Origin of the sequence: Kitasatospora sp. GP82, from assembly GCF_029892105.1 — a bacterium.
Classification (GTDB): domain Bacteria; phylum Actinomycetota; class Actinomycetes; order Streptomycetales; family Streptomycetaceae; genus Kitasatospora.
This window is the reverse complement of record NZ_JARZAJ010000010.1, coordinates 57,672-235,890: the sequence shown is the minus strand read 5'-3', so window position 1 is coordinate 235,890 and position 178,219 is coordinate 57,672. Positions and strand designations below refer to the sequence as shown.

Sequence of the window (178,219 nt, the reverse complement as noted above, 5' to 3'; positions counted from 1 at the left end):
TGCTGCCCAAGCACCTGGACGAGAAGGTGGCGCGTCTGCACCTGGACGCCCTGGGCGTCAGGCTGACCACGCTGACCCAGGACCAGGCCGACTACCTCGGTGTCCCGGTCGAGGGCCCGTACAAGGCCGACCAGTACCGCTACTGACGATCGGTCGTCTGCCGGCGGGGGAGGAAGGCATGCAGCAGCGAAGAGAGAGAAGACAAGTACCGATGCCGCCCATCGAGGAGATCGGAGGATTCTCCGTGATTACAGCCCGCGACCCCGAGCGCCCCGGCCGTCTGCTGCTCGCCGAGCGGGAGGAACTGCTGCCGCTGCTGCGCAGAACGCCCGAGTCCGAGTTCGACCGCCCGACCTCCTGCCCGGACTGGACCGTACGGGAGGTGCTCGCCCACTGCGGCGCCGCGTTGCTGCGGATCGTGGAGGGGCGACTGCCGGGCTTCACGCCCGAGAACAACGCGGCCGATGTCCGCGAGCGCAGCGACTGGTCGCTCGGCCGGGTGCTGGACGAGCTGGAGCAGGGCATGGCCGAGGCGGGCCCGATGATCGCGGCGGCGGGCGGGGAGTTGGACGTCATCGCCCTGGGGGAGTGGGTGCACGCCGGGGACGTGCGCGAGGCGCTCGGCCAGCCGGGTGCGTACGAGAGCGTGGGGATGGACGATGCGCTCGCCCTCCTCTCCACGGTGAGCCGGGAGCGCAGCACGCCGCGGGTGTACGCCTCGACGCCGATCGGCGGCCTGGTCTTCGGCAACGTGGTCGAAGGCCGGGCCCCGGCCAGGCTGGAGGCCGACGCCGGGACACTCATCAGGATGTACTGCGGCCGTCCGGCAGACCCCGCGCGCTACCGGCTCACCGGGGCCACCGACCGGGAGCTCGTCATCTACGGGTAATCCCAGCAGGGTTGGCATGTGGTCGGCCACGCACCACCCGGGATGCGGGGAGCAATGCGAACAACCATTCGGCTCCGTAGCGGGTCTGTCGCGCTCGCAGTTGCTCAACCGGAGACCCGCGTCCCTGGGTGACTCCCGTGTGCGTGGCCATCCGCATTACGCCGCCGCCCCGGTGAGGCAGTCCGCCTCGTCGGAGGCGTCACACCGGACGCCACGAGGGAGGGCCGATGGATCTGAACAACCGACCACTGCGGTTGGATGGTCGACTTAATTCATTCATCCTCGGTCCCGCCTGCCGCAACCGTCTGCCTGCCGGACGAGCCTGTTCCAGATCCCATGGCGTCCCCCTGTGGATCGTCGGTTCTGCTGCAGCCGTGCTGCCCTCGAAGACTTTCCCACTCCTGGCCGACAGAACCCGACCGGGCAGCACTCTTCGGACCGCAGAGGAGTCACCCCAGCCGGACGACCTGGAATGCCTCGGCAAGCCTGCCGGGGCCCAGGCCGCCCTGGGTGGCGTGCTCGGTCTGCCAGCGGGTCAACAGGGCCTCCAGCTCGGCGAGATGGGCGGTCTGCGAGGTGTGCAGGCGCAGGGCGGCGAGCTTGCGGGGGAAGACCTCGGTGATGTCGACCCAGTGGTTGGGGGACGGGCCGGTGATCAGCCAGATCTCGGGCACCTCCCAGGTGGCCAGGTTCTGCTCGCGGTAGAGGGTCGGGTGGGCGAAGGGGTTGCGCGCGTCGGGGTACACGGCGCGCAGGGCGGCGTCCCCGGCGGCCCGGTGGTCGGGGTGGACGTCCGCGATCCGGTCCCAGTTGATCTCGGGGCTGGGGAGGATCACCAGGTCGGGTCGGGTCTGCCGGATCACCCGGGTGATGTCGCGGCGCAGCTGCATGCTCGGCTCAAGGCGCCCGTCCGGATAACCGAGGAACCTGACGTCGTGCACGCCGGCCGCCCGGGCCGCCGCCTTCTGCTCGGCCCGGCGCAGCGGTGCGACGGTCTGGCGGGGGAGGGCCTCGTCGAAGCCCCCGTTGTCGCCGTCGGTGAGTACGCAGTAGGTGACCGAGGCGCCCTGGTCCGTCCACTGCATGACCGTTCCGGCTGCGCAGAACTCGACGTCGTCGGGATGAGCGGTGATCACCAGGACCCGGTCGGGCCTGGCCGCCGCCCCGGCCGTCACTGCCGTCCCCTCTGCAGCGGCCGTGCGGCCGTCCTGCTGCGGTGCCGTCGGCGACTTGGCTGGCGTCATGGTGTGTGTCCTCGTCCTGGTAGCGCACCGGCCTCGGAGGCTCTGGGCCTGAAAGGCTGTCGGGTCCGGTCGGTCAGCAGCATCACGTCCCGGCGCGCGCGGTCACAACGGGATCCGGGCGGCGTACACCCGCCATGGCATGGGTGCGCCGCCCGTCGCCGCCGCCGGGGGCCGCCGGATGCGGGTAATTTGAGATGGCAAAAACAATGGACGGCCCAGAAGTACGGCCAGTGATCTGACAACACCCGTACCGGGCCATGATCTTGAGGTCGGTGAGACGCGGTGTGCAGGATCTTCGGGCACTTCGGCACCCAGGTCTCCGCGCTGCAACTGGCGGCTGTCGGAGGCCGGCAGCTGAGCGGCGGCCCCGATGCGCAGACACTCGTCCGCGGTGCCGACTGGTCGCTCGGCTGCAACCGGCTCGCCGTCACCGACCCGTCCGGCGGTGCACAGCCGTACCGGTCGGGCGGTGACGGCGGAATCACGGTGGTGTTCAACGGTGAGATCTACAACCACCGCGAGCTGCGCCGCCGGCTGACCGCACGCGGGCATGTCTTCGCCGACGACTGCGACGGCTCTGTCCTGCCCGCGTTGTACGCCGTGTACGGGCCGGAGTTCGCCGAGCAGCTCGACGGTATGTACGCCATCGCCGTCGTCGACCTGCGCGCCGAGCCGACGCTGCTGCTGGCCGTGGACCCGATCGGGATGAAGCCGCTCTACTACCACTGGGATCCGGCGCGCGGGGCGCTCTGCTTCGCCTCCGAACTCCCCGCACTGCTGGCCTTTCCCGGGGTTTCGTCGACGCCGTGGGAGCCGGGGCTCGACGCCTGTCTGACGACGCGCACACCACTCGGTGAGCAGACCATGTTCCGCGACGTCCGCGCTCTGCCGCCGGGGGCTCTCGCCCGGCTCACCCGTGCCGACGGCCTCCGGTCGACCCGGCGCACCGGTGAACCGGCGAGCGACGTGGGCACGTTCGCCGAGGCGGCCGGAACGGCGCGGCGGCTGCTCGCTCACGAGGTGGCCCGGCTGAGCCGGGCCGATGTGCCCGTGTGCGTGATCACCAGCGGTGGCCTCGACTCGGGGCTGGTCACCGCCCTGGCCGCCGGGCACCTGCCCGAGCTGCACTCCTTCAACCTTTCCTACCGGGGGAGCTGGCCGTCCGACGAGCGCGCCTTCGCGCGTGAGACCGCCGAGTACTGCGGCGCGACCTACCACCAGGTCGAGGTGGACCCGGCGACCTTCCCCGACCTCCTGCCCGCCGTCGTCGACCACCTCGGCCAGCCGAACGCCGACCCGATCACGCTGAGCAGCTACGCCCTCTTCCGGGCCGTCCGCGAGGCGGGATTCACCGTCGCGCTCACCGGGGACGGCGCCGACGAACTCTTCGGCGGCTACGACCGGATGGCCGCCGCGGTGCGCACCCCTGTCGGGCAGCCGTGGATCCCGGCCTATCTGGATGCGCTCGCCGTAGCCCCGCGACAGCTGCGCGAGTGGCTCTACACCGACGACTACCGGGCGTTCGTGGCGAGCGATCCGGAGGGCAGCACCGAGCAGCGGTTGGCGGCGGAGCTGGGGAAGGGAGACCGGATGCCGGCGCTCACCCGTTTCGAGACCGGCTCCCGGCTGCCCGGCTACCACCTCCGCCGGGTGGACCACCTCAGCATGGCCTGGGGCGTGGAGGCCCGACTCCCGTACTGCCAGCCCTCGGTGGCCGGGCACGCCCGCTCGCTGCCGGACCGGTTCAAGATCTCGGAAGGCGCCGTGAAGCGGACCCTCCACGGTGCGGCGGCCGGGCTGCTGCCGAGTTCGGTGCTCGCGCGACCCAAGCAGCCGTTCACCCTGCCGGTCACGGCGATGCTCGCCTCCGGTCAGCCGCTGATGGACTTCGCCTGCGAGGTGCTGAGCCCGCAGGCGTTGCGGCGCGGCGGTCGGCTGGAGCCCCGGCGGGTCGTCGAGCTGCTGGAGCGGCAGCGGACGGTGCCGGACCACCGGACGGCCCTGGTGCTCTGGGCGCTGCTGATCCACCAGCTCTGGGAGGACCGCTGCCGCGCTGCTGCGGGTCCGGCCCGGACCGCGCGGTGATCGCGCACACCGCCCAGGCCGTCGGCGCCCCCTGCCCGACGCTGGTGCTGGACGCCGACCTGTTGCCCGCCGAGGAGGCCGCCCTGCGGCCGGTGCTCACCCGCATCCGGGAGTGGCTCCAGGCGACGGGATCGGGCGGGGTGCTGAAGTTCGCCCTGATCGCCGTCTCCGCCCACCCGCTCTTCGACCTCGACTTCCGCTTCGTCCAGTGCCTGCCGGGCGGTGCCGACCGCTTCGACTTCGCGGCCAACTGCGGGCACTCGATCCTGGCGGCGGTGGTCGTCGCCGAACAGCAGGGTCTGCTGCCCAGGCTCGCACCGGGTGGCCGCGTCCGCGTACGGGTACTCAACAACGGCGATCTCGTGGTCTGCGAACTGGCCGAAGCCCGCAGCCTCAGCCGTGACTTCACCGTGCACTTCGTGCAGTCCCCGTCCGTGCCGCTGGCCGATCTGCTGCCCACCGGCCGGGCCGTGGACCTGCTGGCGATCGAGCGGGCCGAGGCCGGGATCGGGGCGGCGCAGGAGGTCTCCCTGGTCTCGCTCGGCAACTCTTACGCCTTCCTGGACGCCTCCTCACTCGGCATTCTGACGGAGCATCAGCTCTTTGGGGCGGGGGACGGGCTGTTCGCCCAGCTGGCCGACGTACGGGCGGCAGCGGCGCGCAGGCTTGGGCGGCCCGCCGACGGGGCGCTGCCGAAGATCGCGGTGGTGGGCGCGTTCCGCCCCGGCCGACTGCACGTCAGGGCGGTGGCGGTGCCGTCCTGGCATCCGACCCTCGCGGTCACCGGTGCGATCTGCCTGGCGGCCGCCATGGCCATCCCCGGTACGGTGCCGCAGCGGGCGGCCGCGCGAGTGGCCGCGACCGGTCCACGGGTGGCGGTGGAGACCCCCGGCGGGCGGACCACCGTGACCGGCGCCATCCGGCGCTCGCCCGGCGGGGACCTCCTGGAATGGGTCAGCGTCGGCCACAAGATGGCCCATCCGACCGGCTCGGCCGACCTCGGCCGTGTCCGAGGCGCACCGCTCGTACCCGGGCTGGACCCGGGCGCACCCGACGCGCTTGCGACGGGTGCAGGTACGCCCGCAGTCCTGCCGCGGGCCTGACCCTCGCCCGAAGGTCCGTTCGTATCCGTGGCGTCCACACGCCACGGCGTGAATGCGCAGGCCGGAACGGTCGAGCGGGCCGCTCGGCGCTGACAGGATGGCCAGGACACACCGTACGACCCACCTGTCGGGAGCACGGGAGACCCTCTGTCGTCGAGGCCCACCCGTGCTCCCGGCGGCGGATCCGCCCGGCCCGTCCCATCCGGCGCCGCGTCAGAGCGTCGTGCCCAAAGGCGTCGGGGCATCCCGGCACCCGGCGCCCCGGCACCGACGGGGGCGAAAGGTCCGCAGCCGGCGGACCGAGCCCACTCACCCACCCTGTGCGCTCGCCGCACCCGCAAGCCCCCGACTCCTGAGGATTCCGCGATGAGATTCGAGAACCTGCGCGTCGTGGTCACCGGCGCCTCCCGGGACTTCGGCCGCTCACTGGCCGTCGGCTTCGCCCACCTCGGAGCCGAGGTCTTCGTCTCGGCCCGCACCAAGGAGGCCGCGGACCGGACGGGCGAGCAGATCATGGGCGCCGCCCGGGACCGCATCCACGCCTTCGGCTGCGATCTGAGCCGCCCGGCCGAGATCCGCGACTTCGCCCGCCAGGTGGCCGGGCACACCGACCGCGTCGACCTGCTGATCAACAACGGTGCCCGCTGGCTCGACGGCGTCGAGCTGGAGTCCGCCTCCGACGCGCAGATCGTCGACACCATCGAATCCACGGCCGCCGGCACCGTCCTGATGGTGAAGCACTTCCTGCCGCTGCTGCGTGCCTCCGACCGCCCGGACATCATCAACATGGTCTCCGTCTGCGGCCTGGGCGGCACCGCCTCGTCCACCGCGCACGACGCCTTCTACGTCGCCAAGAGCGCCCAGGCCGGGTTCGCCGACATCCTCGCCCGCCGCCTCGGGCCCACCGGCGTCCGGGTCATGGCGCTCTACCCGCCGGACTTCTCCACCTCGGACCCCGGCACCCGCGAGTGGGAGGGCGTCGCCCGCTCACCCCAGGAGAAGCTCACCACCCAGGCCCTCTTCGACTGCATCGCCTTCGCGGTCGACCAGCCACGGGACTGTTTCATCCGCTCCTTCCACTTCGAACCCCGGTAAGCGAGCCACGAGCACGAGGAGGTCCAACCGTGTCCGCTCCCCTATGGATCACCGCGACCCCGGCCACACCCAACGGAGAACTGCACGTCGGGCACCTGGCCGGTCCCTATGTCGCCGCCGACGTGCTGCGCCGCTTCCTCAGAGCGGACGGCCACCCGGTCCGCCTCACCGGCGGCCTGGCCGACCACGAGAGCGCGGTCGAGCTGTGCGCCCTCAAACAGGGCCGTAAGGCGGAGGAGGTGGCCGACGGCTACGGCGAGGCGATCACGGTGGACTGGCGCCGGGCCGGAGTCGAGTTCGACCGGGTCGTCCGACCCGGCCAGGACCAGGGTTACCGCGAGTTCGTGACATCGCTCTTCGGCCGGCTCCACGCCGACGGCGTCCTGGTGGCGCGCACCCGGCTGCTCCCGTACTGCGGGCCGTGCGAACGCGCGCTGTACGGGAAGTACGTCCGGGGCGGCTGCCCCTCCTGCGGTGCCCAGGCCGACGGCAGCCTCTGCCGGACCTGCGCCCGCCCCAATGACTGCGGCGACCTGCTCGGACCGGTCTGCGTACTCTGCGACACCCCTGCCACGCTGCGCCAGTGCCGACGGCTCTACCTGCCGCTGGAGGCGCACCGCAAGGAACTGGCCGAGTACTGGGACTCGGTACCGATGCCGCCTCGCCTCGCCGCCTTCCGCGACGGCCTGGCCCACGACGGGCTGCCGGACGTGGCGGTGAGCCATCCCGCGCAGTGGGGGATCACGGTGCCGGTCGAGGGCTTCGAGGACCAGCGCATCGCGCCGGCCGTGGAGGCCGTCGCGGGCTACCTGCTGTCGGCCGGTCAGGAGTCCGCGGAGGCAGGACCGCTGCAGTTCTTCGGCATCGACCGGGCCGCCTTCCACCTCGCCGTACTGCCCGCCCTGGTGCTGGCGTCCGGTGGGCCGCTGCCCTCCGGCTTCCAGGTCAACGAGTACTACCGGCTCGGCGGGCGGAAGCTCTCCACCACCGAACGGCACGCCGTCTGGGCGCTGGACGTGCTCACCGACGCGGGCTCCGACACGCTGCGCCGCCATGTCCTCTCCGACCGCCCCGAGGGACGGCCGACCGAGTTCCGGCTGGACGAGCTGGACGGGACCCGTTCACACCTGCACGCGACCTGGAACGCCTGGCTGGGGCGCCTGTTCGCCGCGCTGCGCGAGGACTGCGCCGGGCTCAGCCCCGAGGAGCGGCCCGGCGGCGCCGGTTGGGACGTGCTCCGGGACCGGCTGGACTTTTCCGCTCGTGAATTACGAAGCTCCTACGGAGAGTCGGGGTTCGCGCCCCGGCGGGCGGTCGCGCTGCTGGACGAAGTCGTCCGGCTCGCCGACGACTTCCACCAGGTCAACGCCCACCAGCGGGACCACCGATCCGATCGGTCCGGCTACCGGGCCGTACTGGCAGCCGAGTTGGCTATCGCCTGCGCCCTCACCGCCTGGGCCTGGCCGGTCATGCCCGAGGGTGCGGAGCGGCTGGCGGGTGCCCTGGGCGTCACGGCCGGCGGACCGGTCACGGCGGGTGCGCTGGCGGGGCCCGCACCCGGGGTGCGCCTGGCTCCGCCGACCGGACCGGTGTTCGGCTTCTGAGGAGGCCGGGCACTGCCGGGCCGGCCTCGCGGTCGGCCGGCTTCGCGGTCGGTCGGCCGGTCGAGCTCGGGACTGTCCGAGGCATCGGCCGGTCGATCGTGATCCACTCCTTCCGTGTGCACCCGGACGGACCGGGTGCACACGGATTCCCTTCTGGCCATGACGAATTCGAGGAGGCCCGGTGACGATCGCTGCCGTCCGCACGTCGTTCCCCCCGCTCGGCCGTACGGTTGCAGGCTCGACGCCCGTCGAGACGCCAGGCCGGGTGCGCCGGATCGCCATGCTGAGCGTGCACACCTCCCCGCTGCACCAGCCGGGTACCGGCGACGCCGGGGGTATGAACGTCTATGTCGTAGAACTCGCCCGCTGCCTCGCCGACCTCTCGATCGAGGTGGACATCTACACCCGCCGTACCGGCCGCGACCAGCCCCTGGAGGTCGAGCCCGTCCCCGGGGTGCGGGTCCGGCACGTTGCGGCCGGGCCGGTGGACGGGCTGAGAAAGGAGCAGCTCCCGTCCGTACTGGGCGAGTTCGCGGAGTGGATGCAGCGAGCGGTGGCACGGTACGGCCCGGGCCACTACGACGCCGTCCACTCGCACTACTGGCTCTCCGGCCAGGTCGGGCGTGCAGTGGCTGGGAGTTGGGGCGTCCCGCTCGTGCACACCATGCACACCATGGCCAAGGTGAAGAACGCCGCTCTCGCAGCCGGTGACACCCCCGAGCCGCCGGCCAGGCTGATCGGTGAGAACGCGCTGGTGGACCGGGCCGACCGTCTGATCGCCAACACCTCGTCGGAGGCAGGGGAGTTGGTCCGCCACTACGGCGCGCCGCCCGACCGGATCGACGTCGTCCACCCCGGCGTCGACCTCGGCATCTTCCGCCCGCTGGACGGCCGTACGGCCGCCCGCCGGCGACTCGGGCTCCGGCCGGACGCGCTGGTCGTCCTGTTCGCAGGACGGATCCAGCCGCTCAAGGCCCCCCGACGTCCTGTTGCGTGCGGCTGCCGAACTCGTCCGGCTGCGCCCGGGCCTGCGGGATCGGCTGGTGGTACCGGTGATCGGCGGACTGAGCGGCAGCGGCGCCGAGTTCCCCGCACGGTGTCGGCAACTGGCGGACCGGCTCGGCATATCCGATCTGGTCCGGTTCCGGCCTCCGGTGGGACAGCGCGAGCTCGCCGACTGGTACCGGGCCGCCACAGTGCTGGCGATGCCCTCGCACAGCGAGTCCTTCGGGCTGGCCGCGCTGGAGGCGCAGGCCTGCGGAACCCCCGTGCTGGCGGCCGAGGTCGGCGGTCTGACGGTCGCCGTCAGGGACGGTGTCACCGGCCGGCTGGTACGCGGCCACGACCCGGCCGACTATGCGGGGGTGCTGGCCGAGCTCGGCGACCGGCCCGGGCTGGCCGACCGGTTGGGCATGGCGGCGACACGCCACGCGGAGCGGTTCGGCTGGGAGAGCTGCGCGGCGGCGACCGCGCGGGTGTACGCCAAGGCGCTGCGGACCCGGAGGGCCGAGCAGCTGCTGGCGGCTGCCACCGTCTGACGGGGATCTCCGACAGACCGGGGCGGGGAAGAGGATGGGCAGGGGCGACGGCACGCCCCTGCCCTCGGCATGTGCCCCATCCTGGAGGAACAGGGGCGCATGCCGGTTCAGAAGGCTGCCACGGTGCGGGCCGCCGGGCAGCCGACGACACCTGTGCCACCTTCATCTTCTCCGAGGCTAGCACGACATTTTGTCCAACAAAATATCCGCCCTTCCAAAAAGAACGGCGGATCGCTTCGGCATGCCCTCAACCGCCAAAGCGGAGAGGGGAATTCCGGCACACTGGCACATCCACGCCATGGCTTGGGGACGACGCCGAATGGGCTGGATCTCCGTCGGGATACCGGCAAATATCGAGTCATCTCCTCCGGCGCCGACGGCACGGCAGCCGGGGAGCGCACCAACCCGCACCCATATTCCTGGAGGAATCATGTCCGCAACCATCTCCACCACCGGCCGCACCGTCCTGCGTCGCGTCGCCCCGGCCGTGGCCGCCCTGGCCCTGGCGGCCTGCGGGCTCTGGTCGGCACAGGGCGGCGGCACCGCGGGGGAGCACGGCACCTCGTTCGCGGACGGCACCGTCTGGCCCGCCGCCCCGGCCCCGGCCGGTGCGATCCTGGCGGACCCGGCCAACAGCGGCACCGTCTGGCCCGCCCCCATCCCCGTCGCCCCGGTCCAGGGCTGAGCCCGGCCCCACGGCTCGGCCGTCCCACCCGACCGGACAACGGCCCGACTGGACTGGTCCGACCGGCGCCCCGATGACGACGACCGCCGGCCGAACCGCACTGCGACGCACTGCGGTTCGGCCGGCGCTCTGCTGACCGCCACCACTTCGCTCACCAGCCCTGGAGGGTGCCATGACCACAGCCGTACGCCCCACCGGGCCCGCCTCTCCCGCCGCCGCCCACCCGCCGTTCCCCCCGAGCGCGGCTCCTCGCGAAGCCGTACGCCCCGCAGGGCCTGCAGTGGGCCCGGCAGCCGTGGATGCGGTTCACCGTGGAGCACCGCTGCCCCGGTCCGGTCCGTCCGCGCCCAGGCCGACGCACGCGTCGGCGCCGTCACGCCACCGGGTGGGTCTGGGCTTCGCTCCCGGCTACCACGGGGAGCTGGTCTCGGGGGTGTTCACGGCCCCGGACGGCACCCCTCGCATCGGCGTCCTGCGGCTGCCGTGGCCCGGACGCGGCGCCCGGGCGGAGTTCGCCCCGCACTCGGGAGCGCGGCTCCGGGTACACGCCTCGCCCGAGGCCGTGGCGCCGGCCCGCCGAGCGGCCGAGTCGGCGCTGGCCGACCTTCAGCCGCCCTGGCACGGCGGACAGCTGACGGTCCGCACCGGTACCGAGGCTCCCCTCTGGCCCATCGCCCCGGCCGTTGCCCGGGCCGTCGCCGATGCCTGGGGCCTGCATCCCGGCCGGACCGCCCTCGACTCCGCCGGCGCAGCCGATGCACCTCCCGGCGCGGCCCACGGCGGCACGGGACTGGTGGACGCCACGGACGGCACCCGGGCGGCGGGCGACCACGCCGCCCAGGACGCCTTCAACCTCGGCTGCCGGCCCACCGTCGTTGCCGAGGCGACCGCCATGCGTGCCCTGACCGCACCCGCCGGCAGCACCGTGCCCGCCGGCACCCTCCAGACGGCGAGCCTGGCCACCATCGCCGACCTCTTCGACGGTGGTCCCCACCGTCGAACACCTCACCAGCTGACCCGGCCGGACAGGCGGCGGCCCTCGCGCACAAGGGCCGCAGCCCACCGGGCGGATCGGAACACCTGGGTGTGGCAGCGCCGGAGGAGCCGAAGGCGGGGCGTGCGGGAGCAGAGGGGCCGCGCACCGTCGTCCACCGGCGATATTCCGCTTATGCCTTGCGGCAGGTGGGGCATTCGCCGAGGAAGACCAGTTCGGTCTCTTCGATTCGCCAGCCGCGCAGGCCCTTGCGCGGAGGGTCGGGGACCGGGGTCTCGACGTTGGCGACCTGGCCGCAGCGGGTGCAGAGGGCATGGTGGTGTTCGCCGGCGGAGAGTTCGAAGACGGCGGGGCGGCCCGGGCGTTCGAACTTCCGGACCAGGCCCGTCTCCATGAAGTGCCGCAGCATCTCGTAGACGGCCTGGCTGGTCAGGGTGCCGAGTCGGGCACGGGCGGCCTCGGTGATCGACTCGACGTCCAGGTGTGCCTGGGCGGAGAGGATCTGCAGGACCTCAAGTCTGGGGCCCGTCACACGGAGACCGACGTCGCGCAGCCGCTGGACCGCTGCCTCCCGGCCCGCGGGCGCCTTACCGTGTTCCATGGGAGTCCGCCATCGGGTCGGTGGGCCGCTTCTGGTCCAAACAAAGATTTGGTCCAAGCGTACCTCTTGCCGGTTCGAAACTCCCGGGACCGGCCGCGCAGGGCCGTCCACGGCCCCGCGCCGGGCTCAGTCCAGCCAGCCGAGCCTGGCAGCCCGTACACCGGCCTCGAAGCGGCTGGAGGTGCCCAGTTCCTGCATCACCTCGGACATCAGGCGGCTGAGCGTGCGCAGCGAGACGCCCAGCGAGCGGGCGATCTTCTCGTCCTTCATGCCCGCCGCCAGCATCCTGATCGCCGCGTGCTGCTGCTCGGTCAGGCGCTCGCCGCCGCGACGCTGTTCGGTGTGGCCGAAGGCGGACGAGGTCTGCCAGCAGTACTCGTAGAGCGCCAGGTACGAGCGGACCAGGGCGGAGCCTCGGGCGAGTACGGCACCGGCCGCGTGATTGTCGGGGTCGATGGGGAGCAGGGCGAAGCGGCGGTCGCTCAGGATCATGTTCAGCGGGACCACCGGGGCCAGCCGGACCTCGACGCCCAGCTCGACCTGGCGGCTGAAGTACTCGGCGAGGGCGGGCACCGCGACGAAGCGCTGCTGGTAGATGGCGCGGACCCGGGCACCGCTCTCCAGTAAGCGGCGGTCGCGGGCCAGACCCCGTTCCAGGAACTCGCCGATCGGGAGCGCTCCCGGGTGCATCGAGGCGCTCTCGTCCTTGACGGTCTCGGACAGGTCCTCCAGGGCCTGCTGGATGCGTCTTCTGCTGGTCAGGACCTCGACCTCGACCTCGGCGTGGGTGGCGCCCCCGCCGCGCATGTAGCGGCCGGCCAGGTCCTCGATCGCGGCGTACCGGTCCTCGGCGCGCAGTTGGCGCTGGCGCATGTCGCGCTGTTCCTGGGCGAGTGTCCGCAGCAGGGCCACCTCGGGGTCGACCACGGCCACGGTGCCAGGACTGTCGTCCGACGCGGGTTCGGCGAGCAGCCCCAGCTGGGTGAGCTCGACCCAGCAGGACTGCGCCTCGGCGTCGGAGAGGCCGAGTTCAGCCGTCAGCTCGCCGTAGTTGGACGATCCCCGGTTGCGTAACTCCTGGTAGACGGCCAGGGCCTGGTCCGAAGACTTGCCGTCGGTCGGCCTTGACACGCGACACCGCCATCCCCGGTTTGAATTGCCTACGTACTCCCCGTCGAGATCGTTTCACGGGCGGTATGGCCGGAGAGGGGCGATTGCGGCAAATGTGACTCGCATCACGCCATGATCGACGATTCGGGTCGGACTATGTCGAGTCGGCGGGCGACGGGGCGTCGGTCAAGTCGAGTGTCGCGGCGCTCGCAGAGGAGGAAGACGCTGTCGGTACGGGCGTCGAGCGGACGGCTGTCGCGGGCCAGGATCCGCAGGCCCGCCTGCCGTAGCTCGATGGCGAGCGCGTCCGGGTCCACGATCCATTTGCTGGTGCCGAACTCCTGCCGCAGGACACCCTGTGCCCCGAACTGCTCTGTACGGAAGAGGACTTCCTCGCGCATCGTCGAGGGCTCGAAGCGCTGTCGGGCGAACGCCGTCTCGTCGATGCCGTCGAATCTCGGCACTCGGAAGGTCCAGCTGCGCTCCGGCTCACCGAGCAGCTCGGCCCGATGGTGGGCGGTGAAGTCCAGGGCGAGTGCCCCGCCGGGGTGCAGGTGGGCGGTCACCTCGTCGAGAAGCGCCGCCCGGACGCACGGCGAGAGCGCCGCGACCATCGCCCCGGCGAGCATCACGAAGCCGTAGGTTCCCTCCAGTTGGAGTCTGCTCAACTCGGTACAGGTGGTGATGACGGACTGTTCAGTCCGGCGGCCGCCTCGGGCCGCCCACTCGCGGAGCATGGTCAGGCCGGCTGCGTCCCGGTCCACTGCCTCGACCCTGAAGCCGTGGTGGGCGAAGGGGACGGTCAGCCGTCCGGCCCCGGCGCCCAGGTCGAGGACCGGACCACCGGCGCTGCGGGCCGCTCTGAGGTAGCCGACGATATCGGCGGCGTGCGGGTTGAGCAGAAAGTCCTGCAACCAGGTGGTGTGGGGGGTGGGGGGTTCCATCGACTCCAGGCCGGGGGCCCAGCGGGTGGCGGCGGTCCGCCCGTTGTCGCGTGCACGGTGGGCGGGTGCCGCGATCGGAACGTACCCGGGCAGGCTGCGCGTGGCCATGGCTCCTCCAGGGGGTGTGCTCAACTGCCCCGCCGCGAACGGTCGGTGCCACGAGAGCACCCGGGGTCGCCTCGATCCTCCCCGGAGCTGCTGCGCCCTACCAGTGACCGGTGCGGCGAGTCCACGCGTTGGCGCGTGGCCGCCACTGTCCGGCCCGATGGGCTCCGGGGTCGCAGGGCAGGTTTCTCGAAAGCCTCGGATCGTGCATTGGCCAAAGATAGGCATATAAAAAGGTGAATGCGCCCTGAGATGTCGGCGCTCCGGTCTGGATAAGGCCGTTCGGGTCAATGACCAGACCGATGTGTTGATCGGCCTGCGTGGTACGCGTCGAGGAATTCGACCGTTGTTGTAGACAGGGAATCCGTTTTGACGATCACCTTGGGAGCATTATGAAGACCCGCGCAGCCGGTCTCGTCGTGTCGGGACTGACCTCGCTCGCCTTGGTCGTGCTGGGCAGCAGCACAGCGCATGCCTACAGCGACTGGTCCTCGGAGGTAACGGCCAGTGGCTGGGGGATGAGTGGCTCCCCCTTGGTGGTCGCACTCCTTGGCCAAGCCGGAGGCGGAAACAGCACCGGCAACGCGTGGGCCCTCGAATTCATCATGCCTGAAAGAGGCGGCGAGGCTGCACCGGCATGGGGCGAGGACTCGGCCTCGATGGCTCCGCCCGGAGAGCACGCATAGCCGGCCGGCGCCCCGCAGGACAGCCCCCGAGGAGACGGTGGCGGGCAGTCATGTGGCTGCGGCCAAGGGGCGCACGGCAACCCGGACGACTCGTCGAACGGTAAGCCCCGTAACGGGCACGGCAATGAGCACCGCAACGAAAACGGCAATGAGCAGGGTCAGGGCCAGGGCCAGAGTTCCGGTCAGAACCAGAACCAGAACCAGAACCAGGTCCAGGACGCCAACGCGAACTCGAACCAGGCTGAGGACGCGAATTCGAACCAGACCCAGGTTCAGGCGACGAGCTCGACCTCGAACCCGAACGTCGTGCTGACCGTCGTGAACGACAACCACCCCACGGTGACGGTCACCGGGAACAACAATCCTTCGATTTCCAACGTGAACGGCAGCCAGCCGGCGCTGTCCAACAACAGCTCCAGCTCGAGCAGCAACACGAGCACGAACTCGACCACCAACTCGACCAGTAACTCGACCACCAAGAACAGCGCGAACTCGAGCGCGAACAATCTGCTGAGCGAGAACGAGCTCAGCCAGCGTCAGGAGGGCAACAAGGTCACGGTCCACCAGCACGCCCAGCAGAAGGGAGGCAGCGGTCACCACTCGTTCGGTCACGAGTCGCACCGCCGCCACCACCACGGGGAGCTGGCCGAGACCGGGTCGGAGCAGATGCCGCTGGCGTTCGCCGCCATGAGCCTCGTGCTCCTCGGTGCATCCATGGTCGGGCTCCGGCGGTTCATGCGGGGCTGAGGCCGAAGAACGGTCGGGGGGGGGGGGGGGGGGGCGGGGGGGGGGCGGGGGCGCGGGCCCCCCCCCCCCAGGGGGGGGGGGGGCCGGGGGGGGGGCGGGGGGGGGGGGGGGGGGCGGGGGGGGGGGGGGGGCGGGGGGGGGGGGGGGGGGCCCGGGCCCCCCCCCCCCCCCCGCCGACATGTCCGGGGGCTGGCCCGGGGCGGGTACGGTGGGTTGCTTCCTCTAGGCTCGCAGGGCTCGAAGGACGGCGGCAGGTCGCCGTGCAACCGTTTCTCCCGCGCTCGCTGTCTGTCGGTCGTGGGAAGCGGGCCGAGCGGGGACGGCCGAGCCGACGACCGGTGCGGCGTCCGGTACGACTTCAGGGGGAGGACTCGATGAACAAGCGCATGGCGACAGGTGTGGCGGTCGCGGTGGGTGTGGTGCTGTCGGTGAGCGGCTGTGGGCCGGCCGACGACGGCCAGTCGGCGTCGGCGGCGGGTTCGGCCGCCGGCCAGGCGTCGTCCACCGGATCCGCCACCGCCGCCGTGTCGACATCGGCTTCCGGCACAGCCGCTTCCGGTGTGAGCGCATCCGCCGGTTCGACGGCCGGCACGGCTGCCCCTACGGGCAGCGGGGTACCGGCGAGCCCGTTGGCCGCGTCCGGCACGGCATCGGCGGCGGCACCGGCGGCGGCACCGGCGCAGTCGGCGACGAGCGTGCAGTCCCCGTCCGGGTCGGCCGCTCTGCCGACCTCGGACAAGGCGGCCGCCAACTGTGTTGCCGGGCACCTGCGATGGACCCTCATCCACCTGGATCAGGCCGCGACCACCCCGGGAGACCCGGCTCCGGCGCGGCTGACGGCGGTGAACACCGGCGGCTCGCCCTGTGCCTTCGACGGCTACCCGGGGTTCCGGGTACATGTCGGCAAGGGGCCTGAGGTGGTCGCGGTCGGCGCCAGGACGGTGCCGTCGCGGCTGGTGCTGGCCCCGGGGCGTTCGGTGGTCGTCGACCTGCACTACGCCGAGGTCCCGGACACGAGCGGTTACTGCTTCCTCTCGACGGGCACGCTGGCGCAGGCCCAGGTCCTTCCCCCGCACGCCGCTCCGCACGAGGTCGGCACCGGGCTGCCGATGACCGACTCCCACGGCAAGCGGGTGCCGATGACGGTCTGCGGCGAGAACATGTGGATGAGCGCACCCGTCCTGCACTGATCGCAACCGGGGCCTCTCCGGCCGGTGTTGGCTGCCGTGTGGGACATGAACTGTGCGGGGACTGGTTCGGCGCAGGCCGGAACCGGCCGAGTAGGCAGGGACGGCAGCGGGACGCCGACTCGGCAGCTGCTCCTGCCGATGCCGAGTCGGCGTCCCGCCGCCCCGCAGCGCACCGAAGGCCCAACGTCTCCCGGTACCAGCCGAGTTGATCGAAGCGCACCGGACGCACGCGTGTGTGACCGGCCCAAGTACGGCCCGGCGAAGGCCCTCAGACGGCGCGGCGGATGCGTACGAGCGCGGGGGCGCCGTCCTTGTACTCCGCAGGATCGGCCGACCGCTCGGCCGGCCGAGCCGCCGACCGCCCGGCCGTCGACTCGGCGGGCTGGACCGGCGTGAAGCCGTGTTTGGTGAAGAAGCCGAAGGTCGGGTCCTCGGGGCCGTACAGCCCGACCCACTGCTCGGTGGCGCCACGGGCCCGCTGCTGCTCCGTCGCGGCGCCGATCAGAGCGGTGGCGATGCCTCTGCGGCCGTGCGCGGCAGCGGTACAGAGTGTGTAGATCTCGCCCGAGCCGATCGTGGTGATACCGCCCGCAGCGGCTCCGGCGAGTTCGCCGCCGCTGCGGGCGACCAGCCAGCCGAGCCAGCCGTCACCGGCTCCGGCTGCGCCAATCTCGGCGGAAATACGCCCGACCCGACAGTATTCTGCGACCAGGCGCTCCGTGCGGTATCCGCCGAGCAGCTCGGCGTAGTTCTCCCGCCATGAGCGCGCGAGAAGGGCGGCGATCTCTGCGGCCTCGTCCTCGGCAGCCGCTCTCAGCTCCACCTTGTGATCCATCTCTCATCCCCTGGTCGGCGCAGTGGCCCGAGGGCCGACGGCTGTGGCTGCCGACCCCGAGGGAGGGGTAGTCGTTGCCCGGCAGGTCGTCGGGAGCCAGTCAAGTCATTCTATTGAGGGAAATCAAGATCGGTCATGAAGTTGGAATATTTCCCATTCAGTTCCGACGAGTCTGATCGGGTGTGCCGCGCCGGGCGCGAGTGTTTCTGCGCCATGTCGGGCCGATGGTGATTCTGCGAAATTACTAAGGAATGTGGTAGGACGCGGCTGCATTTCCGTACGGGCGCAGCGAGCCGTCCGGACGCCATTGCCCGGACGGCCGCGAGGCCGCCGGACCGGCTGGTCCGACGGCCTCGCAGGGCTGGGGGCGGGGTGGAGGCAGGCGGTCCGTCAGGCGGCCGGTGCCGGGGTGCGGTTGTCGGGGAGGGCGGCGAAGCGCCGCAGCCGCAGGCTGTTGGAGACGACGAACACCGAGGAGAACGCCATCGCCGCCCCGGCGATCATCGGGTTGAGCAGCCCGGCGGCCGCCAGCGGGAGAGCGGCCACGTTGTAGGCGAAGGCCCAGAAGAGGTTGCTCTTGATGGTGGCCAGGGTGCGCCGGGCCAGCCGGATGGCGTCCGCCGCGATCCGCAGGTCGCCACGGACCAGGGTCAGGTCGGCCGCTTCGATCGCGGCGTCCGTCCCGGTGCCCATCGCGAGCCCGAGGTCGGCCTGGGCCAGGGCCGCCGCGTCGTTGACGCCGTCGCCGACCATCGCCACCCGGCGGCCCTCCGCCTGAAGGCGCTTGACCACGTCCACCTTGTCGGCGGGCATCACCTCGGCGATCACCTCCTCGATGCCGACCTCGTCGGCCACCGCGCGGGCCGCCGAGGCGTTGTCACCGGTCAGCAGGACCGGACGCAGCCCGAGGTCGCGCAGCTGGCGGATGGCGGCGGCCGAGGTGGGCTTGACCGCGTCGGCGACCACCACGATGCCCCGTGCCCGGCCGTCCCAGCCGACCGCGACGGCCGTACGACCCTTGGCCTCGGCCTCGGCCTTGGCCTGCTCAAGTGCGGGGCTCAGGTGCTGGCTCCACTCCTCCAGCAGCCGGGTGCGGCCGACCAGAACGGCGTGGCTGGTGCCGTCGCCGGCCACCACGCCCTGCACGCCCAGGCCCTCGATGTTGGCGAAGTCCTCGACCTGCGGCAGGATGCCGACCCGCTGGGTCGCGCCCTTGGCGATCGCCTGGGCGATCGGGTGCTCGGAGGCGTCCTCCAGGGCACCGGCCAGACGCAGGATCTGCTCAGTGTCCTCGCCGTCGGCCGGGACGACCTCGACCAGGGTCATCTGACCGGTCGTCACCGTGCCGGTCTTGTCCAGCACCACGGTGTCCACGCCCTTGGTCGACTCCAGCACCTCCGGACCCTTGATCAGGATGCCGAGCTGGGCGCCGCGCCCGGTGCCGACCATCAGTGCGGTCGGAGTGGCCAGGCCGAGGGCGCACGGGCAGGCGATGATCAGCACCGCAACGGCTGCCGTGAAGGCCGAGCTGAAGCCCTCTCCCGTGCCCAGCCAGAAGCCGAGGGTCGCGACGGCCAGTGTGATGACCACCGGCACGAAGATCCCGGAGACCTTGTCGGCGAGGCGCTGCACCTCGGCCTTGCCGTTCTGCGCGTCCTCCACCAGGCGTGCCATCTGGGCCAGTTGGGTGTCCGCGCCGACCTTGACGGCTCGTACCAGCAGTCGGCCACCGGCGTTGACCGTGGCGCCCACCACGGCGTCGCCGGGGGAGACCTCGACCGGTACCGACTCGCCGGTCAGCATGCTGGCGTCGATCGCCGAGGTGCCCTCGATGATCACACCGTCGGTGGCCACCTTCTCTCCGGGACGGACCACGAAGACGTCGTCTGCCGCCAGCTGCCCGATCGGGATGCGCTCCTCACGCCCGTCCCGTACCACCGCGACGTCCTTGGAGCCCAGCTCCAGCAGCGCTCGCAGCGCGGAGCCCGCCCGCCGCTTGGAGCGGACCTCGAAGTAGCGGCCCGCCAGGATGAAGGTGGTGACTCCGGCGGCCGCCTCCAGGTAGATGTTGCCCGCGCCGTCGCTGCGCCCGATGGTCAGCTCGAACGGGTGCGTCATGCCCGGCGTACCGGCGGTGCCCCAGAACAGCGCGTACAGCGACCAGCCCATGGCGGCCAGCGTGCCGACCGAGATCAGGGTGTCCATGGTCGCCGCGCCGTGCCTGAGGTTGGTCCACGCGGCGCGGTGGAACGGCCAGGCGCCGTACGCGACGACCGGGGCGGCGAGGGTGAGCGAGAGCCACTGCCAGAACTGGAACTGCAGCGCCGGGACCATCGCCATCGCTATCACCGGGACGGTCAGTACCGCCGAGATCAGCAGCCGCTGACGCAGCGCCCGGGTGGGGTCGTCGGCCTCGGCGGGCTCGGCCGGCTCCGCGCCCTCGGCGGCCGGGGGCCTGGGGAGAGCGGCGGTGTAGCCGGCCTTCTCCACCTCGGCCACCAGGGCCTGCGGCTCGATCGCACCGAGGTAGGTGACCTTCGCCTTCTCGGTGGCGTAGTTGACGGTGGCGGTGACGCCCTCCATCTTGTTCAGCCGCTTCTCGATCCGGGCGGCGCACGAGGCGCAGGTCATGCCGCCGATTTCGAGTTCGATCTGCTCACTGCCGGCCGGCAGGGTCCTGTCTTGGGTTGCGGAGCTCATCACCCCTCCTCGGGGTTACTGCTGTCGGGCACGTTATGCGGTGCGGGTGGTACGGGCCGAGTACGGGTAGGGGGTATCGACCCGCTGTCGACCCGGTACTCGGGTGACGTGCGGTCAGTGCTGGTGGTCGCCGTGGTCGCCGTGGTCGGTCGCCTCGCCCTGGCCGGCGGTGGCGGACCCGGCCGGAGCGGCCTCGGCACGGGCGGTGAAGGCGGCGGTGTGCACGGTGTCGCCGTGCTTGAAGTCGAGGAAGAGCCGGTAGTCCCCGGCGCTCGGCACGGTGGCGTAGAAGGTGATGCCGGGGCCGGGCGCGGTGCGGCCGTCGCCGGGGCTGCCGTCCGGGTGCACATGCAGGTAGGCGAGGTCGCCGGAGCGCAGGGCCACCAGGTGTCCGTACGCGGCGAGGTAGGGCTGGAGGTCGGTGACGGGCTTGCCGTCCTTGCTGACGGTGAGGGTCAGCTTCGAGGTCCGGCCGGCCTCCAGGGTGCCGTCCAGGGTGACGGTGTAGCCGTCGGTCTCGACGCTGGCGGCCGGGGCGGGAAGCGGCTGAGGGGTGAAGTTCCCGGCGGCCCGGAGGTCGGCGCCGAGGGTCAGCCCCTTGCCGTCGGCCGGGGCGAAGTCGGTGAACATCCGGTACTCACCGGCGGTCGGCAGGGTCAGCGGGATGCTCCAGGTGCCGGCTGCGTCGCGGGTCGGGTGCAGGTGCTGGAAGCTCGTCAGGTCCCGCCGCACCACGATGAGATGGAGGTCCTTCTCGTGGGTGGGGGAGTAGTCGGTGACGGGCTTGCCGTCCGGGCCGCGGACGGCGAAGGAGAGGGTCTGGGGCTCGCCGGCGGTCAGGCTGCGAGTGGCGGGCTCCAGGGTGTAGCCGTGCTGCGAGACCATCAGTCCTCCGGGTGTTTCCTCGGTCGCGGTTCCGCTGCCGGTCATGTCGTGACTCCCGTGCCCGGCGGCGGAGTCGGCGCCGTGGGCTGCCGATCCGGTCGCGGTGGCGTGGTGCATCCCGGAGCTTGCGGTGCTGCCGGAGCTGCCGATCGGGCCGACGGCGTGGCCGATGCCGGCCGCCCCGCCGAGGGTGGCCGCCAGCCCCAGCGCGAAGGTGGCGAGTTTGGTCGGGGTGTTCAAGGGGTGTCTCCTTCGGGCGGTGGTCGGTTCAGGAGCGCAGCAGTCGCGCGATGGCCGCCGAAGCCTCCTGCAGCTTCGCGTCGGCCTCGGGTCCGCCTGCTCCGGCCGCCGCGACCAGGCAGTGGTTCATGTGCTCGTCGAGCAGTCCGAGGGCGACCGCCTGCAGTGCCCTGGTGGTCGCCGAGACCTGGGTCAGGATGTCGATGCAGTAGGTGTCGGTCTCGACCATCCGCTGGAGGCCGCGAATCTGGCCCTCGACGCGGCGCAAGCGCTTGGTGAACCCGCTCTTGGACTCGATGTACCCGGCCATGCCGTGACCTCCCGTCTGTCGTCGTGGCGGTGCCAACGTACCCCCCCAGGGTATAAACGGCAAGTACCCCCCAGGGGTTTACTTGGACCTGATGCCGATCCCAACCTCCGCTCGGGTGCTCATCGTTCGTTCCGTATGTTCCTCTCGGCCGAGCGGTGCTATGTTCAACCGGCGATATACCCCCAACCGGTATGGAGTATCTGCGATGTCCGCACCCGGAACCCCGTCCACCACCAGCCGCGGGAAGGCCCTCTGGCTGATCGCGGCAGCCCAGTTCATGGTCATCATGGACACGTCGATCATCGGCGTCGCGCTGCCCAAGATGCAGGGCGATCTCGGCTTCACCCAGGAGAACCTGTCCTGGGTCTTCAATGCCTACGTGGTCGCCTTCGGCGGTCTGCTGCTGCTCGGCGGCCGCCTCTCCGACCTCTTCGGGGCGCGCAAGCTGTTCAGCGCCGGCTGGGCCATCCTGGCCGTCGGCTCGCTGACCGCCGGGCTGGCGAACAACGTCACCGTCGAGCTGGTCAGCCGCGCGGTCCAGGGAGCAGGGGCGGCGCTCATCGCCCCGTCCGCGCTCACCCTGCTGATGATGCTCTTCGGCCACGACCCCAAGGAGCTCACCAAGGCGTTCGCCCTCTACGGCGCCGCGGCACCGGCTGGTGGCACCGCCGGTGTCTTCCTCGGCGGCGCCATCACCCAGTACATCAGCTGGCCCTGGGTCTTCTACATCAACATCCCGGTCGCCGTCATCGCACTGATCGCGACCCCGAAGCTGATGCCCGCCACCGGTCGCCGCGCCGGCCGGATCGACCTGCTCGGCGCACTCACCGTCACGGTCGGCCTCGCCGCCGCCGTCTATGCCATCGTCCGTGCGCCCGAGGCCGGTTGGGGCTCTGCCTCCACCCTGCTGGTGCTGGCCGCCGCGGTCGTCCTCCTCGCGGTCTTCGTCGTCATCCAGTCCAAGCGCCGTGAGCCGCTGATGCGCCTGGACATCTTCAAGGCCCCCAACCTGGCCGCTGCCAACGTCGCCCAGCTGCTGCTGGCCGCCGCCTGGGTGCCGATGTGGTTCTTCCTCAACCTCTATCTCCAGCAGGTCCTCGGCCTGAGCGCCTTCCCGAGCGGGGCGGCGCTGCTCCCGATGACCGTGGCCATCATGCTCATCATGATCACCACGGCGCCGCGCCTGATCGCCAGGTTCGGCCCCAAGCCGCTGATCGTGGCCGGCCTCTTCCTGCTGGCCGCCGGCCTGTTCTGGCTCTCCCTGGTCCGCCCGGACGGCAACTTCTGGGTCGACGTGCTGCCCGCCTCGCTGGTCTCCGCAATCGGTATGGCGCTCGCCTTCATCCCCTCGCTCGGCACCGCCATCTCCAGTGCCCGCCCGGAGGAGGGCGGACTGGCCTCGGGCATCGTCAACACCAGCTACCAGGTCGGCTCGGCGCTCGGACTCGCCGCGATGACCGCCCTCGCCGCGTCCAAGGGCGCGGGCAGGCTCGGTGACGCCACCGCGCTCACCGACGGCTTCTCGGCGGCCTTCGTCGGCGCTGCCGTGATCGCCGTCGTCGGCGGTGTGCTGGCGATCGCGATGCTCCGGACGCCCGAGCCGCAGCAGCAGTCGGCGACGGTGGAGGCTGGTGAGCCCGCGCACAGCGCGTGAGCAGCACTCGCAACACCGGCTGCACCGACAGCACCCGCAGCGCCGGGCCGGTACGCACCCCGCGTACCGGCCCGGCGCCGTACCCGGTCCCGTACCGCTGCCCCGCGGCAGATACCCGCGGGTACCCGATGGAGGTAGTCCGATGAACGTCAGCCAGGCCGTGGCACTTCTGCGGCAGGCCGCCGCCCACCCGGCGGTCCGCTGCGCCGCAGGCTGTCTGCTCGCCCTCGCCGCCGCCGAACCCCGCGACCGGTCCGCCCTCGCCGGTGCGGCCCGCCCCACCACGCGGACGCCGGGCACCTGCGGATGATCCGGAGACTGCCGACCGCCCTCCCCGGGCAGTATGCACACGCGCGATCCGAGGCGGGGGTGGCTGTCGCGGCATCGGTTCGGGAGGGGATGGGGGCGGACCCCGGTCCGGTCCGCCGGGGGTCGGGGGGCGTTGAAGGCCGTGTTGACCTGCGATGATTCTGCGAAACAGCACAACCGGTAAACGGACACAAGATGGCAACGATCGAACGATTTGAGCTTGATATGAGCATTTCGTCCGACTTGGTCGCCTATTCTGCTCCGCGTTGCCTGGCCGAGGTTTGTACACACTCCGGGGCCGGTGCTGATCAGGACAGGAGCCTCACCCGGAGGCCCTGGCGACCAAGCGAAGAAGGGGCGACACATTGAGCGCGCCTGAGCCGACTACACGGTCAGACCAGAACTATCGCCGTTCACTCGGCACCATCAGCCTGACGGCGGTCGGCCTCGGTTCGATCATCGGATCCGGGTGGCTTTTCGGTGCCGAGCGAGCCGCCAAACTGGCAGGCCCCGCGGCGACGATCGCCTGGGTGATCGGTGCGGCCGTGGCTCTGGTGATCGCCCTCACCTACAGCGAGCTCGGCTCGATGTTCCCCAAGGCCGGCGGCATGGTCCGGTACGGGCAGTACTCGCACGGCTCGCTGGCGGGCTACCTCGCCGCCTGGGCGAACTGGATCGCCATCGTCTCGGTGATCCCCGGTGAGGCGACCGCCTCCGTGCAGTACATGAGCTCGTGGGACTTCGCCTGGACGAAGGGGCTGTACAACGGCACGGAGCTCACCGTCAGCGGTGTGGCGCTGGCCAGCGTGCTGCTGGTCGGGTACTTCCTGCTCAACTGGTTCGCGATCACGCTCTTCGCCAAGACCAACACGGCGATCACCGTCTTCAAGGTGGTCGTGCCGACGCTCACCGCGGGCGCCCTGCTGCTGTCGCACTTCGACACCCACAACCTCCAGGACCACGGCGGCTTCGCCCCGAACGGCTGGAGCTCGGTGTTCACGGCGGTCGCCGTCTCCGGCATCGTCTGGGCCTACAACGGCTTCCAGTCGCCACTGAACATGGCCGGCGAGGCCCGCAACCCGGGCAAGTCGCTGCCCAAGGCAGTGATCAGCTCGATCCTGATCGCGCTGGTGATCTACGTCGGACTGCAGCTCGCCTTCCTGCTCGCCGTCCCGTCCGGTGACCTGGCGCACGGCTGGTCCAGCCTCTCCTACAAGTCCCCGCTCGCCGACCTCGCGGTCGCCTGGGGCCTGAACTGGCTCGCCATGCTGCTCTACGCGGATGCCTTCATCTCCCCGAGCGGCACCGGCATGATCTACGCCGCCACCACCTCCCGGATGATCCAGGGCGTGCAGGAGAACGGCCACCTGCCGTCGATCTTCGGCCGGGTCGACCGCAAGACCGGTATCCCGCGTCCGGCGCTGGTGCTCAACCTGTTCATCGCCTTCCTCTTCCTCGCGGTCTTCCGCGGCTGGGGCTCGCTCGCCGAGATCGTCTCGGTCGCCACCGTGATCTCGTACATCACCGGCCCGGTAGCCGTGATGTCGCTGCGCCGCCTGGCGCCGGACCTGCCGCGCCCGGTCAAGCTGCGCGCCATGCCGATCATCGCGCCGGTCGCGATGGTCTTCGGCTCGCTGGTCCTGTACTGGGCCCGCTGGCCGCTCACCGGCAAGGTCATCCTGCTGATGGCCGCCGGTCTGCCGATCTGGGCCTGGTACGAGCTGCGCAAGCCGTGGGCCGTGCTCAAACCGCACCTGCTTGCCGGCTGCTGGATGGTCGCCTACCTGCTGGTGATGTCTGCCGTCTCGTGGGCGGGCAGCGCGGACTTCGGCGGTCACGGCTACCTCCCCGAGGGCTGGGACCTGCTGATCGTCGCCGCGATCGGACTCGCCTTCTACTTCTGGGGCGTCCGCAGCTCCTGGCAGAACCCCTCGCTCGCCCAGGTGCGCGAGGAGCTCGTCGCCGCGTCCGAGGCGGACAGCGCGAAGCCGGACGAGTTCGAGCCCGCCGTTCGTTAGTCGGACAGAGTCGCGTCGGACCGGAACGGACCGGACCGGTCGGATCGACTCGGACAGAGTTCAAGGCCGTCGGCCGGGGCCGGCAGTTGCCGCCCCGGCCGACGGCCTTTCGCGTGCCCGGAGACCGGGCCCGCAGGTGCTGTCGCAGATCACGTGGACCGCCGGGCCGGGTTCGCTCCGGCGCTCGACCTCGTTCGGGAAGTGCCGGAAGTCCACCGACGGCTTCCGGGACAGCTCACCGGGCGGTCGGAGCCGGGTAGTCGTGCACGGGACGTCGACGCCATCCTCACCAGCTCACCGAGGAGGCCCGGGGCGACCAGGAGGAGTTCCCCCAGGGCCTGACCCACCAGATCGCCGACGCCCTCTTCCTGCCGCCGGGACGGGCCGGCTCGGATCCGACGTCCTGGGGTCACTCCGGGCGGTCCTGGATAAGACGCCGGCCGCGCGCCTGGACAGCGCAGGTCACCGTCGGCCGAGAGAGCGGCCGGAGAGGATCCGGTGGTAGCGCGCCGGGAAAAGGGCTGAGCCCCCGGGAGTCTTCCTTCGCTTCCGGGGGCTCAGTCGTCGGGTCTGTCTCGGCCCGGGCCGGTCGGTCAGTGGTGCTGCGGCGACGGGGCCGGGGTGGCCGAGGGGGAGGGCCCCGGGGACGGGCTGGTGGAGGCGCTCGGGGACGGGCTGGGGGTCGGGCAGCCGGGGGGCACGGTCGGGGTCGGCGAGGCGGTGGCGGACGGCGTGCCGCTCGGGCTGCCCGAGGGGGTCGGCGTCGGCGACGGGGACGGCGAGGCGCTCGCGCTGCCGCTCGGCGTCGGGGAGGGCGACCCGCTGGGGGTCGGGCAGGTGGAACCCGAGGGCGACGGGGACGGCGAGCCGGTGGGGCTCGCGGACGGGCTGGCCGACGGGCTCGCGCTGCCGCTCGGGCTCGGCTTGGCGGTCGCACTGCTGCTCGGGCCCGGTGACGGGGTCGCCGAGGCGCTCGCGGACGGGCTGGCCGAGGGGGAGGGGGTCGGCGACGCCGTCGGGGTCGGCGTGGGCGACGGGCTGGGCGAAGCCGGGGTGGTGCCCGGGGGTGTCGGTACGGGCTTCGGCTTCGGTGCCGTCCACGGGTCGCCCGGCCGGTCGGGCGTCACCGACGTGCCGGACTCGAAGTGCCGCATCCAGTTCTTGACGGTGTTCAGGTAGTCCGTCGAGGAGTTGTAGCTGAGGACGGCCCGGTCGAGCTGTGCCGGGTCGGCGAGGTCGCGCCCGCCCGCGCACAGGTAGCGGCCGGCCGTGAGCGCGGCGTCGAAGATGTTGTTGGGGTCGGCCTTGCCGTCGTGGTTGGCGTCCACGCCCCAGGAGGCCCAGGTGGAGGGGATGAACTGCATCGGTCCGACCGCGCGGTCCCAGAGTGAACTGCCGTCGAACACACCGGCGTCGGTGTCCGGGATCGCGGCGAAGCCGTTGCCGTCCAGGATCGGGCCGAGGATCGGGGTGTAGGTGGTGCCGTTGGCGTCCACCTGGCCGCCGTTGGCCTGGCCGGACTCCACCTGCCCGATGCCCGCGAGCAGTTGCCACTTGAGGTGGCAGCCGGGGCTGGTGAGGGCGAGGCTGTTCTCCGCGTTGCGATATGCGGCGAAGACCGTGCCGGGCAGCGAAGCCGCGTTGGGGTCGGTGCTGGTGGCGGTCGTCGGGTTGGTCCCGGGCAGGGGGGTGGCCGGTGCCGCCGGGGGCTGCGGAAGGGCCCGGGTGCCGCCACCGTCGGCCGAGCGGCCGGGATCCGAGGTGCCGGCGCCGTTCGTGCCGTCGGTGACCGCTGCCGCAGGGGCCAGTTGCAAGGTCTGCGAACCCGTCAGGGCGGCGGCGGCCGTCAGGGCAGCGAGGGCCCAACTGGCCCGTTTCGATGCCCTTGTCCGGTTGAACGCGATCAATCCGATTCCCCCCTTGGTGTCCGATTAGCCCGCTTTGCGGACCGACGGCAGGTCAATGCCGGGTCAGCTTAACCCGGTTGTCTGACTATTCGGTGAGCGCTGTCCGAAGTCCAGACGGCGGCGGCCCGCCCGAGGTCAGGGGCGGACAGCGCCCATGTACGGCATGACGTCGATGGGGACGATCATGACGTTCTTTCCGGTTCTCGGTGCGTGCAGCAACTTGCCGTCGCCGACGTGGATTCCGACGTGGTGCAGGTCGTTGAAGTAGAAGACCAGGTCGCCGGGCTGGAGGTCGGCCTTCGCGACATGCCGGCCGGCGTTCCACTGTTCCTCGGATGTGCGAGGCAGGGACACCCCGCCCGCGCGCCAGGCGGCCTGGGTGAGTCCGGAGCAGTCGAAGGTGCCGGGCCCTCCGCGCCCGGCTCGTAGGGCTTGCCCAGCTGGGCGTACGCGAAGTCGAGCATGGCCTTGGCCCGGCCGCTCGCGGGGCCGGTGTGGCTGCCACCCGAACCACCGGCGGCGGAGGTGCCCGGACCGCCGGGGGAGGTGCGGCCCGAACTCCGGGAGGCGGCCTGGTCGTTCTCGTCGGCGAGGACCTTGGCCCGGTCGGCGGCCTTGAGGCCGTCGAGTATGGACTCGGCCTCGGCCGGCTTCGCCTTGGCCTCGGCCTTCTTCTCGCTCAGGGTCGCATGGTTGTCCGGGTGCGGCCGGCAGGTTTGGGACGGCGGTGGTTCCCCGTCGGGGCGTCACTCCTCGTTCGAGGTCAGGGCATGGTCGGGTGCACGTATGCAGCACGAGGCCGCCCGGCCCTGATCGCGGGTCTGGCAGGGCGGTCTGCGACCATGACTGAAAAAAATTAGTATTTACCAGGTCTTGGTGCAAGCCTTACCCGAAACGGGTGCGCGCTCAGTGGTGCTCGTGGCGATCGGTCAGATCGCCGTCGCTGCCGCCGTGGTGGCCGGGTCCGTGCTGTTCGTGCTGGTGGGCGGCGTCGTTCGGTGAGCCGCCCATCATCCGCAGCATGGCGATCCCGCCGGTCCGTACGAAGCGGACCGCCAGTGCGGCGGCGAGCAGCAGGAAGGCGATGTTCAGCCAGGTCGTGTAGTTCCAACGGACGCCGCCCATGGGGACCGTGGCCGTCGCGTGGTCGGGGACGAGGCCGAGTCCGCCGAAGAGGATCTCCACGGTGTAGCCCGCGAGGACCATCGCCGTGTAGAAGGTGCCGAGGAGGAAGAGCGCCATCCGTGCCCCGTAGTACTTCCGGTAGATGTTCAGGATCGGCAGGATCAGCAGGTCGGCGAAGATGAAGGCGACGACCCCGCCGAAGCTGATCCCGCCCTTCCAGAGGACCACCGCCAGCGGCACGTTGCCGATCGAGCAGACGAAGGACCCGATCGCGACCAGCGGACCGATCAGCGGGCCCCAGATCCTCGAGGCGAGCGGGTGGCTGTCCAGGAACAGTGCCTGCCAGAAGGAGTCCGGCACCCAGGCGGCGATCGCACCCGCGATCAGCAGCCCGCCCACCAGGTCCTTCCAGATCGCGGCCCACTCCATGGCGAAGACGTGCGAGGTCGAGGTCAGGCCGTCCCGGGAGAGCAGTCGCCGCCAGAACGGGCCGCTCCCGGCCACCGACATGTCCATCGCGGCATGGCCCTCCATCGACCCGGCGAGGCCGCGGTCGGCCTGCGCCCTGGCCCGGTCGAGCAGGCGGCTGCGCAGGAAGAGCCGGAACATCACCGCCAACAGGATGATCATGACGGGTCCGCCGACGAACTCCGCCGCAGTGAACTGCCACCCCATCAACAGGGCCAGAAGCACCCCCAGTTCGACCACGAGATTGGTGGACGCGATCTCGAAGGCCATCGCGGCCGTGAAGTCGGCGCCCTTGCGGAAGAGCGAGCGGGCCAGCGCGACGGCCGCGTACGAGCAGGAGGACGAGGCCGCGCCGAACAGCGAGGAGAGCGCGAGCGTACGCGGCCGGTCGTCGCCCATCAGCCCGGAGACGGTCGACTTGTGGACCACCGCCTGGACGACGGCGGAGAGCAGGAAGCCGAGGATCAGCGCCCAGGTGATCTCCCAGGTCATCGACCCGGTGATGGCGAGGGCATGCAGCACCGCATGGACGGCGGACATGGCAGAGGGAACTCCCTTGCGTGGGACGGCGCATCGGAGAGGGGGAGAGGTGCTGCGGGGTGGGGTGCCGGCACCGGTGCCGGCACCCCACCCGCTCACGGTGCTGCTCAGCCTGCGGTGATGAGCTTCTTCATCTCGGTGATCTCGGCCGTCTGCGAGGTGCTGATCGAGTCGGCCAGAGTCTTGGCGGGCTGGTACGCGCCCTTGGCGATCTCGTCCTTCGCCATGGTCACGGCGCCCTCGTGATGGGCGACCATCATGGCGAGGAACGCCTCGTCGAAGTCCGCGCCGGAGGCCGACTTCAGCTTCGCCATCTCCTCGTCACTCATCATCCCGGCCATCGAGTGTCCCGGGGACGCGGAGTGGTCCATGCCCGGCATCGAGGCCATGCCGTCGTTGCCGGGTACCTGCCGGCCCCAGCCCGTCAGCCAGCCGCTCATCCGGGCGATCTCTGGGTCCTGAGCGCCCTTGATCTTCGTGGCCAGCTCCTTGACCTGCGCGGACGAGGCCCGGTCGGCGGCCAGTTCGGCCATCGCGACCGCCTGGCGGTGGTGCGGGATCATCTGCTCCGCGAAGGACACGTCGGTGGCGTTGTGCTCGCCGGCCGCCGTCGAGCCCGTCGAGCCCGTCGAGGCGTTCGGGGTGGCGGACATCGACATGGACGGCACGGCGGACGAACCGGCCTGGTCCATCGCGGACTTGCCGCTGGAGCACGCGGCCAGGACGAGAGCCGCCAGCGAAGTGGCGCCCAGCACGGCGACGCGACGGGCGTGGCGACGGGCACGCGAGGCGGTGCGGGCGGCGGTACGGGTGGTGGTGCGGGTGGAAGCGGACATGCCTGAAGACTCCTGCGTTCGGAGAGGAAGGAAAAGGACGCGGACGTGCACGCGCAGGTGCACAGGCCGGCCTATATACGCAGGAGTTGGAGAGCCGAGAGAGAGGGCGGGCCGCGTCCGGCCGCCGGCTGGGCGGGGGCGTCCGCGATGGACCGGGCCGAGTCGCAGAAGGACCGGTCGAGTACCGGCCGGAGCGGCGGTACGTCGGGTGCCGAACCCAGGCCGGGGGCCTGGCAGATGCTTCCGGCGTGCGCATGGTGGTGCTCGTCGCAGTCGCACGGACCGTGATCGGCCCTGATGGACGGTCCGGGCGCCATGGACATCCGCACGACCTGCTGGGACCTGGACTGTCCGGTGTGCGCCGGATCCGCCATGGCGCCGCCGGGATCGGCCAGCCCGTGCATACCGAGCAGCCCCAGCAGCAGCACCAGCACCGCCAACGTCCGCGCACCGGTCCACCGGCCGTGGCCGGTCACCGGGAGTCGGGGCGTCAGCGTGTCCATCGCGCACACTCTAGGCCAGCCCGGCGGATCCTGGGCAGATGGCCCGGCCATGCACGGTGCTCTGTCGGATTTCGAACCGTGCCGCTCGGTCCTGGTCCCGGTCCCGGTCCGGCGTCACGCGGCCGCAGTGGACGTGCGTCAAGGTCTCGTCAAGGACGACCGGTTCTGCGTAGTCCATGCATCAAGTCCGGATGCCGACGGGCCGGAGTGGGGCTGCACTGGAGCTGTGGCCGATCCGGCCCACTGGAGCAGGACCATCCGGAAGGAAGCGAAGCACCATGATCGAGGGCACCCGACTCGCCGTCGTCGTCAACGGCTCGCCGAACGGCCGTCCGGTCACCCGCCCGTCGGCGGTACCGGCGCGGGCCGGCCTCGGCCTGCTGCCGACGGACCTCGCCGCCGTCCGGCAGCAGGATGCGACGGAGACCGGGCAGGAGGACCGGCCCCCGGTCTCGGGAGCACGCTGCCGACTCGCCATGTCCTACCTCGACTGACGGCCCGTCGGGTCCTGGTGCCCTGATCCAACCGCCGTGACGAGCACCGCTCAGCGGGCTGCCAAGGTCCGCTCCAGGAAGTCCCGGACCGTCCCCGCGCCGTCCTCGGCGTTGATCCGGGTCGCGACCTCCCGTGCCCGGCGGCGGTAGCGCGGCTCGTCCACGGCCTGCCGCAGCGCGGACGCCAGGCGCTCGGCCGTGAGCTCGCGGAGCGGTACGGCCTGCGGGCCCACACCGAGCCGGGTCAGCCGGGCGGCCCAGAACGGGGCGTCCAGCTGCGCCGGTACCGGGATCTGCGGTACGCCCGCGCGCAGCCCGGCGGAGGAAGTCGGCGAGTTCGGCGGGCGGTTGCCAGTCGGGTGCGTAGTGCGGCCACCAGTAGCCGGTGACCGTCATCTCCTGCCCCCAGTCGGCCGGTTGCGGGATGACGCTGGGGGAGAAGCCGTGCACGATCGGCCACCCTGCCCGGGAGTGGGCGCGGCGTTGCACAGCTGTACGCCTTCTGGGCAGGCCGAGTTGACGGCGCAGGTCGCGCACCGCGGGTGCGAAGAGCCGGTCCAGGGCGAGTGCGCCGCATGCGCGGCGGTCTCGAATCGCGCGTGGGTGGCGAGCGAGACCTCATGGCCCGCCTCCCGCAGGCGTGCCCCGAGGCCGGTGAACGGGGCGACATCGCCCTGGGAGCCCGCAGTCGCGATCAGGATGCGCACGATCCCCAGTCTTGCGCCCGTGCCCCGTCCTGGACGGGACGCCACGCCCCGTTCGCATCCACACCGGCGGCTACACGCTGAACCGCTGCAGGACCCGCCATCCGCTGGCCGCGCCTGGAGCGAGCGAAGCCGTCGCCACGTCCGGGGGCTGTGGCCGCACCCCGCGTACGGGCCGAGCAGCGCCGACCGCAACAACGTCGCCGCTCACGACTTCTCCGGGCTCACCCGGGCGCGCGGCGCCGCGCCTGCGGCTGCCGAGGCCGGGGCGTTGGGGCCAGGGCGTCGAGGCAAGGCTCGGCGGTGTCCGGCTAGGCGCTGCCGGGCTCGGCGGTATCCGGCTCGGTGGTGTCGAGATCGGCCGTGTCGAGATCGGCGGTGTCGAGGGCGGCCGTGACCCGGTGGAGCAGGGTCTGGAGGGCGGCGATGTCGGTGAGCGGGAGCCCGGTGGCCGCGACGATCCTGCGCGGGACGCACAGTGCCTGCTCGCGCAGGGCCGTGCCCGCCTCGGTGAGACGGACGGTGACGGAGCGCTCGTCCTCGCTGCTGCGCTCGCGCCGAACGAGCCCGGCCGCTTCGAGACGCTTCAGCAGGGGGGAGAGGGTGCCCGAGTCCAGGCGCAGATGATCACCGATCTGCTTGACGGGCAGTGCTCCGTGCTCCCAGAGCACCAGCATGACGAGGTACTGCGGATAGGTGAGCCCGAGGTCCTTGAGGGCGACCCGGTAGACGCTGCCGAAGGCGCGCGAGGCGGCGTGCAGTGAGAAGCAGATCTGGTGGTCGAGGCGGAGCAGCTCCCCGTCGGGCACCTGTGACAGGTCGGGCACCTGTGACAGTTCGGGTGCCTGTGACAGGTCGGGCGCTGGCTGGGCGGTCGGGACGGTCGGGGCGGTCCCGGGCTGGGCGGTCATGCCTCCAGGGTATCCGCACCGCACCCATTTTAGTTGTGCGCAATTTAGTTGTGTGCTCTACTTGTCCTGCAGGGCAGCCCGGAGGCCGGGTCGCCGAACCGATGAGGGAAGGGGCGGGTCCCATGGACGCGCTGTACACCGCTGTTGCCACCGCGAACGGCCGAGAAGGCCGTGCCGTGAGCTCCGACGGCCGACTGGACCTGCCGCTCGCGATGCCGACGGCGCTCGGCGGCAGTGGCGAGGGCACCAACCCGGAGCAGCTGTTCGCCGCGGGCTACGCGGCGTGCTTCGCCAGTGCCCTGGGCCTGGTGGGCCGGCAGGCGAAGGTCGACACCGGTGACGTCTCGGTGACGGCCGAGGTCGGGATCGGCAAGGACGAGGCCGGCTTCGGCCTCGCCGTCACCCTGCGGGTCGAGCTGCCCGAGGCGCTGCAGAACGAGACGGGCGAGCTGCTGATCAAGAAGGCGCACGAGGTCTGCCCGTACTCCAGGGCGACCCGCGGCAACATCCCGGTCGAGCTCGTCGTCGAGTAGGGAACCTCCCGGCGCAGGCCCTGCGGGGTGCGATGCGCCCGGGCCCTCTTGCGCGGTGAGTGCCCGACCGCCTTGACTGGCGACGCCAGTCAAGGCGGTCGTCGTGCTGTCGGCCGAAGGCACCAGGGTGGGCGGGTCCGCGTTGCGGGCCGGCGGCGAGGGAGAGGGCGGACCGGTGCAGGAGTACTCGGATCAGTACATCGGCGGTGAGTGGCGGCCGACTCTGGCAGCCGAGTCCATCGCCGTGCTGAACCCGGCGACGGAGCAGGTCATCGCCTCCGTGCCGGCCGGTGGGGCCGAAGATGTGGACGCGGCCGTCCGCGCCGCCAGGGCCGCCGCTCGCGCCTGGGGCGCGACCAGCCGTGAGGAGCGCCTGGCGCCGCTCACCCGCCTGCGGGACGGCCTGGCCGCCCGGCAACAGGAGATGGCCGAGACCGTCGTCGCCGAACTGGGCTCGCCGATCGGCTTCGCGACGGCCGTGCAGGCGGGTCTGCCGCTCGGGGTCGCCGGTTCGTACCTGGACATCCTGGCGGGGTACGAGTTCGAGGAGCGGGTCGGGACGTCCACGGTGTTCGCGGAGCCCGCCGGGGTCGTCGCCGCCATCACCCCGTGGAACTACCCGTTGCACCAGATCGTCGCGAAGGTCGTCCCGGCGCTGGCCGCCGGCTGCACGGTCGTCCTCAAGCCCGCCGAGGACACCCCGCTGGTCGCCCGGCTGTTCGCGCAGCTCGTCCATGAAGCGGGCTTTCCTGCGGGCGTGTTCAACCTGGTGACCGGCCGCGGGCCGGACGCGGGCGCGGCGCTTGCCGCGCACCCCGGGGTGGACCTGGTCTCCTTCACCGGTTCCACCGCCGTCGGGCGGCGGATCGCCGAGGTGGCCGGGCGCGGTATCAAGCGGGTGGCTCTGGAGCTCGGGGGCAAGTCCGCCAATGTCGTGCTGCCCGGCGCCGACCTGACCCGCGCAGTGAACGTCAACGTGGCCAACGTCGTCGCCAACTCCGGCCAGACCTGTAGCGCCTGGACCAGGCTGCTGGTGCACGAGGACCAGTACGAGGAGGCCGTGGCCATCGCGGCCAAGGCCGCCGGGAAGTACGTCCCGGGTGACCCCACCGAGTCGTCCACCGGGCTCGGCCCGGTCGTCAACGCCAAGCAGCGCGAGCGCGTACGCGGTTACATCACCGGCGCACTCGCCGAGGGCGCGCGGCTGGTCGTGGGTGGTGCGGAGGCTCCCGAGGGGCTCGCGCAGGGTTACTACGTGCGCCCGACCGTGCTCGCGGACGTCACCCCCGACATGGCGGTCGCTCAGGAGGAGGTCTTCGGGCCGGTGCTCTCGATCCTTGCCTACCGCGACGAGGAGCACGCCCTGGAGATCGCCAACGGCACCGAGTACGGCCTGGCCGGCAGCGTCTGGGCAGCCGACGACGAGACCGCCGCCGCCTTCGCCCGCCGGATGGACACCGGGCAGGTCCACATCAACGGCGGCCGCTTCAACCCGTTGGCACCGTTCGGGGGTTACAAGAAGTCCGGCGTGGGGCGGGAACTCGGGCGGCACGGGCTGGAGGAGTTTCTGCAGACCAAGTCCCTGCAGTTCTGACGCTCTGACTCTGCGGGGCCTGCTGTACTGGCGGGGTCTGCTGGGCCTGCCGGAGTTGCCGGATTTCCCGGACCGGCTGTGCCTGGTGAGCCCCCCGCGTCCACCGCGTTCGTGGGGGGCTCTGTACCGTCTACACCCTTGCCTCGCCGTCGCCTCCCGGTCCTGCCGACCTTCGGCCGCCGTTCACCCGCCACCCGCCACCCGCGTAAGGAGCATCATGGTCCGCGCCGCCCTGCTCACCGCCGTCGGAGCCCCGCTCGAGCTCACCGAGATCGACCTGCCCGAGCCCGGACCCGGGCAGGTCCGGGTCAAGCTGGCCGCCGCCGGGGTCTGCCACTCGGACCTCTCGCTCTCCAACGGCACCCTGCGCACCGCCACGCCGACCGTCCTCGGCCACGAGGGCGCGGGCACCGTGACCGCCGTCGGCGAGGGCGTGAACTCGGTGCGGCCCGGGGATGCGGTAGTACTCAACTGGGCGCCCGCCTGCGGCGATTGCCACCTGTGCGGCCTCGGCGAGCCGTGGCTGTGCGAGCGCTCCGCCGAAGGCTCCGCAGCGACCTACGCCTCGCTCGGCGACGGCACCGGCGTGTACCCGGGGCTGGGCGTCGCGGCCTTCGCGGAGGAGACCCTGGTCGCCGAACGGGCGCTGGTCCCGCTGCCTTCGGGTGTGCCGCTGACCTCGGCCGCCCTGCTCGGCTGCGCCGTGCTCACCGGCTACGGCGCGGTGCACAACGCCGCCCGGGTCCGGGCGGGCGAGTCGGTCGTGGTCTACGGCCTGGGCGGGGTTGGCCTGGCCACCCTTCAGGCGGCCCGGATCGCCGGCGCCGGTCCGATCATCGCAGTGGACGTCAGCCCGGAGAAGGAGGAACTCGCCCGCCGCCACGGGGCGACGGAGTTCCTGCTCGCCGACGACCGCACCGCCAAGGCCGTGCGGGGTCTGACGGGCGGTCATGGCGCTGACCACGCCTTCGAGTGCGTCGGACGGGCCGCCACCATCCGTGCCGCGTGGTCGGCGACCCGGCGCGGCGGCCGGACGACGGTGGTCGGGATCGGCGGCAAGGAGGAGCTGGTGTCCTTCTCCGCCCTGGAGATCTTCTACTTCGCTCGCACCCTCACCGCCTGCGTCTACGGCAACAGCGACCCGGCGAAGGACATCCCGGTCCTCGCGGAGCACGTCCGGGCCGGGCGTCTGGACCTGGAGGCGCTGATCACCGACCGGATCACTCTCGGGGAGATCCCGGACGCCTTCGAGCGGATGGCGCAGGGGCGCGGCGGGCGCTCGCTGGTGGTTTTCTGATCGGTGATCGGTGATCGCTTCGGTGGATCGGATCGGTGAGCAGCTCGGTGGATCAGGTCGGTGATCGGGTGGTCGAGAGCCTGAGCAGAAGCTCTTCGACCCCGTTGGACCGGTAGCCTGCGTTACCGCTCAACGGGTACCCCTATCACTCGAACGAGTGATCGTTGCTGTGTTCGATAGTCGTGCGTGGGTGCACTGTCCTAGCGTCTGGGCCGGAGCTGACGGCGAGCTGGGCCATGGGGGGAACCATGACTGACGAACGGCACGACGGCACCGGGCGGAGCCGCTCGGAGGACGGCCTGCGGGCAGGGGCGAGCGGTGGCGGTGGCCTGACCAGGCGCGGGGTGCTCGCGGCCTCCGCCGCACTCGGCGGCGCCGTCTGGCTGCTGCGCGGAACGGTGGGTGCGGACAGCGCCAGAGCGGTGGGGAGCGCACCGCCCGGCCTCCCCTCGGGGATCGAGCCCTACCAGCGGGTCTTCGAGAACTGGGCGGGCGAGATCCGTACCGAGCAGCTGTGGACGTGCGCGCCGAGCAGCCCGCAGCAGGTGGCCCAACTGGCCGACTGGGCGCGGTCGGCCGGCTGGCGGCTGCGTGCGCAGGGCCACCGGCACGGCTGGGCCCCGCTCACCGTCGCCGACGGCACACCGGCCTCCGCCCGTGTGCTGCTGGTCGAAACCAGCCAGTACCTCACCGGGATGTCCCTGGTGGATTCCTCGACCGTGCGGGTGCAGGCGGGCGCCGGGATGGAGGAGCTGCTGGTCTTCCTGGGGCAGCGCGGTCTCGGGGTCGCCGCCTGCCCGGCACCCGGGGATCTGACGGTCGGCGGGGTCCTCGCCATCGGCGGTCACGGCACCGCCGTACCCGCCACCGGCGAGACACCCCAGCCGGGCCACGGCTACGGCTCGCTGAGCAACCAGGTCACCTCGCTCACCGCCGTCGTCCACGACGGCGCGAGCGATCGGTACGTGCTGCGCACCTTCGACCGCTCGGAGGCCGACAGCGCGGCCTTCCTGGTCAACCTCGGCCGGGCCTTCCTCACCGAGGTACAGCTGCGCGTCGGGGCCGACCAGCAGCTGCGCTGCACCAGCCGACTGGACATCCCGGCCGCCGAACTCTTCGCCGCACCCGGCAGCTCCACCGCCTCCGGCGGCCGTACGTTCGCCGATTTCGTCGACCGGGACGGCAGGGCCGAGGCGATCTGGTTCGCCTACACGGCGAACCCCTGGCTGAAGACCTGGCGCGTCACGCCCAGCAAGCCCTTCGCCGCACGCGCCGTCAGCGAGCCGTACAACTACCCGTTCTCGGACAACGTCCCGAAGCCGGTGGCGCAGCTGGCGGGCCAACTGATCGGCGGCTCCTGGGGCCTGGCGCCGCTGTACGGGCAACTCCAGTACCTGATCAGCAAGATCGGGCTCACCGGTGACCTCACCGACGTACTGCTCTCCGGCGGCCTGCTGCGCGATCTGCTCACCGGCGACAGCATCACCCACCTGCTGGCCGGTGGCCTGGGCTCGGACCTCTGGGGAGCTTCCCGCCATCTGCTCCAGTACGTCCGGCCCACCACCATGCGGGTGACGGCGAACGGCTATGCGGTGCTCGCCCGGAGGGCCGATCTGCAGTGGGTGCTCAGCGAGTTCAGCCGGTACTACCAGCAGCTGGTGGCGGAGTACCAGGCCCGTGGCGAGTACCCGATCAACGGCGCGGTCGAGATCAGGACGACCGGCCTCGACGACCCGGCCCGCTCGGGCGTGCCCGGGGCTCGTCCGCCGCTGCTCTCCGCCCTGCGGCCCCGCCAGGACCGGCCCGAGTGGGACACGGCGGTCTGGCTGGACATCCTGAGCTTCCCCAACACGCCCGGCCTGCACCGTTTCTGTCGAGACCTGGAGGGCTTCCTGAAAAGCACCTTCGACGGGAGCCGGGCCGGGCTGCGGGTGGAGTGGTCCAAGGGCTGGGCGTACACCGCCGACGCCGCCTGGTCCGACCCGGACATGCTGGGCCGGTTCATCCCCGACAGCCTCCGAGCGGGCGGCGGCCCCGGCTGGGACGAGGCCGTCGCCACACTCGACCGCTACGACCCGTACCGGGTGTTCGGCAACCCCTTCCTGGACGGCCTGCTCAGGTAAGCCCGCCTGCCCGCCCACCCGGTCGTTCGAGGTCCGCGGCCGGCCGAGGGCAACGGGCCCAGCCGCTGGGGCAGGTTGCGTCCTGCCCCACCGGAACGAACCCGCCCCACCGGGACGAAAAGTTTCACCGAGTGCGGGAACCCGGGGCGGGATCCGTACGACTACCTGGTCCGGGCCGCAGCGGCGGCCTGTGTGCACCCGGATTTCCAGGAGAGTTCCATGCGTTCTCGCGTTCTGTGCGGCCTGGCCGCCGCCGTGGCCCTGCTCGCCACGGGCTGTGGCGGCGGCGGCTCGTCGGACGGCCCGGCCGCCGACGCGACCGGTAGGGCGACCGGGTCGGCGGGGGCCGCAGGGGCCACGGCCGGGGCCTACCCGGTGAAGGTCACGGACTGCGGTGGCGCGGAGACCACCTTCACGGCGCCGCCCAAACGGATCGTCACCAGCAACGCGTCCAGCCTGGAGATGCTGCTCCGGCTCGGTGCCGGGGGCCAGGTGATAGGCACCGGCTTCCCGCCCGGCAAGGGTGCCATGCCGGAGGACCTCGCCGCCCAGGCTGCCAAGGTGCCGGTGCTCGGCCAGATGGTGATCGCCAAGGAGAAGCTGCTCGGTTCGGGCGCCGATCTCTACATCGACACCTTCGCCGCGATGAACGGCATGGGCGGTATGGGCGGCGCGATGGGTTCGGCGCCGACCGAGCAGGAGTTCGCGGCGGCCGGGATCAAGCACGTCTACCTGCACTCCACCGCCTGCGCGACGATGCGTCAGGGCCCACAGCAGGACCTCTCCGAGGTCGAGGCGGACATCAAGCGCCTGGGCGCCGTCACCGGCACGGCCGCCAGGGCGGAGGAACTGGCCGCCGGTATGGAGCAGAAGACCGGCGCCGTCCAGGCGGCCGTCAAGGGCATCCCGACGGACCAGCGCCCGACGTACTTCTTCTTCGACTTCGACGCCGGGACCAAGCAGCCGATGGCGGTCTGCGGCAAGCAGGTGGCCAACGCGGTGATCACGCTGGCCGGGGCGCGCAACGTGTTCGCCGACTGCGACGGCGACTTCAAGCCGGTCGCCTGGGAGGACGTGGTCGCCAAGAACCCCGACTGGATCCAGCTCGGCGTCCGCAACCGGGGCAGCGAGGCCGAGAACACCAAGGCCTTCGACGAGGCCGCCCAGTTCCTCCGGGACTTCCCCGCGACCAAGGGGCTGAAGGCCGTCAAGGAGAGCCACTTCGTACGGATCGGCTCCGAGGTCACCACCATCGCCGGAGTCCGCAACGCCGACACCGTGCAGCAGATCGCCCGCACCCTCCACCCCGACCTGGTGAAGTGATGGCGGCACCTGCCCCGCCCCGGACGGGAGTCGCGGGCGAGGACGAGCCCGGGAGCACCACCGGGACGGTACGGACCGTGCGGGCGGGCGTGGCCGCCGCGCTGCTCGGCGTGGCCCTGCTCGCCGGGCTGACCGCCGCCGTCTCGCTGGGCTCGGTGGACATCCCGGTCGGTGAGGTCTGGTCGGTGGTCGGCCGCAGACTGACCGGAGGGGCCGCCGAGCCGGGCTCGCGTGATCTCATCGTCTGGCAACTGCGCGCCCCCCGCGCGCTGTTGGCCGCCATCGTCGGTGCCGGACTCGGCCTGGTCGGTGCCGCCGTCCAGGCCCTGGTACGCAATCCGCTGGCCGACCCCTACCTGCTCGGTATCTCCTCCGGCGCCTCGCTCGGCGCGGTCGCGGCCGTCGTCCTCGGGACGGGCGCCGGGTCCGCGGTCGGGTTCGGCGCCTCCGGGGCGGCCTTCGCCGGGGCACTCGCGGCCTTCGCCCTGGTGTGGACGATGGCCAGGCGCGGCGGGGGCTTCTCCCCGCTGCGGCTGGTGCTGGCGGGAGTCGGGATCGGCCAGTTCCTCTCCGGGTTCACCAGCTACCTGGTCCTCCAGGCCGGGGACGAACAGCGGACCAGGGGCGTGCTGTTCTGGCTGATGGGCAGCCTCAGTGGCGCCCAGTGGAGCCAACTCGCCATCCCCGCAGGGGCGGTAGCGCTCGGGCTGCTGGTCCTCCAGGCCCGTGCCCGCGCGCTCAACGCCCTGCTGATGGGCGACGAGACGGCCGCCGGTCTCGGCGTGGACGTGGTCCGGCTGCGCCGCGAACTCTTCGTCGTCACCAGCCTGCTCACCGGTGTGCTGGTCGCGGTCTCCGGCGCGATCGGCTTTGTCGGCCTGCTCGTCCCGCATGCCTGCCGACTGGTCGTCGGCGGCGACCACCGCCGACTGCTGCCGCTCTCCGCCCTGGCCGGCGCGGTGCTGCTGGTGGCCGTGGACACCGTCGCCCGGACCGCGCTGGACAACCAGGAGGTCCCGATCGGCGTCGTCACCGCGCTGATCGGTGCCCCCGCCCTGCTCTACCTGCTCGACCGACGCTTGGAGCGCTGAACCGATGATGCGAATCGCCGTTGACGCCGTGTCCGTCACCCTCTCCGGCCGCAGCATCCTCTCCGGCATCCACCTGGTCGCCGAGGAGGGCGAGATCGCCGGCCTGATCGGGCCCAACGGCAGCGGCAAGTCCACCCTGCTGCGCACCGTCTACCGCCACCTCAAGCCGCAGTCCGGGCGCGTCCTGCTCGCCGACCGGGACGTCCGGGAACTCGCCCCCGCCGAGGCCGCCCGGCATCTCGCGGCGCTGCCCCAGGAACGCGGCAGTGACTTCGAGTTCACCGTCCGCGAGGTGGTGGCGATGGGCCGCTCGCCCTACCAGCGGGCCTTCGCCGGGGAGAGCGCCCAGGATCGGACGGCGGTGACCGACGCACTCGCCCAGGTCGGCCTGGCCGGCCACGAGCGTCGCAGCTTCGCCGCCCTCTCCGGCGGCGAACGCCAACGCGTACTGCTGGCAAGGGCGTTCGCCCAGCAGCCGGACGTCCTGGTACTGGACGAGCCGACCAACCACCTCGACGTCCAGCACCAGGTGGAACTGCTCGCCCTGCTGCGCGCCCAGCGCCGCACCACCCTGATCTCGCTGCACGACCTCAACGCTGCGGCCTCGCTCTGCGACCGCCTGCACGTCCTGCACCAGGGCACGGTGGTGGCCTCGGGCAAGCCACGCGACGTCCTCACCCCGGACCTGCTGGCCGAAGTCTTCGGCGTAAGGGCGGTGGTGGTCGACCACCCGCTCACCGGTGACCCGCTGATCGCCTTCGACCACCGCAGCCCGGTCGGCACGGCACCGCTCTCCTGAGCGGTCCCGCATAATGCTCGCACGCACGGGGAGGATGGCGATATGACTGCCGACCATGGATGTGAGCCGAGCGTGCTGCTCGACCGGGTCGTGGCCGCGCTCGCCTCGCGCCATGACACCCCCTCGATGCGCCTGTAGGCCACCGCCACCGCCACCGCCACCGCCACCGCCACCGCCACCGGCGGCCGGCACGAGCTCGGCACCGCAGGCCGGACGGTGACGGTCCACGGCAGGCAGACCTCGCTGCCGGCCTGGCTGATGGGCCGCTCGGAGGGCACCGACCTGCTCACTCCCGATGGCGCGCCGCTCCCCGCACCCCCATTGCTGTACTGACACACGTTCAGGGAGGCGAGGGACAGTCGGCGTTCCTCGCCCCCTTCACCGTGCACGGGCGGGACCTAGCGGGTCTCGTAGTGGCTGGGGCGGCCGTCTCTCAGGACCAGGCGTCCGGCCTGTTCGGCGGCCTGGCGCTTGAGCAACTCCCAGCTGCCGTCGGGCCGGTGCAGCACGCAGGAGTGCCACGGCGTCGTCCAGGCGTCGGGCGAGTCGAGCAGGCTGATACCGAACTTGGCCGCTCCGCGTCGCTGCGGGTGGATGGAGAGTCGGACCGAACGCGGATGGTGGTCGGCGATCAGATCGCCCCAGGCCCGGCTGCGCTGGATCACCCCGTACGCGCGCCGCCGGCACTCGCGTTGCAGTGCGGACCGGCTGCCGGGAAAGTCGGCGGTGTCGTCCACCAGGAACCGGGTGATGCCGCAGTAGAGCCGCTCGGTGTCCACGTCCGAGCGTATCTCGGCACGCAGTTGGTCCACCGTCGGTGCGTACCGCTCGTGCACCTGTCGGCGCTTCTCGTCGTGCGGCAGGTCGCCGAGGACGTCGCGTAGGTCGAAGACGGAGAGGCGGCGCAGCTCCTCGCGCTGGATGATGGCCTTCAGCTCGTCCGAGTAGGCGTCGATATGGGCGTCCGGAACGCGGATCAGATCACCGAAGACATGGCCGTCCGAGCAGATCACCATCCGGGCGCCGGGCTGGTGGACCTCGCCGACAGCCGCGCACAGCTCGTCCAGGAAGCCGAGTGAGAGCCGCTCGCCCTCGTCCGGAAGGTGGCTCAGGACCTTGGCGGGGTTGGGCGACTTGCAGGGGAAGCCCGGCAGGGTGAAGACGATCGGGTCGCCGACGGCCACGAAGGAGGCCAGTTGGCGCAGTTGGTGCGGGAAAGCCTCGACCGCAGCCGGGCTCTCGGGATCCGAGGCCCGGCGGTGGGGGAGCAGCAGCTCCAGGACGGCGGCGCAGGTGCGTTCGACGCGATCGGTGGTCTGCGGGGTAGGCGCGGCCGGCGGCTGGGACTGCGCGGACGGTTCGGGTGCGGCGATGGCGCCGACGGGCGGCATGCGGTCCTCCACGAGGGCATGGCGGTATGGCGTCCGGGCGGCCGGGAACTCCGCGCGGACGCAAGGGAATCAGGGCAGAGAAGGGGAAGCCGGCGGTCAGTCGCGCTTGTCGTAGGCGACGGGCAGCCGGTTGACACCACGGGCGAGGACGGCCGGGATCCACTCGATCTCGGACTCGTCCACGGCGGGGTGCAGGCCGGGCAGGCGGGCGAGCAGCGTGCCGATGGCGATCTGGAGCTCGGCGCGGGCCAGGGCCGCGCCGGGGCAGAAGTGGATGCCGTGGCCGAAGGCCAGGTGCGCGTTGGGCGTTCGGTCGAAGTCGAGGCCGTCGGCGTCCGGGAACTGCTCGGGATCGCGGTTGGCCGCGCAGAGCGAGACGATGACCGAGTCCCCGGCGGGGATCCGGGTGCCGTGCAGCTCGCTGTCCTCGGCGAAGAAGCGCCAGGTGGTCAGCTCGAACGCGCTGTCGTAGCGCATGAGTTCCTCGATCGCCCGGGGCAGCAGGGCGGGCTCGCGGCGCAGCCGCTCCAGTTGGTCGGGGTGGCGCAGCAGGGTCATCAGCATGGTGCTGATCTGGTTGGTGACCGGTTCCTGGCCGGCGACCAGCAGCTGGAAGATCATGGAGTCCAGCTCCTCCGGGCTCAGCTCCCCGCTGTCCCGCGCGACCACCAGCCGTCCGAGCAGGTCGTCGTCCGCCTGCTCCCCGCGCTTGGCCGCGACCACATCGGCGATGTAGCCCTGGAGTGCGCGCAGTCGGCCCTCGTAGGCGGGGCGGCCGGGGTCGTCGGGGCCGACCGGTTGCACGACCTTGCCCCAGTCGCGGTCGAAGCGGCGCGCCAACTCATCGGGCAGGCCGATGACTTCGGCCAGTACCCGGAACGGGAAGTGCGCGGCGAAGCCGCCGATCAGATCGGCACCGCCGGTGGCCGGGAGGGTGTCCACCAGGGCGTCGGCCAGCTGCTGGAAGCGAGGGCGCAGCGAGTCGATGCGACGGGGCGCGAAGGCGTCCAGTACGAGTCGGCGCATTCCGGTGTGCTTGGGCGGATCCTGGTGCAGCAGGTGGGCCTGGAGCTGGGAGTGCTGGGGCTCGGGCATGATCGAGGCCAGCTTGCGCCAGTTGTCGTTGCCGAGCGAGTGGTTCTTGCCCAGTCGCGGGTCGTTGAGCGCCTGGTGCGCGGCCTGGTAGCCGGTCACCAGCCAGGCGGCTATGCCGCTGGGGAAGCGGACCCGGTGCACGGGGCCGGTCTCGCGCAGTTGGCGGTAGAGCGGGTACGGATCTCTCTTGTAGTCGCTTCCGTACAGCGGCAACGGCTCGGCGCCGTGCGCCACCGGGCAGCGCGAGGCCGCCGGAGGCAGCGGGTCGGGCGAGGTCATCGGGCAGTCCTTCGGGTGGGGAGGTCGGGTCGGTCGGGAATTGCGGGGACAGTGGGGTTCGCAGGGACAGCGGGGATCGCGGGTTTCCGGGTTTCCGGGTTTCCGGGTTTCCGGGTTTCCGGGTTTCCGGGTTCGGGGTCAGAGGGTGATCGTCGGCCGGTGGTGGTCGAGCCAGAGGGAGAGGTCCACCACCCGTTCCAGGCGCAGGCGTTGGCCCCAGGACAGCTGCTCCGGGGTGGCGTCGAGGGCGGGCTTCAGTGCGGCGGCGTCGGCGAGCCCGGCCACCCCGGGTGCGTCGAGGGCCTCACGGGCGAGCTGCTGCAATCCCCGCGTGTAGTCGGGGTGGTGGGTGGCCGGATAGTGGTTCTTGGGCCGGTGGAGTACGGATGCGGGGGCGATGCCGGTGCCCACGTCGCGCAGCAGGCTCTTCTCCCGTCCGTCGTGGCTCTTCATCGTCCAGGGTGCGTTGAAGACGTACTCGACCAATCGGTGATCGCAGTAGGGGACCCGGACCTCCAAGCCCTGCGCCATGCTCAACCTGTCCTTGCGGTGCAGGAGTTGGCGCAGCCAGCGGGTCAGGGAGAAGTGCTGGAGCTCACGCCTGCGGAGTTCGGCCGCGTCCTCGCCGTCCAGGTGCGGCACGGCGGCGAGGGCGTCGCGGTAGGTGGCGGCGCGGAACTCGCCGATGCGCAGCTCGGCGGCCAGCTCGGGATTGAGCGGCATCGCGGCCTGGTCGCCGGTGACCAGCAGCCAGGGGAAGGTCTCGGCGGCGAGGGCAGCGGGGCTGTGGAACCACGGGTAGCCGCCGAAGACCTCGTCGGCCGCCTCGCCGGAGACGGCGACGGTGGAGTGGCCCCGGATCTCGCCGAAGAGCAGGTAGAGCGAGGTGTCCATGTCCCCGACTCCGATCGGCGAGTCCCGCGCGACGACCACGGCGCGACGGTGCTCCAGGTCGAGCAGCGCGTGCGGGTCTAGGACCACCGTGCTGTGGTCGGTGCCGATGAACCGGCCTGCCTCGGCGGCGAACGGGGTGTCGTGGCCGGTGCGCAGGACATCGCCGGTGAAGCCTTCGGCCTGGTCGCTGTAGTCCACCGCGTAGGAGCGCAGGCGCGTCTGCGGGCCTTCGGCGAGCCGGAGTTCGTCGGCGGCGAGAGCCGTCAGCACGGTGGAGTCCAGGCCACCGGAGAGCAGGCTGCACAGCGGGACGTCGGCCTCCAGCTGGGCGCGGGTGGTGCGGTTCACCAGGGAACGCACCCGCTCGATCGTCCCGGGCAGGTCGTCGGTGTGCGGGCGTGCCGTCAACTGCCAGTACTGGCACTCCCGTACACCGTCCCGGCCGACGGTGATCAGCCCGCCGGGCCGGACCTCGTGCACTCCGGCCCAGAGCGTCGGCCCGGTGTTGAACAGCAGGCTGTACGCCTCGCGGAGTCCGTCCGCGTCCACCCGGGGGCTCAGCTCGGGGTGGGCGAACAGGGCCTTGGGTTCGGAGCCGAAGGCGATGCCGCCGTCGATCCGCGCCCAGTACAGCGGCTTGACGCCCAAGCGGTCGCGCACGAGCAGGAGTTGCTCCCGGAGCTCGTCCCAGATCGCGAAGGCGTACATGCCCTCAAGGCGGTCGACGATGCCCTCGCCCCACTGCTGGTAGCCGCGCAGCACCACCTCGGTGTCGCTGCGGGTACGGAACTCGTGGCCCAGACGGCGGAGTTCGGCACGCAGCCGGTGGTGGTTGTACACCTCTCCGCTGTAGCTGAGTACGACGCCGGGGCGATCGGGCCTGTCCGTCATGGGCTGGACGCCGCCGGCCAGGTCGAGGACGGAGAGTCTGCGGTGGCCGAGAGCGGCATGGGTACCGAGCCAGACGCCCCCGGCGTCGGGGCCGCGCCGGGCAATGGTGGCGGTCATCGCCTCGATGACCTGGGTGAGCCGGGACGTGGCCCGGGGCTCGGGGGCGTCCGAGGCGTTCGGGCGGAAGGACACCCAGCCGGTGATGCCGCACATATGACTACTCCTTGGTGCGAGCTGCGTTCTGGTTCGGGTGAGTGGTGGGCCGGGTACCGGGGTGGCGCCTGGCCGTCAGTCGGCCGGGGAGGCGAGCACCGCCGGGCGTCGGCCCGGGCGGATCAGCAGGACGGCGGCCGCGCAGGCCGCACCGGCGGCGAGCGCCAGGCCGGCCCGGACACCGCCGGTGCCGGCGCCGCCCAGACCCCAGGCGGCGGTGGCCAGCGCGGGGCCGAGGGTGAACCCGAGGCTACGGGCGAGCTGGACGGCCGATCCTGCCGTGGCCATCCGTTCGGGCGGCGCGGCACTCATCACCAGAGCCTGCACGGGACCGCCGTACAACCCCGTCCCGAACCCGGCGAGCGCGAGCCGCCACGCGATGTCCACGGGCGTCCAACCGGCCCCGAGCGGTACGAGCAGCAGCAGGCCGAGCGCGGTGAGCGTGGCTCCGGCGGCAGCCGGGGGGCGGGCGCCGAAGCGATCGGCGAGCCGTCCGCCGAGCGGCCCGGCCAGGCCCATGGCGGCCGGGAAGCAGAGCACGGTCAGACCGGTCGTGGTCGCGCTCAGCGCATCATCGCGCTGGAGGTGGAGCGCGATCAGGTAGTGCATCGCGGCGAAGCCCGCCGCCAGCGCCAGCACCGCGCCATGGACCCCGTACGTCCCGGCCTCCCGCAGCACCGAGACCAGCCGCTGCCCGCCCGGACGGCGCAGCCAGCGGACGGCGAGCGGCACGGCGGGTACGGCGAGCAGCAGCCGGGCGGGCGAGCCGGGGGAGAGGCTGAGCGCCAGCAGGACGGCGGCCACGGTGCCTCCGACCAGGCCCGCGTCGGCGAGGGTACGGCGGTCGGGCAGGCGCAGCGCACCGCCCGGCGGGGCGCTGCGACGGGCGATCAGCAGGGCGGCCAGGCAGACCGGAAGCTTGACCAGGAAGAGTGCCCGCCAGCCGAGGTGGTCCAGCAGCAGCCCGCCGAGCGCGGGACCGGTCACCGCGCCGAGCGGCCCGAGCGTGGCGGGCACGCTCATCGCCCGGCCGCGCAGCTCGGGCCGGACCGAGCGGGCCGCCAGCACCGGCATCAGCACGAACAGCACCGCGCCGAAGGCTCCCTGCACCAGCCGGGCGGCGATCAGCCAGGCCGCAAAGGGCGCGGCCGCAGCGGCCGCACTGGCCAGCGCGAACCCGCAGACGGCGAGCAGCAGCGCAGGCCGCAGCCCCACCCGGTCCAGCCACTGGCCGGCGGGCAGCAGCAGGGCCACCACCGGCAACTGGTAGCCCAGCACCGCCCATTGGGCGGTCTCGACGGAGACCCCGAAGCTGCGCGAGAGCGAGGAGACGGCGATGTTGACGATGTTCATGTCGAGCATCGCCGTAAAGGCGAGCAGACCGGCGACGACCACCAGACTCCACCGGTCGGGCGTTTCGCCACGACTTGCGGACCCGGCGGTGCCCGGGGACCGATCGGTGCCCGGGGCCGACCGGGTTACCGGCTCTCGTGGGGGCATGCTCGCCTCTCCCTCCGTGGTGACGGACGCCGCCGGGCGGCGGCATCCGTCACAGCAGTCGGGCGGCGGCGCCCGGGAGTTCCCGAACAGATTGCTGATTCTCGGGAGTGGCGGCCGATCACGGCGAGCGGGCCCGTCCGCCACTCGGCGCCGTCAGCCCGTCAGCCCGTCAGCCCGTCAGCCCTCAGCCCGTCAGAACCGGCGAGCGGGCACGCCCGGCCCAGAACGTCCGCCCGGAACCCTGCCGCGTCCCGGCGCCACCGCGCTGCGCCGACCCGCCCGCCGCGGAGGTGTCCGCGGCTGCGCCACCGCTGGTCGAGTCGCCCTCGGCCGAGCGCAGCAGCATGACCAGTTCGTCCCGCGCCCGCGCCACCCGGGACCGTACGGTGCCGATCGGGCACCCCGTCACCGCGGCCGCCTCGGCGTAACTGAGCCCGACCACCTGGGTCAGTACGAACGCCTCCCGTCGCTGTGCCGGTACGCGCTCCAGCAGGTCGCTCAGCACGACCTCGTTCTCGAACCGCGGCACCTCGTCGGGCCGTTGCTGCTGTTCGGCCGCCGCCTGCCAGTCCGGCAGCGGAGCGCACTGCGGTCGGGCCGCCGCGCTGCGGTAGCGGTCCACCACCACGCGCCGGGCGATCGACAGCAGCCAGGTGCGGGCCGAGGAGCGCCCGGCGAACCCGGGCAGGCTGCGCAGCGCCCGCAGAAAGGTCTCCTGTGCGAGGTCGTCGGCCGACTGGACGTCGGTGAGGTGTGCCACGAACCGCCACACATCGCGCTGGGTGGCCCGGACGAACGCCTCGATGTCGGCGGGCCGGCCGCTACGGGCACGCAGGGCCACGGCCGTCAGCTGCTCGTCATCCACGGTGCGCTCCCTGCTTTCCCGTGCGGCTGGTGTGGATGGTGCGTGTCGCGTGGAGGGTACGGGCGGTGCTGGTGGGTGCTACCGCACACACGGTTGAGTGAGAGACCATGGCGGCATGACCTGTGCCGACTACCGAGCCGCGATGTCCGCCCACCTCGACGGTGAGAACGCGGACACCGCAGCGGCGGTCGGCGGCCCCGAGGCTCTGGCCGCGCACGGAGAGCAGTGCGCCGACTGCCGTGACTGGCTGGCGGCGGCCCGCGGTCTGCAGACACTGGCCGCCACGGCGCAGGGACCGTCCGAGGAGTGGGCCGACGGCCTGCTGGCCCGGCTGCTGAGCTCCGAAGAGGCGGGCCGCGACCGCGCGGGATGAGCGGGTCGGCCCCGTTGCCCGGGCGGGCGCGTGGATGGGTACGACGGTCCGGCCGTCGTCGATGAGAGGTCCTGAGGTCATGACGTGTCCTGAGGGCAGGAGTGGCTGCGGCCCCGCGACCAGCGGTACCGCCAGGTGAGCGCCCGTCACCACGCCGTCCGGAGAACCTGCCGCCGCCCGTCGTCAGGGGCGAACGGCGGTGCGACCGCAGACCCGGAGGAGTCGGTCCGGGGGCGTCGTCCGTCGCGGTGGCGCGGGCCGGCCCCTGTGCCTGCTTCCCCGAAGGGAGCGGGCACCCAGGGGCGACCTGCCCGCCGGTGCCGAGCGGAACCCGGCCCGGGCCACGGCGCCGAGCGGCGCGTGAGAACTCCGGGGTCAGATGTACAGGGCTCGGCCCGGGCGGGCACTGTGCACAGCGGCGGCGGCCGGTGGTCCGCGCCGTACGACGGCATGCGTCAGCACTGCCGATCTGGGCTGCCCCGTCCGACGGAGCGTCGGAAGGCCCGGCACGGAGGGCTCCGGGCTGCGCGGTACGAACAGCAGGAACAGCGGTACCAGGACGGCCGCCAGCGTCCGCACCAGCTCGAACAGACCGACCACCGCCGCCTCGCCGCGCCAGAGCAGCAGCGCGCAGGCGAGAGCGGCGAGCAGGTGGGCGAGGAACATGCCGGTCGAGAGCCCGTGCGCCATCGACACCGGTTCGGCCATGGACTGCGACATCGACTGTGACATCGAGTGCGACATCATCGACACGTCCGACATACCGGCTGCCCCGCCGTACAGCTGACCCGCCGATTCCGGGCCGTAGGGCGGCAGCCCGGCGGCCGACAGGGCGTCAGGGTCGAGCCCCGCCGTACGCGCCAGATCCGTCGGCTGCATACCGCCGGGGAGCCCGTTGGGGAGTCCGTCGGGGGCGCAGAGGAGCAGCCGAGCCCAGTCGAGAGCGCCGTGTCCCTGCCCGGGGGCCGCCCCGGCCGCCCCGGCCATCGCCATCGGCGAGCTGCGCTCGAACATCAGGTGCAGGGCGGCCTGAGCGGCAGTCATCCACAGGCTGATCACCGCAAGACCTCGTCGCTGCCCGGCCAGCAGCCAGGTGACCCCGGCCGTTCCGGCGAAGGCGGCGAGCAGTACGTACCCGGAGAGCCCGGTTTCGGACATGCTGAGGTGCGCGGTGGCGGACATCGCCACGCACAGGGTGGCGAAGACCACGGCGCGGATGGTGCGGAGCTGCCAGGTCGTCACGATGCCGACCATCGTCGCATCTGCCGATCCCGGCTGTCCGACCGGCTCGGGGTTCAGTCGTGTTCGGCCGGTATTCGACCGTCGCGCGGCGGCTGACCGACCGTCGTGCGGCGGTCCCGCCCCCGCCGCCGGCAGCCCCCGGAACGGGCCCGCGCCCCGGGTGTCCGGCGGCCGGGGCGCGGAGCTGGACGGTCGGTCTCAGAGCCCGGCGGGCTCGTGCCAGATCGCTGTCGGGTCCTGACGGGTCGGCTGCTGGTGGGAGGTGCCGGAGAGCTGTGGCGCAGCGTGGCGTTCCGGCCGGTGCTGTGCCGGGTCGCCGATCACGCCGGTGCGCGGTCGGGTCGGCTCCTCGTCCGGAAGCGGGACCAGCCGACGGGCGGTGAGGTGGCCGACCCAGTGTCGGTGGCACCCGGGGCAGGCCGGTGCGCCGTCGGGCGAGTAGGGGGAGGCGACGGGGATGCCGTCGTGGGAGAAGTACTCCCAGTCGTTGCCTTCCTCGTCGCGGTAGTGCTGCACGTCGTAGTCCGCACTCCAGCTGTGCCAGCAGTGTCCGCAGGTGAATTCGACTCGTTCCACAGCCAGTTCGGTGATCATGGCGCCTGCCTTTCCATAGGTGGTTCGGCGGTGGCGGCTCGGTTCGGGCCCGGTGGGGCCGCTACGCGGGCTGGGCGGTGGGCATCGGGGGAATCGGGGGAGTCGTTGCAGGCGGTGCGGGCGCGGGGACGGGAAGGAGGGGGACGGGCAGAAGCGTCGCAAGCGGTACGGGGGCGGTGGCGGTGGAGCGGAAGACGGCCTCGCGGACCGTCGGGAACACCGGCAGCAGCAGGTCGAGTCCGGTTAGCCGGAGCAGACGCCGCACCCGGCCCTCGGGGACGGCGAGGCAGAACACTCCGCCGTGCCGCCGCGCGGTGTTGTACGCGTCGACGAGCGCGCTCGCCCCGCAGGCGTCGCAGAACGTGAGCTCGGAGAGGTCGGCGATCACCCGCGCTCGCGGTCCCCGCCGGGCGATGACTCCGGTGACCTGCAGGCGCAGCTGCTCGGCCGTGGCGATGTCGAGTTCGCCGGCCACGTGCACGACCGACCAGCTGCCCTCCCGGTGCGATGACAGCTGCAGATACATCTCATGTCCTCCCAGCTGTGTGGGGGCCATCGTGGTACCCGTCTTTCCGCTGCGGGGGTAGTCCGCCGTCGCCGATCGGAGTTCGCCCGCCGGGCCGGGCCGGGCCAGGGGCCCGGCGGACTGCCCTCCGGGAGCCGGACCGGTCGCCGTCGGCCGCGGGCCGAGGGCTCCCGTCCGGTTGCCCGGATATATCGGTCATATAACCCAAACTACACAGGGTTGACAAGACCCTGGCGTGCTCGGGTTCAGCCCTCCTGCTCGCGAGCCGCGCGCAACGCGGCACGGTGGGCCTGCCAGCGCGTCTGGATGCCCGCCAGCTCGCCCCGGAGGAACTCGAAGAAGGCCAGTGACTCCGCCATCCGCGCCCCGGCCGGACTGTCCGCCCCGAGTGCCGCGATGCCCTCCTGCAGGCTGCTCTCCCAGCGCACCAGCATCTGATCGCGGCGCACGCTGGCCTCGTACCAGACGTCGTCGTGCACCCGGAACCGGTCGCGGCGCGAGCCGGGGTCGCGCTCGCGGCTGACCAGGTTGACCTGCTCCAGGTAGCGGACGCCGCCGGAGACCGCGGCCGGACTGACCTGGAGCGCCTCGGACAGCCCGGCCGCCGTCAGCCGGCCGGAGTCGGTGGCCAGCAGGGCGGCGAAGATCCGTGCGGGCATCCGGGGAATCCCGGAGTCGGTGAGCACGTTGGCGAACCGCTCGACGAAGGTGCTGACGGCCCGCTCGTCCCGCCCGCGTTCGTGGGGCATCCCGCGTTCGTGGGGCATCCGCTCTCCGGGTGTCTGCTCGTCCTGCGTGTGCCCGTTCCGTGCCTGCATGGCACCTCCTGCCGCCTCCGTGATCACCGCCGCATCATCCCGTACCGCTGCGAATCCTGCGAAAGTCCACAGAGTTCAGAACATTCACGATTCTGTGAAACAAGAGTACCGTGACAGGCATGACTACCGCCATCACGGTGTCCGGCCTGGTCAAGACCTACGGCCGGACACGCGCCCTGGACGGGCTCGACCTCACGGTCGCCCAGGGCGAGGTGCACGGCTTCCTCGGGCCCAACGGAGCCGGGAAGTCCACGACCATCAGGGTCCTGCTCGGCCTGCTGCGCGCCGACTCCGGAACCGCCCGGCTGCTCGGCGGCGACCCCTGGCGGGACGCGGTCGAGCTGCACCGCAGGCTCGCCTACGTCCCCGGGGACGTCACGCTCTGGCGCAACCTCACCGGCGGCGAGACCATCGACCTGCTCGGACGGCTGCGCGGCGGACTCGACCAGGACCGCCGTGCCGAGCTGCTGGAGCGTTTCGAGCTCGACCCCACCAAGAAGGGCCGCAGCTACTCCAAGGGCAACCGGCAGAAGGTCGCACTGGTCGCCGCCTTCTCCTCCGACGTCGAACTGCTCGTCCTGGACGAGCCGACCTCCGGCCTCGACCCGCTGATGGAGGAGGTCTTCCGCGCCTGCGTCGCCGAGGAGCGCGAGCGCGGACGCACCGTCCTGCTCTCCAGCCACATCCTCTCCGAGGTCGAGGCGCTCTGTGACCGGGTGAGCATCATCCGCGCCGGACGCACCGTCGAGACCGGCACCCTCGCCGAGCTGCGCCACCTGACCCGCACCTCCATCGAGGCCGAACTGGCAAGTGTGCCGACCGGCTTGGCCGGCCTGCCCGGCGTGTACGACGCGGAGGTCCGGGGCGGACGGCTTCGCTGCCAGGTGGAGACCGGGCAACTCGACGCCCTGCTGCGACAGCTGACGTCGGCAGGGGTGCGCTCACTGGTCAGCAGGCCGCCGACGCTGGAGGAGCTGTTCCTGCGCCACTACCAGGCCGACGGGGCCAGCGAATCCGGTGGCGGTGCTGGCAGTGGTGGTGGCAGCGGCGGCAGCGGCGGCAGCGATGGCGGCGACCGCCGCGACGAGGGCGAACGGGTGCGGCCATGAACAGCCTTGCGGGAACGGGCACTCTGCTCCGCCTGGCCCTGCGCCGTGACCGGATCATGCTGCCGGCCTGGGTCTATGTGCTCACCGCTGCGGCGGTCTCCACCGCGTACAGCTTCGGAAGGCTCTACGCGACGGCCGCCGCCCGTGAACAGTTCGCGGCGGGCATGAACACCAACAGTTCACTGCGCGCCCTCTACGGGCCGGTGTACGACGCGAGCCTCGGCGGGCTGACGGCCTGGCGGATGGGCGCGTTCGGGGCCCTGCTCGCCGGGCTGATGAGCATTCTGCTGGTCGTCCGGCACACCCGGGCCGAGGAGGAGGACGGACGGCTGGAGCTGGTCGGCGCCGGAGCGGTCGGCCGACGCGCCCCGCTCACCGCCGCGCTGCTGGCCGCGCTCTCGGCGAACCTGCTGCTCGCGGTGCTGGTCACGGCGGGGCTCGCCGTACTCGGCCAACCCCTCGGTGGCGCAGCCGCGTTCGGATCCGCGCTGGCGGCCTGCGGGCTCGTCTTCGCCGGGGTCGCCGCCGTGACCGCCCAGGTGGCCGAGACCGGGCGGGCCGCCAACGGTGCCGCCGGTGCGGTACTCGGCGCCGCCTTCGTCCTGCGCGCGGCCGGTGACTCCGCCGCAGACTCGGCGAACTCCACAACGGGACGGTTGAGTTGGCTCTCGCCGATCGGCTGGGCCGAGCAGGTGAGGCCGTTCGCGAGCGACCGGTGGTGGGTCGTCGCACTCGGGCTCCTCACGGCCTGCCTACTGGCCGCAGCGGCCTACGTGCTGGTCGGCCACCGCGACCTGGGCGCCGGGCTACTGCCCCAACGGCCGGGTCCGGCGAACGCGGCGCCCGCACTCCGGACCCACCTGGCCCTCGCATGGCGGCTCCAGCGCGGCACCCTGTACGGCTGGTGCGCCGCCTTCGCGGTGGCGGGCGCGGTCTTCGGGGGAGTGGCGGGCGGCGTGGCCTCACTGATCGGCGACAACCGGCAGGTGAGCGACATCCTGCGCCGGATCGGTGGCCAACAGGCCATCTCCGACGCCTACTTGGCGACCATCCTCGGCCTGCTCGGAATGGTCGCCGCAGTCTACGCCGTCCAGTCCGTGCAGCGGCTGCGCGGCGAGGAGCTCGGCGGTCGGGCGGAGCCCGTCCTGGCGACGGCGGTCTCCCGGACCGCCTGGGCGGGCGGTCATCTGCTGTTCCCGCTGCTCGGCTCGGCGGCGCTGCTCACCATCGGAGGGCTGACCGCCGGGCTGACGTCAGGCGCGTCCCTGGGCAATCTGCCGGGCCACCTCGGCAGCCTGCTTGGTGGAGCGCTGGTACAGCTTCCTGCGGTGTGGCTGGCGGCCGGCGTGACACTGGCGCTCCTCGGGCTGCGGCCCCGGTGGACCTCGGCGGGCTGGGGGGTGCTGGCCGCGTTCCTGGTGATCGGCTGGCTCGGCCCCGTCCTCCGCTTCGGCCGCCCCATCCTGGACCTCTCGCCCTTCACCCATCTGCCGCACCTGCCCGGCGGCGCATTCGACCTGCAACCCCTGCTCTGGCTCACGGCCCTCGCCGCCGCCCTGGCCGTGAGCGGTCTCGCTGCCCTGCGCCGGCGCGACCTGGACTGACCCGGCGTCAGGCAGGCAGAACCCGCGCTGTGTCCGTCGCACTTCTTCGGATCTGACACAGAATCACGAGCGGTCGGGCGAATGCTCGTCAGGCCTTCGCCGATGCGCTGACCTCGGGCAGAACGCCCTCGGTCCCTCGGGCTCTTCGTCCGGCCGCACCTGGTCGCTGAAACTCCGCCGGGAGGGCACTTTCGTTCGCCATGTGATGTGTGCCATTGTACATGACACACTCCCCACCGGGCGGGCGGGAAGTCCCCCAACTCCCGTTGCCGCCACGGTCCGCACCCTTCCTCGGGCGCGCCGACAGGCGTGCCCGCAGACCGGCCGGGAGGCCCCCACATGAGTACCGCCTCCATACGGAGAGACCTGCTCAGGCTGCTGATAGCGGCCCTGGCGTGCTGCCTGGGCATCAGCCTGTTCGCACCGGCGAGCCAGGCCCGTGCGCTGACCGGCCCCGCCGTCGGCGTCCCGCGTCCCACCACCCCCTCCGGGCTGCCGCCGCAGTCGGTGACCAAGCCCGCGACGCCCGACGCCGCCGCAGAGGAGAGCCACTCGGGCGCCCGGCCGGTGGACGCCGCCCATCGCGCCCCGCTCAAGGTGACCGCCGACCCCGCCTGGCACAGCAGCCCTGCAACCGCACCGCACGCGGACGCCGCCTGCAGCGTCTCCGACTTCACCAGCCGCTCCGGCAGTGCCCTCGTCCAGCAGGTCGAGTCGGCCACCGTCGACTGCGTCAACAGCCTCTTCAGCGTCACCGGTGACGACGCCTACCAGGCGTTCCGCGAGCCGCAGATGGTCAGCGTCGCCGATGCCCTGCGTGACGTCTCGGCCAACTACGCCGGTGACGACAGCACTTCGGCCGAACAGCTGGTGCTCTACCTGCGCGCCGGCTACTACGTCCAGTGGAACAACGCCTCCACCGTCGGCAGCTACGGCACCGCCCTGCAGACGGCCGTCCGGGGCGCCCTGGACGCCTTCTACGCCAACTCCCGCTCCAGCGACGTGAACGACGCCAACGGCGCCGTGCTGGCCGAGGCTGTGACGCTGATCGACAGCGCCCAGGAGAACGCCCGCTACCTCTACGTGGTCAAGCGCCTGCTCAGCGGCTACGACAGCAGCACGTACAACTCCTCGTACTGGATGCTGACCGCCGTCAACAACACCTACACCGTGCTCTTCCGCGGCCACCAACTGCCCGAGTTCACCGCGGCAGTTCAGGCGGACCCCAGCCTGCTCGACACCCTGCGCGACTTCGCCGTCGCCAATGACGCGCTGCTCGGCACCGCCCAGTCCTACCTCACCGCCAACGCGGGCCACGAGCTCGGCCGCTTCCTCCAGCACGCCGAACTCATCGACAGGACAAGGCCGCTGGTCAAGGACCTGCTCGGCCGCAGCGCCATGACCGGCCGGACGGCGCCGCTGTGGACGGGCCTCGCCGACACGACCCAGAACTACGACCAGGCCAACTGTGCGTACTACGGCACCTGCGACCTCGCCGCCCGGCTGCGCGCAGCAGTCCTGACCACGGACTACACGTGCAGCCCGAGCATCCGAATCGTCGCCCAGCAGATGAGCCCGACCGACCTCGACGCCACCTGCACCAGCCTGCGCGGCGAGGACGCCTACGTCCACGGCATCGTCCGGGACAACGGCCCGGTCGCCGACGACCACAACTCGACCATCGAGGTCGTGGTCTTCCACTCCAGTGCCGACTACCAGACCTACGCGGGCCTGATCTTCGGTATCAGCACCGACAACGGCGGCATGTACATCGAGGGTGACCCGGCGGCCGCCGGAAACCAGCCGCGCTTCGTCGCCTACGAGGCGGAGTGGGTGCGGCCGGTCTTCCAGATCTGGAACCTCAACCACGAGTACACCCACTACCTCGACGGCCGCTTCGACATGTACGGCGACTTCAACGCCGGGACCTCCACGCCGACCGTCTGGTGGATCGAGGGTTTCGCCGAGTACGTCTCCTACTCCTACCGCAACGTCGACTACACCGACGCGATCGCCCAGGCGGCCAAGGGCACGTACAAGCTCAGCACCCTCTTCGACACCACCTACGACAACGACAGGACCCGGATCTACAACTGGGGCTACCTGGCCGTCCGGTACATGCTGCAGTCGCACCGCGCCGATGTCGACACGCTGCTCGGCTACTACCGGGTGGGCGACTGGGCCGCCGCCAGGACGCTGTTGACCAGCACCATCGGCACCCGCTACGACAGCGACTGGTCCGCCTGGCTGTCCGCCTGCGCCGCCGGGAACTGCGGCGCTACGACCGCGCCCCCGGTGGCCGAGTGCACCGCCACCGACACCCGCGAGCTGGGCCAGGACTGCGGTCGCAGCAACCTGGCCGCGAACACCGGGAATTACAGCTACCTGTACCTGCGAGTCCCGGCGGGCACCAGCCGGCTGACCATCACCTCGTCCGGCGGCACCGGTGACGCCGACCTGTACTACAGCGCCGACGGCTGGGCCACCATGAGCAACTGGACCGCCCGCTCGACGCAGTCCGGCAACGGCGAGACGCTCACCATCAGCAACCCGCCCGCCGGCATCGTGTACATCAGCCTGTACGCCAAGTCCGGCTTCGCCTCGGTGAACCTGTCCACGGCGTTCTGACCGGCAGATGCCCGGCGCGGAGGGTCTCGGTTTCCCCCTCCGCGCCGGGCACGTACGTCAGTTCGCGGGTTCGCCTTCCTCGCTCAGGCGATGCCCCTGGATCTCGGGGCGGTTGCTGTCCCAGAGCACCTCCCAGACCTTGAAGACGGTGTGGAAGGTGCGGCGCTGCCCCTGGGACACCAGGAGGTAGGAGTCGCCGTCCCGGTAGAGGGTGCGCTGCCTGCTCGACATCGGGTGGCGGGGGGTGTAGCCGGGCACGAGCTGCTTCAGCGCGGCGACCGCCTCCTCGCGGGTGCCCTCGACCTCGGTGAGTACCCGGGGAGACCAGGTCATGTACTGGCCGGCCCCCTCGTTCTCCTCCACCACCAGCGCCCAACGAGCCATGGTCTGCCTCTGTTCCGTCCCGCCGTTCCATCAGGTCGGCGTCAGCCTATGCGAGCTGCGCAGCCTCGGTCCGAGCAGGGGCGGCCGTGCGCTTTCAGGCGGCACGGGGCCCTGTTGCGTGGCTTCAACCGTGTGCGCGGCGTCGGGTGGCCATCGAGTACAGCGGCCAGCCGTACTGGTCCAGGTGGCCGGACACCTCCTCGAATCGGTCGTCCGCCCGCAGCAGGACGGGGACCGTCTCCGCATGCAGGTGTCCGTGTTCGACGACGAGCCGGCCGCCCGGCCCCAGCAGCCTCGCCGCCGCGTCCGCGACATGCCGGATGACATGCAGACCGTCGGGGCCGCCGAAGACGGCCTGCCTCGGCTGGTGGACGCCGAACTCGGCGGGCACCTCGGCGTCGTCGGGCATGAAGGGAGGATTCGCCAGTACCAGGTCCGCCCGGCCACTGAGCCCGCTCAGCATCCCGGGCCGGGTGACATCGGCCTGGTGCAGCACGATGGCGGTGTCGCCGAGCGCCGTCCGGTCGGCACTGTTGCGGCGGGCGAAATCGAGTGCCACCGGGTCGCACTCCACGGCGTGGACCGTGGCGTCGGGCCGGTGGTGCGCGATGGCGAGCGCGACAGCCCCGGAACCCGTGCAGAGGTCGACCACCAGTGGGCCGGTCAGGTCCGCTATCGCGCGCAGTCCGGTGGAGAGCACCGCTTCACTCTGCGCCCGTGGTACGAACACTCCCGGACCGACCGTCACCTCGATGCCGCCGAGTGCCGCCACCCCGGTGAGGTGGCCCAGCGGAACCCCGTCGGCCCGCCGGTCCACGAGCGTGCGGTACTCCGCAGCCAGCCGGCCGTCAAGCTCGCCGTCCGACGGCCGGCCGACTGCGTCGGGACCGAAGACATGGGCGGCCAGAGCCTCGGCGTCCTCCCTCGGGGCGATCACGGTGCCCGTCCGGATCAGGATCTGCACCGCGTCCTCGACAAGTGCCCCGAATGATGTCCCCGTCATGGTTGCCACGTCCTTTTCCGGCCGCTCGGTTCCTGGGCCGCACCGGACGCGTTCGCACGCTCGGCGCGGCCGGTGCGTGGCAACCATGCACCGGGCAGCCCTAGGTGAGACCCGAGAGTTTTGGGGCGTGGCGAGCCTCCTGGGACGGCTGGGTCACTCGGCCCGCAGATCCGCGAGGTGCCTGCGGCGGGAGACGATCCGCAGAGCGGCCTCCGACGGGGAGTCCGGCTCCACGGTGTGCAGGAGCAGTGACTGGTCCGGGTCGTCCGGCAGCCTCAGCGTCTCGAAGGAGAGGGTGAACTCGCCGACCGCCGGGTGGCGGAGGTGGTAGCTGCCATGGGTCTTGTCCTTGACCTCCTGGTCCTCCCAGAGCCGCCGGAAGTCCGTGCTGGACTCCGACAGCTGCCCGATCAACGCCGTGAACGCCGGGTCGCACGGATGCCGCCCGAAGTCCATCCGCAGGTAGGCGACCAGGTCGCGGGCCTTGGCCTGCCAGTCGACGAACCGGTCGCGCGCCTCCGGATGGCAGAAGACCAGCCAGGCCAGGTTGCGCTGCTCGGGCCGGAGTTCGGCGATATCGACCAGCAGGGCGCAGATCAGGTCGTTCCAGGCCAGGATGTCCGTCCGCCGCCCGATCACATACGCGGGAACGTCCGGCATCGACTCCAGCAGCCGCAGCAGACCCGGGCGGACCACCTGGGCCGTCGGTACGACAGGTCCGCAGCCGCCGACGGTGTGCAGCCGGGCCAGCCGGTACAGGTGGGCCCGTTCGTCGTGGTCCAACCGCAGCGCGGCCGCCACGGCGTCGATCACCGCATCCGAGACGTTCTCCGAGCGGCCCTGCTCGAACCGCACGTAGTAGTCCACGCTGACCCCCGCAAGCTGGGCCAGCTCCTCCCGGCGCAGCCCCGGTACCCGGCGGCGCTCTCCGTACTGCCGCAGACCTGCCTGCTCGGGCTTCAGCCTGGCCCGACGGGACCTGAGAAAGGTGGTCAGCTCAGCTCGATTCCCCATGCCCTCGATCCTAAGGGGGGTTCTGCCAGACCCAGGTCTGCCGGTTCCCAGGACAACTCTCGCCCTGGGTGAAATCTTCCGCCCGTCGCAGGATTGGGACCGACACCGAAAACGACACGGGTACGGTGCCGTTCGCCGTGTCAGGAAGCGCACGGCTTCGCGCCCGCGGCCGCACCGGACCAGCAGAGGACATCCCCCATGACCACCACCGTCACCGCCTATGCCGCACCGGCCCCCAAGGCCCCGCTGGAGCGCACCACCGTCACCCGCCGTACGGTCGGCGAGCACGATGTCCTGATCGAGATCAAGTACGCGGGTATCTGCCACTCCGACATCCACCAGGTCAACGAGGACTGGGGTCAGTCGCTCTTCCCGATGGTCCCCGGTCACGAGATCGCCGGTGTGGTCACCGAGGTCGGCCCCGGCGTCACCCGCCACGCCGTCGGCGACCGGGTCGGCGTCGGCTGCTTCGTCGACTCCTGCCGCACCTGTGAGAACTGCCTGGCCGGCAACGAGCAGTACTGCCTCAACGGCATGACCGCCACCTACCCGGCCGGTCCCGACGGCCGGCCCACCTACGGCGGCTACAGCACCCACATCGTCGTCGACGAGAACTACGTCCTGCGCATCCCCGAGGGCATCGACCTCGACGTGGCCGCGCCCCTGCTCTGCGCCGGGATCACCCTCTACTCGCCGCTCAGCCACTGGCAGGCGGGCCCCGGCAAGCGCGTCGCCATCATCGGCCTGGGCGGCCTCGGGCACATGGGCGTGAAGATCGCCCACGCGATGGGCGCCGAGGTCACCGTGCTCAGCCAGTCCCTGCGCAAGCAGGAGGACGGCCTCCGGCTGGGCGCGGACCACTTCTACGCCACCTCCGACCCGGCCACCTTCACCGAGCTCGCTGGCTCCTTCGACCTGATCGTCAGCACCGTCTCCGCCAACCTCGACATGGACGCCTACCTCGGCCTGCTCGCGGTCGACGGCACCCTGGTGAACGTCGGCGCCCCCGGGGAGCCAAACTCCGTCAGCATGTTCTCCCTGATCATGGGCCGCAAGACGCTGGCCGGCTCGATGATCGGCGGTATCCGCGAGACCCAGGAGATGCTCGACTTCTGCGCCGCCCACGGCCTCGGCGCCGAGATCGAGAAGATCGGCGCCGACCGGATCAACGAGGCCTACCAGCGGGTTCTCGCCAGCGACGTCCGCTACCGCTTCGTCATCGACATCGCCACCCTCACCTCCTGACCGCCGCCACACCCGACCAGCGGCCCGCCGCCCCCGCGTACGAACCGGGGACGGCGGGCCGTCGGCGTTGCCGGCGCGGGACGGTCCGGTGGATCGTCACCGGAACTCCGAGCGTCCGGCACTTGAAGCTTCCGCAGCGTCAACGCCTACGGTCGTTGTCGGGGCCGGAAGGACCGGCCCGAGTGAGGGGGACGGCGATGGCCTGGCAGATCGCGGAAGTGGCTCGGATATCGGGGGTGACGGCCCGGACGCTGCGGCACTACGACGAGATCGGACTGCTGCCGCCTGCGGGGACCGGCGTCAACGGTCACCGCTACTACGAGGAGAGCCAGCTGCTGCGACTCCAGCAGATCCTCGTGCTCCGGGAGTTGGGCCTGGGCCTTCGCGAGATCGCCGGCATCCTCGGCGAACAGGGGGACGAGCTGGAGTCCCTGCGCGCACACCACCTGCGACTGGTCCAGGAGCGCAAGAGGCTCGACACCCTGGCGAGGACCGTTGCCCGCACGATCGTCGAACTGCAGAAGTCGAAGGAGGACGACATGGTGCCAAGGATCAACCGGCCGGAGAATCTGTTCGAGGGATTCGATCCTTCGCAGTACGAAACCGAACTGCGCGAGGAGTGGCCCCAGTTGGCGGAGCAGGCCGCGCGGCTGGCCGCCTCGATGACCGAGGCCGAGATCGAACGCGGTCAGCGGGAGCGGACCGCGCAGCTGATCCGCATGGCCGAGTTCATGATTGCCGGGACACCGGTCGACGACCCGGCGGTGCAGGCCGAGATCGACAGCCAGTACCAGGTGCTGGCCCAGGTCCCGACGATGGGGGCGGACGAGTTCCGGGCCGTCGGCCGGGCCTGCGTCGACAACGAACAGTGGCGCGCCGCCTACGAGGAGATCGCCGTCGGCCTGGCCGAGTACCAGCGTGACGCCGTCCTGGCCTACGTGGACACCCACCTGGGCTGACGCGGCCCGCGCCTCGGGAGGGCTTCGTACTCCCCGCACCCGCTGCGGGGAGTACGAGCTCACTTCAGCAGGCGGGACAGCCGGCGGTCGGCCAGGATCCGGCCGCCGGTCTGGCAAGTGGGGCAGTACTGGAGGGACTTGTCGGCGAAGATCACCGATCGGACGGGTGTGCCGCAGCGGGGGCAGGGTTCGCCGGAGCGGCCGTGGACGGCGAGACCCGCCTTCTTCTCGGACTTCAGGGTGGCCGCCGTGGCCGTACGGGCGTGTTCCAGAGCCGTGCCGAGCACGTCGCGGACGGCCGTGTACAACTGGGCCAGTTGATCCTCGTGCAGCGACGAGGCGATCGCGTACGGGGACAGCCGGGCCGCGTGGAGGATCTCGTCGGAGTAGGCGTTGCCGATGCCGGCGAGGACGGACTGGTCGGTGAGGAAGGTCTTCAGCCGCCGGCGCGATCCGGATGCCAGTCCGGCCAGGACGGGCAGTGTGAAGCCGTCGCCGAGCGGGTCGACGCCGAGCCCGGCGACACCCGGTACCAGGAGCGGGTCGGTGACCACGTACGCGGCCAGCCGCTTGGTGGTGCCCTGCTCGGTGATGTCGAAGCCCGAGCCGTCGTCCAGGACGAGGCGGAGGGCGAGCGGGCCGCGCCCCGGGTGGGCGGACCCGGGGACGAGCGAGGCCCGAGGCCGTACCCAGCCCGCGCGGGCCAGATGCACGACCAGGTGCGGACCGCCGCTCTCCGTCCGCAGGTCGAGGAACTTACCGAACCGGCCGACCCCTTCGATCGCCAGGCCCTCCAAGGCGCTCACCGGCGGATCGAAGGTCTTGAGCACCTGGACGGAGAGCACTTCCACACGGGCGACGGACCGGCCGATGCACGCCTGTGCGATGCGTTCGGCCAGGGCCTGGACCTCGGGCAACTCCGGCACACCGCCAGTCTGGGCCGGTGCAGGGCAGGGCCGCTACTTGATTCCCATCGCGCTACAGGCGTCCGCGTACTGCTGGTCGCACACGTCTGCCGCCTTGTAGAGGCCACCGGCAATCACGGTCCCGGCGACCTTCTGCTTGGTCACGACCACCGGGGTGAGCAGGATCGACGGTATCCGGTTGCCGTTGCTGACGGTCACCGTGCTGGCCACCGAGGTGACGTCAAGACCCTGGAGCAGGTAGACGGCGAGGTTGGCGGCGGCGTCCGTCTCCGGCCGGTACGGCTTGTAGATGGTGAACGCCTGCTCGCCCGCGAGCACTCGGCGGACGGCGTCGATCGACGCGTCCTGGCCGCCGACCGGGACGTTCTTGATCCCGGCGGACTGGAGGGCGCTGACGATCGCTGAGGACATGCCGTCGTTGGCGGAGTAGACCGCCTGGAAGCCGTCCTTGCCGAAGGTCTGGATCGCCTCGTTCATCTTCTGGGCGGCGACGGCGGGCTTCCACTCGCCGGACTGCTCGTAGACGATCTTCTTGACCTTGCCGTCGAGTGCTCGGTGTGCACCGGTCTTGAAGGAGGCGGCGTTGGGATCGGCGTCGGCACCGTTGATCATGACGATGTTGGCGCTCGATGCCTTGCTGCCCAGCGCGTCGAGCAGAGCCTGGCCCTGGAGCTCGCCGGTCCGTTCGTTGTCGAAGGACACGTACGCGGCAGGCTTGCCGGCGGCCAGCCGGTCGTATGCGATGACCTTGGCGCCCTTGGCGTTGGCCTCGTCGATCCAGGAGGCGGTGCCCTTGGCGTTGACGGGGTCGAGCAGGATGACCTTGACGCCCTTGTTGAGCAGGCTGTCGAACTGCTGCTTCTGGGTCTGCTCGTCGCCGTTCGCATTGGTGTAGTCGACGCTGCACTTGGTGCACAGTCCGGTGATCGCCGACTCGATCAGCGGCTTGTCGAACGCCTCGTACCGGGTGGACGAAGCATTCTCGGGCAGCAGCAGACCGATGGTCTTCTTGCCCGCGGCCGAGCCGTTGCTGCCGCTGCCGTTCTGGCCGCAGGCGGCCAGTGCCAGCGTCATCGACACAGCGGCCGTGCCGACGATGATCCGACGCGTCATCGCGTTCATGGTGGGTGGTGCCTCCCTGAGAGCGCCGCACCGTCGCGGCGGAGAAGGGAGTCAAGCGGCCGCGCCGAGTTAGCGTCAAGAATTAAACCATCAGGGTGAGGATGCTCGGAAAGGCCGTCGGCTTGTGAAGAATCTATGCGGGCAGCCCGGACGAGTCGGACACATCTCCGCCAAGCCTTCAACGGGTGGGCCGGTCCACGGGATTCGCCGTCCAGGGGCCCCGCTCGGGCCGGGCCTCGGTGTCGTTGCCCGGCCACGGCGGCATGGTGACGGCGGTGATCTGCAGCGGCGGGGAGTCCTGGTCGGCGCGGAACTGGAAGGCCGTGCCGAGCGGGATCGTCAGCACGGAGCCCGGCCGCAGCGGCACGACCTCCTCGCGGCTGCCCTGGCGGCGCCAGATCCGACCGGTGCCCTGGGTGATGTGCCACATCTCCTGCACGGTGGCGTGCGAGACCGCCTGCGAGATCCCGCCGGGCGGCAGCTCGAACTGGGCCAGGCTGCCCTGCCCCGCCAGTACGGCCAGCGGTCGGACGGTCGCACCGTCGGGTGCGCGGACCGCGAGGGCCCGCTCCACCGTCGAGGTCTCGAACGCGGGGTGTTCCATCAGGCGACTCCTCCGGGCAATGGGTTGACTGCCAGTCAATACGCTCGGACAGTCCCGCTCCTACTCACCGCGCCCTGCGCACCGCCCCTGCTCACCTCTCGCTGCGGACGACCAGGAACACGCCGCCCACGACGATCGCGCCGCCCAGCACGATCGGCCAGCTGAGCGGCTCGGCGAGGACCAGCCAGCCCAGGAAGACCGCGACCACCGGGTTCACGTACGCATACGTGGCCACCAGCGGCAGCGGGGCGGACTGGAGCAGCCAGGCGTACGCGCTGAAGGCGACCACCGAGCCGAAGAGGATCAGGTACCCGAGGGCCAGCCACGAGTGCGTGGAGACGGCCGCCAGGTCCAGCGAGTGGAGTTCGCCCTTGGCGGCGGAGACCAGCAGACAGCAGAGGCCGCCCGCGAGCATCTCGTACGCGCTTGCGGCGAACGCGTTGCGCGGCATCGGCAGCCGTCCGGCGAGGAAGGAGCCGGTCGACCACGACAGGGTGGCACCGATCACGGTGAGCAGTCCGCCCAGCCCCACCTCCCCGCTCAGGCCAGGGGCGGTCAGCACCCCGAGTCCGACCAGGCCGACCAGTACGCCCGCGATGGTCGCCCCCGAGGTGTGCCGGCCGGACGCCCGCCGCAGCAGGACCACCCAGAGCGGAACGGCGGCCACCAGCAGCGCCGCCAGTCCGGACGGCACCGACTGCTCGGCCAGCACCACCAGGCCGTTGCCGCCGAGCAGCAGCAGCACGCCGACCAGGACGGCCGAGCCGAGCCGGCGCTTCGTCACGCGCAGTGCGGAAGGCCCCTGCCGCAGTGCCAGCAGGGTGGCCAGCAGTAGCCCGGCGCCGATGAACCGGGCCGCCGCCGAGAAGAACGGGGGCATGGTCTCGACGGCTATGCGGATGGCGAGATAGGTCGAGCCCCAGACGATGTAGACGATGCCGAGGGCGGCCCAGGCGGCGCCGCTCAGTCGGGTGCGCATGGTCGGGGCGGAGCGGGGGTTGTCGGTGAGGTCGGAGAGGTTCGTGGGAGGGGAGGGGTCGGTGGGGGCTGGCTGCCGTCGCGCAGCGGTCATGTGTGTCTCCCGGTGTTGGTGCTGTACCAGGTATGGCACCACAGCGAGGGCGGCCGGCGCGAGAGGAATTGGCCGGCCGTTTCGGGCTCCGTCCGGTTTCCGGAAGGCGCGCCCGGCATCGGCCGGAGATCGTGAGCGCCCCGGTGACGGGCGTCTCTCCATCGGGCCGGGCGCCGGCGGTCGCGCGTCTGCGCCGAGTGGCTGAACCCGGCGCCGCCCGCCGCTCGCCGTGTCCCGCCGGGGCTCGGCAGATGGTAGGCATGACCCCCGGAAGGCCTGGGAGGAGCAGCCGGCGTGGAGTGGTTCGCGGCGCCCGAGTACTGGTTGGGCCGACTGGTCTTCCAACGACTGGTCGCCGTCTGCTACTTGCTCGGTTTTCTGGGCGCCGTCAACCAGTTCCGCGCTCTGATCGGCGAACACGGCATGCTGCCCGTTCCGCGCTTCACCGCCCGGGTGGGGATGAGCCGTTCGCCCAGCCTCTTCCATCTGCACTACTCCGACCGCGCATTCGCCACCGTCTCCTGGAGCGGTGCCGCGCTGGCCGCGGCCGTCCTCGCGGGTGCGCTGGACCTGGTCCCGCTCTGGGCCGCGCTGCTCGGTTGGGCGCTGCTGTGGGTGCTCTACCTCTCGATCGTCAACGTCGGTCAGACCTGGTACGCCTTCGGGTGGGAGTCGCTGCTGCTGGAGTCGGGTTTCCTGGCCGCCCTTCTCGGAAACGCCGAGGTCGCGCCGCCGGTGCTCGTGCTGTGGCTGCTGCGGTGGCTGCTGTTCCGGGTCGAGTTCGGCGCCGGGCTGATCAAATGGCGCGGCGACCCCTGCTGGCGGAACCTGACCTGTCTGAAGTACCACCACGAGACACAGCCGATGCCGGGACCGTTCAGCTGGTTCTTCCACCGGCTGCCCGCGCCGCTGCACAAGGCCGAGGTGGCGGCCAACCACTTCGTCCAACTGGTCGTCCCCTTCTGCCTCTTCCTGCCCCAGCCGGTCGCCGGCGCGGCCGCCCTGCTGATCGTGGTCACCCAGCTCTGGCTGGTGACCTCCGGCAACTTCGCCTGGCTCAACTGGCTGACCATCGCCCTCGCGCTCTCCGCCGTCGACACCGCGACGATCGGCGTACTCCTCCCACTGCCGGCGTCGGCCGAACTGCACTCGGACCCGCTCTGGTTCGAGGTGCTGGTACTCGGCGTGACGGCACTCTTCGCCGTACTGAGTTACTGGCCCGCCCTCAACCTGGTCTCGCGCCGCCAGCTGATGAACCGCTCATACAACCGGTTCCATCTCGTCAATGCGTACGGTGCTTTCGGCTCGATCAACCGGATTCGGTTCGAGGTGGTGGTGCAGGGCACCCGCGCGCGGGAGCTCGGACCCGGCGTGGAGTGGCGCGAGTACGCGTTCAAGGGCAAACCGGGCGACCTACGGCGGATGCCACGCCAGTTCGCGCCCTACCACCTGCGGCTGGACTGGCTGATGTGGTTCGCCGCGATCTCCTCCTCCTACGCGCGGCCCTGGTTCACGGCCTTCGTCGCCCGCCTGCTGGTCAACGACCGGGACACCCTCGAACTGCTGCGGCACAACCCGTTCCCCGACGAGCCGCCACAACACGTACGGGCGTTGCTCTACCGCTACCGCTTCACCGACTGGCGTACATTGCGCAGGACGGGTGCATGGTGGGAGCGAACGCTGATCCGTGAGTACCTGCCCCCCGTGACCTACCGCGATCTGGCCTACCTGGTCCCGCACGCGGCGGGTTCGGCCCGCCGCCGGGCGGCGCATCGCCGGGCCGCGGGAGGGGACCGGGACCAGTGAGATACGTCCGTCGCTGCCGCCGTACCCGGCCGAGTGCCCCGCGCCGGTGCGCCAATGGGGTGCGTCGCGTGCGGGCTCACCGGACCGGGTGCGTGCACGCCTCGAACGCCCACCCGTATCCTGGTCGCCCGCGCCGGGCACCGCGCTCCTGCCGCCCGCGCCGCCGGACGATGCCCGTCCCGTCCCTGTCTGCCCTGCCACGAACCGGACGTCACCATGACTGTGCGTTACCAGAACGACACCGAAGCCGCGTCGGCGGACGACCCAGCGGTCACGCCCGCCGCCGGCACCGCGAGCTCCCGGCCGGGTCCGCGTGAGGACCTCGGCCGGTACGCCGAACTCGGCGGCTTCACACTGACCGCCGACACCCACCCCTGGTACGCGGCCATCGAGGCCATCGGCAGCCCCGATGACGCCCGCGCCGCCTCCACCGTCCTTGCCGAACTGCGCAGCCGGGACGTCCTCGCCACCCGCGCCGCCGTCACCGGGCTCGTCGCGCAGGGCAGTCTGGACGAGCCGGACAGTGTTGTCGCCCTCGGACTGGTCGTCGGCGTCCTGCGACGCGTGCATAGCACGTCGGCCAAGCTCCGGGCCGAGGCGTACGACGCGGACCTCGAGGCGCTCACCGCCGCCACGGCGGACTCCCGGTGGCGCCGCGAGCAGGGCGTCAAGCTCTCCTGGGGACGCCGCCGCGCCCTCCGCGCCCAGGCCAAGCTGCTCACCCTCGGCGGACGCACCCGCCGGGCCGACCTGCACGAGGCCCTCGCGGCGGCAGTGAAGGAACGAGCCGACTGGACGGCGCTCGCCGGCGCTGCTGCCGACACGTCTGCGGTGCGCCCGGTCGTCACCGCCGACGCCGCGCGGCTCGCCGAGGCCGCCCAGGCGGTGGAGGCCCTCGCGGAGGCGGTCCGTGCGCTCGGGCGCCTGCTGCCCGGACGCGAACTGGAGACCACGCCGCTGGCCGAACTCGCCGACCTGGTCGACCGCCTGGCCGCCGACGAGGGCACCCTCTACCGCCTGCCGACCCTCGGCTCCCTCCGCACCGAGCTGGAGAACGTCGGACTCGCCGAGCTGTTCGACGAGTTGACGGAAAGCCGGGCCGACCGCGAGGCCGCCCTGGCCGTGTACGACCGGCGCACCGCCATCGACCCCGCGGACACGGCCGACGGCGCCGACACCGAGGAAGACGCCGTGGAGGCGGCTCGCCAGGCCCTCGCCGCCGGCCCGCGCACCGGTACCGAGGAGGCCCCGGCCGTCGAGCCCGAGATTCCGGCTGCCCGTCCGGAGGCTGTGATCACCGCTGCGGAGAGCCCGGTGGCGGAGGTCGAGGTCGAGGTCGTTGCCGAGGTCGAGGCTGCTGTCGACGCGGCTGTCGAGCCCGAGATTCCGGCGGCCCGTCCGGAGGCTGTGATCACCGCTGCGGAGGACCCGGGAGTGGAGGCCGAGGTCGTCACCGAGGTCGAGGCTGTCCTCGCCCCGGCTCCCGAGGTGGAGATTCCGGCGGCCCGCCCCGAGGTTGCTGCTGAGCCCGCTGCTGAGACCTCCGCCGTCGTGGCGGCCGGGGAGAGCACCGAGGAGCCGGCCGCAGCACCCGTGGCCGAGGTCGCCGAGCCGGCCGATCCCGTGGCCGAGACCGGCGAGAAGGAGCGCCCCAAGCGCGTCCGCCGCCCGAAGAAGCCCTCGCTCACCGTCGGGCAGCCCATCACCGCCTACACGCCGGGCGAACTCCGCTCCCTGGTCCGCTGGATCGACAGCGACGGCGTCGAGCGCACCGACGACCAGCTGCTCCGCGCCGCCACGAAGGAGCTCGGGTTCGCCCGCCTCGGGCCCCGTATCAAGGAGGCCCTCGGCGCGGCCGTCACCGAGGCCCGCAACTGACGGACCCGCCACCGCGCCACCACCTCTGCCCTCCGCCCGGCGTGCCCCGCCGGGCGGAGGCATGTGAGGCGTCCGGCATGGTCAGACCCTAATGGCCGCTCGGCGTGGATCGCTCCGGACCACAGCAGGCGGCGCGCCAGGGCGATGGAAGTTCACAATGATCGCCATGAGTCCAAGCAGCGCGCACCAGCAGCCCGACGTCCCCGAGTCACCCGCCACGGCATCCGGCGCACCGGCCGCAGCACCCGGTACCACCCAGGAGCTCGCCGCCGCACTCCACAAACGCCTCGACGGCATCGAATCGCACCTCGCCGCAGCCGTTGCCGCCCCGGCAGCCGGCAGTGCGGTGCCCACGCGTCCCGCCTGGCGCCGTGAGACCGAGGCCGAGCAGCGCTGGGCGGTGAGCGCCGTGATCCTGGTCGCGGTCGGTCTCCAGCTCTTCCTGCCGCCCCGGCTGACGATCCATCCGCACTGGATGCTGCCGGCGCTGGAGCTCGTCCTGCTCGTCGCCCTGGTGGCGATGAACCCCCACCGTCGGCTGGACCGCAGTTCGCGGGCCCTGCGCGCGGTCAGCCTCAGCCTGGTGGCGGCCATCAGCCTCGCCAACGGCTGGTCGGCGGTGAAGCTGGTGCGTGAACTGGTGCACGGCGCCAGCGGATCCGACGCCGTCCAGCTCCTCGGCACGGGTGGGGCGATCTGGGCGACCAACGTCATCGCCTTCGCACTCTGGTACTGGGAATGGGACCGCGGCGGTCCCGCTGCCCGCGCCCTGGGCGCCGCCGACTACCCGGACCTGCTCTTCCCGCAGATGCAGCAGACGGGAATCGCCCCGGCCGACTGGGAACCCGGCTTCCTCGACTACCTCTACGTCGCCTGGACCAACGCCACCGCGTTCAGCCCGACCGACACCATGCCGCTCTCGCGCTGGGCCAAGATGCTGATGCTGCTCCAGTCGGCGGTCTCACTGCTGACCGTTGTGCTGGTGGTCGCCCGCGCGGTCAACATCCTTCAGTGACCGGCGTTCCGGCTCGGCCGCTGCGCCGCCTGCTCGGTGGTGACGGCGGAGCGCAGCATCACCAGGAGGCCGAACTGCGACACTGAAGCGCTCGGTTGTCACGGTACGGGGTCCCCCGCGATCACGGGCACGGCGACGTACGCTGGGCCGCCCGACAACCTACGGAGCCCCGATGACCTGTCAGGACCGGCTGCCCACGGCACGAACGGATGCCTGGGCAACAGTCTCCACCCACCTCGCCCTGCTCAGCGATCGCCGGCTCGGCCGGCTTGTCGACGGGGCGACCCCGCTGGGGTCCGGGATCGGCGGTGCGTCGGCCGCGCTGGAGATCGAGGGCGTGCGGGTCTTCGTCAAGAGAGTGCCCTTGACCGAGCTGGAGCTGCGCCCCGAGAACGTGATGTCCACGGCGAACCTCTTCGGCCTGCCGGGCTTCTACCAGTACGGCGTGGGATCGGCGGGGTTCGGGGCCTGGCGCGAGCTGGCCGCCCACACCATGGCGACCAACTGGGTCCTGGGGAACGAGTACCAGGGCTTCCCGCTGATGTACCACTGGCGGGTGCTGCCAGGCCCGCCTCCCGCCGCCACCGCCGTGTTCTCCGAGTTCGGCGACCTGGAGGGCGCGGTCGGCCACTGGGAAGGCTCACCGGCCGTGCGCGAGCGGCTGGAGGCGATCCACCGCTCCTCCGCGAGCGTCGTCCTCTTCCTTGAGCACATCCCGCAGACCCTCGGCGCCTGGCTGGCCGGCCAGGACTCCTCGGCCTTCGCGCGAGTGGACGAGGAACTGGCGCAGACGGCCGCCTTCATGAGGAGTCGGGGTCTGGTCCACTTCGACGCCCACTTCCACAACATCCTGACGGACGGCCACCGCCTCTACTTCTCCGACTTCGGCCTCGCTCTCAGCTCCCGCTTCGAACTCTCGCCCGAGGAGGCGGACTTCCTCGCACGGCACCGGGGCTATGACCACGGCTACACCGCCGCGCACCTGGTCAACCACCATCTGGTCGAACGCGTGCGCGGCAGCCTGGACCGTCGCCGGTTCGTACGCGAGTGGGCCGAGGGCAGGAGGCCCGAAGGCGTCCCTGCCGCCATGGCCTCAGTCCTCACCCGACATGCCAGGACAGCCGTTGTGATGGACGAATTCCACCGACGCCTCTGCGACGAGAGCAAGGAAGTCCCCTATCCGGCGGCCGAGCTCGCCCGGTGCGCCGCCGTCCCCGACGTGCCGCTGCACCAGGTCGCGGACGGCGGACGCGGCATCACCGGCTGAGACCGGCGCCGCCTGTGCCGTCGGCCGGGGTATCAACGGCCGGGCGGTTCGCCGATGTCCTCGTACCAGAGGTCGGGATGGGCGGCGATGAAGTCCGTCATCAGACGGATGCACTCCTGGTCGTCCAGCAGCGTGATCCGTACGCCGTGCCGGGCCAGCCAGTCGTGGCCGCCGGTGAAGGTACGGGACTCGCCGATCACGACCTCGCCGATCCCGAACTGCCGTACCAGACCGGAGCAGTACCAGCACGGCGAGAGGGTGGTCACCATCGTGGTGCGGGCGTAGCCGCGAAGGCGGCCTGCCGCTCGGAAGGCCGCCGTCTCGGCGTGCATGGACGGATCGCCGTCCTGGACACGGCGGTTGTGGCCGCGGCCGAGGAGTTCACCGTCCGGACCGAAGAGGGCGGCTCCGACGGGGATACCGCCCTCGGCCAGTCCGGCCCTGGCCTCCTCGACCGCGACCGCCAGCATCTGCTGTGGATCCATCGCCGCACCTCACTCCGTCCCGGTGCTTGGAACGTACCCCCGGCAGGCCGGCTCAGGCACCGAGGCGCAGCGGTGTCAGATGCCCGGGTGGCACGGTCCGGCTCTTCGGCGGGTTGCCGGACTTCGGTGAGGAAGCCGGGGAGGTCGGCCGCCAAGTCGCTGACGGCCGGGTCGGCCGGGTCGGCCGGGGGTCAGTCCCGGTCGAAGGCTGCCAGGATCGCCTTCAGCGCATCGGCGTCGCCGAAGGTCTCCAGCTGCTCGACGGTGCGGCGCTGCCAGAGCAGGAGCAGCAGGTCGGAGGCAGTGCCCTTGACGGCTGCCGCACCCTTGCCGTGCTCCAGGCTCACCTGCCAGGTGCCGTCCACCGCGCGGACCGACCACTCGCCCGGGCCGTCGGTGGCGTGCAGGTGGAGACCGGCGTCCGGGAAGTCGGCCGGCGGGGTCGCGGAGCGGAAGTGGGCGAGGAACTCGGCCACGCCGTCCACGGCCAGCTCGCGTTCGATCGGTTCGTCCCGGCCGACGGCGGCGAGAGCGTCCCAGGCGTGGACGGCCGTCTCCTGCGCCATCCGCCGCTGGATGAAGCCGACGTCCTTGCGACTGGCCCAACTCCACCGGGGGAGTGCCGGGTCGAGCTGCTCCAGGGCGGCCGCGCACTGCTCGACCCCCTCGGTGAACCAGGCGAGCAGTGCGTCCGCTGGCGGCCGCTCCGGCTCGATGTAGTCATCGGGACTGCTCAGCTCTCCGTTGGCGATCAGCGTCCAGAACCAGTGGACCTCGCCCGTGTGCCAGACGAGGTCGGCGATCGTCCAGCCCGGGCAGCTGGGCACGGGCAGGCCGAGGTTTCCCGAGGCGGCCTCCGCCAGCCGGGCTCCGTCGCGGCGAAGAGCGTACGCATAGTCAGTTCGGTTCATACAGAAAGACGTTACTGGGATTGCGCAATGGATTCGCGCAGAGGCCGGGCACGGGACGCGTGGACTGGTTCGGCCGGGACGACGGCCGGGACGACGGCCGGGGTTCGGGCCGTCCGAGGCCTGTCGCAGGCGTCGCGGTACACCCCCGTAGGCTCTGCGCATGCGAGATTTTGCGGCGGGGGTCGGCCTCCTGTTCAGGGGCCAGCGGTGGGTGGCGGGACACGGCCGGTGGTGGGGATTCGGGATGATTCCCGCGCTGATCACCCTGGTCGGGTACGTGGCGGCGCTGACCGCTCTCGCCGTCCGGTCGGGCGACCTGGCCCACTGGGCCACCCCGTTCGCGGACGGTTGGAGCTCGCCGTGGCAGGGCCTGCTGCGTGCGGTGTTCGTGGCGGTGCTGCTCGGTGTCGGGATGCTGCTGGCGCTGATCACCTTCACGGCGGTCACGACGCTGATCGGACAGCCGTTCTACGAGTCCCTGTGCGCCAAGGTGGACGAGACCGAGGGCGGTGGGCCCGCCTCGCCCGAGCGGCCGCTCTGGCGGGAACTGGTGGCGGCGGCCAGGGACAGCCTCCACGTACTCGTCCGGTCGGCGGGGCTCGGACTGCTGCTGTTCCTCTGCGGGTTCGTCCCCGTCGTTGGCCAGACCGTTGTCCCGGTGGTGGGCGTGGGCGTGGCGGGGTTCTTCCTGACCGTCGAGCTGACCTCGGTCGCGATGCAGCGGCGGGGTGTCTCGCAGCGCGAGCAGCTACGGCTGCTGCGCGGACGGCTCGGGCTGGCGCTGGGCTTCGGGGCGCCGCTGGTGCTGCTGTTCCTGGTGCCGATGCTGACGGTGCCGGCGATGCCGGGTGCGGTCGCGGGGGCGACGCTGCTGGTCCGAGAGCTGGTCCCGGTGGCGGCCGCCGAAGTCGAGACCGAGACCGAGCCTCGGCTCGAAACCGAGCTCGCCGGTATCTCTGAAAAGTAATCCAATATCAGAATAAAAGAATTCGAGCTGAATTTGACATTCAGCAGATAACTGACGATAACTTCCACATGAGCGCACTGGCGGGCACCGCCTCGCACACGGACTTCCGGACCGCCGGGACCAACCCCGCCCACCCGGAGTTCTGGAGCCTCCCCGCCTCGGAGCGGGCCGCCGCATTCGCCCGCCTGCGCGCCCTGGACCGGCCGGTGTTCTGTACCGACCCCCGCACCGGCAAGGGCTTCCACGCTCTCGTCCGCCACGCCGACGTGGTCGCCGCCAGTCGTACGCCGGACGTCTTCATCAGTGCCCCGGGCGTCACCACCCCCGAACCGGCGCGCTGGGTGCGCGCGGTGTTCGGCGACTCCATGGTCAACCTCGACGACCCCCGCCACGCCGACCTGCGCAGGATCGTCTCCCGCGCCTTCACACCCCGGCTGATCGCCAAGGTCGAGGACGACATCCGCCGGGTGGCGACGCAGATCGTGGACGAGCTCCTCTCGCGGCGGGCGGGCGGCGGGGACGACTTCGTCAGCGCCGTCGCCGCCGAACTGCCCTACCAGGTCATCTGCAACATGATGGGCATTCCGGAGAAGCAGCGCCGCCGGATTCTCGAACAGATCAACCACGCCTCCGAGCGCACCGGCGTAGCACGCAGCCGACTGCGCGTCCCCGGGCTCGGCTTGCGCGCCCTTGCCCGGATGCAGGGCGTGATCGCCGCCCTCGGGCGGGAACGGCGCCGACGGCCGACCGACGACCTGATCTCCGCCCTGGTCACCGCAGATGTGGACGGCAAGCACCTCAACTCCCGTGAACTCGGCGCCTTCTTCTCCTTCCTCCTGGTCGCCGGGGTCGAGACCACCCGCAACGCGCTCGCCCACGGTCTGCACCTGCTCACCGAGCACCCCGACCAGCGTGAACTGCTGCTCTCCGACCTCGACACCCACCTCGGCGGCGCGGTCGAGGAGATCGTCCGGTACTCGACCCCGATCATCCAGTTCCGCCGCACCCTGGCCGTCGACCACGACCTCGACGGCACGCCCCTCGCCCAGGGCGACAAGGTGGTGCTCTTCTTCGGCTCGGCCAACCGCGACGAGGCGGTCTTCACCGAACCCGACGTCTTCGACATCACCCGCTCGCCCAACCCCCACCTCGGATTCGGCGGTGGCGGACCGCACTTCTGCCTCGGCGCCTACCTCGCCCGCCAGAAGATGAAGGTCCTGCTGCGCGAGCTGTACACCCGTCTGCCCGACCTCTCCTCGGTCGGCGGACCCGAGCTGATCCCGTCCAGCTTCGACAACCGGGTCAGGTCGCTGCGCTTCACCTTCACGCAGCCCGCCTGAGCTCCGCCGAGCGGAGATCCACGGCGGTGAACGCCGCGAAGCCCGGTGGCCGTCCGGATCGGCACGGGTGACGACCCGGCTGCCGAGACGGGCCCGGTGATCGACCGGGCGAACGCCGAGCGCGTGGACACCTTTGTCGACAAGTCGCTCGCGGATGGAACCCGCCCGGTCGTTCGCGGCGGCCGGATCCGTCAGGGTGACCGGTCGGTGCGGTCAGCTGGGGTGGGCGCCGACGGCGTCGCGGATCTGCTCGCCGAGGCCGCCGTCGCGGCGGGCGCAGTTCGCGCAGCAGAAGAACTTGCCCGAGACCTCGACCCCGTGCCCGACGATCCGCACCTGGCAGTACTCGCAACGCGGCGCCAGTTTCTCCATGGCGCACTCGAAGCTGTCGAACATGTAGCTGTCACCGGTGACAGTCCGGATCTCGAAGGCCAGCCAGTAGTCGTTGTTGCACACCACGCAGACCGCCATGGGGGAGGTCCCCTTCCGTGCCGTGAGGAGCCGGCCGCGAGGAGCCGGCATCGGGAAGTCGCCGGGCCGGACTCGGCCGGGCGCTTCCGAGTCTCGGGCGGACCAGGACCGGCAGCAATCGGCGCGCGGCCGAACGATGGTCCGGCCGCGGTGGTGGGCGTCGAGCGGATAATGGTGGAGCACGCCTCGTGAGGAGGTCACCATGATCGTCCGGATCTGGGAGGCGAAGGTTCTGCCGAGGCGGAACGACGAATTCTGCGCCATGCTCGCCGCCGAGGTGTTCCAGAGCCTCGACGGGGCCGACGGCTTCGAGGGCGCCGAGCTGCTGCGCTCCGTGAGCGAGGACGACCATCGGGTCCTGGTGATCACCCGCTGGCGGGACGAGGCCGCGGTGCGCGCGTACGCGGGCCCGATGTGGCGGATCCGTCCGGTCTGGGCCGAGGGCGAGTTCGGCTACCTGGAACACCCGCCCACCGTCTGGCACTTCGCCCCGATCGCGCCCGGCGGGTAGCAGGCATCCCCGGGGGCAGCTCCCGAGCGTTCAGACGCCGGTCGGGATGCCCCGATCCGCCTTCACCCGCTTCATCGTGAGGTGCGAGTTGACCTGGGCGATGCCCGGCAGGCCGGAGAGGACGTCGGTGATGAAGCGCTCGTACGCGGCGATGTCGGTGACCGCGATGCGCAGCAGGTAGTCCGGGTCGCCGAACAGCCGGTGTGCCTCGACCACCTCGGGCAGGGCGGCCACCCGCTGTTCGTCTGCACCCCGGGCCCGGACCGCGGTCTCCGCCATGCTGCTGGTGGTCGCCGGAGTGACGGCGAGCGCCTGAGGTCCGCCGAACCTCGGCCTGGCCAAGGTGACATGAGGAACGATCAGTTACCCCATAGGTCATCTGTCCGCCCATTCGGATCAGTACAATCCGACGATGATTCAAGAAGGGCAGGGGGACCCTCCTGACGAGCAGTTCGCCAACCACTACGTCGTGTGCGGCGGCAATGCGCTCGCACACCGGCTGATCCGCGAACTCATCGAGCAGTACGACGTCCCGGTGGTGGTCCTGGTACCGGATCTCGCCCGGGACCACGGCCCGCAGATCCTGCAACTACCGGGCGTCACCGCCGTCCTGGAGTACGCGACCGTCACGGAGGAGGCGCTGCGCGCCGTCCGGGCGGACAGTGCGCGGGGAATCGCCCTGGTGGACGGTTCGGACCAGGAGAACATCCACGCCGCGCTGAGCGCGCAGGGCCACAACCCCGGAATCCGGGTGGTGGTACGGATGTTCAACCAGCGGCTCGGCGAGCACATCGAGCGGTTGCTGGACAACTGCTCCGCGCTCTCCGGCTCGGCCACCGCCGCGCCCGCCTTCGCCAACGGTGCGCTCGGACGGCCCAACTCGGTGCAGGTGGGCGACCGTTACCTCTATGTCGCATACAACGAGGACATCCACGCCAACCAGATCTGTGTGGTCGCGGACCGGATCGACCGCCGGGATCTGAGCCGGCTGCGGCTGTTGCCCGACACGGCAGGGCGGGCCGCCGAATTCATTGCGCTGGCCAGCCGGTTCGGCGCGGAGGGCCCGGTCGAGGTGGAGTCGCGGCCGGGCGGCACCGGTGAGCGGGAGCCGGCCGGGGTCGCCGCGTTGCAGACGCTGACCAGCGAACCGCCGCTGGCCATCCCCTGGTGGACCAGGATGCGCTGGGGAGTGCTGGACGCCCTGCGGTTCTTCACCAGCGCCCGGCTGCGGCTGGTGCTGATCACCGCTCTGGTGGCGGTCCTGCTCGGCGCGATGGTGATCTGGTACTTCAACGGGAGCCTCGCCTGGGCCTCCTACTTCACCCTGCTGGACATGGCGGGCGCGGCCCAGCCGGACCAGCCCGGGGTTGTGGTGCCGGGAGCGCTCTGGCAGCGGGTGGCCCAGGTGGTGATCACCTTCTGCGGGATCACCTTCGTGCCCGTCCTCACCGCGATCGTGGTGGACGCGCTCTCCACCGGGCGGCGCGGACTGCCGAGGGCTCCGGGTGCGGGCACCAGGGACCATGTGATCGTGGTCGGCCTCGGCAATGTCGGTACCCGGGTGGCGGCTCTGGTCCGGGAGGCCGGGGTGCCGGTGGTCTGCGTCGAGCGCGACCCGCAGGCCCGGGGCATCGCGGCGGTCCGGGCACTGGGCATCCCGGTGGTGGTGGGCGACGGCCCGTTGGAGAGCCAGCTGCGGCGGGCCCGGGTCCAGTACAGCCGGGCAGTGGTGGCGGTCACCAACGACGACGCGACCAACCTGGAGGCGGCGCTGGAGTCGCGGGCCGTGCGCCGCGAGGTGCGGATCGGAGTCCGGCTCTTCAACGACGACTTCGCCCACCATGTCTACGCCACCCTGGGCAATGTGGCCTCGCGCTCGGTCTCCTATCTCGCCGCGCCCGCCTTCGCCGCCTCCCTGATGGGCCGGGATGTGCTGGGCACCCTCTCGGTCTACCGGCATGTGCTGCTGATAGCCGAACTCACCGCCGGGGACGACACCGGACTCGTCGGCCGGAACCTGCACGACATCGAGGAGCCGGGCGGTATCCGGGTGATCGCCGTACGGCTGGCCCGGCGGCCCGAGGACTACCAGTGGAACTACGCGGACCGGGCGCGGCGGCTGGTGCCGGGCGACCGGATCGTGGTCGCCGCCACCCGGTCCGGGCTGGCCCGGATCAACGCGCCGGTACCGGTGGAGGGTTGAGACCCTCCGGGGGTTCCTGGGGCCGGTCTGAAGAGGCGAGGGCTCTGCTCGACCAGCCGCGTGCACGATCGGCCCGCTACGGATGTACGGGCCGGTCGCGCACGCGAGCGATCGAGCAGAGCCCTGTGGCGTCAGCGGTTCTGGAAGGAGGGCTTGCGCTTCTCGGCGAAGGCGGCCATGCCTTCCTTCTGGTCCGCCGTGGCGAACGCGGCGTGGAAGAGACGGCGTTCGAAGCGGACGCCCTCGGCGAGGGTGGTCTCGAAGGCCCGGTTGACGCTCTCCTTCATCATCACGGCGGCCGGGGCGGACATCGCGGCGATCTTCTCGGCGGTGGCCAGCGCCTCGGTGAGCAGGTCGGCGGCGGGGACGATCCGGGAGACCAGGCCGGCCCGTTCGGCCTCCTCGGCATCCATCATCCGGCCGGTCAGGCACAGTTCCATCGCCTTGGCCTTGCCGACCGCCCGGGTGAGCCGCTGCGAGCCGCCGATACCCGGGATGACGCCCAGCTTGATCTCCGGCTGGCCGAACTTCGCGGTGTCGGCCGCCAGCAGGATGTCGCAGAGCATCGCCAACTCGCAGCCACCGCCCAGCGCGTAGCCCGCCACGGCCGCGACCACCGGCTTGCGCAGCCGGCCCAACTCGTCCCAGGGGCCGAGCCAGTCGTCCAGGTAGACGTCGGGGAAGCGGTTGTCCTGCATCTCCTTGATGTCCGCGCCCGCCGCGAACGCCTTCTCCGAACCGGTGATCACCAGAGCACCGATCTCCGGATCGCGGTCGAAGGCGCGGGCCGCCTCGACCATCTCGTTCATCAGCCGGGTGTTCAGCGCATTCAGCGCCTCGGGCCGGTTGAGCGTGATCAGCCCGACCCGGCCCTTGCGCTCCACCAGGATCGTCTCGTACTCGGTCATCGCCTTTGACTCCCACTACAGCTCGACGGCATACGCCCTGACGAGCCAACAATCGCGGACCGGGCCCACCGAGCGCCAGTCTCGACAGGCGAGACGATGGTCACCCGAGTCGGACGGCCGGCCCCAGACCGCCCTCCGGACGCGGCGCGAAGAAGCGCGCGACCTCTTCCTCGGTGACAGCGGCGAGGGTGGCCGGGGACCAGCGCGGACTGCGGTCCTTGTCCACCACCTGGGCACGGATGCCCTCGACCAGGTCGGGCACGGTGAGCGCGGTGCAGGACACCCGGTACTCCTGCTCCAGCGTCTCGGCCAGGGTGGAGTGCTCACGGGCCCGGCGCAGCGCGGCCAGCGTGACCTTGAGCGCGGTCGGCGACTTGGCCAGGATCTGCTCGGCGGCCTCCTTGGCCTCCGGGACGCCGCTGCCGAGCAGCCGGTCGAGGATCTCCTCCACGGTGTCGGCCGCGTAGCAGTGGTCGATCCACTCCCGCTGGACGGCGATCGCGGCATCGGGGGCCTCGGTCGCGTACGCCCGGACGGCCTCGGCCGCGTCGTGTTCGGCCAGTGCGGCGGTGAGGGAGCCGAGTGCCTCGGCGGGCACGAAGGTGTCGGCGAAGCCGAGCAGAATCGCGTCGCCGGGGCCCATCGAGGCGGCGGTCAGACCGAAGTGGGTGCCGAGTTCACCGGGGGCGTGGGCGAGCAGGTGGCTGCCGCCGACATCCGGGACGAGACCGATCCTGGTCTCGGGCATCGCCACCTGGGAGCGCTCGGTGACCACCCGGATGCTGCCGTGCGCGGCGAGGCCGACGCCGCCGCCCATGGTGATGCCGTCCATGACCGAGACGTAGGGCTTGGCGTAGGCCGCGATCGCGGCGTTGAGCAGGTACTCGTCCCTGAAGAACTGCCGGGCCCCGGCGCCGCCGAGCTTGGCATCGTCGTGCAGGGCCCGGATGTCGGCCCCGGCGCACAGTCCGCGCTCGCCCGCGCCCGACAGGACGACGGTGCTGATGCCGCTGTCCTCGGCCCAGCTGTCCAGGGCCTCGTGGATCCGCAGCAGCATCTCGTGGGTGAGGGCGTTGAGTGCCTTCGGGCGGTTGAGCAGGATCCGGGCGGCGCGGCCGTCGGTGTGCAGCAGTACGTCCGTGGTCATGGCGCGTCCGTCTCCTCGCTGTCTGGTCAGGATCGCCGGCGGGCAGGATCCCCGGACACGGTACTCGGACACGGCGGATCACGGGCACCCTGGTCAGCCGTTGCAAGGGCTGACCAGGGCGCCGGAGATCGGCTGGACGGGCCATAGCGACCGAAGGGGTCAGGCGCAGGTGAAGGGCTGGTAGGTGGTGAGGCGTTCGAAGTCCCGGACCAGCGCATCGAAGTCCCGGTTCCGGACCAGGAAGGTGCCGCCGACCGTGACCAGGTCCGAGGTCTGCTCGACCCGCTGTCCCGGCGCCGTCCGGGGGTGCGGTCAACCGTGCGCACCACCGGGGCGCTACGTGGCTGACGAGGCCCCGGAATCTACGGGACGATGCGGCCGGTGACCTCGCCGAAGCCGATCCGGGTGCCGTCGGGGCCCGGCGCGGTCGCGGTGATGGTGACCTCGTCGCCGTTCTCCAGGAAGGTCCTGGTGGTGCCGTCGGGCAGTTCGACCGGATTCTCACCGTTCCAGGTGAGCTCGATCAGGGCGCCCCGGCTGTCGACCTCGGGTCCGCTGACGGTGCCGGAGGCGAACAGGTCGCCCGGGCGCAGCGAGGCGCCGTTGACGGTGAGGTGCGCGAGCTGCTGCGCCGCCGTCCAGTACATCGCGGCGAAGGGGGGGCGCGAGATCGGGTGCCCGTTGAGCCGCACCTCCAGGGAGAGGTCCAGGCCCCAGGGCTCGGCGTCCCGGTCGTCCAGGTAGGGCAGCGGCTCGACATCGCGTGCCGGCGGAGCCACCCGGGCGTGCTCCAGCGCGTCCAGCGGCACCACCCACGGCGAGACCGAGGTCGCGAAGGACTTGCCGAGGAAGGGGCCCAGCGGCACGTACTCCCACGCCTGGATGTCGCGCGCGGACCAGTCGTTGAGCAGCAGGACGCCGAAGACGTGCTCGCGGAAGCTCTCCAGCGGCACCGGGCTGCCGAGCGTGCTCCCGGCGCCGACGACGAAGCCGACCTCGGCCTCGATGTCGAGCCGCCGGGTCGGGCCGAAGGACGGCATCGGGTCGGCGGGCGCCTTGCGCTGGCCGTGCGGGCGGACCACCGGTGTGCCGGAGACCACCACCGTCCCGGCCCGGCCGTGGTAACCGATCGGCAGATGCTTCCAGTTGGGCGTGAGCGGGTCGGATCCGGGGCGGAAGATCCGGCCGAGGTTGCTCGCGTGGTGCTCGGAGGCGTAGAAGTCGACGTAGTCGGCGACCTCGAACGGCAGGTGCAGCTCGACCTCGCCGCGCTCCAGCAGGCAGGGGCTGACGGCGGCGCGGTACGACTCCTCGCCGAGCCACCGGGTCAGCGAGGCGCGGACCTGCGTCCAGATCGGACGGCCCGCCGCCAGTAGCGGGTTGAGCGAGTCGGCGTCGAGCAGCACCGAGGGCTCGCCGACCGCGCGGGCGGCGGCCCCCACGTCCAGCACGAACCCACCGATGGCGACGCCGATCCGGCGCCGTCCGGGCTGGTCGGGCGCGGTGAAGACGCCGTACGGCAGGTTGTGCGGGCCGAACGGCGAGTCCTGCGGCACGGCGAGCCAGGTGGTGGTCAACGGTTCTCCAAAAGGTGTTCCAGCAGGCCGAGTTCGGCCAGGTCGGCGAGCGGCTCGGCGATGCTGCAGGTGCCGAAGGCGGTGAACGAGCGGCGGATCCCGGCAACCTGGGTGTCCGTCAGTTCGGCGGCGGCGGTGGCGAGTACCTCGCCCGAACGCTCCGCGAGCAGCTCGGCGGCCGCCGTCGGCCGGTCTGCGGCCAGCAGGACGTTCAGGAAGCCGTGGTGCTCGAAGCCGGTGACCGGGTCGGTGTGCCGGACGGCGTTGTGCAGGCCCGCTGTGCACTTGTACCCGAGCCCGCGTTCGGCGCATCCGGAGAGGAACGCCGCCAGCTCGGCCTCGCTCGGGAACGCCTCGGCGCTGAGACCGCCGGTGCGGTACTTGGCCCGGTACGGCGTCCCGGCGAGCGCGTCCAGGGCATCCGCCGCGTTGTCGCGCGGGATCTCCACGGCGGCCGGGACACCCGGCGGCAGCTGGGCGTCGAGGGCGGCCGCCACCTCCCGGACGGGGGAGGTGGCAGCCACCTCGACGCCGACCAGCTCAAGGCCGGACAGTGCCGTCACTGCCTTCAGGGCCGGGCCGAGCTGGGCGACGCCGCCCGGCGCCACCAGCACGACCCGCAGCCCGGTGAGGTCCGTCCCGGAGGCGTGGAGAGCTGCCAGCTCGCCCAGCCGGCCGACCCCGCAGAGGAACGGGCCGACCGCCTCGGCGTACCAGGCGGAGCGGTGCGCCCGGTGCGCGGGCAGCGCCTCGGGCAGCGGCAGATCCCCCGGCGGGAAGATCGCCGCATCGTCGAACAGGCCCCGGATCAGGGCGGGTACCCCTGTCACTGGGCCGGCCCCCTGCCGCCCGACCACGTCCAGGCGTACTTGGGGTCCTCGCTCGCCGTCGCGCCCTCGCCGAGCTCCAGCGGCCGGAAGGTGTCCACCATCACCGCGAGCTCGTCGAAGAACTCGGCGCCGATGCTGCGCTCGTACGCGCCCGGCTGCGGCCCGTGGGTGTGGCCGCCGGGGTGCAGCGAGATCGAACCCTGGCCGATCCCCGAGCCCTTGCGGGCCTCGTAGCTGCCGCCGCAGTAGAACATGACCTCGTCGCTGTCCACATTGGAGTGGTAGTACGGCACCGGGATCGACAGCGGGTGGTAGTCCACCTTGCGCGGCACGAAGTTGCAGATCACGAAGCCTTCGCCCTCGAAGACCTGGTGGGCCGGCGGCGGCTGGTGGATCCGCCCGGTCAGCGGCTCGAAGTCGCTGATGTTGAACGCGTACGGGTAGAGGCAGCCGTCCCAGCCCACTACGTCGAACGGGTGGTGCGGCACCACGTAGCGGGTGCCCGCCACCCCGTTCGGGCCGCGGTGCTTGACCAGGACCTCGACGTCCGTCTCCTCGACCAGCAGCGGCCCGACGGGGCCGCGCAGGTCGCGCTCGCAGTACGGCGCGTGCTCCAGCAGCTGGCCGTACTTCGACAGGTAGCGCTTGGCCGGCACGATGTGGCTGTTGGCCTCGATGCAGTACGCGCGCATCGGGCCGTCACCGGTCGGCACCCAGCGGTGGGTGGTGGCCCGGGGGATGATCGCATAGTCGCCCTCGCCGACCTCCAGCGAGCCGAAGACCGTCTCCAGCGTCGCCGTGCCCGACTCGATGTAGACGCACTCGTCGCCGAGCCCGTTGCGGTAGAGCGAACTCGGCGTACCGGCGGCCACATAGCCGATCCGCACATCACCGTTGCCGAGCACCAGGCGGCGGCCGGTGACGGCATCGGTGTTCTTCCACTCCTCACCCGCGAACAGCTCGTGCAGCTTCAGGTGGCGGGGCTTCAGCGGCAGGTTCGGCGTGGTGGCGAGGCCGGGCAGCTCCCAGGGCGTGGCGTCCACCATCGCCGAGGGGATGCCCTTGTGGTAGAGCAGTGAGGAGTCCGAGAAGAACCCCTCCTCGCCCATCAACTCCTCGTAGTACAGCCCGCCTTCGGGGGTTCGGTGCTGGGTGTGCCGCTTGCGCGGGATGCTCCCCAGCTGCCGGTAGTGCGCCATGGTTCCGGCCCTCTCCTAAATGTGTGGCAGCCCTCGGGAATTGCGGATCAGAGGTTGCCGCGCCTGTCCTGCTCGCGCTCCAGGGACTCGAAGAGCGCCTTGAAGTTGCCCTTCCCGAAGCCCAGCGAACCATGCCGCTCGATGAACTCGAAGAACACCGTCGGCCGGTCGCCCTGCGGCTTGGTGAAGATCTGCAGCAGGTAGCCGTCCTCGTCGCGGTCGACCAGGATGCCGCGCTTCTTGAGCTCCTCGACCGGCACCCGCACCTTGCCGATCCGGGCGCGCAGCTCGGGGTCGTCGTAGTACGAGTCGGGGGTGGAGAGGAACTCCACGCCGTTGCCGCGCAGGATGTCCACCGTGGTCAGGATGTCGTTGGTGGCGAGCGCCAGGTGCTGGCAGCCAGGGCCGCCGTAGAACTCCAGGTACTCGTCGATCTGGGACTTCTTCTTGGCGATGGCCGGCTCGTTGAGCGGGAACTTCACCCGGTGGTTGCCGCTGGCGACGACCTTGCTCATCAGTGCGGAGTACTCGGTGGCGATGTCGTCACCGACGAACTCGGCCATGTTCACAAAGCCCATGACCCGGTTGTAGAAGGAGACCCACTCGTCCATCCGGCCGAGCTCGACATTGCCGACCGCGTGGTCCAGCGCCTGGAACAGCCGCTTCGGGGCACCTTCGCGGCGGGCGACCCTGGTCTCGGCCACGACGTAACCCGGCAGGTAGGGGCCGTGGTAGCGGGAGCGGTCGATCAGGGTGTGCCGGGTCTCGCCGTAGGTGGCGACGGCGGCGCGGCGGACGGTGCCGTTCTCGTCGGAGACGTCGTTCGGCTCCTCAAGGATCGTGGCGCCCTGGGCGCGGGCGTGCTCGATGCACTTGTCCACGTCCGGCACCTCGAGGGCCAGGTCGACCACACCGTCGCCGTGGCGGCGGTGGTGGTCGAGCAGCGGGCTGTCCGGCAGCACACCACCCTTGATCACGAAGCGGCAGGAGCCCGAGCGCAGCACGAACGCCTTGCGGTCGCGGCGGCCGGTCTCCGGGCCCGAGTAGGCGACCAGCTCCATGCCGAACACCGCCTGGTAGAACTGCGCCGTCTGGGTCGCGTTGCCGACCACGAACACGACCGCGTCCTGCGCGGTGACCGGGAAGGGGTCGCCGCCGGCATCGTGCTCGACCAGGCCCACAAGGCGGCGCAGCTGCTCCGCGTCGAGGCCCGCGTCCAGCTCCTCGGGGGTGAGTTCAACAGCGTTGGCGGTCATGGGGGTTCCTCCACGTCGAGGCCTCCGCAGATCAGGGGGGAGTGGTGTGTCTGCGGTTGTGCGCAGAGCTTGCTCCTGGCTGAGTCATTGGGCAACAGTGGGAATTTCGGCTGTTCAATCTGTGCAAGATGAGCAGGTGTCCAAGGCTATGGCTGGGCATATTGCCTAGCAGAATCGCGGAGTCTTGCCTTCCGCTACCGGCATGCGCTATCGGGCCCGTGTGGTCCGTCACCTCCACCGTACGACCGGTGGGCAGCGCACACAGACGGAGCCGGACCGCAGTCCCTGGGCCCGGTGGGAGCGGCTGCGTGGAGGTGGTTCGGCCGTGGCGGAGAAGCTCTCCGGTGGGACGGTGAGCCCCGGGGCCGGGCGATGCCGTACGCGGTTCGCGGCCGCAGGGCGATTCTGAGGAAACCCAGAGGCTGGTGGACCTGGCGAGCAAGGTGATGGGGCATCAGAATTGACCAAGTCACGTCAAGCGTGGTGTGACGCAGATCCCGTGAGTGTTCTCGGTGGCGCCGGAGCGGGCTCGGCACGCGGTTCGCCGCCCTGCTCTGCTCGGGCTCCATGGCCTACGCCTATTTCACCGTCCGCCAGGGCCAGGCGCTGTGGCCCGTCCAGAACGGCGGCGAACTCTGCGTCCTCTTCTGCCGGGCCTTCCTGCTCATCGCCGTCACCGGCCCGGGCAGTCTCGCCGTCGAACACCTCCGGCACTACCTCCCCGGCCGCCCCGCCGCCGGTGCCGTGCCGATCGCGCACCCGGCGGACTGAGAGCACGGCCGGGCGCGGAAAGGGGGCGGGCCGAATCGGCCCGCCCCCGGAGCGCTGGTTACGGCTGCATCTCGTACGAGCCCGAGAGCGCGGCGACCGTCGCCCAGACCCGCTCCGCACGCTCGGTGTCCGCGACCGGACGGCGGACATGAGCCAGCGCCCAGGCGGCCTGCGCCTCGCTGGTCGAGCTCTTGCCGTGCAGCTCGGTGGCGTGGGCGGAGAAGTCACGGACCAGGAAGTCGAAGATCTGGTCCAGCAGATCGGCGTCCACCCCGGTCAACTCGGCCTGCTCCAGCACCAGGTGGCCGTAGACGACCAGCGCGAAGAGCTGGCCGATCTCCAGCAGGAAGTCCAGGTCCTGCTGCTGCGCCGCATCCGGTGCGTGGGTGGCGAGCAGCGTGCACAGGCCGTCGGCCTGCTCACGGAAGCGCGCCACGTTCGGGATGCGGGCGTGCGCGTCGTAGGCGGTGCGCCAGTCGTGGAAGCGGATCGCGCCCAGGCCCCGGGCCGGGCCCTGCTGGAACAGGAAGGTGTCGTCGGCGGTGTCCAGGCGGGTCGGCACGGCCGGGTAGTCGGCGGGGTTGAACAGGTAGTTGGCCATGAACTTGAGGATCAGGGCCAGGTTCACATGGACGGTGCCCTCCAGCTTCGGCAGGCCCCGGATGTCGCGGGCGGCCTTGTCGAAGTAGGTGTCCGCCTCGAAGCCCTTGGCCGCGATGACGTCCCACATCAGGTCGATGACCTTCTCGCCCTCGGTGGTGACCTTCATCTTGGTCATCGGGTTGAACAGCAGGTAGCGGCGGTCCTCGGGGGAGGCCGAGCGGAAGTAGTCCACCGCGCGGTCGCTGAACAGCTTCATCGCGACCAGGCGGGCGTAGGCGTCGGTCAACTCCCGGCGCACATGCGGGAAGTCGGTGACCTTCTTCCCGTACAGCACCCGGTTGTGCGCGTGCGTCACGGCCTCGTACATCGCGTGCTCGCAGATGCCTATGGAGGCGGTGCAGAGGTTGAACTTGCCGACGTTGACGGTGTTCAGCGCGGCGTCGAAGGCCGCCTTGCCGGTGTGCAGCACGTCCTCGGCGCGCACCGGGTAGTTCTCCAGGCGGAACTCGCTGACGTACATCTGCGCGTTCACCACGTTCTTCACCAGGTGGTACGCCTCGTGGCGGCTGTCGGCGGCGAAGAAGACATAGCCCTCGGGGCCCTCGACGTCCGAGCGGCGGCCGAAGACCGAGACCAGGCCGGCCACATTGCCGTTGCCGATGTAGTACTTGGAGCCGCTCGCGGTGAAGCCGCCCTCGCCGTCCGGGGTGAGGATCATGTCGGTCGAGTAGATGTCGGCGCCGTGGGTGCGCTCGGAGAGACCGAAGGCCATCACGTGGCCCTCCGTCAGCAGCCGGGCGGCACGGGCCCGGACGGCCTCGTTCTCGCTCTGCCACACCGGACCCAGGCCCAGGATGGTCACCTGCCAGGTGTACCAGTAGCCGAGGCCGTAGAAGCCCAGGATCTCGTTCAGCTCGGCGATCCTGGCGGTGTCCCAGCGCTTGTCGCCGTCGGCCGAGGAGGGCGTCAGGAACTCCGCGAACAGCCCTTCCTTCGCGGCGAATTCGAGGAAGTCCCCGTACCAGGCGCGGTCGATGTACGAGTCGATCAGAGCCTTCTTCCCGCGCGACTCGAACCAGTCCACGGTGGCGCGCAGCAGCCGGCGGGTGGTGTCGTCGAACTGCGCGGGGTCGTAGGTGCGCGGGTTGAACAGCATGGTTCCATCCCTGGGGAGTTGAGGGGTTCAGTCGGCGAGACGGTGCAGCGTGGCAAGGACGTCGTCCAGCCAGGCGAGGGTCATCCGCTCGTACTCGATGCCACCGCGCAGCACCACGTGCTGGAGCTGCTGCCGGGCGCCGAGCGCGGCCGGGTCCGGGAAGTCGCGCTGCTCGCCGGTCAGATAGCGGGCGAGCAGCGTCGCATGGCTCTCGCGGTGCCGCTCGACCTCGGGGATCAGCAGGGCCGGGTCCTCGAAGGCGGCCGCGCGGATCTTCACGGCAAGCTCGTGCCGGACGGTCTCCGGCTCCACGGGTTCGCGCAGCCAGTCGGCCAGCGCCGTGCGTCCCGGATCGGCGGCGGAGTAGACCTTCTTGTCCGGCCGCCCGTCCTGGACGACCGCTTCGACGGCGATCCAGCCGTCCGTCTCCATTCGCCGCAGCACCCGGTAGATCTGCTGGTGGGTGGCGGTCCAGAAGCGGCCGATCGAGCGGTCGAAGCGCCGGGCCAGCTCGTAGCCGGAGCCGGGTTGCTCCAGCAGCGAGACGAGGATCGCGTGCTCCAGTGCCATGCCCGCATCCTGCTATGCAACGAGTTGCATAGGCAATGGCGGTGCGCCCGGGTGAGACACAGCTCACGCGGGCGCACCCGGAGGACCGCCCCTGCTGTCGCGTTCGCCGGCCGTCAAATCCTCTTCACTGCTTCATCTCTGACGGCCCTGGAGTCCCGGCTCGGACGCCGGCCGCGAGATAGCGGTCAGGGCTTCGTGACTGCGGCCTTCTCGGGCTGGCGGGGTACGGCCCTGGTCCTGGGATGCGTTCGCCCGGCAAGAGGCCGGACGGCGCCCGACGGTGACTGGGGGGTGGAAGCGGCGCGCCAGGGGTGAAGTCATCCGGGTGATAAATCAGGACAAATTGTTACCCGTGCCACAAAATGGGTAGTGGGCAGGCGGTTGCCATGACCCGAACCAAGGAGGTGGTCCTGGTGTCAACCCAGTTGCCGATGGGCATGGAGCACCATCCGGACATCCTGGAAATGCGTGAGCAGTACGAGCGTGTCGCGGCGACACCGCGAGCACAGGGCGTCGAGGCGCTGGCCATGCTGGCCGGCCTCTTCCTGGCGGTCGCACCGTGGGTGGTCGGGTTCACCGGCCTGTCCGCGCTGACCATCAACAACCTGGTGCTCGGTCTCGCCTACACAGTGCTGATGGCGGGCTTCGGCTCCGCCTACGAGCGGACCCACGCACGGGCCTGGGCCGCCACGGCGATCGGGATCTGGACGATCATCGCTCCCTGGGCGACGGTCGGCAACGAGGCGATACGGAGGACGATCCTCACCAACGTGATCACTGGCGGACTGATGACCTGCCTCGCGCTGGCAGCCATCGGCGCGACGCTCGCGCTCACCCGTCCGACGCTGTCCCGCGGCAAGCGCGCGGCTTCCAGCAAGTGACAGCCGAGAGGCCGGGCGTGTCCGGAGCCGGCTCCCGACACGACCTGGCCCGGGCGCAGCCCGGTCACCCCGGTGGCCGGGCTGCGCCTCCGTCTGTCCACCTGCCCACGGCTCGCGGCCCCTCGGGGGCGAGGCGTTCTCAGGGGTGGGTCATCCGAAGGACGTCCAACGCCTCGTCCAGCTGGGCCTCCGTCAGCTTCCCCTCCGCCAGATAGCCGCGCTCCACCACCACCTGCCGGATGGTCTTGCGTTCGGCCAGTGCCTGCTTGGCGACCTTGGCGGCCTCCTCGTAGCCGATGTAGCGGTTGAGCGGTGTCACCACCGAGGGGGAGGACTCCGCGTACTCCCTGGCCCGTTCGACATTGGCGGTGATGCCGTCCACTGTCCGGTCGGCCAGCAGCCGGGCGCTGTTGGCCAGCAGCCGGACGGACTCCAGCACATTGCGGGCGATCACCGGCAGCATCACGTTCAGTTCGAAGTTCCCGCTCGCCCCGGCGACGGTGACGGTGCCGTCGTTGCCGATCACCTGGGCCGCGACCATCAGCACGACCTCGGGCAGCACCGGGTTGACCTTGCCCGGCATGATCGAGGAACCCGGCTGGAGGTCCGGCAGGTTGATCTCGCCGAGGCCGGTGCGCGGGCCCGAACCCATCCAGCGCAGGTCGTTGGCGATCTTCGTGAAGCCGACGGCGATGGTGCGCAGTTGGCCGCTCAGCTCCACCAGGCCGTCCCGGGCGCCCTGGGCCTCGAAGTGGTTGCGCGCCTCCGTCAGCGGCAGGCCGGTGGCCCGGCCGACCTCGGCGATCACGGCGGCGGCGAAGCCGCGCGGGGTGTTGATGCCCGTACCGACGGCGGTGCCGCCCAGCGGCAGCTCGGCCACCCGGGGGAGGACGGCGTGGAGCCGCTCGATCCCGTAGCTGACCTGGGCCGCGTACCCGCCGAACTCCTGGCCGAGGGTGACCGGGGTGGCGTCCATCAGGTGCGTCCTGCCCGACTTGACCACAGTGGAGAAGTCCACCGCCCGGCGCTCCAGCGCCGTCGCGAGCTGCTCGAGTGCCGGGACCAGATCGCCGATCACGGCCGCCGTCGCCGCGATGTGGATCGAGGACGGGAAGACGTCGTTGGACGACTGGCTGGCGTTGACGTGGTCATTGGGGTGCACGGGGCGGCCCAGGCGCTCCCCGGCCAGGGTGGCGATCACCTCGTTGGCGTTCATGTTGGAGGACGTCCCGGAGCCGGTCTGGAACACGTCCACCGGGAACTGGTCGTCCCAGCGGCCCGAGGCGACCTCCCCGGCCGCCTCCTGGATCGCCGTCGCCGTCGCCAGATCCAGCACCCCGAGCTCCGCGTTGACCTTGGCCGCCGCCGCCTTGATCAACGCCAGGGCCTCGATATGCGCGCGCTCGAGGCGCTGGCCGGACACCGGGAAGTTCTCCACCGCCCGCTGCGTCTGCGCCTGCCACTTGGCCGACGCCGGCACCCGGACCTCGCCCATCGAGTCGTGCTCGACCCGGTACTCCTGCTCGCCACCCATGGTGCGACACCTCCTGGTCACCAGCTCCTGATCACCAGAGCTCTCGGGAGGTCCCAGGTATTTCCGTCCGTCCGGACCGGACCCGGCCGAGGCTGCCGGGAGGTGGGCGCGGGCCGCCGTGGTCAGCCGAGGAGGGCTGCGGTGCGGGGGGAGGGCGGGGCGTGGAGCGGCTCCTGGACGAGGACCGGGTCCTCGGCACGGGCGTGGGCCAGGGCTGCCGGGTCCAGGGTGGCGGTGACCAGGCCGGGGTCGGCCGTGCCCGCGTCGGCGAGGAGCGTGCCGTCCGGGCCCCAGATGCCGCTGCTGCCGCAGCCGACGTACGGGCCCGACGGGCCGATGTGGTTGGCCAGCACGGTGTAGAGGGTGTTGTCCATGGCACGCGCCGGGAAGAGCGTGCGGAGCTGGCGCGCGCCGGAGCCCGTGCCGAGGAGCGAGCCGACCAGGTAGGCGTGCGCGCCGTCCAGCGCGGCGGCGCGGGCGTGCTCGGGGAAGCCGCAGTCCCAGCAGACACCGAGCCCGAGGCGCCAGTCGCGGAGCTGGACCGTGCAGCCTTCGGTACCGGCGGAGAAACCGGCGGCACGCTCGCTCGGGGTGGTGAACTGCTTGCGGTAGACGGTCGCCAGGCGGCCGGAGCCGTCCAGTACCAGCGCCGCGATGTGCAGCAGACCGGTGTCCGCCGCCACGACCGGTGCACCCACCACGACCGAGGTACCGGTCTGTGTGCAGGCCGTCGCGAGCGCGTCCAGGCGAGGGTCGTCGGTGGCGATGGCGAGCCGGCCGGGGTCGGCGGCGATGGCCGCGAGTTCGTAGCCGGTGAGGAACAGCTCGGAGAGCAGCAGCAGTTGCGCGCCCTGGTCGCCGGCCCGGAGCACCAGGTCGGCGGCGATGGCGGCGTTCGCCGGCACGTCGAGCGGGGTGAGCGCGGCCTGAGCGGTGGCAATGGTCAGCGGCGCGGTCGGCAGCGCAGTGGCAGGCGGAGTGTGTACAAGGGTGGTCACGGACTCCAATCCTTACCTATAAGGTGCCTCGGACTCAAGATCTTTCGGTGGGCGACCCGTTCCGGTGGGCGACCCGTTCCGGTGGCCGTCCGGTGCGACGTGAGGCGGAGCGGACTGCAGCGGTGCAGCATGGCGGCATGACCGATGCAACAGACAGCACCGAAGCAACCGACACCATCGGCACCACCGACGCGACGGACCCGACCGCCCGCTACGAGGAGATCGCCGAGGAACTCGCACCGCAGGGTGCCCGGCAGTCCCAGATGTTCGGCATGCCCTGCCTCAAGGATGTCAACGGCAGGGCCTTCGCAGGCCTCCACCGGGGCGAACTGGTCTGCCGGCTGGGCCGTGCCACCCCCGCGCACGCCGAGGCGCTCCACCTGCCCGGGGCGCACGTCTTCGACCCGATGGGTGGCCGTCCGATGAAGGACTGGGTGTGTATCCCGCCCACCTCGGCCGGGCACTGGGACAACTTCGCCGAGGCGGCCCTGCGCACTCCCCGCTGAGAACGCCGCAGGCCGCCCTGCAGCGAACGCGGGGCGGCCGACAACGCACGGACCCAGAAGCCCGCCCGGGGCTCAGCCGTGGTACTTGGCCACGACCTTGGTGAACGCGTACGCGGACTGGCCGATCCCGCTGCAGGAGTCCCCGGCGGACGAGCCCGAGGCGCAGGGGCGATCGCGGTTGACGGCCCAGAAGGTGAGTCGGGCCAGGTGGTGAGCGGTGGCGTAGTTGTAGATGGTGGTGAAGTCGCCCGTGGAGACGGTCTCGTCGGCCTCGTCCGTCCTGCCGTTCATCGACGAGATCCCGATGTGCCGGTAGGCCGTCGCGGAGTCGTAGCCGTACGCCTTCGCGACGGCGTTCTTCAGACCGTCGGCCGCCGCCGTGGTGACGGAGCCCATCGAACCGCTGTGGCTGCCGAAGTCGAAGGGCATGATGGTCCAGCCGTCCACCGCGAGACCGGCGGCCGCGCCCTTCCTGATCAGGTCGAACCCGTCCGAGTCCGGGCCGCTGGGGGTGGTACCGAAGGTGACGTACTCCCTGAGGCCGGGGTTGGCGTCCCTGACCGTCTTCAGTGCGCCGATCACCCGCTGGCGCACGGCGGCATCGGAGACCTCGGTGCTCTCGATGTCGATGTCGATCGCCTTGAGCCTGTACGCGTCGACGACCTTCTGGTAGGCCCCGGCCAGTGCGCTCGCCGAACTGCACTTCTCGCCGAGCTTGTTGCCGCTCCAGCCGCCGAAGGAGACCACCACGTCGCCGCCGGCCCCGCGGATGCCGTTGATGGCGCTCTGGTCGCTGCCGCCGGTCAGCGCGCGGGTGCCGTCCCACTTGGGGTTGCAGCCGCCGTCGCTGAGCATGAAGGCGAGCGTGAACTGCTTGACGCCGGTCGCCGCCATCACATCGGTCGGCTTCTGCGGGCTTCCCCAACCCAGGTACTCGTACGGGGCGTTGAGTCCGACCGGGTCGGCTGTGGCGGGTGCTGCGGAGGGCGTCGCAGCCTGGCCGAGCGGCGCCAGGGCGAGGGCGCCCGAGGCCAGCGCCGCGGTGGTTGCGAGGGTGAGGAGCGGGCGGAGCAGAGAACGTGAACGCATGGGTCACCATCCCGGGATTCCGATCCGATTCCGTTAGGAAAGTTTCCTAACAGTGAAGGAAAGCGAACCAGCCCCACGTGCTCGCGTCAAGAGGCCCGGTGGCAACGGGCGGTGGCGACGGCCGGCGGCGGACGTCGAACTCCCGTCAGGTGTGGGCATCGTCTCGTACCTTCCGACGGCCCCGTGCGCAATACTCGTCGCCGTGGCCCACCCAGCCCCACGCCCGACCGCCCACGAGGAGTCCGACATGGCATCCACCCCTGCCCGTCTCGACCCGGCAGACCTGCTCGCCGTCGGCGAGCTGCTCACCGACGAGGAACGGCTGATCCGGGACACCGTGCGGCAGTTCGCCGACGAGCGGATCCGGCCGTACGTGGGCGACTGGTTCGAGCGCGGGGTCTTCCCGGCCCGTGAACTCGCGCCCGAGCTGGGCCGGCTCGGCGTGCTCGGCATGCACCTGGACGGCTACGGCTGCACCGGCTCCTCGGCGGTCGCCTACGGCGTGGCCTGTATGGAGCTGGAGGCCGCCGACTCCGGGCTGCGCAGCTTCGTCTCCGTCCAGGGCTCGCTGGCCATGCGCTCCATCCACGCCTTCGGCTCCGAGGAGCAGAAGCAGCAGTGGCTGCCGGACATGGCGGCAGGGCGGGCGATCGGCTGCTTCGGCCTGACCGAACCGGACTTCGGCTCCGACCCGGCCAATATGCGCACCCGCGCCCGGCGCAAGGGCAGCGACTGGGTGCTCTCCGGCAGCAAGATGTGGATCACCAACGGCAGCATCTCGGATGTCGCGGTGGTGTGGGCGCAGACGGAGGAGGGCGTGCGGGGCTTCCTGGTCCCGCAGGGCACCCCCGGCTTCACGGCCGACGACGTGCACGGGAAGCTCTCCCTGCGCGCCTCCGTCACCAGCGAGTTGGTGTTCGACGAGGTCGTGCTGCCCGCCGACGCGGTGCTGCCCGGAGTGCAGGGCCTGCGCGGCCCGCTCTCCTCGCTGGGCGAGGCCCGGTACGGCATCCTGTGGGGCACCGTCGGCGCGGCCCGCGACTGCTACACCACCGCGCTGGACTACGCCAAGAGCCGGATCCAGTTCGAGCGTCCGATCGCGGGCTTCCAACTCACCCAGCAGAAGCTGGTGGAGATGATGCTGGAGGTCGAGAAGGCGTACCTGGTCGCGGTCCGGATCGGCCGGCTCAAGGACGCGGGCCGGTGCCGCCCCGCCCACATCAGCTTCGGCAAGCTCAACAACGTCCGTACCGCACTGGAGATCGCCCGCAGCGCGCGGACCATCCTGGGCGCCAACGGCATCACCGTCGAGTACCCGGTGCTCCGGCACGCCAACAACCTGGAGTCGGTGCTGACCTACGAGGGCACCGCCGAGATCCACACCCTGGTGCTGGGCGAGACGATCACCGGCGAGGCGGCCTACCGCTGACGCGGCGTCGGCGCATGGACGCAGCCGGACCACGCCGTCAAGATCGCTCGCGACCGGAACGTCCCCGCCTCCGGGGCCGGCCGTGTCACCCGCTTCGAGGTCGTCCACGAGTTCCGGCACCGCCTGAGCGCAGGGCGGCCCGGACGACGGCCTCGACGGTTTCATCACCGGTCCCAGGGGCCGACCGGGGGGTCGGCTCAGGGGAGCGTACGCCTGTAGGTGGAGGCAGATCCGTACCTTGTGCCTACCTCCGGGCCCGCGCCGGCCGGTCAGGATGGAGGGGCAAGGGCAGAGCGGAACGAGAAGAGGTCGGCATCATGGGTATCGCGGGCAAGGTCGTCCTGGGCGTCGCGGCCGGCGGGGCAGCGGCGGCGCTCGTGGCCACTGTGCTGGTGCCGAAGGCCAAGGACGTCCTGGACGGCAGGCACCGTCAGGAAGCCACGTACGCCACCGGCAGCGCCGCCAAGGCCGACCGCTCCTCGATGCCCAGGTGGCTGCCGGACGGGGCGACCAAGGTCTCGTACCTGATGTCCACCACCGGTGGCGACCGCCTCCTCAAGGCATCCCTGCCCGAGGGGAAGCTGCCGGAGGGATGCAGCAGCGGCACGCCCGAGGGCGCGGTGAACCTCAGGGCGTCCTGGTTCCCCAGCGACATCCCCGGCAAGGCGACCGCCCGCTGCGGTCTCTACAACGTGGCCCTGGTCGGCAGCGACCTGTACGGCTGGCAGGACGACGCGGTCGTGATCGCCGCCCGCAAGGCCGGGAAGACCACCGACTGACCGCGAGACCCCGACCGGGGAGGGGACCGCGGCGTCGGGACCGCGGGCTCGGGGCGTCGGGCTACGGGTTCGGGTGGCCGGGACTGGGAACAGTATCGCGGCCGGGTATCGGCGGACCCCGGCACTGCGGTAGGACGGACGTACCCGACCAACCCGCAGAGGAGCCCCATGCCAGGCCCGACCCTGGGCGCCACCGGCGACCAGTCGTCCGCGAGCACCGCCGATACCGCTGCCGGCACCACTGCCGCCCTCGCCGACACCCCGGCCGCCCCGCCGAACAGGGCCACCGTGGTCGTGCTCGGCGGCCTCACCGCCCTCGGCCCGCTCACCACCGACCTCTACCTGCCCGCTGTCCCGGCGCTCACCGGCGACCTCGGCTCCACCGCGGCCACCGTCCAACTGACGCTCACCGGCTCGATGTTCGGCATGGCCTTCGGCCAACTGCTGTTCGGGCCGCTCAGCGACCGGCTGGGCCGCCGACGTCCACTGCTCGTCGGTATGACCGTCTACACCCTGGCCACCGTGGTCTGCGCGCTGGCGAGCTCGGTGCCCATGCTGATCGCGGGACGGCTGCTCCAGGGCTTCGCCGGGGCCGCCGGTCTGGTGATCGCCCGTGCCGTCGCCCGGGACCGGTACGAGGGGGTGGCCATGATCCGCTTCCTGGCCTCGCTCGGTGTGATATCCGGCCTGGCGCCGATCCTCGCACCCGTCCTCGGCGCCCAGTTGCTGCGTTTCACCTCCTGGCGCGGCACCTTCGTCGCCCTCGCCGTGCTCGGCGCGCTGGTCACGGCCGGTGCCGTGCTCGCGCTGCGCGAGTCGCTCCCGCCCGAGCGGCGGCACGCCGACGGCCTCGGCAGTACCGTCCGCGCGATCGGTGGCCTGCTGCGCGACTCCCGCTTCCTCGGCTACACACTCACCAGCACCTTCGGCTTCGGCGCGCTCTTCGCATACGTCAGCGGCTCCTCCTCGGTGCTGCAGAGCGAGTACGCGATCTCGCCGCAGATGTACAGCCTGGTCTTCGCCGTCAACTCCATTGCCGTCGTGGGCTTCACCCAGCTCAATGGGCGACTGCTGGTCCAGAAGCTGCCGCCGCCCACCCTGATGCTGATCGGACTCGGCGGGGCCGGGACCGCCGGAGCGGCGATCGTCCTCTTCACCACGGTCTGGCACCTGGGACTGCCCGGACTCTGGCCCGCGCTCTTCGTACTGATGGGCAGTATGGGCATCGTCCTGCCCAACTCCGGCGCCCAGGCGCTGACCATGGCCCCGCATGCCGCAGGATCGGCCTCGGCGCTGCTGGGCACCGGCACCTTCCTGTGCGGCGCACTGGTCGCCCCGCTCAGCAGCGCGGGCGGCAGGCCCTCGGCGGCGCTGCTCGGCATTGTCGTGCTGAGCTGCGCCGTGCTGGCGAGCGTCGCCTTCACGGTGCTCTGCCGTCCATGGCGGAAGGAGGGCTGACGGTAGGTCAGAAGAGCCGGTTCAGCGGCTGTTGCCGCGCGCCAGCAGTCGCCCCCGGGTGTAGGAGCCGAAGTCGGGCCCGGCCGCTGTCGCGGTGGAGTCTGCGGCGGTGCCGCCCGGCTTGAGCGTCCCGGACACCGTGTAGAAGGCGTAACGTCCCACCGCAGTGTGAGTGTTGGTGCATCCGGTCGAGGTGCAGAACGCGATCGAGCCGGTGGCCACCAGCCCCTGGATCTGGCCCTTGTGCGCGTGCTCCACGGCATCCGCCTGCGTCCGGCTGTCGAAGACGGCGACGCCGACGGTGACCGCGCTGCTGCCGGAGGCGTACGTCGCGCGCAGCACGGTGCGGCAGCTCTGGGCGGCCCACACGTCGCCGAGACCGCCGGTGCTGGCCTTCCAGCAGGGCGAGGTCTCGGCGCTGGTGACGCGGTGCCAGGACTTGCCGTCCGCGCTCAGGGTGGCGGCGGGGAACAGCGTCTCCGGCGTGAGCGGTGCGGTGTCGGTACTCGCCGAGGAGATCACCGTCAGCGGGTCCAGTGGCCCCGGGGCGGCGGTGCCGGATGCCGTAGCGCCCTTGGCGGAGGGATTCGGCGAGCCTGCGGGCTGCTGTCCCGACGGGTTCGCGGAGGCCGGGGCGCCGGCCGAACCCGAGGGGGACGGCCCGGCGGATGCGGACGCGTTCGGGGACGCCGTCGGAACGCCGTCGACCGCGACCCGGGAGGCATCGCCGCCCTTGCCGTTCCTGCCGTCCTTGCCCGGCCCGGCGAGGCTGACGGCGGTGGCGGTGATGCCGCCGACCACCAGGGTCGCGCCGACCGCCGCGGCGATCACCCGGCGCTGCTTGCGGCGGTGGTGCTCCCGTTCTTGCTGGTCGGCCAGCGCAGCCCAGTCCGGCTCGATGCTGTGTCCGGCGGGCTGCTGACCGCCCGGCCGGCCCCACCCGTTGGTGCCCTGCGTCCCCTCGTTCATAAGGCGCGATCCTAGGGCACTCGTCCGAACGTGCGATTCCCGGAGTGGCTGTGCCCTACTGCGTCTCCCGCCGCGTGGACGGCCCGCAGGCGCGTTGCCCGCGGGCCGTCCACCACCGCACGCCGATCGCGTGGTCCCGATCGGCGTTGTCGATCAGGCGTTGTCGATCAGACGTTGTCCATCAGGCGACCGAGAAGTCGTCGCCGTAGACGTTGCCCTGGCCGTACCAGCCGTGCAGGTAGACGGTCACGGTGCCGCCGGCGCCGGTGGTGAACGGGACGGTCAGCTTGGTCCAGCCGCTCGCCGAGGTCCAGGTGCTGGCGGTGGCACCGCCGCTGACGCCGAGGTAGGCGTAGTCGCCCTGTACCCAACCGGTCAGCGTGTACTGGGTGTTGGGGGCCAGCGTGACCGTCTGGTCGCACTCGCCGGTCTGGCTCGGGCCGGCCGCCGCCTGGAGCGCGTAGCTGCCGGAGTGGACCGGGGTGGTGACCACGGCGCCGCCGCTCTGGCAGGTCCACGGGCTGAGGCTGCCGCTCTCGAAGTCGCCGTTGGCCGGAGTCTTTGTGCCTCCGCCGCTGCCGGTCACGGTCAGGGTGTAGACGGTGCTGTGGCTGCCGGAGGGCGCGCTGCCGGTGACGGTGATCGGGTAGGTGCCGGGTGCCACGGCCGAGGTGGTGGCGACGTTCAGGCTCGCGCTGCCACCGGCGTTCACCGAACCGGGGCTGACGGTCGCGGTGACCCCGGCGGGTGCGCCGCTGACGCCGAGGCTGACGGTCTGTGCCGAGCCCGCCGTGACGGCGGTGGCGATGCTCGCCCGCAGGCTGCTGCCGGGGGTGACCGAACCGGAGGCCGGTGAGGCGCTCACCGAGAAGTCGTTGGTGACAGGACCGCCGCCGCCACTGGTGAAGGGCGCGAATACATGGGTGAAGTCCCAGGTGTTCTGGCTGATCCCGGAGCAGCTGTCACTGCCTGCCGTACCGACGCAGCTTCCGTTGTCGCGTTGCAGAGCCCAGAACGACAGGGTGTTGATGCCCTTGCCGGTGGCCCAGTTGTAGACGTTGGTGGCGTCGGCGGTGGTGAAGGTCTCGGCCGCTCCGAAGTCGTCGATGCCGACCATGTCGGTGACGCCGATCGAGTTCCACAGCTGCGCGGGCGTCTTGCTCGGGTACAGCTTCGCCAACTGGTTGTACAGACCGGTCGCGGCGCTCTGGGTGTCGTTGCCCATGTTGTGCGCGGCGTTGTCGTAGTAGTCGAACGTCATGATGTTGACGACGTCGATCCGGGCGTCGTTCTGCACCGCGTTCTTCAGCACGCCCAGACCGGTGTCGCCCAGGCCGCCGGTGGTGGTCGGCAGCGTGTAGGAGAACTGGATGCTGCGGCCGTTGGCGGCGGCCCAGTCCTCGACCAGCTTGACGGCCTTGTTCCGGCGGTCGATACCGGCGGTGTTGGTCAGCGAGTTGTCCTCGATGTCGAGGTCGATCCGGCTGATGTCGTACGTGGTGATGACGGACTCGAAGGCGGCGGCGATCGCGTTCACGTCGGTGCAGCTGTCGGCCAGTTCGGTGCCGGTGTTGTCGGCCGTGTAACCGCCGAAGGACGGGATCACGTCGCCGCCGCCTCCCCGGATGGTGGCGATGTCGGCGCCGAACTGGGCCGAGGAGATGGGCATCTTGCTGTCGCCGTTCCAGTACGGCGTACAAGTGCCCTTGGAGACGGTCTGGATGAACGCCATGGTGAGGTACTTGGCGCCGGACCGGCTCGCCAGCGCGGCCGGGCTCTCGCCGGTCCAGGCCTCGAAGTACGGGGCGAAGACGTGCTGCGGCAGCGGCGTGGCCGCGTGGGCGGCGGTGCTGCCGCCCACGGCGGTCAGCCCGACCGAGGCGGCCAGGGTGGCACAGCCGGTCAGCAGCGCACGGATGGATCTGTGCAGGCGCATGGATGCTCCAACAGACGTGAAGGTGAAGACCGTTGACCCGGAAATGGGCATGACGGAACCTGACGCGGGCTTTGCAGGGGTGGTACGGCGTGCGGCACAACGCGCACAGCCGGCCGGTGTCCACACCCCCACGGTGCATCCCGGTCGGAGTTACATCGCCTATGGTTGGTCTGGACCACTCGCCTGTCAAGAGACCTGGCAGCACGTCAACGACACTGCCAGGTCGGCGACTTGATGCAGAGCTCACTGTCCGGCAGTCCCGGCAGTCAGCAGATGCCCACTGGCGCCGAGCAGCGAAGGCTCGGACTCGGTCCGCCGGATCACGTCCAGGACGACGGCACGCCGCTGAGGGTCGTCCAGCCACTCGTCCACCTCGCCCATCAGCCAGGCGGTGCCTTCAAGACCGTACTGCCCGGTCACCGTCAGCCCGGCCTCGGCGAACTCGGCAGGGACCTCGGCGGGGCGGTGCAGATAGGCGGTGGTGAAGGTGCGGGCGTCGCCGAGCCGTGCGGTGACTCCGGGCAGCTCGCCGGCCTGCTCGACGTGCAGCGGGACCAGGTCGATCAGGTCGACATGGTGCCCGTCCTCGGCCAGCCAGGCGGCGTGGATTCCGGCGCCGATACGGCCCGGCCCCGCACCCGGGAGGGAGGAATCCCCGCCGAGGCGCGGGGCCGAGCCGCGTTCGGGGTCAGCCGAGGTTGTTGCTCTTGAGCCAGTCCTTGGCCACGGTCGACGGGTCCTCCTTGTCGACGGAGACCCGCTTCATCAGCGCGGTCAGGCCCGGCGTGTCCAGCTTGGCCGAGACGGCGTTCAGAGCGCCGGTCGCCGTCGCGTCCACCCCTGCCTTGTTGACCAGCGGGGTGACGTTCTGCGAGCTGAAGAGGTTCTTCGGGTCGGTCAGTGGGACCAGCTTCAGCTGGACGATCTTCGGGTCGGTGGTGAAGACGTTGCCGACCTGGATCGTGCCGTCCTTCAGTGCGTTGGCGGTGGTGTCCCCGGTGGCCTTCCACTCCTTGAAGTTGAGCCCGTAGATGTCCTTGAGCTGCTGCTCGCGGCGCGACTTGAACTCCGGCGGACCGCCGATGGTGAACTCGCCGGCCTTGGCCGCCAGATCGGCGATGCTCTTCAACTGGTACTTGTCCGCCGTGTCCTGAGTGACCGAGAGCGAGTCCTTGTCCTCGGCCGACGCCGAGTCCAGGATCGCCAGTGAGGACGGCAGGGCCTTCTGCAGTGCGGCGTTGACCGCCTCGGTGCCGGTGGCGGTGTTCTTGGCGTCCAGGTAGCCGAGGAGCGAGCCGTTGTACTCGGGCAGGACGGTCAGGCTGCCGTTCTGCAGCTGCCCGTAGAGCACCTCGCGGCTGCCGATGTTGAACTTCTCCTCGACCTTGACCCCCTTGGCCTTGAGGGCCTGCGAGTAGATCGAGGCCAGCAGGACGTTCTCCGGGAAGTTGGCCGAGCCGACCACCACCGTCCTGCTGCCCGCGCCGCCGGGAGTCGCGGTCGAGCCGGACGAGGCGTCGAGCGGGTTGCTGCTGCCGGAGGAGCTGCAGGCCGCCGTGCCGAGCAGCAGCCCGACGGCGGTGACGGTTCTGAGCAGACGGGTGGTCATGGGGTTCCCTTTCGTGGTCCCGCGCCGGGAACGGCGCGGGAGGTGGGTCCTGTCGACGAGCGTTCTCCAGGAGACGCGTGTTCTCCGGGAGATGAGCGTTCTCCGAGAGTGGGCCGGAGCGCTCGGCTCACGAGCTGCGGCCCGTTTCGACCGCCGCCGCCCGCTGGGCGCGCACGCCGCGCGGCAGTGCGTAGCGGATCAGGACGGCGAAGAGCAGCTGGGTGGCGACGGCGAGCAGGACGACCAGCAGGGCGCCGCCCAGCGTCGCCGCGAAGTCCCGGGTGGCCAGCCCGTCGATGACATAGCGCCCGAGTCCGCCGAGGCCGACGTAGGCGGCGACCGTGGCGGTGGCGATCACCTGGACGGCCGCCGTGCGCAGCCCGGCCAGTAGGGCGGGCAGTGCGAGCGGCAGGCAGACCTGAAACAGCACCTGGCGGTGCGTCAGCCCGGTGCCGAGGGCGGCGTCCCGCAGCTCGGGGTCGGTGCCCCGGATGCCTTCGACCGTCGCCACCAGGAGCGGCGGTGCGGCCAGCGCGACCAGTGGCAGCAGGATGGCGGTGTCGCCGACTCCGGCGATCAGCACCGCCAGTGTCACCAGGCCGAGTGTGGGTAGCGCACGGGCGACGCCGGTCAGTGCCGTGACGGCGACGGCGCCGCGCCCGGTGTAGCCGATCAGCAGACCGAGCGGGATCGCCAGCACTGCGGCGTAGAGCAGCCCCTGGCCGGAGAGGACGAGGTGTTCGCCGACCCGGTGCGCGATCGAGTCGGGTCCGCTCTGCCGGGCGGGCGCGGTGAAGAAGGTGTTGAGCCAGTTGATCCAGTTCATCGGGCGGCTCCCGCGCGGACGGCCCACGGGGCGAGCAGCCGCCGGGCCAGTACCAGCAGCAGGTCGGTGACCAGGGCGAGTGCGGCGACCAGCACGATGCCCGAGACGATCGGGGTCGGGAAGGTCCGCTGGAATCCGTCGATGAAGAGATAGCCGAGGCCGCCCCGGCCGATCAGCGCACCGACCGCCGCCAGCGAGATGCTGGACACTGCGGCGACCCGCAGCCCGGCCACCAAGTACGGTACGGCGGCCGGGAGTTCAACGGCGGAAAGGCGGTGCCACGGCCCGTAGCCCATCGCGGTCGCCGCCTGCCGGACCGAGTCCGGCACCGAGCGCAGCCCGTCCACGGTGGTGGGCAGCAGCACGGCGAGGGCGTAGAAGGTGAGTGGCACCATCACGGTGGCGCGGGTGGCCAGCCCGGTGTACGGGATCAGCACGACGAAGACGGCGAGCGAGGGCAGCGCGTACACCACGTTGAAGACGGCGGACAGCGGGTGGTAGAGCCGGGGGAAGCGGACACAGGCCAGGCCCAGCGGCACCGCGATCAGCAGTGCGATCAGCACCGGGACGAGGGCGATCACCGCGTGGTCGAGCGTGAGGTCGCGCAGATATGCGAGATGGTCGCCGATCCAGTACCAGCGGACGAGCGGTTCACCGTCCATGGCTGTTCACCGGCCGCTCGTCCTGGCCTTCAGGGCTGTCCGGGTTCGGGCTGCCGGCCTTCGGGTCGTCAGGTTTCGGGCTGTCCGGCTTCGAGGCGGCCGGCTGGGGCCCGGTCAGTGCGGCGAGGATCGCCTCCCGGGTGGCGATGCCGGTCGCCCTGCCGTCCTTGTCGAGGGCGACGGCGGCACCGGCGGGGGAGAGGATGGCGGCGTCGAGCGCGGTGCGCAGTGTGTCGACACCGGGGTGGAAGGCCGGTGCGGGGCGCGGCTGCGCGTGAAGGCCGGGCTCGACCCAGCCGGTCGGCCGTCCGCCCGCGTCCAGGCGGAGCTCCCAACCACCCTGCCGGGTACCGTCGGTGAGCGGGCGGACGGCGATGTCGCGCGCCGGGAGCAGGCCGAGACCGCGCAGTCCGCGATCACGTCCCAGGAAGGCGGCCACGCCGTCGTCGGCCGGTTCGGTCAACAGGGTGTGCGGGTCGGAGAGTTGGGCGATGTGGCCGTGCTCGCGCAGCACCACGACCTGGTCGCCGAGGCGGACGGCCTCCTCGATGTCATGGGTGACGAAGAGTACCGTTTTGTTCAACTCGCTCTGCAGCCGCAGCAGTTCGTCCTGAAGGCCGGCGCGGACCACCGGATCGACGGCGCTGAACGGCTCGTCCATCAGCAGGACCGGCGGATCGGCCGCCAGCGCGCGGGCCACGCCGACCCGTTGCTGCTGGCCGCCGGACAGCTGGAAGGGGTAGCGCTTTGCCAGCTCGGGCGCCAGGCCGACGAGTTCCAGGAGTTCGGCGGCGCGGGCGCGGGCCTTCTTGCGGTCCCAGCCGAGCAGGTAGGGGACGGTGGCGATGTTGTCGATGACCCGGCGGTGCGGGAAGAGCCCGGCCTGCTGGATGACGTAGCCGATACCCCGGCGGAGCTTGGCGGCGGGCAGCTCGGCGACGTCGGTGCCGTCCAGCAGCACCCGGCCGGCGGTCGGTTCGACCATACGGTTGACCATCCGCAGGATGGTCGTCTTGCCGCATCCGGACGGTCCGACCAGGACCGTGGTGCGGCCGGCCGGTATGTCCAGGTCGAGGCCCTCGACGGCGATCGTGCCGTCGGGGTGGCGCTTGGCGGCGCCGTCGAATCTGATCACGGAAGGGATCCTAGCTTCGGCGCCTGGGCGCCGTTCGGTTCTTGGAGCGGATGTCGGACGCGGTGGAGCACGCCAGACTCGAACTGGTCTTCGGATCGTGACGGCCTTCCCTGTCTCGGCCGGGCACAAACCTTTTCGGGCCTTTCCGCTACGAATCCCTGCCGTTCCCGGCGTGTCCGCACTCGGGTGAGGTCCTGTTCCCGGGCCCTTCGGCAGCCCCGTCGACGGTCGGCAGACCAGCCGCCGCCCAGGCGACGAAGCCACCGTCCAGGTCCGTCGCCCGATGCAGCCCCAGCTCGCGCAGGCTCGCTGCGGCCAGACTGGACGCGTACCCCTCCGAGCAGACCACGATCACCGCCAGCTCATGGCCGCTCGCCTCCGGGATGCGGTGACTTCCGGTCGGATCAAGCCGCCACTCCAGCACATTGCGCTCGATGATCAGCGCGCCCGGAATCCCGCCCTCCCGGGCCCGCTGCGCTGCCGGGCGGATGTCCACCAGCAGCGCACCCTCCGCGGCCGCCCGGTACGCCTGGGCCGGACTCGGCCGGTGCACCCCGGCCCGCGACCGCTCCAGCAGCTCGTCGATCGTGGTCACCACTGCTCCGGCCCCTCCGACGCGGTCTGCACCAGGCCCTCCGCGCGCAGTTCGTAACGGGACATCGAGTCCAGCGGCGGCGAGTACGCGTGGATGGTGACCGCAAGGCCGGTGGCGGTGTTCCGTACGTCGTGCAGGAAATCGGGCCCGAAGGCGCGGGCGGTGCCCGAGGTCACCCGACGGATCAGCAGGCCCTGCCCCGGGCCGCCCAGTGACAGCTCCTCAAGCTCACCCAGCGTCACCGCGAAGGCGCCGCGCGAACCGCCGTGGTCGTGAAAGCCGGTGGACTGGCCGGGCAGCCAGCTGATCAGCCAGACCTCGTAGTCCTCGGTGCGTTCCAGCCGTTCGTACCACCGCTCCTCGGCGGAGAGCCGGACGCGGTGCAGCCACCGGTCGGGTTGCTCGGCCAGCTCGCGGACGATCTTGCGCAGCGCGTTCGGCGAGAGCGGGGCCGCTGCGGTGGATGCGCTCGCCGGGGTGGGTGCGGCAACGGTGGGGGCGAGATCAAGGCTCATGGGGCATCCTCGGGTAGGCCGAAGGAGGCTGCCGCAGACGAGTGCCAGGGGCACCGGCGGGCGCGGCAGGCGGAAGGAAGCGAAGGAGGGGGCGCGGGAACGGGCTCAGACCCCGGGGGACATCACAGGGTGAGGAAAATCCGTCAGCAGGCACACATGTCGCTCGCCTGGCGTCGCAGATCGACGTGCAGGCGGCAGACCAGGGCGGTGCCGGTGTCCATGGGCTGATCGTCGCGGAGCCGGGCCCGCCGCGTCAAGCGCGGACCGCATGCCGAGCAGCACGCCACCGCCGGAGATCACCCGGGCCGCCCGGACCGTGCGCACCGGACGTCACGGAATCCGACCCGTCGTCGCCGAATGCGAAACCGGGGTTGAGGACCGGCGCTACCGGACCCGGCCCGGACGCCGGGACGAGTGGGTCCGCTGCGTGGAAGAAGTCGTCATCCCGTTCCAGACGTCGAAGGGGATGTCGGTAACCGCGTCCTTCATCGAGGAGGAGGACCAGGACGGTTGCGTCTGGATCCGCCGGTTCGACGACGAGGCGCAGCGCCAGGAGCTGTACGCCGCCGTCTACGAGAGCGACCGCTGGCGAGGCGAGATCAGCCCGGTCGTCCAGGACCTGCCGATCGCGGAGAAGTCCGTGGTCACCCGCGCGGTCCCGACACCGCGGTCCGTGCTCCGCTGACGCCAGGACCCGCCCCCGCGGTCTGCGGCAGAAGCGGCACCCATCCAAGAAACGTCCCGCTCACCAGAGAAGCTCCTGATGAACGGCGCAACGCAGGCGAAAGTCCCTGCCCGCACCGTCGATCACCCGCTCCGCCGCTCGCTCGGCTTCGAGATCCCGGCCTGAGGACTTCACCTCCAAGGACTGCCCGTCCGCCGCCGAGCCGCTCGGTGGTGAACAGGCGAGCCCACCAGTATCAAGCCCTGGATCCGGCCTGCCCCGGGGGAGACGGGGCAGGCCGGATCCGGCGACGACGGTTGTCCGGGCGGCCGGCGGGTCAGTTGTCCTTGCCTGCGTCGGCGTCCGCCTGGGCGGCCGCGCTGTCGGCGGCGTCCACCTTCTGCTGCATCTCCGTCACCTGCGCGTCCTGGGCACCGCCGGCCGGCTGTGCCGACTGTGCCGGCTGTGTCGCCTGCGCGGTCTGCGCGGCCTGTGCGGGCGCGGGTGCGGCACTGGTAGGCCCGCAGGCAGTGAGCAGCGGAGCCGCACCCAGAACCACCGCGACCAGTGCGGCCGTGGTCACCGATCGCCGAGCGGTCACTTGGCCGCCGCCGAGTCGGCGCCCTGGGCACTGCACCAGGTGGCCACGGACTTGAGGTCGGCCTGCCGGGTCTGGAGGGTCGGCAGCAGGCTCTTGCGGAAGGTGAGCCGGTCGGCCAGGTACTTCTCGATCTCGGTGTGACCGACTGCCTTGGCGTTGTCCACGCGCTGCTCAAGGCGGGCGATCGAGCCGGGCACGGTCGCGTCACCGTTCAGCCGGGTGATCGAGGCGGCGACCCGCTGCTCGGTCTTGGGCAGGCGCTTGCAGATGGCCTTCGCGCCGTCCCCCTTCGGGGCCGGCTTGGTCGCCGCCTGCGCCGGGGCGGCTGCGAACAGTGCGCCGGCCAGGGTGAGCGCGCCGAGTGCGGCGGTGGCCTTGCGGTTCGGGAACATGGCTGAATCTCCTTCAGTGCCACGAGGTGCCGACCCGTGGGCAGGTCGACTGGGCAGGAAGGTAACGGTGGTTCTTGTGGATTCCCTGTGAGTCGGCAGCTTCCGCGAGCACACCCGGTCAGCCCTGGTCGGGGCGGCCCCGGACCGTGCTCTCCCGGCTGCCCCGGCTGTCCCGGTCGCCTTCGTGGCCGTCCTCGGCCGAGAGCCAGTCACGTCGGGCAGGGAGCTGCGGGGTGGGGGCGTCCGTCACCGGCAGCGGCAGCCGCACCTCGAACCGGCAGCCCACCCCGTCGGGCGGCGTCCCGACCAGCACCGTCCCCCGGTGCAGCGCCACCTGCTGGGCGACCAGCGTCAGTCCGAGTCCCGAGCCCGGGCTGCCGGGCCTGCGGCGGAACCGGTGGAAGACCTCCGCCCGTTCGGCCTCCGGGATCCCCGGGCCGCAGTCGTCCACGGTGAGTACCGCGCAGTGGCCCTCGGCGCGCAGCCGTACCGCGATCCTGGCCGCGCCTTCCGGCGATTCGGTCGAACGGCCGTGCACCACAGCGTTGTTGAACAGGTTGACCAGCAGAATCCGCAGGCCCGCCTCCCAGCCGAACATCCGCAGCTCGGGCGGCAGGTCCGTGGTCAGTACGGCCTCGGGGTTGTGCCGGGCCGTTTCGCCCGCGGCCGAGTCCGTCAACTCGGCCAGATCCAGCGGACCGAAGGCCGACAGTTCGACCAGATCGCCCTGGGCGAGGGAGCGCAGTGCCGTCAGCAGCTCCAGAAGCCGTGCGTGCTCGCTCTGCAAGTCCGCTACGACCTCCGCCTTTTCCTCGGCCGGGAGGTCGGGGTGCGCGGCCAGCACGTCCAGGTTGGTGCGCATGCTCATCAGCGGGGTGCGCAGCTCGTGCGAGGCGGCGGAGGAGAACGACCGTGCGGTGTCCAGCGCCTGCGCCGTTCGTCCCGCCTGTTCCTCGTAGCGGCTGAGCAACTGGGCGATCGAGGTGGCGAGTTCGTCCACCTCGGCGACATTGGCCCGTTCGGTGGCGAAGCCCGCCGTGCCCGCGCCGGGGTCCAACTCGGCTGCCCGGCGGCTGAGTCGGCGCAGCGAGGCGGTGGCCCGGCCGGCCAGGGCGTAGGCCAGCAGGCCGGAGGCCGGTGCGGTGACCAGGGCCACCAGCAGCACCCTTTGGCGCACGGCCGCGAGTTGCGAATCGGTGGCCGAGGCGGGCGCCAGCAGCCAGAGCGTCCCAGGTGCCTGGCCGTCCAGCTGCACGGCCAGGACCCGCGAGGAGCGGCCTCTGTCCCGTACGGTGACCGGACCACCGGGCGTCCGGGCGGGCAGCCGGGCGGAGTCGGCGAGCTGGGGGCCGCCCGCCAGGACGAGCGTGCCGTCGGCGGCCTGGACCCGGATGCCCGCGTCGAGGGCGTCGGCGAGCACCTTGCGGTGCTGGTTCTGCTCGACCTTGGGGCGGCCGTTCCGATCGGCCGTCAGCAGCGCGCGGGCGTCCGGCTGCACGGCGGCGGCACGGTCCTGGAGGTGAGTGTCCTGCTGGTGCCGCAGGTCGCGGCCGACGAGGCCGAGCACCAGCAACCCGGCGGTCAGGACCAGCAGCGGCACCAGGACGGTGACCGAGAGTGCGATGCGGGTGGAGAGTCTCATGGCGAGTGCGCCTCCGCTGTCCCGCCCGTGGGCCGTTCGGGCGGAGGCAGACGCAGCACGAAGCCGACGCCCCGCACGGTGTGGATCAGTCGGGCTCGCCCGCCCTCCTCCAGCTTGCGGCGCAGATAGCTGATGAAGGTGTCCACGGCGTCGGTCCGTACCTCGAAGTCGTAACCCCAGACCCGGTCGAGCAGCTGGTCCCTGGTGAGCACCAGCCCGGCGTTCCTGGCGAACTGCACCAGAAGATCGAACTCCCTTCTGGTGAGATGGAGTTCGATCCCGTCGAGGCTGACCTGCCGGGTGTCCCGGTCGATGAGCAAGGGCCCCGCGCGCAGCACCTGTGACGGCGGCGGGCCGGCGGGCTCCACCGCAGCGGGCGCGGTCCTGCGCCGGAGCAGTGCGTGCAGCCGTAGGACGAGCTCCTCCAGCGCAAACGGCTTGACCAGGTAGTCGTCCGCCCCGGCCTGGAGCCCGGCGACCCGGTCCGCCACCTCGTCCAGCGCCGAGAGCATCAGTACGGGAGTGTCGTCGCCCTTCGCCCGCAGCGCGCGGCACACCTCGGTGCCCGTCAGGCCTGGCATCGAGACGTCGAGCACCACGACGTCCGGCGGCTGGCCGCCGAGCAGCCGCAGCGCGCTGGGCCCGTCCTCGGCGAGCAGCACCGTGAAGCCGCTCAGCCGCAGGCCGCGTTCCAGCGAGCGACGGATGGCGGCGTCGTCGTCCGCGACCAGCACCCGTCCCGTGGTCATAGTTCCTCCGTGTGGTGTGGGGCGGCCCGACCCTCTCATATCTCCATGAAGGCGCCGGGCGGGCCCTTGCGGCGGAGGTCGTCGACGGGCACTGTGGTCGGCGTCTCTCGGCGTTCCCTGGCGTTCAGGGGTGCCCCTCGGCGTTCCGGGGCGGCCGCAGGCGGTGGTGGAACCGGGGTGCCGACGTCGGGCGTCCTTGATGGCAGTGCGGCCGCATTGCGGCAGCTGGCGTTGAGCAGGAGAAACGTATGAGCATCATCGGCTGGATCATCCTCGGCCTGATGGCCGGGGCCATCGCAAAGATCCTGCTGCCCGGACGTGACCCGGGCGGCCTCATCGTGACGACCCTGATCGGCATCGCCGGTTCCTTCGTGGGCGGTTGGCTCTCGGCGACCTTCCTGCACCGGCCGGTAGCCACGAACTTCTTCGACCTCACCACCTGGGTGGCGGCGGTCGCCGGTGCCCTGGTGCTGCTGATCGCCTACCGTCTCCTCTTCGGCAACTCCCGGGACTGACAAGGTCGGTGGGTCCGGGGACGAGCGGCTCCCGCCATGGAGGCTGCAGGCCAGCCGCCTGCCGCCGTGAACCGAGCTGAACCGCCCACCGGTAGCCGCTCATTGGCAGCCGGTCATGGGCAGCAGGTGGGCGGTGGACCGTTGGTCGTGGGCCGTTGGTCGTGGCGGTCCGGAGCCGGTGGGGGAAGTCCGGGGCGGGATGCCTCAGCGGGAGCGGAGGCCGGTGAGGAGGAGGTTCCACAGGGCCTCGAAGTCGGCCTCGCACTTCGGGTCGGCCCACTCCGAGGCATGGGCCGGGTCGTGGAAGTGGGCGGTGGCCTGGAAGACCGCGCGGGCCACGGTGTCGACCTCGGTCGAACGGAACTCGCCCTGGCGGATACCGTCCTGGACGATCGTGGCGATCTGTGCGGTCAGGGTCTCGATATGGGCCTCGACCGTGGCACTGAGCTCGTTCACCAAGGTCATGTAGGTGGCGAACATCTCGGGATCGTCCAACGCCTTCTTGCGCTTGGCCGCGAAGAGTGTCGCCAGCCAGCGGTACAGGCGCTCGGTGGCCGAGCCGCGCTCCACGGTGATCGCCGCGAGCGAGTGGTGCGCCTGGTCGAGCCACCGCTGGGTGACGGCCTCGCGGAGTGCGACCTTGCTGGGGAAGTGGCGGTAGACACTGCCGTGGCTGACCCCGAGCGTGCGGGCGATGTCCACCACGGTGGCCTTGGCCGGTCCGAACCGCCGCAGGACGTCCTCCGCCGCGCTCAGGATCTGCTCGGGGGTGAGTGTGCTGTCCGTGGTCACGGCGGGGTACGTCCTTCGGTGCGGTTGCGGGCCGGCGGTCGGGTAGGAGCTGGCCTTCCCGTGCGGGATGACCGGTCGGTCAGTGCTCGCTGTCGAGGTGAGCCATCTGAGCGGCAGCGTACCGCTCGCCTGCGGCGGCACCGGCGGGGACCGCTGCCTCGATGGCGGCGAGATCGGCCGGGCCGAGGGTGACCTCCAGGGAGCCGAGGGCCTCGGCCAGGCGCTCCCGGCGGCGGGCGCCGACCAGCGGCACGATGTCCGAACCGCGCGAGGCGACCCAGGCGATCGCGATCTGGGCGACGGTGGCGCCCTTTGCCTCGGCGATGGCCCGCAGGGCCTCGACCAGGTTGAGGTTGTGCGTCAGGTTCTCACCCTGGAATCGCGGGCTGTGGCCGCGGAAGTCGGCCGCGTTCACCTCGCGGTTGCTGCTCCAGTGGCCGCTGAGCAGGCCGCGGGAGAGCACACCGTACGCGGTCACGCCGATGCCAAGGGAGCGGGCGGCGGGCAGGACCTCGGACTCCAGGCCGCGGGAGATCAGCGAGTACTCGATCTGAAGGTCGCTGATCGGGTGCACCGCGGCGGCCCGGCGCAGGGTCTCGGCCCCGACCTCGGAGAGGCCGATGTGGCGGACATAGCCGGCCTCGACCAGCTCGGCGATGGCGCCGACGGTCTCCTCGATCGGGACGTTCGGGTCCAGCCGGGCCGGGCGGTAGACGTCGATGTAGTCCGTGCGCAGGCGGCGGAGCGTGTAGGCGAGGGCGGTCTTGGTGGCGGCCGGGCTGGCGTCATAGCCGATCCAGCTGCCGCCCGGGGCTCGCTGGGCGCCGAACTTGACGCTGATCTCGACGTCCTCGCGCTTGCGTCCGCGCAGTGCCTCGTGGATCAGGAGCTCGTTGTGGCCCATGCCGTAGAAGTCGCCGGTGTCGAGCAGGGTGACGCCGGCGTCCAGAGCGGCGTGGATGGTGGCGATGCTCTCGGCCTCGTCGGCGGGGCCGTAGAGATCTGACATGCCCATGCAGCCAAGGCCGAGGGTGGAGGTGGTGAAGGCGCTGGCGCCGAGGGTGGCACGGGCGGGGGTGGTGGTCACGGGGTGCTCCTGGGGGGTTTCTCGGATTTCTCCGGCGGGCTGCCGTGGCTCAACTGTGGCATGTCGGATGACAGATTTCAATATCTGTCATCCGACATCTGTCATCTGATGTCCGTCACCTTTACTTCGTTGTCCGTCAGCCGGTCGCTGCTCGCTGCCCTGGCCGGTCGACTGGCTGCTGGCCGGCGGTGGTCAGTCGGTCACCTGGCTCCGGTTCTCGTATGCCAGGTCCGCGTACTCGGGGTGCCGGAGCATCCAGCCCTTGATGAAGGGGCGGGTTGCCAGGACCGGCAGTCCGCGTTTGCGGGCGTCGTCCAGTGCGGCCCGCGCCAGTGCGCTGCCGACGCTCTGGCCCTCGAAGGCCGACTCGACCACCGTGTGTGGATAGACCATCAGCTCTCCGCTTCGCAGGTACTCGGCGAAACCGGCCGCTTCGACGCCGATCCATGCCTCGAAGCGGCTGTCGGCCGCCGAATCCGTCACTGTCAGCGACTCGGTCATGTGCAAGCTCCTCGTCTCTCGTCTCGTTCGGTCCTGCCCGTGTCCGTCCGCGAGTCCGATCGGATCCCGAGCTCGCGGCCTACGGCGCCGTGCCGCGCTCGATCCCTCCGGTGATGGTTCGAATCGGCGGGTATCGGCGCGAGCCGGCCCCGAGTTCATGATCGAGCCGCCCGCGCTGCGCCGCCCGCGCGCCGCGCCCGCCGGTCGTCCCTCCGTCGATCGCCCAACTGGTGCCAAAGGCTGAGTCGTCATCACCCATCGTGCGTGGATCGGCCGAGCCTTACGGCTTCGCGGTGCAGCGGAGTCGATAGAGGTCCATCGTGGAATCGGGCGCGATCCTGCGACCGCGCTCGCGCCGTCGCCCCTGGCCCGAGCTCCGTGCCCGACCGGGTACCGTCCCGATGGGCGCGCCGCCCCCGACCGGTGGCCGACGCGATGAAGTACTTGGGCCACCTCGCAAGGGAACGAACGAATCTTCTAGGCTCATCCCTCGGCTTCCCCTGCACCGGTGTTCCGAACACACCGACGTACCGAGGCCGCCGTCCACGGGCCCCGGGTCGAGCCGGGGTCGCAGGACCGAGCGAGGAGGACGCAGTGTTGCCCAGCCCGAGGTCGCACCATCTGGCGTTGCCCGACCGAGTTTGCGGCCGCCGCAGGCGGTATACCGGCGGCTTTCGGGGAGGCGCCCGATGAGTCCTAGTCCTAGTCCCAGTCCCGGCCCGAGTCCGAGCCCTGGCCCGAGTCCGAGTCCGAGCCCGAGTCCCGGCCCTGGCTCGGTGCCCGGCCTCAGCGCCACTTCCGGCTCCCGGTCCGCGAGTTCCCGACCCGTCGGCCCGCAGACCGTGACCGCGTACGTGGCGGCGGGCGCTCAGTCCGCCGGCCCTCGCAGCGCCGGCCTCCGCAGCGGTGGCGCCAACGCCGTTGGTATACATCCCATTGGCGCCCGCACAGCCGGTGCTCACGCGGCCGCCCCGCGCCCCGCAGGCCCCCGAGCTGCCGCTCGTACGGTGACCGCCTTCCTGCCCGGCGTCGGTGCCGGCCCCGGTGCCGGCCCCGGCGTCACAGCCGGAGCCGCAGCCGGAACCGGAGCCGGAGCCGACAGCGCGGCCGAGGTCGGGGAACTCGTCGGCACGGCCGCACTTCCGGGGCTTCCCCAGGCGTTGAGTGCACGGGCCCGTACGCTGGCCGGCGCCGTCCGCCGCCGCTGCGCCGATCTGGCCCGGATGGAGTCGCCGTCCGGGGATGCGCCCCGTCTGGACGCCCTGGCCGAGGAGTTGGCGGCCGGGTTCCGCGCCACCGGTGCCGAGGTCTGCCGGGAGAAGGGGCCGGCCGGGGATCACCTGCTGCTCACCTGGGCCGGTCGGGACGAGAGCCTCCCGCACCTTCTCGTGGTGGGCCACCACGACACCGTCTGGCCGGTCGGCACACTCGCCGACTGGCCGGTTCAGGAGCGGGACGGAGTTCTCAGCGGACCCGGAGTGCTGGACATGAAGGCCGGTCTCGCGCTGCTGGAGGGCGCGTTCGCGCTGCTCGCGGACCTCGGTCAGCGGCCGCACCGGCCGGTCCGGCTGGTGGTCGTCGCCGACGAGGAGATCGGCAGTCCGGACGGCCGAAGGCTGGTCGAGCGCCAACTGCCGGGCGCGGCAGCCGTTCTGGGTCTGGAACCGCCGCACCCGGACGGTCGGCTCAAGACGGCCCGACGCGGCAGCACCCGGGTACGTCTGACGGTCACCGGCCGCGAGGCGCATGCAGGCAACCATGCAGCCCAGGGCGTGTCAGCCGTAGACGAACTGGTCGACCAGCTGGTCGCCGTACGCAGTCTGGCCCGGCTGCCCGGTACCGAACTCAACGCCGGCCGGATCACCGGCGGCACCCGGGCCAATGTGGTCGCGGGCCTGGCGGAGGCGGAACTCGGCCTGCGTTTCTCCACCGCCGAGGCGCAGCGCCGCACTCTCGACAACCTCGCCCACCTCACCGCGCTCAGGCCCGGTGCCCGGGTGCGGACCGAGGTTCTCTCCAGCCGTCCGGCCTGGCCCGAGCGTGCGGGCAACCCGCTGCTGCGGCACGTACGGTCGCTGGCCGCAGTGCTCGGCCAGAAGCTGGACGGCGCCCCGGCGGGCGGCGCAGGCGACACCAATCTCGCCGGTGCGCGCGGACTGCCCACGCTGGACGGCCTGGGTGCGGTCGGCGCGGGCCCGCATGCGCGCGACGAGCACATCCAGGTGGACCAACTCGCCCCGCGCATCGCCCTGCTGGCCGCCCTGCTGGCCGTTCCGCTGCCTCGTCTGCGCGAACGCCCGTAGCTCCGGTCCGGCGGATCCTGCGCACATGGTCGGCCCGGCACGATGTGGGGGCGTGGGGCTCTGCTTGATCGACTGTGCGTGCGACCGGCCGTCTGCGGACGTGCAGGTCGCTCGCGCACTCAGTTGATCAAGCAGAGCCCCACGCCCCTGCGGCATTGCCTGCAATCGCCTGCGGAGCCTCTCGGAGTAGCCCACAGCGCGCATCAGCGGCCGCGTCGCACCCTCCCGCACCTCAGCCGACTGCGGCCAGCCGACTGCGGCCCGCCAGTCCAGGAGTCCCGGCGCGGCAGGCTTGGACCCTCGCGGTGTCGGCTGTTCCGGGCCAGCCGTCCTGGGCGGGCGGACGGGCTCGGTCGAGCCGTCGTGCGGTGGTGTCCGGCGGGCCGCTGATCGCGATCCCTTGTCATTCCGGGTCCCGGCGCACACAATGGTACCGACCGAACGGTCAGTCGGGAGGTGGGTCGAGTGTCGGCACCGCAGATTGCCGAGCAGCCCCTGGAGGGGCACTTCGAGACGGTGGTGGCCGCCGAGCAGCGGATCGAGCCACGGGACTGGATGCCGGACGCCTATCGGGCGACGCTCGTCCGGCAGATCGCCCAGCACGCGCACTCCGAGATCATCGGAATGCAACCGGAGGGCAACTGGCTGACCCGGGCGCCCTCGCTGCGCCGCAAGGCGATCCTGCTGGCCAAGGCGCAGGACGAGGCGGGCCACGGGCTCTACCTCTACGCCGCCGCCGAGACCCTCGGGGTGGACCGGGCCGAGCTCACGGAGAAGCTGATCTCCGGTCGCCAGAAGTACTCCTCGATCTTCAACTACCCCACCCTCACCTTCGCCGACGTCGGCGTGATCGGCTGGCTGGTGGACGGCGCGGCGATCTGCAACCAGGTACCGCTCTGCCGTTGCAGTTATGGCCCGTACGCCCGCGCGATGGTCCGGATCTGCAAGGAGGAGTCCTTCCACCAGCGGCAGGGCTACGAGCTGCTGATGACCCTGATGCGCGGCACCGAGGCCCAGCGCCGCATGGTGCAGGACGCGGTGGACCGCTGGTGGTGGCCGTCGCTGATGATGTTCGGCCCGCCGGACGACGACTCGCCGAACACCGCCCGGTCGATGGCCTGGCGGATCAAGCGCCACACCAACGACGAGCTGCGTCAGCGATTTGTCGACATGACCGTCCCGCAGGCCCAGCACCTGGGCGTCACCCTCCCCGATCCGGCCCTGAACTGGAACGAGGAGCGCGGCAGTTGGGACTTCGGCGAGCCGGACTGGTCGGAGCTCAAGCAGGTGATCAAGGGCCAGGGCCCGTGCAACACCCAGCGCATCGAGCGCCGCCGTGCCGCCCACGAGGACGGCGAGTGGGTGCGCGAGGCGGCTGCCGCGTACGCCGCCAAGCGCAGGGCCGACGGCAGCAGCACGGACGGGCACAAGGGGCAGGGCGATGCACAAGGGGCAGGGCGATGACTGAGACCAAGGCCGAGTGGCCGCTGTACGAGGTGTTCGTGCGCCCCCGGCGCGGCCTCAACCATGTGCACGTCGGCTCGCTGCACGCCTCCGACGACCGGATGGCGCTGCTGGCCGCGCGCGATCTCTACACCCGCCGCAACGAAGGCGTCAGCCTCTGGGTGGTCCGCTCGGACGCGATCACCGCCTCCACCCCGGACGAGCAGGACCCGTTCTTCGCCCCCAGCGGCGACAAGGTCTACCGCCACCCGACCTTCTACGACATCCCCGAGGATGTCCCGCACATCTGACGGGGGAGACGCACGTCATGACCCATGCGACCACTGACCCGACCAGCGACGACGACCACGTCTACCTGACCCTCTCCGAGGCCTCCCCGGGGCCGGAGGGCGAGGCCCGCTGGGCCTACGGGACGGGCTTCGCCGACCCGCTGCTCGGCGTGGACACCGCCCTTCCGGACGGTGTCGACGGCGCCGACCTCGGCGCCTACTGCCTGATGCTGGGCGACGACGCCCTGATCCTGGCCCAGCGGCTGATCGAGTGGTGCACCCGGGCCCCGGAGCTGGAGGAGGAGGTGGCGCTCGCCAACCTCGGCCTGGACCTGCTCGGCCAGGCCCGCCAACTGCTCACCCGGGCCGGTCAGGTGGACGGCAGCGGACGCAGCGAGGACGAGTTCGCCTACTGGCGCGAGGAGCACGACTTCCGCAACGTCCGCCTGGTCGAGACCCCGAACGGCGACTTCGCACACTGCATCGCCCGACTTCTGCTCTTCTCCACCGCCCGCCACGCGCTCTACGAGCTGCTCGGAGGCCACCCGGACCAGGTCCTCGCGGCCGTTGCGGCGCGCGGCGTCAAGGAGTTGGCGTACCACCGCGAGTACGCCACCGCCTGGACGCTGCGACTCGGCGACGGTACCGAGCACTCGGCCCGGCGGATGCAGGCGGCGCTGGAGGCCCTCTGGCCGCTGCTGGACGAACTGTTCACCGCGCATCCGGTGGAACTGCGGCTCGGCGTGGACCCGGCGCAGCTGCGCGAGCCCTTCCTGCGGGCCCTCGGCGAGGTGATCGCCGAGGCCGGGCTGACCGTGCCGGAGGCCGCACCGCTCGCCTACGTCGGCGGCCGGGCCGGACGCGACGGCGTCCACACCGAGGCGCTCGGCCCACTGCTCGCCGAACTGCAGGTGGTGGCCCGCGCCCACCCGGGGGCGAACTGGTGATGTCCCCGACCAGTCACGGAAGCTCAGCGCACGGAAGCTCAGCGCACGGAAGCTCAGCGCACGGAAGCCCTGTGGCAACACCCGCTGCGCCCGCCCACTCCGCGCGTGCGGGCGGCGCCTGGGAGGTCGCGGCGGCCGTGCCCGACCCGGAACTGCCGATGCTCACCCTGGCCGACCTCGGTGTCCTGGCCGAGGTCGAGGAGGACGAGGGCACCGTCACCGCCTGGCTGACGCCGACCTACTCGGGCTGCCCTGCGGTCGCCGAGATGGCCGCCGACGTCGATGCCCGACTGCGCGCGGCCGGGTACCCCAGCGTGCACGTACGGCTGCGCCTGGACCCGCCGTGGTCCACCGACCTGATCAGCGAGACGGGGCGGCGCAAGCTGGCCGAGGCCGGAATCGCGCCGCCGCAGCCGGGTTCCGTGGGGTCGGGGGCCGTTCGCCAGGGCGTGCTGCGGCTCGGGCCGACCCGACACGTCGTCCACTGCCCGCAGTGCGGTTCCACGGACACCGAGGAGCTTTCCCGTTTCGGCTCCACCGCCTGCAAGGCGCTCTGGCGCTGCCGCAGCTGCCGCGAGCCCTTCGACCGGATCAAGGAGATCTGAATGACCGTCCGCCGACCGGCCTTTCACGAGCTGCGTATCGCCGCGGTGGAGCCGCTCTGCGAGGACGCGGTCGCGGTCACCTTCGAGGTGCCGCCGGACCTGGCCGCCGACTTCGCCTTCCGCCCCGGTCAGACACTGACCCTCCGCCGGATCGTGGACGGCGCGGACGAGCGCCGCTCGTACTCGATCTGCTCGCCGGTCGGCGGGCCGCTGCGGATCGCCGTCCGGGAGGTGCCCGGTGGCCTGTTCTCGCGCTGGCTGGTGCGCGAGGCCGGCGCGGGCGACCGGATCGAGGTGCTGCCGCCGTCCGGTCTGTTCAGCCCCGAACTGGGCACCGCCGCCCGGCATGTGCTGCTGGCCGCAGGCTCGGGCATCACGCCGATGGTCTCCATCGCGGGCTCGGTGCTGGCCGCCGACGAGGGTTCGGAGGTCATCCTGCTCTACGGGAACCGGCGCAGCGACACGGTGATGTTCGCCGACGAGCTGGCCGACCTGAAGGACCGTCACCTGGACCGCTTCCAACTCCTGCACGTCCTCTCCCGGGAGACCCGGGACGCCGAGCTGCTCAGCGGACGCCTCGACCCGGAGCGGGTCAAGGCGCTGGTCGACGCCCTGGTGGACGTCGAGCACATCGACCACTGGTGGCTCTGCGGCCCCTACGGCATGGTCGCGGGCGCCAAGGAACTGCTCGCCGACCTCGGGGTGCCGGCCGAGCGGGTGCACCAGGAGCTGTTCCACGCGGAGGACGAGCCGATCGCCGAACGCCCTGAGGAGGACGGGGCGGTGGACGGCAGGTCGAGCGAGGTCACGGTGGTCCTCGACGGCCGTTCGGGCACCCTCGCCCTGCCACGGGACCGTTCGATCCTGGACGGCGCCCAGCGGGCCCGCCCCGACCTGCCCTTCGCCTGCAAGGGCGGTGTCTGCGGCACCTGCAGAGCACTGGTCACCGAGGGAGAGGTCAGCATGCGCCGCAACTTCGCCCTGGAGGACAAGGAGGTCGCCGCCGGCTACGTCCTGACCTGCCAGGCCCGCCCGGTCTCCGACCGGGTCACCGTGGACTACGACCGCTGAGCACCGTGTCCGAGCGGGCGGCCGGCTGACCGTCCGCCTGCTCGCGGCGTGCCGTCGATCACAACGGCTGCACCCGGACCGGCGCTTCGGACGGCTCCCCGAGGAGCTTCACGATCGCGTTGACGGCGGACCGGCCGGCCCGGTTGGCGCCGACGGTGCTGGCGGAGGGGCCGTAGCCGACGAGGTGGACACGGGGGTCGGCGGCGGCCTGGGTGCCGTCCGTCCTGATACCGCCGCCGGGGCTGCGCAGGCCGAGCGGGGCGAGGTGGGCGATCTCGGGGCGGAAGCCGGTGGCCCAGACGATCGCGTCGGCCGTCAGCTCCCGGTCGCCCCAGGCGATGCCGTGCTCGGTGAGGCGGTCGAACATCGGTCGGCGGTCGAGCGCGCCCAGCTCCTCGGCGCGCCTGTACGCGACCGAGGGGCCGAGGCCGGTCACGCTCACCACGCTGCGTACGGGCAGGCCCTGGCGGACCCGTTCCTCGACCTTGGCCACGACGGCGCGCCCGACCTCGGGGGTGAAGGGACCGTCGTGGTAGACGGGGGGAGTCCGGGTCACCCAGACCGTCTCGGCGACCTCGGCGACCTCCGAGAGCACCTGGATCGCCGAGGCGCCGCCGCCGACCACCACCACACGCTGCCCGGCGAAGGACCCGGGCCCCCGGTAGTCGGCGTAGTGCAGCTGTCGCCCGGCGAAGTGGCCGGGGTAGTGGGGGAGGAAGGGGCGCGTCCAGGTGCCGGTGGCGTTGATCAGCGCCCGGGCCGACCAGTCGCCCGCATCCGTCTCGATCAGCAGTCGCCCGTCCGGCCGGGGCTGCACGGCGCGTACGCGAACCGGGCGGACGACAGGCAGCGCGTGCTTGGCCTCGTACGCCGCGAAGTACCCCGGCACCACCTCACGCGCCGGGGCACCCGGGTCGGGCGTGGGCAGCTCGAAGTCCGGCAGGTCGTGGAAGCCGTGCACGGTGGCCATCCGCAGTGAGGGGGAGCGGTGTGCCCAGGCGCCGCCGGGCGCACTGTCGGCATCCAGCACCACGAAACCCCGGTACGGTGCGAAACCGCGCCGCCGCAGGTGATAGGCGGCGGACAGACCGGCCTGGCCGGCACCTGTCACCACGACATCGACGTTCGTTGCACCGTAAACAGTCACGCCCGTGAAACATCGGGCCCGGCGGGAGTGTTCCCCGTGGGCCCGAGGTTTCACGGGCGCGCGAAATCCGCTCTCAGGACGCCGGGGAGATCACCACGGCCGTGCCGTAGGCGCAGATCTCCGTCCCCAGATCCGCAGCCTCCGTGACGTCGAACCGCATCATCAGCACCGCGTTGCCACCGCGTGCCTTGGTCTGCTCGATCAGCCGTTCCATCGCCTGGTTCCGGCTGTCCACCAGAGTCTTCGTCAGGCCCTTCAACTCGCCCCCCATCAGCGACTTCAGCGAGGCACCGATCTGGGTGCCGATATGGCGACTGCGCACCGTCAGGCCGAAGACCTCGCCGATCACCCGCTCGACCCGGTACCCGGGCACGTCATTGGTGGTCACCACCAGCACGCCCGAGCTCTGTTCCTGCCCACCGCCGTACTCCGCGAGATTGCTCATAGCGCCATCCTGTACGGCCGGGGGCCGACACGCCGCAGGCTTGGCCGAATGGGCAGAAGATCCTCTCACGGCACCGGTGAACCGCCACCCGAAAAGGCCGTACGGTAGCCCCATGGGCGAGCGAAGCGATCATCCACAGGGGCCGGGTGCGGCGGAGGACTCCGAGGCGCAGGAGATCGAGGCCACCGTGGTCCTCGGTATCCGAATCACCGACTGGCCTGCCCTGCGCGCGGCCGCGCGGGCGATTGTCGAGGACCTGGTCTTCGAGGGCGTCGACCCCGAGGGCCAGCGCGAGGCGCTGCTGCGCGAGGTCTCCGAAGACCCCAACGCCGCACTCGGCGCCTTGCTCCATCCGGACCGCCTGGTCTCGGCCATTCCCGGCGTCGAGGCGCTCGGCGGCACCCTGGAGATCAGCCTCACCGAGGACTTCGCGCCCGATTTCGCCGAGCTCTTCCCGCTCGACCTGGACGCCGAGGACGGCGGTGGCGGTGTCGGCGACTGGACGCTCACCCCGCGCACCGCCTGTCTGCTGCACACCCAGCTGATCACCCTGGCCGACGCCGCGTACGACGACCTGGAGGAGCACGAGGGCGAGCCGGTCACCGACGACGAGGAACAGGACTGGGCCGTCTTCGGCCGTCTCCCGCACCGGACCTGGGGCATGCACCGCAGCTGGCGCCGCGCCATGGCCAGGACCTTCGACGACCTCGCCGAGGATCTGGCCCTCGGCGAGTGGCCGCTGCCCCGGTGCCTCGCCGAGGAGCTGGCCCTGCGGCTGGCCCTGGTCGACGCCCGGGAGCTGCTCGGCGCCCAGCCGCAGGCCGTCGCGGACATGATGGGCGAGCTGCCCGTCGACCTGTACGACTACGACTGGGACGGCTGCGTGGACGAACTCTTCGGCGTCTACGGCCCCGACGACGGCGACCCCGAGATGGACGCCGCAGACCGCACCGACCAACTCCTCGCCGCCACCCACCCGGAGGGATGGTTCCTCACCTACGAGGACGCCGAGGAGCGCGACTCCGCACGCGGCTACCGGCGCTGACACCACGGAGCTCGAAGGGCGGGCGGGCGTGGAGGGCGTCGGAGGGCGGCGCGGGCGGCCTGGCATCCTGGTGGGGTGACCTCAGCAAGTGAAACCCCCGCCCCCCAGGCCGCAGTCGATCCTCGCGACGACCTCCCGCAGTATGTGCTCCCGCTCGTGGTCCGGCTGGAGCGGGCGACGCCTCCGGCCCGTACCGATGCGCTGGAGACCTCGGCGCGTGCCGTCCTGACGCTGCTCGCAGACCCCAGGGTCACGGCCGCCGACGGCGAGTGGGCGGAGCTGGTCGCCGCCTGGGAGGACGCCCGGATCCGCAAGGTGGTCCGGCGGGCCAGGGGCGGCGAGTGGCGGAAGGCGGGCGAGCTGCCGGGCATCACGGTGACCGGGGAGAGCGCCGAAGTCCGGGTCTTCCCACCGGTGCCGCTGGACGGCTGGCCGAAGGAGCTGGCCAAGCTCCAGGTCTCCGGGACCGACCTGGACGGCCCCGAACCGCCGGTGCAGCCGGCCCCCGGGACCCCTGTCCTCTGGCTCAATCCAGAGCTGGAGATGAGCGCGGGCAAGACCATGGCGCAGACCGGGCACGCCGCCCAGCTGGCATGGTGGCGCCTGGACGACACCCGGCGCAAGGAGTGGGCCGAGGCCGGATTCCCGCTCGCCGTCCGCACGGCGACCCCCGGTGCCTGGGTCGAGCTGACGGACGGTGACCTCCCGGTGGTCCGCGACGCGGGCTTCACCGAAATCGCCCCCGGCAGCTGCACTGTTGTCGCCGATCATCCAGCTCTGCGGCTGAGTTGACGAAGAAAACCGGTCGTACTCGGCCATTTCTGATGGCGCGTCATATTCTCGATTCCTGTGCTGCAACCGGCGTTTACCCTTACCCGTCTCCGTTGGTGACAGTCACTCACATTCTCGTCAGGAAGCGGATCATGCGACGTTGGATCACCGTGCCGATGGCACTCGTCCTTGCCGCCGCGGCCACGGCCGCGGTACCGGCTGCAGCCTCCGCGGCCACCCGCTCCGCGGCCGTGGCGGAGTGCTCGACCGACTGGGGTAGCCTGCCCAAGTACGACCGGACCCCCGGCTCCAACCAGTTGGTCGATGTCCGGACCGGTGCCACCCCGTGCTACGACCGGATCGTCCTCGATGTGCCCGGCGCGTCGGCCGCCCACCCGCTCGGCTACCAGGTCCAGTACGTGGACACCCTCCTCCAGCAGGCATCCGGCAACCCGATACCCGTCAACGGAGGGGCGATCATCGAGATCGTCGTCACGGCAGCCTCCTACGACCACACGGCCGGGAAGCCGAGCTACCCGGGCCGAGCCGGGGAGCCGCTGCACGGGGTGGACCTCGGCGGCTACCGCACGTTCACGGACACGCGGTTCGCCGGAAGCTTCGAGGGATACACCCAGATCGGGCTCGGCGTGCGGGCCCGGCTGCCCTTCCGCGTCTTCCAGCTCGACAACCGCGTGGTGGTCGACGTGGCCCACGGCTGGGGCGCCACCAGCTGACCCCTGCCCGATGCGATCCCGCCCCGTGCGACCCCTGCTCCGGGTGATCCCGTCCGGGCGGCCCGGCGGACGAGCCCCCCCGGCCCGCCCGCCGGGCCGCTCAGGCGTCGTGCCGCCGCAGTGCGCGCCAGCCGCCGCAGGCCGCGGCGGCGGACCAGGCGGCCATCAGGGCGAGGCCCGTCCAGTGGCCGTAGTGGATCTGCGGATCGTCCAGGTTGCGCAGCGCCACCTGGCTGAAGTTGAGGCCGTAGAAGACTCCCACGCTCTGATCGCGGGTGAGGTTGTCGTCCACCCTCCCGAGGGCGGCATTGGCGGCGTACGTCGCACCGACGGTGAGGAGCAGCGAGCTCAGCGGGGTGACCCACTGGGAGCGCAGCGTGGTGAGTTTGCCCAACTCGGCGCGCAGTGCGGCCGGCCCGGGGGGCGCGGCGCCGGGCCGGCCGGGGTGACGGTGCTCATGCCGTCACCGCCCGGTACTCGACGGAGGCCGACGTCATGCGCATGAACGCCTCCTCCAAGGCGTCCTGCTGGACCGCCAGTTCGTAGAGCGCCACCCGCCTGCGGCGGCGAGGGCGCCGATCCTGGCGGGCTCGACGCCGGTGACCTCCCAGGCGCCGTCGGCGGCGGGCTCGGCGGCAAGACCGGAGCCGCGCAGCAGGGCGGCGAGCTTGTCCGGGCCGGGCTGCGCGCGGTCCTGGAGGCCCAGGACGGGCTGACGGTGGTCGGTGAGGCGGGCGACGGAACGCAGGCGCTGGGGCTGGTGCACTCACTGCGGCCCGACGTGGTGCTGATGGACGTCCGGATGCCCGACATGGACGTCTCACCGCCACCCGGGCCATCCTCGACCCGGCCGGGAGATCCACCGGGCACTTCGCCGGGCAGCCTGCCGGGCGGTCGGCCACCGAGCCGCCGAAGATCCTGGTCATCACCACCTTCGAGAACGACGGCTACGTCTACGAGGCGCTGCGCGCCGGTGCCGACGGTTTCCTGCTCAAGCGCGCCCGCCCGGCCGAGATCGTGCAGGCCGTACGGCTGGTCGCGGCAGGGGAGTCGCTGCTCTTCCCGGCTGCGATCCGCGGGCTGGCCGCCGGGCGCGGCAGCCGGTCCGCCCGCGACGGCATGGCCCGTGCGGCGCTTACCGAACGCGAGGCCGAGGTACTGCGCCTGATGTCCCGTGGGCTCTCCAGCGGTGAGATCGCCGAACAGCTCTTCCTCGGGCTGCAGACCGTCAAGACGCATGTCAGCAGCGTGCTCGGCAAGCTGGGTGCCCGCGACCGTACCCAGGCCGTGATCGCCGCGTACGAGTCCGGGTTCGTCTCGCCGAACTGACCGGACCGAGTGAACCGGGCGAACCGACGGACAGGGCCAACCGGCCGGGCTGGTTGGCCGGCGGAGGATCAGGCCGGATAGGCGTGTGTCTGGGCGGCCTTCACGGAGGCCCAGACCTTCGTCCCGGGGGCCAGGTCGAGTTCGGCCACGGCGGCCGGGGTCAGGTCGGCGGCGAGCGGGAGCGGACCGGTCAGGTCCGCCCGGACCTGGTCGCCGTGCAGGTCGAGCCCCCCGACCTCCAGCTGCCAGACGTTGCGGGCGCTGGACTCCGGGCGGGTACGGTGCAGAACCACGGCCGAGGGCGGGAAGGCGACGAACGCGGCACCGGTCAACTCCTCGGTGGTGAAAAGTTGTTCACCGTCGGGGAGGGTGACGGTGCGGCCCTCGGCGGTGCCCTGGTAGAGGTTGAGGCCGACCAGGCGGGCGATGTAGTCGGTCCGCGGGTGGCGGGAGATCTCGGAGGGCGTGCCGGACTGCACCACCTGTCCGTCCTCGATCACCACCAGACGGTCGGCCAGCACCATGGCGTCCAGCGGATCGTGGGTGACCAGCACCGCGACCGCCTCGAACTCCGCGAGGTGGCGGCGCAGCTGCGCCCGCACCTCGAGCCGGGTACGGGCGTCCAGCGCGGCCAGCGGCTCGTCCAGCAGCAGCAGGCGGGGTCGGACGGCGAGGGCGCGGGCGAGCGCGACGCGCTGGGCCTGGCCGCCGGAGAGCGCGCGGGGCTTGCTCTCGGCGTACTCGGCCAGCCCCATCCGCTCCAGCCAGGGCCTGGCCTCGGTGCGAGAGGTCTTCTTGTCGGCGCCCCGGCAACGCAGGCCGAAGGCGACGTTGTCGAGCGCGCTGAGGTGGGGGAAGAGCAGGTAGTCCTGGAAGACCACGCCGACCGGACGGGACTCGGCAGGGGTGTGCAGGCCGGTGGCCGGATCCTCCAGGGTGGTGCTGTCGAGCCTTAGATGGCCCGCGGTGAGGGGGAGCAGTCCGGCGAGGGCGCGCAGCGCGGTGGACTTGCCGGCGCCGTTGGGGCCGAGCAGGGCGAGGACCTCGCCGGGTGCGGCGGTCAGGGGCAGGTCCAGGCGGAAGGCGGCGCGGTCGATCCGCAGGTGGGCGTCCAGGGCGTGGGGCGATGCCGGCGGTGCCGGCGGTGTAGGCGGTGTCATGGGCTGCTCTCCGGGGTGTGCCGGTGTCGGTAGGAGAGTCCCCCTCCGCCTCTCCTGCCGACACCGGCTGGTCTGTTGGTACGGGCCGGCCGCGCAACGCCCCGGAGGGTGTGGGGACCGGGGGCCGGCTACGGGGAGGAGATCCAGCGGTCGCGCAGACCTGCGAGGACGGCGATCGAGACCGCGAGCAGGACCAGGCTGAGCGCGATGGCGGCCTCGGGGTCGGACTCCATGGCCAGGTAGACCGCGAGCGGCATGGTCTGGGTCTGGCCGGGGAAGTTCCCGGCGAAGGTGATGGTGGCCCCGAACTCGCCGAGGGCCCTTGCCCAGGCCAGTACGGCACCCGCCCCGATCCCGGGTGCGATCAGTGGCAGCGTGACCCGCCGGAAGGCCGTCAGCCGGGAGGCGCCCAGGGTGGCGGCGGCCTCCTCGTAGCGGGGGTCGGCGGCGCGTAGCGCGCCCTCGACGCTGATCACCAGGAAGGGCATCGCGACGAACGCCTCCGCCAGCACCACGCCCGAGGTGTGGAACGGCAGGGTGATCCCGAAGGCGGTGTCGAGCCAGCGTCCGACGAGGCCGTTGCGTCCGAGGACCAGCAGCAGTGCGACACCGCCGACCACCGGCGGTAGCACCAGCGGCAGGGTGACCAGCGAGCGGACGAACCGGCGGCCGGGGAAGTCGGTCCTGGCCAGCAGCCAGGCCAGCGGCACACCGAGCAGCAGCGACAGGCCGGTTGCGGCCGTGGCGCAGATCAGCGACAGGCGCAGTGCCTCCCAGACCTCGCTGCTGGAGAGCTGGCTCGGCAGGGTGCTCCACGGTGCCCGGACGAGCAGACCCGCCAGCGGCAGGACGAGGAATGCGAGTCCCAGCAGGGCGGGCAGCAGCAGGGCGTACGGGATGTGCGGCGAGCGCCGCCGCGCCCGAGTCCGTGAGGAGACGGCCGTATCGGGCGCGGCGGCAGTGGGAGGGGCGGAGCTCACGGGGCCTGGAAGCCCGCTGCGGTGAGCACCTGCTTGGCCTCGGCGGACTGGATGTAGGCCACGAAGGCCGCGGCACCGTTGGTGTTCGGGGCCTTGGCGAGCGTGGCGATCGGGTAGTCGTTCACGGCCTTGGCGGCCTCGGGGAAGTCCACGCCGTCGATCTTCGCAGCATCGGCCTGGACGTCGGTCCTGTACACGAGCGAGGCGTCGACCTCGCCGAGCTCGACCTTGGTGAGCGCGCCCTTGACGTCCGGCTCCAGGGTGACCGGGGTGAGGTTCACGGCGCCCGCCTTGAGGGCGGTGAGGGCGGCGGCCCCGCACGGCACCTCCTTGGCGCACAGGGCGACCTTCACACCGGAGCCGGCCAGGTCCTTGAGCGAGGAGATGTGCTTCGGGTTGCCCTTGGGGACCGCGATCTCCAGCGTGTTGCGGACGAAGACCTTGGGGTCCGAGGCGGCGTCCTTGGCATCGGTGACGGTCTTCATGGTCGCCGGGCTGGCGGCGGCGAAGACGTCGGCCGGGGCGCCGGAGACGATGGACTGGGCGAGTGCGGAGCTGCCGCCGAAGTTGAACTTGACCTTGACGCCCGGGTAGGCGGCCTCGAACTTCTTGCCGAGGTCGGTGAAGGCGCCCTGGAGGGAGGCAGCGGCGAAGACCGTGACGGTCCCGGAGAGCTTGGGGCCGGCGGTGGCGGAGGAGGAGGCCGGGCCGCTCTCGCTGCCGGATGCGCTCTTGGAGCCGCTGCTGCCGCAGGCGCTGAGCCCGCCGGCGAGGGCGAGGGCGGCGACGGAGGCGACTGCGGCGCGGCGCATGGTGCTGGTCATTCGATGTTTCCCCTCTGCCGCGCCATGGCCGACGCGGGAGCTCATACGGTGAGGCGATCATAGTGCCGCAGCTACGGCCTCAAAAGCCTCTGTTTCATTGCACAGGCCAGGTCCGACGGCAGGTGATCCCCGCATGTGCGAAGACTCAAACCATCCCTGCCGGGGGGCTGACGTTCAAGGTCGGAGCCGAGTACGAGTGAGTGCTGCGTGGAGCGCCGCCGTGATCGACCGAGCGCCGAGGGGGCGTGCCGTGATCGAATTCGCGCCCCCGCGAGCCCCTTATGTGCTGATGTCACGTCAGCTAGCTTGGGCGGACACTACACTCGTCCCATCCGGAGCTCGCATTGCCTGCTACTCGAATACCCGGACCGAGCGGACTGCCGCTGATCGGTTCCATGCTCGACCTCAAGCGCGACACGCTTCAGGTCTATCTGAACGCCCGCCGGGATCACGGTGACGTGGTGCGGATCAGTGCCGGGCCGCCCGGAGTGCGGGCCGAGTTCTACATGGTGTTCTCGCCGGAGGGGGTCCAGCAGGTGCTGGCCACCCAGGCGGCGAACTTCCGCAAGGAGAACACCATCTACGAGGAGATCAGGCAGAGCTTCGGCAACGGCCTGCTCACCGCCCAGGACGGCGACTACCAGCGGCAGCGGCGGCTGGTCCAGCCGTTGTTCACCCGCCGCCGGGTGGACGGCTACGCGGACGCGATCGGCATCGAGTCCGAGGCGCTGGCCGAGCGCTGGGCGGCGTTGCCCGACGGTGTGGTGGACGCGACCGAGGAGATGTCCCGCTTCGCCCTGCGCACGGTCGCCCGGATCCTCTTCGGGGCGGACGTCGAGGACGCCATCAAGGCCGTGCGCAGCAGCTTCCCCGTGCTGGGCAACTACATCGTGACGCGCGGCTTCTCGCCGCTGCGCATCCCGCGCGAGTGGCCGACCCCGGGCAACCGGCAGGCGATGGCGGCCGAGCGGACGCTCTACGAGGTCTGCGACGCGATCATCGCCCGGCGGGGCGGGCAGGAGTCGGACGACCTGCTCGGGCTGCTCGCGGCGGCTCGGGACGAGGACGGCGAGCAGCTGGATCCGACCGAACTGCGCGAGCAGGTCCTGATCTTCCTGCTGGCCGGGCACGAGACCACCGCCACCTCGCTCACGTTCGCGCTGTACCTGCTCGGGATGCACCCCGACGAGCAGAAGCTCGCCCGCGCGGAGGTGGACTCGGTTCTCACCGACGGCCGCCGCCCGCAGGCGAGTGACCTGGCCGCCCTGCCTTACCTCAACCAGGTGCTCAAGGAGGCGATGCGGCTCTATCCGGCCGCTCCCGCCGTCGGGCGGCGCTCGGTGGCCGAGTGCACGGTGGAAGGGATGGTGATCCCCGCCGGATCGGACGTGCTGGTCGCTCCCTATGTGACGCACCGTCACCCACTGCACTGGGAGGACCCGGATCGCTTCGACCCGGACCGTTTCACCCCCGAGCGGGAGGCCGAGCGGCACCGCTACGCCTGGTTCCCCTTCGGCGGCGGCCCCAGGGCCTGCATCGGTCAGCACTTCTCGATGCTGGAGTCGGTGCTCGGACTCGCCGCGATCCTGCGCTCCTTCGAGATCGAGACGGTGGACACCGAGGTGTCCCTCGGTCAGGGCATCACCCTGGAGGTGAAGGGCCCGGTCCGGATCAGGCTCACGCCGCGCTGACGGCCTCGGGGCCGGGGCGGGGCGTACGAGCACCTCGTGCGCCCCAGCCGCCGTCCAGAGGGTGACGGGTAACCGGATCACGGAGTCACGGACAGGACGATCTTTCCTGCGGTGCGCCCGGTCTCGCCCCTGGCGTGTGCCTCGGCGGCCTCCGCCAGCGGGACGACCGTGTCGACCACGACCCTCAGCTGCCCGTTCTCGGCCAGTGAGGCGATTGCGCACAGCCCGGCAAGATCGGGCCCGACCAGCATGAACACGGCCCGGATCCGCGCCTGCCCGGCCTGCTCGGCGGGGAAGTCCGGGTCGAGCGGGAGGACGGAGACCAGGGTGCCGCCGGGGCGCAGGGTGCGCAGCGAGCGGGCCCCGTACTCGCCACCGATGGTGTCGAGGACGACGTCGAGGTCCTTGACGGTCACGGCGAAGTCCTGTCGCGTGTAGTCGACGACCTCGTCCGCAGCCAGCCCGCGCACGAACTCGTGCTTGACCTCGCGGGCCGTCCCGACCACATACGCGCCACGGGCCTTGGCGATCTGCACCGGTGCGTACGTACTGGCGGCAGCCGGGCTGCTCGACCAGCGTCCGGCCACCACCCACTGGCGTGAGGCGGAGCGGCTGCAACGGCTGTTCACCTCCGTGCGCGTCGACCCCGACGTGCTGTTCGTCGACGACGGGGACGTCCTCACCTCCGCCGGTGTGGCGGCCGGGGTGGACCTGGTCGCCCACCGGGCAGGGTTCGGCACCGGCGCTTCGCTGCGCCAGCACCTGCACAGCGCCATCGGGGTCTCCCCGCTGGCGTATCGGCGAGCTTTCGGCATTCCAGCGTGTCCGGAGGCAGTTTGACGGTACGTCAGCTCGAACGGAGCGTACTCGCCGCACCATTCGAGCACACTCGCGGGCCTTCGTGGGCAGCTTTTCACATCTTCTGGTGACCAGTTCCGGACGCTGGGTAGCGTCCAGCGCATCCGAGACCGAAAGCGCTTATGCGAAAGGCATATGACCTGACGTCAGCCGGTCGACACTCCGTCGAACACCGGCCCGGCCAGACGGTCCATGCCGCCCGGAGGCCCGATGGGAACCCTGAACCACTTCAGCTTCGGCTGGCTCACACCGACCCTCTCGTACGTGATGGCCTGCGCGGGCGCAGCCCTCGGCCTGCGCTGCATGCTGCGGGCCCTGTCCGCGACCGGCGCGTCCCGGCGCAACTGGCTGCTCACCGCCGCCGCCGCGATCGGCTCGGGCATCTGGACCATGCACTTCATCGCCATGTTCGGCTTCAGCGTCAGCGGTACCGAACTGCGCTACAACGTCCCGCTCACCATCCTCAGCCTGCTGGTCGCCGTCCTGGTGGTCGGTGCCGGGGTCTTCGCTGTCGGCTACGGCAGCCACCGGGGCTGGGCGCTGGCCCTGGGGGGACTCACCACCGGACTCGGCGTCGCCGCCATGCACTACCTCGGCATGGCGGCCATCCGCTTCCACGGTGCGATCAACTACGACCCCGGGACCGTCGGCCTCTCCGTACTGATCGCCGTCGCCGCGGCCACCGCCGCGCTCTGGGCCGCCATCACCATTCGCAACGTGTACGCCGCCGGTGCGGCCTCGCTGGTCATGGGCATCGCGGTGAGCTGTATGCACTACACCGGTATGGCCGCCGTCCACGTCCATATGCACCCCGCGCGCACCGGCCTCGACGGCGCCACCCCGATGCAGTTCATCTTCCCGCTCGCCGTCTGCCTCGGCTCCTTCCTCTTCCTCACCTCCGCCTTCGTCGCGCTCTCCCCGACGGCCCAGGAGCGGGCCGCATACCGCGAGGCCGGCGAGCTCACCGTGGAGGACCTCCGCACCTCCGAGCTCGACCGTGCCGCCTGACGTTCCCTCACCACCCCCCGAGTCCCGCCGGACAGGTCCCAGTACCAGCATCGAAAGGCCCTTACCCATGCGAGTACGCCGCGGTAGCACCCGCAGCGCACCGGCAGCCACCACCCCGAGCAGCGCCGCCCGGGGCCCCGTCCGGCCCGGTGGCACCGGGCAGCGCAGGGGCGCCCACGCGGGTCCGCCCGCCCGCGAGGCCGTACCCGTTCCGCTGCCGCCCCCGCCGCAGCCCGGGCCCGCCGTCCGCGCCCCCCGGCTGCGGCTGCGCCCGCGCACGGTACGCGCCAGGATCGTCGCGCTGCTGATGGTCCCGGTGGTCTCCGTGATGGCCCTCTGGTCCTTCGCCACCGTCACCACCGCGCAGAACGTCTGGGACCTGCTCAGCCTCCAGCAGGTCCACCGCACCCTGCTCGGCCCGGTCGACGCCACCATCACCGGACTTCAGGCCGAACGCAGCGCCGCCGGGCAGCTGCTCGCCGCCCCCGGCGCCGCCCGCGAGAGCACCCTGCGCGACGCCACCGCCGCCACCGACCGAGCGGTCGCGCCGCTCAACCTGGGCGAGCACTACAACAGTGCCGACGCGCAGGGCCTGGGCACCGAAGCCGCCGCCCGGGTGGACGCGCTCGGCGCCGCCGTCACCTCCCTCGGCCAGCTGCGCAGCCGGGTGCTCACCCGCTCGGTCGGCTGGGCCGAGACCTACGCCGCCTACACCGCCGCGATCGACCGGGCCTTCGACGTCACCGGCGCCGTCACCCAGCTCCAGGACCACCAGGCGGCCTCCGACGCCAGGGTGCTGATGGAGTTCGCCCGCTCCCGCGAGCTGCTCGCCCGCGAGGACTCCCTGCTGCGCAGCGGTCAGACCGCAGGCAGCCTGACGGACCAGCAGCTGCGCGAGTTCGACGCCGCCGTCTACGCTCGCCGCCTCTTCGCGCAGAGCGCCGGGGGAGACCTGCGCACCGCCGACCGCAGTGCGCTCGCCGCCATCACCTCGGGCACCTCGGGTTCCTCCGGCACCGACTACCGCGACCTCACCCGCTACGAGGACGCCGTCCGCACCGCCTCCGGCGGCCAGGGCGCCCTGGCCGCCGTCAGCGCCGACCAGTGGGCCGTGGCCTCCGACAACGTCGCCCGCGCCCTCATGGCCGTCGAGACCACCGCCGGAAGCGCGGCCGCCGAGCGCGTAGACCCTTACGCACTAGGCCTGTTCACCCCCTCCGGTGCCGCAGTGCTGCTCGGACTGGGCGCGGTCGTCGCCTCCCTGCTGATCTCCGTCCAGATCGGACGCGGCCTGGTCACCGAGCTGATCGGCCTGCGCAACTCCGCCCTCGAACTCGCCGGCCGCAAACTCCCCGCCACCATGCGGCGGTTGCGCGCCGGCCAGGAGATCGACATCGAGGCCGAGGCCCCGCTGCGCCCGCACGGGGAGGACGAGATCGGCCAGGTGCACGGCGCCCTCGGTACCGTGCAGCGCGCGGCCGTCACGGCGGCCGTCGAGCGAGCCGAGGTGCTGAGCGGCGTCTCCGGGGTCTTCGTCAACCTCGCCCGGCGCAGCCAGGTCCTGGTGCACCGTCAGCTGACCCTGCTGGACGCCATGGAACGCCGCACCGAGGACCCGGCCGAACTGGAGGACCTGTTCCGCCTCGACCACCTGACCACCCGGATGCGGCGGCACGCCGAGGGTCTGATCATCCTGTCCGGTGCCGTGCCCGGGCGCGCCTGGCGCAAGCCCGTACCGCTGATGGACGTGGTCCGCGCGGCGGTCGCCGAGGTCGAGGAGTACGCCCGGGTCGAGGTGCACCGGCTGCCGCACGCGGCCCTCACCGGTCCGGCCGTCGCCGACCTCACCCATCTGATCGCCGAACTGGTCGAGAACGCGACCGGGTTCTCGCCGCCGCACACCAAGGTGCACATCAGGGGCGAGCAGGTCGGCAACGGCTACGCACTGGAGATCGAGGACCGGGGCCTTGGCATGGGCCCCGAGGCGCTCGCCGACGCCAACCGGAGGATCGCGGCCGCCGAGGAGGTGGACCTCTTCGACAGCGACCGGCTCGGACTGTTCGTGGTGAGCCGACTGGCCAAGCGCCAGCGGGTCGGTGTCGCACTGCGGCCGTCGGCGTACGGCGGCACCACAGCGGTCGTACTGCTGCCGAACGCGCTGCTGGAGGCACATCCGGAGCGTGCGCCCGAGCCCGAGGACCTGTCGTCCCTGCTGGATGACGCCGGGTCGGCTCAGACGCACACCCGGACGCAGCTGCATACCCAGGTGCGGACCCCGGCGCCACCGCCTCCGCCGGCCGCGCCTCCGGTCGCACCTTTGCCGGCGCCGCCCACCGCGCCGCCGTCCGTGGCGCCCGCTGCCGCGAGGGGTCCGTTGCCGCCGGGCGCGGTGGAGCCGTTCGGCGCGAGCGGGAACCACCCGGGGGTGCTGCGGCCGACCCCGTTCAGCGCGGACGGCAGCCGTCCGCCCCGGCTCCCGGTCGTCCGTCCGCTCGGGGCCGGCCAGGCTCCGCCCGCACAGCGGCCGCGCCCGGCTCAGGCGCCCGGTGCGCCTGGGCCCCGGACAGTCGGTGCGGCCCCGGCTGCCATCGGCGACGAACTCCCGCGCCGGGTCCGCCAGGCCAGCCTGGCCCCGCAGCTGCGCGAGGCCCCGCCCCGACCGCAGCCCGGTGCCCGCCCCCGCGGCCCGGTCGCCGCCGGGCGCAACCCCGAGGAGGCGCGCGCCGCGATGTCCGCCTACCAGCAGGGGTGGGCGCGCGGCAAGAGCCAGCGCCCGCAGCGCCCCGGTGCCACCGGCGGCCCCTCGGCTTCCCCCACCGGCTCGGCTTCGAGCTCCCCCTCAGGTTCCACCAACGCGGAAGGACGGCATTGATGATCGGCAGCACCCACCACGCCGGAGAGCTCAACTGGTTGCTCGACGAACTGGTATCCCGGGTCGCGCAGGTCAGATTCGCCGTGATCCTCTCCGCAGACGGTCTGGCCATGGGCACCTCCGCCGGTCTCGGTCGCGAGGACGGTGAGCACCTGGCCGCCGTAGCCTCCGGCTTCCACAGCCTGGCGAAGGGTGCCGGGCGGCACTTCGACGCGGGCGAAGTCCGGCAGACCATGGTCGAGTTGGAACACGGCTTCCTCTTCGTCGCTGCGGCGGGCGAGGGCACCTGCCTGTCCGTCTTCTCCACCGCCGAGGCCGACCTCGGCCTGATCGCGTACGAGATGGCCCGGCTGGTCCGCCGGGTCGGCGAGCACCTCTACACCCCGCCACGCAGCGCGGTCGGGGGGTGAGCGCGATGCCCTACCCACCGCGCCACTACCTCCCCGACTCGGCGTTCGGCTACCCGCCGCCGCCGCCGCAGCAGCCCACCCAGTGGTACGACGACGCGGCCGGTCCGATGGTCCGCCCGTACGCGATGACCAAGGGCCGCACCAGGCCGACCGGCCGGGAGTTCGATCTGATCGCCCTGGTGGTCAGTGATGTGGTGGACGCGATGGAGCTGCCCGTCGGACCCGAGCAGGGCCTGATCCTGGAGCTCTGCCGGAACAACGCGCTCTCCGTCGCCGAGATCGCCGCCGAGATCGACCTGCCGCTCGGGGTGGTGCGCGTCCTGCTGGGTGACCTGCTGGATGCCGAGTACATCCGGGTCAGCCGTCCCGTACCGCCCGCCCTGCTCCCCGACGAGCACATTCTCCAGGAGGTCATCAATGGACTCCGCGCTCTCTGACACTCCAGGGTCCGACACTCCGGTACTCGCTCTCAAGATCCTGGTGGCCGGGGGCTTCGGGGTGGGCAAGACCACGCTGGTCGGTTCGGTCAGCGAGATACGGCCGCTGCGCACCGAGGAGCAACTGACCGCCGCGAGCCGGGGCGTGGACGATCTCGGCGGGGTCGAGCAGAAGAGCACCACCACGGTGGCGATGGACTTCGGCCGGATCACCATCCGCGACGGTCTGTCCGTCTACCTCTTCGGCACGCCGGGACAGGACCGCTTCTGGTTCCTCTGGGACGAACTCGCACAGGGCGCGCTCGGTGCCGTGGTGCTGGCCGACACCCGGCGGCTGACCGACTGCTTCCCGGCGGTGGACTTCTTCGAGCACCGGGGCATCCCCTTCGTGGTCGCCGTCAACCGGTTCGCGGGCACCCGCGACTTCCGTCCCGAGGAGGTCAGCCGCGCGCTCGACCTCGACGGGGACACACCGGTGGTTATGTGCGATGCGCGGCACCGGAGTTCGGGCAAGAACGTCCTGATCAACCTGGTCGAGTACGCCGGACGGGTGCACGCCGCCCGCCTGCTCGCGGACGTGGGGTGATCGCCGTCCGGCGGACCGTCACCTGATTGGTCATCACTTCATCCTGGTATTCCGCTCCCGTCCTCCTGTTGTTCGCGTCGATTCCGCCGGGCCTTGCCCGTCTGCGGCTTGGGTGATCAATGACCGACCAGCGGCCCGCGTCCCGGACGGTCGCGGTGAAGGGGTTCCGCGTACGGCCGGAGACCAGGAGGGCAGCACCATGGCGAGGCGATCCGAACCGTCGGCGAGACGGCTCGCGCACGAGGGGCAGCAGTCGTCCGACGGATCGCGTCCCGGTGCGGTTCGCCGCCGGGCCGGGGCCATGGCCGCCGTACTGGTCGTGCTCCCCGGCCTGCTGGCCACCTCGGCCTGCGGCGGCCCGGCGGCGGCCGGTGGCGGTGACGGCGGCGACTACACCGTGATGACCTGGGCCCCGTCCGGCTCCGGTGCCGCCGACCGGCACGGGGTGACCGCGGTGGCCGAGGCGATCGGCCGGTCCGTCGATGCGAAGGGCGGCGTCGGCGGGCGGAAGCTGAAGGTGCTCACCTGCAACGAACAGAACACCGTGGAAGGCGCCACCGCCTGCGCCCGGCAGGCGGTCGACGCTCATGCGGTGGCGGTGATCGGCTCGTACAGCCAGTACGGCGACACCTTCATGCCCGCGCTGGAGAGCGCCCGGATCCCCTACCTCGGCGGATTCGGCCTCTCCAGCGCCGAGTTCAGCAGCCCGGACTCCTACCCCGTGGCCGGCGGCACGCCGACGCTGATCGCGGGCAGTGGACGCCAGCTCGCGGCGGCCGGCTGCCGCAGCGTCGCGCTGATCCGGCCCGACACCAGGGCGGGGGACACCCTGACCCGGTATCTGAGCGGGGCGCTCCAGCCCTCGGGGGTCAAGCTGTCCGACGTCAAGGTGGCGGAGAAGGCCACCGACCTCACCGCCGCCGCGCAGCGGGCGATCGGCGACGACAGGACCGGCTCCTGCGTGACCAACGCGCTCGGCCCCGACCAGACCCTGAGCCTGATCGAGGCCTACCGGCGGGTGGGCCCCAAGCGCACCCTGCTGGCCTCGCTGCTCGGCAGCGTCCAGCAGTCCGTGATCGACGCCACGGGCGGTGCCGACAGCCCGCTCAACGAGAGCTACGCGACCGGCTGGTACCCGCCGGAGGCCTCGCGGGTCTGGGACGACCTGCGGGCCACCGTCCAGTCCGGCAGCGACCAGCGCATCGACATCTCCGACCTGGGCGTGCAGAACACCTGGGTCGCCTACCAGGTCTTCTTCCAGGCCGCCGACCGTATCCGCTCGGCCGGTCAGCCGCTCACCGCCAAGTCCCTGCGGACCCAGCTGGACAGCGGCGACTCCCTCGACCCCGGTGGTGCCACACCTCCGCTCAACTGGGGCATGACCGACATGCTGCCCAGCGCGGAGACCCCCCGACTGGTCAACACCTGGGTGACCTTCCAGCAGGTCAAGGCAGGGCGCCTGACCGAACAGCAGCGCGGCTTCTCCGACATCCGCTGGGCCCTGACGGGCGGCAAGCCCCCGCAGTGACCGATCCCGCTGTGGCCGAGCCTGCTGCGCCCGACCATCCGGCTCGTCGGGCGCGGCTCGTCGGGCGCCGCCTCGAACCGGGTGTCCGGGCAGCGGACCGTACGACGCACCGCACTGACGATGTGTCAGCTGATGACGGGTTTCCGGACGTACGCTGCAAAATGTGATCACGTACGAGGAGCGCAGACTGCGCGCCCTGGCCGACGAGGGCCGCTGGCCCGAGCTGCTCGGCCTGTACCGGCGCACCCGGGCGGAGGCTGCGGCCCGCAGTGGCGAGGCGCGGGCGGCGGTCGAGGCCGCACCGCTGGGCCACCTTCTCGCGTACGGTGCACCGCCCGAGATCGCGGCGCGGCTCTTCGACTCTGACGGCGCCCCCGGTACCGCCGCCGGCCCGGCCGACCACGATGCCGGGCCGCTGTGGGAGGTACTGGCGACGCGCCACTCCTGGCGCCGGCTGGCCCCGCTGCTCGGCCCGGCCCCGGTCCGCCGGCTGGTCGCGCACACCCGGGTACTGCTCGGCGAGGACCTCTCGTACGGGGCGGAGCCCGATCAGGACGGCGTACCGTTGGCGCTCGAACCGTGGGAGGTGCCCGGCTGGGACGAGCGGTGCCGGGTCCGCGAGTACCTGCGTACGGGCGGTGCGCGCCGCGCCCTACTGGCCCTGCCCGCCACCCGGGAGGGGCTCGGACCTGTCGATCTGCCTCCGCCCGGCCGCCAGGCCCCGAGGTTGACGGCCACTCGGCTGCTGGCCGGGCTCGTCCCATGGCTGGAGGCGGCCTGCGTACGCGGCTCCGCGCTGGATGCGGCGGCACAGCTGGTGTCGGGCTGCCGGCCCTTTGGCCGTTCGGCGTCCGCCGGTTGGGCGGCGGGTCTGCCGGGGCCGGGCGAGTTCGGTATGGAGCGGCTCGGGCCCGGGCTGTGGGCCACGAACCGCCGGATGCCCGAGCGGCCGACGACGGACGGGACCGGTCCGGACCGGCGCGCGGTGGATCGCGGTGCGGTGGACCGGCGTGCGGTGGACCGGCCGCTGCCGGACCGGTCCGCGCCGGGCCGCTCGGTGTCCGAGAGTCTGCTCGGCAGCACCGGCAGCACCGGCAGCACCGGCAGCACCGGCAGCACCGGCAGCACCGGCAGCGCCCGCCGCGCCGGTCCGTCCGGGAGCCGGGTGCCGTTGCGGCGGGTGATCGGCGGCCACGTCGCCTTCGGTGCCGCGTACCCCGCCCTGGTGCAAGCCGCATCCGGCAGCCCGGCGCATGGCGCGGCGCACGGTCGACTCGCGCTCTGGCGGGTGCTGTCCGCGATGACCGGCGAGCCCCGGACCTCCGTACCCGAGGTCAACGCGCTGGTGGCGCGCCTGCGTTGCTTCGTCTGGTGCGAGCCGGCCGACGAGCTGTGGTATCTCCATCTGGCCCTGGAGGACCCGGCGACCGGCCTCGCCTGGGCCCTCAGCGGTGCCGAACTCGACATCCCCGTACCGGACTTCCCCGCCCAGGGCTGAACTGCTCCGGATTCGCGCCAAGTCGGCCGCCGGGAACCGGTGTTGGTATCGCCGTCCCTGAGCGCAACGGTGTCACCACCGTGCCGGCGCCGGTCGGCCACCTGGCCCCCTGCTCGCCCGTGGCGGGGCAAGGCCCCGGCCCGGGGCCGCGCCGGGGTGGCGGCCCCGGGCCGGGGTGTGAGGGGAGAGGAGCGGTCAGGCGGTGGTGCGTTCGGCGGCCGGGATCTCGGGTTGGGCCGGGACGGGCTGGGCGGGGTGGCTGGTGTCGATCAGTGTGGTCTCATCGAAGGGCAGTCGGCCTGCCAGGACCTGGCCGAGGCGCTCGTGGTCGAGTTCCTTCGTCCAGTGCCCGATCAGGACGGTGGCGACGGCGTTGCCTGCGAAGTTGGTCAGCGCGCGGGCCTCGGACATGAAGCGGTCGATGCCGACGATCAGGCCGACACCGTCGACCAGTTCGGGCCGGTGGGACTGGAGTCCGCCCGCCAGGGTGGCCAGGCCCGCGCCGGTGACTCCGGCGGCGCCCTTGCTGGCGATCACCATGAAGACGAGCAGCGAGAGCTGCTGGGCGATCGACATCGGCTTGTCCATCGCCTCGGAGATGAAGATCGACGCCATGGTCAGGTAGATCGCGGTGCCGTCGAGGTTGAAGGAGTAGCCGGTCGGCACGGTGATGCCGACCACCGGACGGCTGACGCCGAGGTGCTCCATCTTGGCGATCAGCCGCGGCAGCGCGCTCTCCGAGGAGGAGGTGGAGAGGATCAGCAGGAACTCCCGGCCGAGGTAGCGCAGCAGGGCGAAGACGTTCACTCCGGCGATCAGCCGCAGCATCAGGCCGAGTACCACCACGACGAAGAGCGCGCAGGTCAGGTAGAAGCCGATCATGATGACGGCGAGGCTCTTGAGTGCGGCCGTCCCGGTTGCCCCGACCACCGCGGCCATCGCGCCGAAGGCACCGATCGGTGCCACCCACATGATCATCGACATGATCCGGAACACCAGCCGCTGGAGGTGCTCGATGCCGCGCAGGACGGGCGCTCCGACCGGTCCCATGGCCTGCAGCGCGAAGCCGGCGAGCAGCGCGACCAGCAGGGTCTGGAGCACCTTGCCCTCGGTGAGGGCCGAGAAGGCGGTGGTGGGGATGATGCCGAGCAGGAAGTCCGCCGTCCCCTCCGAGCCGCCTGCGGCCTGCGCGTGGCCGGTCTTGGCGAGTGCCTGGGTCAGGTGCAGACCGGAGCCCGGGTCGAGCAGGTTGCCGATCACCAGGCCGATCGCGAGGGCGACGGTGGACATCACCAGGAAGTAGCCGAGGGCCAGTCCGCCGACCCGGCCGACCTTGGCCGCCTTGGTGACCGAACCGATGCCCAGCACGATGGTGCAGAAGATCACCGGGCTGATCATCATCTTGATCAGATTGACGAATCCGGTCCCGATCGGCTTCAGCTCCACCGCTACGCCGGGCGCGGCCAGACCGAGCACGACGCCCGCCACGACCGCCGCGATGACCGCGAGGTACAGGCGGTGTGTGCGGTCGGGTCTCTTGGATCCTGCTTCTGCGGTCGCCATGCCGTGGCTCCTTTGCCCTGTCGTCCCTGGCGGCCCCGGGTGGTGGGCCGATCCGACTATGGGCGCCGCGGTGACGGCCGTCACGTTTGCGTTCATAGAGTTCACGCGGGTCCGCGCCGTCGCGTCGGCAAGGCACACTGTCCGACATGAACATGCGCCCGGACCCCGTGCCGCGCCGCCGCCTGCGCAGTCTGGCGGGGCAGCTGTTCGTGGTGCAGATCGTGATCGTCGCGGTCGTGGTCGCCGGCGGCGCGGTGCTCGCGTATCTGCTCACCGAGGGGCGCGCCGAGGACTCCGCCCGCCGCCAGGTCACCGCCGCGGCCTGGGCGGTCGCCGACTCGCCGACCGTACGGGAGGCCGCGACCGGGCCCGACCCCGCGCGGATGCTCCAGCCCTACGCGGAGCAGGTCCGCAGCGACACCGGCGTGGACTTCGTGACCGTGATGGACACCCACGGAATCCGCTGGACCCATCGCGACCCCGCCCAGATCGGCAAGCCTTTTCTGGGTCACACCGAGCAGGCGCTCGCCGGGGGGACCGTCACCGAGACCTACACCGGCACCCTCGGGCCGTCCGTCCGTGTGGTCGTGCCCGTGAGCGACGGACAGCACCACGTGATCGCGCTGGTCAGCGCGGGCATCACGGTGGAGTCCATCAGCGAGCGGCTGCGCGGGCCGCTGTTCGCCCTGGTCGGGGTCGCCCTCGCCGCCCTCGCGGTCGGCGGTCTCGGCAGTTACCTCGTGGGTGCCCGGCTGCGCCGCCACACCCACGGCATGGGCGCCACCGAACTGAGCCACCTGTACGAGTACCACCAGGCGACACTGCGCTCGGTGCGCGAGGGGCTGGTGCTGTTCGACGGTGCGCAACGGGTGGTCCTCTGCAATGACGCCGCACGCGAACTGCTCGGCCTGTCCGGCACGTTGGAGGGGCTGGCGGTGGCCGACCTCGGTCTGCCCGAGTCGCTCACGCTGGCCCTGCTCCAGCCGGCGCCCGTCCGGGACGAGGTCCACCTCACCGCCGAGCGGGTGGTGGTGCTCAACACCTCGGCCGTCGGACCGGGGCTCGGCACCGTGGTGACCCTTCGCGACCACACCGAACTCCAGTCGCTGAGCGGTGAACTGGACTCGGTACGAGGCTTCGCCGATGCGCTCGGCGCCCAGGCGCACGAGGCGTCCAACCGGCTGCACGCCGTTGTCTCGCTGATCGAACTCGGCCGCCACCGTGAGGCGGTGGACTTCGCCACCGCTGAACTCGCCCTCGCCCAGCAGCTCACCGACCGGGTGGTGGCCGCAGTCGGTGAACCGGTGCTGGCCGCACTGCTGTTGGGCAAGGCGTCGCAGGCGGCGGAGCGAGGGGTCGACCTCACCCTCACCGAGGACAGCCGGATCGACGACGGAGTCCTGCCTGCCGAGCTCGGCCCGCGGGACCTGGTGACCATCCTCGGCAACCTGATCGACAACGCGGTGGACGCCGCGATCGAGGGCGCCGCCGTACATCCCGGACCGGCCGAAGTCACCGTCACCGCACGGGCGGACGGTGGCGAACTGCTGCTCAGGGTCGCCGACACCGGCCCCGGTATCGACCCGCAGGCCGTCACCGAGGTCTTTCGGCGCGGCTGGACCACCAAGCGAAACGGCTCCCCCCGGTCGGAGGCCCGGGGAGGCCGGGGACTCGGGCTGGCCCTGGTCGCCCAGGCGGCCCGCCGCAACGGAGGCTCCGTCGAGGTGGCCCGCGAACGCGGGGCGGTGCTGACCGTACGGCTGCCGCTGCGGCGGGACCCGGCAGGGCCGCAGCGGACGGCCGAGCAGAGGGAGGCCGTCGGATGATCGACGTGCTGGTGGTCGAGGACGACCCGGTGGCGGCCGCCGCCCACACCCTGTACGTGCGGCGCACTCCCGGCTTCCGGGTGGCCGACACGGTGCACACCTGCACCGACGCCCTGCGCCGCCTGGAGCGGGCCCGCGCCGCCGGCACGCCGGTCGACCTCGTCCTGCTGGACCTCTACCTTCCGGACGGCCACGGCCTTCAGCTCTGCCGCACCATGCGCGCCGCCGGACACAGCGCGGACATCATCGCCGTCACCTCGGCGCGCGACCTGGCGATGGTCAGGCAGGCGGTGTCGGCGGGAGTGGTGCAGTACCTGTTGAAGCCGTTCAGCGGCGCGGCCCTGCACGACCGGCTTGAGCGCTACGCCCGTTACCGCGACACCCTGGCCCGCACCGGTGAGGCTACCGGCCAGGACGAGGTGGACCAGGCTCTCGCCGCCCTGAGGGCCGCGCCCGATCGCAGTGCGCTCCCCAAGGGCCTGAGCGCCCCGACCCTGGAGGCCGTCGCCGCCGTGCTGCGCGACGCGGAGACCGGACTCTCCTCCGCAGCGGCGGGCGCGGCGGCAGGCGTCTCCCGGATCACCGCCCGCCGCTACCTGGAGCACCTCGTCGACACCGGCCTCGCCGTCCGCGAACCCCAGTACGGCCAGGTCGGCCGCCCCGAACTCTGCTACCGCTGGCGCGGAGCGGCAACGCGCTGACCCGCCCGTGGTCTTCGGTCATGCACTGCGCTGGACCACACGACCACGGTGGCGTCCGTGGGGAGGTTGCTGGCCGCCGTCCCGAGCAGCCGTACGCCTCCGGCTCCGCGCTCCTGGTCGAGCACGACGAAGCCGACCTCGAATTCGACGGCACGACTTACCAACTGACGATGCGCCGTCAGTTGAGGAACCACCGGAACCGAGCCCATCACCCGCTGCTGCCCAGGCGGTGATCGACGAACTGTTCACTGCAGTCGAACAGATCGGCCGCGTCCACTCTTTCGCCAAGGGCATGGGCCTCGCGGCCCCGCAGATCGGCACTCCCCGCGCCGCCGCGATCGTCCTGCCGCCGACCCCGAACGCAGAGCCGATCATCCTGCTCAACCCGAGGGTCACCACCGTCTCCGACGAGACCGACGAACGGTACGAGGGCTGCCTCAGCTTCTTCGACGTCCGCGGCATGGTCCCCCGCCCCCTCCGGATGGACATCACCTCCACCAGCCTCGACGGCACCGTGACGGCCACGGTGTACGAGTTCGGCCTGGCCCGCCTCATCGCCCATGAAATCGACCACCTCGACGGCCTGCTCTACACCGACCGCATGCGCCCCGACGTGCACCCGATCCCGGTGGAGGAGTACCGGGGCACGGGGACGAGCTGGGCCTACTGAGTACGCAGGGCGCAGGAGTCGGCGATGCCCCGGTGCTGTTTCAGCCGAGGCGGGTTGCCAGGGCGAGGTAGTGGTCGTCGGTGTCGGTGTAGGTGGTGAGCCGCCAGCCCGTGGAGGCGAGCAGGGGGCGGAGGTTGGGTTCGGCGCGGAGGTCGTCGGGGGTGATCTCGCGGCCGTGGCGGGCGGCGAGGGCGGCGCGGCCGATGGGGTGGAAGAGGGCCAGCAGGCCGCCGGGGCGGGTGACGCGGGCGAGTTCGCACAGGTTGGCCGATGGCTCGGGCAGGTGGGAGATCAGTCCGGCGCCGAAGACCGCGTCCAGTCCGCCGTCGCGCAGCGGGAGCCGGCCGACGTCGCCGTTGACGAGTTCGGCCTCGGCGCGGTGAGCGGTGGCCTGTCGGAGCATCTCCGGGGTCAGGTCCAGGCCGAGCACCACCCCGTCCGCGCCCACGGCGGCCCGCAGGTAGGGCAGCGCCCGGCCGGTGCCGCAGCCGGCGTCGAGGACGAACTGTCCGGGGCGGAGCCCGAGTTCGGCGATGGCGGCGGCATAGCGCGGGCCGTCGTCGGGGAAGCGCTCGTCCCAGTCGGCGGCGCGGGCGGCGAAGAACTCCCGGGTGCGGGCGCGTTCGGCCCGCTCGGTGGGCTGGGTCATCTGCGGCTCCTTGCTCCGGCGGGTTGCGGGATCTCTCGGCGGCAGCGTACGTGACCTCGGGCAGGGGCGGTCGTTGGGGAGGTGAGCCCGCGTCACCCGGTCGAGTGGAGTTCGCGGGTACGGGAGGGCGGAGCATACCGAGCGAGTAAAGTTAGCCTAACCTAACTTCACTCGGGAGCTCCCCTTGACCATGACCGCCCACACCGCCGGGCCCGCGGCCGGCGACGGGATCCTGCGCCGCCAGCGCATCCGTGAGTCGGCCGCCCGTACGTACGCGCGCTCGTTCCCCATCGTGCCGGTGCGCGCCAACGGGATGACCGTCGAGGGGGCGGACGGGCGGCGCTATCTCGACTGCCTCTCCGGTGCGGGCACGCTGGCGCTCGGCCACAGCCACCCGGTGGTGCTGGAGGCGATCCGCCGCACCCTCGACAGTGGCGCCCCGCTGCACCTGCTCGACCTCGCCACCGCCGAGAAGGACGACTTCACCACCGCCCTCTTCGAAAGCCTGCCGCGCGAGTTCGCCGAGCAGGGCCGGGTGCACTTCTGCGGCCCCGCCGGGACGGACGCGGTCGAGGCCGCGCTCAAGCTGATGCAGACCGCCACCGGTCGGCGCAGCGCGCTCGCCTTCACCGGTGCGTACCACGGGATGACGGCGGGTGCGCTGGCGGTCACCGGCAACGTCGGCGTCAAGTCCCCGCTGCCCAGTGGGGGAGAGGTCGCCAGGCTGCCGTACCCGTACGCCTACCGCTGCCCGTTCGGCCTCGGGGAGCAGGGTGCGCAGCTGGGCGCGACCTACGTCGAGCGCCTGCTGGACGATCCGTCGGGGGGCGTGCTGCCACCCGCCGCGATGATCCTGGAGGCGGTGCAGGGCGAGGGCGGCGTCGTACCCGCGCCCGACGGCTGGCTGCGCGAGATGCGCCGGATCACCGCCGAGCGCGGCATCCCGCTGATCGTGGACGAAGTGCAGACGGGGGTCGGCCGGACCGGTGCGATGTGGGCGGTCGAGCACAGCGGTGTCCTCCCGGACGCCATGGTGCTCTCCAAGGCCATCGGCGGCAGCCTGCCGCTCGCGGTCGTGCTCTACCGCGCGGAGTACGACGGTTGGCTTCCCGGGGCACACACCGGCACCTTCCGGGGCAACACCCTCGCGATGGCCGCCGGGGCGGCGACCCTGCGGTACGTGGCCGCCAACGGTCTGGTCGAGCGGGCCGCCCTGGTCGGTGCCCGGATGGCGGCGCGGCTGCGCGAACTCGGGGACCGGCTGCCGGTGATCGGCGACGTACGCGGGCGCGGGCTGATGCTCGGCGTCGAACTCGTCGACCCCGGCGGCGAGCCGGACGCCTGCGGAGCGCACCCGGCCGACCCGCAGCTGGCCGTCCGGGTCAGGGCGGCCTGCCTCCAGCGCGGACTGATCGTGGAACTCGGCGGTCGCCACGACGCCGTGCTGCGCCTGCTACCACCGCTGACCATCACCGACGAGCAGGCCGAGGCCGTTCTCGACCGCCTGGCCGACGCCATCGAGGCCGCTGCGGGCGAGGGAGCTGCTCTTGCGGCCCCCGTACCCAGGAGCGTGACGAACGGCGGGGCGGGTCGCGAAGTCATGGTGTGAGCGCGCAGCAGGCAGTGTCCGTCCGCCCCCATCACCGCATCGGGAACGCGCGCAACCCTGCACCCGCGCCATCCTGCACCCGCGCAGCGCGCCGGTGGTGCACGCAGTCGGACGGGCCGGGCGGTGGATACCTTGCTGACCGCGCACCCAGGACCGGCCGGACGGACCGTAGGGTCGGACGGACCGTAGGGTCAACGGAGCTACGACGAACGGGATCTCGGCATGAACTCCTCCGAACACTCCGCCGATTCTGGTGACGCCCGCTCCGGGAGCGGCGGTCGGATCCCGCTGTCCGGCGGTGTGCACGGCCCGGCAGCCCTGCGCGAACTGGTCGAACTGACGCTGACCGCCCTGGAGGTGGGAGCCGAGCGCCGGGGCGGGCCGATCCCGGCCGGTGAGCCGGAGCAGCTCGCCCGGCAGTTCGAGGGCGTCTTCCGCTACGGCAGGGACCTCGGCGACAAGCCGGACGAGGACGCCCTGCTGCGCCTCACCGAACTGCTCGCCTACGGCAGCGCCGACCCCGCCGACCCGTCCTGCGCGGCGCATCTGCACGGTCCGCCGCTGGCCGTCGCGGTCGCCGCCGACCTCGCCGTCTCCGCACTCAACCCCTCCCTGGACTCCTGGGACCAGGCACCTGCCGCGACCGTCATGGAGACCGCCCTGGTCGCCGAACTCGCCGAACTCGTCGGCTTCCACCCGGGCCAGGCCGCCGGTGTCCTCACCTCGGGCGGAACGGAGTCCAACCTGATGGGCCTGATGCTGGCGCGCGACCGGATCCTCGGCCGCGAGGTGGAGCTGGACGGCCTGCCCGCAGGCGTACGGCCCAGGATTCTCGCCTCCGAGGCGGCGCACTTCTCCGTCCAGCGGGCGGCTGCGCTCCTCGGCCTCGGCGAACGCGCCGTGCACGCCGTCCCCGTCGACCGTGAACTGCGGATGGATCCCGAGCGCCTCGCCGCCGCCCTGGCCCTGAGCGCGCGGGAGGGGGCGAGGCCGATCGCCGTGGTGGCCACGGCCGGGACCACCGACACCGGCGCGATCGACCCCCTGCACCGGATCGCCGACCTGGCCGCCGAGTACGGTGCCTGGCTGCACGTGGACGCCGCGTACGGTGGTGGCGCACTTTTCTCCGACCGCCTCGCCCCGCTGCTCGACGGGATCGCCCGCGCCGACTCCGTCTCGCTCGACTGGCACAAACTGGGCTGGCAGCCCACTGCCGCCGGGGTCTTCCTGGTCCGCCGGGCGCACACCTACGCCTCGCTGGCCCGCCGTGCCGCCTACCTCAACCCTGCCGACGACGAGCAGGCCGGCTACCCGAGCCTGCTCGGCCTCTCGCTGCGCACCACCCGCCGGGCCGACGCCTTCAAGATCGCCGTCACGCTACGGACCCTCGGCCGCGCCGGACTCGGCCGACTTGTCGACATCTGCCACGACCTGGCGCGCTCCGCCGCCGAGGCCGTCCGTGTCCGACCGGCTCTCGAACTGCACTGCGAACCCGTCCTCACCACCGTGGTCTTCCGCTACCTCCCGTCCTCGGCCACGGACCCCGCCGCCGCGGCAACCCCCTCCGCAACACCCGCCGCGGACCCCGCCGCCGTCGACCGGCTCAACGCCGAGCTGCGCCGCGTACTGCTCCGCGAGGGCCGCGCCGTGGTGGGCCGCACCGAGCTGCCCGGCGCCGGCGCCGGGCGGGTGCGACTGAAGCTGACCCTGCTCAACCCGAACACCTCGGCGGCCGACATCGCCGCGCTGCTCGACACGGTGGTCCGGGCGGGGAAGGCCCTGGAGGACGCCGAAGCCGTCAGCTGACGGGTGGTCAGAACAACTTCCAGGCCACAGACTTTTCCCTCCTGCGCCGGTCTCGTCTGGAGGAATGCACACTGGTGGGAGCCGCTCCGGTATGGGATCGGCCCCCGCCGACGGGTGATCCGCCAAGCCTTCGTGGACACACTTCCCCGGCGCCTGTCCAGCCGATTCCGGCCGTAGAGGGATCGGATCTCGCCAACCGCCCGACCGGGCTTGCGGATCCGACGAACACCAGCGGTAACTTCTTGTAGCCGCCGCCACACCAGGAGCACACGCCCCTCGGGCTTGCAGCGGCGCAGCAACCGCTCATCGGTACCCCTGGTGCGCGCCCTCACGCGGACCACCCGCACATACCCTCCTGTCGGCAGCCCGGCCCCCACGCCGGCCCGTCCGGCGCGGCACCCTGCCCCGGACCGGCCAGTGCCCCCGCCTGTCCGGACTCACCCCAACCCGGTGATCCGGCACGCCCGTTGGCGACCGGCTGCACAGAACTCCCCAGCCCACCGCACCCGCCAGTGCCAACTTCAGCCCGCCCGGAACCACTTCAGTGCACCCAGTCCTGCGACGCGGAGGCCACGGCATGAGCAATACGCTTCTGAGCACCACACCCACCGGCACTGTCGGCACACTGCCACTCTTCGAGGGCCTGCCGTTCTCCGGCCGCTGCCGTACCGTATGGGAGCGCGGCTGATCGACCGACTGGTACAGCAGGGCCCGCCCGCCGACCTGCGCGACGGCTTCACCGAACCGTACTCGGCCGCGCCGCCAACCCGCACCTCGCCTTCGGTGCGGGACGGCACTTCTGCCCGGCCTCCGCACTGGGGCGAACGCACGCCGAGATCGCGTTCCAGGTGCTGGTGGACCGGCTGCCCGGGCTGCGCCCTGCGCTGCCGATCGAGCAGTTGGCCTGGCGGCCGGGCTTCATCAAGCGCCTGCCGGAGCGGCTCCCGGTGCTCTGGTGAGCCGACGGCCGGGTGAGCCGATCGTCGGGTAGTCGATCGTCGGGTGGGACCAGGACCGGGACCGGGACCGGGGCCAGGGCCAGGGCCAGGACCGGGGGCGCGGGCGTCGGCGATGCCCGCGCCCGGGGCGCGGCTGTGCGGCCGGTAGCCCGGGCTCAGCGGCCGAGCAGGACGTCCCGGGTGTGCTCCCAGGTCGCCTGGTCGCAGGCGACCAGCAGGCCGTCCTCGCCACCGGGCGGGTCGGGGCGGTAGGGAGAGCCGTTCAGTCGGGCGGAGACGCCGCCCGACTCGGTGATCAGCAGCGAGCCGGGGGCGTGGTCCCAGGGCAGGGTGCGCCAGTAGAGGATGAACTCCTGCTCGCCCTCGGCGATCAGCGGGTACTCCATCCCGGCCGAGCGCAGGCCGTTGGTGATGTGGCCGAAGACCCGTGCGTTGCTCTGCATCCGATGGTGCTCGCGCGGATCGAGGTAGCGGCTCTTGAGCGTGCCGCGCCACTTCTCCGGTGCGTCGGTGGCGGGCGACCGGACCAGCCGGTGCCCGTCCCGCCAGGCGCCCGAACCGAGTTCGGCGCTGTATGCCGTCCCGGTCATCGGCTGCCAGATCCAGGAGGCGACGGTCTGTCCGGAGCGGACCAGCGAGGCCATCACGGCGAAGTCGGGGCAGCCCGCGACGAAGTTCGAGGTCCCGTCCACCGGGTCCACCAGCCAGACTGCCGGCTCCTCGCGCAGGGCCTGCGCCAGCGAGGGGTCGGCGGCCACCGCCTCCTCGCCGACCACCGGTACGGGGAGCAGCTCGCGCAGCCTGCGGGCGATGATCACCTCGGCCTCCCGGTCGGCTATGGTCACCAGATCCCCGGGGGCCTTCTCCATCACCTCGCCGTCGGCAAGTGCCCGGAAACGGGGTTCGACCGCCTCCGCCGACGCCTCGGCGAGGATCTCCGCCACCTTCTCCATCAGCACTTGAGCGCTCCCTTCCGCTGCTACCACTCTCGCACGTCCGTGCGGCCCCGACCTGCGCCGGGCCCTGCCCCTGTCACCTGTGCACCGGTGGCCGCATCTCCTGGGCCCGGGGGCTTGCGGTCCGTGCGATGGGCGCCGTGCGGGATGCAGTGTGGTTCGCGTGCCACGGGACGGCCGACAGCGCTGCTCCCCGACCTCGCGGGAGGTTCAGCGCTGCGGAGCCAACTCGGCCGACAGCAGCGGAGATCCGCTGCCCGGCGGGCGGCCGTGCGTTGCCTCGTCAACTGAGCACCTCTCGGCTGAGTCTGACGCCTCGACGGGTCGGCTGGCCTACCGTGCGAACACGGCACGGCACGGGCCGTCGCCGAGGATCCGACGGCCCGTGCCGCGTTTCGGGCGGGAACCCTATGCTGGCCGCCGCAGCCGGCGGTGTCGGCTGATGTTGCCCTCCAGCAGTTCCAGGGCCTCGGACACGCCCACCGAATCCTCCGTCATCTCGGGCAGGCGGCCGTCGGCACGCCGGAGTTCCCTGAGTGCCCTGTCCATCGCTGACTGGGCCGAGAACAGGCAAGGCGTGCTGTAGATCGCGACGTCGACTCCCAGGTCCTCCAGCTCCGGCAGCGACAACCGTGGCGACTTGCCCCCCGCGATCTGGTTGAACAGAAGCGGCTTGTCGCCGATCACACTGCGGACCTTGCGGATCCATTCAACGCTGCGTACCCCGTCGACCAGGAGGACGTCGGCGGTGGTCTCGGCCAGAGCCTCGGCTCTGCGCAGGATCTCCGACTCCTCCGTGGCATCGGTGCGCGCCACCACCACCAGGTCCTGTCGTGTTTCCAGGACCAGGTTCAGCTTCTCCAGGTAGTCCTCCAGCGGGAGAATCTGCTTGCCGTCCACATGGCCGCAGCGCCGGGGGCGTTTCTGATCCTCCAGGATGACGCCCGAGGCGCCGATCCTCTCAAGGTGTTCGACCACGTGGCAGGCGACCTCCGGATCCACGTAGCCGTCGTCGATGTCGACGAGCAGATGCTGGGCGGGGAACGCCAGGCGGAGCCGCTGCACGAAGTCGACCATGTCGGGCCAGGCGATGAACCCGATGTCGGGTAACCCGTAATGAGAGGCGGCGAACCCGAACCCGGACACGAACATGCCGTCGTAGTGCCGGGCTGAAACCGAAGCCGAGAACATGTCGAAGACCCCGATGAGCGGAGTGATCCTCTCGGCCTCCACGCTCTCGCGAAGAGCTGTTCCGTATCCCATTCTGCGATCCTTTTCCTCTACTGTGCGTCAGGACTCCGACGGTGTGCCGGCAGAGCTCACTAAAGCCGGTCGATCGGCACCGCCGGAAGTAGGCCGGGCGTGCTTCGCGCGTGCCTCCAACAGTCCCGCCAGGCAGTGCAGGAGTTCGTCCGGGGTCCATCCGGTGCAGTTCTTCGGTCTGCGCCGGTAAATGATCCTGCGGGCGAGTGGGGCGAGGGCTTCACATGGGTCGCGTGTGGCTTCCGGTGGACGGTGGGGTGTTTCTGAACCGGTTGATCGGGGCGGGGAATTGATCGACGACGTATCGGGTTCGAGGTCGAGGAACAAGTCCGGATTGAATGTTCACCGTCATGATGGCTGTTCATCGACAGTCGGTTGCCTCCGCAATGGAAGGTGCCCCCATGACACGGCCTCCGCATCCTTTGGCGTTTCTGCGCGCCCTGAGCGGCGATACGCAGGTCTCCTATGCGCGACTGGTAGCCGCGACCCACGAGGACCTGGGCTTCGGAAAGCTGTGCGCGCGCCGGGAGAAGGTGTCGCGCTGGGAGACGCAGGACACTCCGCCCGACCGCAGCACCCAGCTCGCCATCGCGCACATTCACCGGGTGCCCGAGGAGGAGGTGCAGCGCCTGGCATGGCCACACTGGCTGCACCTGGGGACCGCCGCATCCTCGAGAGCCGGCAGATCACGGCCCCGCGACGTGACCCCGGGGGCCGTACCGGCATGGGACCTGCCGGCGCTTCATCCGGCTCGCTCCCGCCTTGCCCTCGGCGGCGCCGCCCTGGCGAGCTTCACCCGGCAGACCCTGGCCGCCCTGGCGGACCCGCCGCTGCTGCCGGCCCGGGACGGCAACCGCATCGCTCCCGACACCGTCGCCCTGATAGAAGCCCGAGTGAACGCGCTGACCGAGATGGTGCCGGTCGTCAACCCGGTGGACCTCCTGCGGGTCGCCCGCGCCGAATTCGGCCTGGCCACCGCGCTGCTGACCGGCGACGAGTACGAGCAGCCGGCCGGAGCCCGGCTGTTCTGCGCCACTTCGCAGATCGCCGACCTGTGCGGCACGCTCAGCGGCGCTCTCGGCGAGGAGGCCAGGGCCGAGCGGTACCGCCTGGCCGCAGTGCGCGCCGCCGCGCTGGCGGGCTCACGCCTGCTGGCTTCCGTCTGCCTGGCCGACCTGGCGGTGAACCATGTCAAGGCCGGTGACCCCGCGGACGCGTTCCTCCTGACCGGGGCGGCAAGGACCGCGACCCCGGCCTCCCCGCCCCGGCTGAGGGCCCTGTTGCATGCGCGAGAGGCCCGAGCGCACGCCCGGCTCGGGGAGGTCATCGCCGGCGCCCGAGCCCTCGACCGCGCGGCCGACGCCCTGACCGCCGTCGAAGCGGCCGACGAGGACGCCCCGATGTGCCGGAACGTCGACGAGGAATGGCTCTCCCGGGTCGCGGGGAAGGCCTGGCTCGATGCGGGCCAGCCCGGGCGGGCGCTGAAGCACTTCGCCGCCCTCCTCGACGACGGCCCCCGCTCGTGGACCGAAACCCAGCCGCCCGTGCTGACGGCCAACAGTCTGCTGGATGCCGTCGACGCGCAGCTGGCGCTCGGCGAGGTGGAAGCCGCGATCCACAGCACCCGCCGGGCCACCGCTCTGTTCGACAGGATGCCCGCCGGCCTCGTCCGCCAGTACCGTCAGCGATTCGTCGCCCATGCCGGCATCGCGGCCGTGCGGAGCCTCCTCGACCTCCTCACCGAAACACCGTCCGCCTGAACGCGCGAGAAGGAGCGTCGGCCCCCGTGACGAGGGGTGCGCATCGGTCACCGGGCACCGGAAGCGGTCCGGTCGTCGCCCGGTCGCGCGACGCCGCCCCCGAGGCCAGCCGCACGTGCTCCGGGCGATCAGGCGTCCCGGCTCAGCACCGCGTCGTACTCGGCGTGCACCCGCCGGTCCATGGCCAGGGTGAACTGGGCGTCGGCAACGGTGCGGGCGAGCGGGCGGATGCGGCGGATCTGCTCGGTCAGCCGGGCGGCCTCGCCGGGAGCCAGGTCCTCGGTATGGCTGAGGGCGCCGAGCAGCTCGTCCCGGATCAGGGCGGTGAACACCTCGGCGACGGCGTCCGCGTACTCCTGCGCCTTGCGGCTGGCGGCGAGTACGGCGGCCAGCGGCACGCCCTCGCCTACCAGGGAGACGGTGGCGTCCATCAGGCGGCGGCTGATATGGGTGATGCCGTCCTCCTGGACGGTGATGTAGCCCTGGTCGATGGACTCCGCGGTGTTGGCCTCGGTGAGCTGGTCGCCGAAGGCCGCGGTGAGATCCGCCCAGCTGAGGTGGACGGGGGTCTCGTCGGACCAGGGCTCGGTGATCGCGGCCTGAAGCCCGATCAGCTCGGCGACGTCCCGGCCGCTCTCGCCCGCGCCGATCAGCTCGGTGATACCGCCGAGGGTGTGTCCGCGTTCCAGCAGTTCGGCGATCATGCGCAGCCGGGCCAGGTGCTCCTCGCCGTACCAGGCGATCCGGCCCTCCTTGCGCGGCGGCGGGAGCAGCTTGCGCTCGCGGTAGAAGCGCAGGGTGCGCGTGGTGATGCCGGCGGCCTCGGCCAGTTCCTCGACCCGGTACTCCCGTGCCGCACCGCCTGCCGCGCCTGCGCCTGTGCTCTCGCTCTCCGCCACGTCGATCAGCATAGAGCGGGTGCGGGAGGGGCGAAGGTGTCGCAAAAGGATGCCGTCCGCCTTCTTCCATGGACTGCCGGCAAGGACTACTCTGCCAATCGCGCCAGTGATTGCTGGCGCGATCCAATGGCTCGGTATCAACGGCTCGGTATAAACGGATCTGCACTCTTGCCGCCCCACAGCACCAGGAGGCCGCCGCATGGCATCCAGCCCCAAGCGCACCAAGCATCCCTCGGGCCCCGACGGGTCGGCGACCACGCCGCATGTCCGGGTCGCCGTCGTCGGCTCCGGATTCGGCGGCCTCGGCGCGGGGGTGCGCCTGCGCCGCGCCGGGATCACCGACTTCGTCATCCTGGAACGGGCCGACTCGGTCGGCGGCACCTGGCGTGACAACAGCTATCCGGGCTGCGCCTGCGACGTGCCCTCGCACCTGTACTCCTTCTCGTTCGCGCCCAACCCCGAGTGGCCGCGCAGCTTCTCCTTCCAGCCGGACATCCGCGCCTATCTGGAGCGGGTCACCGACACCTTCGGCCTCCGCCCCCACCTGCGCTTCAACGCCGAGGTCACCGAACTGCGCTGGGAGGAGGAGCAGTTCCGCTGGCGGATCACCACCAGCGTCGGCACCTGGACCGCCGACGCCGTCGTCTCCGCCACCGGACCGCTCGCCGACCCGCAGATCCCCGAGCTGCCCGGACTCGCCGAATTCCCCGGCCGGGTCTTCCACTCCTCGCGCTGGGACCACGACTACGACCTCGAAGGCAAGCGCATCGCGGTGGTCGGCACCGGCGCCTCGGCCGCCCAGATCATCCCCGCGATCCAGCCCCTGGTGAAGAAACTGACCGTCTTCCAGCGAACTCCCGGCTGGGTCCTGCCGCGCGCCGACCGGGAGATCTCCGCCGTCGAGAAGTGGCTGCACAGCAGGATCCCGCCCACCGGCGCGCTGCGCCGCGCCTCGCTCTTCGCCCTGCGCGAGCTCCAGGTGGACGCCTTCGTCCGCCGCCCCGGCACACTCCGCCTGGTCCAGCAGCTGGCCCAGCGCAACATCGAACGCGGCATCACAGACCCCGAGTTGCGCGCCAAGCTGACCCCGGACTACCGGATCGGCTGCAAGCGCATCCTGCTCAGCAACACCTACTACCCGGCACTCGCCGCCCCCAATGCCGAGGTGGTCGCCGCCGGTCTGGCCGAGGTGCGCGGCTCCACCCTGGTGGCCACCGACGGCACCGAGTCCGAGGTCGACGCCGTTGTCTTCGGCACCGGCTTCCACGTCACCGACATGCCCATCGCCGAGCAGGTGTTCGGCCTCTCGGGCCGCAGCCTCGCCGAGGAGTGGAAGGGCGGGATGGAGGCGCTGCGCGGGTCGACCGTGCACGGCTTCCCCAACCTCTTCTTTGTGATCGGCCCCAACACCGGCCTCGGCAACAACTCGATGATCCTGATGATCGAGTCCCAACTCAACTACATCATCGACGCGTTGAAGACTCTCGAAGCGGTCGGCGCCACCGCGTTGCAGCCCACCGTCCGTGCCCAGCGGCACTGGAACCTCGAACTCCAGCACCGGATGGAACGCACCGTCTGGTCCACCGGTGGCTGCCGGAGCTGGTACCTCGACGCCGGTGGCAAGAACACCGTCCTGTGGCCCGGCTCCACCACCAGCTTCCGCCGCGCCACCCGCCGGGTGGACCTCGCCGAGTACGAACTCCTCAAGCGCACCGCCCCCGTGGCCCAGGAGGTCGCCGCATGACGTCCAACCGCGTCCCGGCCGGCCGGATGCTCGCCGCCGACTGCGCCCTCCCGGCACCCGCCGGGGAGTACCGCATCCGCTCCGCCGACGGCCATTGGATCCACGCCGAGGCGTACGGCCCCGAAGGAGCGCCGCTGGTGGTACTCGCCCACGGCTGGACCTGCTCGATCGCCTTCTGGGCCCCGGTGATCCACCAACTCACCGCCGGCCACAGGGTGGTGGCGTACGACCAGCGCGGCCACGGCCGCAGCGACATCCCGGCTACCGCAACCGGCTACTCCACCGCCAAACTGGCCGACGATCTGGAGGCAGTCCTCACCCGGCTCGTCCCGGCGGGGGAGCGCGCCGTCCTGGCCGGACACAGCATGGGCGGCATAACCATCATGGCCGCCGCCGACCGGGACGGCGTGGCCACCAGGACCGCCGCCACCGTCCTGATCAGCACCGGCCCGGGCGACCTGCTCACCGAGCTGAAGGTCGTCCCGGCCGGCATCCGCTCCACCCGCCTGCGCCGCTTCCTGCACCGCCGGCTGCTGCAGTCCCGGTTGCCGCTCGGCTCGGTGAACGCCGTGAGCAAGGCGATGCTCAAGTACGGCACCATGGGCCCGGCCACGCCGGACGCCCGGGTGGAGGCGACCGCCCGGGTGGTGCACGCCTGTCCGACCGGCGTCCGCTACCAATGGTCCCGTGTGCTGGACGAGTTGGACGTCAAGCAGCAGCTCGCCGGACTGGCCGCGCCCACCATCGTGGTCGTCGGCACCCACGACCGGCTGACCCCGCCCGTGCACGCCCGGCGTATCCTGGCCGCGCTGCCCGATCCGCAGGGGCTGCTGGAACTGCCCGGCATCGGTCATATGGCACCCGTGGAGCGACCGGCCGAGGTCGCCGCCGAGATCCGGCGTGCCGTCAAGCTCGCCGCAGAGAAGGCAGAGAAGGCAGAGATGACAGGGAGCGTGACCGAATGAGTGCCACTCCACCGCTCTCCGCCCAGGTCGTGGTGATCACCGGGGCCGCCCGTGGGGTCGGCGCGCTGCTGGCGCGCAAACTGGCCCGGCGCGGGGCCGAGGTGGCTCTGGTCGGCCTGGAACCGGAGGAGCTGAAGGCCGTCGCCGCCGAGTGCGGTCCCGCCGCCACCTCCTGGGAGGCGGATGTGACCGACCTGGAGGCGCTGCGCGCCGTCGCGCGGCAGATCCAGGACCGCTACGGCCGGATCGACACCGTGGTGGCCAATGCCGGGATCGCCATCGGCGGGCCGCTCCAGGACAGCGACCCCCGAGCCTTCGACCGGGTCATCGAGGTCAACCTGCTCGGCAGTGTGGCCACCGCCCGCGCCTTCCTGCCCGCACTCGTCGAGAGCGGCGGCTACCTGCTGCAGATCGCCTCCCTGGCGGCGATCACCCCGGCACCGCTGATGTCCGCGTACTGCGCCAGCAAGGCGGGAGTGGAGGCGTTCGCCCACTCGCTGCGCGCCGAGGTCGCCTACCAGGGTGTCAAGGTCGGTGTCGGTTACCTGAGTTGGACCGACACCGACATGGTGCGCGGTGCCGACCAGGACACCGTCCTGGCCCAGATGCGCTCCCACCTCCCCTGGCCGGCCAACAAGACCTACCCGCTGGACCCGGCCGTGGAGCGCCTGGTCGCCGGGATCGGCCGCCGCTCGCCGCACGTCTACGCCCAGGCGTGGCTGCGCGGCATGCAGCCGATCCGCTGGGCCCTGCCCGGCCTGATCGCCGCCGTCGGCTCCCGTGAAGTCGCCCGCCTGGCCCCACAGTTGAAGGCCACCATGACCGCCCGCCTGCGCCCGGTCGGAGCCGGCGGCGCCGCCGACTCGGCCGCGAGGAGCGCGGCGACCGAATAGGCCGATCCTGATCACGCCGCCAGCCACGCAATCTCAAGGGGCGCGGGACTCTGCTTGATCAACTGCATGCGAAAAACCGTGCACTTTGGTAGAGGGTTGAGCACAGGCCCACCATGCACTACCCAGGGGCGCGGGGGACTGCGCGAGCAACCGTGCACTTTGGTAGAGGGCCGGTCGCGCAGTTCCCCGCGCTCCGGGACAGTGCACGGCTGGCTGCGTGATCAATGCCCTGGCAGGGCGCGAGGCTGGTCGCACACGCAGTTGATCAAGCAGAGCCCCGTGCCCCCAGGGTGTTGCAGGGCCGGTCGGGCAGGTCTGTCGTAGGCGGTGCATGGTTGCTCTCCGCCGCCCGCCGGGCGGGCCTGTGCAGGGCCGCTACCAGCGAGTACCGTCTGCACATGACGACTGCCCTTATCACCGGCGCGACCGCCGGAATCGGCGCGGCTTTCGCCCGCCGCCTTGCCAGGGAAGGCCGCGACCTCGTCCTGGTCGCCCGGAACACGGAGCGGCTGGAGTCCTCCGCCGCCGAGCTCGGCAAGCGTTATGGCGTCCAGGTGGAGATCCTGACCGCCGACCTGGCCACCGACGCGGGGATCGCCGCCGTCGAGGATCGGCTGCGTGACTCCGAGCGGCCGGTGGACATCCTGATCAACAACGCCGGTTTCGGGAACAAGGGCGCCTTCCTCAGCGTCCCGCTCCAGGACGAGCTGGACATGGTCAAGGTGCATATCGAGGCCGTGCTGCGGCTGACCATGGCCGCCATCCCGGGCATGCGCGACCGCGGCTTCGGCGGCATCATCAACGTCGCCTCGGTCGCGGCCTTCCTGCCGCGCGGCACCTACGGGGCGAGCAAGGCGTGGATGGTCAGCTTCACCCAGGGCATCGCCCGCGATCTGGGTGGCACGGGCGTCCGCCTGCTTGCCCTCTGCCCCGGCTTCACCCGTACCGAGTTCCATGAGCGCGCGGGCATGGGCACCTCCAACATCCCCGGCTGGGCCTGGCTCTCCGCCGACCGCGTGGTGGACGAGGCGCTGCTCGACCTCTCGCGCGGTCGCACGCTCTCGGTGCCGAGCAAGCGCTACAAGGCGGCCGTCGCCATCGGCCGGATGCTGCCCCCGGGCAAGCTGGGCGGGATCTCCTCGAAGGCGGCCCGCACCTACCGCACCAACTGAGGGCGTCGGGGGCGGACTGCCGGCAAGCGGGAATAGGACCTCTCTCATTATTAGTTTTGCTAACTATGAGCTGTCCTCTGTAAGCTGGCAGTCCGGCCGCACCCGAACCTCAGGAGGTTGCCTATGAAGCCCGACGGGCTCGACTGGACCCCACCCCCACGCACCAAGGACGAACCGCAGCCACCGGCCCAGCTGCGCCGGATTCTCGCCCTGTTCCGCCCCTACGCGGCCCGCCTCGCCTCCGTCGGGCTGCTGGTCGCGGCCTCGGCCGTGGTCTCCGTCGCGACGCCCTTCCTGCTCCGCGCGGTACTGGACACGGCCATTCCGCAGGGCCGCACCGGGCTGCTCAGCCTGCTGGTGCTCGGCATGATCGCGGCGGCCGTGGTCAACAGCATCTTCAATGTGCTGCAGACCCTGATCTCCACCACCGTCGGCCAGCACGTGATGCACGACCTGCGGACGGCCGTCTACAGCCACCTTCAGCGGATGTCGCTGGCCTTCTTCACCCGGACCCGCACCGGCGAGGTGCAGTCCCGGATCGCCAACGACATCGGCGGTATGCAGTCCACCGTCACCTCCACCGCGACCTCGCTGGTCTCCAACCTCACCAGCGTGATCGCCACCGTGGTCGCGATGGTCGCCCTGGACTGGCGGCTGACCATCGTCTCGCTCCTGCTGCTCCCGCTCTTCGTCTGGATCAGCCGCAGGGTCGGCAACGAGCGCAAGCGGATCACCGGGGAGCGGCAGAAGCAGCTCGCCCTGATGAGCTCGGCCGTCCAGGAGTCGCTCTCGGTGAGCGGCGTCCTGCTCGGCCGCACCATGGGCCGTTCCGACTCGCTCTCCACGGACTTCACCGAGCAGTCCCACCGGCTCGCCCGGCTGGAGGTGCAGTCCAGCATGGCCGGGCGCTGGCGGATGTCCACCATCGGGATTGTGATGGCCGCGATGCCGGCCGTCATCTACTGGGCCGCCGGTCTGGCCTCTGCGAGCGGCGCGCCGATCGTCTCGATCGGCACCCTGGTCGCCTTCGTCTCGCTCCAGCAGGGCCTGTTCCGGCCTACCGTCAGCCTGCTCTCCACCGGTGTGGACGTACAGACCTCGCTGGCGCTGTTCCACCGGATCTTCGAGTACCTCGACCTGCCCGTGGAGATCCAGGAGCCCGAACACCCCGTAAGGATCGACCGCATCCGGGGCGACGTCAGCTTCGAGAACGTCGAGTTCCGCTACCACCCGGAGCAGCCCAGGCCCACCCTCACCGGCATCGACCTCACCGTGCCGGCCGGGACGTCACTCGCGGTGGTCGGCGAGACCGGTTCCGGCAAGACCACGCTCAGCTACCTGGTGCCCAGGCTCTACGACGTCACCGGTGGCCGGGTCGCCATCGACGGCACCGACGTACGCGAAGTCTCCTTCGAGACGCTGGCCGAGACCATCGGTGTGGTCTCCCAGGAGACCTATCTCTTCCACGCCTCCGTCGCCGACAACCTGCGCTTCGCCAAGCCGGACGCCACCGACGCCGAACTGGTCGCCGCCGCCGAGGCCGCCCAGATCCACCACATGATCGCCGCGCTCCCCGAGGGGTACGACACGGTCGTCGGCGAGCGCGGCTACCGGTTCTCGGGCGGGGAGAAGCAGCGGCTGGCGATTGCCAGGACCATCCTGCGCAACCCGCCGGTACTGATCCTCGACGAGGCCACCAGCGCGCTGGACAACCAGACCGAACGGGCCGTCCAGCAGGCCATCGACGCACTCGCGGTCGGCCGGACCACCATCACCATCGCGCACCGGCTCTCCACCGTCCGCCGCGCCGACCAGATCGCCGTCCTCGACGGCGGGCGGGTGGCCGAGCTGGGCACCCATGAGCAACTGCTCGCCCTCGGCGGCCGCTACGCGGCACTGCTGCGCCGCGAGCAGCCGACGGCGGCTCAGCCCGGAACGGCGACAGGGCCGGCCGGCGCTCGGACGGTCGGTGCACGGACGGTCAGCGGTCGGAGGGTGAACGGTCAGGCCGTCAACGGCACGGTGGTGAGCGGTCAGGCCGCCATCGGACGCTCGTTGTAGGCGTCGGCGAGCTCCTGGCCGGAGAGCTCGTGGATCGCCGCCATCACCTCGTCGGTGACCTGGCGGCGGGCCCTGGCGTTGCGGGCCTGGCCGTGCAGCGCGGAGAAGTCCAGCGGCTCGCCGAAACGTACCGTCACCTTCCGCAGCCTCGGGATCCGCTTGCCGACCGGGAGGATGTCCGCCGGTCCCTCCAGCGCCACCGGCACCACCGGCACACCCGCCGTCAGTGCCAGCCAGGCGACGCCGGTCTTGCCCTTGTAGAGCCGGCCGTCCAGCGAGCGCGTGCCCTCGGGGTAGATGCCGAACGCCTTGCCGTCCCGCAGGATGTCCAGAGCCTGCTCCAGCGAGGCCTGCGCGGAGCGGTAGGTGCCGCGCTCGACGGGGACGGCGTTGATGACGCTGGTGAAGAAGCTCCGTGAGATCGCGCCCTTGAGACCGGTGCCGGTGAAGTACTCGGCCTTGGCCAGGAAGTACACCTGACGCGGTGCGGTCAGTGGGATGACCACACTGTCGATGAAGGACAGGTGGTTGCTGGCCAGGATCACCCCACCCTTGCGCGGCACGTGCTCCAGGCCCTCGATGACGGGGCGGTAGAGCGCCTTCGCCACGGGCTTGAGCACGAGCTTGGTGATGAGGTTGAGCATGGGCCCTCCCTGGCCGAACGACATCCCCGGACTCGTGACTGGGCCGAGGTCAGACCGCAGGTTACGTCATGTACCCCCGCGGCCGTCCACTGCGACGGTCCGTGGACGGCTGCGATCCTCGTCACGCGCTGCGTATGGTTGTACGCGAAACCGATGATAAAAGGGGGGTGACACCGCGTCGGCCCCCGCTGTCCCGAGCCCGGAGGCCCGCGCAGGTGAGTCTGCCAATACCCAGAGCCGCGCACCGCGAGAACGACCGATGAGCGGTGTCACGACCGTCCTGCTGCTGGTGGTGCTGGCCACGGCCGTTGCCACCGGCGCCCGACGGTGGAGCATTCCCGCGCCGTCGCTGCTGGTGGTGGCCGGAGTGCTGGTCGGGACACTGCCGTTCGTCCCGACCGTCCGGGTGCCGCCCGAGGTCATCAGTGTGGCCGTGCTGCCGCCACTGCTCTACGCCTCGGCCGAGGAGATCTCCTGGCGCGAGCTGCGCGCGGTCTGGCGGCCCGTCACGGTGCTGGCGCTCGGCCTGGTGCTGGCCTCCGCGTTCAGCGTCGGTGCGATCGCCAGTGCCATCACGCCGCTCCCGCCGGCGATGGCCTTCGTACTGGGTGCCGTCCTGGCCTCCACCGACCCTGTCGCGGTCACCGCGCTGGGGCGGAGACTGGCGCTGCCGCCCCGGGTCCAGACCCTGGTGCAGTCCGAGAGTCTGTTCAACGACGCAACCAGCCTGGTGTTGTTCAAGGTGGCCGTCTCGATGGCGGTCGCGGCCGGTTCGGTCTCGCTGTCGTCCGCCGCCGGGGAGTTCCTGCTGCTGGCCGGCGGTGGCGCGGTGGCCGGCGGCGCGGTGGCGGCCGTCGTGGCGTACATCCGCAGCAGGACCGAGGATCCGGTGCTGGAGACCGTCACCGCACTGGTCACCCCGTACGCGGCGTATGTGATCGCCGAGGACCTGCACACCTCCGGTGTCACGGCCGTGGTGGTGGCGGGGGTCGCGCTGGGTGCGCAGAGCCACCGGCTGACCAATGCCCATATCCGCCTCCAGGTGCACGCGGTGTACGGGACGGTGGTGTTCGTGCTTGAGAGCGTGGTCTTCGCCCTGATCGGCCTCGAACTGCCCGGGATGCTGGAACTGCTCGCAACGACAGGGGACCTGGGTGGGCAGCGGTGGGCCTGGACCTGGCAGGCCCTGTTGATCGCCCTCGCGGTGATCGTCATCCGGCTGCTCTGGATCGGTCCGACGGCCTGGTTCATGCACCGCCACCGTGTGCAGCAGCAGGGGCAGTCGGCGGGACGGCTCTCCTGGCGGGTGCCTGCCGTGATGACCTGGGCCGGTACGCGCGGTGTGATGCCGCTCGCCGCCGCGCTCACCGTTCCACTGGTCGCCGACGACGGCACACGGCTGCCCTACCGGGAGTTGGTCCTGGTCCTCACCACGTCGGTGGTCGCCTTCACCCTGGTGGTCCAGGGCTTCACCCTGGCCCCGGTGGTCCGGGCCTCGGGCATCGCGCTGGAGCCCGAGGACAGCGAGCGCGAGGAGGCACAGGCGGTCAACCGGATCCTGGTCGCCGCGCTGGACCGCCTGGAGGAGATGACGGAGACCGACGGCGTCTCACCCGTGGTCGCCGACCGGATGCGCCGCGACCTCCAGTTCAGGATCGACCAGGCCCAACTCGCCACCACCGACCCCGCGTCCGACGCGGACGCGGCCACCGTCTCCGACTACCGCCGCCTGCGCCGGGACCTGATCGCGGTCGAGTCGGCAACCCTTCAAGAGTTGTACGCGGAGAACAGGGTCAGCGACTCGGTACGCGGCAACCTCCAGCGCACCCTGGACCTCGAAGAAGCCTGGCTGGGGCAGTTCTAGACCCTGTCGGGCGGACCTGGGCCCGGGCGGACCTTCGAGCGGCGGGCAGAGCCCCGCGCCCCTGGACGGTGCAAGACCGACGTCGTATCAGGGAGGGGCCGCAGAGAACCCGGAGGGAACTCAGACGGTTTCCCCGTGACCGACGGCGGCCGGGTGCGGCGAACTCCGCTCGGTGCTCTGCCCGGTGGGCTCGGCCAGCGGGAAGATCCGGCGGACCACGCGCTCGGCCGCCCGGCCGTCGTCCCAGGGACAGAACCGCTCGCGGAAGGCCGCTCGCGCCGCCGCCTCCGGGTCGCCGGCCAGCAGCGCGTCGGCCACCTGGGCGGTGTCGGTGGTGACGGCGCCCGGGGGAGCGGTGAGCAGGTCGAAGTACACGCCCCGGACGCGGCAGTACTCCGCCCAGTCCGGGGCGAAGACCACCATCGGACGGTCGAGGACGGCGTAGTCGAACATCAGTGAGGAGTAGTCGGTCACCAGTGCGTCGGCGGCCAGACAGAGATCCTCGACGGTGGGGTGTGCCGAGACGTCGACGATCCGCGCGGCACCCGCACCGGTCGTCAACTCCCCGGTGCCGCCGGTGTGGAAGTAGTGGGTGCGCAGCAGCAGCGTGTACCGGGAGCCGAGCCGCCCGGCGAGCTCACGCAGGTCGAGCCGGGGCACGTACCCGCCCTCGCCCTCACGGTGCGTCGGCGCGTACAGCACGGCTCGCTCGCCCTCCGCCAGGCCGAAGCGCTCGCGCACCGCCGCGACCTCGGCGGCCGTCGCGTTGGCGAGTCGGTCGTTGCGCGGATAGCCGGTCTCCAGCAGCTCGTAGCGGCCGGGGAAGGCGCGGCTGAAGTGTTCGCTGGTGTGCGGGTTGGGGGAGACCAGGAAGTCCCACCGCGCCACGGCCTCGCGCAGCCGGTCGAAGTCCATGCCCTCGGCCGCGATCGGATGGTCCCGCAGGTCCATGCCCATGCTCTTGAGCGGAGTGCCGTGCTGGGTCTGCACATGCACCGTGCCCGGCCGCTTGGCCATCGTGTGCGGGAAGTTGACATTGTTGACGAAGTACTTGGCGGTCGCCATCACCCGCAGGTAGGCCGGGGTGTTCACCAGTACGTACGGCACCCCGGCGGGCAGTGCGGCCGCCTGCGCCCTGGTCTCCACCACCCAGACCCCGCGCACCTGCGGGGCCAGTTCGCGGGCCTTCTCGTAGATCGCGGCGGGATTGCAGGCGTAACCCCGGTGCCAGTACGCGGCGTAGACCGCCAGCTGCTCGTCGAGCGGCAGCCGCCGCAGCGTGCTGTACACCGCGTGCCTGGCTCCGCTGCGCATCCCCTTGCGGACGGCCGGGACCATCGCCCCGGCCCGGCGGCGCAGGGCGCGCGGAATCCGCCTGGTGCGGCGCAGTTCGCCGTACGCGCGCCGGGAGCCGGAGGCCAGCACCCGGTACTGGATGCCGCGCAGACCCGAGGGGTAGCGGTAACCGGGCGGGCGATGGCGACCGAAGTGTTCGCCGATCCGGTGGAAGAAGTCGCCGCGCAGCGCGGTCGGGACCAGGCCGGGTGTGTCGTAGATGGTCAGGGCCTGTTTGACCGTGCGGTCGAAGACCAGGTTGCGCAGTGCGTCCTGGCCCGCGGTGCCGATGCCCCGACGGTCCAGGAAGGCGAAGATCGCGTCGTACTGGGCGAAGGCGTCCGCGTGCTTGGGGGACGCCGTGCTGGTGATCGCGCCGGGCCGCCCGCGCCGGTAGGTGTAGCAGGGGCGGTCGAGGTACCGCAGGCGGCGGGCGGTGACCAGGGCCGGATAGGTGACGGAGATGTCCTCGTAGTAGCCGCGTCCGAAGCAGACTCCCAGATCCAGCAGGAACTCGCGGCGGAAGACCTTGTTCCAGACGGCCATCACGGTCTGCATCAGGGCCGGGTGCTCGCGTGCGGTGCAGCCCTCGACGAGCGGGGATCCGGCCAGCAGGCGGCGCCAGGGGTTGGGTTCGGTGACGCCGTCGGGATAGACGTGGGTGAAGTCGGTGAGCAGGACGTCCACGGGCGGGTCGGAGCCCTCGTCCTTGAGCAGCTCGGCGGTGACCGCGGCCAGGGCGCCCTCGGGCAGCCAGTCGTCGCTGTCCACGAACCAGACGTACCGTCCGCGGGCCTCGGCCAGGCCCCTGGTGCGGGCGCCGCCGAGGCCCTGGTTCTCGGCGAGGTGCAGGACTCGCAGCCTCGGGTCCCGGGCCGCGTAGTCGTCCAGGATCGCGCCGCAGCCGTCTGGAGAGCGGTCGTCCACCGCGATCACCTCGATCGCGCCCGCCGGCGCCGGGTCGTCCGTGGCCGAGCCGGGGGCGCCCACGCCGAGTGAGTCGAGGCAGTGAGGGAGGAAGAGCTCCACTCCGTGGACTGGCAGCACGATGCTCAGGAGGGGACTCACGCTGGTTCACTCCGCTTAATGGGTGCTGGGCCGTCAGCAGGCCGCTCGGTACCGCTCGTATCACTGTACTGAGCTGTGATGCACGCAGAGTGGGCGTTCGGTGACGCTCGGGCAACGGAGAGGTGGCGCAAAGACGGCGCAGGTGGCGGAAAAAGCGACCGCCGGTGCCGCGCCGTTCGAGCGGCGGCACCGGCAGTCCGGTGGCGGCCGGACCGACCCTCAACGGTCGGCCGCCGGTCCGTACGCCAGCTGTAGCCGGGCCGCCGCAGCGTCGAGGCGGCCGGACAGTGACTTATAGCTGGCGTCGGAAGTTCTTCAGCTGTCGAATTCAGTTGGGCTCGGACGAATTCATCCGACCGGGGGACGCCGGGAGTGTGGTCCGGGCGTCCGCGTTGGTAGAGATATTGCTTGTAAGGAGCGAAGGCGTCAATCCCTTCGTTGTGTTCATTTCCTGAAGCATCCGTCCCCGATCCCGTTCAGGCCGTTGCCGGGGCCGGATCGGGCTTCGGTATTGACACGAAGTCTTACAGTGGCTGCGCCGGCCCGGCGTGCCCTCCCTCCTCCCGCCCCTGGGGGCGCCCGTGAGCTCGCAGTCGAACGCCTCCCCGATCACGTCCCCGACGGTCGGCCCGGTGCTGAAGGGCTGATGCCTGACCGCGCTCGGCGCGCAGTGGCGGCGCAACGGGCGGTGGCAGGCGTACAGGAGGCAGTGGCCGACCCGCGCGCCAGGAGGTCGGGGTCGGGCGGCGGCCCGAGTGTGCGCCCGGCGCACAGTGCTTGAACCATGCGCCCTGCACGCGGAGTTCACTGTGATTCGCCGAAGTCCGGGATCGTCGGCCCATCGGTGCGCTGACCTGGTCTCCTCGGGCCCGTCGGTCCGTCAGGTTGATGCGCAGTCGTGACCGAAGCCACGGCCTCCTGGTGAAGCGTCAGTTCGCTTCGCACGATACGGTGGCAGGACACCAGGACGGTTGCGCGAAGGCCGTCTCTCACGGATAGTCTTCGCCACGGCCCTGGCGCCTCGTAGGGGTGGGAAACAGATGGAACAGATGCAAGTGCGGAGTCGGCCTCGGGTGCCGGCGATCCAGTGCGGAGTCGGCGCGACCGGCCGTCGGATCGACCGTCACCTGTCGGTGCTGGGGGCTCCGGCGCTCTCGACAGTGGACACAGCGGAGGCGCTGTGTCTGATAAGAGAGCTGACACCACGTGGTACGACCAGTCCGGCCTCCCGGCGCCGCACCACGCGGGTACTGCTGCTGGCACCGCTGCGCAGGCTGAAGCGCAGCCTGTTCGGCAGTCGGGGCTGACGGTCCGGTCCGCTCCGTGCGGACTCGGTCGGCCCGACCCGATGGACCTGAAGGTCCGTCGGGTCTCAGTGCTGTCCGGGCACCGTGATCTGCCTGAGGTGATCGGTCCAAGTCGATCTGCCCGAAGTCTCGGCCGAGCCGATGTGTCGCGATGCCCGGGGCGGTGTGCGGCGTCGGCGGAGTCGACCTGACGAACGGCGAGCCCCGGTGCCCGCGGCGGTGCGCGGTGAGCCAGGATGGCACCATGGCGGACACCTTCCATTCCATCACCTTCGAGATCACCACCGGCACCGGCGAGGTCGCCCTCGACATCACCGACCGCTGTGCGGCCTTCCTGGACACGGCCGCAAGGGGGCGGGACGGCCTCCTCAACGTCTTCGTCCCGCATGCCACCGCCGGAGTCGCGGTGATCGAGACCGGCGCCGGAAGCGACGACGACCTGCTCGCGATCCTGCGCGACCTGCTCCCGGCCGACGACCGCTGGCGCCACCGCCACGGCAGCCCCGGCCACGGCCGCGACCATGTGCTCCCCGGGCTGATCGCCCCGCATGCCACCCTGCCGGTCATCGGAGGGCAGCTGGCGCTGGGCGTCTGGCAGTCGATCGTCCTGGTCGACACCAACGGGGACAACCCACGCCGCACCGTACGGCTCTCCTTCCTCGGCTAGGGCTGCCCGCCCGCCCGCGAGGGTTCGCGTGCCCGCCCGCTCACTGCTTGCCGGAGGCCGGGCGGGCGGGGTAGGAAGGCGGCATGACGGACGACACCCAGCAGTGCGCACTCGCCCCGGACACGGACGCCGTCCAGGCGCTCACCCACGACCCGGGACTCACCGGGCCGCGCGCCGACTGCGTCCAGTGCGGCGAACCGACCGAACTGCCCGCCGACCACCCAGGGATCACCCTCTGCCCGGTCTGCACCTGGCAGCAGGCCCAGCGCATCGCCTGCTCCGGCTGAACGGGGCCCGCACGGCAGGCGTGCCCTGACGCCCAGCGCTCGCAGCCCGCCCGCTAGCCGTCCGCGCGGGCGGTCAGGCGGAGGGTGGAGCCGTGGCGGCCCTTGCGGACCAGGAGCTGCGTGGGAATCCGGGACCGCAGATCGGCGACATGGCTCACGATGCCGACCGCCCGGTCCCGCTCGCGCAGACCGTCCAGGACGTCCATCACCTCCTCCAGCGCCTGCTCGTCGAGGCTGCCGAAGCCCTCGTCGATGAAGAGCGTGTCCAGCGGCATCCCGCCCGCCTCGTCCGTCACCACATCGGCCAGGCCGAGTGCCAGGGCGAGCGAGGCGAAGAAGCTCTCCCCACCGGAGAGTGTCGCCGTGTCCCGGTCGATGCCCGTCCAGGCGTCCACCACCCGCAGCGCCAGGCCGGAGCGCCGGTTGCCCGCCACCCGGTCGTCACTGTGGACGAGGGTGTAGCGACCGCCGGACATCCGCACCAGCCGGTCGCTCGCCCGCTGTGCCACCTGCTCCAGCCTCGCCGCCAGCACGTACGACTCCAGGCGCATCCGCAGCACGTTCTCCGACGAGGTGCCGGAAGCGAGACCGGCCAGCCGGCTGATCCGCCCGTACCGCTCCAGCGCCGGGGTCAGACCGGTGGCCAGTGCCGCCAGCTCACGGCCGATCCGCGCCAGCGCGGCGCAGCGCTCGACGGCGGTGCTCTCCACGGCCGAAGTCGCCCTGAGCCGGACGGTGGCCGACCGGAGCTCCGCCGAGACCGCGCCGGGATCGACCGCAGGCAGGGCAGCCGCCGCAACCAGCTCCGGATCGGTCAGCACACGCTCGACCGCATCGCGGGCCGTGCGTTGCTGCTCCAGGCGCGCCTGCAACGCCAGGCGTTCGGCGGCGGGCAGCAGCGCCGCGCGGGCCGCCTCGGGGGCGGCGAAGCCTGCCTCCAGGCTCGTCCGGACCAGCTCCGCCTCGGCCTCCGCCAGCCGGGCCGCGGCCTCGGTCGAGCCACGGACGGCGGCCAGGGCCGCCACCACCGCATCCGCGAGCGAGGTGAGCGCGGCGGCCCGGGCGGCAACCGACGGGGCGTCGGCTCGCGCCGCACTGACGCGCTGCTCCAACTCGCGCTGCTCCCCGGCGACTGCCTGCTCCCTGGCCGCCAGGGCCGCACTGCTCGCCCCCGCCTGCCGCAACTGGGCCTGCCGCCGGGACTGCTCATCCGTCAGCCGGGCGATCCGCTGCTCCAGCCGCTCAAGCCCCTCGGTCGCGCGCAGTGCCGAACGACGATGCTGCTCGGACTCCGCCAGAGCCGCCTCCAACGCGGCAACCCCCTGCGCCCCCGCGGCGCCCGAGGCCGCCGCCTCCTCGACCCGCAGCATCGTCAGGGCCGACTCCGCCGCCGACAGGGTCTGCTCGGCCCGCGACTGGACGGCACGGGCCGATGCCTCGTCCGCCGCACCCACCGACGCGTCGCCCGGCTGCGCCGGGGCGGGGTGCGCCTGGGAGCCGCAGACCCGGCAGGGCTCGTCCTGGCGCAGCTGCCCCGCCAACTCCGCTGCCATGCCCGCCAGACGGCGCTCCCGCAGGTCCAGACTGTGCTCGCGCGCATCCTGAGCCCTGCCGCGCAGGCCGGACAACTCCGCCTCCGCCCCGGCGATCCGGGCGTGCAGCTCGTCCCGGCGGACGGCCGCGGTGAGACGGGCACCCAACTCGGCACAGCGGGAATCCAGTTGCTCGACCCTGGCCCCGGCCGCCCGGGCGGCCTCCTGCTCCTCCTGCAACGACTTCAGTCTGCCGTCGAAGTCCAACAGCCAGTCCTGGGCCTCCTCCGCGAGCTCCTCCGCTCGCGCCCGCTCGGCCACGAGCTGTGCCTGCTCCCGGCTCAGCTCGGCCTGGCGCCGCTCATCGGCCCGTGCCGCCTCCAGCCGGCCGAGCTGCGCCTGCAACAGCCGCTCGGCCTCTGCGAGTTCCGCCTCCCCGGGCCGGTACCCGGAGTCACCCGCAGCGGCGGAGCGGTCGGTGCCGTGCCAGGGTGTGGAGTGCTCGGCGGGCCAGGGGATGGCGAGGCGTGCGAGGGCTGCGCGACGGTCTCGTTCGGCCTGCAGGGCAGCCTGCTGCGCGGCTGCCGCACTGTCGCGCAGCCGCAGGACCGACTCCACACCCAGCGCCGCCTGGGCGGCAGCCAGGCGCCGCTCGTCCAAGGTCAGTTGCTCGGCCGACTCGTGCAGGCGACGGGCCTCCACGGCGGCTGCCCGATGGCGGCGCTGACGGTCGGCCAGCTCGTCGGCCCGCTGCTGACGGCGCTGAGCAGTCGTCTGGGCGGCCTCGGCCTCGGCCAGGGCCGAGCGCGCCACCGCCAACTGCTCTGCGGCGTCGTTGCGCAGGATCGCGGCCCAGCCGAGCACCCCTGCGGCCAGCCCCCCGGCTGCCGACGCGGACCCGGCAGCGTCCTCACCCGGCACCCAGTCGGTCGGCGGCTCGGCGTCCGGGCCCGCCGCCTCCTGAGCGCGGCTGGCGAGATCGCGCAGCCGCAGCCGGCCGTCCTGTACCGCTGCCTCGTGCTTGCGCCGCTGCTCGCCGAGCCAGCGCTCGACCAGGTCGAACCGCCCGGTGTCGAAAAGCTGCCGCAGCAGCGCCGCCCGGTCGTTGGCGTCGGCACGCAGAAAGCGGGCGAAGTCGCCCTGCGGCAGCAGCACCACCTGGCAGAACTGCTCGCGGCTCATCCCGATCAGCCGCCGGATCTCCTCCCCGGCCTCCTGGTGCGAGCGGCTGAGCGCCCGCCAGCCCGGCGTGCCGTCACCGAGGTCGGCGGACCATTCGCGCAGCAGCGTCTGCGGCTTCTCGACGGTCGTACCGGTGCCCCGGCGCTTGGGGCGCCGCTGCTCGGGGCTGCGGGTGATCTCCAGGCGGCGCCCGCCCAGGGTCAGCTCCAGGCGGACCTCGGTGAGCACCAGCGGCTCGGCGTGGTCGCTGCGCAGCGGATTGCCCTTCCGCGCGCCGGGCACCTCGCCGTAGAGCGCGAAGCAGACCGCGTCCAGCACGCTGCTCTTCCCGGCACCGGTGGCGCCGCGCAGCAGGAAGAGACCGCCGGAGGCGAGGTGGTCGAAGTCCACCTGCTCCGTGCCCGCGAACGGGCCGAAGGCGGTGACCGTCAGCTGGTGCAGTCTCATCGGGGCAGCTCCTGCTCGTGCTCGGTGGCCAGGCGGACGCTCTCGAATGCCTCCCGCAGCCAGCCCTGCTCCAGCTCGTCCAGCTCGCCACCGGGACGTACATGGCGGACGAAACCCTCGGCGATCTCCAAGTCCGCACGCCCGCTGACCCGGTCCGCGTACGACTGCTGCTCCTCGCCGGGGGGCCGCTCCGGCTCGAAGAGCAGCTGGAGGGTGTGCGGGAAGCGCCGCCGCAACTCCTCCATCGGATTGGCCGGGCGGGCCGGGTCGGTGAGGGTGACCTGCACCCAGGACTCCTCGTGCACCGCCAGCTCGGGGTCGTCCAGGAGCTGCTCCAGCCGCCCTCTGAGCCTGGCCAGCGGCCGGGGCACCGGGCAGTCGATCCGCTCGGCCGAGACCGAACCGTCGGCGGCGAGATCGACCAGCCACATGGTCTTGCGCTGATGCACCTCGGAGAAGGAGTACGCCAGCGGGGAGCCGCTGTAGCGCAGGTGCGGGGCCAGGGTCTGGCAGCCGTGCAGATGGCCGAGCGCCGCGTAGTGCACGCCGTCGAAGACCGAGGCCGGGACGCTCGCCACACCGCCGACCGTGATGTCGCGCTCGCTGTCGCTCGGCTCGCCGCCCGTGACGAAGGCGTGTGCCAGCACCACCGCCCTGGTACCGGGCGGGCGGGCCGCCAGGTCGGCCCTGACCCGCTCCATCGCTGCGTGGAGCACTTCGGCGTGGCCCCCCTTGTCCAGCCCGAACCGCTCACGGGTGAGCGCAGGCTCCAGGTACGGCAGCCCGTAGACGGCGACCGGGCCGTGCTCGTCGGCCAGCAGCACGGGAACGGCGCACCCCTGGGGGTCGGTGCGCAGATGGATACCGGCCTTCTCGATCAGGCCGGCGCCCACACCGAGTCGCCGCGCCGAATCGTGGTTGCCGCTGATGAAGACCGTGGGTACGCCCGACTCGGCGAGCCGGTGCAGCACGTCGTCGAAGAGCGCGACCGCCTCCAGCCCCGGCAGCGCCCGGTCGTACACATCGCCCGAGACCAGCACCGCCTCGACCCCGTACTCCTCGACCACCGCCACCAGGTGGTCGAGGAAGGCGCGCTGGGCATCGTGCAGGCTCTCCCGGTGGAAGGAGCGCCCCAGGTGCCAGTCGGAGGTATGCAGCAGTCTCACCGAACTGCCCTCACCTGCATGTTTGCCACTTCTGCTCCCTCCGGGTCAGCACGCAGCCAGCACGGGTTCAACCGGTCGGCACCGAGTATCACAGCTGCCTCTGACAACGCCCCGTCCATCACGACCCTCAGCCTCTCACCCGCACCGGGGGACGGGTGACCGTAGATCTCCGCAGTGATCTCGACGGAGCTGCGCCCGAGCCACCGGGGGACCTCCGGCAAGGACACCCCGCCGACGACGGCGCCGCCGGCCAAGAAGGGGCGGAGGCGGTGGGCCGTCCTACGAGGCGCTCGACAGCGGCCTGCACCACCGGCGGTACTGGACCTCGCGCCACTCGCAGCGCACAGGACGCCGCAGCGTTGGCTCTCGCTCACGGCTGCACCCGCTACCTCCATGACGGACGGGAGGCGTGGTGACAGCTGCGCCGAAACCCACCTGGTCTGCCGCCGGGAGAAGTTGCGGCAACACATTGTGAGCGAATGAGGAAGCCTCATGCGTTTGGGAGATCGGCCATCGGTCCGCTAATCTTTCGGTGCGGCAAGGGCCTATAGCTCAGACGGTTAGAGCGCTTCCCTGATAAGGAAGAGGCCACAGGTTCAAGTCCTGTTAGGCCCACCGGCGCAGAAGGCCCGGAGTGGACATCCACTCCGGGCCTTCTGGCGTTCCGGCTGCTCGTCCTGCCCGCAGGCGTGTCCATTCCGCCGCGGGCTCGTGGGATCACTGACCATGCTGGTCCGAGCGGTGGGGCAGAACACAGTTGTGCCCGGGCAGGCCGACGCCCGGAGAGCGGGAAAATCATTTCTCGGGGGCGTGAGATGACCTTTAGGGTGCACCGGGGCACGGGGGCAGTGATCGTATCGGCACGTCCACGTACGTGTGCCCGGCTGCCATCCGAGAGCGACAACACGAAAGAGGAGCGCGATGAGCGAGCGGCACGGAGAAACGTCCGGCGGGGGCCGGGTCTGGTTCATCACCGGGACCAGCTCCGGCTTCGGACGAGAGCTCACCCGGGCCGTCGTCGCCCACGGCGACCGGGTTGTTGCCACCGCCCGGGACATCGCCGGCCTCGATGATCTGGTGGCGCTCGCGCCGGACCGGGTCCGGGCCGTCAGGCTGGACGTGACAGACGCAGACTCGATTCGCCTTGCGGTGGCCGAAGCCGAGAGGGCCTTCGGCCGGATCGACGTGCTGGTGAACAACGCCGGATCCGGGCTGCTCGGCGCGTTCGAGGAGCTGAGCGAGAGCGATCTGCGGCACAACTTCGAGACGAACGTCTTCGGCGCGATGACGGTCACCCGCGCCGTCCTGCCGCTTCTTCGACGGCAGCGGTCGGGCCGTATCGTGCAGATGTCGTCGGTCATCGGTGTGCTGGCGGGGCCGGGTGGCACCGCGTACGCCGGGACGAAGTTCGCCCTGGAAGGGATGTCCGAGGCCCTCGCGGCCGAAGTCGCCCACCTCGGCATTCGCGTCACCATCGTGGAACCCGGCCCCTTCCGCACCGACTTCGGCGGGCGATCGCTGCAGTGGGGCGAGCCGATGGAGGACTACGCCGAGCTCATCGCCCCGGCACGCAAGGCGCTCGAAGCTTCGCACGGCACCCAGCCGGGCGACCCCTACCGCGGCGCCGAGGCCATCATCGCCGCGGTCGGCCTCGACGACCCGCCGCTCCGACTCCCCCTGGGGGCGGAGGCCTTCCTCTGGATCCGCACCCATCTCCAGTCCCGGCTGGACGAGTTGGACGCGGTGGAGGCCATTGGAGCGGACACCGCATTCCGCTGACCCCGGCACGTCCCGGGCCGAAGTGACGCCGCCTGGCAGGACCAGCCGTGCATCATGCGCGAGTCGGCCCTGCCTACGGCCTGAGGCCCTGCCCTGTGCCCCGACCGGCCGGTTGGACAGCGACCGGTCGGGGTCGGTGGTCGGCGCCAGTGCCGTGACCGTGAAGGTTCACCGGGTTACTGGTCTTCCCTGCCGGGTCGGTGTGTTGAGACTTCCAGGGCGCCCGCAGTCGGTTCGTGCTAGGAACGTCGTCATGCTGTTTCTCGTGTTTCTCCTAGCCTCGTTGTCCGGAATCGCCGCAGCAGTGGTCCTGACTGTCCGTGGGTTCGTAGCCGTGTTCAAGAGCGGCGGGCGTTCCCAACCGGTGTGGCTGCGTGCAACGGCGTTCCTTACCGGTGCGGGTGCCGTCGCCGTCTACGCGTGGGGAGTGCTCCACGTCGGCTTCGCGGTCCTGGATGCGGAGGACGGGGGAACCGACTCCTCCCCAATCAGGCCGTGCCGCGAAGGCGGGTTGGAGAGAGCGCTGCATGTCGACGGGTACCGAGTCGGCTACGTGCCGCTCCGTTTTGAATGCCGCCTCGAAAGCGGCGGCACTTACGCAACCTCATCCGTGCCCGGGTACGTCAACCCCGCGGCAGCGGTCCTCGGGCTGACCGCTGCCACGTGCGGCATCCTCGCCGCCGCGGCTGCAGATCGCGCCAACCGTCAGCCGCACACACCTGATGGAGGGGCAGCAGGGCCCGCTCGCATTTGAAGTCCTCGATCCAACTCGCAAGCCGGAACGGCGCTGGACTCATCGACAAGAAGCCGGCAGCGGGAGGCGGACTCGGACATTTTCGGGTACATCGAGAAGATCGTCTGACAGATCGTCCAAGTTGACGGCTGACACCGAGGCGGCCCCACCAGGCATGGCGGGGCCGCCTTTCCGACGTCGTCGGTTGATCACGGGAGAGGCCGGTTCCAGCTGACTCGGCACCGTCTGCGTCCTCGCCGTGCAGTCGCAGCCGTATGCGGCAGTTGTCTGGTCCCCGGTCTTGAGAGGGAGTCACTGAACGGTGCGGGCGCGCGGTGTGACGAGCAGTCGGATCTGCTGCGGAGAGTGGATTGTCAGTGACGCTCTGTATGGTCGCGAGTGTCGGTGGCCTGCTGTCGGCGGGTGCTCCGGCGGTTGCGTTCCCAAGGGAGGGGCTATGTCGTCCACGTCGAAGCCGAGTGTGTCGAAGCCGAGTGTGTCGAGGGTGAAGAAGTCGGGCGGGAGGAGGCCGGGCGGGAGAAAGCCGGACGGGCTGAGGCGCACGGCCGGGACCCGGCCGGGTGGTGCGGGCGGGTCGTCGGGGGGTGAGGAGTCCCGGGGCGGCCGTGAGCGGGGGCGGGGGCGCCGGGGGACGGGCGGGGTGCTGCGGCAGGCGGTGGCGCTCGCGCTGGCCGCAGACCCGGACGACTTCGCCCGGCTGCGCGGGCAGGGCCTGTTCGGCGAGGCCGACTACGCCGAGTACCTGTGCCGCACCGAGGGCCAGCTGCGGGCCCTGCGAGGCGAGGGTCTGGATGTTCACCTGCGCGTCCTGGAGCCGACCGACTACGCGGACTTCTGCGAGCAGAACCTGCTCGACCAGGACGACCCGGTGGCCCGGGTCGCCTACGCGGCGGACCCGGAGCTGGTCGGCGAGCCGTTCGTCTACCGGGGCGAGCGCCTGGCCGAGCTGATCCCGGCCCTGCTCGCGGACCACCTGGTCAGGGTGCGGATCTCCATCGGCTGCTCCTCGCTGCTGGCCGCCGTCGGCTGGGAGGACTGCCCCGAGGATCGCCTGGCCGCCGTGCTGCAGTACGTGTCCGGGGTGTACCTGGCGCTCGGGGCGGGCGCGGGCGAGGGGCGGCAGCTGCTGACGCTGCGCTCGGTCGGCCTGGTGGACGGGGAGCAGCTGGCCGCGCGGGCCGAGCTGGGTGTGGAGCGCGGGGCCTTCACGACCTCCGGCCGGGAGGTGGAGGCGTTCTGCGTCACGCTCGCCGCCGCGGTGGCCGGGTACGGGTCGGGGGAGTTGCTGCTGCACACCCTGGACGGGCCGGAAGGGAGCCGTGAGGTGCGGGGCTGGGCGCTGGTGGACGGCTGGCTGCGGCCGATGTCGGCGCTGGAGACCGCTGCGGCGCTGGCCGTCGATCCGCCGGAGGGCGCACCGGGGCGATCGGCGGCCCGGGAGGGGTTCCCGCTGTCGCTCCGGCAGACGGGGTGGGACGACCCGCCGACGGGCGGTGGGGCCGGTGAGGCCGGACGGGGAGGTGGGTGAGATCGGACACTGATCCGACAACCGCAGGAGGCCGGCCCGACGAATCGGTTCTGATGAGATCAGTCCCGGTGCGGCGGCAATCAGGCTGCGGCGGGCCTTCCGGCCGGCCTCCGGCGCGGCTGCGGGTGGGCTTTCGGCGGGTCTCCCGCGTGCACTTCGGCCGGCTGGCGGCATGCCCCGTGCGGCGGTCAGGGCTGTTCATCGACCGGATGTTCGGGGAAGATCAACAGGTCGGAGCGCGCCTCGGCACCATCCTGCCCGGTCGTCCCCCGACCTGAACCGACCACGCACCGCAACACCCGGCGGGCCCGACCACCGGAGGGGGACGAATGAGCCGCATCGAGTACAGCGCGGAGATTGCCGAGTTGCTCGGCCGCGTGCGGCGTCGTCCCACCGCCGGCTGGCCGTGGCGGCCGGGCGAGGCGGTACCCGAGGCCCTGCCGGTGAAGCAGTCCTGGGGCTGGCTCTTCGTTCCGGACGGCCGGGTGCTGACGCTGGTCAACCCGAGGGACGGCGTGGTCAGCCTGCCGGGTGGCTCACTGGAGCCGGAGGACGCTGGCGATCCTGGCGCCGCGCTGGCGCGCGAGGCGTACGAGGAGGCGCAGGCGGTCATCGGTCCGCCGCACTACCTCGGCTACCTCTACGATCGGGTCGGCTCGGCCAACGGCGGCCACGAGTGCGCGCGGGTACGGATGGCGGCGGCCCTGCGCGCGGTCGGGCCGACCGCACCCGACCCGGCCTCAGGCCGGCACTACCGGCGGCTGCTGGTCGCGCCCGGCCTGGCTGTCGAGCTGCTCGGCTGGGGCGAGATCGGGCTGCGCCAGGCCCGGGCGGCGGTCACCGCAGCCGTGATCGAGCTGGGTGTCCCGGCCGCCGCCAACGAGACGATCGAGGAACTCCCGCCGACCGGTTCGGCCTTCCCCCGCTGATCCGGCCGGTCCGGCAGCCAGTGCGGCAGTCGGTAGAAGCTGAGTCAGCGACAGCTGAGCCCGTCGGAGCTGAGCCCGTCGGAGCTGAGCCCGTCGGAGCTGAGCCTGCGACGGCTGGGTCAGCGGCGGCCGGGTGTGCGGGTGGGGCCGAGGGCTGCGGGGGTGAGAACGCGACCCGGAAAGTTGACGTCTCGTTCATCTGACGATGTCACAAGGGCCTTGGTCTTCAACAATTTTGGCATGAGCACTATTCGCGGTAGCTACTGCCTGGTATCACGAATGTGACCCCCGTCACTTTTCGTGGAGGTGCTTCATGCGCCCTGCTCGTGCCGCGTCCGCCATCGCCCTGTCGGCTCTCCTCTCGCTGACCACCCTGGTCGGTGCGACCGCCGCCCACGCCGCGACCGTCAACTACGTCGCGCTGGGGGACTCGTACTCCTCCGGCGTCGGCGCAGGCAGTTACACCAGTGAGAGTGGAAGCTGCAAGCGCAGCACCAACGCCTACCCGTACCTCTGGAAGAACGCCCACTCGACGTCCTCGTTCACCTTCTCGGCCTGCTCCGCGGCGAGGACCGGGGATGTGCTGAACAGTCAGCTCTCCGGGCTCAACTCGAGCACCACGCTGGTGAGCATCACCATAGGCGGCAACGACGCGGGTTTCGCGAGCACGATGGAGACCTGCGTGCTGAACACCGAGAGCGCCTGCCTCGATGCCGTCTCGACGGCGGAGGCGTACGCGACCGACACCCTGCCGGGGCTGCTCGACCAGGTCTACTCGGCGATACAGGGCAAGGCGCCCAATGCCCATGTGGTGGTGCTCGGCTATCCGCACCTCTACCAGATCGACGGCAGCTGCATCTTCGGCATCGGTGACACCAAGCGTGCCGCGATCAACGGTGCGGCGGACGTGCTCGATGACGTGATAGCGAAGAGAGCCGCCAATGCGGGCTTCACCTTCGAGGATGTCCGCGGTCTGTTCACCGGTCACGAGATCTGCGCGAGTGGCACGGTGTGGCTCAACAGTACGACCTTCCCGATCGACGAGAGCTACCACCCCAAGGCGTCCGGCCAGGCGGGCGGCTACCTGCCCGCCTTCTCCGCCGGAGCCTGACGGGTCTGACGGGTCTATCGGGTCTCGCAGGTCCGCACGGTCCGCCAGACCGACAGATCCCATGAGCGGACGTCGGCCGTGTCCCGACCCGGAGTGGGTGGGGAGACGGCCGACGACGCGCCCGTGCGGTGACGAGCCGGTCGTCAGCAGGGGCCGTCGTCGGCCCAGGGACCCCACTGGCCGCCAGCGCTCGGGTTCTCGTTCTGCGTCCACCACTTGGCGTGCCAGGTGTGACC

At 71.6% G+C, this 178,219-nt stretch carries 158 protein-coding genes, 1 tRNA gene and 6 pseudogenes; 84 read left to right on the top strand and 81 right to left on the bottom strand.

Translation table 11 applies throughout. The features are described from left to right. Both P3T39_RS13235 and P3T39_RS13230 read left to right on the top strand, forming a co-directional pair. The coding region (locus P3T39_RS13235) for an adenosylhomocysteinase (RefSeq protein ID WP_280697723.1) at nt 1–146 on the top strand (146 nt) is incomplete at its 5' end. A 98-nt stretch (nt 147–244) separates the two neighbouring features. After that, nucleotides 245–889, top strand: a complete 645-nt coding sequence (locus P3T39_RS13230; RefSeq protein WP_280697711.1) for a maleylpyruvate isomerase family mycothiol-dependent enzyme — start codon at nt 245–247, stop codon at nt 887–889. Nucleotides 890–1,338: 449 nt separating this feature from the next. On the opposite strand, the gene P3T39_RS13225 is transcribed toward P3T39_RS13230, so the two are convergent. Then, nucleotides 1,339–2,133 (bottom strand): PIG-L family deacetylase, encoded by a 795-nt coding sequence (locus P3T39_RS13225; protein ID WP_280697710.1) that lies wholly within the window; start codon nt 2,131–2,133, stop codon nt 1,339–1,341. Nucleotides 2,134–2,415: 282 nt separating this feature from the next. On the opposite strand from P3T39_RS13225, the gene asnB (P3T39_RS13220) reads away from it, so the two are divergent. From asnB (P3T39_RS13220) to P3T39_RS13195, 6 genes and pseudogenes are all read left to right on the top strand, one after another. Then, nucleotides 2,416–4,218 carry an asparagine synthase (glutamine-hydrolyzing) gene (asnB, locus tag P3T39_RS13220; protein WP_280697709.1) on the top strand — a complete coding sequence of 601 codons (1,803 nt, stop codon included), beginning with the start codon at nt 2,416–2,418 and terminating at the stop codon, nt 4,216–4,218. Then, the gene (locus tag P3T39_RS13215; protein ID WP_280697708.1) at nt 4,215–5,321 is read left to right on the top strand and encodes a PrpF domain-containing protein; all 1,107 of its coding nucleotides are present in this window, start codon (nt 4,215–4,217) and stop codon (nt 5,319–5,321) included. The genes asnB (P3T39_RS13220) and P3T39_RS13215 overlap by 4 nt, the downstream gene beginning before the upstream one ends. A 366-nt stretch (nt 5,322–5,687) precedes the next feature. Beyond that, nucleotides 5,688–6,416, top strand: a complete 729-nt coding sequence (locus P3T39_RS13210; protein WP_280697707.1) for an SDR family NAD(P)-dependent oxidoreductase — start codon at nt 5,688–5,690, stop codon at nt 6,414–6,416. 29 nt (nt 6,417–6,445) lie between these two features. Beyond that, a complete protein-coding gene (locus P3T39_RS13205; RefSeq protein ID WP_280697706.1) occupies nt 6,446–8,020 on the top strand; it encodes a class I tRNA ligase family protein in 1,575 nt (524 codons plus the stop codon). Between the two features lie 265 nt (nt 8,021–8,285). Next, nucleotides 8,286–9,558 (top strand): annotated as a pseudogene (mshA, locus tag P3T39_RS13200) (D-inositol-3-phosphate glycosyltransferase). Nucleotides 9,559–9,988: 430 nt separating this feature from the next. Then, a complete protein-coding gene (locus tag P3T39_RS13195; protein WP_280697705.1) occupies nt 9,989–10,243 on the top strand; it encodes a hypothetical protein in 255 nt (84 codons plus the stop codon). 373 nt (nt 10,244–10,616) lie between these two features. Here the strand turns inward: P3T39_RS13195 and P3T39_RS13190 are convergent, their stop codons facing one another. The 4 genes from P3T39_RS13190 to P3T39_RS13175 all read right to left on the bottom strand — a co-directional run bounded on the left by P3T39_RS13190 (nt 10,617) and on the right by P3T39_RS13175 (nt 14,000). After that, nucleotides 10,617–11,237: a hypothetical protein gene (locus tag P3T39_RS13190; protein ID WP_280697704.1), complete on the bottom strand. Its 621-nt coding sequence runs from the start codon at nt 11,235–11,237 to the stop codon at nt 10,617–10,619. Nucleotides 11,238–11,409: 172 nt separating this feature from the next. After that, nucleotides 11,410–11,838, bottom strand: a complete 429-nt coding sequence (locus P3T39_RS13185) for a Fur family transcriptional regulator (RefSeq protein WP_280697703.1) — start codon at nt 11,836–11,838, stop codon at nt 11,410–11,412. Nucleotides 11,839–11,964: 126 nt separating this feature from the next. Next, nucleotides 11,965–12,969 (bottom strand): helix-turn-helix transcriptional regulator, encoded by a 1,005-nt coding sequence (locus tag P3T39_RS13180; RefSeq protein ID WP_280697702.1) that lies wholly within the window; start codon nt 12,967–12,969, stop codon nt 11,965–11,967. A 104-nt stretch (nt 12,970–13,073) separates the two neighbouring features. Beyond that, on the bottom strand, nt 13,074–14,000 hold the full coding sequence (locus P3T39_RS13175) for a class I SAM-dependent methyltransferase (protein ID WP_280697700.1): 927 nt from the start codon (nt 13,998–14,000) through the stop codon (nt 13,074–13,076). A 989-nt stretch (nt 14,001–14,989) separates the two neighbouring features. On the opposite strand from P3T39_RS13175, the gene P3T39_RS13170 reads away from it, so the two are divergent. After that, nucleotides 14,990–15,430 (top strand): hypothetical protein, encoded by a 441-nt coding sequence (locus tag P3T39_RS13170; protein ID WP_280697699.1) that lies wholly within the window; start codon nt 14,990–14,992, stop codon nt 15,428–15,430. A gap of 358 nt (nt 15,431–15,788) precedes the next feature. Here the strand turns inward: P3T39_RS13170 and P3T39_RS13165 are convergent, their stop codons facing one another. Beyond that, a complete protein-coding gene (locus tag P3T39_RS13165) occupies nt 15,789–16,181 on the bottom strand; it encodes a hypothetical protein (protein ID WP_280697724.1) in 393 nt (130 codons plus the stop codon). Here P3T39_RS13165 and P3T39_RS13160 point away from each other — a divergent pair. Next, nucleotides 16,126–16,620, top strand: a complete 495-nt coding sequence (locus P3T39_RS13160) for a DUF4232 domain-containing protein (RefSeq protein WP_280697698.1) — start codon at nt 16,126–16,128, stop codon at nt 16,618–16,620. The two genes, P3T39_RS13165 and P3T39_RS13160, sit on opposite strands and share 56 nt — an antisense overlap. A gap of 268 nt (nt 16,621–16,888) precedes the next feature. Here P3T39_RS13160 and P3T39_RS13155 read toward each other — a convergent pair whose 3' ends face one another. From P3T39_RS13155 to P3T39_RS13140, 4 genes and pseudogenes are all read right to left on the bottom strand, one after another. Then, entirely contained in the window at nt 16,889–17,455 is a 567-nt protein-coding gene (locus tag P3T39_RS13155) for a GNAT family N-acetyltransferase (RefSeq protein WP_280697697.1), read from the bottom strand. 390 nt (nt 17,456–17,845) lie between these two features. Further along, nucleotides 17,846–20,155 (bottom strand): heavy metal translocating P-type ATPase, encoded by a 2,310-nt coding sequence (locus P3T39_RS13150; RefSeq protein WP_280697696.1) that lies wholly within the window; start codon nt 20,153–20,155, stop codon nt 17,846–17,848. 114 nt (nt 20,156–20,269) lie between these two features. Beyond that, complete coding sequence (locus P3T39_RS13145; protein ID WP_280697695.1) at nt 20,270–21,280, bottom strand: hypothetical protein; 1,011 nt, start codon at nt 21,278–21,280, stop codon at nt 20,270–20,272. 28 nt (nt 21,281–21,308) lie between these two features. Next, a pseudogene (locus tag P3T39_RS13140) lies at nt 21,309–21,554 on the bottom strand (metal-sensitive transcriptional regulator); the annotation flags it as partial. A gap of 241 nt (nt 21,555–21,795) precedes the next feature. Here P3T39_RS13140 and P3T39_RS13135 point away from each other — a divergent pair. The 3 genes from P3T39_RS13135 to P3T39_RS13125 all read left to right on the top strand — a co-directional run bounded on the left by P3T39_RS13135 (nt 21,796) and on the right by P3T39_RS13125 (nt 25,571). Continuing rightward, complete coding sequence (locus tag P3T39_RS13135; protein ID WP_280697694.1) at nt 21,796–23,244, top strand: MFS transporter; 1,449 nt, start codon at nt 21,796–21,798, stop codon at nt 23,242–23,244. A 142-nt stretch (nt 23,245–23,386) separates the two neighbouring features. Next, nucleotides 23,387–23,554 (top strand): hypothetical protein, encoded by a 168-nt coding sequence (locus P3T39_RS13130; protein WP_280697693.1) that lies wholly within the window; start codon nt 23,387–23,389, stop codon nt 23,552–23,554. Between the two features lie 364 nt (nt 23,555–23,918). After that, nucleotides 23,919–25,571, top strand: a complete 1,653-nt coding sequence (locus P3T39_RS13125) for an APC family permease (protein ID WP_280697692.1) — start codon at nt 23,919–23,921, stop codon at nt 25,569–25,571. 593 nt (nt 25,572–26,164) lie between these two features. Here the strand turns inward: P3T39_RS13125 and P3T39_RS13120 are convergent. The 5 genes from P3T39_RS13120 to P3T39_RS13100 form a co-directional block, all read right to left on the bottom strand. Beyond that, on the bottom strand, nt 26,165–27,478 hold the full coding sequence (locus tag P3T39_RS13120) for a lytic murein transglycosylase (RefSeq protein ID WP_280697691.1): 1,314 nt from the start codon (nt 27,476–27,478) through the stop codon (nt 26,165–26,167). A gap of 135 nt (nt 27,479–27,613) precedes the next feature. Beyond that, on the bottom strand, nt 27,614–27,832 hold the full coding sequence (locus P3T39_RS13115; protein ID WP_280697690.1) for an NlpC/P60 family protein: 219 nt from the start codon (nt 27,830–27,832) through the stop codon (nt 27,614–27,616). A 552-nt stretch (nt 27,833–28,384) separates the two neighbouring features. Beyond that, nucleotides 28,385–29,611 (bottom strand): permease, encoded by a 1,227-nt coding sequence (locus P3T39_RS13110; protein ID WP_280697689.1) that lies wholly within the window; start codon nt 29,609–29,611, stop codon nt 28,385–28,387. A gap of 107 nt (nt 29,612–29,718) precedes the next feature. Next, nucleotides 29,719–30,447 carry a DUF305 domain-containing protein gene (locus tag P3T39_RS13105; protein ID WP_280697687.1) on the bottom strand — a complete coding sequence of 243 codons (729 nt, stop codon included), beginning with the start codon at nt 30,445–30,447 and terminating at the stop codon, nt 29,719–29,721. A 71-nt stretch (nt 30,448–30,518) separates the two neighbouring features. Next, entirely contained in the window at nt 30,519–30,950 is a 432-nt protein-coding gene (locus P3T39_RS13100) for a DUF6153 family protein (RefSeq protein ID WP_280697686.1), read from the bottom strand. A 278-nt stretch (nt 30,951–31,228) separates the two neighbouring features. On the opposite strand from P3T39_RS13100, the gene P3T39_RS13095 reads away from it, so the two are divergent. Next, complete coding sequence (locus P3T39_RS13095) at nt 31,229–31,444, top strand: hypothetical protein (protein ID WP_280697685.1); 216 nt, start codon at nt 31,229–31,231, stop codon at nt 31,442–31,444. A gap of 50 nt (nt 31,445–31,494) precedes the next feature. On the opposite strand, the pseudogene P3T39_RS37550 reads toward P3T39_RS13095, so the two are convergent. The 3 genes and pseudogenes from P3T39_RS37550 to P3T39_RS13085 all read right to left on the bottom strand — a co-directional run. Continuing rightward, nucleotides 31,495–31,761 (bottom strand): annotated as a pseudogene (locus P3T39_RS37550) (nucleotide disphospho-sugar-binding domain-containing protein); the annotation flags it as partial. Between the two features lie 75 nt (nt 31,762–31,836). Continuing rightward, a complete protein-coding gene (locus tag P3T39_RS37545; protein WP_348534337.1) occupies nt 31,837–32,151 on the bottom strand; it encodes a glycosyltransferase in 315 nt (104 codons plus the stop codon). 308 nt (nt 32,152–32,459) lie between these two features. Further along, nucleotides 32,460–33,059 carry a MarR family transcriptional regulator gene (locus P3T39_RS13085; RefSeq protein WP_280697683.1) on the bottom strand — a complete coding sequence of 200 codons (600 nt, stop codon included), beginning with the start codon at nt 33,057–33,059 and terminating at the stop codon, nt 32,460–32,462. 122 nt (nt 33,060–33,181) lie between these two features. On the opposite strand from P3T39_RS13085, the gene P3T39_RS13080 reads away from it, so the two are divergent. From P3T39_RS13080 to P3T39_RS13050, 7 genes are all read left to right on the top strand, one after another. Beyond that, complete coding sequence (locus P3T39_RS13080; protein ID WP_280697682.1) at nt 33,182–33,592, top strand: organic hydroperoxide resistance protein; 411 nt, start codon at nt 33,182–33,184, stop codon at nt 33,590–33,592. A 175-nt stretch (nt 33,593–33,767) separates the two neighbouring features. Further along, a complete protein-coding gene (locus P3T39_RS13075; RefSeq protein ID WP_280697722.1) occupies nt 33,768–35,186 on the top strand; it encodes an aldehyde dehydrogenase family protein in 1,419 nt (472 codons plus the stop codon). 217 nt (nt 35,187–35,403) lie between these two features. Then, nucleotides 35,404–36,483, top strand: coding sequence for a Zn-dependent alcohol dehydrogenase (locus P3T39_RS13070; RefSeq protein ID WP_280697681.1), 1,080 nt, complete (start codon nt 35,404–35,406; stop codon nt 36,481–36,483). A 248-nt stretch (nt 36,484–36,731) separates the two neighbouring features. After that, the gene (locus tag P3T39_RS13065) at nt 36,732–38,606 is read left to right on the top strand and encodes a cholesterol oxidase substrate-binding domain-containing protein (protein WP_280697680.1); all 1,875 of its coding nucleotides are present in this window, start codon (nt 36,732–36,734) and stop codon (nt 38,604–38,606) included. A gap of 219 nt (nt 38,607–38,825) precedes the next feature. Next, nucleotides 38,826–39,929 (top strand): ABC transporter substrate-binding protein, encoded by a 1,104-nt coding sequence (locus P3T39_RS13060; RefSeq protein WP_280697679.1) that lies wholly within the window; start codon nt 38,826–38,828, stop codon nt 39,927–39,929. Then, nucleotides 39,929–41,020: an iron ABC transporter permease gene (locus tag P3T39_RS13055; RefSeq protein WP_280697678.1), complete on the top strand. Its 1,092-nt coding sequence runs from the start codon at nt 39,929–39,931 to the stop codon at nt 41,018–41,020. The genes P3T39_RS13060 and P3T39_RS13055 overlap by 1 nt, the downstream gene beginning before the upstream one ends. A 7-nt stretch (nt 41,021–41,027) precedes the next feature. Next, nucleotides 41,028–41,819: an ABC transporter ATP-binding protein gene (locus P3T39_RS13050; RefSeq protein ID WP_280697721.1), complete on the top strand. Its 792-nt coding sequence runs from the start codon at nt 41,028–41,030 to the stop codon at nt 41,817–41,819. Between the two features lie 398 nt (nt 41,820–42,217). On the opposite strand, the gene P3T39_RS13045 is transcribed toward P3T39_RS13050, so the two are convergent. The 5 genes from P3T39_RS13045 to P3T39_RS13025 all read right to left on the bottom strand — a co-directional run bounded on the left by P3T39_RS13045 (nt 42,218) and on the right by P3T39_RS13025 (nt 48,947). Then, nucleotides 42,218–43,210, bottom strand: coding sequence for an isocyanide synthase family protein (locus tag P3T39_RS13045; RefSeq protein ID WP_280697677.1), 993 nt, complete (start codon nt 43,208–43,210; stop codon nt 42,218–42,220). A gap of 96 nt (nt 43,211–43,306) precedes the next feature. Then, nucleotides 43,307–44,584, bottom strand: a complete 1,278-nt coding sequence (locus P3T39_RS13040) for a cytochrome P450 (protein WP_280697675.1) — start codon at nt 44,582–44,584, stop codon at nt 43,307–43,309. A 138-nt stretch (nt 44,585–44,722) separates the two neighbouring features. Beyond that, a complete protein-coding gene (gene asnB / locus P3T39_RS13035; RefSeq protein WP_280697674.1) occupies nt 44,723–46,582 on the bottom strand; it encodes an asparagine synthase (glutamine-hydrolyzing) in 1,860 nt (619 codons plus the stop codon). A gap of 75 nt (nt 46,583–46,657) precedes the next feature. Further along, nucleotides 46,658–47,977 carry an MFS transporter gene (locus tag P3T39_RS13030; protein ID WP_280697673.1) on the bottom strand — a complete coding sequence of 440 codons (1,320 nt, stop codon included), beginning with the start codon at nt 47,975–47,977 and terminating at the stop codon, nt 46,658–46,660. A gap of 289 nt (nt 47,978–48,266) precedes the next feature. Further along, nucleotides 48,267–48,947: a sigma-70 family RNA polymerase sigma factor gene (locus P3T39_RS13025; RefSeq protein WP_280697672.1), complete on the bottom strand. Its 681-nt coding sequence runs from the start codon at nt 48,945–48,947 to the stop codon at nt 48,267–48,269. Between the two features lie 115 nt (nt 48,948–49,062). On the opposite strand from P3T39_RS13025, the gene P3T39_RS13020 reads away from it, so the two are divergent. Next, nucleotides 49,063–49,320, top strand: coding sequence for a hypothetical protein (locus tag P3T39_RS13020; RefSeq protein ID WP_280697671.1), 258 nt, complete (start codon nt 49,063–49,065; stop codon nt 49,318–49,320). A gap of 375 nt (nt 49,321–49,695) precedes the next feature. On the opposite strand, the gene P3T39_RS13015 is transcribed toward P3T39_RS13020, so the two are convergent. From P3T39_RS13015 to P3T39_RS13000, 4 genes are all read right to left on the bottom strand, one after another. After that, on the bottom strand, nt 49,696–50,562 hold the full coding sequence (locus P3T39_RS13015; RefSeq protein WP_280697670.1) for a hypothetical protein: 867 nt from the start codon (nt 50,560–50,562) through the stop codon (nt 49,696–49,698). A 198-nt stretch (nt 50,563–50,760) separates the two neighbouring features. After that, the gene (locus tag P3T39_RS13010) at nt 50,761–51,156 is read right to left on the bottom strand and encodes a hypothetical protein (protein WP_280697669.1); all 396 of its coding nucleotides are present in this window, start codon (nt 51,154–51,156) and stop codon (nt 50,761–50,763) included. A 61-nt stretch (nt 51,157–51,217) separates the two neighbouring features. After that, nucleotides 51,218–51,682 carry an STAS domain-containing protein gene (locus P3T39_RS13005; RefSeq protein WP_280697668.1) on the bottom strand — a complete coding sequence of 155 codons (465 nt, stop codon included), beginning with the start codon at nt 51,680–51,682 and terminating at the stop codon, nt 51,218–51,220. Between the two features lie 245 nt (nt 51,683–51,927). Further along, nucleotides 51,928–52,431 carry a MarR family transcriptional regulator gene (locus P3T39_RS13000; RefSeq protein WP_280697720.1) on the bottom strand — a complete coding sequence of 168 codons (504 nt, stop codon included), beginning with the start codon at nt 52,429–52,431 and terminating at the stop codon, nt 51,928–51,930. A 188-nt stretch (nt 52,432–52,619) separates the two neighbouring features. Here P3T39_RS13000 and P3T39_RS12995 point away from each other — a divergent pair, with 188 nt between their 5' ends. The 3 genes from P3T39_RS12995 to P3T39_RS12985 all read left to right on the top strand — a co-directional run bounded on the left by P3T39_RS12995 (nt 52,620) and on the right by P3T39_RS12985 (nt 57,841). Then, nucleotides 52,620–53,609, top strand: coding sequence for an ABC transporter ATP-binding protein (locus tag P3T39_RS12995; protein ID WP_280697667.1), 990 nt, complete (start codon nt 52,620–52,622; stop codon nt 53,607–53,609). Further along, on the top strand, nt 53,606–55,213 hold the full coding sequence (locus P3T39_RS12990; protein ID WP_280697666.1) for an ABC transporter permease: 1,608 nt from the start codon (nt 53,606–53,608) through the stop codon (nt 55,211–55,213). The genes P3T39_RS12995 and P3T39_RS12990 overlap by 4 nt, the downstream gene beginning before the upstream one ends. A 339-nt stretch (nt 55,214–55,552) precedes the next feature. Further along, nucleotides 55,553–57,841 (top strand): M9 family metallopeptidase, encoded by a 2,289-nt coding sequence (locus tag P3T39_RS12985; protein WP_280697665.1) that lies wholly within the window; start codon nt 55,553–55,555, stop codon nt 57,839–57,841. Between the two features lie 57 nt (nt 57,842–57,898). On the opposite strand, the gene P3T39_RS12980 is transcribed toward P3T39_RS12985, so the two are convergent. The 3 genes from P3T39_RS12980 to P3T39_RS12970 form a co-directional block, all read right to left on the bottom strand. After that, complete coding sequence (locus P3T39_RS12980) at nt 57,899–58,225, bottom strand: hypothetical protein (RefSeq protein ID WP_280697664.1); 327 nt, start codon at nt 58,223–58,225, stop codon at nt 57,899–57,901. A 124-nt stretch (nt 58,226–58,349) separates the two neighbouring features. Further along, a complete protein-coding gene (locus P3T39_RS12975; protein WP_280697663.1) occupies nt 58,350–59,228 on the bottom strand; it encodes a HemK/PrmC family methyltransferase in 879 nt (292 codons plus the stop codon). A 153-nt stretch (nt 59,229–59,381) separates the two neighbouring features. Then, nucleotides 59,382–60,242, bottom strand: a complete 861-nt coding sequence (locus tag P3T39_RS12970; RefSeq protein ID WP_280697662.1) for a helix-turn-helix transcriptional regulator — start codon at nt 60,240–60,242, stop codon at nt 59,382–59,384. Nucleotides 60,243–60,440: 198 nt separating this feature from the next. Between P3T39_RS12970 and P3T39_RS12965 the strand changes: the two genes are divergently transcribed. Continuing rightward, complete coding sequence (locus tag P3T39_RS12965) at nt 60,441–61,487, top strand: NAD(P)-dependent alcohol dehydrogenase (RefSeq protein ID WP_280697661.1); 1,047 nt, start codon at nt 60,441–60,443, stop codon at nt 61,485–61,487. Between the two features lie 197 nt (nt 61,488–61,684). Next, entirely contained in the window at nt 61,685–62,446 is a 762-nt protein-coding gene (locus P3T39_RS12960; protein ID WP_280697660.1) for a MerR family transcriptional regulator, read from the top strand. Nucleotides 62,447–62,505: 59 nt separating this feature from the next. Here the strand turns inward: P3T39_RS12960 and P3T39_RS12955 are convergent, their stop codons facing one another. The 4 genes from P3T39_RS12955 to P3T39_RS12940 form a co-directional block, all read right to left on the bottom strand. After that, nucleotides 62,506–63,372: a DNA-formamidopyrimidine glycosylase family protein gene (locus P3T39_RS12955; protein ID WP_280697659.1), complete on the bottom strand. Its 867-nt coding sequence runs from the start codon at nt 63,370–63,372 to the stop codon at nt 62,506–62,508. 33 nt (nt 63,373–63,405) lie between these two features. Beyond that, a complete protein-coding gene (locus tag P3T39_RS12950) occupies nt 63,406–64,494 on the bottom strand; it encodes a substrate-binding domain-containing protein (protein WP_280697658.1) in 1,089 nt (362 codons plus the stop codon). Nucleotides 64,495–64,672: 178 nt separating this feature from the next. Next, nucleotides 64,673–65,098, bottom strand: a complete 426-nt coding sequence (locus tag P3T39_RS12945) for a cupin domain-containing protein (RefSeq protein WP_280697657.1) — start codon at nt 65,096–65,098, stop codon at nt 64,673–64,675. Between the two features lie 91 nt (nt 65,099–65,189). Continuing rightward, nucleotides 65,190–66,170, bottom strand: a complete 981-nt coding sequence (locus tag P3T39_RS12940; RefSeq protein WP_348534336.1) for an EamA family transporter — start codon at nt 66,168–66,170, stop codon at nt 65,190–65,192. Nucleotides 66,171–66,464: 294 nt separating this feature from the next. Here P3T39_RS12940 and P3T39_RS12935 point away from each other — a divergent pair, with 294 nt between their 5' ends. From P3T39_RS12935 to P3T39_RS12920, 4 genes are all read left to right on the top strand, one after another. Further along, nucleotides 66,465–67,976 (top strand): lipase maturation factor family protein, encoded by a 1,512-nt coding sequence (locus tag P3T39_RS12935; protein WP_280697656.1) that lies wholly within the window; start codon nt 66,465–66,467, stop codon nt 67,974–67,976. 216 nt (nt 67,977–68,192) lie between these two features. Further along, the gene (locus P3T39_RS12930) at nt 68,193–69,854 is read left to right on the top strand and encodes a hypothetical protein (protein ID WP_280697655.1); all 1,662 of its coding nucleotides are present in this window, start codon (nt 68,193–68,195) and stop codon (nt 69,852–69,854) included. Between the two features lie 166 nt (nt 69,855–70,020). Then, nucleotides 70,021–70,869 (top strand): hypothetical protein, encoded by an 849-nt coding sequence (locus P3T39_RS12925; protein ID WP_280697654.1) that lies wholly within the window; start codon nt 70,021–70,023, stop codon nt 70,867–70,869. A gap of 172 nt (nt 70,870–71,041) precedes the next feature. Then, the gene (locus P3T39_RS12920; protein WP_280697653.1) at nt 71,042–72,136 is read left to right on the top strand and encodes a protein kinase family protein; all 1,095 of its coding nucleotides are present in this window, start codon (nt 71,042–71,044) and stop codon (nt 72,134–72,136) included. Between the two features lie 32 nt (nt 72,137–72,168). Here the strand turns inward: P3T39_RS12920 and P3T39_RS12915 are convergent, their stop codons facing one another. Next, nucleotides 72,169–72,621, bottom strand: a complete 453-nt coding sequence (locus P3T39_RS12915) for a nucleoside deaminase (protein WP_280697652.1) — start codon at nt 72,619–72,621, stop codon at nt 72,169–72,171. Between the two features lie 191 nt (nt 72,622–72,812). After that, complete coding sequence (locus P3T39_RS12910) at nt 72,813–73,532, bottom strand: maleylpyruvate isomerase family mycothiol-dependent enzyme (protein ID WP_280697651.1); 720 nt, start codon at nt 73,530–73,532, stop codon at nt 72,813–72,815. Nucleotides 73,533–73,692: 160 nt separating this feature from the next. Between P3T39_RS12910 and P3T39_RS12905 the strand changes: the two genes are divergently transcribed. Further along, nucleotides 73,693–74,499, top strand: a complete 807-nt coding sequence (locus tag P3T39_RS12905) for an EI24 domain-containing protein (protein ID WP_280697650.1) — start codon at nt 73,693–73,695, stop codon at nt 74,497–74,499. 68 nt (nt 74,500–74,567) lie between these two features. Next, nucleotides 74,568–75,839 carry a cytochrome P450 gene (locus P3T39_RS12900; RefSeq protein ID WP_280697649.1) on the top strand — a complete coding sequence of 424 codons (1,272 nt, stop codon included), beginning with the start codon at nt 74,568–74,570 and terminating at the stop codon, nt 75,837–75,839. Between the two features lie 213 nt (nt 75,840–76,052). On the opposite strand, the gene P3T39_RS12895 is transcribed toward P3T39_RS12900, so the two are convergent. After that, entirely contained in the window at nt 76,053–76,310 is a 258-nt protein-coding gene (locus P3T39_RS12895) for a Prokaryotic metallothionein (RefSeq protein ID WP_280697648.1), read from the bottom strand. 202 nt (nt 76,311–76,512) lie between these two features. Here P3T39_RS12895 and P3T39_RS12890 point away from each other — a divergent pair, with 202 nt between their 5' ends. After that, nucleotides 76,513–76,821: an antibiotic biosynthesis monooxygenase gene (locus tag P3T39_RS12890; protein WP_280697647.1), complete on the top strand. Its 309-nt coding sequence runs from the start codon at nt 76,513–76,515 to the stop codon at nt 76,819–76,821. Nucleotides 76,822–76,851: 30 nt separating this feature from the next. Here the strand turns inward: P3T39_RS12890 and P3T39_RS12885 are convergent, their stop codons facing one another. Beyond that, nucleotides 76,852–77,100, bottom strand: a complete 249-nt coding sequence (locus P3T39_RS12885) for an Lrp/AsnC ligand binding domain-containing protein (RefSeq protein ID WP_280697646.1) — start codon at nt 77,098–77,100, stop codon at nt 76,852–76,854. A 133-nt stretch (nt 77,101–77,233) separates the two neighbouring features. Between P3T39_RS12885 and P3T39_RS12880 the strand changes: the two genes are divergently transcribed. After that, complete coding sequence (locus P3T39_RS12880) at nt 77,234–79,024, top strand: NAD-binding protein (protein WP_280697645.1); 1,791 nt, start codon at nt 77,234–77,236, stop codon at nt 79,022–79,024. A 131-nt stretch (nt 79,025–79,155) separates the two neighbouring features. On the opposite strand, the gene P3T39_RS12875 is transcribed toward P3T39_RS12880, so the two are convergent. The 6 genes from P3T39_RS12875 to hppD form a co-directional block, all read right to left on the bottom strand. Continuing rightward, a complete protein-coding gene (locus P3T39_RS12875) occupies nt 79,156–79,932 on the bottom strand; it encodes an enoyl-CoA hydratase (protein WP_280697644.1) in 777 nt (258 codons plus the stop codon). A 100-nt stretch (nt 79,933–80,032) separates the two neighbouring features. After that, nucleotides 80,033–81,079 carry an enoyl-CoA hydratase/isomerase family protein gene (locus tag P3T39_RS12870; protein WP_280697643.1) on the bottom strand — a complete coding sequence of 349 codons (1,047 nt, stop codon included), beginning with the start codon at nt 81,077–81,079 and terminating at the stop codon, nt 80,033–80,035. Between the two features lie 362 nt (nt 81,080–81,441). After that, nucleotides 81,442–82,656, bottom strand: coding sequence for a fumarylacetoacetase (gene fahA, locus P3T39_RS12865; protein WP_280697642.1), 1,215 nt, complete (start codon nt 82,654–82,656; stop codon nt 81,442–81,444). Next, nucleotides 82,653–83,486 (bottom strand): hypothetical protein, encoded by an 834-nt coding sequence (locus tag P3T39_RS12860; RefSeq protein WP_280697641.1) that lies wholly within the window; start codon nt 83,484–83,486, stop codon nt 82,653–82,655. Before P3T39_RS12860 ends, fahA begins: the two co-directional genes overlap by 4 nt. After that, complete coding sequence (locus P3T39_RS12855) at nt 83,483–84,685, bottom strand: homogentisate 1,2-dioxygenase (protein WP_280697640.1); 1,203 nt, start codon at nt 84,683–84,685, stop codon at nt 83,483–83,485. Before P3T39_RS12855 ends, P3T39_RS12860 begins: the two co-directional genes overlap by 4 nt. 47 nt (nt 84,686–84,732) lie before the next feature. Beyond that, nucleotides 84,733–85,941: a 4-hydroxyphenylpyruvate dioxygenase gene (gene hppD, locus P3T39_RS12850; RefSeq protein ID WP_280697639.1), complete on the bottom strand. Its 1,209-nt coding sequence runs from the start codon at nt 85,939–85,941 to the stop codon at nt 84,733–84,735. 525 nt (nt 85,942–86,466) lie between these two features. Here hppD and P3T39_RS12845 point away from each other — a divergent pair. Then, a pseudogene (locus P3T39_RS12845) lies at nt 86,467–86,712 on the top strand (DoxX family protein); the annotation flags it as partial. A gap of 58 nt (nt 86,713–86,770) precedes the next feature. On the opposite strand, the gene P3T39_RS12840 reads toward P3T39_RS12845, so the two are convergent. Both P3T39_RS12840 and P3T39_RS12835 read right to left on the bottom strand, forming a co-directional pair. Further along, on the bottom strand, nt 86,771–88,471 hold the full coding sequence (locus P3T39_RS12840; protein WP_280697638.1) for an acyl-CoA dehydrogenase: 1,701 nt from the start codon (nt 88,469–88,471) through the stop codon (nt 86,771–86,773). A gap of 27 nt (nt 88,472–88,498) precedes the next feature. After that, nucleotides 88,499–89,041, bottom strand: coding sequence for a PadR family transcriptional regulator (locus P3T39_RS12835; RefSeq protein WP_280697637.1), 543 nt, complete (start codon nt 89,039–89,041; stop codon nt 88,499–88,501). A 386-nt stretch (nt 89,042–89,427) separates the two neighbouring features. On the opposite strand from P3T39_RS12835, the gene P3T39_RS12830 reads away from it, so the two are divergent. Next, complete coding sequence (locus P3T39_RS12830) at nt 89,428–89,922, top strand: SPW repeat protein (RefSeq protein WP_280697636.1); 495 nt, start codon at nt 89,428–89,430, stop codon at nt 89,920–89,922. A 139-nt stretch (nt 89,923–90,061) separates the two neighbouring features. Here the strand turns inward: P3T39_RS12830 and P3T39_RS12825 are convergent, their stop codons facing one another. Beyond that, nucleotides 90,062–91,456 carry a class II fumarate hydratase gene (locus tag P3T39_RS12825; RefSeq protein WP_280697635.1) on the bottom strand — a complete coding sequence of 465 codons (1,395 nt, stop codon included), beginning with the start codon at nt 91,454–91,456 and terminating at the stop codon, nt 90,062–90,064. 122 nt (nt 91,457–91,578) lie between these two features. Next, nucleotides 91,579–92,454, bottom strand: a complete 876-nt coding sequence (locus P3T39_RS12820; protein ID WP_280697634.1) for a carbon-nitrogen hydrolase family protein — start codon at nt 92,452–92,454, stop codon at nt 91,579–91,581. Nucleotides 92,455–92,591: 137 nt separating this feature from the next. Here P3T39_RS12820 and P3T39_RS12815 point away from each other — a divergent pair, with 137 nt between their 5' ends. Further along, entirely contained in the window at nt 92,592–92,960 is a 369-nt protein-coding gene (locus P3T39_RS12815) for a hypothetical protein (protein ID WP_280697633.1), read from the top strand. Nucleotides 92,961–93,032: 72 nt separating this feature from the next. On the opposite strand, the gene P3T39_RS12810 is transcribed toward P3T39_RS12815, so the two are convergent. Further along, nucleotides 93,033–94,049 carry a chitinase gene (locus tag P3T39_RS12810; protein ID WP_280697632.1) on the bottom strand — a complete coding sequence of 339 codons (1,017 nt, stop codon included), beginning with the start codon at nt 94,047–94,049 and terminating at the stop codon, nt 93,033–93,035. A 247-nt stretch (nt 94,050–94,296) separates the two neighbouring features. Between P3T39_RS12810 and P3T39_RS12805 the strand changes: the two genes are divergently transcribed. From P3T39_RS12805 to P3T39_RS12795, 3 genes are all read left to right on the top strand, one after another. Further along, nucleotides 94,297–95,478 carry an acyl-CoA dehydrogenase family protein gene (locus tag P3T39_RS12805; protein ID WP_280697631.1) on the top strand — a complete coding sequence of 394 codons (1,182 nt, stop codon included), beginning with the start codon at nt 94,297–94,299 and terminating at the stop codon, nt 95,476–95,478. A gap of 317 nt (nt 95,479–95,795) precedes the next feature. Next, nucleotides 95,796–96,257, top strand: a complete 462-nt coding sequence (locus P3T39_RS12800) for a hypothetical protein (protein WP_280697630.1) — start codon at nt 95,796–95,798, stop codon at nt 96,255–96,257. A 168-nt stretch (nt 96,258–96,425) separates the two neighbouring features. Next, entirely contained in the window at nt 96,426–97,715 is a 1,290-nt protein-coding gene (locus tag P3T39_RS12795) for a multidrug effflux MFS transporter (protein WP_280697629.1), read from the top strand. A gap of 21 nt (nt 97,716–97,736) precedes the next feature. Here P3T39_RS12795 and P3T39_RS12790 read toward each other — a convergent pair whose 3' ends face one another. Both P3T39_RS12790 and P3T39_RS12785 read right to left on the bottom strand, forming a co-directional pair. Then, complete coding sequence (locus tag P3T39_RS12790) at nt 97,737–98,684, bottom strand: hypothetical protein (protein ID WP_280697628.1); 948 nt, start codon at nt 98,682–98,684, stop codon at nt 97,737–97,739. Nucleotides 98,685–98,865: 181 nt separating this feature from the next. Next, nucleotides 98,866–100,620, bottom strand: coding sequence for a carbohydrate binding domain-containing protein (locus P3T39_RS12785; protein WP_280697627.1), 1,755 nt, complete (start codon nt 100,618–100,620; stop codon nt 98,866–98,868). Between the two features lie 234 nt (nt 100,621–100,854). Here P3T39_RS12785 and P3T39_RS37540 point away from each other — a divergent pair, with 234 nt between their 5' ends. Next, on the top strand, nt 100,855–101,331 hold the full coding sequence (locus P3T39_RS37540; protein WP_348534335.1) for a hypothetical protein: 477 nt from the start codon (nt 100,855–100,857) through the stop codon (nt 101,329–101,331). Here the strand turns inward: P3T39_RS37540 and P3T39_RS12775 are convergent. From P3T39_RS12775 to P3T39_RS12750, 6 genes are all read right to left on the bottom strand, one after another. Continuing rightward, on the bottom strand, nt 101,309–102,229 hold the full coding sequence (locus P3T39_RS12775; protein WP_280697626.1) for an ABC transporter substrate-binding protein: 921 nt from the start codon (nt 102,227–102,229) through the stop codon (nt 101,309–101,311). The two genes, P3T39_RS37540 and P3T39_RS12775, sit on opposite strands and share 23 nt — an antisense overlap. Before the next feature lie 127 nt (nt 102,230–102,356). Beyond that, the gene (locus tag P3T39_RS12770) at nt 102,357–103,055 is read right to left on the bottom strand and encodes an ABC transporter permease subunit (RefSeq protein WP_280697625.1); all 699 of its coding nucleotides are present in this window, start codon (nt 103,053–103,055) and stop codon (nt 102,357–102,359) included. Next, nucleotides 103,052–103,717, bottom strand: a complete 666-nt coding sequence (locus P3T39_RS12765) for an ABC transporter permease (protein WP_280697624.1) — start codon at nt 103,715–103,717, stop codon at nt 103,052–103,054. The genes P3T39_RS12770 and P3T39_RS12765 overlap by 4 nt, the downstream gene beginning before the upstream one ends. After that, nucleotides 103,707–104,852 (bottom strand): ATP-binding cassette domain-containing protein, encoded by a 1,146-nt coding sequence (locus tag P3T39_RS12760; protein ID WP_280697623.1) that lies wholly within the window; start codon nt 104,850–104,852, stop codon nt 103,707–103,709. Before P3T39_RS12760 ends, P3T39_RS12765 begins: the two co-directional genes overlap by 11 nt. A 148-nt stretch (nt 104,853–105,000) precedes the next feature. Beyond that, nucleotides 105,001–105,450, bottom strand: a complete 450-nt coding sequence (locus P3T39_RS12755) for a rhodanese-like domain-containing protein (RefSeq protein ID WP_280697622.1) — start codon at nt 105,448–105,450, stop codon at nt 105,001–105,003. After that, a complete protein-coding gene (locus P3T39_RS12750) occupies nt 105,444–105,962 on the bottom strand; it encodes a cysteine dioxygenase family protein (RefSeq protein WP_280697620.1) in 519 nt (172 codons plus the stop codon). Before P3T39_RS12750 ends, P3T39_RS12755 begins: the two co-directional genes overlap by 7 nt. A gap of 268 nt (nt 105,963–106,230) precedes the next feature. Between P3T39_RS12750 and P3T39_RS12745 the strand changes: the two genes are divergently transcribed. Further along, nucleotides 106,231–106,647 carry an NIPSNAP family protein gene (locus P3T39_RS12745; RefSeq protein ID WP_280697619.1) on the top strand — a complete coding sequence of 139 codons (417 nt, stop codon included), beginning with the start codon at nt 106,231–106,233 and terminating at the stop codon, nt 106,645–106,647. Between the two features lie 316 nt (nt 106,648–106,963). Here P3T39_RS12745 and P3T39_RS12740 read toward each other — a convergent pair whose 3' ends face one another. From P3T39_RS12740 to P3T39_RS12725, 4 genes are all read right to left on the bottom strand, one after another. Continuing rightward, entirely contained in the window at nt 106,964–107,209 is a 246-nt protein-coding gene (locus P3T39_RS12740; RefSeq protein WP_280697618.1) for a hypothetical protein, read from the bottom strand. A 14-nt stretch (nt 107,210–107,223) separates the two neighbouring features. After that, a complete protein-coding gene (locus tag P3T39_RS12735) occupies nt 107,224–107,619 on the bottom strand; it encodes a hypothetical protein (RefSeq protein WP_280697617.1) in 396 nt (131 codons plus the stop codon). A 118-nt stretch (nt 107,620–107,737) separates the two neighbouring features. Further along, nucleotides 107,738–109,261, bottom strand: a complete 1,524-nt coding sequence (locus P3T39_RS12730) for a HAMP domain-containing sensor histidine kinase (protein ID WP_280697616.1) — start codon at nt 109,259–109,261, stop codon at nt 107,738–107,740. Next, nucleotides 109,258–110,010 carry a response regulator transcription factor gene (locus P3T39_RS12725; protein WP_280697615.1) on the bottom strand — a complete coding sequence of 251 codons (753 nt, stop codon included), beginning with the start codon at nt 110,008–110,010 and terminating at the stop codon, nt 109,258–109,260. The genes P3T39_RS12730 and P3T39_RS12725 overlap by 4 nt, the downstream gene beginning before the upstream one ends. A gap of 248 nt (nt 110,011–110,258) precedes the next feature. Here P3T39_RS12725 and P3T39_RS12720 point away from each other — a divergent pair, with 248 nt between their 5' ends. Next, a complete protein-coding gene (locus P3T39_RS12720; RefSeq protein ID WP_280697614.1) occupies nt 110,259–110,525 on the top strand; it encodes a GlsB/YeaQ/YmgE family stress response membrane protein in 267 nt (88 codons plus the stop codon). A 204-nt stretch (nt 110,526–110,729) separates the two neighbouring features. Here P3T39_RS12720 and P3T39_RS12715 read toward each other — a convergent pair whose 3' ends face one another. The 3 genes from P3T39_RS12715 to P3T39_RS12705 all read right to left on the bottom strand — a co-directional run bounded on the left by P3T39_RS12715 (nt 110,730) and on the right by P3T39_RS12705 (nt 112,905). After that, nucleotides 110,730–111,317, bottom strand: coding sequence for a TetR family transcriptional regulator (locus P3T39_RS12715; RefSeq protein ID WP_280697613.1), 588 nt, complete (start codon nt 111,315–111,317; stop codon nt 110,730–110,732). 79 nt (nt 111,318–111,396) lie between these two features. Further along, the gene (locus tag P3T39_RS12710) at nt 111,397–112,332 is read right to left on the bottom strand and encodes an aldo/keto reductase (protein ID WP_280697718.1); all 936 of its coding nucleotides are present in this window, start codon (nt 112,330–112,332) and stop codon (nt 111,397–111,399) included. A gap of 264 nt (nt 112,333–112,596) precedes the next feature. Next, nucleotides 112,597–112,905, bottom strand: a complete 309-nt coding sequence (locus tag P3T39_RS12705) for a GNAT family N-acetyltransferase (protein WP_280697612.1) — start codon at nt 112,903–112,905, stop codon at nt 112,597–112,599. Nucleotides 112,906–113,912: 1,007 nt separating this feature from the next. Here P3T39_RS12705 and P3T39_RS12700 point away from each other — a divergent pair. From P3T39_RS12700 to paaE, 6 genes are all read left to right on the top strand, one after another. Then, nucleotides 113,913–115,208: a M20 family metallopeptidase gene (locus P3T39_RS12700; protein ID WP_280697611.1), complete on the top strand. Its 1,296-nt coding sequence runs from the start codon at nt 113,913–113,915 to the stop codon at nt 115,206–115,208. A gap of 465 nt (nt 115,209–115,673) precedes the next feature. Next, entirely contained in the window at nt 115,674–116,672 is a 999-nt protein-coding gene (gene paaA / locus P3T39_RS12695) for a 1,2-phenylacetyl-CoA epoxidase subunit PaaA (RefSeq protein ID WP_280697610.1), read from the top strand. Further along, nucleotides 116,669–116,962, top strand: coding sequence for a 1,2-phenylacetyl-CoA epoxidase subunit PaaB (gene paaB, locus P3T39_RS12690; protein WP_280697609.1), 294 nt, complete (start codon nt 116,669–116,671; stop codon nt 116,960–116,962). The genes paaA and paaB overlap by 4 nt, the downstream gene beginning before the upstream one ends. A gap of 17 nt (nt 116,963–116,979) precedes the next feature. Next, the gene (paaC, locus tag P3T39_RS12685) at nt 116,980–117,888 is read left to right on the top strand and encodes a 1,2-phenylacetyl-CoA epoxidase subunit PaaC (RefSeq protein WP_280697608.1); all 909 of its coding nucleotides are present in this window, start codon (nt 116,980–116,982) and stop codon (nt 117,886–117,888) included. Between the two features lie 71 nt (nt 117,889–117,959). Then, on the top strand, nt 117,960–118,493 hold the full coding sequence (gene paaD / locus P3T39_RS12680) for a 1,2-phenylacetyl-CoA epoxidase subunit PaaD (RefSeq protein WP_280697607.1): 534 nt from the start codon (nt 117,960–117,962) through the stop codon (nt 118,491–118,493). Next, nucleotides 118,494–119,564, top strand: coding sequence for a 1,2-phenylacetyl-CoA epoxidase subunit PaaE (gene paaE / locus P3T39_RS12675; protein ID WP_280697606.1), 1,071 nt, complete (start codon nt 118,494–118,496; stop codon nt 119,562–119,564). A gap of 58 nt (nt 119,565–119,622) precedes the next feature. On the opposite strand, the gene P3T39_RS12670 is transcribed toward paaE, so the two are convergent. Then, nucleotides 119,623–120,711: an NAD(P)-binding domain-containing protein gene (locus P3T39_RS12670; protein WP_280697605.1), complete on the bottom strand. Its 1,089-nt coding sequence runs from the start codon at nt 120,709–120,711 to the stop codon at nt 119,623–119,625. Between the two features lie 73 nt (nt 120,712–120,784). Further along, complete coding sequence (locus P3T39_RS12665) at nt 120,785–121,156, bottom strand: YbjQ family protein (protein ID WP_280697604.1); 372 nt, start codon at nt 121,154–121,156, stop codon at nt 120,785–120,787. A gap of 112 nt (nt 121,157–121,268) precedes the next feature. Here P3T39_RS12665 and P3T39_RS12660 point away from each other — a divergent pair, with 112 nt between their 5' ends. From P3T39_RS12660 to P3T39_RS12650, 3 genes are all read left to right on the top strand, one after another. Then, a complete protein-coding gene (locus tag P3T39_RS12660) occupies nt 121,269–122,201 on the top strand; it encodes a hypothetical protein (RefSeq protein ID WP_280697603.1) in 933 nt (310 codons plus the stop codon). A 75-nt stretch (nt 122,202–122,276) separates the two neighbouring features. After that, complete coding sequence (locus tag P3T39_RS12655) at nt 122,277–122,993, top strand: peptidyl-tRNA hydrolase (RefSeq protein WP_280697602.1); 717 nt, start codon at nt 122,277–122,279, stop codon at nt 122,991–122,993. A 131-nt stretch (nt 122,994–123,124) separates the two neighbouring features. Further along, on the top strand, nt 123,125–123,706 hold the full coding sequence (locus P3T39_RS12650) for a hypothetical protein (protein WP_280697601.1): 582 nt from the start codon (nt 123,125–123,127) through the stop codon (nt 123,704–123,706). Between the two features lie 100 nt (nt 123,707–123,806). Here the strand turns inward: P3T39_RS12650 and P3T39_RS12645 are convergent, their stop codons facing one another. Further along, nucleotides 123,807–124,100 carry a hypothetical protein gene (locus P3T39_RS12645; RefSeq protein WP_280697600.1) on the bottom strand — a complete coding sequence of 98 codons (294 nt, stop codon included), beginning with the start codon at nt 124,098–124,100 and terminating at the stop codon, nt 123,807–123,809. A 99-nt stretch (nt 124,101–124,199) separates the two neighbouring features. Next, nucleotides 124,200–124,472, bottom strand: coding sequence for a hypothetical protein (locus P3T39_RS12640; RefSeq protein WP_280697599.1), 273 nt, complete (start codon nt 124,470–124,472; stop codon nt 124,200–124,202). On the opposite strand from P3T39_RS12640, the pseudogene P3T39_RS12635 reads away from it, so the two are divergent. Beyond that, nucleotides 124,389–125,035 (top strand): annotated as a pseudogene (locus tag P3T39_RS12635) (response regulator transcription factor). The gene P3T39_RS12640 and the pseudogene P3T39_RS12635 sit on opposite strands and share 84 nt — an antisense overlap. A 68-nt stretch (nt 125,036–125,103) precedes the next feature. Here P3T39_RS12635 and P3T39_RS12630 read toward each other — a convergent pair. The 3 genes from P3T39_RS12630 to modA all read right to left on the bottom strand — a co-directional run bounded on the left by P3T39_RS12630 (nt 125,104) and on the right by modA (nt 127,999). Beyond that, nucleotides 125,104–126,195, bottom strand: a complete 1,092-nt coding sequence (locus P3T39_RS12630) for an ABC transporter ATP-binding protein (RefSeq protein WP_280697598.1) — start codon at nt 126,193–126,195, stop codon at nt 125,104–125,106. A gap of 128 nt (nt 126,196–126,323) precedes the next feature. Then, on the bottom strand, nt 126,324–127,175 hold the full coding sequence (modB, locus tag P3T39_RS12625; protein WP_280697597.1) for a molybdate ABC transporter permease subunit: 852 nt from the start codon (nt 127,173–127,175) through the stop codon (nt 126,324–126,326). After that, entirely contained in the window at nt 127,172–127,999 is an 828-nt protein-coding gene (gene modA / locus P3T39_RS12620) for a molybdate ABC transporter substrate-binding protein (RefSeq protein ID WP_280697596.1), read from the bottom strand. The genes modB and modA overlap by 4 nt, the downstream gene beginning before the upstream one ends. A gap of 344 nt (nt 128,000–128,343) precedes the next feature. Here modA and P3T39_RS12615 point away from each other — a divergent pair, with 344 nt between their 5' ends. Then, nucleotides 128,344–129,690: a cytochrome P450 gene (locus P3T39_RS12615; RefSeq protein ID WP_280697595.1), complete on the top strand. Its 1,347-nt coding sequence runs from the start codon at nt 128,344–128,346 to the stop codon at nt 129,688–129,690. 77 nt (nt 129,691–129,767) lie between these two features. Here the strand turns inward: P3T39_RS12615 and P3T39_RS12610 are convergent. Next, a pseudogene (locus P3T39_RS12610) lies at nt 129,768–130,226 on the bottom strand (zinc-binding dehydrogenase); the annotation flags it as partial. Between P3T39_RS12610 and P3T39_RS12605 the strand changes: the two are divergent. The 8 genes from P3T39_RS12605 to P3T39_RS12570 all read left to right on the top strand — a co-directional run bounded on the left by P3T39_RS12605 (nt 130,171) and on the right by P3T39_RS12570 (nt 138,887). After that, on the top strand, nt 130,171–130,530 hold the full coding sequence (locus P3T39_RS12605) for a DJ-1/PfpI family protein (RefSeq protein WP_348534334.1): 360 nt from the start codon (nt 130,171–130,173) through the stop codon (nt 130,528–130,530). The pseudogene P3T39_RS12610 and the gene P3T39_RS12605 sit on opposite strands and share 56 nt — an antisense overlap. A gap of 228 nt (nt 130,531–130,758) precedes the next feature. Continuing rightward, complete coding sequence (locus P3T39_RS12600; RefSeq protein WP_280697593.1) at nt 130,759–131,556, top strand: MHYT domain-containing protein; 798 nt, start codon at nt 130,759–130,761, stop codon at nt 131,554–131,556. A 67-nt stretch (nt 131,557–131,623) separates the two neighbouring features. Then, a complete protein-coding gene (locus P3T39_RS12595) occupies nt 131,624–134,428 on the top strand; it encodes an ATP-binding protein (protein ID WP_280697592.1) in 2,805 nt (934 codons plus the stop codon). Then, nucleotides 134,428–134,838 carry a roadblock/LC7 domain-containing protein gene (locus P3T39_RS12590; protein ID WP_280697591.1) on the top strand — a complete coding sequence of 137 codons (411 nt, stop codon included), beginning with the start codon at nt 134,428–134,430 and terminating at the stop codon, nt 134,836–134,838. Before P3T39_RS12595 ends, P3T39_RS12590 begins: the two co-directional genes overlap by 1 nt. Nucleotides 134,839–134,945: 107 nt before the next feature. Continuing rightward, nucleotides 134,946–135,275: a DUF742 domain-containing protein gene (locus P3T39_RS12585; RefSeq protein WP_280697717.1), complete on the top strand. Its 330-nt coding sequence runs from the start codon at nt 134,946–134,948 to the stop codon at nt 135,273–135,275. Next, complete coding sequence (locus P3T39_RS12580; protein ID WP_280697590.1) at nt 135,256–135,861, top strand: ATP/GTP-binding protein; 606 nt, start codon at nt 135,256–135,258, stop codon at nt 135,859–135,861. Before P3T39_RS12585 ends, P3T39_RS12580 begins: the two co-directional genes overlap by 20 nt. Nucleotides 135,862–136,060: 199 nt before the next feature. Further along, nucleotides 136,061–137,389 carry an ABC transporter substrate-binding protein gene (locus P3T39_RS12575; RefSeq protein WP_280697589.1) on the top strand — a complete coding sequence of 443 codons (1,329 nt, stop codon included), beginning with the start codon at nt 136,061–136,063 and terminating at the stop codon, nt 137,387–137,389. A gap of 163 nt (nt 137,390–137,552) precedes the next feature. Next, nucleotides 137,553–138,887, top strand: coding sequence for a hypothetical protein (locus P3T39_RS12570; RefSeq protein WP_280697588.1), 1,335 nt, complete (start codon nt 137,553–137,555; stop codon nt 138,885–138,887). A gap of 195 nt (nt 138,888–139,082) precedes the next feature. Here P3T39_RS12570 and P3T39_RS12565 read toward each other — a convergent pair whose 3' ends face one another. Continuing rightward, on the bottom strand, nt 139,083–140,450 hold the full coding sequence (locus P3T39_RS12565; protein ID WP_280697587.1) for a cation:dicarboxylase symporter family transporter: 1,368 nt from the start codon (nt 140,448–140,450) through the stop codon (nt 139,083–139,085). 152 nt (nt 140,451–140,602) lie between these two features. Here P3T39_RS12565 and P3T39_RS12560 point away from each other — a divergent pair, with 152 nt between their 5' ends. The 3 genes from P3T39_RS12560 to P3T39_RS12550 all read left to right on the top strand — a co-directional run bounded on the left by P3T39_RS12560 (nt 140,603) and on the right by P3T39_RS12550 (nt 143,647). Next, nucleotides 140,603–142,276 carry a sensor histidine kinase gene (locus P3T39_RS12560; protein ID WP_280697716.1) on the top strand — a complete coding sequence of 558 codons (1,674 nt, stop codon included), beginning with the start codon at nt 140,603–140,605 and terminating at the stop codon, nt 142,274–142,276. Then, nucleotides 142,273–142,977: a response regulator gene (locus P3T39_RS12555; protein WP_280697586.1), complete on the top strand. Its 705-nt coding sequence runs from the start codon at nt 142,273–142,275 to the stop codon at nt 142,975–142,977. The genes P3T39_RS12560 and P3T39_RS12555 overlap by 4 nt, the downstream gene beginning before the upstream one ends. 229 nt (nt 142,978–143,206) lie before the next feature. Next, the gene (locus tag P3T39_RS12550) at nt 143,207–143,647 is read left to right on the top strand and encodes a peptide deformylase (protein ID WP_280697585.1); all 441 of its coding nucleotides are present in this window, start codon (nt 143,207–143,209) and stop codon (nt 143,645–143,647) included. A gap of 40 nt (nt 143,648–143,687) precedes the next feature. On the opposite strand, the gene P3T39_RS12545 is transcribed toward P3T39_RS12550, so the two are convergent. After that, a complete protein-coding gene (locus P3T39_RS12545) occupies nt 143,688–144,296 on the bottom strand; it encodes a methyltransferase domain-containing protein (protein WP_280697584.1) in 609 nt (202 codons plus the stop codon). 190 nt (nt 144,297–144,486) lie between these two features. Between P3T39_RS12545 and P3T39_RS12540 the strand changes: the two genes are divergently transcribed. Together P3T39_RS12540 and P3T39_RS12535 are read left to right on the top strand one after the other, a co-directional pair. After that, complete coding sequence (locus P3T39_RS12540; protein WP_280697715.1) at nt 144,487–145,905, top strand: diaminobutyrate--2-oxoglutarate transaminase family protein; 1,419 nt, start codon at nt 144,487–144,489, stop codon at nt 145,903–145,905. A gap of 222 nt (nt 145,906–146,127) precedes the next feature. Further along, nucleotides 146,128–147,711, top strand: a complete 1,584-nt coding sequence (locus tag P3T39_RS12535; RefSeq protein ID WP_280697583.1) for a pyridoxal-dependent decarboxylase — start codon at nt 146,128–146,130, stop codon at nt 147,709–147,711. 1,114 nt (nt 147,712–148,825) lie between these two features. On the opposite strand, the gene P3T39_RS12530 is transcribed toward P3T39_RS12535, so the two are convergent. Beyond that, on the bottom strand, nt 148,826–149,623 hold the full coding sequence (locus P3T39_RS12530; protein WP_280697714.1) for an inositol monophosphatase family protein: 798 nt from the start codon (nt 149,621–149,623) through the stop codon (nt 148,826–148,828). 411 nt (nt 149,624–150,034) lie between these two features. After that, complete coding sequence (locus P3T39_RS12525; protein ID WP_280697582.1) at nt 150,035–150,889, bottom strand: isocitrate lyase/PEP mutase family protein; 855 nt, start codon at nt 150,887–150,889, stop codon at nt 150,035–150,037. A gap of 401 nt (nt 150,890–151,290) precedes the next feature. Here P3T39_RS12525 and P3T39_RS12520 point away from each other — a divergent pair, with 401 nt between their 5' ends. Beyond that, nucleotides 151,291–152,649 (top strand): hypothetical protein, encoded by a 1,359-nt coding sequence (locus tag P3T39_RS12520; protein ID WP_280697581.1) that lies wholly within the window; start codon nt 151,291–151,293, stop codon nt 152,647–152,649. A 128-nt stretch (nt 152,650–152,777) separates the two neighbouring features. On the opposite strand, the gene P3T39_RS12515 is transcribed toward P3T39_RS12520, so the two are convergent. After that, entirely contained in the window at nt 152,778–153,548 is a 771-nt protein-coding gene (locus tag P3T39_RS12515) for a MerR family transcriptional regulator (protein ID WP_280697580.1), read from the bottom strand. Between the two features lie 199 nt (nt 153,549–153,747). Between P3T39_RS12515 and P3T39_RS12510 the strand changes: the two genes are divergently transcribed. The 5 genes from P3T39_RS12510 to P3T39_RS12490 all read left to right on the top strand — a co-directional run bounded on the left by P3T39_RS12510 (nt 153,748) and on the right by P3T39_RS12490 (nt 160,383). Beyond that, on the top strand, nt 153,748–155,292 hold the full coding sequence (locus P3T39_RS12510) for an NAD(P)/FAD-dependent oxidoreductase (protein ID WP_280697579.1): 1,545 nt from the start codon (nt 153,748–153,750) through the stop codon (nt 155,290–155,292). After that, entirely contained in the window at nt 155,289–156,257 is a 969-nt protein-coding gene (locus tag P3T39_RS12505; RefSeq protein ID WP_280697578.1) for an alpha/beta hydrolase, read from the top strand. Before P3T39_RS12510 ends, P3T39_RS12505 begins: the two co-directional genes overlap by 4 nt. Continuing rightward, nucleotides 156,254–157,150 (top strand): SDR family oxidoreductase, encoded by an 897-nt coding sequence (locus tag P3T39_RS12500; RefSeq protein WP_280697577.1) that lies wholly within the window; start codon nt 156,254–156,256, stop codon nt 157,148–157,150. Before P3T39_RS12505 ends, P3T39_RS12500 begins: the two co-directional genes overlap by 4 nt. 398 nt (nt 157,151–157,548) lie before the next feature. Continuing rightward, nucleotides 157,549–158,322 (top strand): SDR family oxidoreductase, encoded by a 774-nt coding sequence (locus P3T39_RS12495; RefSeq protein WP_280697576.1) that lies wholly within the window; start codon nt 157,549–157,551, stop codon nt 158,320–158,322. 123 nt (nt 158,323–158,445) lie between these two features. Continuing rightward, on the top strand, nt 158,446–160,383 hold the full coding sequence (locus P3T39_RS12490) for an ABC transporter ATP-binding protein (RefSeq protein WP_280697575.1): 1,938 nt from the start codon (nt 158,446–158,448) through the stop codon (nt 160,381–160,383). Here the strand turns inward: P3T39_RS12490 and P3T39_RS12485 are convergent. Then, a complete protein-coding gene (locus P3T39_RS12485; protein ID WP_280697574.1) occupies nt 160,356–161,027 on the bottom strand; it encodes a lysophospholipid acyltransferase family protein in 672 nt (223 codons plus the stop codon). The two genes, P3T39_RS12490 and P3T39_RS12485, sit on opposite strands and share 28 nt — an antisense overlap. A 259-nt stretch (nt 161,028–161,286) precedes the next feature. On the opposite strand from P3T39_RS12485, the gene P3T39_RS12480 reads away from it, so the two are divergent. Then, nucleotides 161,287–162,891, top strand: a complete 1,605-nt coding sequence (locus tag P3T39_RS12480; RefSeq protein ID WP_280697573.1) for a Na+/H+ antiporter — start codon at nt 161,287–161,289, stop codon at nt 162,889–162,891. A gap of 120 nt (nt 162,892–163,011) precedes the next feature. Here the strand turns inward: P3T39_RS12480 and P3T39_RS12475 are convergent, their stop codons facing one another. Next, nucleotides 163,012–165,294 (bottom strand): bifunctional glycosyltransferase/CDP-glycerol:glycerophosphate glycerophosphotransferase, encoded by a 2,283-nt coding sequence (locus tag P3T39_RS12475; protein WP_280697572.1) that lies wholly within the window; start codon nt 165,292–165,294, stop codon nt 163,012–163,014. A 1,040-nt stretch (nt 165,295–166,334) separates the two neighbouring features. Here P3T39_RS12475 and P3T39_RS12470 point away from each other — a divergent pair. The 3 genes from P3T39_RS12470 to P3T39_RS12460 all read left to right on the top strand — a co-directional run bounded on the left by P3T39_RS12470 (nt 166,335) and on the right by P3T39_RS12460 (nt 167,555). Then, nucleotides 166,335–166,601, top strand: a complete 267-nt coding sequence (locus tag P3T39_RS12470) for a hypothetical protein (RefSeq protein WP_280697571.1) — start codon at nt 166,335–166,337, stop codon at nt 166,599–166,601. Between the two features lie 244 nt (nt 166,602–166,845). After that, nucleotides 166,846–167,268 carry a YjbQ family protein gene (locus tag P3T39_RS12465; protein WP_280697570.1) on the top strand — a complete coding sequence of 141 codons (423 nt, stop codon included), beginning with the start codon at nt 166,846–166,848 and terminating at the stop codon, nt 167,266–167,268. Nucleotides 167,269–167,351: 83 nt separating this feature from the next. Continuing rightward, on the top strand, nt 167,352–167,555 hold the full coding sequence (locus tag P3T39_RS12460; protein WP_280697569.1) for a hypothetical protein: 204 nt from the start codon (nt 167,352–167,354) through the stop codon (nt 167,553–167,555). Between the two features lie 53 nt (nt 167,556–167,608). On the opposite strand, the gene P3T39_RS12455 is transcribed toward P3T39_RS12460, so the two are convergent. Continuing rightward, nucleotides 167,609–170,716 carry an SMC family ATPase gene (locus P3T39_RS12455; RefSeq protein ID WP_280697568.1) on the bottom strand — a complete coding sequence of 1,036 codons (3,108 nt, stop codon included), beginning with the start codon at nt 170,714–170,716 and terminating at the stop codon, nt 167,609–167,611. Continuing rightward, nucleotides 170,713–171,882 (bottom strand): exonuclease SbcCD subunit D, encoded by a 1,170-nt coding sequence (locus tag P3T39_RS12450; protein WP_280697567.1) that lies wholly within the window; start codon nt 171,880–171,882, stop codon nt 170,713–170,715. Before P3T39_RS12450 ends, P3T39_RS12455 begins: the two co-directional genes overlap by 4 nt. Nucleotides 171,883–172,423: 541 nt before the next feature. On the opposite strand from P3T39_RS12450, the gene P3T39_RS12445 reads away from it, so the two are divergent. The 6 genes from P3T39_RS12445 (at nt 172,424) to P3T39_RS12420 (ending at nt 177,983) form a co-directional block, all read left to right on the top strand. Beyond that, nucleotides 172,424–172,497 (top strand) — tRNA-Ile (locus tag P3T39_RS12445). A gap of 306 nt (nt 172,498–172,803) precedes the next feature. Further along, entirely contained in the window at nt 172,804–173,661 is an 858-nt protein-coding gene (locus tag P3T39_RS12440; RefSeq protein ID WP_280697566.1) for an oxidoreductase, read from the top strand. Between the two features lie 253 nt (nt 173,662–173,914). Next, a complete protein-coding gene (locus P3T39_RS12435; protein ID WP_280697565.1) occupies nt 173,915–174,415 on the top strand; it encodes a hypothetical protein in 501 nt (166 codons plus the stop codon). Nucleotides 174,416–175,055: 640 nt separating this feature from the next. After that, nucleotides 175,056–175,943: a hypothetical protein gene (locus tag P3T39_RS12430; protein WP_280697564.1), complete on the top strand. Its 888-nt coding sequence runs from the start codon at nt 175,056–175,058 to the stop codon at nt 175,941–175,943. 329 nt (nt 175,944–176,272) lie between these two features. Next, nucleotides 176,273–176,872 (top strand): hypothetical protein, encoded by a 600-nt coding sequence (locus tag P3T39_RS12425; protein ID WP_280697563.1) that lies wholly within the window; start codon nt 176,273–176,275, stop codon nt 176,870–176,872. A gap of 313 nt (nt 176,873–177,185) precedes the next feature. After that, nucleotides 177,186–177,983, top strand: coding sequence for an SGNH/GDSL hydrolase family protein (locus P3T39_RS12420; protein ID WP_280697562.1), 798 nt, complete (start codon nt 177,186–177,188; stop codon nt 177,981–177,983). Nucleotides 177,984–178,219 lie beyond the last annotated feature (236 nt).

Bases quoted from the DNA above. Each gene is read 5' to 3' on its own strand.
- P3T39_RS13225 (WP_280697710.1), bottom strand. From the start codon at position 2,133: ATGACGCCAGCCAAGTCGCCGACGGCACCGCAGCAGGACGGCCGCACG.
- P3T39_RS13210 (WP_280697707.1), top strand. From the start codon at position 5,688: ATGAGATTCGAGAACCTGCGCGTCGTGGTCACCGGCGCCTCCCGGGAC.
- P3T39_RS13195 (WP_280697705.1), top strand. From the start codon at position 9,989: ATGTCCGCAACCATCTCCACCACCGGCCGCACCGTCCTGCGTCGCGTC.
- P3T39_RS13185 (WP_280697703.1), bottom strand. From the start codon at position 11,838: ATGGAACACGGTAAGGCGCCCGCGGGCCGGGAGGCAGCGGTCCAGCGG.
- P3T39_RS13175 (WP_280697700.1), bottom strand. From the start codon at position 14,000: ATGGCCACGCGCAGCCTGCCCGGGTACGTTCCGATCGCGGCACCCGCC.
- P3T39_RS13155 (WP_280697697.1), bottom strand. From the start codon at position 17,455: ATGGATCACAAGGTGGAGCTGAGAGCGGCTGCCGAGGACGAGGCCGCA.
- P3T39_RS13150 (WP_280697696.1), bottom strand. From the start codon at position 20,155: ATGAGCTCCGCAACCCAAGACAGGACCCTGCCGGCCGGCAGTGAGCAG.
- P3T39_RS13135 (WP_280697694.1), top strand. From the start codon at position 21,796: ATGTCCGCACCCGGAACCCCGTCCACCACCAGCCGCGGGAAGGCCCTC.
- P3T39_RS13130 (WP_280697693.1), top strand. From the start codon at position 23,387: ATGAACGTCAGCCAGGCCGTGGCACTTCTGCGGCAGGCCGCCGCCCAC.
- P3T39_RS13110 (WP_280697689.1), bottom strand. From the start codon at position 29,611: ATGTCCGCCGTCCATGCGGTGCTGCATGCCCTCGCCATCACCGGGTCG.
- P3T39_RS13105 (WP_280697687.1), bottom strand. From the start codon at position 30,447: ATGTCCGCTTCCACCCGCACCACCACCCGTACCGCCGCCCGCACCGCC.
- P3T39_RS13100 (WP_280697686.1), bottom strand. From the start codon at position 30,950: ATGGACACGCTGACGCCCCGACTCCCGGTGACCGGCCACGGCCGGTGG.
- P3T39_RS13095 (WP_280697685.1), top strand. From the start codon at position 31,229: ATGATCGAGGGCACCCGACTCGCCGTCGTCGTCAACGGCTCGCCGAAC.
- P3T39_RS13085 (WP_280697683.1), bottom strand. From the start codon at position 33,059: ATGACCGCCCAGCCCGGGACCGCCCCGACCGTCCCGACCGCCCAGCCA.
- P3T39_RS13080 (WP_280697682.1), top strand. From the start codon at position 33,182: ATGGACGCGCTGTACACCGCTGTTGCCACCGCGAACGGCCGAGAAGGC.
- P3T39_RS13070 (WP_280697681.1), top strand. From the start codon at position 35,404: ATGGTCCGCGCCGCCCTGCTCACCGCCGTCGGAGCCCCGCTCGAGCTC.
- P3T39_RS13065 (WP_280697680.1), top strand. From the start codon at position 36,732: ATGACTGACGAACGGCACGACGGCACCGGGCGGAGCCGCTCGGAGGAC.
- P3T39_RS13060 (WP_280697679.1), top strand. From the start codon at position 38,826: ATGCGTTCTCGCGTTCTGTGCGGCCTGGCCGCCGCCGTGGCCCTGCTC.
- P3T39_RS13055 (WP_280697678.1), top strand. From the start codon at position 39,929: ATGGCGGCACCTGCCCCGCCCCGGACGGGAGTCGCGGGCGAGGACGAG.
- P3T39_RS13050 (WP_280697721.1), top strand. From the start codon at position 41,028: ATGCGAATCGCCGTTGACGCCGTGTCCGTCACCCTCTCCGGCCGCAGC.
- P3T39_RS13045 (WP_280697677.1), bottom strand. From the start codon at position 43,210: ATGCCGCCCGTCGGCGCCATCGCCGCACCCGAACCGTCCGCGCAGTCC.
- P3T39_RS13040 (WP_280697675.1), bottom strand. From the start codon at position 44,584: ATGACCTCGCCCGACCCGCTGCCTCCGGCGGCCTCGCGCTGCCCGGTG.
- asnB (WP_280697674.1), bottom strand. From the start codon at position 46,582: ATGTGCGGCATCACCGGCTGGGTGTCCTTCCGCCCGAACGCCTCGGAC.
- P3T39_RS13020 (WP_280697671.1), top strand. From the start codon at position 49,063: ATGACCTGTGCCGACTACCGAGCCGCGATGTCCGCCCACCTCGACGGT.
- P3T39_RS13010 (WP_280697669.1), bottom strand. From the start codon at position 51,156: ATGATCACCGAACTGGCTGTGGAACGAGTCGAATTCACCTGCGGACAC.
- P3T39_RS13005 (WP_280697668.1), bottom strand. From the start codon at position 51,682: ATGTATCTGCAGCTGTCATCGCACCGGGAGGGCAGCTGGTCGGTCGTG.
- P3T39_RS13000 (WP_280697720.1), bottom strand. From the start codon at position 52,431: ATGCCCCACGAACGCGGGCGGGACGAGCGGGCCGTCAGCACCTTCGTC.
- P3T39_RS12995 (WP_280697667.1), top strand. From the start codon at position 52,620: ATGACTACCGCCATCACGGTGTCCGGCCTGGTCAAGACCTACGGCCGG.
- P3T39_RS12990 (WP_280697666.1), top strand. From the start codon at position 53,606: ATGAACAGCCTTGCGGGAACGGGCACTCTGCTCCGCCTGGCCCTGCGC.
- P3T39_RS12985 (WP_280697665.1), top strand. From the start codon at position 55,553: ATGAGTACCGCCTCCATACGGAGAGACCTGCTCAGGCTGCTGATAGCG.
- P3T39_RS12980 (WP_280697664.1), bottom strand. From the start codon at position 58,225: ATGGCTCGTTGGGCGCTGGTGGTGGAGGAGAACGAGGGGGCCGGCCAG.
- P3T39_RS12975 (WP_280697663.1), bottom strand. From the start codon at position 59,228: ATGACGGGGACATCATTCGGGGCACTTGTCGAGGACGCGGTGCAGATC.
- P3T39_RS12970 (WP_280697662.1), bottom strand. From the start codon at position 60,242: ATGGGGAATCGAGCTGAGCTGACCACCTTTCTCAGGTCCCGTCGGGCC.
- P3T39_RS12965 (WP_280697661.1), top strand. From the start codon at position 60,441: ATGACCACCACCGTCACCGCCTATGCCGCACCGGCCCCCAAGGCCCCG.
- P3T39_RS12960 (WP_280697660.1), top strand. From the start codon at position 61,685: ATGGCCTGGCAGATCGCGGAAGTGGCTCGGATATCGGGGGTGACGGCC.
- P3T39_RS12950 (WP_280697658.1), bottom strand. From the start codon at position 64,494: ATGAACGCGATGACGCGTCGGATCATCGTCGGCACGGCCGCTGTGTCG.
- P3T39_RS12945 (WP_280697657.1), bottom strand. From the start codon at position 65,098: ATGGAACACCCCGCGTTCGAGACCTCGACGGTGGAGCGGGCCCTCGCG.
- P3T39_RS12940 (WP_348534336.1), bottom strand. From the start codon at position 66,170: ATGACCGCTGCGCGACGGCAGCCAGCCCCCACCGACCCCTCCCCTCCC.
- P3T39_RS12930 (WP_280697655.1), top strand. From the start codon at position 68,193: ATGACTGTGCGTTACCAGAACGACACCGAAGCCGCGTCGGCGGACGAC.
- P3T39_RS12925 (WP_280697654.1), top strand. From the start codon at position 70,021: ATGAGTCCAAGCAGCGCGCACCAGCAGCCCGACGTCCCCGAGTCACCC.
- P3T39_RS12920 (WP_280697653.1), top strand. From the start codon at position 71,042: ATGACCTGTCAGGACCGGCTGCCCACGGCACGAACGGATGCCTGGGCA.
- P3T39_RS12915 (WP_280697652.1), bottom strand. From the start codon at position 72,621: ATGGATCCACAGCAGATGCTGGCGGTCGCGGTCGAGGAGGCCAGGGCC.
- P3T39_RS12910 (WP_280697651.1), bottom strand. From the start codon at position 73,532: ATGAACCGAACTGACTATGCGTACGCTCTTCGCCGCGACGGAGCCCGG.
- P3T39_RS12905 (WP_280697650.1), top strand. From the start codon at position 73,693: ATGCGAGATTTTGCGGCGGGGGTCGGCCTCCTGTTCAGGGGCCAGCGG.
- P3T39_RS12900 (WP_280697649.1), top strand. From the start codon at position 74,568: ATGAGCGCACTGGCGGGCACCGCCTCGCACACGGACTTCCGGACCGCC.
- P3T39_RS12895 (WP_280697648.1), bottom strand. From the start codon at position 76,310: ATGGCGGTCTGCGTGGTGTGCAACAACGACTACTGGCTGGCCTTCGAG.
- P3T39_RS12890 (WP_280697647.1), top strand. From the start codon at position 76,513: ATGATCGTCCGGATCTGGGAGGCGAAGGTTCTGCCGAGGCGGAACGAC.
- P3T39_RS12885 (WP_280697646.1), bottom strand. From the start codon at position 77,100: ATGGCGGAGACCGCGGTCCGGGCCCGGGGTGCAGACGAACAGCGGGTG.
- P3T39_RS12880 (WP_280697645.1), top strand. From the start codon at position 77,234: ATGATTCAAGAAGGGCAGGGGGACCCTCCTGACGAGCAGTTCGCCAAC.
- P3T39_RS12875 (WP_280697644.1), bottom strand. From the start codon at position 79,932: ATGACCGAGTACGAGACGATCCTGGTGGAGCGCAAGGGCCGGGTCGGG.
- P3T39_RS12870 (WP_280697643.1), bottom strand. From the start codon at position 81,079: ATGACCACGGACGTACTGCTGCACACCGACGGCCGCGCCGCCCGGATC.
- P3T39_RS12855 (WP_280697640.1), bottom strand. From the start codon at position 84,685: ATGGCGCACTACCGGCAGCTGGGGAGCATCCCGCGCAAGCGGCACACC.
- hppD (WP_280697639.1), bottom strand. From the start codon at position 85,941: ATGACCGCCAACGCTGTTGAACTCACCCCCGAGGAGCTGGACGCGGGC.
- P3T39_RS12840 (WP_280697638.1), bottom strand. From the start codon at position 88,471: ATGCTGTTCAACCCGCGCACCTACGACCCCGCGCAGTTCGACGACACC.
- P3T39_RS12835 (WP_280697637.1), bottom strand. From the start codon at position 89,041: ATGGCACTGGAGCACGCGATCCTCGTCTCGCTGCTGGAGCAACCCGGC.
- P3T39_RS12830 (WP_280697636.1), top strand. From the start codon at position 89,428: ATGACCCGAACCAAGGAGGTGGTCCTGGTGTCAACCCAGTTGCCGATG.
- P3T39_RS12825 (WP_280697635.1), bottom strand. From the start codon at position 91,456: ATGGGTGGCGAGCAGGAGTACCGGGTCGAGCACGACTCGATGGGCGAG.
- P3T39_RS12815 (WP_280697633.1), top strand. From the start codon at position 92,592: ATGACCGATGCAACAGACAGCACCGAAGCAACCGACACCATCGGCACC.
- P3T39_RS12810 (WP_280697632.1), bottom strand. From the start codon at position 94,049: ATGCGTTCACGTTCTCTGCTCCGCCCGCTCCTCACCCTCGCAACCACC.
- P3T39_RS12805 (WP_280697631.1), top strand. From the start codon at position 94,297: ATGGCATCCACCCCTGCCCGTCTCGACCCGGCAGACCTGCTCGCCGTC.
- P3T39_RS12800 (WP_280697630.1), top strand. From the start codon at position 95,796: ATGGGTATCGCGGGCAAGGTCGTCCTGGGCGTCGCGGCCGGCGGGGCA.
- P3T39_RS12795 (WP_280697629.1), top strand. From the start codon at position 96,426: ATGCCAGGCCCGACCCTGGGCGCCACCGGCGACCAGTCGTCCGCGAGC.
- P3T39_RS12790 (WP_280697628.1), bottom strand. From the start codon at position 98,684: ATGAACGAGGGGACGCAGGGCACCAACGGGTGGGGCCGGCCGGGCGGT.
- P3T39_RS12785 (WP_280697627.1), bottom strand. From the start codon at position 100,620: ATGCGCCTGCACAGATCCATCCGTGCGCTGCTGACCGGCTGTGCCACC.
- P3T39_RS37540 (WP_348534335.1), top strand. From the start codon at position 100,855: ATGCAGAGCTCACTGTCCGGCAGTCCCGGCAGTCAGCAGATGCCCACT.
- P3T39_RS12775 (WP_280697626.1), bottom strand. From the start codon at position 102,229: ATGACCACCCGTCTGCTCAGAACCGTCACCGCCGTCGGGCTGCTGCTC.
- P3T39_RS12770 (WP_280697625.1), bottom strand. From the start codon at position 103,055: ATGAACTGGATCAACTGGCTCAACACCTTCTTCACCGCGCCCGCCCGG.
- P3T39_RS12765 (WP_280697624.1), bottom strand. From the start codon at position 103,717: ATGGACGGTGAACCGCTCGTCCGCTGGTACTGGATCGGCGACCATCTC.
- P3T39_RS12750 (WP_280697620.1), bottom strand. From the start codon at position 105,962: ATGAGCCTTGATCTCGCCCCCACCGTTGCCGCACCCACCCCGGCGAGC.
- P3T39_RS12745 (WP_280697619.1), top strand. From the start codon at position 106,231: ATGCCGAGCAGCACGCCACCGCCGGAGATCACCCGGGCCGCCCGGACC.
- P3T39_RS12735 (WP_280697617.1), bottom strand. From the start codon at position 107,619: ATGTTCCCGAACCGCAAGGCCACCGCCGCACTCGGCGCGCTCACCCTG.
- P3T39_RS12730 (WP_280697616.1), bottom strand. From the start codon at position 109,261: ATGAGACTCTCCACCCGCATCGCACTCTCGGTCACCGTCCTGGTGCCG.
- P3T39_RS12725 (WP_280697615.1), bottom strand. From the start codon at position 110,010: ATGACCACGGGACGGGTGCTGGTCGCGGACGACGACGCCGCCATCCGT.
- P3T39_RS12720 (WP_280697614.1), top strand. From the start codon at position 110,259: ATGAGCATCATCGGCTGGATCATCCTCGGCCTGATGGCCGGGGCCATC.
- P3T39_RS12710 (WP_280697718.1), bottom strand. From the start codon at position 112,332: ATGGGCATGTCAGATCTCTACGGCCCCGCCGACGAGGCCGAGAGCATC.
- P3T39_RS12705 (WP_280697612.1), bottom strand. From the start codon at position 112,905: ATGACCGAGTCGCTGACAGTGACGGATTCGGCGGCCGACAGCCGCTTC.
- paaB (WP_280697609.1), top strand. From the start codon at position 116,669: ATGACTGAGACCAAGGCCGAGTGGCCGCTGTACGAGGTGTTCGTGCGC.
- paaC (WP_280697608.1), top strand. From the start codon at position 116,980: ATGACCCATGCGACCACTGACCCGACCAGCGACGACGACCACGTCTAC.
- paaE (WP_280697606.1), top strand. From the start codon at position 118,494: ATGACCGTCCGCCGACCGGCCTTTCACGAGCTGCGTATCGCCGCGGTG.
- P3T39_RS12665 (WP_280697604.1), bottom strand. From the start codon at position 121,156: ATGAGCAATCTCGCGGAGTACGGCGGTGGGCAGGAACAGAGCTCGGGC.
- P3T39_RS12660 (WP_280697603.1), top strand. From the start codon at position 121,269: ATGGGCGAGCGAAGCGATCATCCACAGGGGCCGGGTGCGGCGGAGGAC.
- P3T39_RS12650 (WP_280697601.1), top strand. From the start codon at position 123,125: ATGCGACGTTGGATCACCGTGCCGATGGCACTCGTCCTTGCCGCCGCG.
- P3T39_RS12630 (WP_280697598.1), bottom strand. From the start codon at position 126,195: ATGACACCGCCTACACCGCCGGCACCGCCGGCATCGCCCCACGCCCTG.
- modA (WP_280697596.1), bottom strand. From the start codon at position 127,999: ATGACCAGCACCATGCGCCGCGCCGCAGTCGCCTCCGTCGCCGCCCTC.
- P3T39_RS12600 (WP_280697593.1), top strand. From the start codon at position 130,759: ATGGGAACCCTGAACCACTTCAGCTTCGGCTGGCTCACACCGACCCTC.
- P3T39_RS12595 (WP_280697592.1), top strand. From the start codon at position 131,624: ATGCGAGTACGCCGCGGTAGCACCCGCAGCGCACCGGCAGCCACCACC.
- P3T39_RS12590 (WP_280697591.1), top strand. From the start codon at position 134,428: ATGATCGGCAGCACCCACCACGCCGGAGAGCTCAACTGGTTGCTCGAC.
- P3T39_RS12585 (WP_280697717.1), top strand. From the start codon at position 134,946: ATGGTCCGCCCGTACGCGATGACCAAGGGCCGCACCAGGCCGACCGGC.
- P3T39_RS12580 (WP_280697590.1), top strand. From the start codon at position 135,256: ATGGACTCCGCGCTCTCTGACACTCCAGGGTCCGACACTCCGGTACTC.
- P3T39_RS12575 (WP_280697589.1), top strand. From the start codon at position 136,061: ATGGCGAGGCGATCCGAACCGTCGGCGAGACGGCTCGCGCACGAGGGG.
- P3T39_RS12565 (WP_280697587.1), bottom strand. From the start codon at position 140,450: ATGGCGACCGCAGAAGCAGGATCCAAGAGACCCGACCGCACACACCGC.
- P3T39_RS12560 (WP_280697716.1), top strand. From the start codon at position 140,603: ATGCGCCCGGACCCCGTGCCGCGCCGCCGCCTGCGCAGTCTGGCGGGG.
- P3T39_RS12555 (WP_280697586.1), top strand. From the start codon at position 142,273: ATGATCGACGTGCTGGTGGTCGAGGACGACCCGGTGGCGGCCGCCGCC.
- P3T39_RS12545 (WP_280697584.1), bottom strand. From the start codon at position 144,296: ATGACCCAGCCCACCGAGCGGGCCGAACGCGCCCGCACCCGGGAGTTC.
- P3T39_RS12540 (WP_280697715.1), top strand. From the start codon at position 144,487: ATGACCGCCCACACCGCCGGGCCCGCGGCCGGCGACGGGATCCTGCGC.
- P3T39_RS12535 (WP_280697583.1), top strand. From the start codon at position 146,128: ATGAACTCCTCCGAACACTCCGCCGATTCTGGTGACGCCCGCTCCGGG.
- P3T39_RS12530 (WP_280697714.1), bottom strand. From the start codon at position 149,623: ATGGAGAAGGTGGCGGAGATCCTCGCCGAGGCGTCGGCGGAGGCGGTC.
- P3T39_RS12525 (WP_280697582.1), bottom strand. From the start codon at position 150,889: ATGGGATACGGAACAGCTCTTCGCGAGAGCGTGGAGGCCGAGAGGATC.
- P3T39_RS12520 (WP_280697581.1), top strand. From the start codon at position 151,291: ATGACACGGCCTCCGCATCCTTTGGCGTTTCTGCGCGCCCTGAGCGGC.
- P3T39_RS12510 (WP_280697579.1), top strand. From the start codon at position 153,748: ATGGCATCCAGCCCCAAGCGCACCAAGCATCCCTCGGGCCCCGACGGG.
- P3T39_RS12505 (WP_280697578.1), top strand. From the start codon at position 155,289: ATGACGTCCAACCGCGTCCCGGCCGGCCGGATGCTCGCCGCCGACTGC.
- P3T39_RS12500 (WP_280697577.1), top strand. From the start codon at position 156,254: ATGAGTGCCACTCCACCGCTCTCCGCCCAGGTCGTGGTGATCACCGGG.
- P3T39_RS12495 (WP_280697576.1), top strand. From the start codon at position 157,549: ATGACGACTGCCCTTATCACCGGCGCGACCGCCGGAATCGGCGCGGCT.
- P3T39_RS12490 (WP_280697575.1), top strand. From the start codon at position 158,446: ATGAAGCCCGACGGGCTCGACTGGACCCCACCCCCACGCACCAAGGAC.
- P3T39_RS12485 (WP_280697574.1), bottom strand. From the start codon at position 161,027: ATGCTCAACCTCATCACCAAGCTCGTGCTCAAGCCCGTGGCGAAGGCG.
- P3T39_RS12480 (WP_280697573.1), top strand. From the start codon at position 161,287: ATGAGCGGTGTCACGACCGTCCTGCTGCTGGTGGTGCTGGCCACGGCC.
- P3T39_RS12470 (WP_280697571.1), top strand. From the start codon at position 166,335: ATGGAACAGATGCAAGTGCGGAGTCGGCCTCGGGTGCCGGCGATCCAG.
- P3T39_RS12465 (WP_280697570.1), top strand. From the start codon at position 166,846: ATGGCGGACACCTTCCATTCCATCACCTTCGAGATCACCACCGGCACC.
- P3T39_RS12460 (WP_280697569.1), top strand. From the start codon at position 167,352: ATGACGGACGACACCCAGCAGTGCGCACTCGCCCCGGACACGGACGCC.
- P3T39_RS12455 (WP_280697568.1), bottom strand. From the start codon at position 170,716: ATGAGACTGCACCAGCTGACGGTCACCGCCTTCGGCCCGTTCGCGGGC.
- P3T39_RS12440 (WP_280697566.1), top strand. From the start codon at position 172,804: ATGAGCGAGCGGCACGGAGAAACGTCCGGCGGGGGCCGGGTCTGGTTC.
- P3T39_RS12435 (WP_280697565.1), top strand. From the start codon at position 173,915: ATGCTGTTTCTCGTGTTTCTCCTAGCCTCGTTGTCCGGAATCGCCGCA.
- P3T39_RS12425 (WP_280697563.1), top strand. From the start codon at position 176,273: ATGAGCCGCATCGAGTACAGCGCGGAGATTGCCGAGTTGCTCGGCCGC.
- P3T39_RS12420 (WP_280697562.1), top strand. From the start codon at position 177,186: ATGCGCCCTGCTCGTGCCGCGTCCGCCATCGCCCTGTCGGCTCTCCTC.